The organism is Polynucleobacter sp. VK25 (genome assembly GCF_018687355.1).
Classification (GTDB): Bacteria; Pseudomonadota; Gammaproteobacteria; order Burkholderiales; family Burkholderiaceae; genus Polynucleobacter.
The window spans coordinates 1,657,907-1,885,440 of record NZ_CP061288.1 but is presented as its reverse complement, the minus strand read 5'-3'; the positions used below and the strand labels follow the sequence as shown (position 1 = coordinate 1,885,440).

General features: G+C 46.2%; 228 protein-coding genes, 2 tRNA genes and 1 other RNA gene (2 of these 231 running past the window's edge). 117 read left to right on the top strand and 114 right to left on the bottom strand.

Annotation, left to right across the window (positions count from 1 at the left end; translation table 11 throughout):
• A protein-coding gene (locus AOC21_RS09505) for an SPOR domain-containing protein (RefSeq protein WP_215391738.1) crosses the window boundary here: on the top strand, positions 1-561 show its 3' portion. It extends 33 nt beyond the left edge of the window; the window shows 561 of its 594 coding nt (coding positions 34-594); its start codon lies beyond the left edge, outside the window; it ends in the stop codon at positions 559-561.
• Positions 558-1,205 (top strand): thiol:disulfide interchange protein DsbA/DsbL, encoded by a 648-nt coding sequence (locus AOC21_RS09500; protein ID WP_215391737.1) that lies wholly within the window; start codon positions 558-560, stop codon positions 1,203-1,205. The genes AOC21_RS09505 and AOC21_RS09500 overlap by 4 nt, the downstream gene beginning before the upstream one ends.
• Positions 1,206-1,259: 54 nt before the next feature.
• Here AOC21_RS09500 and AOC21_RS09495 read toward each other — a convergent pair whose 3' ends face one another.
• Genes AOC21_RS09495 through AOC21_RS09475 form a run of 5 tightly spaced genes read right to left on the bottom strand, consistent with a single transcriptional unit; the run spans position 1,260 to position 6,056 of the window.
• Positions 1,260-2,036, bottom strand: coding sequence for an SDR family oxidoreductase (locus tag AOC21_RS09495; protein ID WP_215391736.1), 777 nt, complete (start codon positions 2,034-2,036; stop codon positions 1,260-1,262).
• Positions 2,033-3,328, bottom strand: coding sequence for a cyclopropane-fatty-acyl-phospholipid synthase family protein (locus tag AOC21_RS09490; RefSeq protein ID WP_215391735.1), 1,296 nt, complete (start codon positions 3,326-3,328; stop codon positions 2,033-2,035). The genes AOC21_RS09495 and AOC21_RS09490 overlap by 4 nt, the downstream gene beginning before the upstream one ends.
• Positions 3,325-4,110, bottom strand: coding sequence for a DUF1365 domain-containing protein (locus AOC21_RS09485; RefSeq protein ID WP_215391734.1), 786 nt, complete (start codon positions 4,108-4,110; stop codon positions 3,325-3,327). The genes AOC21_RS09490 and AOC21_RS09485 overlap by 4 nt, the downstream gene beginning before the upstream one ends.
• A 3-nt stretch (positions 4,111-4,113) precedes the next feature.
• Entirely contained in the window at positions 4,114-5,490 is a 1,377-nt protein-coding gene (locus AOC21_RS09480) for an NAD(P)/FAD-dependent oxidoreductase (RefSeq protein WP_215391733.1), read from the bottom strand.
• A complete protein-coding gene (locus AOC21_RS09475; protein WP_215391732.1) occupies positions 5,487-6,056 on the bottom strand; it encodes a glutathione peroxidase in 570 nt (189 codons plus the stop codon). The genes AOC21_RS09480 and AOC21_RS09475 overlap by 4 nt, the downstream gene beginning before the upstream one ends.
• Before the next feature lie 91 nt (positions 6,057-6,147).
• On the opposite strand from AOC21_RS09475, the gene rfaE2 reads away from it, so the two are divergent.
• The gene (rfaE2, locus tag AOC21_RS09470; RefSeq protein ID WP_215391731.1) at positions 6,148-6,636 is read left to right on the top strand and encodes a D-glycero-beta-D-manno-heptose 1-phosphate adenylyltransferase; all 489 of its coding nucleotides are present in this window, start codon (positions 6,148-6,150) and stop codon (positions 6,634-6,636) included.
• Here the strand turns inward: rfaE2 and AOC21_RS09465 are convergent.
• Together AOC21_RS09465 and AOC21_RS09460 are read right to left on the bottom strand one after the other, a co-directional pair.
• Entirely contained in the window at positions 6,633-7,442 is an 810-nt protein-coding gene (locus AOC21_RS09465; protein ID WP_215391730.1) for a type III pantothenate kinase, read from the bottom strand. The two genes, rfaE2 and AOC21_RS09465, sit on opposite strands and share 4 nt — an antisense overlap.
• A complete protein-coding gene (locus AOC21_RS09460; RefSeq protein ID WP_215391729.1) occupies positions 7,439-8,224 on the bottom strand; it encodes a biotin--[acetyl-CoA-carboxylase] ligase in 786 nt (261 codons plus the stop codon). Before AOC21_RS09460 ends, AOC21_RS09465 begins: the two co-directional genes overlap by 4 nt.
• A 106-nt stretch (positions 8,225-8,330) precedes the next feature.
• Here AOC21_RS09460 and AOC21_RS09455 point away from each other — a divergent pair, with 106 nt between their 5' ends.
• Genes AOC21_RS09455 through AOC21_RS09425 form a run of 7 tightly spaced genes read left to right on the top strand, consistent with a single transcriptional unit; the run spans position 8,331 to position 12,943 of the window.
• On the top strand, positions 8,331-9,356 hold the full coding sequence (locus AOC21_RS09455) for a VanZ family protein (protein WP_251371502.1): 1,026 nt from the start codon (positions 8,331-8,333) through the stop codon (positions 9,354-9,356).
• Positions 9,357-9,372: 16 nt separating this feature from the next.
• A complete protein-coding gene (locus AOC21_RS09450) occupies positions 9,373-9,681 on the top strand; it encodes a ferredoxin (protein WP_215391727.1) in 309 nt (102 codons plus the stop codon).
• Between the two features lie 25 nt (positions 9,682-9,706).
• Complete coding sequence (locus AOC21_RS09445; protein ID WP_215391726.1) at positions 9,707-10,420, top strand: alpha/beta hydrolase; 714 nt, start codon at positions 9,707-9,709, stop codon at positions 10,418-10,420.
• 19 nt (positions 10,421-10,439) lie between these two features.
• On the top strand, positions 10,440-10,706 hold the full coding sequence (locus AOC21_RS09440) for a DUF493 family protein (protein WP_072582654.1): 267 nt from the start codon (positions 10,440-10,442) through the stop codon (positions 10,704-10,706).
• An 8-nt stretch (positions 10,707-10,714) separates the two neighbouring features.
• Positions 10,715-11,359 carry a lipoyl(octanoyl) transferase LipB gene (gene lipB / locus AOC21_RS09435; RefSeq protein WP_215391725.1) on the top strand — a complete coding sequence of 215 codons (645 nt, stop codon included), beginning with the start codon at positions 10,715-10,717 and terminating at the stop codon, positions 11,357-11,359.
• Entirely contained in the window at positions 11,356-12,366 is a 1,011-nt protein-coding gene (gene lipA / locus AOC21_RS09430) for a lipoyl synthase (protein ID WP_215391724.1), read from the top strand. Before lipB ends, lipA begins: the two co-directional genes overlap by 4 nt.
• Positions 12,347-12,943: a hypothetical protein gene (locus tag AOC21_RS09425; RefSeq protein ID WP_215391723.1), complete on the top strand. Its 597-nt coding sequence runs from the start codon at positions 12,347-12,349 to the stop codon at positions 12,941-12,943. Before lipA ends, AOC21_RS09425 begins: the two co-directional genes overlap by 20 nt.
• 25 nt (positions 12,944-12,968) lie before the next feature.
• Here AOC21_RS09425 and AOC21_RS09420 read toward each other — a convergent pair whose 3' ends face one another.
• Positions 12,969-13,223 carry an accessory factor UbiK family protein gene (locus tag AOC21_RS09420; RefSeq protein ID WP_215321110.1) on the bottom strand — a complete coding sequence of 85 codons (255 nt, stop codon included), beginning with the start codon at positions 13,221-13,223 and terminating at the stop codon, positions 12,969-12,971.
• Between the two features lie 264 nt (positions 13,224-13,487).
• Between AOC21_RS09420 and AOC21_RS09415 the strand changes: the two genes are divergently transcribed.
• From AOC21_RS09415 to ptsP, 8 genes are all read left to right on the top strand, one after another.
• Complete coding sequence (locus AOC21_RS09415) at positions 13,488-14,399, top strand: TorF family putative porin (protein ID WP_215391722.1); 912 nt, start codon at positions 13,488-13,490, stop codon at positions 14,397-14,399.
• Positions 14,400-14,423: 24 nt separating this feature from the next.
• Complete coding sequence (locus tag AOC21_RS09410; RefSeq protein ID WP_011903792.1) at positions 14,424-14,762, top strand: P-II family nitrogen regulator; 339 nt, start codon at positions 14,424-14,426, stop codon at positions 14,760-14,762.
• Between the two features lie 13 nt (positions 14,763-14,775).
• The gene (locus AOC21_RS09405; RefSeq protein ID WP_215391721.1) at positions 14,776-16,260 is read left to right on the top strand and encodes an ammonium transporter; all 1,485 of its coding nucleotides are present in this window, start codon (positions 14,776-14,778) and stop codon (positions 16,258-16,260) included.
• A gap of 103 nt (positions 16,261-16,363) precedes the next feature.
• A complete protein-coding gene (gene gshA / locus AOC21_RS09400; protein WP_215391720.1) occupies positions 16,364-17,662 on the top strand; it encodes a glutamate--cysteine ligase in 1,299 nt (432 codons plus the stop codon).
• A 28-nt stretch (positions 17,663-17,690) separates the two neighbouring features.
• Positions 17,691-18,632 (top strand): glutathione synthase, encoded by a 942-nt coding sequence (gene gshB / locus AOC21_RS09395; RefSeq protein ID WP_215391719.1) that lies wholly within the window; start codon positions 17,691-17,693, stop codon positions 18,630-18,632.
• A 2-nt stretch (positions 18,633-18,634) separates the two neighbouring features.
• The gene (locus tag AOC21_RS09390; protein ID WP_215391718.1) at positions 18,635-19,057 is read left to right on the top strand and encodes a PTS sugar transporter subunit IIA; all 423 of its coding nucleotides are present in this window, start codon (positions 18,635-18,637) and stop codon (positions 19,055-19,057) included.
• 17 nt (positions 19,058-19,074) lie between these two features.
• Entirely contained in the window at positions 19,075-19,344 is a 270-nt protein-coding gene (locus AOC21_RS09385; RefSeq protein ID WP_215391717.1) for an HPr family phosphocarrier protein, read from the top strand.
• Positions 19,345-19,349: 5 nt separating this feature from the next.
• The gene (gene ptsP / locus AOC21_RS09380; protein WP_215391716.1) at positions 19,350-21,098 is read left to right on the top strand and encodes a phosphoenolpyruvate--protein phosphotransferase; all 1,749 of its coding nucleotides are present in this window, start codon (positions 19,350-19,352) and stop codon (positions 21,096-21,098) included.
• Between the two features lie 3 nt (positions 21,099-21,101).
• On the opposite strand, the gene AOC21_RS09375 is transcribed toward ptsP, so the two are convergent.
• Genes AOC21_RS09375 through gpmA form a run of 3 tightly spaced genes read right to left on the bottom strand, consistent with a single transcriptional unit; the run spans position 21,102 to position 24,009 of the window.
• Positions 21,102-21,854: a HesA/MoeB/ThiF family protein gene (locus AOC21_RS09375; protein ID WP_215392807.1), complete on the bottom strand. Its 753-nt coding sequence runs from the start codon at positions 21,852-21,854 to the stop codon at positions 21,102-21,104.
• A 19-nt stretch (positions 21,855-21,873) separates the two neighbouring features.
• Positions 21,874-23,307 carry a S41 family peptidase gene (locus AOC21_RS09370; protein ID WP_215391715.1) on the bottom strand — a complete coding sequence of 478 codons (1,434 nt, stop codon included), beginning with the start codon at positions 23,305-23,307 and terminating at the stop codon, positions 21,874-21,876.
• 12 nt (positions 23,308-23,319) lie between these two features.
• Positions 23,320-24,009: a 2,3-diphosphoglycerate-dependent phosphoglycerate mutase gene (gene gpmA / locus AOC21_RS09365; protein ID WP_215391714.1), complete on the bottom strand. Its 690-nt coding sequence runs from the start codon at positions 24,007-24,009 to the stop codon at positions 23,320-23,322.
• Positions 24,010-24,031: 22 nt separating this feature from the next.
• Here gpmA and AOC21_RS09360 point away from each other — a divergent pair, with 22 nt between their 5' ends.
• From AOC21_RS09360 to AOC21_RS09345, 4 genes are read left to right on the top strand one after another with little or no spacing between them, the layout of a single operon-like run.
• Positions 24,032-24,445, top strand: a complete 414-nt coding sequence (locus AOC21_RS09360; protein WP_215391713.1) for a rhodanese-like domain-containing protein — start codon at positions 24,032-24,034, stop codon at positions 24,443-24,445.
• Between the two features lie 10 nt (positions 24,446-24,455).
• Positions 24,456-24,710, top strand: coding sequence for a glutaredoxin 3 (gene grxC / locus AOC21_RS09355; protein ID WP_215391712.1), 255 nt, complete (start codon positions 24,456-24,458; stop codon positions 24,708-24,710).
• A gap of 44 nt (positions 24,711-24,754) precedes the next feature.
• A complete protein-coding gene (gene secB, locus AOC21_RS09350) occupies positions 24,755-25,267 on the top strand; it encodes a protein-export chaperone SecB (protein ID WP_215391711.1) in 513 nt (170 codons plus the stop codon).
• Between the two features lie 26 nt (positions 25,268-25,293).
• On the top strand, positions 25,294-26,316 hold the full coding sequence (locus AOC21_RS09345; protein WP_215391710.1) for an NAD(P)H-dependent glycerol-3-phosphate dehydrogenase: 1,023 nt from the start codon (positions 25,294-25,296) through the stop codon (positions 26,314-26,316).
• Between the two features lie 22 nt (positions 26,317-26,338).
• On the opposite strand, the gene trmL is transcribed toward AOC21_RS09345, so the two are convergent.
• Together trmL and AOC21_RS09335 are read right to left on the bottom strand one after the other, a co-directional pair.
• Positions 26,339-26,809 (bottom strand): tRNA (uridine(34)/cytosine(34)/5-carboxymethylaminomethyluridine(34)-2'-O)-methyltransferase TrmL, encoded by a 471-nt coding sequence (trmL, locus tag AOC21_RS09340; protein WP_215391709.1) that lies wholly within the window; start codon positions 26,807-26,809, stop codon positions 26,339-26,341.
• A 10-nt stretch (positions 26,810-26,819) separates the two neighbouring features.
• A complete protein-coding gene (locus AOC21_RS09335; protein WP_251371501.1) occupies positions 26,820-27,449 on the bottom strand; it encodes a ComF family protein in 630 nt (209 codons plus the stop codon).
• Positions 27,450-27,586: 137 nt separating this feature from the next.
• Between AOC21_RS09335 and AOC21_RS09330 the strand changes: the two genes are divergently transcribed.
• The 7 genes from AOC21_RS09330 to AOC21_RS09300 all read left to right on the top strand — a co-directional run bounded on the left by AOC21_RS09330 (position 27,587) and on the right by AOC21_RS09300 (position 33,179).
• A complete protein-coding gene (locus tag AOC21_RS09330; protein WP_251371500.1) occupies positions 27,587-28,384 on the top strand; it encodes a methyltransferase domain-containing protein in 798 nt (265 codons plus the stop codon).
• A gap of 179 nt (positions 28,385-28,563) precedes the next feature.
• Positions 28,564-29,721, top strand: coding sequence for a cytochrome c oxidase subunit II (gene coxB / locus AOC21_RS09325; RefSeq protein WP_215391706.1), 1,158 nt, complete (start codon positions 28,564-28,566; stop codon positions 29,719-29,721).
• Between the two features lie 42 nt (positions 29,722-29,763).
• Positions 29,764-31,389 carry a cytochrome c oxidase subunit I gene (gene ctaD, locus AOC21_RS09320; protein WP_215391705.1) on the top strand — a complete coding sequence of 542 codons (1,626 nt, stop codon included), beginning with the start codon at positions 29,764-29,766 and terminating at the stop codon, positions 31,387-31,389.
• Positions 31,373-31,504: a cytochrome oxidase small assembly protein gene (locus AOC21_RS09315; protein WP_215391704.1), complete on the top strand. Its 132-nt coding sequence runs from the start codon at positions 31,373-31,375 to the stop codon at positions 31,502-31,504. The genes ctaD and AOC21_RS09315 overlap by 17 nt, the downstream gene beginning before the upstream one ends.
• 15 nt (positions 31,505-31,519) lie before the next feature.
• The gene (locus AOC21_RS09310) at positions 31,520-32,104 is read left to right on the top strand and encodes a cytochrome c oxidase assembly protein (RefSeq protein ID WP_215391703.1); all 585 of its coding nucleotides are present in this window, start codon (positions 31,520-31,522) and stop codon (positions 32,102-32,104) included.
• A 17-nt stretch (positions 32,105-32,121) separates the two neighbouring features.
• Entirely contained in the window at positions 32,122-32,295 is a 174-nt protein-coding gene (locus AOC21_RS09305; RefSeq protein ID WP_215391702.1) for a DUF2970 domain-containing protein, read from the top strand.
• A 29-nt stretch (positions 32,296-32,324) separates the two neighbouring features.
• Entirely contained in the window at positions 32,325-33,179 is an 855-nt protein-coding gene (locus AOC21_RS09300) for a cytochrome c oxidase subunit 3 (protein WP_215391701.1), read from the top strand.
• A 66-nt stretch (positions 33,180-33,245) separates the two neighbouring features.
• On the opposite strand, the gene AOC21_RS09295 is transcribed toward AOC21_RS09300, so the two are convergent.
• The gene (locus AOC21_RS09295; protein WP_215391700.1) at positions 33,246-33,458 is read right to left on the bottom strand and encodes a twin transmembrane helix small protein; all 213 of its coding nucleotides are present in this window, start codon (positions 33,456-33,458) and stop codon (positions 33,246-33,248) included.
• Positions 33,459-33,482: 24 nt separating this feature from the next.
• On the opposite strand from AOC21_RS09295, the gene AOC21_RS09290 reads away from it, so the two are divergent.
• From AOC21_RS09290 to AOC21_RS09270, 5 genes are read left to right on the top strand one after another with little or no spacing between them, the layout of a single operon-like run.
• Entirely contained in the window at positions 33,483-34,280 is a 798-nt protein-coding gene (locus tag AOC21_RS09290; RefSeq protein ID WP_251371499.1) for an SURF1 family protein, read from the top strand.
• On the top strand, positions 34,277-34,933 hold the full coding sequence (locus tag AOC21_RS09285) for a hypothetical protein (protein ID WP_215391699.1): 657 nt from the start codon (positions 34,277-34,279) through the stop codon (positions 34,931-34,933). Before AOC21_RS09290 ends, AOC21_RS09285 begins: the two co-directional genes overlap by 4 nt.
• On the top strand, positions 34,933-36,054 hold the full coding sequence (locus AOC21_RS09280) for a heme A synthase (protein WP_215391698.1): 1,122 nt from the start codon (positions 34,933-34,935) through the stop codon (positions 36,052-36,054). Before AOC21_RS09285 ends, AOC21_RS09280 begins: the two co-directional genes overlap by 1 nt.
• A gap of 2 nt (positions 36,055-36,056) precedes the next feature.
• Positions 36,057-36,950: a heme o synthase gene (gene cyoE / locus AOC21_RS09275; protein ID WP_215391697.1), complete on the top strand. Its 894-nt coding sequence runs from the start codon at positions 36,057-36,059 to the stop codon at positions 36,948-36,950.
• 7 nt (positions 36,951-36,957) lie between these two features.
• Entirely contained in the window at positions 36,958-37,542 is a 585-nt protein-coding gene (locus tag AOC21_RS09270; RefSeq protein WP_215391696.1) for an SCO family protein, read from the top strand.
• Between the two features lie 36 nt (positions 37,543-37,578).
• Here AOC21_RS09270 and rpoH read toward each other — a convergent pair whose 3' ends face one another.
• The gene (gene rpoH, locus AOC21_RS09265; protein WP_215391695.1) at positions 37,579-38,502 is read right to left on the bottom strand and encodes an RNA polymerase sigma factor RpoH; all 924 of its coding nucleotides are present in this window, start codon (positions 38,500-38,502) and stop codon (positions 37,579-37,581) included.
• Between the two features lie 93 nt (positions 38,503-38,595).
• Positions 38,596-39,486, bottom strand: a complete 891-nt coding sequence (ftsY, locus tag AOC21_RS09260) for a signal recognition particle-docking protein FtsY (RefSeq protein WP_215391694.1) — start codon at positions 39,484-39,486, stop codon at positions 38,596-38,598.
• A gap of 63 nt (positions 39,487-39,549) precedes the next feature.
• Here ftsY and AOC21_RS09255 point away from each other — a divergent pair, with 63 nt between their 5' ends.
• The 5 genes from AOC21_RS09255 to AOC21_RS09235 are packed head-to-tail and all read left to right on the top strand — an operon-like array spanning position 39,550 to position 43,696.
• Entirely contained in the window at positions 39,550-40,914 is a 1,365-nt protein-coding gene (locus tag AOC21_RS09255; protein WP_215391693.1) for a pitrilysin family protein, read from the top strand.
• Positions 40,914-42,251: a pitrilysin family protein gene (locus AOC21_RS09250; RefSeq protein ID WP_215391692.1), complete on the top strand. Its 1,338-nt coding sequence runs from the start codon at positions 40,914-40,916 to the stop codon at positions 42,249-42,251. The genes AOC21_RS09255 and AOC21_RS09250 overlap by 1 nt, the downstream gene beginning before the upstream one ends.
• Positions 42,223-42,870: a 16S rRNA (guanine(966)-N(2))-methyltransferase RsmD gene (gene rsmD / locus AOC21_RS09245; RefSeq protein WP_371817787.1), complete on the top strand. Its 648-nt coding sequence runs from the start codon at positions 42,223-42,225 to the stop codon at positions 42,868-42,870. The genes AOC21_RS09250 and rsmD overlap by 29 nt, the downstream gene beginning before the upstream one ends.
• A gap of 36 nt (positions 42,871-42,906) precedes the next feature.
• Entirely contained in the window at positions 42,907-43,404 is a 498-nt protein-coding gene (coaD, locus tag AOC21_RS09240; protein ID WP_215391691.1) for a pantetheine-phosphate adenylyltransferase, read from the top strand.
• Between the two features lie 25 nt (positions 43,405-43,429).
• Positions 43,430-43,696, top strand: coding sequence for a YfhL family 4Fe-4S dicluster ferredoxin (locus AOC21_RS09235; RefSeq protein WP_215391690.1), 267 nt, complete (start codon positions 43,430-43,432; stop codon positions 43,694-43,696).
• A gap of 18 nt (positions 43,697-43,714) precedes the next feature.
• Here AOC21_RS09235 and pth read toward each other — a convergent pair whose 3' ends face one another.
• The 6 genes from pth to AOC21_RS09205 all read right to left on the bottom strand — a co-directional run bounded on the left by pth (position 43,715) and on the right by AOC21_RS09205 (position 48,677).
• A complete protein-coding gene (gene pth / locus AOC21_RS09230; protein ID WP_215391689.1) occupies positions 43,715-44,305 on the bottom strand; it encodes an aminoacyl-tRNA hydrolase in 591 nt (196 codons plus the stop codon).
• 111 nt (positions 44,306-44,416) lie between these two features.
• Positions 44,417-45,061: a 50S ribosomal protein L25/general stress protein Ctc gene (locus tag AOC21_RS09225; protein ID WP_215391688.1), complete on the bottom strand. Its 645-nt coding sequence runs from the start codon at positions 45,059-45,061 to the stop codon at positions 44,417-44,419.
• 136 nt (positions 45,062-45,197) lie between these two features.
• Entirely contained in the window at positions 45,198-46,163 is a 966-nt protein-coding gene (locus AOC21_RS09220; RefSeq protein WP_216860181.1) for a ribose-phosphate pyrophosphokinase, read from the bottom strand.
• A gap of 54 nt (positions 46,164-46,217) precedes the next feature.
• Positions 46,218-46,294: transfer RNA gene (locus tag AOC21_RS09215), tRNA-Gln, on the bottom strand.
• A gap of 5 nt (positions 46,295-46,299) precedes the next feature.
• On the bottom strand, positions 46,300-47,178 hold the full coding sequence (ispE, locus tag AOC21_RS09210; RefSeq protein ID WP_371817821.1) for a 4-(cytidine 5'-diphospho)-2-C-methyl-D-erythritol kinase: 879 nt from the start codon (positions 47,176-47,178) through the stop codon (positions 46,300-46,302).
• Positions 47,179-47,189: 11 nt separating this feature from the next.
• A complete protein-coding gene (locus AOC21_RS09205; protein WP_215391686.1) occupies positions 47,190-48,677 on the bottom strand; it encodes a lipoprotein insertase outer membrane protein LolB in 1,488 nt (495 codons plus the stop codon).
• Between the two features lie 35 nt (positions 48,678-48,712).
• Here AOC21_RS09205 and mutM point away from each other — a divergent pair, with 35 nt between their 5' ends.
• Complete coding sequence (gene mutM, locus AOC21_RS09200; RefSeq protein ID WP_215391685.1) at positions 48,713-49,549, top strand: bifunctional DNA-formamidopyrimidine glycosylase/DNA-(apurinic or apyrimidinic site) lyase; 837 nt, start codon at positions 48,713-48,715, stop codon at positions 49,547-49,549.
• Entirely contained in the window at positions 49,534-50,676 is a 1,143-nt protein-coding gene (gene mutY, locus AOC21_RS09195; protein WP_215391684.1) for an A/G-specific adenine glycosylase, read from the top strand. Before mutM ends, mutY begins: the two co-directional genes overlap by 16 nt.
• Here the strand turns inward: mutY and rapZ are convergent.
• The 9 genes from rapZ to AOC21_RS09150 form a co-directional block, all read right to left on the bottom strand.
• The gene (gene rapZ, locus AOC21_RS09190) at positions 50,621-51,511 is read right to left on the bottom strand and encodes an RNase adapter RapZ (protein WP_215391683.1); all 891 of its coding nucleotides are present in this window, start codon (positions 51,509-51,511) and stop codon (positions 50,621-50,623) included. The two genes, mutY and rapZ, sit on opposite strands and share 56 nt — an antisense overlap.
• Positions 51,512-51,514: 3 nt before the next feature.
• Positions 51,515-52,501 carry an HPr(Ser) kinase/phosphatase gene (gene hprK / locus AOC21_RS09185; RefSeq protein WP_215391682.1) on the bottom strand — a complete coding sequence of 329 codons (987 nt, stop codon included), beginning with the start codon at positions 52,499-52,501 and terminating at the stop codon, positions 51,515-51,517.
• Positions 52,498-52,959 (bottom strand): PTS sugar transporter subunit IIA, encoded by a 462-nt coding sequence (locus AOC21_RS09180; RefSeq protein ID WP_215391681.1) that lies wholly within the window; start codon positions 52,957-52,959, stop codon positions 52,498-52,500. The genes hprK and AOC21_RS09180 overlap by 4 nt, the downstream gene beginning before the upstream one ends.
• 33 nt (positions 52,960-52,992) lie before the next feature.
• Positions 52,993-53,316 (bottom strand): ribosome hibernation-promoting factor, HPF/YfiA family, encoded by a 324-nt coding sequence (gene hpf / locus AOC21_RS09175; RefSeq protein ID WP_215391680.1) that lies wholly within the window; start codon positions 53,314-53,316, stop codon positions 52,993-52,995.
• Between the two features lie 195 nt (positions 53,317-53,511).
• On the bottom strand, positions 53,512-54,279 hold the full coding sequence (gene lptB / locus AOC21_RS09170) for an LPS export ABC transporter ATP-binding protein (protein ID WP_215391679.1): 768 nt from the start codon (positions 54,277-54,279) through the stop codon (positions 53,512-53,514).
• Positions 54,276-54,848, bottom strand: coding sequence for an LptA/OstA family protein (locus AOC21_RS09165; RefSeq protein ID WP_215391678.1), 573 nt, complete (start codon positions 54,846-54,848; stop codon positions 54,276-54,278). The genes lptB and AOC21_RS09165 overlap by 4 nt, the downstream gene beginning before the upstream one ends.
• A 1-nt stretch (position 54,849) precedes the next feature.
• On the bottom strand, positions 54,850-55,491 hold the full coding sequence (gene lptC, locus AOC21_RS09160) for an LPS export ABC transporter periplasmic protein LptC (RefSeq protein ID WP_215391677.1): 642 nt from the start codon (positions 55,489-55,491) through the stop codon (positions 54,850-54,852).
• A gap of 3 nt (positions 55,492-55,494) precedes the next feature.
• Positions 55,495-56,067: an HAD family hydrolase gene (locus AOC21_RS09155; protein ID WP_215391676.1), complete on the bottom strand. Its 573-nt coding sequence runs from the start codon at positions 56,065-56,067 to the stop codon at positions 55,495-55,497.
• Positions 56,068-56,091: 24 nt separating this feature from the next.
• Positions 56,092-57,084, bottom strand: coding sequence for an SIS domain-containing protein (locus AOC21_RS09150; RefSeq protein ID WP_215391675.1), 993 nt, complete (start codon positions 57,082-57,084; stop codon positions 56,092-56,094).
• A gap of 11 nt (positions 57,085-57,095) precedes the next feature.
• Here AOC21_RS09150 and AOC21_RS09145 point away from each other — a divergent pair, with 11 nt between their 5' ends.
• Positions 57,096-59,078 carry a monovalent cation:proton antiporter family protein gene (locus tag AOC21_RS09145; protein WP_215391674.1) on the top strand — a complete coding sequence of 661 codons (1,983 nt, stop codon included), beginning with the start codon at positions 57,096-57,098 and terminating at the stop codon, positions 59,076-59,078.
• A gap of 14 nt (positions 59,079-59,092) precedes the next feature.
• Here AOC21_RS09145 and uvrA read toward each other — a convergent pair whose 3' ends face one another.
• Positions 59,093-61,990, bottom strand: a complete 2,898-nt coding sequence (gene uvrA / locus AOC21_RS09140; protein ID WP_215391673.1) for an excinuclease ABC subunit UvrA — start codon at positions 61,988-61,990, stop codon at positions 59,093-59,095.
• A gap of 37 nt (positions 61,991-62,027) precedes the next feature.
• Here uvrA and AOC21_RS09135 point away from each other — a divergent pair, with 37 nt between their 5' ends.
• The gene (locus AOC21_RS09135) at positions 62,028-63,212 is read left to right on the top strand and encodes an MFS transporter (RefSeq protein WP_215391672.1); all 1,185 of its coding nucleotides are present in this window, start codon (positions 62,028-62,030) and stop codon (positions 63,210-63,212) included.
• Positions 63,213-63,293: 81 nt separating this feature from the next.
• Positions 63,294-63,749 carry a single-stranded DNA-binding protein gene (gene ssb, locus AOC21_RS09130; RefSeq protein ID WP_215321062.1) on the top strand — a complete coding sequence of 152 codons (456 nt, stop codon included), beginning with the start codon at positions 63,294-63,296 and terminating at the stop codon, positions 63,747-63,749.
• Between the two features lie 101 nt (positions 63,750-63,850).
• On the opposite strand, the gene queF is transcribed toward ssb, so the two are convergent.
• From queF to ilvA, 3 genes are read right to left on the bottom strand one after another with little or no spacing between them, the layout of a single operon-like run.
• Positions 63,851-64,678 carry an NADPH-dependent 7-cyano-7-deazaguanine reductase QueF gene (gene queF, locus AOC21_RS09125; RefSeq protein ID WP_215391671.1) on the bottom strand — a complete coding sequence of 276 codons (828 nt, stop codon included), beginning with the start codon at positions 64,676-64,678 and terminating at the stop codon, positions 63,851-63,853.
• A gap of 38 nt (positions 64,679-64,716) precedes the next feature.
• Positions 64,717-65,625 carry a 5'-nucleotidase gene (locus AOC21_RS09120; RefSeq protein ID WP_215391670.1) on the bottom strand — a complete coding sequence of 303 codons (909 nt, stop codon included), beginning with the start codon at positions 65,623-65,625 and terminating at the stop codon, positions 64,717-64,719.
• 12 nt (positions 65,626-65,637) lie between these two features.
• Positions 65,638-67,158: a threonine ammonia-lyase, biosynthetic gene (ilvA, locus tag AOC21_RS09115; RefSeq protein ID WP_215391669.1), complete on the bottom strand. Its 1,521-nt coding sequence runs from the start codon at positions 67,156-67,158 to the stop codon at positions 65,638-65,640.
• 134 nt (positions 67,159-67,292) lie between these two features.
• On the opposite strand from ilvA, the gene AOC21_RS09110 reads away from it, so the two are divergent.
• The 13 genes from AOC21_RS09110 to rnpB all read left to right on the top strand — a co-directional run bounded on the left by AOC21_RS09110 (position 67,293) and on the right by rnpB (position 83,149).
• Positions 67,293-71,132 (top strand): FAD/FMN-binding oxidoreductase, encoded by a 3,840-nt coding sequence (locus AOC21_RS09110; protein ID WP_215391668.1) that lies wholly within the window; start codon positions 67,293-67,295, stop codon positions 71,130-71,132.
• Positions 71,132-71,530: a gamma-butyrobetaine hydroxylase-like domain-containing protein gene (locus AOC21_RS09105; RefSeq protein WP_215391667.1), complete on the top strand. Its 399-nt coding sequence runs from the start codon at positions 71,132-71,134 to the stop codon at positions 71,528-71,530. The genes AOC21_RS09110 and AOC21_RS09105 overlap by 1 nt, the downstream gene beginning before the upstream one ends.
• Entirely contained in the window at positions 71,530-72,273 is a 744-nt protein-coding gene (ubiE, locus tag AOC21_RS09100) for a bifunctional demethylmenaquinone methyltransferase/2-methoxy-6-polyprenyl-1,4-benzoquinol methylase UbiE (protein ID WP_215391666.1), read from the top strand. Before AOC21_RS09105 ends, ubiE begins: the two co-directional genes overlap by 1 nt.
• A 68-nt stretch (positions 72,274-72,341) precedes the next feature.
• Entirely contained in the window at positions 72,342-73,250 is a 909-nt protein-coding gene (locus tag AOC21_RS09095; RefSeq protein WP_215391665.1) for a Tim44 domain-containing protein, read from the top strand.
• A 53-nt stretch (positions 73,251-73,303) separates the two neighbouring features.
• Entirely contained in the window at positions 73,304-73,924 is a 621-nt protein-coding gene (locus tag AOC21_RS09090) for an SCP2 domain-containing protein (RefSeq protein ID WP_215391664.1), read from the top strand.
• 3 nt (positions 73,925-73,927) lie between these two features.
• Positions 73,928-75,514 carry a ubiquinone biosynthesis regulatory protein kinase UbiB gene (gene ubiB, locus AOC21_RS09085; RefSeq protein ID WP_215391663.1) on the top strand — a complete coding sequence of 529 codons (1,587 nt, stop codon included), beginning with the start codon at positions 73,928-73,930 and terminating at the stop codon, positions 75,512-75,514.
• Between the two features lie 52 nt (positions 75,515-75,566).
• Positions 75,567-76,220, top strand: coding sequence for a DUF502 domain-containing protein (locus AOC21_RS09080; RefSeq protein WP_215391662.1), 654 nt, complete (start codon positions 75,567-75,569; stop codon positions 76,218-76,220).
• Positions 76,221-76,236: 16 nt separating this feature from the next.
• On the top strand, positions 76,237-78,036 hold the full coding sequence (gene aspS, locus AOC21_RS09075) for an aspartate--tRNA ligase (protein WP_215391661.1): 1,800 nt from the start codon (positions 76,237-76,239) through the stop codon (positions 78,034-78,036).
• A 13-nt stretch (positions 78,037-78,049) separates the two neighbouring features.
• Positions 78,050-78,502, top strand: coding sequence for a dihydroneopterin triphosphate diphosphatase (gene nudB / locus AOC21_RS09070; RefSeq protein ID WP_215391660.1), 453 nt, complete (start codon positions 78,050-78,052; stop codon positions 78,500-78,502).
• Between the two features lie 37 nt (positions 78,503-78,539).
• Complete coding sequence (locus tag AOC21_RS09065; RefSeq protein ID WP_215391659.1) at positions 78,540-80,363, top strand: ABC transporter ATP-binding protein/permease; 1,824 nt, start codon at positions 78,540-78,542, stop codon at positions 80,361-80,363.
• Positions 80,364-80,398: 35 nt separating this feature from the next.
• Positions 80,399-81,724, top strand: a complete 1,326-nt coding sequence (locus AOC21_RS09060) for a glycerate kinase (protein WP_215391658.1) — start codon at positions 80,399-80,401, stop codon at positions 81,722-81,724.
• Between the two features lies 1 nt (position 81,725).
• Positions 81,726-82,784, top strand: a complete 1,059-nt coding sequence (gene pyrC / locus AOC21_RS09055) for a dihydroorotase (RefSeq protein ID WP_215391657.1) — start codon at positions 81,726-81,728, stop codon at positions 82,782-82,784.
• A gap of 58 nt (positions 82,785-82,842) precedes the next feature.
• An RNA gene (gene rnpB / locus AOC21_RS09050) (RNase P RNA component class A) lies at positions 82,843-83,149 on the top strand.
• On the opposite strand, the gene AOC21_RS09045 is transcribed toward rnpB, so the two are convergent.
• The gene (locus AOC21_RS09045; RefSeq protein ID WP_215391656.1) at positions 83,150-83,572 is read right to left on the bottom strand and encodes an OsmC family protein; all 423 of its coding nucleotides are present in this window, start codon (positions 83,570-83,572) and stop codon (positions 83,150-83,152) included.
• A gap of 411 nt (positions 83,573-83,983) precedes the next feature.
• Between AOC21_RS09045 and rplM the strand changes: the two genes are divergently transcribed.
• From rplM to erpA, 4 genes are all read left to right on the top strand, one after another.
• Complete coding sequence (rplM, locus tag AOC21_RS09040) at positions 83,984-84,412, top strand: 50S ribosomal protein L13 (protein WP_011903721.1); 429 nt, start codon at positions 83,984-83,986, stop codon at positions 84,410-84,412.
• Between the two features lie 9 nt (positions 84,413-84,421).
• On the top strand, positions 84,422-84,823 hold the full coding sequence (rpsI, locus tag AOC21_RS09035) for a 30S ribosomal protein S9 (RefSeq protein ID WP_072582726.1): 402 nt from the start codon (positions 84,422-84,424) through the stop codon (positions 84,821-84,823).
• A 120-nt stretch (positions 84,824-84,943) separates the two neighbouring features.
• Positions 84,944-86,002: an N-acetyl-gamma-glutamyl-phosphate reductase gene (gene argC, locus AOC21_RS09030; RefSeq protein ID WP_215391655.1), complete on the top strand. Its 1,059-nt coding sequence runs from the start codon at positions 84,944-84,946 to the stop codon at positions 86,000-86,002.
• Positions 86,003-86,082: 80 nt separating this feature from the next.
• A complete protein-coding gene (gene erpA, locus AOC21_RS09025) occupies positions 86,083-86,457 on the top strand; it encodes an iron-sulfur cluster insertion protein ErpA (protein WP_068319574.1) in 375 nt (124 codons plus the stop codon).
• On the opposite strand, the gene AOC21_RS09020 is transcribed toward erpA, so the two are convergent.
• The gene (locus AOC21_RS09020; RefSeq protein ID WP_215391654.1) at positions 86,458-87,585 is read right to left on the bottom strand and encodes an anhydro-N-acetylmuramic acid kinase; all 1,128 of its coding nucleotides are present in this window, start codon (positions 87,583-87,585) and stop codon (positions 86,458-86,460) included.
• Between the two features lie 76 nt (positions 87,586-87,661).
• Between AOC21_RS09020 and tyrS the strand changes: the two genes are divergently transcribed.
• Positions 87,662-88,894 (top strand): tyrosine--tRNA ligase, encoded by a 1,233-nt coding sequence (tyrS, locus tag AOC21_RS09015; RefSeq protein WP_215391653.1) that lies wholly within the window; start codon positions 87,662-87,664, stop codon positions 88,892-88,894.
• On the opposite strand, the gene ruvB is transcribed toward tyrS, so the two are convergent.
• The 10 genes from ruvB to AOC21_RS08965 all read right to left on the bottom strand — a co-directional run bounded on the left by ruvB (position 88,891) and on the right by AOC21_RS08965 (position 98,482).
• Complete coding sequence (gene ruvB / locus AOC21_RS09010) at positions 88,891-89,961, bottom strand: Holliday junction branch migration DNA helicase RuvB (RefSeq protein ID WP_215391652.1); 1,071 nt, start codon at positions 89,959-89,961, stop codon at positions 88,891-88,893. The two genes, tyrS and ruvB, sit on opposite strands and share 4 nt — an antisense overlap.
• Before the next feature lie 18 nt (positions 89,962-89,979).
• On the bottom strand, positions 89,980-90,561 hold the full coding sequence (gene ruvA, locus AOC21_RS09005) for a Holliday junction branch migration protein RuvA (protein WP_215391651.1): 582 nt from the start codon (positions 90,559-90,561) through the stop codon (positions 89,980-89,982).
• 29 nt (positions 90,562-90,590) lie between these two features.
• Positions 90,591-91,109, bottom strand: a complete 519-nt coding sequence (ruvC, locus tag AOC21_RS09000; protein ID WP_215391650.1) for a crossover junction endodeoxyribonuclease RuvC — start codon at positions 91,107-91,109, stop codon at positions 90,591-90,593.
• Between the two features lie 26 nt (positions 91,110-91,135).
• A complete protein-coding gene (gene purH / locus AOC21_RS08995) occupies positions 91,136-92,716 on the bottom strand; it encodes a bifunctional phosphoribosylaminoimidazolecarboxamide formyltransferase/IMP cyclohydrolase (protein ID WP_215391649.1) in 1,581 nt (526 codons plus the stop codon).
• 53 nt (positions 92,717-92,769) lie between these two features.
• Positions 92,770-93,009: a helix-turn-helix domain-containing protein gene (locus AOC21_RS08990; protein WP_068319558.1), complete on the bottom strand. Its 240-nt coding sequence runs from the start codon at positions 93,007-93,009 to the stop codon at positions 92,770-92,772.
• Positions 93,010-93,074: 65 nt separating this feature from the next.
• Entirely contained in the window at positions 93,075-94,091 is a 1,017-nt protein-coding gene (dusB, locus tag AOC21_RS08985; RefSeq protein ID WP_215391648.1) for a tRNA dihydrouridine synthase DusB, read from the bottom strand.
• Positions 94,092-94,220: 129 nt separating this feature from the next.
• Complete coding sequence (locus tag AOC21_RS08980; protein WP_215391647.1) at positions 94,221-95,378, bottom strand: FAD-dependent monooxygenase; 1,158 nt, start codon at positions 95,376-95,378, stop codon at positions 94,221-94,223.
• Between the two features lie 16 nt (positions 95,379-95,394).
• Positions 95,395-96,762 (bottom strand): Xaa-Pro aminopeptidase, encoded by a 1,368-nt coding sequence (gene pepP / locus AOC21_RS08975; protein ID WP_215391646.1) that lies wholly within the window; start codon positions 96,760-96,762, stop codon positions 95,395-95,397.
• The gene (gene murU / locus AOC21_RS08970; RefSeq protein ID WP_215392803.1) at positions 96,755-97,471 is read right to left on the bottom strand and encodes an N-acetylmuramate alpha-1-phosphate uridylyltransferase MurU; all 717 of its coding nucleotides are present in this window, start codon (positions 97,469-97,471) and stop codon (positions 96,755-96,757) included. Before murU ends, pepP begins: the two co-directional genes overlap by 8 nt.
• A gap of 9 nt (positions 97,472-97,480) precedes the next feature.
• Positions 97,481-98,482, bottom strand: a complete 1,002-nt coding sequence (locus AOC21_RS08965) for an aminoglycoside phosphotransferase family protein (RefSeq protein WP_215391645.1) — start codon at positions 98,480-98,482, stop codon at positions 97,481-97,483.
• A 33-nt stretch (positions 98,483-98,515) separates the two neighbouring features.
• On the opposite strand from AOC21_RS08965, the gene AOC21_RS08960 reads away from it, so the two are divergent.
• Genes AOC21_RS08960 through rsmA form a run of 4 tightly spaced genes read left to right on the top strand, consistent with a single transcriptional unit; the run spans position 98,516 to position 104,251 of the window.
• Positions 98,516-101,038: an LPS-assembly protein LptD gene (locus AOC21_RS08960; protein ID WP_215391644.1), complete on the top strand. Its 2,523-nt coding sequence runs from the start codon at positions 98,516-98,518 to the stop codon at positions 101,036-101,038.
• Positions 101,039-101,070: 32 nt separating this feature from the next.
• The gene (locus AOC21_RS08955) at positions 101,071-102,492 is read left to right on the top strand and encodes a peptidylprolyl isomerase (RefSeq protein WP_251371498.1); all 1,422 of its coding nucleotides are present in this window, start codon (positions 101,071-101,073) and stop codon (positions 102,490-102,492) included.
• Positions 102,464-103,471: a 4-hydroxythreonine-4-phosphate dehydrogenase PdxA gene (gene pdxA, locus AOC21_RS08950; RefSeq protein ID WP_215391642.1), complete on the top strand. Its 1,008-nt coding sequence runs from the start codon at positions 102,464-102,466 to the stop codon at positions 103,469-103,471. Before AOC21_RS08955 ends, pdxA begins: the two co-directional genes overlap by 29 nt.
• A gap of 3 nt (positions 103,472-103,474) precedes the next feature.
• Positions 103,475-104,251, top strand: coding sequence for a 16S rRNA (adenine(1518)-N(6)/adenine(1519)-N(6))-dimethyltransferase RsmA (gene rsmA, locus AOC21_RS08945; protein WP_215391641.1), 777 nt, complete (start codon positions 103,475-103,477; stop codon positions 104,249-104,251).
• A 3-nt stretch (positions 104,252-104,254) separates the two neighbouring features.
• Here rsmA and AOC21_RS08940 read toward each other — a convergent pair whose 3' ends face one another.
• The 9 genes from AOC21_RS08940 to AOC21_RS08900 form a co-directional block, all read right to left on the bottom strand.
• Positions 104,255-104,989 (bottom strand): 1-acyl-sn-glycerol-3-phosphate acyltransferase, encoded by a 735-nt coding sequence (locus AOC21_RS08940; RefSeq protein WP_215391640.1) that lies wholly within the window; start codon positions 104,987-104,989, stop codon positions 104,255-104,257.
• Between the two features lie 7 nt (positions 104,990-104,996).
• Positions 104,997-105,569 carry a D-glycero-beta-D-manno-heptose 1,7-bisphosphate 7-phosphatase gene (gene gmhB, locus AOC21_RS08935; protein ID WP_215391639.1) on the bottom strand — a complete coding sequence of 191 codons (573 nt, stop codon included), beginning with the start codon at positions 105,567-105,569 and terminating at the stop codon, positions 104,997-104,999.
• Positions 105,566-107,704 (bottom strand): glycine--tRNA ligase subunit beta, encoded by a 2,139-nt coding sequence (gene glyS, locus AOC21_RS08930; protein ID WP_215391638.1) that lies wholly within the window; start codon positions 107,702-107,704, stop codon positions 105,566-105,568. Before glyS ends, gmhB begins: the two co-directional genes overlap by 4 nt.
• A 27-nt stretch (positions 107,705-107,731) precedes the next feature.
• The gene (gene glyQ / locus AOC21_RS08925) at positions 107,732-108,622 is read right to left on the bottom strand and encodes a glycine--tRNA ligase subunit alpha (protein WP_215391637.1); all 891 of its coding nucleotides are present in this window, start codon (positions 108,620-108,622) and stop codon (positions 107,732-107,734) included.
• A gap of 60 nt (positions 108,623-108,682) precedes the next feature.
• Complete coding sequence (gene lnt / locus AOC21_RS08920; protein WP_215391636.1) at positions 108,683-110,185, bottom strand: apolipoprotein N-acyltransferase; 1,503 nt, start codon at positions 110,183-110,185, stop codon at positions 108,683-108,685.
• 38 nt (positions 110,186-110,223) lie between these two features.
• Positions 110,224-111,063, bottom strand: coding sequence for an HlyC/CorC family transporter (locus tag AOC21_RS08915; RefSeq protein ID WP_215391635.1), 840 nt, complete (start codon positions 111,061-111,063; stop codon positions 110,224-110,226).
• A 30-nt stretch (positions 111,064-111,093) separates the two neighbouring features.
• The gene (ybeY, locus tag AOC21_RS08910) at positions 111,094-111,567 is read right to left on the bottom strand and encodes an rRNA maturation RNase YbeY (protein WP_215391634.1); all 474 of its coding nucleotides are present in this window, start codon (positions 111,565-111,567) and stop codon (positions 111,094-111,096) included.
• Complete coding sequence (miaB, locus tag AOC21_RS08905; protein WP_215391633.1) at positions 111,557-112,903, bottom strand: tRNA (N6-isopentenyl adenosine(37)-C2)-methylthiotransferase MiaB; 1,347 nt, start codon at positions 112,901-112,903, stop codon at positions 111,557-111,559. Before miaB ends, ybeY begins: the two co-directional genes overlap by 11 nt.
• Before the next feature lie 66 nt (positions 112,904-112,969).
• Positions 112,970-114,232 (bottom strand): putative Na+/H+ antiporter, encoded by a 1,263-nt coding sequence (locus AOC21_RS08900; RefSeq protein WP_215391632.1) that lies wholly within the window; start codon positions 114,230-114,232, stop codon positions 112,970-112,972.
• Between the two features lie 58 nt (positions 114,233-114,290).
• Here AOC21_RS08900 and AOC21_RS08895 point away from each other — a divergent pair, with 58 nt between their 5' ends.
• Positions 114,291-114,701, top strand: coding sequence for a rhodanese-like domain-containing protein (locus AOC21_RS08895; RefSeq protein ID WP_215391631.1), 411 nt, complete (start codon positions 114,291-114,293; stop codon positions 114,699-114,701).
• A gap of 46 nt (positions 114,702-114,747) precedes the next feature.
• A complete protein-coding gene (locus AOC21_RS08890) occupies positions 114,748-115,137 on the top strand; it encodes an OsmC family protein (protein WP_215391630.1) in 390 nt (129 codons plus the stop codon).
• A 56-nt stretch (positions 115,138-115,193) separates the two neighbouring features.
• On the opposite strand, the gene AOC21_RS08885 is transcribed toward AOC21_RS08890, so the two are convergent.
• The gene (locus AOC21_RS08885; RefSeq protein ID WP_215391629.1) at positions 115,194-115,481 is read right to left on the bottom strand and encodes a glycine zipper domain-containing protein; all 288 of its coding nucleotides are present in this window, start codon (positions 115,479-115,481) and stop codon (positions 115,194-115,196) included.
• A gap of 46 nt (positions 115,482-115,527) precedes the next feature.
• On the bottom strand, positions 115,528-115,890 hold the full coding sequence (locus AOC21_RS08880) for a Rap1a/Tai family immunity protein (RefSeq protein ID WP_215391628.1): 363 nt from the start codon (positions 115,888-115,890) through the stop codon (positions 115,528-115,530).
• Positions 115,891-116,027: 137 nt separating this feature from the next.
• Here AOC21_RS08880 and AOC21_RS08875 point away from each other — a divergent pair, with 137 nt between their 5' ends.
• Genes AOC21_RS08875 through AOC21_RS08865 form a run of 3 tightly spaced genes read left to right on the top strand, consistent with a single transcriptional unit; the run spans position 116,028 to position 118,768 of the window.
• Positions 116,028-117,230, top strand: a complete 1,203-nt coding sequence (locus AOC21_RS08875; protein ID WP_215391627.1) for an ammonium transporter — start codon at positions 116,028-116,030, stop codon at positions 117,228-117,230.
• Positions 117,231-117,286: 56 nt separating this feature from the next.
• A complete protein-coding gene (locus AOC21_RS08870; RefSeq protein ID WP_215391626.1) occupies positions 117,287-117,811 on the top strand; it encodes a gamma carbonic anhydrase family protein in 525 nt (174 codons plus the stop codon).
• 27 nt (positions 117,812-117,838) lie between these two features.
• On the top strand, positions 117,839-118,768 hold the full coding sequence (locus AOC21_RS08865) for an AEC family transporter (RefSeq protein WP_215391625.1): 930 nt from the start codon (positions 117,839-117,841) through the stop codon (positions 118,766-118,768).
• Here the strand turns inward: AOC21_RS08865 and maiA are convergent.
• Positions 118,739-119,419: a maleylacetoacetate isomerase gene (gene maiA, locus AOC21_RS08860; protein ID WP_215391624.1), complete on the bottom strand. Its 681-nt coding sequence runs from the start codon at positions 119,417-119,419 to the stop codon at positions 118,739-118,741. The two genes, AOC21_RS08865 and maiA, sit on opposite strands and share 30 nt — an antisense overlap.
• A 90-nt stretch (positions 119,420-119,509) precedes the next feature.
• On the opposite strand from maiA, the gene AOC21_RS08855 reads away from it, so the two are divergent.
• Positions 119,510-120,139 carry a trimeric intracellular cation channel family protein gene (locus tag AOC21_RS08855; protein WP_215391623.1) on the top strand — a complete coding sequence of 210 codons (630 nt, stop codon included), beginning with the start codon at positions 119,510-119,512 and terminating at the stop codon, positions 120,137-120,139.
• On the opposite strand, the gene AOC21_RS08850 is transcribed toward AOC21_RS08855, so the two are convergent.
• Genes AOC21_RS08850 through AOC21_RS08835 form a run of 4 tightly spaced genes read right to left on the bottom strand, consistent with a single transcriptional unit; the run spans position 120,126 to position 124,855 of the window.
• The gene (locus AOC21_RS08850) at positions 120,126-121,724 is read right to left on the bottom strand and encodes a gamma-glutamyltransferase family protein (protein ID WP_215391622.1); all 1,599 of its coding nucleotides are present in this window, start codon (positions 121,722-121,724) and stop codon (positions 120,126-120,128) included. The genes AOC21_RS08855 and AOC21_RS08850 overlap by 14 nt on opposite strands.
• Positions 121,725-121,764: 40 nt before the next feature.
• Complete coding sequence (locus AOC21_RS08845) at positions 121,765-123,207, bottom strand: TRAP transporter large permease subunit (protein ID WP_371817819.1); 1,443 nt, start codon at positions 123,205-123,207, stop codon at positions 121,765-121,767.
• Positions 123,207-123,749 (bottom strand): TRAP transporter small permease subunit, encoded by a 543-nt coding sequence (locus tag AOC21_RS08840; RefSeq protein ID WP_215391620.1) that lies wholly within the window; start codon positions 123,747-123,749, stop codon positions 123,207-123,209. Before AOC21_RS08840 ends, AOC21_RS08845 begins: the two co-directional genes overlap by 1 nt.
• 20 nt (positions 123,750-123,769) lie before the next feature.
• Positions 123,770-124,855 carry a TRAP transporter substrate-binding protein gene (locus AOC21_RS08835; RefSeq protein ID WP_215391619.1) on the bottom strand — a complete coding sequence of 362 codons (1,086 nt, stop codon included), beginning with the start codon at positions 124,853-124,855 and terminating at the stop codon, positions 123,770-123,772.
• A 338-nt stretch (positions 124,856-125,193) separates the two neighbouring features.
• Between AOC21_RS08835 and AOC21_RS08830 the strand changes: the two genes are divergently transcribed.
• On the top strand, positions 125,194-126,864 hold the full coding sequence (locus AOC21_RS08830) for an MFS transporter (RefSeq protein WP_215391618.1): 1,671 nt from the start codon (positions 125,194-125,196) through the stop codon (positions 126,862-126,864).
• Positions 126,865-126,930: 66 nt separating this feature from the next.
• Here the strand turns inward: AOC21_RS08830 and AOC21_RS08825 are convergent, their stop codons facing one another.
• Together AOC21_RS08825 and AOC21_RS08820 are read right to left on the bottom strand one after the other, a co-directional pair.
• Positions 126,931-127,542, bottom strand: a complete 612-nt coding sequence (locus tag AOC21_RS08825) for an MOSC domain-containing protein (protein WP_215391617.1) — start codon at positions 127,540-127,542, stop codon at positions 126,931-126,933.
• Between the two features lie 29 nt (positions 127,543-127,571).
• Positions 127,572-127,892: a DUF6150 family protein gene (locus AOC21_RS08820; RefSeq protein ID WP_215391616.1), complete on the bottom strand. Its 321-nt coding sequence runs from the start codon at positions 127,890-127,892 to the stop codon at positions 127,572-127,574.
• 57 nt (positions 127,893-127,949) lie between these two features.
• Here AOC21_RS08820 and AOC21_RS08815 point away from each other — a divergent pair, with 57 nt between their 5' ends.
• The 9 genes from AOC21_RS08815 to AOC21_RS08775 all read left to right on the top strand — a co-directional run bounded on the left by AOC21_RS08815 (position 127,950) and on the right by AOC21_RS08775 (position 134,583).
• Positions 127,950-128,384 carry a hypothetical protein gene (locus tag AOC21_RS08815; protein WP_215391615.1) on the top strand — a complete coding sequence of 145 codons (435 nt, stop codon included), beginning with the start codon at positions 127,950-127,952 and terminating at the stop codon, positions 128,382-128,384.
• Between the two features lie 78 nt (positions 128,385-128,462).
• A tRNA-Met gene (locus tag AOC21_RS08810) sits at positions 128,463-128,539 on the top strand.
• A gap of 52 nt (positions 128,540-128,591) precedes the next feature.
• Complete coding sequence (locus AOC21_RS08805; protein ID WP_215391614.1) at positions 128,592-129,134, top strand: DUF2878 domain-containing protein; 543 nt, start codon at positions 128,592-128,594, stop codon at positions 129,132-129,134.
• Positions 129,135-129,248: 114 nt separating this feature from the next.
• Positions 129,249-130,334: a recombinase RecA gene (recA, locus tag AOC21_RS08800; RefSeq protein ID WP_370624865.1), complete on the top strand. Its 1,086-nt coding sequence runs from the start codon at positions 129,249-129,251 to the stop codon at positions 130,332-130,334.
• 17 nt (positions 130,335-130,351) lie between these two features.
• On the top strand, positions 130,352-130,873 hold the full coding sequence (gene recX / locus AOC21_RS08795) for a recombination regulator RecX (RefSeq protein ID WP_215391613.1): 522 nt from the start codon (positions 130,352-130,354) through the stop codon (positions 130,871-130,873).
• Between the two features lie 187 nt (positions 130,874-131,060).
• Positions 131,061-132,230, top strand: a complete 1,170-nt coding sequence (gene sucC, locus AOC21_RS08790) for an ADP-forming succinate--CoA ligase subunit beta (protein ID WP_215391612.1) — start codon at positions 131,061-131,063, stop codon at positions 132,228-132,230.
• 15 nt (positions 132,231-132,245) lie between these two features.
• Entirely contained in the window at positions 132,246-133,139 is an 894-nt protein-coding gene (sucD, locus tag AOC21_RS08785; protein ID WP_215347738.1) for a succinate--CoA ligase subunit alpha, read from the top strand.
• A gap of 98 nt (positions 133,140-133,237) precedes the next feature.
• Complete coding sequence (locus AOC21_RS08780) at positions 133,238-133,945, top strand: TerC family protein (RefSeq protein WP_215391611.1); 708 nt, start codon at positions 133,238-133,240, stop codon at positions 133,943-133,945.
• A gap of 119 nt (positions 133,946-134,064) precedes the next feature.
• On the top strand, positions 134,065-134,583 hold the full coding sequence (locus tag AOC21_RS08775; protein WP_215391610.1) for a pilin: 519 nt from the start codon (positions 134,065-134,067) through the stop codon (positions 134,581-134,583).
• 56 nt (positions 134,584-134,639) lie between these two features.
• Here the strand turns inward: AOC21_RS08775 and moaC are convergent, their stop codons facing one another.
• Complete coding sequence (gene moaC / locus AOC21_RS08770) at positions 134,640-135,116, bottom strand: cyclic pyranopterin monophosphate synthase MoaC (protein ID WP_215391609.1); 477 nt, start codon at positions 135,114-135,116, stop codon at positions 134,640-134,642.
• 23 nt (positions 135,117-135,139) lie between these two features.
• Between moaC and AOC21_RS08765 the strand changes: the two genes are divergently transcribed.
• Positions 135,140-136,840, top strand: coding sequence for a M48 family metalloprotease (locus tag AOC21_RS08765; protein WP_215391608.1), 1,701 nt, complete (start codon positions 135,140-135,142; stop codon positions 136,838-136,840).
• On the opposite strand, the gene AOC21_RS08760 is transcribed toward AOC21_RS08765, so the two are convergent.
• Genes AOC21_RS08760 through AOC21_RS08740 form a run of 5 tightly spaced genes read right to left on the bottom strand, consistent with a single transcriptional unit; the run spans position 136,837 to position 140,143 of the window.
• Positions 136,837-137,451 carry a DUF2946 family protein gene (locus AOC21_RS08760; protein WP_215391607.1) on the bottom strand — a complete coding sequence of 205 codons (615 nt, stop codon included), beginning with the start codon at positions 137,449-137,451 and terminating at the stop codon, positions 136,837-136,839. The two genes, AOC21_RS08765 and AOC21_RS08760, sit on opposite strands and share 4 nt — an antisense overlap.
• A 5-nt stretch (positions 137,452-137,456) precedes the next feature.
• Positions 137,457-137,891: a nuclear transport factor 2 family protein gene (locus AOC21_RS08755; protein WP_215391606.1), complete on the bottom strand. Its 435-nt coding sequence runs from the start codon at positions 137,889-137,891 to the stop codon at positions 137,457-137,459.
• 17 nt (positions 137,892-137,908) lie between these two features.
• Positions 137,909-138,949 (bottom strand): lipopolysaccharide heptosyltransferase II, encoded by a 1,041-nt coding sequence (gene waaF / locus AOC21_RS08750; protein ID WP_215391605.1) that lies wholly within the window; start codon positions 138,947-138,949, stop codon positions 137,909-137,911.
• A gap of 46 nt (positions 138,950-138,995) precedes the next feature.
• Positions 138,996-139,184: a zinc-finger domain-containing protein gene (locus tag AOC21_RS08745; RefSeq protein WP_215360214.1), complete on the bottom strand. Its 189-nt coding sequence runs from the start codon at positions 139,182-139,184 to the stop codon at positions 138,996-138,998.
• Between the two features lie 35 nt (positions 139,185-139,219).
• Positions 139,220-140,143, bottom strand: a complete 924-nt coding sequence (locus tag AOC21_RS08740; protein ID WP_215391604.1) for a branched-chain amino acid transaminase — start codon at positions 140,141-140,143, stop codon at positions 139,220-139,222.
• A 209-nt stretch (positions 140,144-140,352) separates the two neighbouring features.
• Between AOC21_RS08740 and AOC21_RS08735 the strand changes: the two genes are divergently transcribed.
• The 7 genes from AOC21_RS08735 to AOC21_RS08705 all read left to right on the top strand — a co-directional run bounded on the left by AOC21_RS08735 (position 140,353) and on the right by AOC21_RS08705 (position 147,882).
• On the top strand, positions 140,353-141,564 hold the full coding sequence (locus tag AOC21_RS08735) for a phosphoglycerate kinase (protein ID WP_215391603.1): 1,212 nt from the start codon (positions 140,353-140,355) through the stop codon (positions 141,562-141,564).
• Positions 141,565-141,566: 2 nt separating this feature from the next.
• The gene (gene pyk, locus AOC21_RS08730) at positions 141,567-143,003 is read left to right on the top strand and encodes a pyruvate kinase (RefSeq protein ID WP_215391602.1); all 1,437 of its coding nucleotides are present in this window, start codon (positions 141,567-141,569) and stop codon (positions 143,001-143,003) included.
• Between the two features lie 78 nt (positions 143,004-143,081).
• Positions 143,082-144,146 carry a class II fructose-bisphosphate aldolase gene (gene fba, locus AOC21_RS08725; protein WP_215391601.1) on the top strand — a complete coding sequence of 355 codons (1,065 nt, stop codon included), beginning with the start codon at positions 143,082-143,084 and terminating at the stop codon, positions 144,144-144,146.
• Positions 144,147-144,153: 7 nt separating this feature from the next.
• A complete protein-coding gene (locus AOC21_RS08720; RefSeq protein WP_215391600.1) occupies positions 144,154-145,053 on the top strand; it encodes a phosphoribosylaminoimidazolesuccinocarboxamide synthase in 900 nt (299 codons plus the stop codon).
• Between the two features lie 49 nt (positions 145,054-145,102).
• Positions 145,103-145,597 carry a 5-(carboxyamino)imidazole ribonucleotide mutase gene (gene purE, locus AOC21_RS08715; protein ID WP_215391599.1) on the top strand — a complete coding sequence of 165 codons (495 nt, stop codon included), beginning with the start codon at positions 145,103-145,105 and terminating at the stop codon, positions 145,595-145,597.
• 4 nt (positions 145,598-145,601) lie between these two features.
• A complete protein-coding gene (locus AOC21_RS08710; protein ID WP_215391598.1) occupies positions 145,602-146,786 on the top strand; it encodes a 5-(carboxyamino)imidazole ribonucleotide synthase in 1,185 nt (394 codons plus the stop codon).
• 1 nt (position 146,787) lies between these two features.
• Positions 146,788-147,882 carry an L-threonylcarbamoyladenylate synthase gene (locus AOC21_RS08705; RefSeq protein WP_215391597.1) on the top strand — a complete coding sequence of 365 codons (1,095 nt, stop codon included), beginning with the start codon at positions 146,788-146,790 and terminating at the stop codon, positions 147,880-147,882.
• Here the strand turns inward: AOC21_RS08705 and dacB are convergent.
• Genes dacB through AOC21_RS08685 form a run of 4 tightly spaced genes read right to left on the bottom strand, consistent with a single transcriptional unit; the run spans position 147,828 to position 153,304 of the window.
• Positions 147,828-149,357 (bottom strand): D-alanyl-D-alanine carboxypeptidase/D-alanyl-D-alanine-endopeptidase, encoded by a 1,530-nt coding sequence (dacB, locus tag AOC21_RS08700; RefSeq protein ID WP_215391596.1) that lies wholly within the window; start codon positions 149,355-149,357, stop codon positions 147,828-147,830. The genes AOC21_RS08705 and dacB overlap by 55 nt on opposite strands.
• A gap of 48 nt (positions 149,358-149,405) precedes the next feature.
• Complete coding sequence (locus AOC21_RS08695; protein WP_215391595.1) at positions 149,406-151,832, bottom strand: response regulator; 2,427 nt, start codon at positions 151,830-151,832, stop codon at positions 149,406-149,408.
• A 6-nt stretch (positions 151,833-151,838) separates the two neighbouring features.
• The gene (locus tag AOC21_RS08690) at positions 151,839-152,462 is read right to left on the bottom strand and encodes a response regulator transcription factor (RefSeq protein ID WP_215347694.1); all 624 of its coding nucleotides are present in this window, start codon (positions 152,460-152,462) and stop codon (positions 151,839-151,841) included.
• Entirely contained in the window at positions 152,462-153,304 is an 843-nt protein-coding gene (locus AOC21_RS08685; RefSeq protein WP_215391594.1) for a diguanylate phosphodiesterase, read from the bottom strand. The genes AOC21_RS08690 and AOC21_RS08685 overlap by 1 nt, the downstream gene beginning before the upstream one ends.
• A 316-nt stretch (positions 153,305-153,620) precedes the next feature.
• Here AOC21_RS08685 and AOC21_RS08680 point away from each other — a divergent pair, with 316 nt between their 5' ends.
• The gene (locus AOC21_RS08680) at positions 153,621-153,911 is read left to right on the top strand and encodes a co-chaperone GroES (protein WP_072582790.1); all 291 of its coding nucleotides are present in this window, start codon (positions 153,621-153,623) and stop codon (positions 153,909-153,911) included.
• 28 nt (positions 153,912-153,939) lie between these two features.
• On the top strand, positions 153,940-155,592 hold the full coding sequence (groL, locus tag AOC21_RS08675) for a chaperonin GroEL (protein WP_215360191.1): 1,653 nt from the start codon (positions 153,940-153,942) through the stop codon (positions 155,590-155,592).
• A gap of 88 nt (positions 155,593-155,680) precedes the next feature.
• Here the strand turns inward: groL and AOC21_RS08670 are convergent, their stop codons facing one another.
• Positions 155,681-156,688, bottom strand: a complete 1,008-nt coding sequence (locus AOC21_RS08670) for a tripartite tricarboxylate transporter substrate binding protein (RefSeq protein WP_215391593.1) — start codon at positions 156,686-156,688, stop codon at positions 155,681-155,683.
• Positions 156,689-156,786: 98 nt separating this feature from the next.
• Between AOC21_RS08670 and AOC21_RS08665 the strand changes: the two genes are divergently transcribed.
• Positions 156,787-157,533, top strand: a complete 747-nt coding sequence (locus tag AOC21_RS08665) for a hypothetical protein (RefSeq protein WP_215391592.1) — start codon at positions 156,787-156,789, stop codon at positions 157,531-157,533.
• 12 nt (positions 157,534-157,545) lie between these two features.
• Here AOC21_RS08665 and AOC21_RS08660 read toward each other — a convergent pair whose 3' ends face one another.
• Complete coding sequence (locus AOC21_RS08660) at positions 157,546-158,337, bottom strand: hypothetical protein (RefSeq protein ID WP_215391591.1); 792 nt, start codon at positions 158,335-158,337, stop codon at positions 157,546-157,548.
• Positions 158,338-158,471: 134 nt separating this feature from the next.
• Between AOC21_RS08660 and AOC21_RS08655 the strand changes: the two genes are divergently transcribed.
• The 3 genes from AOC21_RS08655 to AOC21_RS08645 all read left to right on the top strand — a co-directional run bounded on the left by AOC21_RS08655 (position 158,472) and on the right by AOC21_RS08645 (position 163,181).
• Complete coding sequence (locus AOC21_RS08655) at positions 158,472-160,499, top strand: acyltransferase family protein (protein WP_215391590.1); 2,028 nt, start codon at positions 158,472-158,474, stop codon at positions 160,497-160,499.
• Positions 160,500-160,729: 230 nt separating this feature from the next.
• Positions 160,730-162,514: a tetratricopeptide repeat protein gene (locus AOC21_RS08650; protein WP_215391589.1), complete on the top strand. Its 1,785-nt coding sequence runs from the start codon at positions 160,730-160,732 to the stop codon at positions 162,512-162,514.
• Positions 162,498-163,181, top strand: coding sequence for a glycosyltransferase (locus tag AOC21_RS08645; RefSeq protein WP_215391588.1), 684 nt, complete (start codon positions 162,498-162,500; stop codon positions 163,179-163,181). The genes AOC21_RS08650 and AOC21_RS08645 overlap by 17 nt, the downstream gene beginning before the upstream one ends.
• Before the next feature lie 163 nt (positions 163,182-163,344).
• Here the strand turns inward: AOC21_RS08645 and AOC21_RS08640 are convergent, their stop codons facing one another.
• Genes AOC21_RS08640 through AOC21_RS08630 form a run of 3 tightly spaced genes read right to left on the bottom strand, consistent with a single transcriptional unit; the run spans position 163,345 to position 166,239 of the window.
• The gene (locus AOC21_RS08640) at positions 163,345-164,712 is read right to left on the bottom strand and encodes an NAD(P)(+) transhydrogenase (Re/Si-specific) subunit beta (RefSeq protein WP_215391587.1); all 1,368 of its coding nucleotides are present in this window, start codon (positions 164,710-164,712) and stop codon (positions 163,345-163,347) included.
• Between the two features lie 33 nt (positions 164,713-164,745).
• Entirely contained in the window at positions 164,746-165,084 is a 339-nt protein-coding gene (locus tag AOC21_RS08635; RefSeq protein WP_011903634.1) for a proton-translocating transhydrogenase family protein, read from the bottom strand.
• Between the two features lie 24 nt (positions 165,085-165,108).
• Positions 165,109-166,239 (bottom strand): Re/Si-specific NAD(P)(+) transhydrogenase subunit alpha, encoded by a 1,131-nt coding sequence (locus tag AOC21_RS08630; protein WP_215391586.1) that lies wholly within the window; start codon positions 166,237-166,239, stop codon positions 165,109-165,111.
• Between the two features lie 176 nt (positions 166,240-166,415).
• Between AOC21_RS08630 and mnmA the strand changes: the two genes are divergently transcribed.
• Positions 166,416-167,528, top strand: coding sequence for a tRNA 2-thiouridine(34) synthase MnmA (gene mnmA / locus AOC21_RS08625; protein ID WP_215391585.1), 1,113 nt, complete (start codon positions 166,416-166,418; stop codon positions 167,526-167,528).
• Between the two features lie 84 nt (positions 167,529-167,612).
• On the opposite strand, the gene AOC21_RS08620 is transcribed toward mnmA, so the two are convergent.
• Positions 167,613-168,227 (bottom strand): glutathione S-transferase, encoded by a 615-nt coding sequence (locus AOC21_RS08620; RefSeq protein ID WP_215391584.1) that lies wholly within the window; start codon positions 168,225-168,227, stop codon positions 167,613-167,615.
• 95 nt (positions 168,228-168,322) lie between these two features.
• On the opposite strand from AOC21_RS08620, the gene purB reads away from it, so the two are divergent.
• The gene (purB, locus tag AOC21_RS08615; protein ID WP_215391583.1) at positions 168,323-169,702 is read left to right on the top strand and encodes an adenylosuccinate lyase; all 1,380 of its coding nucleotides are present in this window, start codon (positions 168,323-168,325) and stop codon (positions 169,700-169,702) included.
• Complete coding sequence (locus AOC21_RS08610) at positions 169,699-171,054, top strand: 3-deoxy-D-manno-octulosonic acid transferase (protein ID WP_215391582.1); 1,356 nt, start codon at positions 169,699-169,701, stop codon at positions 171,052-171,054. The genes purB and AOC21_RS08610 overlap by 4 nt, the downstream gene beginning before the upstream one ends.
• Position 171,055: 1 nt before the next feature.
• Here AOC21_RS08610 and secF read toward each other — a convergent pair whose 3' ends face one another.
• The 5 genes from secF to queA all read right to left on the bottom strand — a co-directional run bounded on the left by secF (position 171,056) and on the right by queA (position 176,593).
• Positions 171,056-172,030: a protein translocase subunit SecF gene (gene secF, locus AOC21_RS08605; RefSeq protein WP_215391581.1), complete on the bottom strand. Its 975-nt coding sequence runs from the start codon at positions 172,028-172,030 to the stop codon at positions 171,056-171,058.
• 3 nt (positions 172,031-172,033) lie between these two features.
• The gene (secD, locus tag AOC21_RS08600; RefSeq protein ID WP_215391580.1) at positions 172,034-173,893 is read right to left on the bottom strand and encodes a protein translocase subunit SecD; all 1,860 of its coding nucleotides are present in this window, start codon (positions 173,891-173,893) and stop codon (positions 172,034-172,036) included.
• Between the two features lie 38 nt (positions 173,894-173,931).
• On the bottom strand, positions 173,932-174,258 hold the full coding sequence (yajC, locus tag AOC21_RS08595) for a preprotein translocase subunit YajC (RefSeq protein WP_215391579.1): 327 nt from the start codon (positions 174,256-174,258) through the stop codon (positions 173,932-173,934).
• Positions 174,259-174,392: 134 nt separating this feature from the next.
• On the bottom strand, positions 174,393-175,550 hold the full coding sequence (gene tgt / locus AOC21_RS08590) for a tRNA guanosine(34) transglycosylase Tgt (RefSeq protein ID WP_215391578.1): 1,158 nt from the start codon (positions 175,548-175,550) through the stop codon (positions 174,393-174,395).
• The gene (gene queA / locus AOC21_RS08585) at positions 175,547-176,593 is read right to left on the bottom strand and encodes a tRNA preQ1(34) S-adenosylmethionine ribosyltransferase-isomerase QueA (RefSeq protein WP_215391577.1); all 1,047 of its coding nucleotides are present in this window, start codon (positions 176,591-176,593) and stop codon (positions 175,547-175,549) included. Before queA ends, tgt begins: the two co-directional genes overlap by 4 nt.
• Before the next feature lie 30 nt (positions 176,594-176,623).
• Between queA and recG the strand changes: the two genes are divergently transcribed.
• Positions 176,624-178,711 (top strand): ATP-dependent DNA helicase RecG, encoded by a 2,088-nt coding sequence (gene recG / locus AOC21_RS08580; protein WP_215391576.1) that lies wholly within the window; start codon positions 176,624-176,626, stop codon positions 178,709-178,711.
• A 10-nt stretch (positions 178,712-178,721) separates the two neighbouring features.
• On the top strand, positions 178,722-179,585 hold the full coding sequence (gene ubiA / locus AOC21_RS08575; protein ID WP_215391575.1) for a 4-hydroxybenzoate octaprenyltransferase: 864 nt from the start codon (positions 178,722-178,724) through the stop codon (positions 179,583-179,585).
• Positions 179,586-179,597: 12 nt separating this feature from the next.
• Here ubiA and proC read toward each other — a convergent pair whose 3' ends face one another.
• The 5 genes from proC to AOC21_RS08550 are packed head-to-tail and all read right to left on the bottom strand — an operon-like array spanning position 179,598 to position 185,125.
• On the bottom strand, positions 179,598-180,467 hold the full coding sequence (proC, locus tag AOC21_RS08570; protein WP_215391574.1) for a pyrroline-5-carboxylate reductase: 870 nt from the start codon (positions 180,465-180,467) through the stop codon (positions 179,598-179,600).
• On the bottom strand, positions 180,464-181,189 hold the full coding sequence (locus tag AOC21_RS08565) for a YggS family pyridoxal phosphate-dependent enzyme (protein ID WP_215391573.1): 726 nt from the start codon (positions 181,187-181,189) through the stop codon (positions 180,464-180,466). Before AOC21_RS08565 ends, proC begins: the two co-directional genes overlap by 4 nt.
• Positions 181,186-182,463, bottom strand: coding sequence for a glycolate oxidase subunit GlcF (gene glcF, locus AOC21_RS08560; RefSeq protein ID WP_215391572.1), 1,278 nt, complete (start codon positions 182,461-182,463; stop codon positions 181,186-181,188). The genes AOC21_RS08565 and glcF overlap by 4 nt, the downstream gene beginning before the upstream one ends.
• An 8-nt stretch (positions 182,464-182,471) precedes the next feature.
• Complete coding sequence (gene glcE, locus AOC21_RS08555; RefSeq protein ID WP_215391571.1) at positions 182,472-183,617, bottom strand: glycolate oxidase subunit GlcE; 1,146 nt, start codon at positions 183,615-183,617, stop codon at positions 182,472-182,474.
• 2 nt (positions 183,618-183,619) lie between these two features.
• A complete protein-coding gene (locus tag AOC21_RS08550) occupies positions 183,620-185,125 on the bottom strand; it encodes an FAD-linked oxidase C-terminal domain-containing protein (protein ID WP_215392802.1) in 1,506 nt (501 codons plus the stop codon).
• A 27-nt stretch (positions 185,126-185,152) separates the two neighbouring features.
• On the opposite strand from AOC21_RS08550, the gene AOC21_RS08545 reads away from it, so the two are divergent.
• Positions 185,153-185,722 (top strand): cob(I)yrinic acid a,c-diamide adenosyltransferase, encoded by a 570-nt coding sequence (locus AOC21_RS08545; RefSeq protein ID WP_215391570.1) that lies wholly within the window; start codon positions 185,153-185,155, stop codon positions 185,720-185,722.
• Between the two features lie 51 nt (positions 185,723-185,773).
• Here AOC21_RS08545 and AOC21_RS08540 read toward each other — a convergent pair whose 3' ends face one another.
• From AOC21_RS08540 to AOC21_RS08525, 4 genes are read right to left on the bottom strand one after another with little or no spacing between them, the layout of a single operon-like run.
• Entirely contained in the window at positions 185,774-186,898 is a 1,125-nt protein-coding gene (locus tag AOC21_RS08540; protein WP_215391569.1) for a 3-deoxy-7-phosphoheptulonate synthase, read from the bottom strand.
• 30 nt (positions 186,899-186,928) lie between these two features.
• Positions 186,929-188,419 (bottom strand): metalloprotease TldD, encoded by a 1,491-nt coding sequence (gene tldD / locus AOC21_RS08535; RefSeq protein WP_251371496.1) that lies wholly within the window; start codon positions 188,417-188,419, stop codon positions 186,929-186,931.
• Positions 188,420-188,439: 20 nt separating this feature from the next.
• A complete protein-coding gene (locus AOC21_RS08530; RefSeq protein WP_215391568.1) occupies positions 188,440-189,273 on the bottom strand; it encodes a carbon-nitrogen hydrolase family protein in 834 nt (277 codons plus the stop codon).
• 6 nt (positions 189,274-189,279) lie between these two features.
• Complete coding sequence (locus tag AOC21_RS08525) at positions 189,280-193,434, bottom strand: YhdP family protein (RefSeq protein ID WP_251371495.1); 4,155 nt, start codon at positions 193,432-193,434, stop codon at positions 189,280-189,282.
• A gap of 78 nt (positions 193,435-193,512) precedes the next feature.
• On the opposite strand from AOC21_RS08525, the gene glnE reads away from it, so the two are divergent.
• The gene (glnE, locus tag AOC21_RS08520) at positions 193,513-196,326 is read left to right on the top strand and encodes a bifunctional [glutamate--ammonia ligase]-adenylyl-L-tyrosine phosphorylase/[glutamate--ammonia-ligase] adenylyltransferase (protein WP_215391567.1); all 2,814 of its coding nucleotides are present in this window, start codon (positions 193,513-193,515) and stop codon (positions 196,324-196,326) included.
• Positions 196,327-196,353: 27 nt separating this feature from the next.
• On the opposite strand, the gene recN is transcribed toward glnE, so the two are convergent.
• The gene (recN, locus tag AOC21_RS08515; RefSeq protein ID WP_215391566.1) at positions 196,354-198,024 is read right to left on the bottom strand and encodes a DNA repair protein RecN; all 1,671 of its coding nucleotides are present in this window, start codon (positions 198,022-198,024) and stop codon (positions 196,354-196,356) included.
• A 26-nt stretch (positions 198,025-198,050) separates the two neighbouring features.
• Positions 198,051-198,956 carry an NAD kinase gene (locus tag AOC21_RS08510; protein WP_215391565.1) on the bottom strand — a complete coding sequence of 302 codons (906 nt, stop codon included), beginning with the start codon at positions 198,954-198,956 and terminating at the stop codon, positions 198,051-198,053.
• 37 nt (positions 198,957-198,993) lie between these two features.
• Here AOC21_RS08510 and hrcA point away from each other — a divergent pair, with 37 nt between their 5' ends.
• The 5 genes from hrcA to dnaJ all read left to right on the top strand — a co-directional run bounded on the left by hrcA (position 198,994) and on the right by dnaJ (position 205,097).
• On the top strand, positions 198,994-200,004 hold the full coding sequence (gene hrcA, locus AOC21_RS08505; protein WP_215391564.1) for a heat-inducible transcriptional repressor HrcA: 1,011 nt from the start codon (positions 198,994-198,996) through the stop codon (positions 200,002-200,004).
• Positions 200,005-200,055: 51 nt separating this feature from the next.
• On the top strand, positions 200,056-201,150 hold the full coding sequence (gene hemH, locus AOC21_RS08500) for a ferrochelatase (protein ID WP_215391563.1): 1,095 nt from the start codon (positions 200,056-200,058) through the stop codon (positions 201,148-201,150).
• Between the two features lie 66 nt (positions 201,151-201,216).
• Positions 201,217-201,765: a nucleotide exchange factor GrpE gene (grpE, locus tag AOC21_RS08495; RefSeq protein WP_215391562.1), complete on the top strand. Its 549-nt coding sequence runs from the start codon at positions 201,217-201,219 to the stop codon at positions 201,763-201,765.
• A gap of 157 nt (positions 201,766-201,922) precedes the next feature.
• The gene (dnaK, locus tag AOC21_RS08490) at positions 201,923-203,860 is read left to right on the top strand and encodes a molecular chaperone DnaK (protein ID WP_215391561.1); all 1,938 of its coding nucleotides are present in this window, start codon (positions 201,923-201,925) and stop codon (positions 203,858-203,860) included.
• A gap of 100 nt (positions 203,861-203,960) precedes the next feature.
• The gene (gene dnaJ, locus AOC21_RS08485; RefSeq protein ID WP_215391560.1) at positions 203,961-205,097 is read left to right on the top strand and encodes a molecular chaperone DnaJ; all 1,137 of its coding nucleotides are present in this window, start codon (positions 203,961-203,963) and stop codon (positions 205,095-205,097) included.
• 26 nt (positions 205,098-205,123) lie between these two features.
• Here the strand turns inward: dnaJ and panB are convergent, their stop codons facing one another.
• The 6 genes from panB to AOC21_RS08455 are packed head-to-tail and all read right to left on the bottom strand — an operon-like array spanning position 205,124 to position 210,392.
• The gene (panB, locus tag AOC21_RS08480) at positions 205,124-205,942 is read right to left on the bottom strand and encodes a 3-methyl-2-oxobutanoate hydroxymethyltransferase (RefSeq protein WP_215391559.1); all 819 of its coding nucleotides are present in this window, start codon (positions 205,940-205,942) and stop codon (positions 205,124-205,126) included.
• A 17-nt stretch (positions 205,943-205,959) separates the two neighbouring features.
• On the bottom strand, positions 205,960-206,487 hold the full coding sequence (folK, locus tag AOC21_RS08475; protein ID WP_215391558.1) for a 2-amino-4-hydroxy-6-hydroxymethyldihydropteridine diphosphokinase: 528 nt from the start codon (positions 206,485-206,487) through the stop codon (positions 205,960-205,962).
• Between the two features lie 52 nt (positions 206,488-206,539).
• Complete coding sequence (gene pcnB / locus AOC21_RS08470) at positions 206,540-207,940, bottom strand: polynucleotide adenylyltransferase PcnB (RefSeq protein ID WP_215391557.1); 1,401 nt, start codon at positions 207,938-207,940, stop codon at positions 206,540-206,542.
• The gene (locus tag AOC21_RS08465) at positions 207,937-208,617 is read right to left on the bottom strand and encodes an HAD family phosphatase (RefSeq protein ID WP_215391556.1); all 681 of its coding nucleotides are present in this window, start codon (positions 208,615-208,617) and stop codon (positions 207,937-207,939) included. Before AOC21_RS08465 ends, pcnB begins: the two co-directional genes overlap by 4 nt.
• A 19-nt stretch (positions 208,618-208,636) precedes the next feature.
• Positions 208,637-209,392: a DnaA regulatory inactivator Hda gene (hda, locus tag AOC21_RS08460; protein WP_215391555.1), complete on the bottom strand. Its 756-nt coding sequence runs from the start codon at positions 209,390-209,392 to the stop codon at positions 208,637-208,639.
• A 10-nt stretch (positions 209,393-209,402) separates the two neighbouring features.
• Positions 209,403-210,392 carry an AI-2E family transporter gene (locus AOC21_RS08455; protein WP_215391554.1) on the bottom strand — a complete coding sequence of 330 codons (990 nt, stop codon included), beginning with the start codon at positions 210,390-210,392 and terminating at the stop codon, positions 209,403-209,405.
• 73 nt (positions 210,393-210,465) lie between these two features.
• Here AOC21_RS08455 and purM point away from each other — a divergent pair, with 73 nt between their 5' ends.
• Positions 210,466-211,518 carry a phosphoribosylformylglycinamidine cyclo-ligase gene (gene purM / locus AOC21_RS08450; RefSeq protein WP_215391553.1) on the top strand — a complete coding sequence of 351 codons (1,053 nt, stop codon included), beginning with the start codon at positions 210,466-210,468 and terminating at the stop codon, positions 211,516-211,518.
• A gap of 16 nt (positions 211,519-211,534) precedes the next feature.
• Here the strand turns inward: purM and miaA are convergent, their stop codons facing one another.
• A complete protein-coding gene (gene miaA, locus AOC21_RS08445) occupies positions 211,535-212,539 on the bottom strand; it encodes a tRNA (adenosine(37)-N6)-dimethylallyltransferase MiaA (protein WP_215391552.1) in 1,005 nt (334 codons plus the stop codon).
• 58 nt (positions 212,540-212,597) lie between these two features.
• Between miaA and AOC21_RS08440 the strand changes: the two genes are divergently transcribed.
• Positions 212,598-213,242 carry a VTT domain-containing protein gene (locus tag AOC21_RS08440; RefSeq protein WP_215391551.1) on the top strand — a complete coding sequence of 215 codons (645 nt, stop codon included), beginning with the start codon at positions 212,598-212,600 and terminating at the stop codon, positions 213,240-213,242.
• An 18-nt stretch (positions 213,243-213,260) separates the two neighbouring features.
• On the opposite strand, the gene AOC21_RS08435 is transcribed toward AOC21_RS08440, so the two are convergent.
• Positions 213,261-214,103 carry a SirB1 family protein gene (locus tag AOC21_RS08435; RefSeq protein ID WP_215391550.1) on the bottom strand — a complete coding sequence of 281 codons (843 nt, stop codon included), beginning with the start codon at positions 214,101-214,103 and terminating at the stop codon, positions 213,261-213,263.
• Between the two features lie 5 nt (positions 214,104-214,108).
• Positions 214,109-215,662 (bottom strand): murein biosynthesis integral membrane protein MurJ, encoded by a 1,554-nt coding sequence (murJ, locus tag AOC21_RS08430; RefSeq protein WP_215391549.1) that lies wholly within the window; start codon positions 215,660-215,662, stop codon positions 214,109-214,111.
• Positions 215,663-215,813: 151 nt separating this feature from the next.
• Here murJ and rpsT point away from each other — a divergent pair, with 151 nt between their 5' ends.
• Complete coding sequence (rpsT, locus tag AOC21_RS08425) at positions 215,814-216,080, top strand: 30S ribosomal protein S20 (RefSeq protein WP_215391548.1); 267 nt, start codon at positions 215,814-215,816, stop codon at positions 216,078-216,080.
• A gap of 73 nt (positions 216,081-216,153) precedes the next feature.
• On the opposite strand, the gene AOC21_RS08420 is transcribed toward rpsT, so the two are convergent.
• Entirely contained in the window at positions 216,154-216,468 is a 315-nt protein-coding gene (locus tag AOC21_RS08420; protein ID WP_215391547.1) for a DUF3579 domain-containing protein, read from the bottom strand.
• Positions 216,469-216,620: 152 nt separating this feature from the next.
• On the opposite strand from AOC21_RS08420, the gene argF reads away from it, so the two are divergent.
• The 3 genes from argF (at position 216,621) to AOC21_RS08405 (ending at position 219,221) form a co-directional block, all read left to right on the top strand.
• Positions 216,621-217,568: an ornithine carbamoyltransferase gene (argF, locus tag AOC21_RS08415; protein ID WP_215392799.1), complete on the top strand. Its 948-nt coding sequence runs from the start codon at positions 216,621-216,623 to the stop codon at positions 217,566-217,568.
• Positions 217,569-217,619: 51 nt separating this feature from the next.
• Positions 217,620-218,852 (top strand): argininosuccinate synthase, encoded by a 1,233-nt coding sequence (locus tag AOC21_RS08410; RefSeq protein WP_215391546.1) that lies wholly within the window; start codon positions 217,620-217,622, stop codon positions 218,850-218,852.
• A gap of 63 nt (positions 218,853-218,915) precedes the next feature.
• On the top strand, positions 218,916-219,221 hold the full coding sequence (locus AOC21_RS08405; protein WP_215391545.1) for a pyrimidine/purine nucleoside phosphorylase: 306 nt from the start codon (positions 218,916-218,918) through the stop codon (positions 219,219-219,221).
• A 45-nt stretch (positions 219,222-219,266) separates the two neighbouring features.
• Here the strand turns inward: AOC21_RS08405 and AOC21_RS08400 are convergent, their stop codons facing one another.
• From AOC21_RS08400 to AOC21_RS08390, 3 genes are all read right to left on the bottom strand, one after another.
• Complete coding sequence (locus tag AOC21_RS08400) at positions 219,267-219,614, bottom strand: hypothetical protein (protein ID WP_215391544.1); 348 nt, start codon at positions 219,612-219,614, stop codon at positions 219,267-219,269.
• Positions 219,615-219,625: 11 nt separating this feature from the next.
• On the bottom strand, positions 219,626-220,078 hold the full coding sequence (locus AOC21_RS08395) for a DUF192 domain-containing protein (protein ID WP_215391543.1): 453 nt from the start codon (positions 220,076-220,078) through the stop codon (positions 219,626-219,628).
• Between the two features lie 83 nt (positions 220,079-220,161).
• Positions 220,162-220,365, bottom strand: a complete 204-nt coding sequence (locus tag AOC21_RS08390) for a cold-shock protein (protein ID WP_011903586.1) — start codon at positions 220,363-220,365, stop codon at positions 220,162-220,164.
• A gap of 276 nt (positions 220,366-220,641) precedes the next feature.
• Here AOC21_RS08390 and clpS point away from each other — a divergent pair, with 276 nt between their 5' ends.
• The 3 genes from clpS to AOC21_RS08375 are packed head-to-tail and all read left to right on the top strand — an operon-like array spanning position 220,642 to position 223,576.
• Positions 220,642-220,998 (top strand): ATP-dependent Clp protease adapter ClpS, encoded by a 357-nt coding sequence (clpS, locus tag AOC21_RS08385; RefSeq protein WP_072582834.1) that lies wholly within the window; start codon positions 220,642-220,644, stop codon positions 220,996-220,998.
• Positions 220,995-223,301: an ATP-dependent Clp protease ATP-binding subunit ClpA gene (gene clpA / locus AOC21_RS08380; protein WP_215391542.1), complete on the top strand. Its 2,307-nt coding sequence runs from the start codon at positions 220,995-220,997 to the stop codon at positions 223,299-223,301. The genes clpS and clpA overlap by 4 nt, the downstream gene beginning before the upstream one ends.
• A 41-nt stretch (positions 223,302-223,342) precedes the next feature.
• Positions 223,343-223,576 carry a hypothetical protein gene (locus AOC21_RS08375; protein WP_072582836.1) on the top strand — a complete coding sequence of 78 codons (234 nt, stop codon included), beginning with the start codon at positions 223,343-223,345 and terminating at the stop codon, positions 223,574-223,576.
• Between the two features lie 64 nt (positions 223,577-223,640).
• On the opposite strand, the gene dut is transcribed toward AOC21_RS08375, so the two are convergent.
• The 4 genes in view from dut to ileS are tightly spaced (at most 38 nt apart) and all read right to left on the bottom strand, a layout consistent with a single transcriptional unit that may run on beyond the window.
• Complete coding sequence (dut, locus tag AOC21_RS08370; RefSeq protein ID WP_215391541.1) at positions 223,641-224,090, bottom strand: dUTP diphosphatase; 450 nt, start codon at positions 224,088-224,090, stop codon at positions 223,641-223,643.
• Between the two features lie 38 nt (positions 224,091-224,128).
• The gene (coaBC, locus tag AOC21_RS08365; RefSeq protein ID WP_215391540.1) at positions 224,129-225,340 is read right to left on the bottom strand and encodes a bifunctional phosphopantothenoylcysteine decarboxylase/phosphopantothenate--cysteine ligase CoaBC; all 1,212 of its coding nucleotides are present in this window, start codon (positions 225,338-225,340) and stop codon (positions 224,129-224,131) included.
• A gap of 9 nt (positions 225,341-225,349) precedes the next feature.
• Positions 225,350-225,841: a signal peptidase II gene (gene lspA, locus AOC21_RS08360; RefSeq protein WP_215391539.1), complete on the bottom strand. Its 492-nt coding sequence runs from the start codon at positions 225,839-225,841 to the stop codon at positions 225,350-225,352.
• Positions 225,842-225,850: 9 nt separating this feature from the next.
• Positions 225,851-227,534 carry the 3' portion of an isoleucine--tRNA ligase gene (ileS, locus tag AOC21_RS08355; protein WP_371817818.1) on the bottom strand. Its footprint extends 1,196 nt past the window's final position, so 1,684 of the gene's 2,880 nt are visible here — the last part of the coding sequence; the start codon falls outside the window, past its right edge; it ends in the stop codon at positions 225,851-225,853.

Here is a 227,534-nt window from a genome sequence, read left to right as displayed (position 1 = left end):
TACGGCGGCACTATCCTCGGCTTTATTTTGGGTCTAGGTGCTGGTCTGGGCATTGCCTTTGTGATCGCCTTTTATCTTTCTAAAAATACCCCCCAAGAAAGACCTGGCATGCGTGCCCCTAGTCTGCCTTTGACTATCAAACCTTCTGCTGCACCAGCCGATGGCGAAGCAGCTAGCCCAGCTGAACCGATTGATTTGAATAAGCCACTCCAGGGTAAATCACCTGCACCCGCTTCAGCAGATCCGATTGGTGATTTAGTAAATGGTAAGAAATCCGCTGATAAGCCTGTAGATTCAACTGCTACATCTACAGCTAAATCAGACTCCATTTATTTCTTGCAAGTAGGTGCGTTTACTAAGCGTGCTGATGCGGATGCACAAAAAGCAAACTTAGCCATTCAGGGAATTCAGGCCCAGTTAAGTGAAGTTACTAGTGATGGCAATACGCTTTGGCGTGTACGCATAGGACCCTACAACACTGTTGAAGAGAGCAATGCAGTTCGCGACAAATTGAGCGGCATTGGCATTAAACCAACCTTAATTAAATCTAGTAAATCATGATTTCATTTAGCAAAAGATTCATTACCTTATTTGCACTCCTTTCTTTAAGTGGCTTGGCTACAGCGCAGAGCCAAAAAATTGAAGAGGGTTTTGACTACCGTGTGCTGCCTATTGCACAGCCAGTAGAAACCAAAGGGAAAGTAGAGGTTATTGAATTCTTTTGGTATGGATGCCCACATTGTTACGACTTTGAGCCTGAGCTGAGCAGCTGGGTAAAGCGTCAGCCTAAAGATGTCGTCTTCAAAAGAGTTCCTGTAGCCTTCCGCGATGATTTCTTGCCGCATAGTCAGATGTATTACGCCCTGGAATCTATGGGCAAAGCTGACGCCTTGAATGAAAAAGTCATGTATGCCATGCACAAAGAGAATAAGCGTCTCTTAACTGAGTCAGAGATTGCGGATTGGGTTGCATCTCAAGGCATTGATCGCAATACCTTCTTGGCAACCTATCGCTCATTCGCGGTGGTATCTAAAGCGCGAGCTGCCAAGCAATTAACAGAGGCCTATCGTATTGATGGAGTCCCTACAATTGTGATGCAGGGCAAGTACGTAACATCGCCCTCTATTGCAGGATCCAAAGCTAAAGCCATCGCGGTGATGGATTATCTAGAAGACAAAATCCGCAAAGATAAGTACAAGCAGTAACGAATAAGGCAGTGAGGCGTTCGTTACCGTGTCACTGCATCATTTCATCATTACTTAGATTTTGACGAAGCGACGCACAATCCAAAAGTAGATTGGATAAGGCAAGATTCGCAGAAGCTTTAAGAATCTTGAGAAGCGTTTAGGGAAGTGAATATCAAATTCCCCCTTATGTATCCCTGCCAAAATTTCCTGAGCAGCCTCTTCGGCGCTAATGAGGGCTGGCATTTCAAAGTCATTCTGTGCAGTAGCTTCCGTAGCCACAAAGCCCGGTGAGATCATATGTACGCTGACTCCGGTGGGCAGTAAGTCGTAATATAAATTCTCACAAAAATTAATGATGGCTGCTTTACTTGGCCCATAGGCTAAAGCCTTTGGAAGACCGCTATAACCTGCAACACTGCCAACGATGGCAATATGCCCTGAGTGGGCCTTGAGCATTTCTGGCATCACTAATGCAACTGCTCTCATCGGCCCCAAAAGATTGGCGTCAATCGTATTTTCTGCAACCTTGATATCAAAATTATCTGCGCGGAGCGGTACATACATTCCTGATACAAACAGCAGGAGATCAATTCCACCCCAAGCGCTCATGATGGTTGTGTAGCCATCTTTTAGTTGCGCATCGTCTGTGACATCCAATGGAATAACCAGGGTTTGATCATCTCCGCCAGCAAGTGCAATTTGGTTTAATCGTTCTGCCCTTCGGCTAGAAAGCGCTACCTTCGCACCTTTGAGAAGTAGCGCCTTTGCACATGCCTCCCCGATGCCGCTAGAGGCGCCAATGACCCAGACTCTTTTGCCTGAGAATTTCTCAATACCAGATTGTTTCATGCCCTCAGAGTATCAGAAGATGTTGATGTTGGTTGGTGACTGAGGGTAAATTGCACCACATCAATATTACGTTCAGTGAAACCTGCAGCGCAATACATCAGGTAGAAGTTCCAGAGTCGAATGAAGGCCTCATCAAAGCCCAATTGACGGACCTCTTGAAGTTTCTGATTAAAGCTATCACGCCAAAGGCAAAGTGTTTTTGCATAATCTGTACCAAATTCAAACTCATCCTCAATTTGCAATCCAGCTTTAGCAGCGCTTGCCTTAAAGCTTGATCGAGAGGGCAGCATACCGCCGGGGAACACATATTGCTGAATAAAGTCAGTGTTGCGGCGATAGCGATCAAAGAGATCTTCTGCGATGACGATGGTTTGAATGCAGGCTTTGCCACCAGCTTTAAGGCATTTGGCAATCGTTTCAAAATATTCTGGCCAATGTTTTTCTCCAACCGCTTCAAACATTTCAACTGAAGCAATGCCATCAAATTTCTCTTGGCAATCACGATAGTCTTGCAGACGCACTTCAAATGCAGAGGGATTGGATACTTGTGTCTGCACTGTAGCTAAACGTTTTTCTGCGAAAGCTTTTTGTTCTGTAGATAAGGTGAGCCCTGTAATGGACCTATTGTTGCGCAGAGACTCTTCCATTACACCGCCCCAGCCACAGCCAATTTCTAAAATGTGATTTCCAGGCTTTGTTTGGAGTGAGTCAAGAATGCGACTGATCTTTGCTCGTTGCGCATCTGCCAAGGTTTGCTTATCGCCTTCAGAAAACCAGGCGCTGGAGTAGCTCATGGTAGGGTCAAGCCAAAGCGTATAGAAAGCATTGCCTAAGTCGTAATGCGCATGAATATTCTTGCGACTTCCGGCTTTGGTGTTATCTCTTAGCCAATGCTTGAGGCGATAAAAAATAGAGCCATACCAATTGCCATAAATGGCTTTTTCTAAAATAGTTCGATTACGTATCGCGAGCTCAAGCAGCGCTTTGAGATCAGGAGTATTCCATTTCCCCTGGATATAGCTCTCGGCAAAACCAATATCACCATGCGACATGATCTCTTTAAATACTGACCACTCCAAGACATGAATTTCAGCATGTAAAGCATCGCTGTGGTTGCCAAACTCACGCTTTTCACCAGTCGGTAACGTGACTTTTAGATGGCCACTGCTAAGCTGAGTTAAGAGTGTGAGAAGTGTCTTTGCACTAATTTGATATTGATAGGAGGAGCCAGCTTGCCCTTGCGGGCGAGAAAAATTTAATCTAGAGAGTAGGGATTGTCCGGGGCGATTCATCTGCTGACTTCAAGTTCTGGGGGTTTAGGTTTTGAATGAAAGGGTACACCTTTTATCCACAATTTCAATGCTTGCCAATGAATGCGGAAAATGACGCCCAAGCTCATCAATGGGTAGCGCATCAGCGCCAGGGCAACATTGCTTTGGCTTAAGGGGCGACTGGTGCCGCTGATGCTGGTATTGATTAGGGGTAGGCCATCCTCATGCAGTTCAATGCGGCAGACATTGTTTTTTCCGCTACTGCTATCTTTGGGAAATAAAAAGCGAAAGTGGTAATCGCCTCGCACTTCACAAAACGGTGAAACATGGAATACTTTTTTGCTAGTAAGAGTCTCGCCTGAATAAAGCTCTTCACCAGAATCTTTATGCAGCAAATAGCAGTGGCGCTCACCAAAGGTATTATTTACTTCAGCCAACACAGCCTGTACTTTGCCATTAGCTCGAGTGCAAATCCAAAAACTGACTGGATTAAAGACATAGCCTAGTACCCTTGGAAAAGTTTGCAGCCAAATTTCCCCGTCAATATTTTGTACGCCGTTCTCAGCAAGAATCTTTTCGATCCATGCCAGGCTATTGGATTCTCCTAGGCCATGGTCTTTATCAAAGAATGCACAAAGCCCCCAGTGGTTGTCGCTTAATCCATTTTGATCAAGGAGTTTAGGATCTGCACTGCGCGCGCGCATGGGTATCGAAACAGTAAATACACCATAGCCAAAAGCGTTCTTAGCCGGCCGTACGCGCTGGTGTTTTACTACTCCAAAGTTAATCTTTGCTTGCGCCATTGATTAGATATCTTGTTTGGCTCTTATGGGTTGGCGGACGCTTTCAATGAGAGCTTCAGCTACTAGCTCACCAGAGCGTAAGCCATCCTCATGAAATCCGAAGCCTGTCCAGGCGCCGCAATACCAAATGGAAGCGTTTCCTTGAATCATCGGAAGCTCTTTCTGGGCTTGTATTGCACTCATATCAAACACGGGGTGCGAATAGTGAATCTCTTGATGAACTAGTGTTGGGTCTGGCTCTTCTGAAGGATTCAGACTAACAATAATTTGTGTGTTCTGCAGTTGATCCGGTAGTGGCTGTAGGCGATTGATTAAATAGTTAACGCTGACATGTTGTTTTGCGTTTGGTTTGTCACCAGATTTTGCGGTGTAGTTCCACGCTGCCCAGCAGTGCTTTGCTTCGGGTAAGAAGCGGATATCAGTATGCAAAATTGCTCGGTTCTTTTGATATGGAACTGCTGCAAGAATATTCCTAGCTTGTTGATCAATGCCATGAACTAAATCTAGGGTTTGGTCGCTATGACAGGCCATGATGACCTCGTCAAAGTGCGCTGAGCCTGACTGGCTGATGACCTCTACCTGCTCACTTCCCTGGCTTGTATTTACGCGCAGAACACACTCGCGCTTAATGGTGACCTGTTGTTTTACTAAGGCCGCAACAATTCGCTTTACATACTCTCGTGAGCCGCCCTTAATCGTAAGCCATTGTGGGCGATTTTGAATTTGCAAAAGACCGTGGTTATGACAGAAGCGGACCATCGTCTGAATTGGAAACTCCAACATCTGCTCAACAGAACATGACCAAATTGCGCCAATCATTGGGAGAAAATAATTTTCTTTGAAGCTTTGACTAAAACGATGACGCTTTAAAAAATCCGCAATTTTTTCATCGGGCTCTTTATATAAATGACCCGCTTCAATTTGTTGATGTGCTAGCTGAGTAGCTAAGCGGTTAAAGCGTAGGATGTCGTAGGCCATTCTCCAAAATGATGGAGAGAGCAGATTAGATCGTTGGCCAAAGAAAGAATTAATGTCGTTACCTGCCCATTCAATCTTTTTATGTTTCCCAGATTTTCCTGTGGCATCAATCGATACAGAAAAAGACATTTCTGAAGGTGCAACCGGGGCTTGAATTTCTTCAAATAGCCGAACAAGTCGTGGATAGGTCTTACGATTGAAGACTAAGAATCCGGTATCAACACCATGGGTGATTTCTTGTCCATCAATGTTGCAAGTGAAGTCCACTGTATTGCTATGACCGCCAATATGATTGCCGGCTTCGTATAGGGTGATTTCAAATTCTGGATGTTGTCTTAAAGCGTAAGCGCAGCCTAATCCCGAGATGCCCGCGCCAATAATGGCAATTTGTTTTTTACTCACTGCGCTTTTTCTCCTAAAAGCTTTTCAATTGGACCTGTAATGCTGCTGCTACTGGGTTTTGTCATGCTTCCAAAAGAATCAATAACATTGCCATTACGGTCTATTAGGTATTTATAGAAATTCCATTTTGGCGTTGTGCCCGTTTTAGCAATCAACATCTTAAATAAGGGGTTTGGATTACTTCCAGAAACTACGCTCTTAGCAAACATCGGAAATTTCACGTCGTAAGTGTTTTTGCAGAAATCGGCAATCTCCTTATTACTGCCTGGCTCCTGTTGTCCGAAGTCATTAGAGGGAAAGCCTAAAACTACAAAGCCCTGATCTTTGTATTTGGCATAGAGCTTCTCAAGGCCTTCGTATTGACTTGTAAAGCCACAAAAGCTCGCTGTGTTTACAACCAAAATGACTTTGCCTTGGTATTGGCAAAGATTTTGTGGCGCCTCATCTTGGAGGCGAGGAAAAGTATGGGAGAGTAGAGGACTGCAGTTGGGCGCAGCATTGGCAGTCTGCAGTCCAGATAGCAGGATTAATAAGCCAAAGAGCCAATGTATTCGATTACGGTGCATATTGCGCCTTTAAATTCGCTTGATAGAGCCCAAGTCTAAGACATTCTGGGTAATAACGCTGGCCTTACAAGATTGCCATTAATATTGAGTTATGAGTCATTTGCCACCCCCCTCTTTTGAAGCTAAAGTCTGCCCACCAGAGCAGCTTGGTACGCGCCTTGCAAATCTTCCTCGACCATTGGTATTTACTAATGGGGTCTTCGATATTCTGCACCGTGGCCATGCTAGTTACTTGGCACAAGCCCGTGCATTGGGCGCTAGTTTGGTGGTGGGTGTGAATTCAGATGCCTCAGTCAAGATGTTGGGCAAAGGTGATGACAGGCCTATTAACTCTGAGGCTGATCGTCAGGCGCTGTTAGCAGCGCTGGAAAGCGTGGACATGGCTGTGTTGTTTACCGAACAAACACCAGTCAACTTAATTGAAAAAATTCGTCCTGATATTTACGTCAAGGGCGGCGATTATGAAATCGATACCTTAGCTGAAACGCATTTGGTGAAAAGTTGGGGCGGTACGGCTGTTGCAATACCTTTCCTATATGAGCGCTCCACTACAAGCCTATTGGGTAAGATCCGCTCTTAAAGATTTTGTAGTAACCAAGCCCAAGTACCCCGCAGCACCAATCCATCAGTTACCTCAAGCACTTGCTTGGCCGGTAAAGTGGTCTGTGTAATTTCCTTTGCAAGGATTTTGGCATTGCCACCATCAAGCCAAATTTTTTCGATAGGAATATTTAATTCTTTTGCATGATGTATGCCATACAAGATCGCACCAACTTGTGCTGCATCACATCCACTAATGATTGCATCATTAGTGCAAGTACCAAGACCATGCTGATCTGAGCGTGTAGCTAAATCTAGCTGCGCAGTATTGTTTGCCAAACTGGCTTGCATCAGTGCAAGGCCAGGCAAAATCCAACCGCCGTAATGTACGCCATTTGCGCCCAGTAGGTCGATGGTTGTAGCAGTGCCGGCATTCACAATTAAAGTATTTTTATTCGATAGGGCGCGGGCACCTATCAGCGCAGCCCAGCGATCAGCCCCGAGCTTGCTAGTATCTTGATACAGGCTGCGCATTCCTGTGTAAGGACTATCTCCCTTTAACTCTCTCCATTCAAGATCGCTCCATTGTGGAAATAGGGATTTGAGGTTGGTGATCGCTTCTTTACCTGCAACACAGCAAAATCCAATAGCGGCCGGTTTTGGCAATGTTTTAGCAATATAGTCAGCCAACTCAGTCCGATGTTCTGGAGACTGTAAAGATTTACTGCTAATTGATCCAGAGTAAGCCCATAACTTTTTTTGTTGATCGCTTGGATTTTGAGTTGACTCTACAGCAGCCCATTTAAGGCGTGTGTTACCAACATCAAAAAATAAATAGAGGCTCATGATTGAATCCGTAATGAAACATCACCCGCATGAATAGCGATTGTTTTGTTATCTTGTTGTAATAGTAATGCCCCTGTTTCATCTACACCTTTTGCAATGCCATAAATAGGATCTTTGCCGGCACCGGAAATATATATAGGCTGATCTTGATAAGCATCCCACTGCATCCAAGTTGCTTGACAAGGTTTAAAGCCATGAAGATCAAACTCTACGAGATGTTGTTCAAGGGAGGCAATTAATTTAAGCCAAAGGTATTCAACATCAGGAAGCGTATTGGTCAGCTGCGAGAGCGAGCTCACCTTTAGCCCTGAATCTAAATTTGCTTCAATCAGCTCTGCATTACGTAAGTTAATGCCAACCCCAATAATCATCCAGGTTGGGTCACCTGCTTTTGCTTGACCACCTTCAATCAGAATGCCGCCGAGTTTGCTGTTATTTAGAAGTAAGTCATTGGGCCATTTCAAACGAAGTCCCGCAGCCTGAAGCTGTGCCTCACTGAGATCGCAAGCCTGCGCAATGCCAGTAATCACCGCTAAGCCTACCAATAGACTAAGTCCGCTGAGTTCAGCAGGGGTTCTTTTAAATGGAAATGCCAAAGAAAAGCAGAGGGAATCTTCTGGATTGGCCAACCATGATCGACCAGCCCTTCCTTTGCCAGCAGTTTGTTTGTGCGCAATACGAGCGACAGGGTCGATAAGCTCGCCCGCACGCCAGCGCGTCAAAAGATCATCGTTTGTGGATTTGGTCTCACTAACGCGCTCAAGGATGCAATTTGCAGTCATTCCGCCATTGTAGAAAGGTCTGACCTAGAATTGTGGGATGGATCAAAAAGATCAGCGACCCCGAAAGTTGGTATGGCCTCTCCAGGCTATGCCATTGGCTAGGGCTATGAGCTTGAGCTACGCGCTTTTGATCCTCTATGTCAGCCTCAACCCCTTTGACTTTGATTTTAAGAACGGCATAGTGGCATGGGCATGGCTAAATGCACCTTTGCCTCGTTTTATTACGCTATTTGACGTGTCGGCCAATATCTTGGCCTATATTCCGTTTGGATTTTTGGTGATGTTTGCAGCCTATCCACGTTGGCGCAACTATGTAGCGCTTGGAATTGCTCTGGGCTTAAGTGCATCTTTGGCGCTGAGCGTAGAGACTTTGCAGTCTTGGTTGCCTACTCGAATACCAAGTCAGATGGACTGGTGGGCTAATATTTTGGGTGGTCTATTGGGAGGCTTGTTAGCGATTCCTCTTGGACCACAGTGGCTTTCTGGGAGTGCAATCCGTAGACGTTTTGATCAATGGTTTGGGCTGAATTGGGCAGCTTGCGCCTTGTTTCTTTTATTTCCATGGTCGCAAATTTATCCCCAAAGCTCTTGGCTTGGGACGGGAGTGTGGGGGCATGCCATCTTTGGCTCGGTAGATTGGGGCACTTTAGTAATTAACCACGTCATTCAAGAGACGGTTATCACAACGCTCTGCTGGCTTGGCGTTGCTTTGTTGCTCTCGCTAGGACTCCGCACTAAGGCTCCGCAGTGGCGGATCCTGAATGGGTTGCTTGGTCTAACGGTATTAATCAAGATTTTGTTTACTGCCCTTCAATTTGGCACTGAATTTAGTTTGATTTGGCTTACTGCCGGCGCTCTTTGGGGAATGGCCTTAGGCAGCATCTTGCTGAAATGGGCTTTGCCGTTAATGCCACGAACTAAGTTCTGGATAGCGTTGATTTGCTTGCTTGGCACCACAATTGCGGTAAATATTTTGCCTGACAATCCCTATTTCATACTGACGCTAAGGCATTGGTATCAAGGGCGTCTATTGCACTTTAATGAACTGATGCAGTGGGTTTCAGTAGTATGGTTACCTTTGGCTCTTGTTTGGATGATTCGAAGCGCCATAGCCCCTAAACCGAAACATTGATGAATATAATTTTTTTATGAGTTTTTCACACCACCTATTTTTTTGTTTAAATCAGCGCAGCAATGGCGAGGAGTGTTGCGATCAGCACAATGCCTTTGCTTTATTCGACTATGCCAAAAAAAGAGTGAAAGAGCTTGGTCTTGCAGGCCCTGGGAAGATTCGCGTGAATAAAGCTGGGTGCTTAGATCGATGCTCTGATGGGCCTGTGATGGTCATCTATCCGGAAGGCACTTGGTACACCTTTGTGGATAAGGATGATGTTGAAGAAATCATCCAATCTCACTTAATTGCAGGACGCCCAGTAGAGCGCTTGCAGCTGACTTAATAATTTGAAGAGCTGAAAGTTTTTTATGAATAGTCGCACTAAAGTAATTCATATTCAGGGAATTGTTGGATCAATGGAAATGTCCATTGATCTTCCGGATGAATTAAAAAATGATCCTGCATTTGTAGTGCGTGGTTTGGCTCTTATCGCGCATCCACATCCTTTGATGGGTGGAACAATGGATAACAAAGTTGCGCAAACGATGGCACGGGCTTTCAACCAATTGGGTTACGTAAGCGTGCGTCCAAACTTTCGTGGTGTCGGTGGGACAGAAGGTATTCATGATAACGGCGTGGGTGAATTAGAAGATCTACTTCACGTTACTGACTGGATGCGCACGCCGTCTAGCTGGGGGCAATTCGAGGCTACTGCAAATCAATCCTGGGTGGCAAACTCAAACACTTTACCCTTGGTGGTTTCAGGATTCTCTTTTGGAAGTTTTGTTGGTAGTCATTTGGTGCAAAGACTTTCAGATCTGGGTCGTCCAGCTGAACGCTTGGTGATGGTAGGAAGCGCCGCTGGCAAATGGACGTTGGCCCAAGTCCCTGCCGATACGATTTTGATTCATGGTGAATTAGATGAAACCATTCCTTTGGTCGATGTTTTGGATTGGGCGCGCCCACAAGAGCTCACTGTGCAGGTAGTTCCTGGGGCAGATCATTTTTTCCATCGTCGACTGCACTGCATTCGCAACATCATTACTGGCGCTTGGTTAGGCATGCCAGATCATCGCAAATAAGAATCAATAGAAAGACCATATGGCTGAAGAAAAATCACTAATTGAGTACCCATCACTTTTTCCTATTAAGGTCATGGGTAAAGCAAATCCAGAATATCTTCCGGCGATAGTACACATTGCAAAACAATTTGATCCTACGTTCGACGAGAGCAAGGTTGAGCAGCGCCCATCCAAGGATGGAAATTATTTAGGCATTACTTTGCCAATTACTGCTACTAGTCGTGAACAGTTAGACGAGTTGTACAGAACGCTATCCACGCATCCATTAGTTAGCGTGGTTCTGTAATTCCAGATATGTCAGCTTTAGTAAAGCAACTTGGTTTGGTAGATTACGCCTCGACGTATGAGGCGATGCAACGTTTTACTAAAGAACGCACCAGCGAAACGCCTGATGAAATTTGGGTTTTAGAACATCCTCCAGTGTTCACTCTAGGTCTTGCCGGAGATGCAGGCAATCTGCATTCACCCAGCAATCAAATTCCACTCGTCCAGGTTGATCGAGGCGGAGAGATTACATATCACGGACCCGGTCAAATTGTGGTTTATCTATTACTAGATCTCAGACGTCTTGGGATCTTTGTCAAAGAATTGGTTTCCCGAATCGAGCAAGCGCTCATCGATACGCTGGCAGATTTTGGGATTGAAGCTGAAAGGAAGTCAGGAGCCCCAGGAATTTATGTCTCTGAGCAGTCTGGAGTGCCTCCAGAGTGGGTTGGCGCGAAGGTGGCTGCCTTAGGTCTTAAAGTCTCCAAAAGCTGCTCCTATCATGGCCTAGCCCTGAATGTAGCCACTGATCTAGAGGCATTTAAGCGCATCCACCCTTGTGGTTATGAGGGTTTAAAGACGGTTGATATGCAAACCCTTGGGATCAAGGACAATATAGACACTATTAGCCAAAGGCTTTTGCAGCACTTACAAAAGCAACTGATGCCATCATGACAACGAATAAGCCTGACACCAACCCAGCTATTGAGGCACGCCAAGACCTCAATTACGACGCATCACGCAAACAAAAATCGAGCGAGAAGACTGCGCGTATTCCGATCAAGATTGTTCCACTTCAAGAAGTTCTTAAAAAGCCAGATTGGATCCGAGTTAAGGCCGCTTCTAATAATTCACGCTTTTCAGAAATCAAAAAGATTCTGCGTGAGAATGAGTTGGTGACTGTTTGTGAAGAAGCTAGCTGCCCCAATATCGGCGAATGTTTTGGTAAGGGCACCGCAACCTTCATGATCATGGGTGACAAGTGCACACGCCGTTGCCCATTCTGCGATGTTGGCCACGGCAGACCAGATCCCCTGGACACAAAAGAGCCTGCAAATCTCGCCCGCACAATAGCTGCACTCAAATTGAACTATGTCGTCATCACCAGTGTGGATCGTGATGATCTGCGTGATGGTGGCGCAATGCACTATGTCGACTGCATTTCTCAATCACGCACTCTTTCACCAAATACGCGTATTGAAGTATTGGTACCTGATTTCCGTGGGCGACTTGATAAAGCTTTAGATATATTTGCTGAGCATGCTCCGAGTGGTTTACCAGATGTGATGAATCACAACTTGGAAACAGTACCTCGCTTGTATAAACAGGCTAGACCTGGTGCCGACTACTTACATTCTTTAAAGCTCTTGAAAGATTTTAAAGAGCGCTTCCCACACGTTCCTACTAAAAGCGGTTTGATGGTTGGCCTTGGCGAAACTGATGAAGAGATCTTAGAGGTGATGCGCGATATGCGTGAGCACAATATTGATATGCTCACTATCGGTCAGTATCTTGCGCCTTCAGGACATCATCTGCCTGTTACGCGCTATGTTCATCCCGACGTCTTTAAGATGTTTGAGGAAAAAGCCTATGAAATGGGCTTCTCTCATGCGGCTGTAGGCGCCATGGTGCGCTCAAGCTATCACGCAGATCAACAAGCGCATGGAGCGGGGATTGTTTAGAGGGATTGCAAAAGCCGCTACGGTATTGGCGGCTTTAGTTTTTCTCATTGCGTGCAGTCCCAAATTAGACTGGCGTACAGTCCAGTCGCCGCAAGAAAGATACACCGCTTTATTTCCTGGTAAGCCAGATAAATTAGACCGACGCATTCCCTATCTCGATCAAGAGTTTTTGCAGGTTCTTGAAGCAGTCAAGATTGATGACGATATTTACTCGGTCAGCACCATTCAGTTGCCTGCGAATCAAAGCACATCTCTTAGTCAGCTTCTTTCGCAACTGCAGGCTAATTTAATTGATCGGGCAAAAGCATCTGGCGGCAATGTCGCTGTTGAGGATGCGTTTTATAAAACAGCAGATAAGCAACGTTTGCCAACTAAAGATTATTTTCTGGATTTGAAATCCAACAGCAAATCACAGCAACTTATGCGTGTTTGCTGGATTCATCGGGTGGCACCGAATGGTGATAGTTGGATTTATCAGATCTCAGTGCTGCACACGACTGCAAGCACAGAAAATGCAAAAGCTTTTTTCACTAAGGAGGAGTATGAAAACTTCTTTAGTGATTTTTCTCCAGAGTAATCCGAGGAAAATAAACCTTACGCAGTTATTGTTTTTCTAGAGCAGCAACTTTAGCTTCAAGCGCTTCTAATTTTTCACGTGTCTTGGCAAGTACTTTAGTTTGAAGCTCAAACTCCTCACGTGTAACCAAGTCCATCTTCTGAAATCCTTGGTTCATCATGGCGCGAACATTCTTCTCAATTTCTTGAGCTGGCGAATTACGGATGGCATCACCAACTTTATTCTGCATATCGTTAGCGATACGTTGGATTTGTTCGAGGATTTCGCCTGGTTTTTGCATGATGGGGATTCGCGGTTCTATTAAGAGTTGCAGAAAAGATACACATTCATATTTTAAGTTGTATGGGTAAAACTACCCAAAAAGGGGTTAAAACCCGAAAAAAGCCCAAAATTCACTCATCAGGTGCAATATTACGCACCAATAGAGTGCATTTGCATTAATAGAGGGAATTGTGACAAAGCCGTGAACCGCCGGGCATTCAATATCACCCCATGCATTAAGCATTCAACCCATTCTTTTATTACAACCAGTAAGGAGTAGTTCATGAAAACTTTGCAAAAGACAGCGATCTCTGCAGCAGCGGTCGCGTTGTTAACAGGTCTCGCATCTACAGCGGCTTTTGCTGCTGATGAGCCAGCGGCCCCTGAAGCCAGCCCAATTACAGCAAACGTTACTGTAGTAAACGACTACCGCTATCGTGGTATCAGCCAGTCAAACTTTAAGCCAGCAATTCAAGGTGGCTTTGACTATGCTCATGAGAGCGGCCTCTACGTTGGTAACTGGAATAGTTCCATCAGCTGGATTGGCGATGCTTATGGTCCAAACGGTGGCGTCTCAGGAAACGGCTATACAGCTGGTCAAGTTAGCTCCTCAATTGAGATGGACTTTTATGCAGGTATCAAAAAGGAATTAATTGGTGAAGGCTTTGCATCAGATTTTGGTGTATTGCAGTACTACTATCCAACATCAGGCATTCCTAATACGAATGGCTTAACAGCAAACCCAAATACAACTGAGTTGTATGCAGCTCAAAACTTTACATTTGGCCCAGTAACAGGCTTCGTCAAATTTTCATATGCCTTAACTTCATTGTTTGGAAATGTAAATTCTGCTGGTTCTTACTATCCAGATTTGACTGTTAACTATGACACTGGCATTTGGGGCATGACTCTTAATGGCCACGTTGGATATCAGTATGTAGCTGGCAATCAATCATCGGCCGCAACAGTATGGAATAGCGGTGCTGCCATCCCAGGTGTAAGCAATAGCACCTTGTATAGCTACACAGATTGGAAGTTAGGCGCAACTAAAGACTTTGGCGGCGGCTTGTCTGCAAACATCTCTTACGTTGGCACTAACGCTGCTACATATAAAGGCTCTTATGGATATTCAAGCCCATCAGGCAAGAACCTTGGTAGAGCTGGTGGCTTGATCTCTTTGACAAAAACTTTCTAATTTCCACTCTGAACGGAGAAACACATGAAATTAATTACCGCAATCATCAAGCCCTTCAAGCTTGACGAAGTGCGCGAAGCTCTCTCAGAAGTGGGAGTTTCGGGCATTACCGTCACTGAAGTTAAAGGCTTTGGTCGTCAAAAAGGTCACACCGAGTTGTATCGCGGTGCTGAGTATGTTGTCGACTTTTTACCTAAAGTAAAAATTGAAGCTGCTGTTGAAGATGGCATCTTGGAGCGTGCGATTGAAGCAATTGAAAAATCTGCACGTACTGGCAAGATTGGTGATGGCAAGATTTTTGTCTCTCCAGTTGAGCACGTCATTCGTATTCGTACCGGTGAAACCGGCGCGTCAGCACTTTAAAGAGGGGTTCAAAATGTTAACTTGGATGAAACGACTCGTTGCTGGTGGTGCTATGGCCTTGGCCATCGGCGCTACTGGTGTGATGGTTACTTCGCCAGCGCATGCTGATGAAGTAAAAAAACCTGCTGTAACAGCTCCTGCGGCAACTCCTGCTGCGGCTGAGCCTGCTCCAGTTCTTTGCTCTGAAAAATGCAATAAAGCAGATATCGCTTGGATGATGGTTTGTACAGCATTAGTGCTGTTGATGACTCTTCCTGGCTTGGCATTGTTCTACGGCGGCTTAACCCGCAGTAAGAACATTTTGTCTATCTGCATGCAATGTTTCATGGTCTTCTCTTTGATTACAGTGCTATGGGCTATTTATGGCTATAGCTTTGCATTCACGGAAGGCGGAGCATTCATCGGTGGATTAGATCGTCTGTTCTTGGGTGGTATGAATCCAGAATCAGTAGCAGCAACCTTTAGTAAGGGTGTTGTGATTCCTGAGTATGTATTTATGGCTTTCCAAGCAGTGTTCGCAACTATCACTTGCTGTTTGATCATTGGTTCTTTTGCTGAGCGCGCTAAGTTCTCTGCAATCTTGGTATTCATGGTGATTTGGTTCACTTTGAGCTACTTGCCAATCGCTCACATGGTTTGGTTCTGGCCTGGTCCAGATGACATCAAAGATGCTGCATCACTCGAAGCAATTACTGCTCGTGCTGGTTGGTTGTGGCAAAAAGGTGTTCTCGACTTCGCTGGCGGAACTGTTGTGCACATCAATGCTGCGATCGCTGGTTTGGTTGGTTCCTTTGTTATCGGCAAGCGTTTGGGCTACGGCAAAGAAGCAATGAAGCCACATAACTTAGTGTATGTAATGACTGGTGCTGCTCTCTTGTGGTTCGGTTGGTTTGGTTTCAATGCTGGTTCAGCACTTGAAGCAAACGGCACTGCTGGTCTGGCATTCGTGAACACATATTTAGCTACTGCTGCTGCTGTATTGGGCTGGTCAGTTGCTGAGTGGGTTCTCAAAGGTAAGCCATCTATGTTGGGCGCTGCATCTGGTTGCGTAGCAGGTTTGGTTGCAATTACTCCTGCAGCTGGATTCGCTGGTCCTATGGGCTCAATCATCATTGGCTTGATCGCTGGTGTAGTTTGCCTCTGGGGTGTTACTGGTCTCAAGAAGATTTTGGGCTCAGACGACAGCTTGGACGTATTTGGTGTTCACGGCGTAGGCGGTATTACTGGTGCATTGTTGACTGGTGTATTTGCTGATCCAGCATTAGGCGGCTCTGGTATTTGGGATTACGTGGCTAACGCCGTTGCTCCTGATTACTCTATTGCTAGCCAATTGTGGATCCAAGCTCAAGGCGTGATTACCACTGTAATTTGGTCTGGCGTAGTTTCTTTCGTAGCGTTCAAATTGATCGATATCGTGATTGGTTTACGTGTTAAGGAAGAAGAAGAGCGCGAAGGCTTGGATATCAGCTCTCACGGTGAGACTGCATACGAGTCTTAATCAGTAGATTTACCCCTCACTGGGCGGCTTTGTTGGCTGCCTAGTTTTAAGCGCGGAATCCTCGGATTCCGCGTCTTTCTTTTAATAATCTTACAATGGTGAAATGGTTCCACATCTCATCACCGCACTCACCGGCCCTTTACTCGAATTAGAGTCCAAGGTTCTAGAAGCAACCCCAACCATTGAGCGTTGGTTTAGGCTGGAGTGGCAAGAGCATACCCCACCTTTTTACTGCTCGGTTGATTTGCGTAACTCTGGCTTTAAGTTGGCGCCAGTTGATACCAATCTCTTTCCTGGAGGGTTTAATAACCTTTCACCACAGATGCTGCCTTTAGCTGTTCAAGCTGCTATGGCTGCAATTGAAAAGATTTGTCCTGAAGCCAAAAATTTATTACTGATTCCTGAACGCCATACGCGCAATACCTTTTACTTGCAGAATATTGCTCGCTTGTCTTCGATATTGCGTCAAGCTGGATTGAATGTTCGCCTCGGTACTTTCTCAGAAGAAATTAAGAAGCCCACTTGGATTGAGTTGCCCGATGGCAATCGTTTACTGATGGAGCCTCTATCTCGCCTTGGTTTAAAGAAGCAGCGTTTGGGCTTAAAAGATTTTGATCCTTGCTCGATCTTATTAAATAACGATTTATCTGCAGGTATTCCTCCGATTCTGGAAAATATCTATGAGCAGTACTTGTTACCTGGCTTGCACGCTGGCTGGCATGTGCGTCGCAAGTCAAACCATTTCGCTGCCTATGAAGAGGTTGCTAAGAAGTTTGCCAAGGTGGTCGATATTGATCCATGGATGATTAACCCGTACTTCACAAGTTGCTCCAATATCAATTTTCACGAGCGCAAAGGTGAAGACGAGCTCCAGGCTGCCGTAGAGCAAGTCTTAAAAAAGACCGCTAAGAAGTATCGCGAATATGGCATTAAAGAGAAGCCTTATGTAGTGGTCAAAGCTGACGCCGGGACATATGGCATGGGCGTGATGGTGGTGAATGATCCCGCGCAGTTAAAGGGCTTGAACCGTAAAGACCGCAATAAGATGAGCGTGGTTAAGGAAGGTCTTGAAGTCAGTGATGTGCTGATTCAGGAGGGTGTTTATACCTTCGAGAAGGTCAATGAAGCTGTAGCAGAGCCTGTGGTGTACATGATTGATCGTTATGTCATTGGTGGCTTCTATCGTGTCCATACTGATCGTGGACCGGATGAGAATCTCAACGCTCCAGGTATGCACTTTGTACCACTGGCCTTCGAGCAAAACTCAATGCCTGATCTTGCAGCCAAGCCCGGTAGTGCAGCTCCAAATCGCTTCTATTTGTATGGTGTTGTTGCCCGTCTTGCGCTTCTTGCTTCCTCATTGGAGCTAGAGCGTACCGATCCCAATGCTGAAGCTGCATAAATAAAACACTAATCTCTCAATAGAAAAAATGAACCTTCTTTTTATTGCAGACCCCCTTGAATCTTTCAAGGTTCAAAAAGATTCCACGCTGGCGATGATGCGTGTAGCGCAAGACGCGGGGCATCATTTGTGGTTTTGCCAAAGCAAGAATGTTCTGTGGCGAGATGATTTGGTAGTTGCTGATTGCCAGTCTTTGGTCATCAAACCTGGTTCTACTAATTGGTTTGAGTTGGGTGAGATTGAATCTCGAGCATTAAAGTCTTTCTCTGCAGTCTTGATGCGCACGGATCCTCCTTTTGATATTGAATATCTCAATACCACTTGGCTCTTATCGGCTGCAGTTCGTCAGGGCGCTAAAGTATTTAACGAGCCAAGCGCTGTTCGTGATCACTCAGAAAAGTTATCCATTACGGAGTTCCCAGAACTCATCCCACCAACATTGGTGACGCGTGAATTGGCTGCGGTAGAGCAGTTCCATCAAGCCCACCGCGATATTGTGATTAAACCTTTAGATGGCATGGGCGGTATGGGTGTATTTCGGGTGGGGGTTGATGGCCTTAACCTTGCGAGCATCGTAGAAACACTGGGTGAGAATGGCGCAAGAACCCTAATGGTCCAACGTTTCTTGCCTGAAATTGCCCAAGGAGATAAGCGGGTTCTTTTAATTGGTGGAGAGGTTGTGCCATTTGCACTGGCGCGCATTCCTCAGGGAAGTGAAATTCGGGGTAATTTGGCAGCGGGCGGTAAAGGTGTGGCGATGCCCTTAACGGAAACAGAAAAAAAGATTGCCGAAAAATTAGCGCCTGTTTTAAATCAGCGTGGATTATTCTTGGTTGGATTGGATTTAATCGGTGGTTATCTCACTGAAATTAATGTGACAAGCCCCACTTGTTTTGTTGAAATTACCGATCAAAGCAACTTTAATGTTGCTCAATTTTGGTTAGCAGCGTTAGAGAAAGCATTGGCATAAATATGGTTGGAATTGTCATCGTTGCTCATACCCCGGTTGCAAGTGCGATGTTGGGGTTTGCTGAGCATACTTTTGGTGTGTTGCCTGAGCGTGTTCGGGCGGTTGATATCCCCCCTCATGAAGATACCAAGGCAAGTTTTGATCGTGTGATGAAGGCGGCTTATGGCGTTAACACGGGTAACGGGGTGCTGATCCTGACGGATGTTATGGGTGCAACTCCTGCTAATGTGGCTTCTAAGTTGGAGGCCTTGGGCCCTTTATCGGGATTAAATGCCCCCGTCATTGTGCTTGCAGGGTTAAATCTCCCTATGTTGATGCGCTGCATTTCTCATCGCGGAGAGAGTCTTGAGGAGTTAGCGCAAAAAGCGCTTGCCGGCGGACAAAATGGAATCTTGCGTTTGGGCAGTAAAGTCAATCAAGAATAAATAAGGGTCCGCACATAATGCCTTCAGCAGAAATTGAAATCATCAATAAATTAGGCTTACATGCTCGCGCATCTGCCAAGCTATCTCAATTAGCTGCGCAGTTTCCTTGTGAAATACTGTTGTCACGAAATGGGCGTCAAATTAATGCCAAGAGCATTATGGGTGTGATGATGTTAGCTGCCGGTATAGGCAGCACTGTGACGCTTGAGACTGTGGGTGAGAGGGAAGATGAAGCCATGCAGGCTCTCACAGCATTGATTAATGACCGCTTTGGTGAAGGCGAGTAAATAGCATGACTTTTGCGTTGCACGGAATTCCAGTATCGAAAGGCATTGCCATTGGCAAGGCGGTACTGATTTCTCGTGCAGCATTAGAGGTAAGCCACCATTTAATTGAGGCTGGCAAAGAAGAGGCTGAGGCTCAAAAATTATTAGATGCATTTGATCAGGTTCGTTTGGAGCTTGATCAATTACGCCAAGGGCTCCCAAAAGACGCGCCACAGGAGATGGCGGCTTTCTTAGATGTGCACGGCATGATTTTGGCCGACCCTGCTTTGGCTGAAAAGCCGATTAAATTAATACGTACACAAAGATTAAATGCAGCCTGGGCTTTAACTACCGAACTAAACGATCTTTTAGAGCAATTTGCAGATATTGAGGATGTGTATTTAAAAGAACGCGCTAATGATATTCGTCAGGTTGCTGAGCGTGTCATTAAGGCTTTAAATGCCCAGAAAAAAGATCCATTAAACGATTCTGATTTTTTACCTACGAGCGACATCGGCGTTGAGTCCATCATCGTTGCCCATGATATTGCGCCGCACGACATGCTACGCTTTAAAGAGCATGCCTTTACTGGTTTCGTAACGGATTTAGGTGGCAAGACCTCACATACCGCCATTGTGGCCCGTAGCATGGAAATTCCTGCGGTGGTGGGTGTGCGGCATGCGAGTGAAATGATTCGTCATGGCGATTGGCTGGTGCTCGATGGAGAACGTGGCGTTGTAGTGGTTGCTCCCGATGAGCAACTCCTGGCGGAGTACCGCAAACTACAAACTCAAGACTTAAAAGAGGCCCGTAAGCTACAGCAGTTAAAGCATACAAAAACTGAAACTGCCGACGGTGTTGAGATTGAGTTGTTTGCCAATATTGAATTACCAGAAGATGCTATTCAAGCGGTGAAATTGGGCGCCGTAGGTGTTGGCCTATTCCGCTCTGAATTTTTATTCATGGATCGCAAACAGGCCTTGCCTGACGAAGAGCAGCAGTATCAAGAATATCGTCGCGTAGTGGATTTGATGCATGGCCTGCCTATTAATATCAGAACAATTGATGTTGGCGCAGATAAAGCATTGGGTGGTGGGGATACTTCTCAAACAGGCACTTCCCCTTTGGGTTTGCGGGCGATTCGCTGGTCTCTAACAGAGCCTGAAATCTTTTTAACGCAGCTCAGAGCAATCCTGCGTGCATCAGCCCATGGACAAGCACGCATCATGATCCCAATGTTGGCGCATGCCAAAGAGATTGATGAAACATTTAGGCTGATTGAAAAAGCTAAGCAACAATTGCATCAGCGTGGCAAAGCATTTAATCCGAACATTCAAGTGGGCGCGATGATTGAAATTCCGGCGGCTGCCTTGGTGCTGCCTTTATTCATTAACCGATTTGATTTTCTTTCCATTGGTACAAATGATTTAATTCAGTACACCTTAGCGATTGATCGTGCAGATCATGCTGTGGCGCATTTATATGATCCGCTGCATCCGGCAATCTTGAACTTGTTGGCAAATATTATTGATCAAGCTAAACGAGCAAATGTACCTATTGCTGTTTGTGGTGAGATGGCTGGTGATCCTGCGTTAACAAAATTATTACTTGCGATGGGTTTGACCGATTTTTCAATGCACTTCAGCCAGTTATTGCTTGTAAAGCGTGAGATTCTGAAAGCGAATGTCGGTTTATTAAAAGCCCGCGTAAATAGGGTCTTGAGAGCATATGAGCCTGAAGAGCAGGCAAAGGCTTTAGAGCGATTGCTGTCTTAATTCTTAGTGTGCTTGTCCGCACACCGAGCATGCGGAGTTTCGGCTAATACGAATTTCATCGATTTGGGTATTGCGCCCATTCCAAAGCAACATACGACCGACTAGCGAATTCCCAAAACCAATCAATACTTGTAGCGCTTGTGCTGCTTGCATGGCTCCAATGATGCCTACTAGCGGTGAGAAGATGCCCATGCTGGAGCAGCTGACTTCTTCGAATTGTTCATCTGGAGAAAATATGCAGGCATAGCAGGGTGAGTCAGGATTGCGTGGATCAAAGACGCTGATTTGACCATCAAACTTGAGTGCGGATCCTGAAACTAATGGAATTTGATGTTTAACGCAGGCCGCATTAATAAGATGTCTGGTTAAAAAATTATCAGTGCAATCTAAAACAATATTTACGCTATGTAACAACTCATCCAATAATGAGCTGCTTGCTTTTGCCTGAATAGTTTCAATCTGAATGCTTGAATTAAGGCGCTGTAAAAAATCTTTTCCAGAGTCCACTTTGCTTTTGCCAATGCTACTCTCGGTGTGCATGATTTGGCGTTGTAAATTGGTGAGCTCTACTGCGTCGTGATCCATTAGGGTGATGTGGCCCACCCCTGCTGCAGCCAGGTAGGGCGCGGCTGCACTGCCAAGGCCGCCAGCACCGATTACCAACACATGGGAGCTAAGCAGTTTTTCTTGGCCAGCTACATCAATTTCTTCAAGCAATAAATGCCTGGAATAGCGAAGTAACTGCTCATCATTCATATTCAAGCCGTGCGCTTAATTATTCCAACTTGGATGATGAGCGCTTTACAGGCTGACCATTAATAAATGCCACCGCTTGAGAAAGCATGAAGTCGTCTGCGCTACCTAGCTCAGGAGGCTTCTTATTCTTTTCTTTCTCTTTTTCTTCAGGAGTTTTCTTGGCATTTTTCTCTTCAATGCGCTGTAACTCTTCAAGGCGACGTTGTTCGCGATCTTTAATCAGCTTGTCTTCTGCAGATTGCTTGTTACGTAGATGCTTTTCACTATCAATCTCACGAGTGATCAATACATCGTCTGGATCACCATCTTTATTTTGATCTACCGGGATATCGGGTTTAACGCCAAAAGCCTGAATCGACTTACCGCTTGGGGTGTAGTAATAAGCGGTAGTGATCTTAAGTGCAGAATCGTTGGTAAGCGGGCGAACAGTCTGAACGGAGCCCTTACCAAAGGTTGTTTTGCCGATAATCGTTGCGCGTTTGTAGTCCTGCAGTGCGCCAGCCACAATCTCAGAGGCAGAGGCAGAGTAAGCGTTTACTAAAACCACCATAGGCAATTTCTTGAAGATCGCTGGAACACCTGCCAAAGGGTCGCCAGATTCATTTAGGCGGTACATTGCTGGCGTGGCATTAAATACCTGCTTTGAGTCAGGGGATTGACCCTTGGTGGACACAATGATTGCATCAGCAGGCAAGAATGCAGCCGCTACTCCTACGGCGCCTTGTAACAGGCCACCACCATTGTTGCGGAGATCCAAAATGATGCCTTTGAGCTTTGGATCTTGGTTGGCAATATCAGTTAGCTTTTTAGCAAGATCCGGAACGGTGCGCTCTTGAAAGCTGGTGATTCTCACCCAAGCAATATCGTTATCGAGAATTTTAGTTTTAACGGATTGAACTTTAATTTCTGCACGAGTAATCGTTACTGGAAAGCTGCGCTCTTCACTCTTGCGAAATACCGTCAATGTAATCTTGGTTCCGGGAGTCCCACGCATAGTGCGCACTGCTTTATCCAGCGACATACCGCGTACGGGTTTGTCATCAAGGCGAGTAATTAAATCTCCTGCCTGAAGACCTGCACGCGCTGCAGGACTATCTTCGATTGGATTTAATACTTTTACGACACCATCTTCAGAAGTAATCTCGATTCCGAGACCAGCAAATTTTCCAGAAGTCATCTCTTGCATTTCTGCAAAATCTTTTTTATCTAAGAAGGTGGAGTGAGGATCAAGACTGCTCACCATTCCTTTTACGGCATCTGTCAGCAATTGCTTGTCTTCAATAGGCTCAACATATTCACGCTTAATTTGTGCAAATACATTGGAGAGTGTGCGCAGCTCATCCAAGGGGAGCTGGGCGCCTTGCTGGGCGGTCGCTGAGAGCTGAATCGTAGCTGCCACTCCGGCAATGAGACCAACAGCTATCAGGGCGAAATTCTTTAGAAATTGGCGCATATCTCTTTTGCTTTAATCCAAGTAGAAGTGTTGAATAGGTTTGAGGTTGTCATCTAACTCATAAACAAGAGGCACACCATTGGGCACGTTTACTTCCATGATGGCCTCGTCAGACATTTGATCCAAATACTTAATTAATGAGCGAATGCTATTGCCATGAGCAACTAACAAAACACGTTTGCCAGCCTTCAGTGCGGGAGCAATAGATTCATTCCACAACGGCAATACTCGCTCAACGTTATCTTTAAGGCATTCACCAAGCGGGATATCGGACGTATTGAGTTTTGAGTAGCGTGGATCATTCTTAGGGTTACGCTCATCATCATTTTCTAGTAAAGGCGGACGAACGTCATAAGAACGACGCCAGATATGTACTTGTTCATCACCATACTTTGTTGCTGTTTCTGCTTTGTTGAGTCCAGTAAGCGCACCATAATGACGTTCATTGAGACGCCAGCTATGGACTACAGGAAGCCACATCAAATCCATGGAGTCTTGAACATGCCAGAGTGTACGAATAGCGCGCCTTAAAACAGAGGTGTAGGCGATATCAAATTCATAACCTGCTTTTTTGAGGCTTTCACCTGCTACAAGGGCTTGTTCTGCACCTTTTGGGGTTAAGTCAACGTCCGCCCAGCCAGTGAAGCGGTTTTCAAGGTTCCAGGCGGATTCGCCATGACGAATAAGGACAAGTTGTTTCATAGAGCCATTCTATAATCCGGTGATGAACTTTCTCACGCAAATTGATAATTTAGCGCTTATTGCCCTCCTATTGGTTTCAGGCATAGCGCTTTTCCTACCCACATTATCTACGCTTATTGGCGGAAAAGGCTTGTCGCCTACCGAAGCAACGATTTGGATTAATCGTCGCAAAGCCCACGTCCTGGATTTGCGATCGGAGGATGATTTCAAATCAGGTCATCTGCCGGGAGCCAAATTCGTAAATGCTGCTGGCTTTAGTGCTTCGATTGAAAAGCTTAAATTAGACCGTAAGCACCCAGTAGTCTTAGTTTGCGACACAGGTACTCAGTCACGCAAGCTGGTTGCCGAGGCTCAAAAGTTGGGCTTTGCTGAAGTGGGTGCATTAGACGGTGGTGTACAGGCTTGGAAAGCTGCAGCCCTGCCTTTGGTGAAGTAAGGAGAAATTGATGCCTTCAGTAACGATGTATAGCACCCAGGTTTGCCCATATTGCGTCATGGCTGAAAAGCTATTGCTCAAAAAAGGTGTCGCCAATTTAGACAAGATTTTGATTGATCGTGATCCAGCGCAACGCGAAGCGATGATGACGCGCACTGGCCGCCGTACGGTTCCGCAAATTTATATCGGTGACATCCATGTGGGTGGCTATGACGACTTGGTAGCATTGGATCGCGCTGGCAAGCTAGATCCTTTATTGGCCTAATATTTTTTAGACTTAATAGATTCAATATTTAAAGAAAGTTAGCAATGACTGAACAAACTTCTGCCCCAGAAGCAAGCGCCGAACAATCTAAAGAACCTGGGTTTCGTATTCAACGTATTTATTTAAAAGACGTATCACTTGAGCAACCAAATGCACCGCAGATTTTATTGGTAGCGTCCGAGCCGCAAGTACAGGTTGAGATTGATATTGCCGTTGCTCCCTTAGGCGAAGGTATCTTCGAGGTCGCTTTGAGCTCTACTGTGACTGCTAAGGTTGATGCAAAAGTATTGTTCTTGGTTGAAGCAAAGCAAGCGGGTATTTTTGAGTTCAGCAATATTCCTGTTGAGCAAATTGACCCAATGCTTGGTATTGCATGCCCAACAATTTTGTACCCATATCTGCGCTCAAATATTGCCGATATTATTAGTCGTGCAGGCTTCCAGCCAATTCACTTGAATGAGATTAATTTCCACGGCATGTACGAGCATCGTTTGATGCAGGCTCAACAAGAAGCTGCTGCTAAGGATGGCGCAGCTGCTGAGAGTAAGCCTCACTAAGATCTCAATAAGCGAGCCCACAGATCATGAAAGTGACACTGCTTGGTGCTGGTGCCTGGGGAACGGCGATGGCGGCACAGGCCGCTCGCCATCTTCAAGGGGGTGATGTTTGTTTGTGGTCTCGTAGCAAACAACAGCTAAAAGATATTCAAGAGAGTGGTGAAAACTGCACCTATCTTTCGGGCGTTAAATTACCTGATAGCCTCAGTTTTGAGGGTGATTTTTCTGCAGCAGTTAAAAGACTTTCTAGTGATGACTTGTTGGTTATTGCTACGCCAATGTCAGGGCTTTCAGAAACCGTCGCTCAAACGTTAAAAGTTGCGGAGCACCCGCTCAATATTATTTGGCTCTGTAAGGGTCTTGAGCCAGATACTGCTTTATTGCCACACCAGGTTGTGGAACGCGAAAGCAAAATTCATTCGCATGGAATTGCGCATTCATATGGCGCTTTATCAGGTCCAAGCTTTGCGCGTGAGGTTGGTGCGGGCATGCCTTGCGCTTTAACAGTGGCGAGTAAATCTACAAAACTTTGTGAGACGGTTCAGACTGCTTTTCACCATGGCAATATGCGCATCTACTCAACTGATGATTTGATTGGTGTAGAGCTAGGCGGCGCCATTAAAAATGTCTTAGCTATCGCAGCAGGTATTGGTGATGGGCTCGATTTAGGTCTGAACGCCCGTGCTGCTGTGCTCACGCGTGGTTTAGCAGAGATGATGCGCCTAGTGAAGGCTGCGGGTGGTAAATCTGAAACTTGCATGGGCTTAACTGGTGTTGGGGATTTAATCTTGACTGCTACTGGCGACCTTTCTCGCAATCGTCGCGTCGGTCTTGAGCTTGCCGCCGGCAAATCCTTACCGCAGATTCTTGCAAGCTTGGGTCATGTTGCTGAGGGGGTGCTATGTGCCGGCGCCGTTGGAGATTTGGCAAAACGTTTAGGTGTTGAGATGCCGATTACCGCCATGATGGGTGAAGTGCTATCTGGAAAACTAAAGCCACAGGATGCCGTTAAAAAACTGATGGGTCGCGATCCTAAAATCGAATCGTAATTACAGCATCTAGGTCAGTTTATTACTGACCACCTACAAGGCCATTCTGGCGCCAAGCTTCATAGACAACAATCGCTACAGTATTGGATAAATTCAAGCTACGACTACTATCTTGCATCGCCAGTCGCATGCGATTTTCAGTCGGAATAGAGTCTCGGACCTCATCCGTAATGCCTTTAGTCTCAGAGCCAAACACAAAGTAATCATCAGGCGAATATTTGCCTTCATGAAACTTTCCTGAGCCCTTAGTAGTTAATGCAAAGAGATGCTGGAGATCCGGTTGCTCATCTTTTAAAAATTGCGCCCAATTTTTGTGAACTTTTATTGATGCAAACTCGTGATAGTCCAGGCCCGCTCTGCGCAACTTGGCATCTTCCATTGGAAATCCAAGTGGCTCAATTAAATGCAGCTTTGCGCCAGTGTTGGCGCATAAGCGAATAATGTTGCCAGTATTGGGCGGTATTTCTGGTTCGAATAAAACAATATTAAACATATGACATTTTTTAGATTGGCCGCGCAGCTCTGAGTAGTACCCAGTTGATTACGCGAGATACGCCATTGTCCTTCAGAATGCGCGCAATTTCATTAAGAGTTGCACCGCTAGTCATTACATCATCAAATACGATGACGGTCTTGTCTTGAAGCCGATGAATGTCGTGCTGTTCAACATAAAACATTCCCTGAATGGCTAAGTGACGATTGCTCAGGGAGCTGCCAGCTTGATGCTCTGAGTAATGGTGACGTCGAAGTACATATGGGGATTTCTGAATATGCTTTCTGCAGTGAATGCGTTTGGCAATTTCCCAGCTTTGATTAAAGCCACGCTGTGCTAGTTTTTGAATGCTGAGTGGTACTGGAAGTAGGTAATGCGCTGGAATATCTTCAAGCTCTTTGCTCAGAAGTAAGTTCCAAGTATTGCTAAGGGCGTTCGCAAATGCAATGCGCTTCTGATACTTCAATTCATGAAGTGGATTTTGTAGCAAGCCGTCATAGCGATCCAAGCAATAGGTTTCATCAAAGTATGGCTTTATGTTTTGACAGGATGCGCATATTTGATTGGCTACTTCTGGTGCTTGCAGATTAATACCGCATTGTTGACAGCATTGATAGTTCAGCAGGCTCTCATCACGCAATTTATTTAGACAGCAATTGCATAAAGATGATCTTTGAAAGTTCTGACAGCTAATGCAGGCTGTTGGTAAAAGCTGTTCGCAAATGGTCTGAAAAATGTTCTCTGGAAATCGCATGGGGCGCTGAGTATACTGAGCCAATGACCCAGCCAATCAGATGGTTACAAGACGAAATTGCAGATCGTATGCTGCAGAAATTAGACATCGTTAAGCTCGATGTAAAAGATATCCTGATCGTGCCAGATTTTGCTGGCAAGCATTTAGAAATGCTCGCTAAGCGCTTTCCAAAAGCGCGCACTCTGAGTATTACCGAAGCGGGCGTTTCTGGATTTCAAATGTGGCGCGCTAAAGCTGTGAGCAATTGGCGTTCTCTATTTGCTAGCAACTCCAGTCCTTTGGCAGGCTACACCTCATCCGGAAGATTTGATATTCCTGACAATTCTGTTGATTTAGTGTTCAGCAATCTTTTATTGCAGGATCTAGCAGACCCAAAGCACTTCATTCAAGAGTGTTGGCGTGTGTTGCGCGAGGGTGGATTAATCACGTTTAGCTATTTGGGTCCTGATACTGGAAAAGAGCTTCGCTCGCTAGATGTTCCGGAATTAAAGCTGAAAAACTTATTGAGTCCTTGGGATATGCACGATATGGGAGATGCTTTGCTTGGGGAGCGTTTTTCTGATCCGGTAATGGACATGGAGTACTTGACGTTGGACTATGAGAAGTCTGAGTTATTGCTTGATGATGTTGCCGCTTTGAATTTGATGGATTCAGACCCTCTTGCAATCTCTCAATTGAGTGTTTTGCCACAAAAACTGACCTTAGAAGTGGTTTATGGGCACGCGTGGGCACTCGGAAAGCGCCTCGCAAAGGCAAGGGACAACATCGCTTACATTGATCCAAATCAAATTGGGCGCAAGACTAGGTCAGATTCTGCTTAAGTGTAAGTGCTTACTATCATTTTAACCTTGACGAAGATTGGATCAGACTGGGTTATCCCGGTTTGTTGTTGTGTCTAATTAACCCTATAATCACGGCAGGATGTATTGGCTTGAGACCGTTTTTTGGGCATTTTGTGGCATTTTTGCTGCTTTGCTCACGACAATAAACAGAGAATAAGATGAATTTATTTGGAAAAGTCACTAGGGCTTCGCTCTATTTCGCAGTTGCTTTTGGCACTGCTTTTGCTCATGCAGCAGAGAATATGCCTGGTGGCCCAGCTGTCAATCAGCTGAATTTTGCGCCAGCTGCTACCAAAATCATGCAGGAGATCCATTGGTTGCACTGGATGATGTTGGTCATTTGCGCATTGATTTTTGTGGGCGTTTTTGGAGTGATGTTTTATTCCATTTTGAAGCACCGTAAATCATTAGGTCATAAATCAGCCTCTTTCCACGAGAGTACAACGGTTGAAATTATTTGGACAGTGATTCCGTTGCTTATCGTTATCGGTATGGCATTGCCTGCAACGAAAACGGTTGTGGCGATGAAAGACACTACCAACTCTGACATCACTATTAAAACTACTGGTTATCAGTGGAAGTGGGGTTACGACTACATCAAAGGTGAAGGTGAGGGCATTAGCTTCTTATCCACTTTGGCTACTTCCCGTGAAGCCATCAATAACTTAGCACCTAAATCAAACACCTATTTGATGGAAGTGGACAACGAAATGGTTGTCCCTGTTGGCAAAAAAATTCGTTTGATCACTACTGCTAATGACGTCATTCACGCTTGGACTATTCCAGCCTTTGGCGTAAAGCAAGATGCGATCCCAGGCTTTGTTCGCGATACTTGGTTTAGAGCAGACAAGATTGGTACTTTCCGTGGTCAGTGTTCTGAGCTTTGTGGCGCAGAGCATGCCTTTATGCCTATCGTTGTCCGTGTGGTTTCACAAGAGGACTACACCAAGTGGGTTGCTGAGAAGAAACAAGCGATGGGTGCCGGTGGTGATGACCCTTCTAAGGTTTACACCTTGGACGAGCAAAAAGAGCGTGGCGCCAAAGTATATGCAGCGAACTGTGCTGCTTGCCATCAACCTAACGGTAAAGGTGCGGGTGCATTCCCAGCATTGGACGGCAGCAAAGTTGTTAACGGACCTAAAGCTGGCCAATACAACATCCTTATTAATGGTAAGGGCGCGATGCCGAAGTGGGCTGGTGTAATTTCTGATGGCGATATCGCTGCGGTGATGACTTACACACGTAACTCATGGGGCAATAAAACGGGTGAAGTAATTCAGACCCAAGATATTGTTACTGCACGAGCCGCTAATTAATTCAGATTAACTAATACAGATAAAACGAAACCGGAGTAATTCATGAGCACAGTCTCTACTACCCACGATCACGATCACGCACACGATCACGCGCATGATGATCACATGCCACATGGCTGGCGTCGTTGGTTGTTTGCAACCAACCACAAAGACATTGGCACGATGTATTTGATCTTCTCATTCATTAGCTTGTTAGCTGGTGGCACGATGGCCTTGGGAATTCGTTTGGAATTATTCCAACCAGGCTTGCAGTTCTTCCGTCCTGAGTTCTTTAATCAGCTGACAACCATGCACGGTTTGGTGATGGTGTTCGGCGCGATCATGCCGGCATTCGTAGGCTTTGCTAACTGGATGGTGCCTTTGCAAATCGGCGCATCTGATATGGCATTTGCTCGTATGAACAACTTTAGCTTCTGGATTCTGCCAGTGGCTGCAACCTTGTTGTTGAGCTCATTCCTAGTTCCTGGTGGCGCTCCAGCAGGTGGTTGGACTATCTATGCTCCATTGACCTCACAAATGGGGCCTGGCATGGACATGGCTATTTTTGCTCTCCATTTATTGGGTGCCTCATCCATCATGGGTTCGATTAACATCATCGTGACCATTTTGAACATGCGTGCTCCTGGCATGACCTTGATGAAGATGCCAATGTTCTGCTGGACTTGGTTGATTACTGCTTATTTATTGATTGCTGTGATGCCTGTATTGGCTGGCGCAATTACGATGGTGTTGACTGACCGTCACTTTGGTACCTCTTTCTTCTCTGCTGTTGGTGGTGGCGACCCGATCATGTTCCAGCATATTTTCTGGTTCTTCGGTCACCCAGAGGTTTACATCATGATTCTTCCTGCATTCGGAATCGTGAGTGAAATCGTTCCAGCTTTCTCCAGAAAAACTTTATTTGGTTACAGCTCCATGGTTTATGCAACATCGTCTATCGCGATCTTGTCATTCATTGTTTGGGCTCACCATATGTTTGCAACAGGTATGCCAGTAACAGGCCAATTGTTCTTTATGTACGCAACGATGTTGATTGCTGTACCAACAGGCGTGAAGATTTTTAACTGGGTTGCAACAATGTGGAAAGGTTCAATGACCTTTGAAACTCCAATGTTGTGGGCTATTGGCTTTATCTTCGTGTTTACGATGGGCGGCTTTACTGGTTTGATCTTGGCAATGGCGCCAATTGATATTGGCCTGCAAGATACCTACTACGTTGTAGCGCACTTCCACTATGTGTTGGTAGCGGGCTCATTATTTGCAATGTTTGCCGGCTTCTACTACTGGTGTCCTAAGTGGACTGGTCGTATGGCTAGTGAAACTCGCGGCAAGATCCACTTTTGGACCTCCATGATTTTCTTCAACATTACCTTCTTCCCAATGCATTTCTTGGGTCTAGCTGGTATGCCACGTCGCTATGCTGACTACCCTACTCAGTTTGCTGATTTCAATTTAATTGCTTCAATCGGCGCTCTAGGCTTTGGATTATCGCAAGTGTATTTCTTGTTCTGCGTAGCATTGCCTGCTTATCGTGGTAACGGTGAGAAGGCTCCAGCTAAGCCTTGGGATGGTGCTAAGGGTCTAGAGTGGACAGTACCTTCACCAGCGCCACATCACACTTTTGAAACTCCGCCTAGCGCAGAGCAAATGCGTGAAGCAGGAATTTAATACGTCTCTTAAACAAGCCCAGGCTGCGAATAATCGCCGCTTAGGGCTGATTCTTTTGAGCATTGCCGCAGTTTTCTTTATCGGCATTGTGATGAAGTGGAGCTTCATGGGTTAATCCCGTTTTGCCAATATGACAGTTACTTATTCTGCAAACCGCCAAATCTTATTGAAGCTGCTCATTGCTTCAGTGATGATGTTTGGTTTTGGTTATGCCTTGGTTCCGATGTACAAGGCCTTGTGTGAGGTAACTGGAATTAATGTTGTAACGAGCAAGAATGATTACGGTGTCAGAGCCATCAGCCCCAATAAGGTTGGTAACACTCAGGTTAACTATGCTCGTACTGTAACTATTGAGTTTGACTCGAATAGTCGTGGACCATTCACTTTTAAGCCAGTGAAGAATTTTTTAGAAGTGCATCCTGGCGAGATGACTGAGATTGTTTATGAGGTAACAAACAATTTGAATCGTTCAGTTCGGGCACAAGCAATACCAAGTTATGCGCCTAAGAGTGCAACAGAGTTTTTTACGAAATTAGAGTGTTTTTGTTTTCAGGAACAAACGCTAGCAGCAAATGAAACAAAAAAGATGCCGGTAGTCTTTGTGATTGATGCAGGCTTGCCGGATGATGTGAAAACCATTACGTTGTCTTACACCTTTTTTGAGTTAGGTTTGGGTGGTACGCCTCCCGCTCCTAAATCAAGGGTTGCTTCTTGAAAAAGAAGAGTAGTTTTATGCAGTCTATGAAAGCCGTGATGTGGGGTTTTCTGGGAGTGCGTAAGAAATCAGGTTTGCAGGAAGATGTTGCTTCATTGAGTTTTGTACACATTATCATTGCCGGAGTTGTTGGTGCCTTGATTTTTATGGGCGTCCTGCTATTGATAGTGAAAGTAGTTGTGTCCCATTGATTATTTTTTGATTGAATAGAGAGAATAAGATGTCATCCAATTCAACCCCATACTATTTCGTCCCTGGACTATCTAGGCATCCAGCCATGGCGGCACTAGGCTTGATCGCCTTTGGTTTCGGTATATCTGGCTGGGTTAACCACGCTTCTTGGGGTGGTCCATTAACCCTTACTGGTGTGGCCTGGGTGATCTTTGTTCTTTATAACTGGTTCGGTGACACGATTGCAGAGTCCAATGCCGGCAAGAACGGTATCAACGTAGACATCTCTTATCGCTGGTCAATGGCCTGGTTCATCTTCTCCGAAATTATGTTCTTCGGCGCTTTCTTTGCGGCCCTCTTCTATGCGCGCAATATTGCGATGCCTTGGATGGGCGATGTAGAAAGCAAATTGCTTTGGCCTAATTTCCAGGCTGTTTGGCCAAATGATGGTCCTGCTGGTTTGGTTGAAAAATTCACCACCATGGGTCCATGGCCAATTCCAACCATCAACACATTGTTGCTATTGAGTTCTGGTGTGACTATTACGATTGCTCACCATGCATTAGTAGAAAACCACATGAAAAAAGCCATTATTGGCTTAGCTGCAACAGTTGGTTTGGGCATCGTCTTCTTGGGCTTCCAGGTATATGAGTACTACCATGCATACCATGAGCTCAACCTGAAATTAACATCAGGTATCTACGGCTCTACTTTCTTCATGTTGACCGGCTTCCACGGCTTCCACGTGTTCCTTGGTGGCACGATGTTGGCAATTGTCTTGCGCCGTATGATTCGCGGGGACTTTACTTCTAAGCACCACTTTGCTTTTGAAGGCGCCGCTTGGTATTGGCACTTTGTTGACGTAGTCTGGCTGGGTCTGTACATCGCTGTTTACTGGATGTAAGTAAGAATAAAAATCGGGGCCGAAAGCCCCGATTTGTTTTTAAGTGCTTGCTTATTAAGACACCATTTAATTGGTGCCTACCTTAATTCCAGTGGCCTCAATTAGGCCAAAGTAGTGGGCAACGAGAATTCCCAAAAACAAGGCGACAGATAGGCCAATACGTAGCATGAGCGAGTGAACCATTCGCGAACTATTACCCCTGTCTTTCATCATGTAATACAAGGCTGATCCTAAGCTAAAAACAATCATTAGTAGGACAATCGGAATAAGCCACTTCATCTCAAATCCTTATTTATAAATCTCTTGATTAGTCTTTTTACTGCCCTCATTGCTAAGCGCACAGTTGCTACTGTATCAGCCTTGCTAGTCATTGCAATTGGCTGTGGTGCTGGTATTTGGCAGCTAGGTAGAGCCGAGACCAAAATTGCCTTAGCGGCAAATTTACAAGCTAGACAACAAATGCCCGTCTTGAATGCCAATCAAGGTCCCTGGACCCTAGAGGAGGCGAATGAGCGTCGTATGAATGCGCGTGGGCAATATATTCCTGAAGCAGCTGTATGGCTGGATAACAGGCCAAGACCTATTCCCCCAAGTGGCAGCACTAGTTCACAGTCAGGTTTCTACCTCATGATGCCTTTAAGACTCGAAGGTAAGGATGAGGTCCTCTGGGTAAACCGCGGCTGGGCGCCACGTAATAATGAAAATCGCGAAACTCTGCCGATAGTCCAAACTCCAAACAAGGTAGTCAGCATTGAGGGTATCGTTTTTGCTCATCCTGGCAAAGTTTATGAGTTGGGTGGTAGCAAGATTTCTGCCTACGAGGGCAAGCCAAGAATTGAGCAAAATTTTGATTTAATGGTCCAGGCCAAGCTACATGGCTGGAGTCAAGCCCCCTTTATCTTACGTGAGCTTGAGGTTGGTGCCGATGATGGCTTGCTGCGTGATTGGGCGCCCCTGACAAGCGGAGTCGATCGCCATTATGCTTATGCATTCCAGTGGTTTGCCTTGGCTTTTACTGGATTTGTATTTTGGTTAATCAGTGGTTTACGGCAATATAAACGTCAAGGTTTTGGCAATGGGCATCGAGGGGATCAAGAGTGAGTGATAAAGAGTTGTTAATTCCGGCATCACAGTTAGATTCTGCAGCCATCAACGCGCGCACTCGTCGTGGCCGCATTCAGATGCTGTTGTTGTTACTGGCCTGTGCTTCACCAGTGATTGCATCCTATTTTGCTTATTACGTTATTAAGCCTGCCGGCGGTAAAACCAATCTTGGAACACTAGTTTATCCAGCGCAAGACTTTGATACCGCATGGCTTGAGGTGCCGACAAAAGGGAAGTGGACTTTGTTGATTGCTCGTCCAGCGGGTGAGTGCCAAATTAAGGATGAGAAATGTATTGAGGCCCTATTTCTGATGCGTCAGACAAAGGTTGCCATGGGTAGAGAAAGTGGGCGCCTGCAACTCATTTGGGTCAATACCGATGGCAAGCCTGTCGATCCTGAAGTGATTAAGGTTTACGATGAGAAAGCGGCTGGCCTGAAGATAGTGGGGCTTCCGGCAGATCCTAAGGCTAAGGCTGAATTTGAGGCTTGGTTAAATAAAGAAGGTGCGGGTCAACAGATTCAACTAATGGATCCTACCCCTGCAAAGATGATGTATTTCCCTGTAACAAATTCTCCTAAAGAATTTGGGAGCATGAAAAAAGATTTGGAAAAACTCCTGAAGTTAAATCACAAGGGCGAAAATTTGTAATGCCAAGTTTGATTTTATTTATGGAGTTAGCAGCAATTGCCATTATTTTTGCTGGCTTGCCACTACTGTATCTTTGGAGAAAGTCAGGCTATAGCTTTTTCCAAAAACTCAATTGGGTACTGGTCTTCATGACGTTTGATCTGATTGTGTTTGGTGCATTTACACGCCTCACAGATTCTGGATTAGGCTGCCCCGATTGGCCTGGATGCTACGGAACTTCCAATCCCTTTCATGCGCTGAGCGATATTCAACAAGCTGAGAGCGCCTTGCCTACAGGGCCCGTGACGGTAATCAAGGCCTGGATCGAAATGATTCATCGCTACTTAGCCATGACTGTGGGCGCTTTAATTTTGGTGCAAGTGTCCATTGCATTTTCTAAGTTGAAGTCTTTAGGAAAAGCCCCGCTGTTTGGCAGCTTGGGCCTACTGTTGTTAGTCTGTGTACAAGGCGCATTTGGTGCTTGGACCGTCACCTTAAAGTTACAGCCAATCATCGTTACGATTCATTTGATGTTGGCCTTAGTCTTGTTAGCTTGTTTAACAGCCTACGCACAGCAGTCATGGGAACAAAAATATTCCTCCGTTCGCACTATTCGGATTCGCCCAGTTTCAGCACAACTGCTTACCCTCTCTTTCATCGTTTTATTTACTCAAATTTTCTTGGGGGCTTGGGTGAGTACAAATTACGCTGTACTAGCCTGCCCTGATTTTCCAACTTGCTTAGGTAGTGCATGGCCCGAGACAAATTGGCGTGAAGGCTTTACGCTTTGGCGTCAGCTCGGCTTAAATGCACAGGGTGAGTTCATTTCCCCGGTTGCCTTGCAAACCATTCATTGGGCGCATCGGCTATTTGCATTATTGGTATTGGTAGTGCTTGGAACTCTGGGTTGGAGGGCTCTTAAGCTCGCAACCCCAGTTCTTGCGGGTCTTGGCCAGGTGGCAAAGCTTTTGTTGCTTGTGCTGCTGTTGCAGGTAATCACGGGCATTTCTAATGTGGTGTTTCAGTGGCCCTTATTTGCAGCCCTATTACATACCGCTGGCTCTGCTGCTTTGGTATTCTGTTTGGTCAGAATGAGTTATTGGACTTCTTGGCAGTCTTTCATTCAAAAGAAGATGGCGTAAATATGAGTGACTCTAAAACAAGCGCACCTGTCGCTATGCCGCGATGGCGTCAATATTGGGTTTTAACCAAACCTAGAGTGACTCAGCTCGCCGTATTTTGTGCGGTCATCGGCATGTTCTTGGCGACACCGGGGATGGTCCCTTATCCGGTACTCTTTGGCGGAATTGTTGGTATCTGGCTTTTGGCAGGCGCTGCATTTGCGGTGAACTGTTTAATTGAGCAAGCTGTTGATGCCAAGATGAAGCGCACTGCTTGGCGTCCCTCTGCAACGGGTGAAGTCACCCCTTTTCACATTATCATTTTCTCAATCGTTCTAGGTTCACTCGGAATGATTATTTTGTGGAATTTCTGTAACCCCTTAACGATGTGGCTAACGCTTGCTACTTTCGTTGGTTATGCAGTGATCTATACCTGGTTGCTCAAGCCCGCAACACCACAAAACATTGTGATTGGTGGCTTATCAGGCGCAATGCCACCAGCGCTTGGTTGGGCGGCGGTGACAAATACGCTTTCTGCAGAAGCTTGGCTTTTAGTTCTGATTATTTTTGTATGGACCCCTCCGCATTTTTGGGCTTTAGCCTTATATCGTCGCGATGATTATGCTCAATCAGGCTTACCGATGCTACCGGTGACTCATGGAGAGCGCTTTACGTTACTCAATATGGTGCTTTATGCCTTGATATTAATTGCCGCAACTATGCTGCCTTATATCTACGGCATGAGCGGTATTATTTATTTAGTGTCGGCAATCATTCTGGGTTTAATGTTCTTGGCCTATGTAGTTGCGCTATTTATGTCATACAGCGATGCCTTGGCCAAAAAGACATTCCGCTTTTCGATTACCTATCTTTCGCTACTCTTTGCGGCACTCTTGATAGACCATTATTTCCTCTAAGATCAATATGAATTTTCTGCGCCTTTGCTGTTTAGCAATCCTCTGTTTTGTATTGACTGCTTGTAGCCCAAAGCCAGAATTCAAAAATATTGATATCACTGGCAGCACAGCCTTTGGTAAGGACTTTAGTTTGGTAGATCCTGATGGCAAGGTGAGAACCTTGGCAGACTTTAAGGGCAAAGTGGTGGTGATGTTCTTTGGCTACACCCAGTGCCCAGACGTTTGCCCAACGACCTTGACAGAAATGCAGCAAGTGATGACTCTGCTCGGACCCCAGTCAGATAAGGTGCAAGTACTTTTTGTAACAGTAGATCCTGAGCGAGACACTGCAGAGATTCTCAAGCAGTATGTTCCCGCATTTGATCCACGTTTCTTGGGTCTACGCCCTGCGGATGAGGCATCTTTAGAGAAGGTCACCAAAGACTTTAAGATTTATTACAAGAAAGTGCCAGGAACTAAGCCAGGCTCTTACACAATGGATCACACAGCGGGTAGCTATGCATTTGATCCTGAGGGTCGCTTACGTTTGTATATCAAACATGCTCAAGGTCCAGAGACCTTGGCGCATGACTTGAAAGAACTACTGAAGTAAAAAATGAAAAGGGTTCTTAATCGAACCCTTTTTTATTTAGGCTGCCTGGAGTAGTCCACGCATTTTTTTGAGGGCGGCAGTTTCAATTTGGCGAACACGTTCCGCAGAGATGCCGTATTCATCAGCAAGGTCATGCAATGTCTTCGTGCCATTACCTTCAGCATCCATTGCTAACCAACGGGATTGCACAATATTGCGGCTGCGCTCATCTAAGGCCATCAGGGCCTGATCTAGCTTGGGGCCTTGCATGGCATCAGCCTCAGCACTGGCAATGCGCGCAGTAGGCTCTTGAGAGCTGTCTGCTAGCCATTGGATGGGTGCATAAGCGGACTCATCATCGCTATCATCGCCTTCAAGCGCAACATCACCACCAGCAAGACGCATTTCCATTTCTTTGACATCAGAACCTTTGACATCAAGTGCTTTAGCCAAGGCATCTACTTCGCTTGGAGTTAGTGCGCTCAAAGTCGGTTTGTTGCTACGCAAGTTAAAAAACAGCTTGCGTTGTGCTTTAGTTGTTGCAGTTTTGACCAAACGCCAATTCTTGAGAATGTACTCATGAATCTCTGCTTTGATCCAATGGATTGCATAAGACACTAAACGCGCACCATTGTTTGGATCATAGCGTTTAACCGCTTTCATCAAGCCGATATTGCCTTCTTGAATCAAGTCAGCATGTGGAATACCGTAGCCAAGATACTGGCGCGCAACAGATACCACCAAACGCAAATGTGAGAGCACTAAAGTTTTAGCGGCATCTACATTTTCTGTGCGACGAAATTCCTGCGCAAGATGCAACTCTTCTGCAGCGCTAAGCATCGGTACGCGATTAACGTAGGCAATGTATGAATCGAGAGTGCCAACCCCAAGAGTTGGCAGCATTGGAAATGCAGACGCCGCCGCAGTCTGCGCGACTGGCAGCGTTTGCAAATTCGGTTTGTCGGATTTCTTTTGAACCATTTTTTCTTATAAATATGAGGTGTTAATAGAGGTCTATTTTAGCACTCTTGTCAAGAGAGTGCTAATGGTTTATGAGCTCTGTAAGCTACTGATTTAATTGAATAATTCGGATGAATATTGCCCTGCTGTGAAGGGGGCTAAATCATCAATTCCTTCACCCTTGCCTAGGGCTAAAACAGCTGGTTTTGGGCCGTCTTGTAGGGTTTGGGCCAAGGCGCAGATAACACCGCCTTTAGCAGTCCCATCCAGCTTAGTCACAATGATTCCTGTAAGGCCTAGAGCAGCATGAAAGGCCTTTACCTGGCTCAAGCCATTTTGCCCAGTATTGCCATCCAAAACGAGCAGGGTGTGGTGCGGTGCCCCAGGAAGTGCTTTACCGATGACGCGCTTCACTTTCTTGAGCTCTTCCATCAGGTTGTCCTGGGTAGCCAGACGACCAGCAGTGTCAATAATCAGAATGTCATTCTTGCGAGAGATCGCAGCATGAATCGCATCGTGCGCCACAGCTGCTGCATCACCTCCCTCTTGGGTAATGACGTCAACCTGGTTGCGTCCACCCCATTCTTGCAACTGGTTGCGTGCAGCAGCTCTAAAGGTGTCGCCAGCAGCTAAGAGCACGGATTTTCCTTGTGACTGAAAGAGTCGGCAGAGTTTGCCAATAGTCGTTGTCTTGCCAGCGCCATTTACCCCTACAACTAACCATACCTCTGGAGTGTTAGGCTTATTACTTGTAAACAGTGGATTTGGTGAGGGCTCAATAGCCGTTAGCAATGTGCTGACTTCTTGAATAAGAAGCGCTTGCAACTCCTCTGGGCTAGAAGCTTTTTCGGATTTTGCTGCTTTACGTAGTTTGCTGATGAGTTGTTCAGTCGTAGGTAGACCCACATCACTTTGAATGAGTGATTCTTCTAAAGTTTCAAACCAAGATTCATCAACCTTGCTTGATTTGAAAAGAGATCCGAGGGTTTTACGTAAGCCGAACATAATCGATACAATTTAAAACATGCATCTTATCAATTTAATTCTTGGGGTATGGTGATTTAGCAGATGCTTTCCAATTTACTTCGAAATTCCTTTTTATTCATCCTGTTTGCTCAAATTGCTTGGGCTGTTAGCGCCCAATCAGCAGATACGCATGAATATCAGTTAAACAATGGCCTGAAACTGATTGTGAGAGAAGATCATCGTGCTCCAACGGTAGCGCATATGGTCTGGTATCGAGCTGGATCAATAGATGAAGTCAACGGCAAGACTGGCGTTGCGCATGTGCTGGAGCACATGATGTTCAAAGGCACTGACAAGGTGAAGGCAGGCGAATTTTCTCGCTTAGTGGCTGCTGTGGGTGGGCGCGAAAACGCATTTACCTCGCGCGATTACACCGCTTACTTTCAACAGGTTGAAAAATCTAAATTAGAAGATGTCATTAAGCTTGAGGCAGATCGTATGTCGAAGCTCAATTTTGACGATGCGGAGTTCTTAAAAGAAATTCAAGTCATCATGGAAGAGCGTCGTTTACGCACTGAAGACAATCCAAGCAGTTTGCTCAATGAGTCATTGATGGCAACTGCCTATATGAGTTCTCCATATCGTCATCCAATTATTGGCTGGATGAATGACCTGCAGAATATGAAGGCAGCTGATGCACGGGATTGGTATCGCAGTTGGTATGCACCCAACAATGCAACTGTGGTTATTACTGGCGATGTAGATTCCAAAAAAGTGTTGAGCTTGGTAGAAAAATATTATGGCGCAGCTGCTGCTCATGAATTGCCTGTTCGCAAGCCGCAAATTGAGCCGGTGCAAAAAGGGGTGAAGCAGGTTCAGGTAAAAGCGCCTGCTGACAGTGCGCAACTATCGATGGCTTGGAAGGCTCCACGCCTTGAGCCTGGTAAGTTAGATGACCCTGAGCCCTATGCCCTAGAGCTTTTGACGGCAGTGCTTGACGGATATGACAACGCTCGCTTAAATCGCACCCTCGTTAAACAAGAAAAAGTAGTGAATGATGTTGGTGTGGGTTACGACATGATTTCTCGTGGGCCAGAGTTGTTTTTAATTAGCGCAACCATGGCTAAGGGAAAAACGGTTGACCAAGCCCAAGCAAGTATTCGGAAGGCGCTTGATGAGTTAAAACAAAAAGGAATCTTAGAGTCTGAGCTGAAGAGAATTAAGGTCCGTATTTTGTCTGAGCAAATCTACAAGCGCGATTCTATCTTTGGCCAGGCAATGGAAATTGGCAGCACTGAAATGGCTGGCTTCTCTTGGAGGGATATTGATTACATGTTGGAGAAAATGCAAACCATTACTCCTGCGCAAGTTCAGGCTGTTGCGAAAAAATATCTGGTGGATGATGGTTTGACAATTGCGGTTTTGGATCCACAAGCTCGTCAATCTGTAGGTAAGGAGGGTAAATAATGAATCCCTTCATGAAGAGCATTGCAGTTTGCCTACTGACTTTTGGTTTGCTTGGCAATGCGTATGCCATCTTACCTATCGAAAAGTTAGACTCTTACAAGGGTGCTAAAGCCTATTTAGTTCAAACTAAAGCGCTCCCCATGGTGGATATCGAGGTCAGCATTGATGCGGGTGACCGTTATGATCCTGCCGGCAAAAGTGGTCTTGCCGATATGACTGCAGCCCTGATGAATTATGGGGTTCGTGGTAATAGGGGCTTATTAAATGAGGCCCAAATTGCCGACGAAATCGCGGATCTAGGTGCCAATATTGGCTTATCGGTGGGTGGAGAGCGCGCTATTTTGCGTATCCGTAGTCTGAGTAGAAAAGACTTGCGTGATAGAGCGGTTCAGTTGGCTGGAGCTATGTTGAGTGCGCCGACTTATGATCCGAAGATTTTTGAGCGTGAGAAGCAAAGAACAATGACGAGCTTGCTAGAAGCAGAAACAAAACCCGAGTTTGTGCTTGAGCGCCGCTTTAAAAAATCAGTGTATGGAAGCTATCCTTTGGCTGATTCTCCAACAGTGAAATCCGTTGGTAGTGTCAATGCAAATGATTTGAAGGGTTTTCACAAACAGTTTTATCGCGGTGATCGCATGATTGTGAGTATTGTTGGTGATGTAGATCGTGCACAGGCAAATGAGATTGTTCAGGATTTGTTAAAGCAGATTCCTCAATCGGGTCAGCCTATTGCGAAATTACCAGAGTTGCAGCGCTCTCCTGTAGAGCCCTTAGCGCAACGAGAAATTCAGATTCCATTTGATGCGCAACAAGCTCACATTGCGATGGGGATGACAGCAGTTGCTCGCAACAATCCTGATTACTTCCCTTTACTAGTGGGTAACTATATTTTGGGCGGCGGCGGATTTGTGTCTCGCCTGATGTCTGAGGTGCGAGAGAAGCGTGGCCTTGCTTACAGCGTGTTTAGTTATTTTGCCCCCGGTAAAGAGAATGGCATTTTTCAAGCGGGTCTGCAAACCAAGAGTGATCAGGCTTCGCTTGCCTTGGAGGTGATGAGCTCAACAATCGGTCAATTTATTGCTGATGGACCTACTCCAGCGGAACTTATTGCCGCTCAAGCAAATTTAGTGAATGGCTATCCACTACGTATTGATAACAATCGCAAGTTGTTGGATAACGTATCTTCAATTGCGTGGAATGACTTGCCGCTCGATACGATGGATGTATGGACTAAACAAGTTGAGGCAGTTACTTTAGAGCAGGTCAATGCTGCATTCAAGAAATATCTTGCTATGGACCGCATGAAGATTGTTGTGTTGGGAGCAAAAAATAAATAAGCCCAATAAAGCAAGTAAGTCTCTAAAGACAGAGCCACCCAAAAAGGTTCGAATTATTGGCGGCAACTGGAGAAGCCGCTTGCTTACAGTGTTGGATCTTCCAGGGTTGCGTCCTACAACGGATCGTATTCGCGAGACGCTATTTAATTGGCTGGGACAAGACTTAACTGGCTTACGTTGTCTTGATCTCTTTGCGGGTACTGGCGCTTTAGGTTTTGAAGCTGCCTCAAGAGGCGCTGCATTAGTCATCTTGCTAGAAAAAGATAAAAAGGCTTGCGCTAATTTAAGCGCTAATTTAGCGCTCTTGCAGTCATCTCCCGCTACTGGAATTGTAGAAATCCTTCAACGCGATAGCCTGGAATTTCTGAAGCAGCAGGCAGATCGTTCCAGCAACCTTATTTTTATTGATCCACCATTTCAGGATTCAAGCTTATTGGACCGCTCGGTCATTGAGGCTGCTAGGGTGTGCGATGACTCTGCAGGTGGCGGTATTTATGTGGAATTTCCCTCTAACCGTCCACGCGAGGGGGTAGAGGCCTTGCTCCCTGACTGGCATTGTGGAAAATACTTAGAGGCTGGACAGGTAAAAGCTTGTCTATTTCGGAGTGGAAGAGGCTAAACTCTTGCCTGTAGCCGATAAAGCCTTAGGAACGTTATGACAGTTGCCGTATACCCTGGAACATTTGATCCATTTACTCGTGGTCACGAGGATTTGGTGCGCCGCGCCTCGAGCATTTTTAAAGAGCTCATTGTGGGTGTTGCCGATAGTCGTAGCAAGCGTCCATTCTTCACTTTGCAAGAGCGTATTGATATTGCCAAGGAAGTGCTTGGTCACTACCCCAACGTCAAAGTTGTTGGCTTTACTGGCCTGCTCAAGGATTTCGCTCGTGAGCATCATGCCCGTGTGATCGTGCGTGGTTTACGTGCAGTATCTGATTTTGAATATGAGTTCCAAATGGCCGGCATGAATCGTTACCTGCTTCCTGATGTTGAAACACTGTTCTTGACTCCATCTGATCAATATCAATTCATCTCCGGCACCTTTGTGCGCGAGATTGCTTCGATGGGTGGGGATGTGAGTAAATTTGTTTTCCCATCAGTAGAAAAATGGCTAGTCCAAAAAATCGCAGCAGGCACTCAGAATAAAGAGTGAAAAGAGTGACACTGGCGAGTAAACCATGGCTTTAATGATCACAGACGAATGCATCAACTGCGATGTGTGCGAGCCAGAATGTCCAAATGATGCGATTTATATGGGCTTGGAGATTTACGAAATCAACCCTGATAAATGCACTGAATGCGTAGGTCACTACGATGCCCCTCAGTGTCGCCAGGTATGCCCGGTAGACTGCATTCCATTTAATCCTGAGCACACTGAAACTCAAGACCAATTGATGGTGAAGTTCAAGCTTTTAACTGCTGCCAAAAAGATGAATGCCGCTTAACTGCGCAGCTTAACTAAGTTAGCCCTTAGAGTGCAGCTCCATCATGGCTGTTTGGGTATCGCCCTTTAAAAAGAGCGGCAAAATTTGCAAGCCATTTTCAATGCTGGCATCAATGAGTTTTTGCTCAGCCAATTGCGGTCTACGCAAAACATAATCTGCGACATCCATAGGGCGTCCATCACCCGCTAAATCTCTGGGATGGCCAATACCAAGGCGTAAGCGCCAATAATCTGGAGTGCTTAAATGTGCCTGAATATCTTTCAGACCATTGTGACCACCAGTACCCCCACCTAACTTCAAACGAGCGGTGCCAGGCTTGAGATCAAGTTCATCTTGCACTACCAAAATATCTGCCGGCGTAATTTTATGAAAGCGACATAGTGCGCCAACGGATTGACCACTTAGATTCATGTAGGTGCTTGGCTTTAGCAGGTAAAGATCTTCACCTTCCCATTTAGCTTTAGCTACTTTTCCATGAAAGCGTTTTTCTGATTCAAAGCGTGCACTGAATTGTTTTGCTAAGGCGTCGACAAACCAGAATCCGGCATTGTGCCGATCTTCTTCGTGCTCATCTCCAGGGTTGCCTAGGCCAACAATTAATTTAGTCATGTTGAGAGTTTAAAGATATAAAAGTATTTCGCCAAAAAAGAATGAAAACTTGGGGCAATAAAAAAGGCCCGCTTGCGCAGGCCTTCTAATACAAGCGATTGAGCTAATAAATTAAGCTTTATCCTTTGGTGCTTCAGCTGCAGGGGCTGCCGCTGCTGGTGCAGCAGGCGCATCTGTAGGCTCAGCAGCTTTAACTGCTGGAATACGTGCGTTTGCAAGCACTGGGTTTTCTTGCTCAACATGCAATACCAAAGTAACGCCTTTTGGCAATGCGAGATCTTTAGCGTGAATACCGTGACCAACTTCAATCTTTGCTAAGTCCACTTCGATGAACTCTGGCAAGTCTGCTGGTAAGCAAGAAACTTCGAGCTCAGTCATGATGTGGCTAATTACTGCGCCTTGCAATTTCACAGCAGCTGAAGTGTCAGCATTAGTGAAGTGCAATGGAACGCGCATATGAACTTTCTCAGTCGCGGATACGCGTTGGAAGTCAATGTGCAATACCAATGGCTTAAATGGATGCATTTGGTAATCGCGCAACAACACTTTTTGTGTCTTGCCACCAATTTCCAAATCCAAAATGGATGAGTGGAACGCTTCCTTGCGGAGGGCATGGAACAACGCGTTGTGGTCTAACTCGATGACCAAGGCTGGATCTTTACTACCGTAAACGATTCCCGGAGTTTTTCCGGAATTGCGCAGACGGCGGCTCGCACCCGTTCCCTGTACGCTTCTTTCAAAGGCAACTACTTTCATGATGAATTTCCTAGTTAAGGTTAATTTCCGTTCGCGACCAAACAGAAAAGCCTTTGATTATATCGTGGGAACGAATGTTTTTGCCTACAAAAGGCTCAAAACTGCCAAAAACCGGGGTAAAACGGTGGTTTTTGGCTTATTCGGCGAACATCGACATCACTGAATCACCCTTGCTAATGCGGGAAAGGGTTTCAGCGAGGATGGGAGCAACGCTCAATTGACGAATTTTGGATACTTTCATCGCTTCTGGGGTCAGCGGGATGGTATCGGTAACAACCAACTCATCCAATTCAGAGGCTGCGATACGGGCAACAGCGCCGCCTGACAGAACGGCGTGAGTACAGTAGGCAGTAACACCCTTTGCGCCACGCTCTTTAAGCGCTTCAGCGGCTTTACAGAGGGTTCCACCAGTATCAATGATGTCATCCATGATGACGCAATGGCGGCCTTCTACTTCGCCAATGAGGTGCATTACTTCAGATACGTTCGCTTTAGGGCGACGTTTATCAATAATCGCCAAATCGGTGCCCAATTGCTTAGCCATTGCGCGGGCGCGTACTACACCGCCAATATCTGGAGAAACAATGATGAGATCTTTCTTGGTTTTTTGTGCTTCCAAGTCAGCTAACAGGACTGGGGAGGCATAGATGTTATCTACGGGGATGTCAAAGAAGCCCTGAATTTGATCAGCATGCAGATCCATTGTCAGAACGCGCTCAATGCCAGCAACGGACTGAAGCATGTTGGCCACAATACGAGCAGAGATTGCAACGCGTGCTGAACGTGGTCTACGGTCTTGACGGGCATAGCCGAAGTAAGGAATCACTGCGGTTATGCGGCTTGCAGAAGCACGCTTTAGGGCATCAATCATGATCATTAATTCCATCAAGCTGTCGTTTGTAGGCGCACAGGTTGATTGGATCACCACGACATTTTTGCCGCGGACGTTTTCTTGAATTTCTACCTGAATCTCACCGTCAGAGAATCTGCCAACAAAGGCTTTTCCCATTGGAAGGTTGAGTTCTTTGGCTACGGCCTCAGCCAAAACGGGATTTGCGTTGCCTGTGAAAAGAGTCAATAAATCTGCGTTTATGGAGGACATAGTCTTAAGGGTTTTGTGAGGTCAAAAGGTTATCTTTATCGTTTCTACAGTATTTGGCAGGGGAAGAAGGATTCGAACCTTCGCATGCTGGAATCAAAATCCAGTGCCTTAACCAGCTTGGCGATTCCCCTACAGGTCAATCTGAAGAAATCAAATTGTAAGCGGGATTTTTATTTAGCCCCCGAACAACCCGACCTACCCACCCTTTAGGAAGATTTTGAAGAAGATTTTCTAGTTTTGCGGTGTCGGTCTTAGGGTCTAAGACGGCAAAAACGCTACTTCCAGAGCCAGACATTCGGGGCTGTGAGCCCGGTACTGCCTGGGTAATCCAATTCAAAGCTTGCTTCACTTCTGGGCAAATCCGCACCGCTACAGCCTGACAATCATTCGATTGATATAACAACGGCGATGCAAGAAAGCCATCAATTGTAATCTGAGCGTGATCTCGGGTCAATTCAGGGTCTTGAAAAATGCTAGCGGTAGCGATGCCTTGATTGGGGAATATGACCAAAAATTCAGGGGTTTCAAGGGAAATTTCCTGAATTTTCTCGCCGATACCCTCAACAAAAGCATTTTTACCAAAGATGAAGAATGGGACGTCAGCCCCGAGCTGTAAGCCCAGACCACATAGCGTCTCTTTAGAAAGACGGAGATTCCAGAGTGCATTCAGACCAATGAGAGTGCTTGCTGCATCTGAGGAGCCGCCTCCCATGCCTGCTCCCATCGGAATTTCCTTTTGAAGATCAATTTCAACCCCAGCTTCAATCTTGCAAAAATCTTTGAGTAAGTTTGCGGCGCGCACTACTAAATCTTGTTCTGGTGGAACGCCGGGAATTGGATTGATTCGTCGCACTGCATTTTCAGAGATATGCTTCAAGTGGAGTGTGTCACACCAATCAATCATCTGAAAGACAGATTGCAGTAGATGGTAACCATCTGCCCTGCGTCCAACGATGTGCAAAAAGAGATTGAGCTTAGCTGGAGAGCGAAGCGTTAAATGATCAATGCTCACAATGACAGCTTCACTTAATCATTCGGACGATCAAACACCAGACGAATATCAATCGAGCCGATGTTTGAGCTGCGCGTCATAATGAGTTTTTCAAGTTTGTTGGTATTGCTCCAGGTGTATACCAAGTCCCAACCATCTTGACTAATCTTACTCACTTGACCCTTAGCATTTCTATCAATACTTGCTTCGCTTCCGGGACGTACTTCGCCTCTTAGCCAATTGGACAGTCCGCGCGCTGGCAATGGAAGACCTAAAGTGTTTTGTACCAAGGTATCTGCATCGACTTCGGTAACAACTTTGCCATCACTTTCGAGCGTAGCTTCACCGGGAGTAATCGTAATTTTTGCTATAGAGCCACCCATGGGATTACGGATCTCTAAAACATCTTTTAATGCCTCTTGTGTCAAGGTAAAGCCGCCAGAGCCGCCTTGGTTTTGCGACTCTGTTAAACCAATCACTTTGACGGAAAAACGCCCGTCCCATGAGCCTTTGGATGATTGATCATCTCTAGTCCAGTCAGGTTTTAAGCGCTTTAAAGTTTCTTTGAGGGTTGGATTATTAGCATCTATTTTTTGTCCCTGGCGCCACATCTCTTCTGCCTCGATATGACGATTCATAACCCACAACACTTCACCTGTATGGGCCGCAATATCCGCTTCTGGTTTTATGGCAAATGCTTGCTGTAGTTGCTCTAAAGCAATTGCATTTTTACCAAGTCGAAAGTTCACCCAACCTAGACTGTCCAAAATAAAACTATCTTTTGGAGATAGCTGATGCGCTTTGCTAATGAGTGCATAGGCTTCTGGTAACTTGATATTGCGATCGGCCAAGGAGTAACCAAGGGCATTTAGTGAATTCACATCATTGGGGTTTTTGCGCAAAATATCACGCAAGGTTTTTTCCATGACATCAATGCGACCGAATTTTTCAGCCGACATGGCATAGGTATACAGCAGACCAGGATCCTTAGGCGGGATTTTGACAGTCGATGCGATTTCATAAAAGGCACGTAAGGCATCTGACTCATCTTTTGCTTTGGCAAGTAGCGCTTGTAATTGCAGCAAAGTATTTTCTTGCTGTGCAGGAGATTGTTGACGCAGTAATGCAATGGCTGGCTTCACTGCTTCAGCCCAACGGTTGCCTAAAACTAAGAGGGTAACTAAGACTTCTTTCGGTTTTGAATCTGCGGCTGGAGAGAGTTCATCCCAGGTCTTCGCCGCTTGCATGGCTAGGTCTGGAGAGCCGCCCGCAATGGCAATTTCCATTGCTCTTTGAGCCAATCTGGGATCTTTGTATTGACGCGCCATCTCCAGGTAGGTGTTGTAAGCCAAACCGGCTTCACCGCGTTGCAGGGCGATTTCAGAGGCAAGCACCTCAAAAATGCCTTCACCGGTTTGCAGTCCGTTTGGCTGTGTTTGAGCGTGCGCTGATGAAATGACTCCACCAGCCAAGGCTGCCAGGAATAAACCCCTTAAAAGAGGTTTTAGTCTGAATTTACTCATAAGCACATTCTAATCCGCGAATCTACAATTCATTTATGCCAGAACTTCCAGAAGTAGAAGTCACCCGATTAGGAATTGCTCCCCATCTCGAGGGGCGCAAGGTCAGCGCCGTCAAGGTTATTGATGGACGCCTGCGTTGGCCAGTGCCCGCTAGCCTGTCTAAAAGCTTGCCTGGGCAAAAAGTGCATGCCATTGAGAGGCGTGGAAAGTACCTTTTATTCGAAATGGATACAGGCTATTTGCTGATTCATTTAGGGATGACCGGAACTTTACGTGTGCTCCCAAGTTCCGATGCTCTTAAGATTCATGATCGAGTGACGCTAGAGTTTGGCAAGTTGAGTTTGCGTTTGCACGACCCACGAAAATTCGGCGCGGTCTTATGGCACCCTAAATCAAAGGGCCCGATTGAAACATTTACTCTTTTGCAAAAGCTTGGAGTTGAGCCATTTTCTCCGGAGTTTGAGGGTGAGTTGGGCGCAGAGATTTTGTATCAAATCTCCCGTAAACGGAGTATTGCTGTGAAGCAGTTTCTTTTGGCGGGGCAAGCAGTTGTTGGTGTTGGCAATATTTATTGTTCAGAAAGCTTGTTTGAGGCTGGTATTCATCCAGTAAAAGCTGCAGGCAAACTGACGCGACCACAATGCTCACGTCTTGCAATGGCAGTGAGATCAATACTGAAAAAAGCCATTGCTGCTGGCGGTAGTTCATTAAAAGATTTTGTGAATAGCGATGGCGATCCTGGACACTTTATGGTTCAAACCAAAGTCTATGACCGCAAAGGCTTGCCATGCAAGGTATGTAAAACACCGATTCATCAGATAGTGCAGGGTCAACGCTCTACTTATTTCTGTCCCCAATGTCAAAAACGCTAAGCAAGGCCTTTGCTTCAAAGTTGATTGCTTGGCATGGTGTCAGCGGACGCTCTGGCTTACCGTGGCAGGGTAATCGAGATCCTTATGCGGTATGGGTTTCAGAAATCATGTTGCAGCAAACTCAGGTGGCTACTGTTCTTGAGCGCTACCCGCGTTTTATGAAACGCTTTCCAACGGTAAAAAAATTAGCTACTGCAGACCTTGATGACGTACTGGCAGAGTGGGCTGGTTTGGGTTACTACTCTCGCGCTAGAAATCTACATACTTGCGCAAAACAGGTGATGGCGGAGTTTGGCGGCCAGTTTCCAAGTGATCCTATTCTGCTTGAGCAGCTGAAGGGTATTGGCCGCTCCACTGCGGGTGCTATTGCCGCATTTGCTTTTCTTGAGCGAGCCCCTATTTTGGACGCCAACGTCAAACGTATTCTCGCGCGTTTATTTGCAATTGAAGGACCGATACAGGATAAGGCGGTAAACGATCGCCTTTGGGCTTTGGCAACTGATTTGTTGCCAATTAAGCCTGTTGATATGCCAGTCTATACGCAGGCATTGATGGACTTTGGTGCCACTTGGTGCACATCTCGCAAGCCGGTGTGTTTGGGCTCTGAAAAAAAGTGCCCATTCGCAAAAGATTGCCAGGCAAATTTAAGTGATCAAGTCCTTTTGCTGCCGCAAAAAGCGCAGAAGACAAAATCCCCTGAATTTGATTGCAATATGTTGCTCATGCGTTCGGGTAATGCTGTCCTTTTGCAAAAGCGTCCTAGTAAGGCTATTTGGGGCGGTCTCTGGTCCCTGCCTGAAGGGTCTTGGACTCCTAGAGTAGTTCGTGCAAAAGACGTCGAGATAAGTCCCCAGGAATTATTTACGGCTATATTGCCAGATGAAAAGTCTGTACTGAGTAAGGCGTGTAAATCAGTGATTCGGAGCCATGAAATTAAACATGTCTTTACGCATCGTCGCTTGTGGATGCAGATTTGGCAGGCAAGCTCCTCAAAAGAGTTGAATTTTGCAAATTCAGATCTGAAGTGGGTACCCCTGAGCCAATTGGGACGCTATGGCTTGCCGCAGCCGATTAAGCTTTTGCTACAGGGATTGAGTCTAGTTCGCGGTGGCGATTTAAAAAATTAAGCTGCAAGTCCATCAAATCTTTTTGGGCGCGGAAATGTTCGCTCAGACGACCCACTAGATAAACAGAACGGTGTTGACCACCGGTACAGCCAATAGCAACCGTTAAGTAACTCCGACCATCGGCGATGTAATGGGGCAACCATTTGTTAATAAATTGGGTGATGTCTGTTTCCATGCTGACTACCTCAGGAATTTTTTCTAGAAATTCTTTTACAGGTTTGTCGTTGCCGGTGAGTGGTCGCAATACTTTGTCATAGTGGGGATTGGGTAGGCAGCGCACATCAAATACCAAGTCAGCTTCGCTAGGCACACCTTTTTTAAAGCCGAAGGATTCAAAAACTACTGTGAGGCCTACTGGCTTGTCTTTGAGGAGATCCTGAATCCAAGAACGTAGTGCATGAGCAGGGAGGTTACTAGTATCAATGCTGTGGGCTTGGGTACGCAATGGCTCCAACAGATTACGTTCTTTATCAATTGCTTCAATTAATGTTGCAGATTGCGACTGCTTGCCATTGGTGGAGAGGGGGTGACGTCGACGTGTCTCTGAAAAGCGCTGAATGAGAGTATTGGTATCAGCGTTTAAGAAAACTACTCGTACTTGGTGATTTTTACGTAAGCTCTCGAGAATAGACGGCAGGTCTGCAATGGTCTGACCCCGACGTGCGTCAATAGCGACTGCCACTTGCTCGCACTTTTCTTTTTCAAGGGTGGAGATGAGGCTCTCAAGAAGTGAAACAGGAAGATTGTCTACGCAGTCATAGCCTGCATCCTCGAAAGCCCTCAGGGCTACTGATTTACCTGAGCCTGAGATTCCGGTAATCAGATTAATCTGCATAACTTAAAGTAAACGACCTTGAGACTTGCTAGTTTCAGTGTCGGCATTCATCTGAATGCGCTGACGTTCAATAAATTCTTTTAACGTATCGATACCGCGCAATTGCAAAATCGTATTACGCACAGCAGCTTCAACTAATACGGCTAAGTTACGACCTGCGGCCACTTGAATTTTGACTGTACGAATGGGAATTCCTAGTACGTCGATATGCTGGGCTTCAAGAGGTAATCGCTCGAATTCACCATCATTCCTACGAACCAGTTGCACAATTAAACGTAGCTTTAATTTGCGGCGCACTGCAGTCTCACCGAAGATGGTGCGAATATCTAAGAGGCCTAAGCCGCGAACTTCAAGAAGATTACGCAAGATGACGGGGCAACGGCCTTCAATGTAATCGGGGCCAAGTCGCGCAAAGTCAACGGCATCGTCTGCTACTAATCCGTGCCCACGAGAAATCAATTCAAGACCTAATTCACTTTTACCAAGCCCGGATTCGCCGGTAAGTAGTACGCCCAAGCCCAAGATGTCCATGAAGACGCCATGCATCGTGATTTGGGGCGCACCAATTTTGGTGAGGTAAGTGCGTAAATGGTCAATGACTTCCGCGGCGGAAATGGCTGTAGTAAATAAGGGTGTTGAAGAGCGCTGGCAGAAGAGCTGCAAGTCTGGATCCGCACTCTTGCCGTCCGCCACAATGACGCAAGGAGGTGTCTTTGAGATCAAGCTCGCAATTTGTTCTTGTTTTTGTTTCGGCTCTAGAGCAGCGTGATAGTCCACTTCTTGCTCGCCAAAGATTTGAATGCGGCTCGGGTGAATCAGGTTTAAGTGACCTACCAAGTCCGAGCTAGCAGCAGCAGCCTTAACTGCTTCAGGCGGAAAAGTACGATCAGCACCCTCAAGACCGCCGATCCAAGAAAGCTTTAGATCTGAAACATTGTCATCAAAAATCTGCTGAGCAGTTACTCCGTCTAGGAGTAAAGGCTGCGTCATTTTGCTGTACCCCAGTGCTGTAAAAGTTCGCAAACTTTTACAGGGTCCGCTACAGACGACAAAGTCTGACGAGCATCTGCATCAGATAAGAGCTGGGCAATCGAAGACAAAATTTCTAAATGTTGTTGAGTGGCTTTTTCTGGCACCAACAAGAAAATTAATATAGATACTGTTTCGTTATCTGGAGCTGCAAACTCAATTGGGTTTTGCAGCCTCATGAACGCAGCGCTAGGCTGTTTTAAGCCTTTCACGCGACCATGGGGAATAGCTACGCCAGCACCAAGTGCGGTGGAGCCTAAATTTTCGCGTGCATTGAGGAACTCAACTACGGAGCTGGCCTCAATACCCGTTTGTTTAGCGAATAGTTCTCCAGCGGCTGCAAATGCATCAGCCCTGCTTTTGGCGGGGACGTCTAATGCAATGCAGTCGGGAGTAAAAAGATTGGTCAGGGCATTCATGTGAATTGATTATAGGTGTCCCGACGCGATCGCTCACTCAAAATGCTTTTCGTGATGATGATCTTGGATCTTTTCTTTGTGTTTTACAACTTGACGTTCTAATTTATCCACCACTGCATCCATGGCGTGATAGAGATCGGCGTTGTGTGCTTCAGCGAACAGATCCTTACCCTTAAGGTGAATGGTGATCTCGGCGCTTTGACGAAGATCCTTCTCCTTAGCGTTGTCTACTACCAGGAAGGCGGACGCATCAATGACGTGATCGAAGTGCTTGCGAATTTTGGCCAATCCTGCCTCAAGATGAGAGCGCATGGCAGGGGTAACTTCCATATGACGGCTATTAATTTTCAAATTCATTAGCGACTCCTTTTATAGATGCTATAGATACGTGCGCAAAGTCATACCTGGGGTGCGCAGCAAGCCCCTGTAATTTTGTGAACTGTTTTTTTTTGAGAAATAAACCATGAGCCTCCAGCGTATCAGCGAATTTGCTGAAAACCAAGGGGGGAAATGCAATTTTTATTGCTTAAAAAGCCGAAAGCCTTGCTGGGCTTACATCCGGAAGTTTTCGCCTAGATAGACTCTTCTGACGGCATCGTTCTGAATAATCTGATCTGGTTTCCCTTCGGCTAATACGCTGCCTTCACTGATGATGTAAGCGTGGTCGCAGATGCCTAGGGTTTCGCGCACATTGTGGTCGGTAATCAGCACCCCAATTTGACGGTCGCGCAAGAAGCGCACAATCCGCTGGATTTCCCCAACGGCAATAGGGTCAACGCCGGCAAAAGGTTCGTCTAGCAAGATAAATTTTGGTTGGGAGGCCAATGCCCTGGCAATCTCCACGCGTCTGCGCTCTCCGCCCGACAGGGAAAGGGCTGGATTATTCCGTAGGTGGCTAATTTGGAGCTCCCCTAAAAGCTCATCTAGGCGGCTGGCAATCTCAGCCTTGCTGAGAGACTTACCACCTTGTACTTGGAGCTCTAGGACTGCCTGGATATTTTCAGCTACATTCAGCTTTCTAAATACGGAAGCCTCTTGCGGTAAATAGGACAGACCCATACGTGCGCGTTCATGAATGGGTAAGTGTGTGATGTCGGTGCCATCCAAAACAATATTTCCACCATCAAGCGGAACAAGCCCAACAATCATGTAGAAGGAAGTGGTTTTACCTGCTCCATTAGGGCCAAGCAAGCCTACAACTTCTCCGCATCTAACTTGTACGGATACATCACGAACCACAGTTCTTGAGCCATAACGTTTTTGTAAGTTATGGGCACTAAGTGTGGGTGCATTATTGGCTTGAGTTAAATCCGCTGTCATTTCTCTAATGTTGCTTTTCGTCTTGGTGAAAGGATGGCTCTTGCTAGGGGTAGATCCTCTGGCTTTGCATCTTTGGGAGGCACGACCCGATAGTACTGCTTTACGTCATCGTACTCAATTTTCCAGCCCTTCAATTGATCAAGCATTTGCATATTCAGTAGGCGCTTCAGGCTGGCATCACCAGTGAGAGTCAAAAACTCTGTCTTGGCATCATAAGTCACTTGAGCACCGCGCCCTTGCATGAATTCATCTGGAATGCCTTCACGACGTTGTCTAAAGCTCGCTACTGCTTCGGGCGTGCCGATCACATCAACAAATTCATAACCCTGAGGATCAACAGCAATATGACCATCTTCGCCAGTAACAATGATGCTGCCTTTGATGAGTAAGACTTGACCATTGAGGTCGTAGACCTGTTTCACATCATTTACAGAAACTTTTTCCGCTTCCAAGATGACCGGCTTATCTTGATCTGCTTTTTCGGCGTGTACTGAAAAAGTGCTGACGAGCCCCAGCAAAACGCAGGTAAGTAGGGAAAATCGTGGGAACAAGTAATTCATTGACTGCATTTTATGGATTGCTCCGTGGCGCGCGTTCAATACGCCCTTTAACTTGACCGCTAAGCACCATGCTTTGTTCAATATTGTTAAACACCCCACCTTCAGTGGAGTGCATGATCGACATGCCTTGCTCTAGCGTAATTGGTCGATCTGTTTCAATAACATCATCGTTAATGAGTACTTTGAAATAGCTTGAGCTGGCTAACATTCTTAAGGTGGCTGGCTGTGATTCGCTTGCCGCTTGAGCTGGTCGAAAGATGCTGGCGTTGTCGTTTAAATCCAAGATAGTGAGATCACCATCAAGATGCCCGGTATCTGACTTCACTGTCACTGGCGCTTTCTCGGGCTGAAATAGGCGCATGCGAGGCGTGAGGATATCAATCGATGCATCGTCGTCGTAGTGGGTTACTTTGACACCCAAAATTCGGTACTTGGTATTGCCAAACTCATTTAAGGCAGAGAGTGCGCCGTTTTTAATGGTGTAGTCAGGCTCATGCAGACGTGCGCGCTCTAAGGGCGATTTCTCTGGTGGAGTATTTTTTTGTACAAGCCAAAAAGTTGTTAGTGTGAGAGTGCCCATCAAAATCAAGGGCATCAGGCGCAACAGGGCGCGGCCAATGCTGAGTTTGATTTGTTGAGGCTTTAATTGCATTACTTAGCTGCGAGCTTTATTGAGCAATTCTTCATAGCGATTCTGCGCCTTCAGAATCAAGTCGCACACTTCACGTACCGCACTATTGCCACCGTTACGGGTTGTGACTAGGTGTGCAAACTCTTTCACAGCCTCATGTCCTTGAGCCGGACAAATTCGTAAGCCAGCATGTTTCATCATTTGCATATCTGGCCAATCATCACCCATAACAGCGCAATCTGCTGTAGTCAGCCCTAAGGATTTAATCACTTCTGCCAATGCAATCGCTTTATTCTCAACACCCATATGAACATGTTTAATTCCAAGCTCATCACAACGTGCCAAAACCATCTTAGAATTTCGACCAGTAATAATGGCGGTTGGAATACCGCATTGCTCCAATTGCTTGATGCCTAATCCGTCTTGAATATCAAAAGCTTTTAAGGACTCTTTGCCATCTGCACCAATCCAAACCTGTCCGTTGGTGAGAACGCCATCAACATCCAAGACCAGGAGTTTCACTTGACCCGCGCGCTCCCAGGCTTGTGGGTATTGCGCTAGAGGGTTGGTGTTATGAGGGGTAAAAGCGCTAGGCATAAAAAATTTCGATCACTAATTAAATTAAATGACTTTGGCGGCAAATAAATCATGAAGATTTAAAGCGCCCAGTAAAAGGCCTTTGTTGTCAGTGACCACCAGATGATTGATGCGATGTTTTTCCATCATCTCAATTGCTTCTTCAGCAAGTAACTCTGCAGGTATAGTGCGCGGGTCTGCAGTAGTAGCGCTCTCGAGTGTGATGCCATCGAGATTGATTGTTTTTTCTAGAAGACGACGTAAGTCACCGTCAGTAAATATGCCAAATACTTTTTTATTGGCATCTAGAATTACCACCATGCCCATTCGTTTTGAGGTCATCTCTAACAAAGCGTCTTGTAGTGATGCATCGATCGATATTTTTGGCGTGTCTGCAAAGCTACGCATCACTTCGCTAACATGCATCAATTGCTTGCGACCCAGTCTGCCGCCAGGATGGGAGCGAATGAAGTCTTCAGCTTCAAAACCGCGAGCATCTAGTAAGGCAACCGCCAATGCATCGCCCATCGCTAGAGCTGCAGTAGTGCTAGTAGTGGGCGCAAGATTTAAAGGACAAGCTTCTTTTTCAACGCTGGTATCTAAATGCGCATCAGCCAATTTGGCGAGAGAGGAATTTGGGGCGCCAGTGAGAGCAATCAGTTTTGCGCCGGTACGTTTCACAATCGGAACGATGGTTAGCAGTTCGTCGGTCTCACCAGAGTTAGAGAGAGCTACAAAAACATCATCTCTGGTAACCATGCCTAAGTCACCATGGCTGGCTTCAGCAGGATGAACAAAAAAGGCTGGGGAACCAGTAGAGGCGAAGGTGGCGGCAATTTTGCGGGCAATATGACCCGATTTGCCAATTCCAGAAACGACGATTCTGCCTTTACAGCTATGTAAAAGCTCGACCGCCAGGACGAGGGCATCCGCATTGGCGCCCTCAAGGCGATCACGCATGGTTTGCAGTGCAGCAGCCTCAATAGTGAGGGTGTCGCGCGCAAGCTTTAGGGTACGTTCACGAGTCTTAGCTATCATCGAGTAAGTATATGCCGTCAGTCCTTCAATTAACCCTCATTCTCCTGGCCTCGGGTGTGGCCGGAGTGGTTATTTTCCGCTATTTTGGCTTGCCCCCTATTTTGGGCTATTTGGCCATTGGCGTGCTGATTGGTCCCCATGCCTTTGGTTTGGCTAATGACACTGCCACAGTCAAGTATTTGGCTGAATTTGGGGTGGTTTTCTTGATGTTCTCGATTGGCCTGGAATTTAACCTGCATAAATTGCGGGCAATGCGATCGATCGTGTTCGGACTTGGTGGCAGCCAAGTCATTTTGACCATGTTGTTAGCAATCCCAGCCAGCTTGTTAATGAATTGGATTTATCCCATCTCATGGCATGCTGCGATCGCTCTAGGTGGTGCGCTGGCGATGTCATCAACGGCAATTGTGACCAAGCTGATTTCTGATCGTGCGGAATTGGAGACAGAGCATGGTCGCAATGTAGTGGGTATTTTGTTATTCCAGGATTTGGCTGTGGTCTTCTTATTGATCTTATTGCCATCTCTCGGAAAAAATCCTTCCGATTTATTTGTTGCGCTCACTGCGGCCTCAATCAAAATCACGGTTGCTTTGGTATTGATTTTCTTCATTGGCCAAAGTTTGATGAGTCATTGGTTTAGATTGGTTGCTAAGCTACGCTCACAAGAGTTATTCATGCTGAACCTCTTGTTGATTGTGTTGGGTATGGCGGGATTGACTGAGCACTTTGGATTGTCTCTAGCGCTCGGGGCATTCTTAGCAGGCATGTTGATTTCTGAAACACCATACCGTCATCAGGTGGAGGAGGATGTCAAACCGTTTCGCGATGTCTTACTAGGTCTCTTCTTTATTACGATTGGCATGCTGCTCGATTTCAATGTGATTCGTGAACAGTGGCTGCTTGTTTTGGCTTTATTGGTTGGCCCACTAGTCTTTAAGTTTGGCCTTATCGCCCTGTTATCGCGGGCGTTTGGCTCTAGTCCTGGCATTTCCATTAGAACTGGTTTGTGCTTGGCTCAGGCTGGTGAATTTGGCTTTGTGTTGCTCAATCAAATTGATGGCTTGGATTTGATTGACCCCACTTTGAGTCAAGCGGTATTAGCAGCCATGTTGATCTCGATGTTTTGTGCGCCATTCCTCATTGAATACAGTGATCGCATAGCAATGCGTTTTTCTAGTAATGAATGGTTATTGCAGTCACTTGCACTCACTCGCGTTGCCGCCAAGAGTGTCCGCAATGAAAATCATGTTGTTATTTGTGGATTTGGTCGATCAGGTCAAAGTTTGGCTCGCATGCTTGATCAAGAAAAGATTCCTTACATTGCTTTGGATTTAGATCCTGATCGTGTTAAAGAAGCTGCAGCTGCTGGCGACAATGTGGTTTATGGCGATGCCAGTCGTGAAAATTATTTAGTGGCTGCAGGCTTATCAAGGGCTAAGGCAGTCGTGATTACCTATGCTGATACTGCCGCAAGTATGCGCGTTCTTCGTCAAGTCGAACACTTGCGCCCTGGTATGACTGTATTGGTGCGCACTAGAGATGATGCGGATATTGCAAAACTGCAAGCAGCTGGCGCTACTGAAGTTGTGCCCGAACTCATTGAGGGCAGCTTGATGATCGCCTCCCATGTTCTGCTGATTATGGGGGTGCCAATGCGTAAGGTAGTGCGACGCATTACTACCGCGCGGGAAGAGCGTTATAGCCTGCTGAGAGGTTACTTCCGCGGATCTGCGGATGATGACTTTGGCTCTAATGAATCTTGGCGCTTACATGCCATTACTCTGTTGCCGCATTCACAAGCAATTGGTAAAACTTTAGGAGAGCTCGACCTGGAGAAGGAGGGCGTTAATGTTCAGGCAGTGCGCCGCAAGGGTCGAAATGCTGACTATGTGAAGCTGGATCCTGTTCCAGAACTCACACTTGAGGCTAATGATATTTTGGTGATCTCAGGTAATTCAGAGGCAACGGATTTAGCTGAAGCTAAATTACTCTGAGATTTGTCAGGGCCTTACTTTTTCTTTTTGCTGGCTACAGGAGTCGGAGCTTTGCGAGTCAGCAAAGGTGCTAAGTAGTGGCCAGTAAAACTCAATTCATTTTTAGCCACATCCTCTGGTGTACCTGTTGCAATAATCTGTCCACCGCCCGCGCCACCTTTAGGTCCTAAGTCAATAATCCAATCAGCGGTCTTAATGACATCAAGGTTGTGCTCGATGATGACAATCGTGTTGCCTTGTTTCTTGAGTGTTTGAATCACCGTGAGCAGTAGCTGGATGTCATGGAAATGCAAGCCAGTGGTCGGCTCATCTAGGATATATAAGGTTCTACCGGTGTCGCGCTTGGAGAGTTCAAGAGAGAGTTTCACGCGTTGTGCTTCACCGCCTGATAAGGTGGTTGCACTTTGTCCAAGCTTTACATAGCCCAAGCCAACATCTAAGAGTGTTTTGAGTTTACGTTTTACTACAGGAACAGCTTCAAAGAATTCATGCGCTTGCTCGATGGTCATCGATAACACTTCATGAATATTCTTGCCTTTGTAACGAATATCTAAGGTCTCACGGTTGTAGCGCTTGCCGTGACAAACATCACACGGTACATAAACGTCTGGCAAGAAGTGCATTTCTACTTTGAGAACGCCATCGCCTTCACAAGAATCGCAACGACCACCTTTCACGTTAAAGGAGAAGCGACCTGCTTCATAGCCCCGTTCGCGTGATGCAGGAACGCCGGCAAAGAGTTCTCTAATCGGAGTGAAAAGGCCGGTATAGGTTGCAGGGTTAGAGCGTGGAGTTCTACCAATGGGAGATTGGTCAACACTAATCACTTTATCGAAATGCTCTAGACCCTTGATCGCATCGTGCGCTGCAGGTTCCGCATTGGAGCCATACAGATGCTGTGCAACCGCATGATGCAAGGTGTCATTTATTAAGGTGGATTTGCCGGAGCCTGATACACCAGTCACGCAAGTGAGCAAGCCAACGGGGATCTTGGCGTGAACGGATTGCAAGTTATTGCCGCGCCCCCCAATGATTTCTAAAAAGCGATCATTTACAGGGATGCGTTTTTCTGGAACTGCAATGGCTTCACGGCCAGCGAGATAGGCGCCCGTTAAGGAATTTGGATTTGCTTCTACTTCTGCTGGTGTGCCTTGTGCGACCACTTCGCCACCATGAACACCAGCGCCAGGACCAATATCAATGACCCAGTCAGAGGCGCGAATCATATCTTCATCATGCTCAACGACTAAAACACTATTGCCCAAATCACGTAAGTGTTTGAGTGTGCCGATCAAGCGATCGTTATCACGCTGATGTAGACCAATTGACGGTTCATCCAATACATACATTACACCTGTTAAGCCAGAGCCAATCTGGCTCGCCAGGCGAATGCGTTGAGCCTCACCACCGGATAGGGTATCGGCACTACGCTCGAGGGAAAGGTAATCCAGACCGACGTCATTTAAGAAGCGCAGACGTGCGCCAATCTCTTTGACGATCTTGTCGGCGATTTCTCGTTTGGCACCCTTGAGTTCAAGCGTTTCGAAATACTCTTTAGCTTCTTTCAGGGGTAAGGCGCTGATCTCATAAATTGCGCGCGATTGTTTTTTCTCACCCACTTTGACAAAGCGTGCCTCTTTACGTAAACGACTGCCGTTACATTCCGGACAAGTTTGCACATTCTGATAGCGCGATAGTTCTTCACGAACTGTCATGGAATCGGTTTCGCGATAGCGTCTTTCAAAGTTAGCAACAATACCTTCGAAGGCGTGTTCACGAATGCTGTTCTTGCCACGTTCGTTGATGTACTCGAAAGGAATGGTGACATCACCGGAGCCCAAGAGAATCAAATCTTGTTGCTTCTTATTTAGCGTCTCAAATGGTTTCTCTACATCAAAGCCGCCATGTTTGGCCAGGGTCTGAAGGAGTTTGAAGTAGAACTGATTACGACGATCCCAGCCTTTAATGGCGCCTGATGCCAGTGATAAATCTGGATGTGCAACGATACGCTTAGGATCAAAGAAGGACTGGTGACCTAGGCCGTCACATGATGGACAGGCGCCCATTGGATTATTAAATGAGAAGAGGCGCGGCTCTAATTCTTGTAGGGAGTAAGAGCACACTGGGCAAGCAAACTTGCTAGAGAAGATCATCTCTTTGCCAGTATCCATATCGACGATCATGGCCTTGCCATCTGCTAGACGTAAGGCTGTCTCAAAAGATTCTGCCAAACGTTGCTGAATATCAGGGCGCACTTTAATACGATCCACTACCACTTCAATAGAGTGCTTATCGTTTTTCTTGAGTGTTGGTAATTGATCAACTTCAAAAATTTCTGCCTTAGCAACGTTTGCTGTACCACCGCCGGAGCGCACACGAAAGCGTACAAAGCCTTGTGCCTGGAGGTCTTGGAAGAGATCGACAAACTCACCTTTACGCTCACTGACTACAGGAGCCAGAATCATCAACTTCGTATCTTCTGGCATTGAAAGAACTGTGTCGACCATTTGAGAAACACTTTGCGCTTCTAATGGAAGATCGTGATCTGGACAATGTGGCGTGCCTGCACGTGCAAACAACAGACGTAAGTAATCATGAATTTCAGTAACAGTACCGACGGTTGAGCGTGGGTTATGACTAGTGGCTTTTTGCTCAATAGAAATCGCTGGTGAAAGCCCTTCAATCGTGTCGACATCTGGCTTTTCCATAAGTTGCAAAAACTGACGGGCATAAGCTGATAGAGATTCAACATAGCGGCGTTGACCTTCTGCGTACAGAGTATCAAAAGCCAAGGAGCTTTTGCCTGAGCCTGATAAGCCAGTAAGGACGACAAGTTTTTCTCTAGGGATGTCTAGATTGATGTTTTTGAGGTTGTGGGTGCGGGCACCGCGGATCTTGATTTCGTTATTCATGATTTTTTAGCGTAACTTGTTAATATAGCTCTTTCCCATGAATCCTTCTGAACTTCGCTCCACTCTGGCCTTAGCAGGCATCTTTGGCCTTCGTATGCTGGGCCTGTTCCTGCTATTGCCCATCTTTAGCATTCATGCGCGGGGCTTACCGGGTGGTGAGCATGCCCTCTGGGTAGGCTTGACCCTTGGAATCTTCAATATTGTGCAGGCCTGTTTTTATATCCCCTTAGGCCGTTTATCGGACCGAATTGGGCGTAAACCTGTCGTTTTATGGGGCTTATCCCTGTTTGTGGCAGGCGCTTTAATTTGTGCAGCCAAAGATGACTTACTCTGGATCGCTATTGGCCGCGGGATTATGGGTGCTGGTGCGGTCTCGGCAGCGATTTCTGCCTGGGTAGCGGATTTGACTCGTGAACAGGTGCGTACTCGAGCCATGGCATTAGTCGGCGGCAGCATTGCTCTCTCATTTGCGCTGTCCTTAGTCATTGCTGCGCCGATTTATCGCGCTATCAGTCTGAGTGGAATTTTTATCGTTCTGGCAGTCTTGGGCGTGATTGCGATGTTTGTGACTTATTACGTTTTGCCAACAAGCAAGCCGGAAGCAAAAGTTCAACAAGCTTCCTTAAAAGAGGTTTTCTTTCGTCCGGACTTGATGCGTTTAAATCTCGGCGTATTTGTATTGCATGCAACTCAAGTGGCCATGTTCTTAGTGGTCCCGCGTTTACTTGTACAAGCAGGACTGCCGCTTTCTTCCCATTGGGAAATTTATTTGCCCGTAGTTCTGCTGTCATTTGTATTCATGGCACCCGCCATTATTTATGGTGAAAAGAAGCAGCAGTTGAGAACAGTTTTATTAATTGCGATTGTTTTACTGCTGATTGCAGAGTGTATTTTTACGCAAGCAAATTCAGTAATCACGATTGCAAGTGCATTGCTAGTTTATTTTGTAGGCTTTAATTTGCTAGAAGCCCTGCAGCCTTCTTTGGTATCTCGTTTTGCTAAGGAATCCAAGGGCACCGCATTGGGTGTTTACAACACCACGCAATCCATTGGCCTGTTCTCAGGGGCTGTCATTGGGGGTTATTTAATGGATAGCCATGGTGATTTATCGGTCTTTGCAATGGGCGCAGCACTCCTGGTTTGCTGGCTTATAATTGCTTGGTCGATGGGTGAAATGCCAACTAGAGCAACAGAATCAAAGGACGTAAGCACAACGACATAACCGCAGCTTCATAGATTAAATTAAAGCGAGCAGTTTATTTTTTAGCAGTAATAACAGTAGTATTTTTCTTCGGGAGACAACATGGCTTCGGTAAATAAGGTCATCATCGTAGGTAACGTAGGACGTGATCCAGAGACGCGTTATATGCCAAGCGGCGACGCCGTTACAAATATTTCAGTAGCAACATCTGATCGCTACAAAGACAAACAAACCAACGAAATGAAAGAAACCACAGAATGGCACCGTGTTGCATTCTTTGGCAAGCTTGCAGAAATCGCTGGTCAGTACCTCAAAAAAGGCTCACAAGTTTATGTTGAAGGTCGTTTGCGTACACGTAAATGGACTGATGCAAGTGGCCAAGAAAAGTATTCCACAGAGATCGTTGCAGAAACGATGCAAATGCTTGGTGGCAAGCCAGTAGGCGGAAGTGGTGATGGTGGCGAGAGCTATAGCCGCTCAAAGCCGGCTGAGCAGTCTGCTCCAGCAGCCTCAAACGCTGCATCACTCGGCGCAATGGATGACGATATTCCGTTTTAAGCAATAACAACTAGTGCGGTTATCACTGCAATAGCAAAAACCCCTTCTAGGATTTCCTACAAGGGGTTTTTATTTGCCTACTTTTAAAATGTATTAAATTCTTACTGCCTGGAGTGCCGAATGTTATCTGGCCAAGGTGAATTGTGATCGGTGCGGAAAGGATTAATGTCTAGACCGCCGCGTCGTGTATAGCGAGCATATACAGATAGCTTCTCTGGTTTGCACTGACGCTTAATGTCGGTAAAGATCGTTTCAACACAGTGCTCATGAAACTCACCTAGCTGTCTAAAGCCAATGAGGTAGCGCAATAAACCTTCTTCAAGGATTGGCCTGCCTTGGTAACGAATTTGCACGCTTGCCCAGTCTGGTTGACCGGTAACCGGGCAATTAGATTTGAGTAGGTGAGAGACTAGGCATTGTTCAATCGGCCCAAAGGATTCATTGACGCCCAACAGGCTTGGGTCTGCGGGTAGACTTGGATCTACTTCGATATCCAATCTATCCATCAAAATACCACCCATTTCTTGCATCCCCTTTTTGGAGATTACTTCAGTGGGGTTGATTCGAGTGGTGATCTTGCTACCGGCAACCGCAGATAAGTCTGTGATGAGGCGCTCTTTAACCTCGTTCTCGTCTTCAAAGCGTGCGCTGTTGAGACTATTGAGATAGAGCTTGAATGATTTGGACTCAATCATATTCGGTGAGTCAGCAGGAATCTGAAACTCTGCCAAAGCAATTTGGGGCTTTCCCTTTTGATTAAGCCAACTCAGTTCAAAGGCATTCCAAATGTCTACACCTACAAATGGCAAGGCCTGATCTTCTTTAAGGCCCAGCTTTTTTCTATTCTCAGATCTTGGAATGGGAAACAATAAGCTCGGATCATATTGATCTGGATATTGCGTTGCTTGTCCGAGCGAAATTGTTGCCATGAATTACTTTGTTTCTTTTCGTTTTGAGTCGTTTGTTTTTAGTCTTTTGGCTTATTCGATACGCCTGATACAACATGACCAGTGGGTGCTACAGAGGCTGCTGATTGGCAATGACCTGTTTGGTCATCAAAGAAAAAGTCTGGCTCGAATTCTCTTAAGAACTCACTCTTAGATAGACCGCCTAAGAACATCGCTTCATCCACATCAATACCCCATGCCATCAACGTCCGAATGGCCCGTTCGTGTGCTGGGGCAGAACGCGCTGTGACTAATGCCGTGCGAATACGCATGCCGTTCTCGCTGGTGGAGCGTTGTAACCTATGAAGCGCTTCTAGCAAAGGCTTGAATGGGCCTGGAGGCAGTGGAATATCAACCTTTTTGCTCTCATGATCAACAAAGGCTTCAAGCCCTTTTTTCTGAAACACCTGTTCAGCTTCATCGGAGAAGAGTACTGCGTCTCCGTCAAATGCGATGCGGATTTCATTAGGGTGAGATTCAGCAGTTTTGCTGGACTCTGGATATACGCGTGCTGCAGGGAAGCCAGCATCAATGGTTGCTCGCACATCATCTTCATTTGCAGAAAGAAAGAGATTGGCATGTAGAGAGCGCAGGTAGTGATAAGGAGGTCTGCCTCTGGTGAATACACCGCGCTCTAAATGTAAGCCATGGTGTTCTGCTGAGCGGAATACCCGTAGGCCGCTGACGGGGTCATTACGAGAGAGAATGACCACCTCAACCCGCTGCTCACCCTCGTCATTAAAGGCGAGGAGTTTCTTGACTAGTGGGAAGGCTACGCCTTTTTGTGCTGCCTCACTTAGGCGCTGTAGTTGCAACTTCATATAAGCACTGTCGTCGGTAGATTCAAAGATGCGATTTTCTTCTTCAAAATCAAACAGGGCGCGTGATGAGATCGCGACGACGAGTTTTCCGGTGAGTGTGTATGACATCTTTAGCTGAGTCTATTTCAGGAACAGGCGATATGCAGGGTTATTGGTTTCATCCCAGTGCGGATACCCCAAGGTTGCTAAGAAGCTTTGGAATTTCTTCTGTTCATTTTTCGGTACTTGAAGACCAATCAAAATACGGCCATAGTCAGCGCCGTGATTACGATAGTGGAACAAACTGATATTCCAGTTGGGAGCCATGCTGGTTAAAAACTTCATTAAAGCACCTGGGCGCTCTGGGAATTCAAAACGATAGAGCAATTCATCTTTAGCAAGTGCAGAATGACCGCCCACCATATGACGTAAATGTGATTTTGCTAACTCATCATGAGTTAAGTCAATTGTTGCGAACTTTGCTTTTCTGAAATGCTTTGCAATAGTTTCACTATCACCCGCTTTTTGTGTGCTGATGCCTACGAAAATATGTGCTTCACTTTGATCGCCAATGCGATAGTTAAATTCGGTAACATTGCGTCTTCCAAGTAATTCGCAGAAGCGTTTGAAAGAGCCCCGTTCTTCAGGAATGGTTACCGCAAATACGGCCTCTCGAAACTCACCAACATCAGCACGCTCTGCTACAAAGCGTAGACGGCTAAAGTTCATATTGGCCCCGCAAGCCACAGCCACTAAGGTTTTCTTCTTGATACGTTTTTTCTCAACGTACTTCTTCATGCCAGCAATAGCAAGTGCGCCAGCAGGCTCAAGGATGCTGCGTGTATCAGTGAAGACGTCGTTGATTGCTGCGCAGATTTCGTCTGTGTCGACAGTGACAATTTCATCCACAACCTTTTTGCAGATGCGGAATGTTTCTTTGCCGACGAGTTTTACAGCGGTACCGTCAGAGAACAAACCGACATCCTTCATCTCAATGCGTTTATTTGCTTTGAGTGATTGATTCATGGCATCTGAATCTGAAGCTTGAACACCGATTACTTTAGTTTTTGGGCTAACTGCTTTGATGTACTCGCCAATACCGGAAATCAAGCCACCGCCACCAATGGCTACAAAAACTGCGTCAATTGGTTTTTCATATTGGGTAAAAATTTCGTGAGCAATTGTTCCTTGCCCTGCAATAACATCGGGATCATCAAAGGGGTGAACAAAAGTGAGACCCCGTTTTTTACCTAAAACTTCTGAATGCTTGAAAGCGTCACTATAGGATTCACCATGAAGAATGATTTCTACCCAAGATCCGCCGCGAGCCTTGACTGCATCAATTTTGACGCTGGGGGTGGTTACCGGCATCACGATGACGGCTTTGCACTTCATTTTGGCTGCCGATAGGGCTACACCTTGGGCATGATTGCCTGCAGAGGCCGCAATAACCCCGCGTTTTAAGGCTTCTAGAGGTAAATGGGCCATTTTGTTATAGGCACCACGCAATTTGAAGGAGAAAACAGGCTGGTTATCCTCTCTTTTGAGTAGGACCTGGTTGCCCAAACGCTTAGTCAGCTCTGGGGCGAGCTGCAGCTCGGTTTCTCTGGCTACGTCATAGACGCGAGCCGATAAAATTTTCTTTAAATAGTTCGTTGCCATCCGATGAGCGTACCACGGATGGCTCCTAAGCCCTTAGATTTGCAAGGGTTTATTCATTTCGGGAGCAACTTTATCGGAATCCTGCCACTATCAGGTTCGCTCTATTAAAATGCTTATTTATCAAATATGTCGCTATGAACGCTCCACTAGCATTGAACCAGTTGTTGGACGCCGAGGCGGGTTCACCCCGTCTGCGTGAAATTCCCTACAACTACACCTCCTTTTCTGATCGAGAGATTGTTATTCGCTTATTGGGCGAGGAGTCCTGGCGCGTTCTCAACAACCTGCGCGGGGTTCGTCGTACGGGCCGATCAGCACGTATGTTGTTTGAGATCCTGGGTGATATTTGGGTCGTTCAGCGCAATCCTTTCTTGCAAGATGACTTGCTCGATAGTGCAACCCGTCGCAAACAATTAACCGATGCTCTATGGCATCGCTTGGGCGAAGTAAAGAAGCGCAATAGCGGGGATTCTGCTGACCAAGTAGAGATTCTGTTGAGTGCTGCCTATCGCGCAATTGAAAATTTTGAAAACGGATTTAAAGAAGTTGAAGTCATTCGTAAGCGTGCTCGTAAGGAGTTAGGTCGCCATACTGCTGCGGACAATATTTGTTTTGATGGTGTATCTCGTGCTGCCCACGTTACTGATGCAACAGACTGGCGTGTTGAATTTCCTCTGGTTGTTTTAAAGCCTGATTACGAATCTGAAATTCCAGGCTTGGTGAAAGCTTGCGTTGAATTGGGCCTGACGATTATTCCTCGCGGAGGTGGTACTGGTTACACCGGCGGCGCTATCCCACTCTATGCAATGTCAGCAGTGATTAACACTGAGAAGCTGCAGGATATTCACGGCGTAAAAGCGAAGAAATTGCCGGGGCTTGATCGTGAGGTACCAACCATCTTTACTGGTGCAGGTGTTGTGACTCGCCGGGTATCTGATGCTGCAGAGCATGCTGGTCTGGTGTTTGCGGTCGATCCTACTTCTGCTGATGCAAGCTGCATTGGTGGCAATATTGCGATGAATGCTGGTGGTAAGAAGGCCGTTCTTTGGGGAACCGCCTTAGATAATCTCGCTAGCTGGCGCATGGTTGATCCTGAAGGCAATTGGTTGGATGTTGAGCGACTTGAACACAATATGGGCAAGATCCATGATGTGGCTACAGTACGTTTTCAGTTGACTTGGTCGGATGGAAATAGTGAGCCAGGCGAACGCATTCTCAAAACAGAATTATTAGAAGTTGAAGGTAGGCGTTTCCGCAAAGAAGGTTTGGGTAAAGACGTTACTGATAAATTTTTATCGGGTTTACCTGGCGTGCAAAAAGAAGGTTGCGATGGTTTAATCACTAGCGCAACTTGGGTATTGCATCGCATGCCAAAATTTATGCGCACCGTTTGTTTAGAATTTTTTGGTCAAGCGCGAGAAGCCATTCCAAGCATTGTCGAAATCAAAGCGTATCTAGATGGTCTAAGCAAGCAAGGCGGTCCGATTCTGGCTGGACTTGAGCATTTAGATGATCGTTACTTAAGAGCGGTGGGTTACTCCACCAAATCTAAGCGCAATAGCTTGCCGAAGATGGTATTGATTGGCGATATTGCCGGTGACGATGAGGAGGCTGTTGCTGCCGCGACTAGTGAAGTAGTGCGCATGGCGAACTTACGTGTTGGTGAAGGTTTTGTGGCGGTAAGTGCTGAGGCTCGTAAGAAGTTCTGGCTGGACCGCGCTCGAACCGCTGCGATTGCTCGTCATACCAATGCTTTTAAGATTAACGAAGACGTTGTGATTCCTTTGCCTCGTATGGGCGAGTACACCGACGGTATCGATCGCATCAATATTGAGCTTTCTCTCAAAAACAAACTACAAGTACTCGATGGTCTTGAATCTTTCTTGAAAAAGAGCGCATTACCGCTTGGTAAGAGTGACGCTGAGTATGAGATTCCTACAGCAGAAATCTTGGGTGACCGAGTTCAGCAAGCCTTAGATCTGATCGCTAAGGTGCGTGGGCGTTGGGCTGAGTGGCTTACTGAAATGGATTCATATTTCCCGCGCTTGCAGGATTACAGTCTGAGGGCTTCTTGGAAAGATGAAGTGCGTGCAGAATTGCGCATTATCTTTGGGGGTCTTGCATTCGAGCCTATTTTGGCTGAGTTAGAGGCAATCCACAAAAATATTCTGCGCAAGCGCGTATTCGTAGCGTTGCACATGCATGCTGGTGATGGAAACGTGCACACCAATATTCCAGTGAACTCCGATGACTACGAGATGCTTCAAGATGCGCATCGTGCAGTAGATCGCATTATGAAATTAGCTCGCTCTTTGGATGGCGTCATTTCTGGCGAACACGGAATTGGCATTACAAAATTAGAGTATTTAACTGAAGCCGAGCTGAAAGACTTCCGTAGCTATAAGAATCGCGTAGATCCAGAAGGTCGATTCAATAAAGGCAAGTTGATGCCGCATGCTGATCTGAGCATGGCCTACACACCAAGCTTTGGCTTGATGGGTCACGAGTCGATCATCATGCAGCAAAGCGACATTGGTGCAATTGCTGATAGTGTGAAAGATTGTTTACGCTGCGGCAAATGTAAGCCTGTTTGCTCAACTCACGTACCGCGTGCAAACCTGCTGTACAGCCCGCGTGACAAAATCCTAGCAACATCACTCTTGATTGAAGCCTTCCTATATGAAGAGCAAACTCGACGTGGTGTTTCGATTCGCCATTGGGAAATGTTTGATGACGTCGCTGCACATTGCACCGTTTGTCATAAGTGCTTAACGCCATGCCCAGTCAATATCGACTTTGGTGATGTCACCATGAACATGCGCAATCTCTTGCGTAAGATGGGGCAGCAGCGCTTTAATCCTGGTACTGCTGCATCCATGTTCTTCTTGAATGCAACTAGCCCAGAAAGCATTAATCTTGCTCGCACGACCATGATTGGTTGGGGTTATAAGTTACAACGTTTGGGTAATGATGTGCTGCGTAAGTTTGCAAAAAAGCAAACTGCTCATCCACCTGCAACAGTAGGAAAGCCAAGTGTTAAAGAGCAAGTAATCTTCTTTGTGAACAAGAAGATGCCTGGCAATCTCCCTAAAAAAACGGCACGCGCTTTATTGGATATCGAAGATGCGAACTACGTTCCCATTATTCGCGATCCTAAGACAACATCCGCAGATACCGAGGCAGTGTTCTACTTCCCAGGTTGCGGATCTGAGCGTTTGTTCTCGCAAGTCGGACTAGCTACGCAAGCCATGTTGTGGAATGTTGGTGTGCAAACGGTTCTGCCTCCTGGCTACCTCTGCTGCGGCTATCCACAGCGTGGTAACGGTGACTTCGATAAGGCAGAGAAGATGATCACGGATAACCGTGTGTTATTCCATCGCGTTGCCAATACCCTCAATTATTTGGATATTAAGACCGTAGTGGTTTCTTGCGGTACTTGCTATGACCAATTGGCTGGATATCAGTTTGAGCAGATCTTCCCTGGCTGTCGCATTATTGATATCCATGAGTTCTTGGCAGAGAAAGGCGTGAAGCTTTCTGGTGTCACGGGCGTGAAGTATATGTATCACGATCCTTGCCACTCTCCAATGAAGTTGCAAGATCCTCTGAAGACTGTGAATGAACTCATTCAGTTGGAAGATGGCAAAGCGATTCAGAAGAATGATCGCTGCTGTGGCGAATCTGGCACATTGGCTGTCACACGTCCTGACATTTCTACTCAAGTGCGTTTCCGCAAGCAGATTGAGATGGAAAAAGCTGCAACTGATTTACGCAAAGACAATTTCACTGGCGATGTCAAAGTGTTAACTAGTTGCCCATCATGCTTACAAGGCTTAACCCGCTTTGATGCTGATAGCGACACAACAGCCGATTACATCGTTGTGGAGATGGCCCAAAAGATACTGGGTAAGGATTGGATGCAAGATTATGTAACCAAAGCAAACCAAGGTGGTATCGAGAGGGTTCTCGTCTAATGATTCCAAGCAATATTGTTGTCCATCAACAGTCTAAGGTTCTAGAGCTCTCCTATCAGGGGGGCAATACTTATCGCCTACCTTTTGAATTGTTGAGAGTCTTGTCGCCCTCTGCTGAGGTTCAAGGACACGGCCCAGGACAGGAAACACTGCAAACTGGCAAGCGTGATGTTTTGATCGCTAACTTAGAACCCGTAGGACACTACGCACTCAAGCCTAGCTTTTCTGATGGACATGACTCCGGTTTGTTCACCTGGGACTATCTACTGTTTCTGTGTGAGAACCAGGAACAATTATGGAAAGAGCATTTAGATAAATTGGCCGCCGCTGGTATAGACCGTGATGCGCCAATGGGTCAGCCTGGTGGTGCATCAGGCCATTCTTGTGGAAGCCACTAATGAGTAAAACGCACTTCGGATATAAAAGTGTTGATGAGTCTGAAAAAGCTGGCAAGGTAGCTGAGGTATTTCACTCGGTCGCTAGTAAATATGATGTGATGAATGACCTGATGTCATTTGGCTTGCATCGTGTTTGGAAAAAAGTAACCATTGCGCGTGCCAATGTGCGCCCTGGACAAAAGGTATTGGATATTGCTGGTGGTACTGGTGATCTAGCGGCAGCTTTCGCAAAAGCTGCCGACTGGGGACACAACCCTGATGCTCAAGTTTGGTTGAGCGATATCAATGCCTCTATGTTGGGAGTTGGGCGTGATCGCTTATTGGATCGTGGCATGGCTTTGCCCTGCGTGCAGTTTGATGCCGAAAAAAATCCTTTCCCCAATAATCATTTTGATGTGGTGACTGTTGCTTTTGGTTTGCGCAATATGACCCACAAAGATGTTGCCTTAGGTGAAATGCTGCGGGTGATTAAGCCGGGTGGCCGAGTTTTGGTCTTGGAATTTTCTAAGCCAGATGCTTTTCTACAGCCGGTATATGACACCTATTCCTTCAAGGTTTTGCCATGGTTGGGTGAGAAGATTGCACAAGATTCAGAAAGCTATCGCTACTTAGCCGAATCCATTCGGATGCATCCGGATGCACAAACCCTTAAAGAAATGATGTTGGGAGTAGGTTTTGATGAAGTGGAAACCCACAGGATGTCTGGGGGTATCGTTGCCCTACATATTGGTATTAAATACTGATAGTTGTATAGTTTTTAAAGTCTTAAAAACTAAAGAAGTTACGTAGTTATAAGAAGGGGTAAAGAACCATGAATAAACATTTTTTTAAAGCAACACTGTTAAGTCTTACTTTAATATTTGCCACGGTAGGTCATGGTGAAGCTGCGCGCCTGGGTGGCGGCAAGAGTCTTGGACGAGCTCCAAGCGCACCAATGCAAAAACAAGCTGCGCCAGTTCAAAAGCCTGCACAGCAAGCGCAACCTGCCGCACCTGCCCCAACTCCACAAACTCCTGCACCTAGTCGTTTCGGTGGCATGGGCGGAATGTTAGGCGGCCTAGCTGCTGGTTTGGGAATTGGCTACCTCTTATCTCATTTCGGAATGGGTGAGGCAGCATCTTCTCTCATTACTGGTTTGCTTATCGCGATGTTGGCTGGCTTTGTCATCATGTTCATCATTCGCAAAATGTTGCCTGCATTGTCTGGTGCCGGTCAGAATGCCAACGTACCATCACAAGGTATGCAGCGCAGTAATGTGGAAACTCCAAGACAGGAGCCTGCTTTCACTCCTGCGGCTAATGCGTTTGGTGGTGTGAGCGCTGAGCCTGAGGCATTTCAGTCAACTTTGCCTCCAGGATTTGATCAGCAAGCATTTTTGGAGAATGCAAAACAATATTTTGTGAGCTTACAAAAAGCTTGGGATCAAGGTGACCTTGCATCCCTGCGTGAATTTACAACGCCTGATATGTTTGCCACGATTCAACAAGATTTATCTGGCCGCACCGATGGCAACAATCAAACGGATGTCGTTACCATCAATGCGCAACTCATTGGTATCGAGACGGCTGATGGTCATTACTTCTGTAGCGTTCAGTTCAGCGGTATGATCCGTGAACAACAGGGTGCTCCAGCTAGCGACTTCTCTGAAATCTGGAATTTAAGCAAGCCTGTGGATGGTCCTGGCGGCTGGGTACTAGCAGGTATCTCCCAGTTGGTTTAAGCTTTAGGTACTTTCCGTCGGAAAACCCGCACTAGTGCGGGTTTTTCACACTTATGAACAGACATTTTTCAACTACCCATACGATTGCCTCTGGCGCAGCTTGCCGGGGGATTAACCACGTTTTGGGTAGCGAACCTTGGGCATTGACTGAATTGGCTCGCCATGCGAGCAAAACCATTTTGTTGCAGCTACCCGTAGGCAATCTTTGTTTTGAGATCAAGTCTGATGGTTATTTAACTAGCCTTAAAGAGATTGAGGCACCTGCACTCACATTAGAGGTTTCCGCTAAAGCATTGAGCGACTTAGCTGGCAGCCCAGGTTCATTAAGAGAGCAGGCTTTTAAAGCTGTCAAAATTACTGGCGACGCAGACTTAGCTCAATTATTGGGTCGCCTAGCAGGTCAGTTACGCTGGGAATACGAGGAAGACTTGGCTCGTTTGGTGGGTGATGCGCCAGCCAATTTTGCTGTAGGACAAGGTAAAAAGTTTGTCTCTGCCACTAGATCTGCAGCAAGTGATTTGCTGGACAATATGGTGGAGTATGTCAGCGAAGAAAAGAAAGTGCTTTTAAACAAACGAGACTTTATGGTTCGTAAATCCGAATTAAGTGAATTGCGCGATTCAGTAGATCGCATGGAAAAGCGCATTCAACTTTTAGAGCAAAAGGCTAAATAAATCGTGCGTCGAATTGCTCGTCTATTTTTTATCTTCTTTACTGCATGGCGCTATGGTTTATTGCCGCTCCTACGCGATCTTCTCAAGCCTGGTATTCGTCGAGGTTTCTTAACGATCTTGTGCTGGGCTTCGCCAGGTCGCCATTTAGCTAGAGGCGACCGCATTCGGTTAACGCTAGAAGCGCTCGGCCCTATTTTTGTAAAGTTTGGTCAAGTACTTTCTACTCGTCGTGATTTATTGCCTGAAGATATTGCAAATGAATTGGCTAAGCTACAAGATCAAGTGCCGCCATTCTCAAACGAAGAGTCACGTCGATTGATTGAAAAGGATTTAGGGCAACCGATCGAGGAAGTCTTCATTAGCTTTGATGCAACTCCAGTCGCCAGCGCATCTGTTGCCCAAGTTCACTTCGGTGTATTGCGTGGAACAGACAAACGTCCTGAGTGGGAAGGTCGCGCTGTAGCGATTAAAGTCTTACGTCCAGGCATTCTGCCGGTGATTGATGGTGATATAGCGTTGATGTATGACTTAGCTAAAGTCATAGAAAAGATTTCTGAGGATGGGCGTCGATTAAAGCCGAGAGAGAACGTTGCAGAGTTTGATAGGCATTTGCATGATGAATTAGATCTCATGCGCGAGGCTGCTAATGGAAGCCAGTTACGCAGACAATTTTCGGATTCACATAAGTTAATGATCCCTGAGATGTACTGGGATTTATGTCATACCAATGTGATTGTTATGGAGAGGATGTACGGTATCTCTATTGGTAAAACTGCTGCCTTAAAAGAAGCAGGTGTTGACTTTAAAAAGCTGGCTTCTGATGGTGTAGAAATCTTCTTTACTCAAGTATTCGAGCATGGTTTCTTTCACGCCGATATGCACCCCGGCAACATCATGATTAGTCTTGAGCCAGAAACATTTGGCCGATTCATTTCTCTTGACTTTGGAATTGTTGGTGCACTAAGTGAGTCGGATAAAAATTATTTAGCACTCAATTTCTTAGCATTCTTTAATCGTGATTACCGTCGCGTTGCTGAGCTACATATTGAGTCGGGCTGGGTTCCAGCGAACACTCGTGTTGAAGAGCTTGAAGGGGCTGTACGTTCTGTTTGCGAACCCTACTTTGATCGCCCGCTAAAGGAGATTTCCTTGGGCATCGTGCTGATGCGTTTATTCCAAACATCACGTCGCTTTAAGGTAGAAATTCAGCCGCAACTCACTTTATTGCAAAAAACCCTCCTCAATGTCGAGGGATTAGCCCGTCAGCTCGATCCAGATCTAGATCTTTGGAAAACGGCTAAGCCGATCCTGGAGAAATGGGTCAGCAAGCAGTTGGGTTGGCGCGGCCTTATTGATGGGCTGAAGGAAGAGGCGCCTACTTGGGCCAAAATTCTGCCCACCTTGCCACGTTTGATTGCGGATAGCCTGGCCCAAGGAAAGCATCAAATAAAAGACCAAACTGGGGAATTAGAGGTCTTAAAGGCCCTTTTGCTCCAGGAAAGGCGTACGCATCGCCTATTGGCGGGTGCTTTGCTCTTTGCCGGCGGGTTTTTGGCCGGAATTTTGATCATCAGCCTAGGCATTTATTAGTCTCTCGCTGATTGGTTGCTAACCCGCTAAAATAGCGGGTTAGGCAGAACACATGAAAAAATACTTTATTGCTGGCATCCTCGTTTGGGCACCATTGTCGATCACTATCTGGGTGATCGCTTCGGGCTTAGGCTTGCTCGACGGTGTTTTCGGCTCTGTGATGCATGCCATCATCATGGTGCTTCCTCACGATGCAGCTATAGATGTTCAGCATTTCCGCGACCTTCCTGGCGTTGGAATACTGATTGTGATTGCAGTCATTATGCTGACTGGTTTAGTAGCAATTAGTTTTGCTGGCCAGTGGTGGGTACGGATGTGGAATAAGCAAATCAATCGTATCCCGGTTGTGCGTTCCATTTACTCTAGCGTTCAGCAAGTGTCATCCACTTTATTTTCTGGCAGCGGCCAAGCCTTCAGCAAAGCTTTACTCATTCGTTATCCCCATGCCGATTCTTGGGTGATTGCTTTTCAAACGGGCACACCTGCCAAAGAAGTCACTTCTAAATTAGGTGAAGATTACGTCAACGTATTCTTGCCAACAACCCCAAACCCAACCTCTGGTTTTTTCATGATTGTGCCGCGTGCACAAACGATTGAATTGGAGATGAGTGTGGAAGAGGCTTTGAAGCATATTGTTTCAATGGGCTCTGTTCCCCCCAATAGTTCTAGTGGTCTAACTGCATCTAAGTTGCCACACCATTTTTGATTTATAGGAAATTGTTATGTCGATGCGAAGCCATACCTGCGGCCAGGTAACCGATTCACTGATTGGTCAAGAGGTCACTCTCTCCGGATGGGTTAATCGCCGCCGCGATCACGGAGGCGTTATCTTTATTGACTTGCGTGACCGCGAAGGTTTTGTGCAGGTTGTTTGCGATCCTGATCGTCCAGAGATGTTTGCCCTTGCTGAGCAAGTGCGTAGCGAGTTCTGCATCCAGATCAAAGGTCTCGTTCGTGCGCGTCCTGCTGGAACTGAGAACGTCGACTTGGTTAGCGGAAAAGTGGAGATTCTCTGCCATAGCTTGGTGATTCTGAATGCTTCGGTCACTCCACCATTTCAAATTGATGATGAGAACTTGTCTGAGACTACTCGCCTGACTCATCGCGTATTAGATTTACGTCGTCCACAAATGCAAAAGAATTTACGTTTGCGTTACAACGTGGCTATGGAGTGTCGTCGTTATTTGGATGATGCTGGTTTTATTGACATCGAAACACCGATGCTCACAAAGAGTACTCCAGAAGGCGCACGTGATTATTTGGTGCCATCCCGTGTACATGATGGTCAGTTCTTTGCATTGCCGCAGTCGCCACAATTGTTTAAACAGTTGTTAATGGTGGCTGGCTTTGATCGTTACTATCAAATTACCAAATGTTTCCGCGACGAAGATTTGCGCGCCGATCGTCAACCTGAATTTACTCAGATCGACTGTGAAACTGCTTTCTTAAGTGAGTTAGAAATTCGTGATTTGTTTGAAAACATGATTCGTCATATTTTCAAGAAGACCATGAATGTAGAGTTGCCTAACCCATTCCCAACCATGCCTTATTCCGAGGGTATGGCACGTTTTGGCTCTGATAAGCCAGATTTACGTGTGAACTTTGAATTCACTGAATTAACTGATTTAATGAAAGACGTTGATTTCAAGGTGTTTTCAGGTGCTGCCAACCAAGTTGGCGGCCGTGTAGTGGGGTTATGTGTACCTGGCGGCGCTGAAATCAGTCGTAGCGAAATCGATGACTACACCCAATTTGTGAGCATCTATGGCGCTAAAGGTTTGGCTTGGATCAAAGTCAATTCAGTTGCTGAAGGCCGCAATGGCTTGCAGTCACCAATTGTTAAGAATTTGCATGACGCAGCCATTGAAGGCATCTTGAAGCGCACTGGTGCAAAAGATGGCGACATTATTTTCTTTGGCGCTGATAAAGAAAAAGTAGTGAACGATGCGATTGGTAATTTACGTTTACGTATTGGTCAATCTGCTTGGGGCAAAGCGCATGGTCTATTTACCGAAGGTTGGAAGCCATTGTGGGTAGTTGATTTCCCAATGTTTGACTACGATGAAGGCGAAGCACGCTGGGTTGCTTGCCATCATCCATTCACTAGCCCTAAAGACGAACACATGAAGTATCTGGAGACTGATCCAGGTAAGTGCTTAGCTAAAGCGTATGACATGGTGTTGAATGGAAGTGAAATTGGTGGCGGTTCTGTACGTATTCACCAAGAAGCAGTTCAAAGCCAAGTATTCCGCGCATTGAAGATTGATGCTGAAGAAGCGCAAGCAAAGTTTGGTTTCTTATTGGATGCGCTTCAGTATGGCGCGCCTCCTCATGGCGGTATTGCCTTCGGTTTAGATCGCATTGTGACCATGATGACTGGTGCTGAGTCAATCCGAGATGTGATTGCCTTCCCTAAAACACAACGCGCACAATGTTTATTAACTCAGGCTCCTAGCCCAGTCGATGAGCGTCAGTTGCGTGAGTTGCATATCCGTTTGCGTCAAGCGGCACCTGCTGCTTAAAGTCACTTAAGTAGTGCCTACCTTAAAAATCCCTATTTCGGTTTTAGTTGTTATCTATAAACCGAATAGGGATGTTTTATTAATAGAGCGTGCTGATCGCGCGAGCTTCTGGCAATCAGTCACTGGTAGTCTTGACGCCCCAGATGAAGATCTGGCTTTGGCAGCCGCCCGTGAAGTGTTTGAAGAAACAGGCATTGCTGTTGATCAGCTGCCAACCGGTGCATTACAGAATATGCATCACCAGATCGAATATGAAATCTATCCAGAGTGGCGCTTTCGTTATGCCCCTGGAGTTACTCGTAATACTGAACACTGGTTTGCACTGCAGGTTCCTGATGACACAGGAGTTACTTTAGCTCCTAGAGAGCATGTAGCTTATGAGTGGCTGCCATTTGAAGATGCTGCTAAGAAATGTTTTTCTCCCAGCAACGGCGAAGCTATTTTGAAATTATTTTCTGCGAGCTAAGCTCAGTCAAATAGTGAATTAGGAATAAGATAGAGCGATGAGACATTCATCAGGGCATCATCACGGTAGTGCAGATTCAAAAACACCAGGGCGGAGTGATTGGCGTGTTATTCGTGATCTTCTCCCTTATCTTCTGGAGTATCGCTTTCGGGTATTGATTGCCCTGGGCTGCTTAGTTGCCGCTAAGGTTGCCAATTTAGGCATCCCAATTGTCATGAAAGAGTTAATCGACTCTTTAGACATCAAGGCTAGCTCGCCTCAAGCACTTTTGATTGTGCCTCTAGGAATTATTCTGGCCTATGGTTTATTAAGAATTTCTGCATCTGTATTTGCAGAATTACGTGAAGCCTTGTTTGCTAAGGTAACTCAGAACGCTGTTCGCAAAGTAGCACTCCAGGTATTTGAGCATTTGCATTCTTTGGCACTCAGCTTTCATCTAGCTCGCCAGACTGGTGGTGTGAGCAGAGACATTGAGCGTGGTACGCGCGGCATTCAGTCGCTGATTTCATACTCGCTCTATAGCATCCTGCCAACATTAATCGAGTTTTGTTTGGTGTTGGGCTACCTAGCCTATTCGTACGATATTTGGTTTGCCGCAATTACATTCATTGCTTTAGTTCTTTATATTGCTTTCACAGTAGTGGTGACAGAGTGGCGCACACACTATCGCCGCACCATGAACGATATGGATTCAAAGGCAAATCAAAAGGCAATTGATTCACTATTAAACTTTGAGACGGTGAAGTATTTTGGTAACGAAGCCTTTGAGGCTAGCCGTTACGATGAAAATTTGCTGCGCTATCAAGCGGCTGCAGTAAAGTCACAAAAGACCTTGGCCTTCCTAAATCTTGGTCAACAGATCATCATTGCAATTGGTCTGATGTTGATTCTATGGCGCGCTACGGTAGGCGTAGTCAATGGCACGATGACCTTGGGTGATTTGGTTCTGGTCAACACCTTGATGATTCAGCTTTATATACCCCTCAATTTTTTGGGGGTGATTTATCGTGAGATTAAGCAGTCATTAACCGATATGGATCGCATGTTCTCTTTACTCAATACCGATAAAGAAATTGCTGATTCCCCTGATGCGAAAATACTGCAGGTTCAAAATCATGGCCATGGCCCTGATGTGCGATTTGAGAATGTGTCATTTCACTACGAGGCTAAGCGTGAAATTCTGCGTGATGTGAGCTTCAATATTCCTGCTGGGACGATAACTGCAGTAGTAGGTCAAAGCGGTGCTGGCAAGAGCACCCTGGCCAGATTGCTGTTCCGTTTCTATGATGTTCAAACAGGAGAAATTCTGATCGATGGACAGAACATTCGGGACGTGACACAGGCTAGCTTGCGCAAGGCAATTGGCATTGTGCCGCAGGATACCGTTCTGTTTAATGACACGATTGGCTACAACATTGCCTATGGTGATCCCTCGGCTACCATTGAAGAGGTGCACGAAGCGGCTAGGGCAGCCCAAATCGACAGCTTTATTAAGCGCTTACCTGATGGATATGACACTCAAGTGGGAGAGCGAGGCCTAAAACTCTCGGGTGGCGAGAAGCAGCGCGTGGCGATTGCGAGAACACTTCTCAAGAAGCCTGCTATGTTGATTTTTGATGAGGCTACCTCAGCACTGGATTCGAAAACTGAGCGCGCCTTTCAGGATGAGCTGTTAGGTCTGGCTAAGAACCGTACAACCCTTATCATTGCTCATCGACTATCAACCATTATTCATGCGGATCAAATCTTGGTGATGGATCATGGACAGATTGTCGAGCGAGGAACCCATTCAGAACTACTTTCTCATCATGGTAAGTATGCCGAGATGTGGCAGATGCAAGAGCGTGCCGCCCTTGATTAGAATAGCTTGATCACGCAGATTATTTTTTCACCTCTATGTCAGTAAATAAAGAAACAGTTCTTAAGAATGCTTTTTCTGCTGCAGTTGCTGTAGCGGATCCGCAAGTTATTGTTCCTCAATACTTGGCAAAGATATTTCCAAAGGGGCAAGAGCCTACAGGTAGATGCTTAGTGGTTGGCGCAGGAAAGGCTAGCGCATCCATGGCGAGCGCATTAGAGGTATATGCAAAGGTGTACTGGCCGCAAGTGAAAATAGAGGGGGTTGTGCTTACGCGTTACGGGCACAACTCGCCAACAAGTCATATCAAAATTGTTGAAGCAGGGCATCCAGTACCTGATCAGGCGGGCATGGATGGGGCCAAGGAGGTTTTGGCGCTAACTAAACAGCTTAAGCAGGGTGACGTATTGATTGCTCTAGTATCTGGTGGAGGCTCCAGCCTGCTCACCTTGCCGCAAGAGGGGATCTCTATTGATGATATGCGCAAGACCACAGAAGCACTCTTGCGAAGTGGTGCGCCTATTGAAGAAATGAATGTAGTACGTAAACATTTATCTGCAATCTTAGGTGGCAACCTAGCTAGAGTTGCGATTGCGCGTGGCGCACGAGTAGAGGCGCTATTAATTTCTGATGTAACAGGTGATTCACCTGCAGATATCGCTAGCGGTCCCTGTGCTGCCGATTACTCTACCTATTTAGATGCGCTCAATATTTTAGAAAAATATGATTTAGATGGGTCCTCTATTCCGGCATCAGTGTTGAGTCATCTCAAGCAAGGATTATCTGGAGAAAAGCCCGAGACTCTGAAAGATGCTGATTTAGTGGATGCGCAAGTGGCTAATCATGTGATTGCAACTGCTTACAAAAGCTTAGAAGCTTCTGCCGACTATATTCGTACTCAAGGTTACGAACCAATAATTCTGGGCGATACGATTACTGGAGAGGCGCGAGAGGTCGGCATTGAACAGGCTGCCTTAGTTCGCGACTATGTGAAGAAGGGGATTGGTAAACCGCTTGCCCTGATTTCTGGTGGTGAATGTACGGTAACTATTCCGGCAGGCATTCAAGGACGTGGTGGCCGCTGTAGCGAATATTTACTCTCCCTGTTTGTGGCTAGTTCTGATTTGCCCAATATTGCAGCTTTAGCGGCTGATACCGATGGTATTGATGGCAGCGAGAAAAATGCAGGAGCCTGGTTTGATGGTGGGGTGCGTGAAGCTAGCCAGAGCAACGATCTTTCACCAGAGCCATTCTTATTGGCACATGATTGTTATGGCTTTTTTGCAGAATTACGTGCTTTAGTGGAAACTGGCCCTACACTTACTAATGTGAATGATTTCCGCATCATCTTGCTAGAAAAATAATATGTCCAATAGCCCTACCCAAATTCAATTGATTCAACCAGACGATTGGCATTTACATATTCGCGATGGCGAAGTCATGAAGGATGTGTTGGCAGACACTGCGCGTGAATTTGCACGCGCCATCATCATGCCGAACCTTAAGCCCCCTGTGACAACAGTAGATTTGGCTAAGGCTTATCAAGAGCGTATTCAGGCAAACCTGAATGCCTTAGGCATCACTAGCTTTACTCCTTTGATGACCTTGTATCTCACCAACAATACTTCTGCTGATGAAGTACGTAAGGCCAAGGCCGCAGGCATTGTCGGTTTTAAGTTATACCCTGCGGGTGCAACTACCAATAGCGATGCTGGAGTCAGCGATCTTAAGCATTGCCATGCTGCATTAGAGGCAATGCAAGCAGTCGGAATGCCCTTACTTGTTCATGGTGAAGTGACGCATGCTGATATTGATATCTTTGATCGTGAAGCGGTATTTATTGACACGGTATTAGAGCCGTTACGCAAAAAATTTCCCGAACTCAAGATTGTGTTTGAGCACATTACTACCAAACAAGCTGCTCACTATGTACGTGATGCAGTGACAGATGGAAAAAATACGATTGCGGCAACGATTACTCCACAACATTTGTTGATGAATCGCAATGCAATTTTTGCTGGCGGTATTCGTCCGCATAATTACTGTTTGCCAGTGCTTAAGCGCGAAGAACATCGCGTTGCTTTATTAGAGGCAGCTACTAGTGGTAACGTTCGCTTCTTCTTGGGCACGGATAGTGCGCCTCATGCGAAGGGCGCCAAAGAGGCTGCTTGTGGTTGTGCGGGTTGCTATAGTGCTTTTAATGCATTGGGTTTATATGCCGAAGCATTTGAGAGCGTTGGCAAGCTGGATAAATTGGAAGGCTTTGCAAGCTTCTTTGGCCCAGACTTCTATTCATTACCGCGTAATAGCAAAACAATTACTTTGGTAAAGCAGCCGCAAAGCATCCCCGCTGAATTGCCATTGGGTGATGCCACTATCGTTCCATTACGTGCCGGCGAAACCATCGCCTGGTCACTCGTTTAAAAACTCAAAACATTCGTTTCTTGGCCAAATTCTCCTGACTGCGTTAGACTGCAGTCGCAGAGTCAATTGGGCAATCGCCGCCTCTTTATTGAGGGGGAGGAAAGTCCGGACTCCATAGGGAAGGGTGATGGCTAACGGCCATCCACGGCGACGTGAGGAATAGGGCCACAGAGACGAGCGTATTTAGTTACGGTGAAACGCGGTAACCTCCACCTGGAGCAATCCCAAGTAAGCAGGCGATGAGGCGTCCCGCTGAGTCTGCGGGTAGGGAGCTTGAGCCGTCAGGTAACTGCCGGCCTAGAGGAATGATTGCCCCTAGATGCAAATCTAGGCGACAGAATCCGGCTTATCGATTGACTCTGCACTTATTCTGAAATGATTTCGACGCTGTAAGTCAGTTCTGCAGTTTTGGCCAACATGGTTGTGGCTGAGCAATACTTTTCATGAGACAGCTTAACGGCGCGATCTACCTTTGCCTGATCCAGATCTTTGCCCTTAACGATGAAGTGCAAATTGATCTTAGTGAAGACTTTGGGGTCTTCTGCGGCCCTTTCCGCTTGGAGAGCCACTTCACAGCCGCTAATAGCCTGACGGGCCCTCTGTAGGATTAAAACTACATCAAAGGCTGAGCAACCGCCCGCGCCCGCTAATAGCAGTTCCATTGGCCTTGGAGCCAGGTTTCTGCCACCTGCTTCAGGGGCGCCATCCATGTTTACAAGGTGGCCACTGCCAGTTTCTGCAGAAAAAGCCATCCCGCCATTACCCAACCAACTTACTCGACATTCCATTATTAGTGACCCCTAACTTACTAAATTAATCAATATTATCAATAGTTTACCTATTTTAAGGGAAACTAAGTTGCTGCACAGCAACATAAAAATATTGATTTTGGTCAATATTCTTGCGTTGCACCATGCTCCTTGTGTAGAATAACCATATTGGTAGTCAGTCTTGTATAAGACTGCGACTTACCTCCCAGTGTCTCCTCCACCCAAACATAGGTGGATTCCAACCCAGGACTCGTTCCTGGGTTTTTTTTAGGTTACAATTCAAGGCTTTACTGAATTACCGAGCCGGTCAGCGGTAATTTGTTGTACCAGTTAAATTGCAGAATCTGCGAGCTTGCAAACATAAGCAGGGCCAAGGTGGACGTAGTTTGGTTGGAGTAATTTTTTTTGACCATAACAATTTGAGAAATCATGAAAACTTTTTCTGCAAAATCCCATGAGGTAGTGCATGAATGGTTCGTGATTGACGCTACGGACAAAGTCCTCGGTCGTGTCGCCAGTGAAGTGGCACTCCGTCTACGCGGCAAGCACAAGCCTGAATACACCCCACACGTTGATACTGGCGACTTTATTGTCGTTATCAATTCTTCTAAGCTCCGTGTCACAGGCACAAAAGGCTTGAACAAAATTTATTACCGTCACAGCGGATACCCAGGTGGTATTAGCTCGACTAACTTCGACAAGATGCAAGACCGTTTCCCAGGTCGCGCTTTGGAGAAGGCTGTGAAGGGTATGTTGCCAAAAGGCCCACTAGGCTATGCCATGATTAAGAAATTAAAAGTCTACGGCGACGCCAATCATCCGCATGCGGCTCAACAGCCAAAAGCGTTAGAGATTTAAGGAAACCAAATGGCTATTAATTACGGAAATTGGAATTACGGTACTGGTCGCCGCAAGAGTTCTGTTGCGCGCGTATTCATTAAATCTGGCAAAGGCGAAATCATTGTTAATGGTAAGCCTATCGATGCATATTTTGCTCGTGAGACATCACGCATGATCGCTCGTCAGCCTTTGGCTCTCACAGCCCACTTAACGACCTTTGATATCAAAGTAAACGTTTCTGGTGGCGGTGAAACTGGCCAAGCTGGTGCGGTTCGCCACGGTGTTACTCGTGCATTGATCGACTACGACAACGCCTTGAAGCCAGCCCTGTCTAAAGCAGGCTTGGTAACTCGCGATGCTCGTGAAGTTGAGCGTAAAAAAGTTGGTCTGCACGGCGCGCGTCGTCGTAAGCAGTTCAGCAAGCGCTAATTCTTTCAGTCGCTCAAGTTTTATCGAAAGGGTCGCGCAAGCGGCCCTTTTTGTTTCTACAATTGAGGTATTCAGAAGTTTTAAAAGAAACTTCACATATTCGGCATTTTGGAGAATGGCATGATTAAAGTTGGCATCGTAGGTGGCACTGGATATACCGGAGTGGAGTTGTTGCGTTTATTGGCACAGCATCCCGAAGTAGAGCTCACTGCAATTACTTCTCGTACAGAAGCTGGCATGCCAGTTGCTGATATGTTTCCATCTTTACGTGGCCGTGTCTCACTGAAATTTACAACACCTGACGAAGCCAAGCTTAATGAGTGTGATGTTGTGTTCTTTGCAACCCCACATGGCGTTGCCATGGCGCAAGCAAAGGAATTGCTCGCCAATAATGTGAAGATTTTGGATCTTGCTGCAGACTTCCGTCTCAAAGATGTTAAAGAATTTTCCAAGTGGTATGGCATGGAGCATGGCTGCCCAGAAATTTTGGCTGAGGCTGTTTATGGCTTGCCAGAGATCAATCGTGATGTCATTAAGAAGGCGCGCGTAGTGGGTTTAGCGGGCTGCTATCCAACCTCAGTGCAGCTTGGGCTCGCGCCATTACTGTCACCTAAATCAACTGGTGGCAAACAACTGATCGATGGCAATCACATTATTTCTGACTCAAAGTCAGGAACTTCTGGCGCTGGGCGTAAGGCGGAGATCGGCACACTGTTGTCTGAAGCGGCTGATAACTTTAAAGCCTATAGCGTTAAAGGCCACCGTCATCTTCCTGAAATCGAGCAGGGCTTAAAAGCCATTGCTGGTCATGATCAGATTGGTTTGACCTTTGTGCCGCACCTGACGCCGATGATTAGAGGAATTCATTCAACGCTTTACGTGCGATTGATGGATGCAGGTAAAGATGTCGACTACCAGAAGCTTTATGAGAATTTCTACAAAGATGAGTCTTTTGTGGATGTGATGCCGGCTGGTAGTCACCCAGAAACACGCTCTGTACGGGGTAGCAATGGCATTCGGATTGCGATTCATCGTCCAGGCGGCGGTGATACTTTAGTTATTTTGGTGGTGGAAGACAATTTGGTGAAAGGCGCTTCAGGTCAGGGAGTCCAGTGTATGAACCTCATGTTTGGCCTCCCAGAGACTACGGGCCTCACCCAGATTGCTGTATCTCCTTAATTTCACAAGGAATACCCCTTCAGCAAACTGGCCATTAAAAGCCTAAAATAAGATATTGCCTTTTGAATTGGGAGTAAATCATGACCGAATTAGCTACACAACCTGCACAAGATTTAGCTGAGCCACCAACCCCATTGGTGTTCACGGATAGCGCTGCTGCGAAAGTGGCGGACTTGATTGCTGAAGAAGGTAATCCAGAGTTGAAATTGCGCGTATTCGTACAAGGTGGCGGTTGCTCAGGATTTCAGTATGGCTTCACATTTGATGATGCTGTGAATGAAGACGACACTCTCTTTGAGAAGAATGGCGTTACTTTATTAGTAGATTCAATGAGCTTCCAATATTTAGTTGGTGCTGAGATTGATTACAAAGAAGACATCAACGGATCACAGTTTGTGATTAAGAATCCAAATGCGCAAACTACTTGCGGCTGCGGATCTTCGTTCTCTGCTTAATTAAGCTGGATAGCAAGCGCCTAGGACTCTAGGACCTTTCGCTCCCGTAACGGCTGGCAAATTTGCTGGCCGTTTTTCTTTATGGGCCCAAGCAAGCCATGCAAAAGCGAGGCCTTCTACTAGCTGTGGATCAACCCCAGCAGCATCACTAGTTGTGATTTCTAATGACTGTTTAAAGAAGTGCTGCGACTTCACTTTGAATAAATTCATGAGTGCATTATTTCGAGCGCCGCCCCCACAGACAATCAGCTTCTGGGTTTGCGGGGCGTGGTTTACCAAAGCCTCGAGAGCTGAGTGCGCTGTTAAATGAAGCAGAGTAGCCTGTACATCCTCGGAGAGATAATTTTCATTGCTAATTTTTTCTTGCAACCAAGTAAGATGAAAATCATCTCTGCCAGTGCTCTTGGGTGGTGCTTTTGCAAAGAATGGATCTGTCAACATCCTTGCTAGTAATAATTCATTTACTTTACCCTGCAATGCCCAGTGACCATTTTCATCAAATGCATTGCCTTGATGCTCATGTATCCAAGCATCCATCAGCATATTTCCTGGGCCGCAATCAAAACCAGTGACTTCACCATTCTTGGGAAGTAAGGTCAGATTAGCGATGCCACCAATATTGAGAATCGCTAAATGTTTATCTTCTACAAATTGCTGCGCATGAAATGCGGGGACCAAAGGCGCACCATGTCCACCAGCAGCTAAATCCCGACTTCTGAAGTCAGCAATAACATCGATGCCAGTCTTTTCTGCCAAAAGAGCAGGGTTCAGGGTTTGGTGTGTGTATGCCATTTCACCTAGATGTGGTTGGTGGCGAATGGTCTGACCATGCGCTCCAATAGCAGTGATATCAGAGGGCTGAAGCTGAGCCTTTTCGAGCAGCTGATTGACGGCTTCTGCATAAGCCAAAGCTAAGGTATTACCCGCCTGTTTTTCCCGGTGGAGCTCGTTAGGACCAGGGCTTTGGAGCTCAGATAAAGCCTTGCGAAGCTCTGGTGAGAATGGGGTGCTAACAGCGTCTAAGGCGCTAGTTTCTCCATTGGGCCCTATCTTGGCTAGAACGGCATCGATCCCGTCTAGGCTGGTGCCAGACATTAGGCCAATATAGAAGGAATAGGGTTTGTTCATGTAGCTCTCAGGAATGCGACAATTATGCTTTAGCAATTTAACTACTAATTTAACTGAATCAGCAATCCGAATCAGCATGACGGCTAAACCAGAACAAAAATATCCTTTGACCCCTGAAGTCTACGCGGCACTCGAAGTCACTAAGCGTGGCTGTGATGAGCTATTGGTTGAGGCAGACTGGGTTCAGAAGTTAGCGCGTAGCCAGGCTACCAAGACCCCACTCAGAATTAAATTAGGGTTAGATCCTACGGCGCCTGATATTCATCTAGGCCATACCGTTGTCTTGAATAAGTTACGTCAGTTACAAGATTTAGGCCATACCGTTATTTTCTTGATCGGCGACTTCACCAGCATGATTGGTGATCCATCAGGTCGTAATGCAACTCGCCCTCCATTGACTGCAGAAGAGATTGCTGTCAATGCTGAAACATACTACCGCCAAGCGAGCATGGTGCTCGATCCCTCTAAGACTGAAGTACGCTACAACAGTGAGTGGTGCGATCCTTTGGGCGCGCGTGGCATGATTCAGTTGGCAGCGAGATATACCGTTGCACAAATGTTAGAGCGCGATGACTTTACAAAACGCTATCGCAGTGGTGTGCCTATCTCTGTACATGAGTTCTTGTATCCGTTGATGCAGGGTTATGACTCTGTTGCCTTGAAGAGTGACTTAGAGCTTGGTGGCACTGATCAAAAATTTAATCTCTTGGTTGGGCGTGAGCTCCAACGTGAGTATGGCCAAGAGCCACAATGTATTTTGACGATGCCACTGCTGGTTGGTTTAGATGGCGTGGACAAAATGAGTAAGTCCAAAGGTAACTACATAGGCATCAGCGAGCCTGCTGGCGAGATGTTCGGCAAGCTTTTGAGCATCTCCGATGAATTGATGTGGGATTACTTCACATTACTGTCATTCCGGCCAATGGCTGAGATTGATTTGATGAAGCAAGAAGTTGCTGCAGGCCGCAATCCAAAAGATTGCAAAGTGCTACTCGCACAAGAAATCGTTGCCCGCTTTCATTCGCAAGCCGCTGCAGAAAAAGCTTTAGAAGACTTTAACCATCGCGCTAAGGGTGGCGTGCCGGAAGATATTCCAGAAGTAAACCTTTCTGGTGCTCCAATGCAAATCGCTAATCTCTTGAAGGCTGCTGGCTTAGCTCCATCAACATCAGAAGCTAATCGCAATATTGAGCAAAACGGCGTGAAGATTGATGGTGCGACGATTGCTGATAAGCAGCTTAAGGTTGAGGCTGGTACTTACGTAGTACAAGTGGGCAAACGTAAGTTTGCTAAAGTGACCCTAGCTTAAATATCTAAGCTAGCACTGCCGCTTGGCGGGGTTAACCCAAAGTGCTCATAAGCCTGGCGGGTTGCTACTCGGCCTCTTGAGGTTCTTTGTAGGTAACCTTGCTGAATTAAGTATGGCTCTAAAACATCTTCAATCGTGTCGCGCTCTTCACCGATGGCTGCTGCCAAATTATCAATACCCACTGGACCGCCATCAAACTTGTGCAAGATAGCTTCCAAGAGTTTTCTGTCCATCACATCAAAGCCACTTGGATCCACATCGAGCATCTTCAGTGCCGCATCCGCCATAGCTTTGGTAATCGTGCCGGTACCTTTGACTTCTGCATAGTCACGTACACGGCGCAATAGGCGATTGGCAATACGCGGAGTGCCACGCGCACGCTTTGCAATTTCAACGGACCCTTCTGGGTCAATATCAGCCTTAAGCAAGCTGGCTGAACGATTAATGATCTTAGTGAGCTCTTCTGCGGTGTAGAACTCGAGTCTAGCCACAATACCAAAGCGATCGCGCAATGGATTTGTTAGCATTCCAGCTCGTGTAGTTGCACCAATGAGTGTGAAAGGCTTGAGATCAATCTTTACGCTGCGTGCTGCGGGACCTTCACCAATCATGATATCTAGGCTGTAGTCCTCAAGTGCTGGATACAGAATTTCCTCTACTACCGGGGATAGACGATGAATCTCATCAATAAATAGAACATCGTTTTCTTCTAGATTGGTGAGTAAGGCAGCAAGATCGCCCGGCCTGTCTAGGACGGGACCGCTCGTTTGACGTAAGTTCACGCCAAGTTCTCTGGCAATGATATGGGCTAAGGTAGTTTTACCAAGTCCTGGAGGGCCAAATAAAAGAACATGATCTAGGGCTTCTTGGCGCGCTCTCGTTGCGCTAATAAAAATTTCTAATTGGGCACGTGCCTTTGTTTGACCGACGTATTCATCGAGTTGTTTGGGGCGCAGCGCTCTTTCAAAGACGGCTTCAGCATTACCGGCTGAACCACTCACAATGCGGTCATTATTCTCCGGTAAATCTTCGGGGATAGAGCTAAGGTCGTCTGTATGAATTGCCATGCTGCAAGTGTAGTGGTTTTATGGCTTTGAAAGGTACTTCAATCCCATGCGGATACCATCGGATACCGAAGTGTCAGGAGGGATTTGTTTGAGGGCGAGAAGAGCTTCTTTTTCTGAGTAACCTAAAGCCAAGAGTGCTTGCAATACTTCGCTGCTAGCTTCAATCGCCTGAGGTTTACCACCTGTGATACCTAGGTCTGGAGCGAGCTTGCCTTTGAGTTCTAGGCAGAGACGTTCAGCAGTTTTCTTGCCGATACCAGGCACTTGAGTAAGTCGCCCTGCTTCTTGAAGGGCAATTGCTTGAGCTAGTTCATTAACGCTCATGCCGGAAAGAACAGCCAATGCAGTGCGGGAGCCAACACCGCTAATCTTGATGAGTTGTCTAAAAGCTTCACGCTCAGTCTCAGTCGCAAAGCCAAATAATTGTTGCGCATCTTCGCGAACCTGGAAGTGCGTCAGTAAAGTAATTTTTTGACCAGCCTGGGGCAATTGATACAAAGTGCTCATAGGCACATCAACCTCATAACCAATGCCTTGGCAATCCACTAATAAACGAGGAGGGTGAACTGAAACGAGAGTACCTTGAATGCGACCAATCATGTAGAGATCTTAACCTGTGATGTGTATTTTTACTTGCTGCGTTTCTTGGGTGCTAAGGCAGCAGTAATTGCTTTAGGTATTTGTGCGTGATGGGCGGCGCAAATGGCAACACCCAGCGCATCAGAGGCGTCAGTTCCTGGGGCGCGATTCAATCTGAGAAGGCGCTTCACCATTTCCTGTACCTGCGGCTTAGCTGCTCGGCCCGTACCCACAATGGCTTGTTTGACTCTCAGGGCGCTGTATTCAGCGACGGGCAGTTTTTCGGATACTAGAGCAGCAATGACAGCGCCCCGTGCCTGACCCAACATTAGTGTCGAACGAGGATTAACGTTTAAGAAGACCTCTTCAATTGCAGCAGACTCTGGGCGATAGGTCTCGAGAACTTCCTTAACGCCTGCATAAAGAGCGCCTAAGCGCTCAGGTAAGCCTTTGGCTGGATCGCCACTTTCAATCGTCCCAGAGGCGACGTAAGTCAGCTTTTGGCCATCGACATCAATGACTCCAAAACCGGTAGTCCGTAAACCTGGGTCGATTCCTATCCAGCGCATGAGTTTGTTTGTTAATTTCTGTTTGATTAGTGACGGAAGTGACGGGTGCCTGTAAAGATCATGGCAATACCATGCTCATTTGCTGCTGCAATGATTTCATCATCACGCATGCTGCCACCTGGTTGGATTGCACAGCTTGCGCCACCGTTCACAACGACATCTAAGCCATCACGGAATGGGAAGAAGGCATCGCTTGCTACGGCAGAGCCTGTAAGACTTAAGCCAGCGTTCTCAGCCTTGATGCTGGCCATGCGCGCAGAGTCAACACGGCTCATTTGGCCAGCGCCGATTCCGAGGGTCATGCCGTTAGCACAATAAACAATGGCATTGGATTTAACAAACTTAGCAACACGCCATGCAAACATCATGTCATGCATTTCGCTTGGAGTGGGTAGGCGCTTGCTAACAACACGCATTTCACTTTCGAGAACATTTTTGGCATCTGGAGATTGCACTAATAAGCCACCACCAACGCGTTTGAAATCAAATGTATTAAATGCAGTGCCTAATGGAATCTCTAAAAGGCGAACATTTTGTTTTGCAGCAAAGATTGCTTTGGCTTCATCGCTAAAGCTAGGGGCAATCAACACCTCCACAAATTGCTTGGAGATGGCTTCGGCTGCAGTGCCGTCACAAGGAACGTTAAAGGCAATAATGCCACCAAAGGCTGAGCTTGGATCAGTTTTAAACGCTTTTTGATAAGCCTCCAGTGCTGATGCACCAACGGCTACACCACAAGGGTTGGCGTGCTTGATGATTACGCACGCGGCAGCGCCACCGGCATTGCCAGTAAAGCTCTTGACGCATTCCCAAGCAGAATCAGCATCAGCAATATTGTTATAGGAAAGCTCTTTTCCTTGTAACTGTTTGTAATTGGCTAGCGCGCCGTCTACTGGATAGATGTCTTTGTAGAACGCCGCAGATTGGTGTGGATTTTCACCGTAACGCATCTCTTGAACTTTTTCAAAGGCAAGATGCAAAGTTTCTGGATAAGCGGAGCGGGCTTTGTGATCTAAATCATCACCCAAAGCCGAGAGATAGTTTGCAATTGCGCCATCATATTGAGCGGTATGTGCAAATACTTTTTTTGCCAAAGCTAAATTAGTTTTATATGAAACAACATTCTTATTTGCCTTCATTTCCGACAACACTGGAGCGTAATCTTCCGGCGAGATCAACACAGTGACGTCTTGATGATTTTTGGCAGCAGCACGCAACATCGCAGGGCCACCAATATCAATATTCTCAACCGCATCTTCAAATGAACAACTTTCCTTAGCAACAGTCTCATTAAAGGGGTAAAGGTTGATTACCAGCATATCAATCGTGTCGATACCATGCTCTTTCAAGGCTGCCATATGCTCTGGGAAATCTCTACGAGCCAATAGACCACCATGCACCATTGGGTGGAGGGTTTTTACTCGACCATCAAGCATCTCCGGAAATTTCGTCAAGGAAGAAACCTCAACCACTGGCAGATTATTTTCAGCCAAGAGTTTTGCAGTACCTCCAGTAGAGATGAGCTTGATACCTTGCTCATGGAGGGCTTTTGCAAAAGGCACGATGCCATTTTTATCGGAGACGGAGAGGAGGGCTGTACGGATCATAGTTTTCGGAGCTTAATTTAAAAAAATGGCATTGTTATTGGTAATATTTGCAATTACTTCAGCAGTTGATGCTCAACGAGTTTCTTGTGAAGCGTATTGCGATTAATACCAAGATACTGTGCTGCTAATGATTGGTTTTGTTTGGCATGTTGCATTACCAATTCCAGCATGGGTTTTTCAACCACAGCTAATACCATTTGATAGATATCGGTCGGTGCTGTTCCCTTGAGGTCATTCAGATAACCCTGCAATTGGGTTTCAATACATTCGGTAATTGGGTGCTTATTGGTCATAACAATCTATCGATACAAAAACTAAAATAATAAAAATAAAACTAGAGAATTAAATCAAGGCAGAACTACGCCGCCTCTAAAAATAACAAGCGGTCAGAATGGGATTTCATCTCATCAAAATAATCATTGACCATTTGAAGTTGGGTTCTGCAGTCATCAGCGGTATTCATACGTTGGCGGAAAGCATGGGAGTCACGCAAACCTTTGCAGTACCAGCCAATATGCTTGCGAGCAGTACGCAGGCCAATATGTTCTCCATAGAACTCGTAATGGTCTAGAAGATGTGCATTCATAATGGCTTGGATCTCATTGATCTCGGGGGTTGGTAGCTTGCCCCCTGTTTCGAGATAGTGATTGATTTCACGGAAGATCCAAGGACGACCTTGAGCGGCGCGACCAATCATGATGGCATCTGCGCCGGTGATTTTTAGAACTTGCTCCGCCTTTTCTGGGCTGGTGATATCGCCATTGGCCACTACCGGAATACCCACACTATTTTTGACTGCAGTAATGGTTTCATACTCTGCCTCACCGTGATACAGATCTGCTCTAGTGCGACCATGAACAGTGAGCATAGAGATGCCCGATTTTTCTGCGAGGCGCGCAATTTCAATGGCATTTTTATGCTCACGATCCCAGCCCGTACGAATTTTCAAAGTAACGGGCACAGCATCTGGTCCGACGCCAACAGCATTCACTACGGCTTCGAGGATTTGTTGCACTAAGGGTTCATCGCGAAGTAATGCTGAGCCAGCTGCAACATTGCACACTTTCTTAGCGGGGCATCCCATATTGATATCGATAATCTGGGCGCCGTGATCTACGTTGATTTTTGCCGCCGCCGCCATCATCGCTGGATCGGCCCCTGCGATTTGGACTGCAATAGGTTTGAATTCACCAATATGGTTAGCGCGACGTTGCGTCTTTTCACTCTTCCAAAGAAGGGCATTGGAGGCCACCATTTCAGAAACGGCATACCCCGCACCCAATTTCTTACAAAGCTGCCTAAATGGGCGATCCGTTACCCCAGCCATAGGGGCTACAAATAACTTATTTGCGAGGAGGTGAGGGCCAATATTCATCTAAAGGGGGCTTGGGCGGAAAGCATGACACTTTAGCACATTCAGCCCCAAATTTGCCTAAAAAATAGGCAAATTGCTTGTTTCAGATCAAATGGTGAAGGCTTCTATTTTGGGGGCTATCTAAGCCCTTTAGCGCCTACCAAACATCATCTGGCGAGCTAAGGCTGTTTTGACTGGTGGAAGCCACTGTAGGGCCGATAAAGCCAATCCACGAGCCATCACAATTGGAGCTAGATTAGAGGTAAATACTCTAGCCATGAAGTCGGTAAGACCAATGGTAGTAGTTCTATCAGCTTTGCGACTTCGGGCATAACTCTGCAGTACATTTTGCACATCTGCTGGAGATTGTTGTTCTGCGGATCCAGAAAATACCTCAACCAACTTCTCAGATAGTAAGAAGGCATCTCGTAATCCTAGATTTAAACCTTGGCCCGCTACTGGGTGCAAAGTTTGGGCGGCGTTACCAATCCAAACTTCATTGTCTTTAGTAATCTCTTTGCGATAGTTCAAGCCTAATTCATACAACCGACGATCTTGAATTTTCAGAAAGCGCCCAATGCGTGAACCAAATTCTTGTTGTAATTCACTTAAGAAGTCTGCATCACTCAGTTGTAAGCGATGTTGTGAAGACTCTGGAGAGCCGCACCAAACCAGATTCAAAATATTAGAGCCATAGTGGCTTGGTAAAACTGCTAAGGGACCTTCAGCAGTAAAGCGTTCCCAAGCTTGATGAGGCTCTGCATTTTCAACCTCAACCAAGCCTACCAGGGCTGACTGACCATAATCGCGTCCAGACTCAACCCACTCTTGGGTCTTAAATAAGCCACCCTCGGCATGCACAATACATTTCGCATTGGGCTGACTTTCTTGGGCATCCTTATGTATATGCTCCCATACAAAGTTAGGGCTTTTCGCCTGAATTGCTCGTAGGGCTTGGCGCAGTGTGATGTGAATATCGCGATAGCGAATGATATGGCCCAGTGCATCTTGCTTGAGCTCTTCACGCGTCATTAGTGCTCGGCCAAAGCGGCCTGCTTGGGAAACGTGTACGCGATGAATTTGGGCCGATTCTTTTGGCCAGGCGTTAATCGTATCGAGTAATAGTTTGCTGCCGTGTGAGAGAGCAATGCCCCTACTATCAGCGCTTACTAAATCTTCATCATTAACAGAGTTACGATCCAGTAAGGTGATTTTTGCATCAGGAAATTTTTGCAAGGTCCATGCGGCGCAAGCCAGTCCAACAGGACCGCCACCCTGAATCAAAATATCGCAACTAGATGAGCTCATTTTTATTGGAATATCTTTAGGCGTTCTTCATGAGGGCTTCAATCTCATCAGCCTTGACAGGGACGCCACGAGAAATCAACTCACATCCGGAATCATTGAGAACTGCATCATCCTCAATGCGAATACCGATATTCCAAAATTTCTCATCGACATCCTCTGCCGGCCTGACATAGAGGCCAGGTTCAACCGTAATCACCATGCCGCTCTTCAATATGCGCCATGGCCTATCTTCACTAGATGAATCATGACTAACTTCACGATAAGAACCTACGTCATGCACATCCATTCCCAACCAATGTGAGGTGCGGTGCATATAAAAGCGACGATAAGCGCCAGTTTCAATGGCGTTATCGAGTGAACCCAGCTCTGTCAGCTTTAATAGCTTTTCATCTAGCAAGCCCTGGGTAAGTACTTTTAATGCTGCCTCATGGGGTTGCATAAAAGTATTGCCCGGTTTTGTCATCGCAATTGCGGCTTCTTGTGCCGCCAAAGTAATGTCATATAGAGCGCGTTGTGCCCCATGAAATTTGCCATTCACTGGAAAAGTTCTCGTGATATCAGATGCATACCCATCTAGCTCACAACCGGCATCAATCAGGCAAAGCTCACCACTGCGTAATTCAGTTGCGCCTGCACGGTAGTGAAGAATGCAGGAATTTGCACCACCAGCAACAATGCTGTTGTATGCCACACTTTGCGCACCACTGTTGCGAAACTCATGTAGCAATTCAGCCTCGAGTTGATATTCATGCATACCTGGTTTACAGATTTGCATGGCGCGGACATGCGCACGGGCAGAGATGGCAGCGGCACGCCGCATGATGTCAATTTCATGGACATCTTTAAATAAACGCATTTCATGAATTAATGCTTCAACATCATGAAACTCAGACGGTGGGTTTATTCCAGAGCGCGCTTGAGCTCGTACTTGTTTCATCCAGTGACGCAAGCGTCTATCGGCTTCAGCGCTTTCTGCTAGGCGGACATAGACAGAATCTTGATCGGCTAATAAAGTACCTAACTTTTCGTCTAATTCATGATTGCTGTGCGCATATTCAATACCCAAAGATTCTGGCGCAGCCTCCGGACCAAGACGAATACCATCCCAGATTTCCCGCTCAGGATCTTTAGGTCTGCAAAATAAGTGGGATTTAAGTTGATAGCTTTTTCCATCGCCTGAAACCTTCATTACTAGCGTGGCACCTGGCTCTTCAAAACCTGTTAAATAGTAGAAGTCACTATCGTGGCGATAAGGAAATTCACTATCACGGTTGCGAGCAAGTTCAGGCGCAGTAGAAACAACAGCGATACCTCCGCCAGTCTTAGCAAATATTTGCTTGGCTAATTGATTTCTGCGAAGCTGATAAATTTCCGTTTTATTCATATGCTGCATTAAGCTCTTGTAAGCGTTGTGGTGTACCTACATCGTGCCACGGACCGAGATATTTTTCACCAGACACTTTCTTTTGCTCCATGGCAGTTCTTAGTAAAGGCGCCAACTTAGCAGGAGCTCCAAATTCAAGGTCTTTAAATAGGTCTTTGTGATAAATCCCAATTCCTGAGAAGGTCAGTTTTTCAGTGCCAGCGGACCCTGTATTGGCGATCATTGAGCTCTGGAGGTAAAAATCACCCTCAGGGTGCTGTGTTGGGTTTGGGACCATCAATAAGTGGGCCAAAGGCTTACTGGGGTCCATGCGCATTTTGGATGCAGCTTCTAATAACCGGTCAATGGGCAAATCTGGACTAAAGACATCGCCATTGATCACTAGGAAATAGTCTTCAGGCGCAATGATAGGCAGTGCCTTACAAATTCCACCAGCAGTTTCTAGGGCTTTTCCTTCAGGGGAGTACTGAATGTGAAGGCCAAATTGCTTTCCATTCCCTATAGCTGCCTCAATTTTTTCGCCTAACCAGGCGTGATTAATCACAACCTCTTGAATATTTGCTTTTGCCAGCGCTTCTAAATGCCATACCAGCAAAGATTTATTCTGAATACTGAGCAAGGGTTTAGGTAGGGTGTCTGTAAGAGGGCGCATGCGCTCACCTCTGCCAGCAGCAAGCAAAAAACAAGGAATGAGATTGCTCTTGCTCATCATGATTGATTACGCTTTATTGATGCGAGTGGACTCAAGAATGCGGGCCAAGGGTTTTAGTTCAATGTAACGATTTGCGCAGGCAATCGCATACTCCAGAACCAGTGGAATATCTTTGAGGTAGCCATCTTTACCGTCGCGATGAAAGAGTCTAGCGAAGATGCCAAGAACCTTAAGATGTCGCTGCAATCCCATCCATTCAAAATCACGATAGAACTGTCCAAAATCATTGGGCATTGGCAGTCCAGCCTTACGACCTTCCTCCCAAAATTTAATCACCCAATCAATGATGCGCTCTTCTGGCCATGCAATATAAGCATCGCGCCACAATGAAGCAGCATCATAAGTAATGGGTCCATAAACTGCATCCTGAAAGTCGATGACTCCAGGATTATTTTTTTCTGTCAACATTAAATTACGTGAATGGTAATCACGATGAACATAGACTTTAGCCTGCGCTAGGTTATTTTCAATGATGAGCTCAAACGACTTTTTGAGCTGCTCTGTTTGTTGCTCGTTGAGTTCAATGTTGAGATGTTTCTTTAAATACCACTCAGGAAATAAATCCAACTCCCGCTGTAAAAGTGTTTCGTCATAGTTTGGTAATACATCAGGCTTGCTTGCCAATTGCATCAACACTAGCGCATGCGTTGCATCTTTATAGAGATGGTCCGCCGTTTCATGATTCAGTTCGGCTAGGTAGGTTTTTGTTCCTAAATCGTTTAGTAGCAAGAAGCCTTCCGCAAGATTCTGCTCGAGGATTTTTGGCACGTTCAAACCCGCTTCAGCGAGCAATAAATCGACCTTAATAAAGGCATCCAAAGGCTCATGTTGGGGAGGGGCATCCATTACGATAAAAGTCCCAAAATTGGGGTTTTTGGAGACAATTCGGAAATACCGCCGAAAGCTGGCATCAGCCGAGGCTGGCACCAAAGAGTCGAGATCTAATTGCCAGCTAGCTTCTAGGGCTTTTAGCCAGTTGCGAAGGGTGTTTAAGCGTGAGTCAGTCATGGTCGATTCGTATAATAAGGCGGGTCTGGATCTATGAGTCATTATCGCCGTCGCGCCGGCCTTTGCGCCCCTCTTTTTTTGCATGTAACCCTGCGCGTCATCATGGGGGTGGCATTGCTTCAGTTTGCCCTCTGCGGATGGGCTCAAGCACCCGCACCTTTACCTGCAAATACCCAGGCTGGATCGAATACCGTTTTATTGCCTGATCGCGGTAATGTCACTATTTTAAAGTTAGATGATCAGCTGCGGGTTGGTAAGCCCATCAATGATGGAGAGGCATTGACCTTTACATCAAGTGATTCTATTGATGGCGTAGTTGATCGCAAGATGAAGCTAAAGGGTCGCGCACAAATTCGTCGCAATGGTGGCGTTATTAAAGCCGATGAGATTATTTATGATCCCGATACTGATATCGCTGACCTCGTAGGTAACGCTGAGTTGAGTAAAGGTAATACAACTTTCAAAGGGCCGAAGGGAACTTTCAAAGTTGATGCGCGTGAAGGTGAAATGGAAACGCCTAGTTATGAATTTCGCGATACACGCGGAAATGGAACTGCAAAAAAACTCACTATTGAGAACACGGATATTTTTGTTTTCGATAAAGCGACCTACACCACATGTACACCGCAAAATATGGATTGGTATTTTTCAGCTAGTACCTTAGAAATTGATAATGAGCAAAAGGAGATGGTTGGTACGCATGGTGTGATGCGCTTCTTCGATGTGCCCATTGCTTACGTTCCTTATTTCACTGCACCAACTTCCAATCAACGACGTTCGGGTGTTTTGGCTCCCGTTATTGGCTATAACTCTAATAACGGTTTTGATATGACGCAGCCTTATTACGTCAATATCGCACCCAACAGGGATTTGCTGATTCTTCCGCGTTACATGAGTGAGCGTGGTGTGCAGATAGGTGCAAACTACCGTTATCTAGAGAGTAAATACAGCGGCACTTTGGCTGGAGATTATTTAGCGCACGACAATAAGACGGGTACCGATCGTTGGCGCTATGACTGGCAGCAGCGTCAGGTATTTAGCGGAGGTGTAGGTCCTGGCGGCATTCCAATGCCAGGATCTTGGTCAGGCTACGCAAACATGGCTCGTGTTTCGGATAATTTATATCCAACAGATTTCTCACAGAGTATTGCGGGAGCTATTACAAGTCAGTTCCGTCAAGAAGTAGGAACCACTAAAGGTTTGACCGGAAGCTTGAGTAACTGGGCGGTATCTGCAAGAGCATTAACGTTTCAAACTTTGCAACCCGATCCAACCAATATCGTTCAGGCGCCTTACAACGTATTGCCAAATATTACTGCCGCATATAACAACCGTCTTACTCCAGCAGTCGCTGATACCAGCGGAAAGTACGTTACCTTGCCTACTGGCCCAGCAACAACTTTTTCTGCTGATTACACGAGATTCTCTTACAACATTGCTGGTAACTTAGCGGCCACTGCTCCGGGTGTTTATAGCCAAGCGGATAGAACAGTGATTAAAGGTGCCATGGCTCTGCCGCAAGTTACTCCTGGTTATTACATCACTCCTAAGGTGAGCTTTCAGTCAAACACGTATAACGCCACGCCATTCGCAACAGGTGGAGCGCCAATTGCACAAGGCTTCACTATTCCAACCTTTAGTTTAGATTCTGGATTAGCGTTTGAAAGAGATGCTGCTGAGCTCAAAGGTTTCTATGGTCGAGATATGTTGTTAACTATGGAGCCACGTGCTTTCTATGTTTACACTCCATATAAAAATCAATCACAAACACCTTTATTTGATACTGCGGATGCAGGCTTTGGTGTTTCTCAAATCTTTAGTGAGAACACCTTCATTGGTAATGACCGGATTGCTGATAACAATGCCGCCACTCTTGGTTTAACAAGCCGCATGATCGAAGCCAATACTGGAGCAGAACGTGCTAACGTGACAGTTGCTCAAAAGCAGCAGTTTACTGGGCAGCGAGTTGGCTTGAACGGTACGATTGCCAGCCCCACCACTTATTCCGATACCTTGGGTTCGGGTTCGGTTCGCTTGCTCGGTAATTTCAGTGCGGATGTATTCGGTCAATACAACACCCAACTCAATCGCTTTGTGCAAACCACTGTTGGTGGCAGTTGGCGCCCAACGCAAGGTAGAAGTTTAAATTTCGGCTACCGCAATGTTTGGTCGCCACCAGTTCAAGCTTCTGTGCAAAATAATCAGCCGTTCGTGCCCTCATCTACCACTACGGATCAATACAATATTTCTGGACAATGGCCTATCACCCGGGAAGTATCTGTTTTAGGTCGCTGGGGATACGACGCCTTAACTACCAAGACCTTAAATACCTTGGTTGCATTGGAATGGAGTAGGGATTGCTGGACTTTCCGCGGGGCGTATTCTCAAGTCCTCAATACCTCTCAAATAACTACCACCCAGGTGCTCTTTCAGGTCGAATTTAGGGGCTTTGGTAGCGCTGGTAGCAATCCAGTTGATATCATGAAGTTAAATGTCCCTGGATATATGCCTACCTCTAAGCCTATACCACCTTCAACATACGAGAACTATCAATAATGCTTTGTATGAATCGTTTTAGAAAAATTAGTATGTTTGCCATTTTTCTTGGCCTTGGATTGTTTGCGAATATCGCATTTGCTCAAGATACGGCAAAGACAAATGCCATTGCGGAAGATAAGATTCGTAATATTGATGGTGTCGTAGCAGTAGTTAATACAGGTTTTGTAACGCGCAAGGAAATTGATGATCGAATTGCAGCGCTGAAAAAGCAGGGTGCAAAGTTGCCTGATGATGTCACATTACGTAAGGCAATTTTAGAAAGACTGATTTTAGAAAAAATTCAACTGCAAAATGCCGCGCAAGAAGGAGTAAAGGTTACCAATAAAGAGCTAGATAAAATTATTGAAGACATTGCTGCTAAAAACAAGTCAAGTTATGCAGAATTCAAAGCTAAAGTCATTGCAACAGGAAGCACATTTGAGCGCTATAGAGAGATGTTGCGTGACGATATCATTGTTACTCGCTATCGAGAACGAGAAGTTGAGGGTAAGCTCAAAATCTCAGATGCTGAGATAGATAACTTCATTGCTGAACGTACGCGAGCTATGGCATCAGGTGGCGCCCCAAGATCAACCCCGGCAGCCAAAGGCGAGTTAGAGGAGATTGATGTAGCTCAAATCTTTATTCCGGTTGATGCCGGTGCTGGAGCGGGCACTCAAGCTGAGGCCAAGAAGAAGGCAGATGCTTTATTGCGCGATGCGCGTGGAGATGTTGATTTCTTGCAGCTTGGTGCGATGGCGGCAAAAGAAAATCCAAAGATTAAATTTCAAGAGTTAGGGTACAGAACTCCTGATCGTTTACCGCAATTATTTTATGAAGCTATCCGTAATACTGGTAGTGGTCAGACTGCTAATGCGGTAGTGAAGAGTCCCGCTGGATACCATGTTCTGAAGGTTTTGGATCGTCGTGCGGCAGGCGCAAGCGCTCCCCAGCAGCAAGCTGCGGCACCGGATGCTGGATCCACCACCCCACAAAATATTCCTATTACTCAAACTCTCGCTCGTCATATTTTGCTAAGAAGTCGTGCAGGCTTGACTGATCAAGATGCCGAGAGACGTTTGCAAGGATTTCGTGATCAAATCCGCACTAAGACCGCAGACTTTTCTGAGCTTGCAAAAAAGTATTCTGAAGATGGTTCAGCCCCCAATGGCGGTGAGTTGGGCTGGATGGGGCCTGGAGATTTGGTTCCAGAGTTCGAACAAGCCATGAATCGTTTACAAATTGGTGAGGTTAGTAGCCCAGTTAAAACAGAATTTGGTTGGCATTTGATTCAGGTGCTTGAGCGTCGTGAAGGTCAGCTTACTGTTGAGAAGCAACGTCAATTTGCGCGTGCGGCTATCCGTGAGAGAAAGTTTGAACAAGCATATCAAGAATGGATGCGCGAGCTACGTGATAACGCAACAGTAAAAATTCTGAACTCAGATGATCCAGCAAGCAGCCCACCTCGTTAAGCTCGTTGTAAGTACCGGCGAACCTGCTGGTATTGGCCCAGAAGTTTCTTTAGCCGCATCGCTTGAGTTTTTGCGTGAGCATGCTGATGCTCAAATCACATTATTGGGCGATGTTCAATTATTAGCATTACCCAATCTAAGTCCAGAACTTTCTAGTCGACTGCAAGTACAGTCAATTGCGCTTGGGGCTCCTGTGGTTTCTGGAGTACTCAATTCGAGTAATTCTCAGTATGTTGTCAATATGCTGGATCAAGCCATCGATGGATGCCTGCAAGGGCACTTTGATGCCATGGTGACTGCACCTCTGCAGAAAAGCGTTATTAATGACGCTGGCACTCAATTTACAGGGCACACAGAGTATCTAGCACAGCGCTGCAATATTTCTCATGTGGTGATGATGTTGTGCGCATCATTGCCAAGTGGTTTTTTAGGGCTCAAGGCAGCAAGAGATTTAAGAGTTGCCCTAGTCACAACCCATCTTCCTTTAAAACAGATTCCGCAAGCACTGAGTTTTGATCTCATATTGGAAACAATTCAAATCGTTAACCAGGATTTGCAAAAGAAATTCGGAATTGCTGAGCCCCTTATTCGGATGGCGGGTTTAAACCCTCATGCAGGAGAGTCGGGTTACTTGGGGCGCGAAGAAATCGAAATCATTTCACCTGCAATTGAAGCTGCACAGAAGATGGGAATCCATGTCTCCGGTCCTTATCCAGGTGATACGATGTTTGACCCCGAAGCTGTTGCACAAGTAGATGCTTTCATTGCGATGTATCACGATCAAGGTTTGGCGCCATTTAAATTTGTAACTTTTGGCAATGGAGTGAATGTCACTCTGGGGCTACCCATCATTCGTACATCGGTAGATCATGGAACGGCCTTAGATATCGCCGGCAAAGGGATTGCAGACTCAGGTAGCATGCTTGAGGCTTTACGTTTAGCCTATCAACTAGCCGTAAATCAAAGAAAACAAAACTAATTCATGCACCGCGCTCGTAAACGATTTGGTCAAAACTTTCTGCAAGATAACGGGATTATTTATTCAATTGTTGCACTCATTAATCCCAGTGCAGATATGCACGTTATTGAGATCGGACCTGGTCTTGGTGCATTAACACTTCCCCTGCTTAGCAATTTAGATCAATTAGATCTTCTGGAGATTGATCGTGATTTGGTGGCTTTTTGGAACGAGAAAAATCTCAAAGGTCTTACGGTAATTGAGGGCGATGCTCTCAAGTTCGATTTCTTGGCATGGGCACAGAATCGCGCTACCAAGCAGGGTTTATGCAAGGTAGTAGGCAATCTGCCATACAACATCTCCTCCCCACTACTGTTTCATTTGGTAGCGGCCGCGAGTTATATTGATGAGCAGGTATTTATGTTGCAAGCCGAGGTAGTGGAGCGGATGGTTGCGAAAGCGGGAGGCTCTGACTTTAGTCGGCTATCAGTCATGCTCCAGGCCCGTTATGACATGGAGCTGGTATTGGAGGTTCCGCCGGAAGCATTTGATCCACAACCTAAAGTCAATTCTGCTGTTGTACGAATGATTCCGAGAAGAGACTTTGCGTTATCTTCTGCGCAGTGGAACTCTTTAGAGAAAGTGGTTGCTGCAGCCTTTTCCCAAAGAAGAAAAATGTTGCGGACTAACTTGAGTGCATTTGCCGATAGATTAAATTTGACTGAGGTGGAACTTAAGGCAAGAGCTCAAGACATTTCTGTTGATCGCTATATTGAGTGGGCTAAAGTTCTTGCCCTATAAAAATTATTTATAAGCGCTAGGATCAATCACCCGCATTTCAGCCTCAATCCAGCCTTCTACTTCTCTTTGCAGCTCTTCTGCTGACTTATTGGTTGAGCTAATGGCGGGCCCAATGGAGAAAATGACAGTGCCAGGTTGCTTGATAAAGCTATTCTTTGGCCAGCAGCGACCAGCGTTGTGCGCAATTGGAATCACTAAGGCATCTGTGGCACTTGCCAAGCGAGCGCCGCCCTTGCGATAGGGTTTGTTGGAGCCAATAGGCGTTCTGGTGCCTTCCGGAAAGAGCATGATCCACTTGCCTTCGCTCAAGCGTTTACGACCTTGAGTTGCTACGGAGTGAGCTGCGGTCTGCTTATTGGAACGATTGATGTGAATCATTTTTAGCAAGGCTAGCGCCCAACCAAAGAATGGAATCCAGAGTAACTCACGCTTAAAGACGAAGCAAAGTTGTTTTGGCAGTAATGCGATATAGGCAATTGTTTCGTAAGCGGATTGATGTTTGCTGAGGATGATGACGCGTTCATTGAGTACCGCCTGCATGTTTTCCATGCCGCGGATTTCATAATGAATTCCACACAGCGGCTTCAGTAGAGCAATAACAATTTTGTTCCAGAGTCCAATAAAGGTATAGCGGTTTTCTGGGCTCAAAAATGGGAAGGCGATCATGCACAACACCGACCAGATTGGCGTGAATATCACCAAAAATAAGGCAAAGAGAATGGATCGAATCATTTTCAAGATTGGTCTAGGCCTTATTTTCTAAAAGGGCGTTTGCAAATGCCAAAAGATCAGCATGAATTTGTGTTCCCTCTGGGAGTTTGCCTTTTGCAAGTGTCTTTTCTCCCTTGCCGGTAAGGACTAAATGCGGCGCAGCACCCAAGACCACTCCAGCCTCGAGGTCACGTAAAGAGTCACCCACTATAGGAACGCCTGTTAGTGGCTGAGTGCTACCTATCTTTTTATAACGTAACGCAATTTCCTTCATCATGCCGGGTGCAGGCTTGCGGCAATCACATTGATGTGAATCTTGATGAGGGCAAAAGAAAATACTATCGATACGACCACCTAGGGGTTTTAGTAAAGCATCCATCTTGTTATGCATTGCATGCAAATCGCCAATCGTGAAGAAACCCCTTGAGAGGCCAGATTGATTGGTAGCGATAGCAATTTGGTAGCCAGCTTGGTTTAGCAGGGCAATGGCTTCTAGGCTTCCTGGCAGTGGAATCCATTCATCTACTGACTTCACATAATCATCGCTATCTTCATTGATCACGCCATCGCGATCAAGAATAATTAATTTAGAGGAGCTAGTGCTCATGCTAATTTGCCGAGATCGGCAACGAGATTCATTTTCTGGTGAAGTTGTTGCAGAAGAGCTAAGCGGTTATCGCGTAGCTCGGGATTAGGGTCCATCACCATCACATCTGCAAAGAATTGATCAATTGGCCCGCTCAAGGCGACAAGCGCTTTCAAGAGTTCAACAAATTGACGTCTTTCATAGGCCGTATTGAGTGCGGGCGTGATCGCCTCTAAAGCTTTATGGAGTGAAGCCTCTGCTGGAATTTGCAGCAATGATGCCGAACAAGCTGCAGGAATAGCAGTAGTCGTTTTCTTCAAGATATTGCTAATACGCTTATTAGCGGCTGCGAGTTGGGCAGCTTCAGCGAGAGCATTAAATTCACGTAATGCAGTTAAGCGCTCAATTAAATCGTTAATTTGCCCTGGATCCTGACTGAGAACGGCATCAATCTCTGCGCTAGTAAAAGCTTTTCCCGCAACCGATTGATCGCGCAAATAGGCGCGCAGGCGATCAATGATGAAGGCGTAGATATCAGTAGCCTTTGCCTTCTCTTGAACATCGACTTGTGGAAATTGAGCACGAGCTAACTCAATTAGTTCAGGCAAATTGAGTGAAAGATTTTTTTCTAAGAGCAAGCGGCAGATACCTAGTGCGTGACGACGTAATGCATATGGGTCTTTATCACCAGTAGGGGCAAGGCCAACTCCCCAGATGCCAACCAGTGTTTCTAGTTTGTCAGCAATGGCCAAGATCGTGCCAGTTTGAGTTTGCGGCAGCGCATCGCCTGCAAATCTCGGCATATAGTGTTCGCTGCATGCGCTGGCAACATCTGGATTCTCACCATCATGGGTAGCGTAGTAGCGCCCCATAATTCCTTGTAGCTCTGGAAACTCACCAACCATGTCAGTTAACAAGTCTGTTTTAGCAATTTCTGCAGCACGTGCAGCGAGCTTTTCATCGGCACCCAATTTCTTGGCAATCCCAAGGGCTAGTCCTTGAACGCGCTTCATGCGATCTAATTGGTTGCCTAGTTGGTTGTGATAAACCACCTTACCTAAATCAGCCACGCGGGAAGCTAATGGACGTTTCTGATCTTGCTGGAAAAAGAAGCGAGCATCCGATAGGCGTGGGCGGACAACGCGCTCGTTACCGGAAATGATGGCATTCGGTTTGTTAGTTTCGATATTGGAAACAATCAAAAAGCGATTCCGTAACTTGCCTTGCTTATCGGTTAGCGCAAAGTATTTTTGATTAGTCTGCATTGTCAGAATTAAGCACTCTTGCGGTACTTCCAAGAACTCTTCATCAAAATGACACTCATAAATAGCGGGCCACTCAACTAGGGCCGTTACTTCATCTAGAAGGCTTTCGGGCATCAGAACTAAATCGTCGCCTGCCGCCTTTAATAGGGCAGTTTCAATTTTTGCGCGACGTTGATTAAAGCTGGGAATAATCTTTGCCTGAGATTGCAAGTCTGAATCGTATTGATCGGCACTATTAATCGTGACATTACCCGGAGCCAGGAAACGATGACCTTCAGTTTGATTGGCTGCATCAACGCCTAGAGCGCTGATATTTAAAGTCGTATTGCCATGAAGGGCAATGATGCGGTGAGCAGGGCGGGCAAATTGCACATCGGCTAGTTGGCCATTCTTCTGCAGCACTTGATAGTGCATCATTTTTGCAATCGGCAACTTACTCAGTGTTTGCTCAAGCGCGGATTGTGCAGTTTGCTCAAGTGCAGCGCCTTTGGCGATGACATTGAGATACAAAGCTTCATTTTTACCTTCGCCCGCTTTTTCTAGAGTGGCAAGATCCACATCTGCATACCCAAGGGCGCTTAATTTTTTGAGTAGTGGTGGAGTCGCTTTACCTTCAGCATCAAATGCAATACTGGTGGGCAGTAATTTTTCCCGCACTGGAAAGTCTGGCGCTAGATCAAGTACACCAGTTACTTGAACGGCTAAACGGCGCGGTGTAGCAAAGCCAGTTGCATTAGATAACTCAGTTGCGAGACCTGCTGATTTAAGTGCCGCAAAGATACCTTCGTTAAATGCATCGCCCAAACGACGCAATGATTTAGGTGGTAGCTCTTCGGTAAAGACCTCAATCAATAAAGTCGCAGATTGAGGTTTTGAATTGGATGTGCTCATAGATAGAATGCGGAAATCTCGATGCGCTTAAGCCTGAGCTTTAGCTTGACGTTGACACATTGGGAAGCCCAGTTTTTCTCTAGACTCAAAGTAGGCTTGAGCAACCGCGCGAGAAAGGTTGCGAATGCGGCCGATATAGGCTGCACGCTCAGTTACTGAGATGGCGCCACGCGCATCCAACAAGTTAAATGTGTGGGCAGCTTTCAGAACCATTTCATAGGCAGGTAGCGCTAATGGGACCTCCATCAAGCGCTTGGCTTCACTTTCATAGTTCGTGAAGTTAGCAAAGAGTAGATCGGCATTAGAGTGCTCGAAGTTATAGCAAGATTGTTCCACTTCATTTTGGTGATACACATCACCATAAGAAATACCATCAGCCCAAACTAAGTCATATACGTTTGAACAGTTTTGGATATACATTGCCAAACGTTCGATACCGTATGTGATCTCGCCAAGGACGGGTTTGCAATCTAAGCCACCAACTTGTTGGAAGTAGGTGAACTGTGTCACTTCCATGCCGTTAAGCCAAACTTCCCAGCCCAGACCCCAAGCACCAAGTGTTGGATTTTCCCAGTCATCCTCTACAAAGCGAACATCATTTTCTTTGAGGTCTAAACCTAAGGCTGCAAGAGAGCCAAGATAGAGATCGAGAATATTTTCTGGGGCTGGTTTGAGAACTACTTGATATTGGTAGTAGTGCTGCAAACGATTTGGGTTCTCACCATAGCGACCATCTTTTGGTCGGCGGGATGGCTGCACGTAGGCTGCCTTCCACGGCTCAGGACCAATGGCGCGCAGGAAGGTTGCGGTATGAGATGTACCGGCACCAACCTCGAGGTCGATAGGTTGCAATAGGGCACAACCTTGTTGGTCCCAATAATCTTGTAGTTTGAGAATGATTTGCTGAAAAGTAAGCATGATTAACCTGGCTAAGCCGTTGATTTTACATGGCTAGAGCAGTCTAGAGTTAAAAAATGCTTAAAAACGTCTGTGACGAATCAAGCCCCAGAGCAGTAGCAGGCAAGAAAGACCCAAAATTGGTACATTGCCCCAAATTACATATGGCGTTTTGCCGGAATAGGCCTGAACCTGTGTGCTCAGTGTGGCTTGAGTAAATTCTGGGAGCGATTTGAGCACTTTGCCATCGGGCCCAAGAACTGCAGTAATCCCTGTATTGGTCGCACGTAAGGCAGGAAGTCCAGTTTCTAGTGAGCGCAGTTGTGAAAGGCGGAGTTGCTGAGTAGATGCTTGGGATTCGCCAAACCAGGCAAGATTAGTCATGTTAATCAGCAGGTTGACTGGCTTATCACTGTGTTGAATACGAGAAGCTAGCTCACCCCCAAAGACATCTTCATAACAAATCGTAATGGCCGCATGAATATCTTCCTGATCTTTGCGCGCAATCGTAAAGGGCGATTGATCTAATCTTCCTCTAGCAAAGTCACTCATGGGTACATGAAATGCTTTGACGAACCACTGAAAGCCGGGGGGGATAAATTCTCCGAAGGGGACGAGATGGGCTTTATCGTATTGATAAGGAGTTGTGTTTGGGGAAAGCCCTGTTGCGCGATTCGAGTACTGCATACCAGTCTCACCAGGTACTTCGCCAATGACGCCAACTAGGATGTTGCTACCACTTTTATTGGAAAAGTTTTGTAAGTAATCGAATAAGCCGATTGGCAAATGCGGAAGCGGCCATGGAAAGGCGGTCTCGGGAATGATGATGAGATTAGCAAGCTCTTTAGTAATTTCCCCTGCATAGAAATCAATTTGCTTGCCAATAGCCTGAGGATTAAATTTAAGACTTTGTTCAAAATTGCCTTGTATAAGACGAACACTAATAGGTTCTCCAGTCGGCTTTGTGAATGTAAATAAACCAGCAAGCTGTGAGGTAGCAATCACCAACACAATCAAAAGAGCGCTAGAAACTACGTGCTTGCGCAGTTGGTAAATCTCCCAAGAAGTCCATACTGCCAAGAAGGTGCATCCCAGGCCACCAAAGAAAGGCGCTACTGGCGCAAATGGGCCATTGAATTGGTTTTCAGCAAAGCCCATCCAAGGAAAGCCAGTAAAGATATAGCCCCGTAGAAATTCAGCAAGAACCCAGCTTGACGCCAAGAGTAAGCCAGACAAACGATTCTTTTTAAATAGTGGAATTGCTAATGTAGCTAACGAAAAATAGAGTGCCACATAAGCTGAGAGTAGAAATACTCCCATACAAGCAAGTGCTGCATTCATACCGCCAACATCGTGCAGGCTGATGTAAAGCCACCACAGGCCGATAACAAAATAGCCGATTCCGAATGAGAGGCCTAAGGCAAATTGTTTTTTAAATGAAGCAGGAGTCTGAGGATCAAGACGCCACCAGAGAATGCTTAAAAGAGGAATTTGAATCCAGCCGCCAAAGGGAAGCTCAGCTGTTGCTGCAAGAATTGCACCCAACAAAAATAAAGCTAGGACTGGAAAGATTTTGATACTCATGCGGGTTTGAGAAGGGCGCCGATCAAACAATGTGAATCTCAGTCAGATTTTTTATTGTTTTGTCGCGCAAGCAAAATATGAATTTGCCTAGGATCCGCTCGTTGCACTTCGAATTCAATTCCGTCAATTTCAATAAGCTCACCCATCTTGGGGACGCGGCCTAAATGCTGAATTACCAGGCCTGCAACGGTTTCGATATCCTCAACCTCAAAATGCGTGCCAAGCGTTTCATTGAATTGCTCAAGTTCAGTAATGCCCTTGACGCGAATATCACCATTATCTAAGGCAATCAGATTATCAGCTTCTTCATCAACATCATGCTCGTCCTCAATATCACCAACGATTTGTTCAAGCACATCTTCGATCGTAATAATTCCTGCTACGCCGCTATATTCATCCACGACTATGGCCAAGTGATTGCGATTGTCTTTAAAGTCTCTCAATAAGACGCTGAGACGTTTAGATTCCGGAATAAATACTGCGGGACGCAACCAATCTCTGACTTGAAAATCTTTTTCTGTGGCATGGCGTAATAAATCTTTGGCCAACAAAATACCGATGACATTATCTTTGCTGCCCTCAAACACTGGAAAGCGTGAGTGTGCTGCATCGATTACATTCTGAATGATTTCAGAAAGAGGATGGCCAATATCGATCCAGTCAATTTGGGCGCGGGGCACTAAGATGTCGCGAGCACACAGCTGGCCTACTTGAAAAACTCCCTCAATCATTGAGAGCGCGTCAGCGTCTATCAATCCCTCGGTTTGTGCCTCACGAAGCGTCTCAATGAGTTCTTGACGACGTTGACTAGGTTCCGTTGGCTGAGGCGTTAAAAAATCAGCTAAACGATCTAAAAGGGATTTGTTGGGGTCAGGCATATAGCAAGAATAGCGTAGAAATAAGACAAATTAGGAATAGGGGTTAGTAAAGCCTAATTTTTCTAGAATTTCGATTTCCAGGGACTCCATTTTTTTGGCATCACGGCTGACTTCATGGTCATGGCCTTGTGCATGAAGACAGCCATGCACAACTAAGTGGGCCAAATGGGCTTTCAGTGATTTGTTTTGTTCTTTAGCTTCCTTTTGAAGCACCGGCAGACAAAAAATAATATCCGTTGCTAAAGTGTTTTTTGAAAGCGCATAAGCAAAAGTTAAAACATTGGTAGCGTAATCTTTTTGACGATAAGCAAAGTTCAACTTTTTACCTTCTGCGGCATTAACAAAACGCAAGGTAACTAAGCCGCTAAGGGGTGTAGCATTCTTCACCCATTTTTTTAGCGCTGCAGAAGCAGCGGCTTTATTAATACTAGCCTCAATTGCGGGGCTGGCATATTGCAGATCAATTACCAGCTTAGGCGAACTTACTTTCACTTTAGTAGACATGAGCTTCCACTAATTCGCCTCTAAGGGTGTAGTTAAGAACTTCAGTGATGCGAATATCAACCATCTGACCAATGAGATCCTCAATATTTTGATCTGGTGCCGTGAAGTGAATGACGCGATTATTTTCAGCGCGACCTTGCAAATTAACACCATCTTTTGCTAGACCTTCAATCAGCACTCTTTCAGTATTGCCCAACATTTTTTGGCTAATTTCATTCGCTTGCCCTTCAACCAATGCTAATAGTGTTTGCAAGCGCTTAAGCTTGACTTCATAGGGCGTGTCATCACTGAGATTGGCTGCTGGGGTACCGGGGCGCGGACTAAAGATAAAGCAAAAGCTATTATCAAAATTGAGTTCTTTCACCATCTTGAGTAGCTTCTCAAAGTCGGCTTCAGTTTCACCGGGGAAGCCCACAATGAAGTCGCTCGATAGAGTTAGGTCGGGACGAACAGCACGCATTTTGCGAATAATGCTTTTGAACTCTAATGCCGTATAGCCGCGCTTCATTGCAGAGAGCATGACATCTGATCCATGCTGGACCGGCAGGTGTAGATGACTCACAAGCTTCGGCACTTTGGCATAGACATCAATGAGGCGTTGCGTGAATTCTTTAGGGTGGCTAGTAGTAAAGCGAATGCGCTCAACACCAGGAATTTCTGCGATGTACTCAATGAGAAGAGCAAAGTCAGCAATCTCTTCGGTATCACCCATCTTGCCCACATAAGCATTGACGTTTTGACCAAGCAGAACAATTTCTTTAACGCCTTTGCTAGCAAGTCCAGCTACTTCGGTGAGCACATCATCGAATGGTCTTGAGACCTCTTCACCGCGCGTGTAAGGAACAACACAATAGCTGCAATATTTAGAGCAGCCTTCCATGATGGAAACGTAAGCTGAGCCGCGGGTTTGGCGTGAAGCAGGCAAGTGATCAAACTTTTCAATCTCTGGAAAAGAGATATCCACCTGTGAAATGCCAGTTTTACGTCGCTCTGCAATAAGGTCGGATAAGCGATGAAGTGTTTGAGGCCCAAATACAACATCAACATAAGGCGCGCGACTAACAATCTGTTGGCCTTCTTGACTGGCTACGCATCCACCAACCCCGATGAGTAAGTCGGGATTTTTTTTCTTTAGCTCGCGTAGGCGACCTAAATCTGAAAAAACTTTGTCTTCTGCTTTTTCGCGGATAGAGCAGGTATTGAGAAGAACAACATCGGCGTCTTCAGGCCGATCTGTCATGACCATGCCTTCATCGGCATGGAGGAGGTCTGCCATTTTTCCCGAGTCGTACTCGTTCATTTGACAGCCGAAGGTTTTGATATAGAGCTTTTTCATATGCCGTTCTCAGGTTTATAGCTGGGGGCGAAGCTCAGATTTTACTGCCTAAGCACTAAAGAGGGCTTAGAGAAGTCGATAAGCCAGAATTGCCACAATAGTGGGTGGAATAGCGGCAACGAGTAAATATAGGGCTGAAACCGTATGCCCTGGAAAGTGGCCGCGTAAGATTGCAATACCTGCAGGGTTAGGCGCATTGGCGATCACTGTTAGTCCACCACCCGCAACCGCGCCACCTACTAAAGCTAGCTTGAATTCTGGAGAAGTGCCAGTTACCAATGACCCTAAATAAGTAAGAGCGGCATTGTCAGTAAAGGCAGTTAGAACAAGGCTGCCATAAAAGACTACTGTAGGACTCATCATTTCGAGAATTGGTTGTAGCCACCAGCCCTGTAATGCGCCCAATACGACTAAGCCACCCAAGAAGAATCCTACCAAGAGCGCCTCTTTCAGAATCAGAGGACTTTGATGTTTGGGGTAGGCCGTGGTGTAACCAATAAAGAACAGCAGGATCCACATAAAAATAATTGGATCATGTGCGAAGAAAACGACTCCAAACAGGAACAGCAGATGCATCAAGATCACTGCCAATGGAATCTTTACCTCTTTTTTATTGTCATTAGGCTCAATGAGTTGACGATGAAATAGTAATGTTGCTGCGAGAGCATTAATAAAAATCGCAATACAAGACTCTACGCCAAAGTTGCTAAACATAAATGCTGAACTCCATCCCCAGGTGGAGGCCACCATGAGTACAGGAGGAGCTGCAAAGTTAGTGAGCGTGCCACCGATTGAAATATTGACAAACAAAACACCGAGTGTTCCAAACAATAACGCTTTAGAGCATTGATGACGATAGACAAGATCGCGCAATAAAAAAGCAGCCAGGGTCATCGCTGCAGGCTCGGTAATTAAAGAGCCTAACAGTGGCGTGGCCCCGAGGGTTAAAAAATATAAGGCGGGGGCGCTTCGGATGCGGAATACATTTTGCAGAACATTGGCGAGTACATGCAAAATTTGGGTAGAAAAATAAAGAACAGGCTTTGTACCAGCCACAATCATGATGGCGAAGACAAAGAGTGGTTCCGTGTAATTGCGTCCATTTAAAAAGTCTTTGGCAGAGCTCAAGTCATCGTAAAAAGAAATAAAAATAACTAGGACGGCCGCCCAAAAGCCAAAAACAATTTCCACTTCGCCAAGAAGATGCCATAAGCCAGCATGTCGTGGTGACTTTTTGGCGAGAGATTCAAAATATCCTGCGCAAAAGGTGTGCAAAACAGCGATTGCAAAAATAACGCTTGCGACAAGCTCTGTGGGGGTAAAGTTCATAGCAGAATGGTAGCAGGTGCGTGAGATGATTTTGACATTGTTAATTTAGGAGATTTTGGTGAAATTAAAGATTGGGCATCAAGAGCTCATCCAGAATGCGATGGCTGAAATTGAGACGCTACCCTTAGAAAAGGCAGGGGAATTATTGGTCGACTCAAATGTAGTCTTTGTGGATATTCGTGACGTGCGTGAATTAGAGCGAGAAGGCATGATTCCAAACGCGCTGCATGCCCCAAGGGGAATGCTGGAATTTTGGGTTGATCCCGATAGCCCGTATTACAAACCCATATTTGGTGAAGGAAAGAAGCTAGTTTTGTACTGTGCCTCAGCTTGGCGTTCAGCCTTGGCCACGCAAACACTTCAGAGAATGGGTGTGCCCAATATTTGTCACTTAGAAGGTGGCTTTAGCGCCTGGAAGAAAGCGCAGTTGCCTACTGCAGAAAAAGCAGGGAAATCCCATTCCGGTTAAAGTCATTCTGTCATTTAATGTATTGAAATAATTTATTAGGATCTTTATGAGAAAAGTAGTCTCCCAGTTTGGCCAAGGCCCACTTCAGCAGAAATTGACCGCAGGTGATTTACATTTTCTGGCTGATGCAGAAATTTCTAAAGGGGGTTCCGGAACTGGTCCGAGTCCTCACGAGTATCTTGGCGCTGCTTTGGCGGCTTGTACCTCAATGACTTTAAAGATGTACGCAGGCCGCAAAGAAATGAAACTAGAAAATGCAATGGTGACGGTGGATATTGAGAGAGTTGATGATGTTGAAACATTCTCTCGTGAGATTCAATTGATGGGTCATTTGAGTGCAGAAGAAAAAGAGCGCCTGCTAGAGATAGCAAACAAATGCCCAATACATAAAGCATTGGCTGGCCAGATCCAAATAAAAACCCAGCTGGTAAATTAATACGAGCTGGGTTTGGTGTTGCTGTACTAAGGTCTTAGTAGACCTAGCGGCAAAGCTTAGTTTGGAGCTTGGGCTGGCTGATTATTTTTTCCGGCGTTATAGCCAGAGTTGTAATTAGAAGCTTCATTTTTCTTGTAAGCATCATAGACATAACCTGATGCTGCGCCAACTGCTGCACCACCAACCGCTCCCCAAATAGGGTTGCCGTGGAAGATTGCTGTTCCAACAGCGCCAGCAGCTGCGCCTATGCTTGCGCCTGAAAGTGTGCGTTGCTCAGTGTTGCTCATATTTGAGCAACCAGCGATTGCTAAAGTTGCTGCGGTAATTGCGATAATTTTTTTCATCTCAACTGATCCTTTAAATGTTTATTCGTTTGGCTAAGTTGCTAAATTATTTTCTGGCGCAAGGAAAGCGTGATGCTAAGAAGCCCAAGAAAACACCTGCAGCTGGTTTGTCGGCAATTTGTGAGTTGCTTTGCGCAAATTTCACGAAATCACTAATGACTTCATCGCGCGCTGGAGCTGGTTGCTTCACACAAATAAATGGCTTCGCACGTTGTGGGTGGCGGGTTGCTAAATAGGTGTCGTATACGGAGGTGGTAAAGCCAATGCAAAAACTACGTGATTCTGGGCTTGCAGGGAGTTTGCAAACATTAACGAGTTCTTGAGTGCTCAATACTTTGATAGTTTCTTGTGCTTGAGCCAGGCCAGAAAATGCAGCCAAAGCAGCCAATGCAGCGAGTATTTTTTTCATGGGTTCTCCCTTAGGTGTATGTAAAAACGATGATAAACCATAAATAAGCCCTATTAATGCACTAAATAAGTGCATATTGCACTTATATGGGTTTTTATATTCCCCATAATGATGCAAAAAATAAGAGGGGAAAATTCATGGAAACTTTGAAGTCAGGTAGTGATGCTTTATTTATCTTGCTCGGCGCCATTATGGTTCTTGCTATGCATGCGGGCTTTGCGTTCTTGGAATTGGGAACGGTTCGCAAGAAAAACCAAGTCAATGCATTAGTAAAAATCTTGGTGGACTTTGCGGTCTCAACTATTGCGTATTTCTTTATTGGTTACAGCATTGCTTATGGCGTGAACTTTTTCTCTGGCGCAGAGTTATTGGCTGAGAAAAATGGCTATGAGTTAGTGAAGTTTTTCTTCCTACTCACTTTTGCTGCTGCTATTCCGGCCATTATTTCGGGTGGCATTGCAGAGCGCGCTAAATTTAATCCACAGTTAATTGCTACTTTTGTATTGGTAGGCTTTGTGTATCCCTTCTTCGAGGGTATTGCGTGGAATCAGCACTACGGCATTCAAGCGTGGATCAAAGGTTTCACTGGCGAAGAATTTCATGATTTTGCAGGGTCAGTTGTTGTGCATGCGGTAGGTGGCTGGATTGCCTTGCCTGCAGTCATTCTGCTAGGCGCACGTCGTGGTCGTTACACCAAAGAGGGCCAAATCTCTGCTCATCCACCATCAAGCATTCCTTTCTTGGCTTTGGGGGCTTGGATCTTGGCGGTAGGTTGGTTTGGCTTCAATGTGATGAGTGCACAAACGATTGACAAGATCAGTGGCTTAGTTGCGATGAACTCACTGATGGCAATGGTTGGTGGAACATTAGCTGCTTGGGTGGTTGGTCGTAATGATCCTGGCTTTACTTACAACGGTCCACTTGCTGGTTTGGTTGCAGTGTGTGCGGGCTCGGACCTAATGCATCCTTTAGGAGCATTGTTTGTTGGTTTAGTTGCCGGCGCTTTATTTGTTTATATGTTCACCTTGGTCCAAAACCGCTGGAAGATTGATGATGTTCTCGGCGTTTGGCCTTTGCATGGGTTATGTGGTCTCTGGGGTGGATTGGCCGCAGGCATCTTTGGAACTAAGGCACTTGGTGGAATTGGTGGCGTGACTTTTATTGGTCAACTCATTGGCAGTGCCTTGGGCGTTGGCATTGCACTAATCGGCGGGATTGTTGTCTATGGCACCCTGAAAGCAATCTTGGGTCTTCGGATGTCGCAAGAAGAAGAATACGAAGGTGCGGATTTAAGTGTGCATCGTATTTCTTCAACCCCTGATCGCGAGCCAAACTGGTAATTCACTTTTAGTGCATAGTGATTCAACTGTAGCCTGATTCATACCTATAATGAGTCATGGCTATATTTGAACTAGACGGAAACACCCCGCAATTAGCTGAGGGTGCTTGGGTTGCCGAGAGCGCAGAAGTGATCGGTAAAGTAGAACTCCATCAAGATGCGAGCGTTTGGCCCAAGGTAGTTGTCCGTGGTGATAACGATCTCATTCAAATTGGGGCGGGTAGTAATGTGCAGGACGCCTCTGTTCTGCATACCGACCCAGGTTACCCTCTCATCATTGGTAAGAACGTCACTGTTGGTCATCAGGTGATGTTGCACGGTTGTCATATTGGGGACGGCAGTCTTATTGGTATTGGTGCGGTCATTTTGAATGGCGCCAAGATTGGGAAAAATTGCTTGGTTGGTGCCGGCGCGCTCGTAACTGAAGGAAAAGAATTCCCAGATGGCTCCATGATTTTGGGGACGCCTGCTAAAGCAGTAAAAGAGCTTACCTCAGAGCAAATTGCGGGCATCCACGATATCGCCGGACGCTATGTCAAAAATGCACAGCGTTATATCAAGACGCTGAAGAAAATTTCTTAATCCCTACACTTACGCCCGTTAAATATTTTGCTCTACGTATTTAATGTTGTTCTTCCCGTTTTTTTACTCATCCTGATTGGGTATGTTGGCGGACGCTCTGGCAAGCTAGGCATAAACGCTTCGGTTGAGCTCAATCGCTTCGTAGTTTGGATGGCATTACCCGCACAACTCTTTAATTTTGCAGCTAATAGTGGTTGGCAAACACTTTGGCAACCTGGTTTTATCACTGCGTTTTTTCTCAGCTGCCTCATGGTGTTCGTTGTAGTGCTTCTCATTAGTTGGATGCGCAATCGAGATTTAGCGGCAGCTAGCTTTGATGGCCTTAGTGCGTCTTATTCGAATACTGGGTACATGGGTATTCCTTTGTGCGCGCTTGCCCTTGGTCAAGATGGTTTAGCGCCTGCGATTATTTCTACGTTTATTGTGTTTGTGATGTTTGCCTTGGCGACCGTACTTATTGAAATCGGCATTTTGTCGCACAAGAAGTCCCATGAGATTGTGTGGAGCGTTATCAAATCGCTTTGCACTAACCCATTGTTAATTGCTCCAGTAGCTGGCTTGGCGTGGGCTGCTAGTGGTCTTACTTTGTATGATCCGATTGCCCAGGTGATTGCATTCTTAGCTGCTGCATCGACTCCTTGTGCTCTGGTATCAATCGGTTTATTTCTGATACAAAAAAGTACTGCCGCTCCAGCTCAGGCCTGGGGTATCAGTTTGGCAAAGCTTATTCTGCAGCCATTCATTGCCTGGATCATTGCTGGCCCCATTTTAGGTTTGCCTGATTTATGGATAAATGCAATCGTGATTTTGAGTGCACTCCCTACGGGTACTGGGCCGTTTATGTTGGCTCAGTATTACAAAGCTGATGGCAGCGTGATTTCTAGGGTGGTCTTAATTACGACAGTGAGCTCATTGCTTACGCTCTCATTATTTCTGTGGTGGAGTAACGGGGTTTAATCCCTCCGCATCGATTTGCTTTTCCCAAGAGGCATCAATAAAGGCAGGTAATTGCATACACTCATGAAAAATTCGCATGAGGGTGGGGTAGGGATTCATATCTACTTTTGCGCTTAGAGCATTAAATAGCTGGGGGACTAAACAAATATCAATAAGCCCTGGTTGATCGCCATAGGCAAATCTTCCAACGCGAGGATCAATACTCAATTGCTTTTCTAAACTCTCGAGCCCTACTTTGATCCAGTGCTGATACCACTCATCTTTAGCCTCGTTACTGACACCCATTTTTTTAATGAGGTAGCGCAGTACACGTAAATTATTGATTGGGTGGATATCGCTGGCAATATCCATTGCTACGGCGCGGACCCATGCTCGATCGATTGCTGAACTTGGTAAGAGCGCTGGCTCCGGATGAGTTTCTTCTAGATATTCAATGATTGCTAAGGATTGATGAATACTCTTTTCGCCATCTTCAAATAAGGGAACCAAGCGATTCGGGTTTTTGCTGCTGAAAGTCTCTCCCATTTGTTCGCCGCCACCCTTGCTGAGGTGTACTGGAATAACTTCGTAATCCATGCCCTTGAGATTCAGGGCAATACGCACACGAAATGCGGCAGAGCTACGCCAAAAGCTATACAGCTTGGGGGTCATATCAATACCTTATTTAATCTCATAGCTAACAGTATATTAAGGATGGGGATTCAAGTCTTGGTTCACACAAAGTGCTTTAGACTTGTTGTTATGGAAGATATTAATTTTTGGATTGGCATCATTGCAACCATGGCCTTTGCTGTGACAGGTGTCTTGGCAATTGCCGATCGTGGCGTGGATCTTTTTGGTGTTTTAGTGCTTGGGCTTATTACTGCAATTGGCGGAGGCACTATTCGTGACATCATTTTGGAAGCCCCTATTTTCTGGTCTGAGAATCAAATGTATGTGTGGCTTGCGCTAGGCGCCAGTGTCATCGCTTTCTTCGCAGAATCCTTTTTTACCCAACCGCAAATTTATCGCTGGATGTTGTATATCGATGGCTTTGGTGCTGCACTATTTGCCATTCAGGGGGCCGATAAGGCCTGGAGCATGGGTTATGGCCTACCTGTAGCACCTGTGATCTTAGGTGTTGTAACTGCGATCGGCGGTGGTTTATTACGCGATGTCCTAGCGGGTAGAAAAACACTCATCATGTCGCATGAGCTATATGCTATTCCGGTAACTTTGGGTTGTTGTGCATATGTTCTGATATTGAACTTCTTACCTCAATATATTGTTGAGGGCTCCGTGCTTTGCATGCTCGGAATTTTTGGACTACGCGCAGCAGCGATTTACTGGGATCTGCGCGTACCCAAAATGTTTATTACTAAAACGCGCTAACAGCGCCGTCGCTACGAGGATCCCATCCGCCCCGCAGCGTGCCTGATGGATCACGAATGATGCAGCCAGCATGACCGACTGTTTCATCGAAGGCGTCGAGCATTTCAATCTCATGACCTAAAGTGTGAAGCTCTTTGGCGACCAAAGGACTAAAGCGTGACTCGAGCTTTAAGCTATCACTCGTTTGCCCCCAAGTGCGACCGAGTAACCAGCGCGGACGACTAATGGCATCCTGGGGATCAAGGCCGTAAGTAGCGGTACGAGTAAAGACTGCACATTGTGTTTGGGGTTGACCATCGCCACCCATTGTTCCGTAGACCATTGAGCGACCATCTTTAAACAAGGCCATTGCAGGATTGAGAGTGTGGAATGGTTTTCTATATGGCTCAAGATGATTGAGGGTTTTGGGATCCAGTGAGAAGCTGCATCCACGGTTCTGCCAGTTCACGCCAGACTTCGGCAGAACAATACCTGCGCCAAACTCGTGATAAATACTTTGAATGAAGGAAACACAATTGCCATCACCATCAATTACGCCCATCCAAATCGTATCGGCTGGACCCTTGCCTTGACCCCAAGGTAGCGCTTTATTGGGATCAATATTCTTGGCAAGTTTTTTCAGGAAGTCTGGGGCTAGGAAGGACTGTGCATTCTTCGTCATATACGCGGGGTCTGTCACAAACTGATCGCGAATCTTAAATGCCTGCTTAGTGGCCTCAACACAATGATGTACATACTCTGGACTATCTACTTTGAATCGTTTTAAGTTCAACTGATCCAAGATGCCAATAATCATGAGGGAGACAACGCCTTGAGTAGGCGGAATCATGTTGTAAACCTTACCTAGACTATGTTTGAGCTCTAGTGGGTCTATGAGTTTGGCGTGATGACGATGCAAGTCATCTAAGCGTAAGGGGCTACCAATGTCCGTTAATTCTTTGCCAAGTAATTGCGCAAGATCTCCACGGTAATAGTCATCCGTTCCTTTTTCTGCAATTTGGCGTAAAGTTTTTGCAAGGCGCTCTTGTTTAAAAATGCTGCCAACCGCTGGTGCTTTACCATTCACTAGAAAGGTTTTGGAAAACCCAGGGATAGGACTGAGTTCTGCGCGCTTTTTTTCGGTCAAACTCGATTGACTGTAAGTAACCGGCACTCCTGCTTCTGCGTAATGAATTGCATCAGCCAATAAACGAGAGAGTGGAATCTTGCCACCCAAGCCTTGTTTAGAAAGTTTGTGAGCAGCACCCCAGCCTGAAATAGTTCCAGCAACCGTATTTGCAGCAATAGCCCCCCGAAATGGAATTGCTTTAGTGATGCCACGTTCTGCATACCATTGCTTTGTGGCTAAACCAGCTGCAGCGCCACAGGCATCAATGCCGCCCATGGCCTTGCCAGGCGAATGCACCACCCAGAACGAGTCACCGCCAATAGAGTTCATATGTGGGTACACCACAGCAATGGTTGCTGCCGCAGCCACCATTGCTTCCAGTGCATTACCGCCTTCACGTAGAACTGCTAAAGCCGATTCAGAAGCGAGGGAGTGCGGTGCTACCGCCATCCCCCGAATACCCCACTTTGCTTGCATCGTAAATCCCCTCTATTTTTTTATTCTGCTATTTCTATAGCTATTTATTTTCTCGCAATTGACGCTCGATATCCGCACTAGAGTCTACAGTGATTTCATTTTGCTGAACGCCTTCAAGTGGATCAACTGAGACAGCATTCACATCCATTGCAACCGCTGGCTTATCAATGAAGTAAGTAACAGTCTCTGGAATGAAGATGATGATCGCAACCAAAATCAGTTGTAGACCAACCCATGGCAAAGCACCGTAGTAAATATCGGAGCTTTTCAGCGATTTTGGCGCTACCCCACGAAGATAGAACAAGGCGAATCCAAATGGCGGATGCATAAACGAGGTCTGCATGTTGGCGCCGAGAAGCACGCCAAACCAAATGAGATCAATGCCAAGCTTGTCTGCAACAGGAGCCAATAGTGGAATGATGATGAAGGCGATTTCAAAATAGTCTAAGAAGAAGGCTAAGAAGAAAACAAACAAGTTCACCACGATTAAGAAGCCTATTTGACCGCCTGGCAATCCTGACAACAGATGCTCAATCCAAAGGTCGCCATCAACGCCGCGGAATGCTAAGCCAAAGACAGTCGATCCAATCAGAATGAAGATCACCATGGCATTAATGCGCATGGTTGAAGTCATTGCTTCCCAGACCAAAGGCTTTTGTAGACGCTTGTTCATTGCCGCAAGAACTAAAGCTCCAACAGAACCCATTGCACCACCTTCAGTTGGTGTTGCCAGACCCATCAAGATGGTTCCAAGCACCAAGAAGATCAAGGCGATCGAAGGAACAATACCCCAAAGGATTTTCTTGAACAATTTCCAGTCAATTTTCGGACGCGCTTCTGGGGGAAGTGCTGGTACATCTTGCGGTCTAAAAATGGATAAAAAGAAAATGAATAAGCAGAACAACACCACTTGGATGATCGAAGGTCCAATAGCGCCTGCATACATATCGCCAACGGATTTGCCCAACTGGTCAGCCAACACAATTAATACCAGTGATGGTGGGATGAGTTGGGTGATCGTTCCGGAGGCGGCAATCACACCCGTTGCTACGCGAGGGTTATAGCCATAGCGCAACATGATTGGTAAGGAGATTAATCCCATGGCAATCACAGAGGCCGCAACGGTTCCGGTAATTGCACCTAGGATCGCTCCAACAATAATCACGGCATAGGCTAAGCCGCCACGGATCGGACCAAATAACTGACCCAAGCCTTCGAGCATGTCTTCTGCCAAGCCACACTTCTCCAAAATGGCGCCCATGAAAGTAAAGAATGGGATGGAGAGTAGAAGGTCATTCGACAGGATGCCGAACACGCGATCTGGTAGCGCCTGTAAGAAGGTGGGCTGAAACATGCCCATCTCGATACCAATGAAAGAGAAGAATAAGCCAACAGCACCTAAAGAAAACGCTGCTGGATATCCAATTAGTAAAAATACAATCAGACCCCCAAACATGATGGGGGCCATTAAATCTTGGCTAATCATTGGAGAGGTCTTTCGTATTTAGGATCGATTTCAATCATGCCGGTAATGGCAGCATAGCGCTTGATGATTTCTGATATACCTTGGAGCGTTAATAAGAAAAAGCCCAGGGTAATAATGCCGCGTACTGGCCAACGAATAAGACCGCCTGGGTTACTCGAGGTTTCATTTTGAATTACCGAAGTAATAAAAAATTCCCAAGAGTAGTAACCAATAATGATGGTCATTGGCAAAAAGAAAACAATGCCTCCCCAGAAATCTAGCCAGAGGCGAACTCTGTTGGGATATAAGGCATAGAGCACGTCAACCCGCACATGCTCGTTCATACGAAAAGTAGTGGCGGCACCAAACATCACCATGCCGGCAAACAAATACCATTGCGCTTCTAACCAACCGTTTGAGCTGATGTTAAAGCCGTACCGAATCAGCGCATTTGCTGTGCTGACCAGTACGGCAATAAGAACCATCCAACTTGCTAAAACACCAAAACGGTCATTTAGGCGATCAACGAAATTTGCAAAAACTAAAAATTGTTTTGGCATTTCAGTTACTCGCTTAAAGTTTATTTGACAGGATTAGTTAGCATGAAGCTCATGAGAGTTTGTTCGGCAACCTTGTTCCATAACATTTGATCGTTACGGAATTTCTTCCAAGGCTCGTAAATCTTCTTGAATGATGGATTCTTGGCAGCTTCTTCCTCATACATTTCAAAAGCTGCATTGGATGCGGCTTTCATAATTTCTGTGGAGTAAGACTGCAACTTGACGCCATTCTTGATCAAGCTCTGCAAGGCAATTGGGTTTTTGTAGTCGTACTCAGCCATCATGTCGATGTTGCATTCAGCACAGGCTGAGGCTAAGGCTTCCTGATATTGCTTAGGTAATTTTTCCCATTCCTTGATGTTGACGTACATGGAGTACATCGAACAAGCTTCCCACCATCCAGGGTAGTAGTAGTAAGGGGCAATTTTGTAGAAGCCCAATTTCTCATCGTCGTATGGACCAACCCACTCGGCAGCATCAATCACGCCTTTTTCAAGTGCTGGATAAATATCGCCACCAGCAATTTGTTGCGGAATTGCGCCCAGACGGGACATGACTTCACCGCCGAGTCCAGCGATACGCATTTTGAGACCTTTGAGGTCGGCAACGGTTTTCACTGGCTTTTTAAACCAGCCACCCATCTGGGTTCCGGTGTTGCCTGCTGGGAAAGAGATGATGTTGTAGTCACGTAAGAATTCGCGCTGAAGCTTCAAACCGCCACCCCAATACATCCATGCATTTTGCTGACGTTGGTTCATGCCAAATGGAACGGTTGTGTCAAAAGCAAATGTTTTGTTTTTGCCTACGAAGTAGTAACCGGCAGTATGCGTACATTCCACAGTGCCTTGCTGCACTGCATCAACTGTGCCGAAGGCTGGAACGATTTCACCGGCGCCAAAGATACGGATCTGAAACTTGCCATCCGTTAAGGCGGCTACTCGTTTGGAGATGAATTCACCACCACCATAAATTGTATCTAGGCTTTTCGGAAAGCTTGATGCGCAGCGCCACTTCACTTCTGGCATGGATTGTGCAATCGCTGGTGCAGCTAATACGCCTGCGGCTGCGCCAACTGCAGCCTTACCTAAAAAGTCACGTCTTTTCATTTGCCTTGCTCCTTGTTTATGAATTAATTGATGGCATTTTTTTTGGGGATGCCTTTTTGCTAACTACAAGATTAATTAAAGCGAAGTGCAACAAGTGTCATTCGAGAGGATTGCACTCTGATTTCCAGAAATGCACCTCACTTGGGCGTATTGCTTCAAGTTAGTGCCAAACCCTTGCCACATCATGGCCTAAATGCGTTGCATCAAATCCACATTTCTCGGGAAAACCCCGAGTCTATTTGATGGGGAATTACCCTAAGTAGTGGATTTCTTTGATTTTTTTCAAAGCATAATCAACCCGTTGTTTTTTATTTAATAAAAATAGTTAGGAGCTACTGATGTCAACATCAACTAAAGCAGCCCCAATGACCCCTGAAGAGCGCAAAGTTATTTTTGCTTCCTCATTGGGTACGGTCTTTGAGTGGTACGACTTTTATCTTTACGGTTCTTTGGCTGCCGTTATTGCCAAGCAGTTTTTCTCAGGCTTAGATGCTGGCTCTGCCTTCATTTTTGCTTTGTTAGCGTTTGCTGCTGGTTTTATCGTTCGCCCATTCGGCGCATTGGTATTCGGTCGCTTAGGCGATTTGATTGGTCGTAAGTACACCTTCTTGGTAACCATCTTATTGATGGGCGGCGCGACCTTCATCGTAGGTATTCTGCCTAACTACGCAACTATCGGCGTTGCTGCTCCAGTCATCTTGATCGCATTGCGTATGCTTCAAGGCTTGGCTTTGGGTGGTGAGTACGGTGGTGCTGCTACTTATGTTGCAGAACATGCTCCTCAAGGTCGCCGTGGTGCTTACACAGCATGGATTCAGACAACAGCTACTCTTGGCTTGTTCCTCTCCTTGCTCGTAATTTTGTTCACACGTGAATTCACTGGTCCAGACTTTGATGTTTGGGGCTGGCGCGTTCCTTTCATCGCCTCTATCGCATTGTTGGGTATTTCTGTATGGATTCGTTTGTCCATGAATGAGTCTCCAGCTTTCAAGAAGATGAAAGAAGAAGGCAAATTATCTAAAGCGCCTTTGTCCGAGTCATTCGGTCAATGGAAGAACTTGAAGATTGTTATCTTGGCATTGTTTGGTCTGGTTGCAGGTCAAGCGGTGGTTTGGTACACAGGTCAGTTCTATGCTTTGTTCTACCTCACCCAGGTGTTGAAAGTAGATGCTAAGACTGCGAACTTGTTGATTGCTGCTTCATTAGTAATCGGCACCCCATTCTTCGTGATCTTCGGCGCATGGTCTGACAAGATTGGTCGTAAAGTAATCATCATGGGCGGTCTATTGCTTGCGATCATTACTTACATTCCAAACACACCTGTTTCTGTGTTCAATGCTTTGACTCACTTTGCTAACCCAGCGTTAGAAAAGGCGATGGCAACTGCACCAGCCACAATTACTGCTGATGTCAGCGAATGTACCTTCCAGTTCAACCCAACAGGTACTGCGAAGTTCACAAGTTCTTGCGATATTGCAAAACAAGTGATGGCTTCAAACTCTGCTAGCTACAGCACTATTGCCGGTCCTGCAGGTGGAACAGCAGTTGTAAAGATTGGCGATACAGAAATCACTGGCTACACTGCTAAGGGTCTTGAGCCTGCTGAAGCAAAAGCGAAAGATGCTGAGTTTAAGAAAGCAATTCGTGAAGCGTTGAATGCTGCTGGTTACCCAGCCAAGGCAGATCCTGCTGGCATTAACTACGTTGCTGTATTGGCTTTATTGGTGTTCTTGGTGCTCTTGGTAACCATGGTTTATGGTCCAATCGCTGCGATGTTGGTTGAGATGTTCCCAACCCGCATTCGTTACACCTCTATGTCCTTGCCATACCATATTGGTAACGGTTGGTTCGGTGGCTTGTTGCCAACGATCTCCTTCGCCTTGGTAGCGCAAAACGGTAATATTTACTACGGTCTCTGGTACCCAATCATCATCGCTGCGATGACATTGGTAATCGGTACACTGTTTGTTAAAGAAACCAAAGACGTAGATATCTACGCACGTGACTAAGAAGATTCAATAAGCTTCTTTAGTCTGCATCAAATAAGAAACCCGATCAGAAATGGTCGGGTTTTTTTATTCCCACAAATCTTTTTGATTGCGATTGTTTAAGAGTTTTTGATTTTGCTGGGCAATGGATATTTCTCTTGCCCCTGGAATTAAAGTAATGGCATTGCCAGCGCTAAGCAAACCAGTTTTTAAAACACGTAAATACCAGCCACTGAAGCCAGACTGCAGCATCGCTTTGCTTGCGCCTTTGTAACCAACAGCAGCATTGAATTTGAAACAGGGCTCACGTAGTTTGACGACTGCAAATTCCAATTCCCCGATTTGAAGTCGATCGCCAACAAATACTTCTGTTTCTAGTAATCCTTCGACTGTGAAGTTCTCTCCGATGGCGCCATGTTGTAATGCAACTGGCTTTTTGGTTTCGCGGGTAAGTAATGCGTTCCAAAATGCGTAGTGCTCCGCCGGATAAACGTAGATTGCCTTTTCAATACCGCCATGGACTGATAGATCTGCTTGTTCATCACCTTTTATACCGAGTGAAGTAATTTCAACTGGAGCGGGAAATTCTAGGTCGCTCACTACCTTCTTGCGAATAGCTGAAGCAACAGATTTGTAATTGGGGTGATGGTTTCCAAACAAGGGCGCCACTTTACCTGCAGATATTGAAAGAAGTCTCATGAGATGAATAGGGAGCTAAGAGGTATTGGTTAGTAACGGCAGCGTGCATCACTCTTGTACTTAGTGAAATACACAATCAGATCGGCCTCAGACTTGTATTGGGTGTAATAAATTACTGCACGGGCATCGCTTTTGTATTTCGTGTAGAACCAAACGCCTGGTTCGCGATCGCTGGAGTATTGGGTGTCATACACAATACAGTTTGCCTCTGATGGGTACTTTGTGACAAAGACTTTGGCATTCGCCTCTGATGGGTAATTAGTGACGAAGATCTGCGCTGCTGAGGCGTAAAAGGGGATGCACAGACTCAATGGCAAGGAGATTAAAAGACGCAAGAGAAATAGATTCATTGTTTGGGAATCTTACGCCTTCTGCATTTTGCTTGTGGGTTGGGCTAATATGAATGCATGATGAATTTCTCTCAAAAGAAAATAGTTGGCGCGCTTAGCCAATTGGCATTCCTCATTTCTGCTGTCATGGTGAGTCAAAGCGCTCATGCCAAGTGGGACGAAGAGCGTGACATGACCACCAATGGCAAAGAAGAGTTGATCTATTACTACAAGACGAATGATCAGGGCCAAAAGCTTGTATTGGATAAGTATGTAAAACGGCTTATTTTTATACGCCCTGATAAGTTTTATAAGCGCTCTATTAAGCAAATCAAGATTGATGGTGTAGTGGTGGATGTCACAAGCGACCCCTTTTCTCGCTATCCCGAGCAAACAGCCATTGTTTTTGAAAACAAGGATGAAGTACTGAAAAAGCTCTTTTTGGCCAAAAAAATTGAATTTAATGTGCTGTATGGTCGGGAGGAGGGGCTGAGCACCTTTCAGATTAAATAAGGGCTTAATTAGGGCTTGAGGACGGTAACCCCCGTTCCCTTAGACAGATAGGTTCCGATCATTTACAATAGCGAGTTCGGCGAATTAGCTCAGCTGGTTAGAGCGACGGAATCATAATCCGCAGGTCCGGGGTTCAAATCCCTGATTCGCCACCAAATCTAAAGGCCATTGCCCCTCGGCAGTGGCCTTTTTCTTAGGATGCTGGGTATGGCTAAATTTTGGAACTTTGTTATTTTCCAGCTTGGTTGGTTTGCCTGTGTACTGGGCGCAGCCAATAAAGATGTGCTTTGGGCAGTAGTAGCTACTCTGACCTATATTGCCTTCCATGCTTGGCGCTCACCCACACCAAAAACAGAAATAAGCCTTTTATTGAAGGCCTTTATCTTTGGTCTTGTGGCTGACACTCTCATCATGCATTTGGGTTATCTGGATTTTCGGGATGACTGGCCGTCACCTTATTTATCGCCTCTCTGGATGTGGGTTTTATGGGTATTGGTTGCCACCACTATTAATGGTTCCTTGACTTGGTTGCGTGGCAGACCTGTTTTAGGGGCTGTTTTAGGGGGTATTGCAGGTCCCATGTCCTACGAGGCGGGTATTCGGATGGGGGCTGGTGGGTGGGCTCCAGGCGGTCAAACCATTGGATTTATCTTGGTGGGAGCAGTCTGGGCGGTCGCTATACCCCTGTTTTTCTACTGGGACCGAGCCAATCAAGCGCAGCCTAGTAAAGAATCTGTAAATTCAGTTTAAAAGTCGCTTGCAAAGACTACTGTTTTTATATACAGTAACTCCTAAGTTGTTACACAGTAGATAAAACTTCGGGAAAAAGCCCAGTACATAGTGAAAAGGGAATAAAAAATGGCCTTGGATAACAAAAAGCAATCAGCCTCTTCGGAATTTGAAGGAATGAGCGGGGACAAACAAAAAGCATTAACTGCAGCGCTGGCACAAATTGAGAAACAGTTTGGCAAAGGTTCAATCATGCGATTGGGCGATGCCGAAATCAGTCAAGATATTCAGGTGGTTTCTAGCGGCTCACTCGGATTAGATATCGCTCTTGGAGTTGGTGGTCTTGCCCGCGGTCGCGTGATTGAAATCTACGGCCCAGAATCTTCTGGTAAAACCACTCTGACATTGCACGCTATTGCAGAAATGCAAAAGCTTGGCGGCACCTGCGCGTTTATTGATGCAGAACATGCGTTGGATGTGCAGTACGCATCACGCCTTGGTGTGGATGTAAATAATTTATTGATCTCTCAACCAGACACTGGTGAGCAAGCTTTAGAAATCGCAGACGCTTTGGTACGTTCAGGTTCGATTGATCTGATCGTGATCGACTCAGTTGCTGCCTTAGTTCCAAGAGCTGAGATCGAAGGCGATATGGGCGACTCTTTGCCGGGCTTGCAAGCGCGTTTGATGAGTCAGGCTTTGCGTAAGTTGACCGGCGCGATTAAGCGTACCAACACTACTGTGATCTTTATTAACCAAATTCGTATGAAGATTGGTGTAATGTTTGGTTCCCCAGAAACCACTACCGGCGGTAATGCGCTGAAGTTCTACGCTTCTATGCGTTTGGACATCCGTCGTATCGGTAGTATCAAAAAAGGTGATGAGGTTGTTGGTAATGAGACCCGCGTGAAGGTTGTGAAGAATAAAGTATCTCCTCCGTTCCGCGAAGCGATTTTCGACATCATGTATGGTGCCGGTATTTCTAGAGAAGGCGAAATCATTGATATGGGTGTTGAAGCTGACCTCGTTGAAAAGTCAGGTTCTTGGTATAGCTATAACGGTGATCGCATTGGTCAAGGCAAAGACAATGTGCGCGAGTTCTTAAAAGAAAATCCAGCCATTGCGAAAGATATCGAAGCAAAAATTCGCGAGAAGTTAGGTGTGAAGTCTGGTTCAGCAGTAGTCACTGATGTGCTGAGCGAGGAAGAAGAAGTCGAATAAGCACGTTGAATAATTCAATGTCAGAATTAAGTAGCAATCAGAAGGTTAAACAAAGCCCGAGTCTCAAAGCTCGGGCTTTGCGCCTTTTGTCGCAGCGAGAATATAGTCGCAAGGGCTTGGCTGCTAAATTGGCTGAATCAGAGGCTAGGTGGAGCAAGTTAGGCGCAGAGCAGGCAGAGCAAAGCCCAGAGTCCAGACATTCTCAAATTGAGGCTGTTTTAGATGATTTTGAGGCTCGCGGTTGGTTATCCGACGAACGCTTTGCTGAGGCTTTGGTACGTCGTCGCAGTGAGCGCTACGGCATGCGAAAGATTGCTGATGAGCTTGAAAGGGCTGGCGTGGACTCCAAGCAGTCAGCCAAACTCCTTGGGATTCTTAAGGAGACCGAATTTCAGCGGGCTTTTGATCTTTGGAGCAGGAAATACGGTGTTCGCCCTCAGGACCAAAAGGAGAAAGCCAGGCAATATCGGTTTTTAGCTTCTAAAGGTTTTGGCTCTGAAGTGGTCGCAAAAGTGATTGGCGGCCAGACCCCTGATTAGGGCAATTACGGATCTGCAAACGCTATTTGCGGCGTTGCAGCATGATAGACTTAGCAAGTCGGTCAAGCCGTTCGCATTTATTCAAAATTGGCTAATTTAGCTATTTCTAGAGTAAGCATGGGATTAAGGCAACATCGGTTAACTAATCATCATCGCTTGCTAAAAAAGATACCGTTTCGGAGTAATTATGAAAATTCACGAGTACCAAGGCAAAGAACTTCTTCGCCAATTTAATGTGCCAGTTCCTAACGGCATTCCTGCATTCAGTGTTGATGAGGCAATGAAAGCCGCTGAAAAATTGGGTGGCCCAGTATGGGTTGTGAAGGCACAGATTCATGCAGGTGGTCGCGGTAAAGGCGGCGGCGTGAAATTGGCTAGAAGCATGGACGAAGTGAAGAAATATTCTTCAGAAATCTTGGGTATGCAGCTCAAGACCCATCAAACTGGCCCAGAAGGTCAAAAAGTAAATCGCCTCTTAATTGAAGATGGCGCAGATATTAAAAAAGAGTACTACTTCAGTATCGTGACAGACCGTGGCACACAAAAGAATGTGATCATGGCTTCAAGTGAAGGCGGTATGGATATTGAGGAAGTTGCCGAATCTCATCCAGAAAAAATTATCAAAGTATTTGTTGATCCAATGATTGGTTTGACAGATGCGGATTGCGACATCGTTGCTAAAGGCATTGGCGTTCCTGAAGCATCCATTCCGATGGCGCGTGACGTATTTAAAAACCTCTACAAAACTTACTGGGATACCGATGCTTCATTGGTTGAAATCAACCCATTGATTCTTGAAGGCAATGGCAAGATCAAGGCTTTGGACGCAAAGTTCAACTTTGATCCAAACGCATTATTCCGTCATCCAGAGATCGTTGCTTACCGCGATATCGATGAAGAAGATGCTGCTGAAATCGAAGCTTCTAAATTTGATCTCGCTTACATCTCATTAGACGGCAATATCGGCTGTTTGGTTAACGGCGCAGGCTTGGCGATGGCCACTATGGACACCATTAAGTTGTTCGGTGGCGAGCCAGCAAACTTCTTGGACGTTGGTGGCGGCGCTACAGCAGAAAAAGTAACTGAAGCATTCAAGATCATGTTGAAGAACAAGAGTGTTGAAGCAATCTTGGTAAACATCTTCGGCGGCATCATGCGTTGCGACGTGATCGCTGACGGTGTTGTTACTGCATGTAAAGCAGTTAACCTCACAGTACCTTTGGTTGTGCGTATGAAGGGTACAAACGAAGAGCTAGGCAAGAAGATCCTTGCAGACTCTGGTTTGCCAATCATTAGCGCCGATTCAATGGCTGAAGCTGCTACTAAGGTAGTTGCTGCTGTTGCCAAAAACAAATAATCCAGGAATTTCAATATGTCTATTTTGATCAATAAAAACACCAAAGTCATTACACAAGGTATTACTGGTAAGACAGGTCAGTTTCATACTGAAAAATGCCAGGAATACGCAAACGGCAAAAACTGTTTTGTTGCTGGTGTAAATCCTAAAAAAGCTGGCGAGTCCATTTTTAATATCCCAATTTACGGAACTGTTAAAGAGGCTGCTCAGCAAACTGGTGCAACTACTTCTGTAATTTATGTTCCACCTCCTGGTGCAGCTGCTGCGATTTGGGAGGCTGTTGAAGCTGACCTTGACTTCGTCATTTGTATTACTGAGGGCATTCCAGTGCGCGACATGCTTGAAGTGCGCAATAAGATGCATGCTAAAGAGGCTGCTGGCGGCAAGAAAACCTTGCTACTTGGCCCTAACTGCCCAGGCATCATTACTCCAGATGAAATCAAGATCGGCATCATGCCCGGTCATATTCATAAGAAGGGTCGCATCGGCGTTGTTAGCCGTTCCGGTACATTGACTTATGAAGCAGTTGGCCAGTTGACATCCATTGGTTTAGGTCAGTCCACAGCAGTTGGTATTGGTGGCGACCCAATCAACGGCTTGAAGCACATCGACATCATGAGAATGTTCAATGAAGATCCAGAGACTGATGCTGTGATCATGATTGGTGAAATCGGCGGTCCAGATGAAGCTGAAGCTGCTCGCTGGTGTAAAGACAATATGAAGAAGCCGGTGGTTGGCTTTATTGCTGGCGTTACAGCGCCTCCAGGCAAGCGTATGGGCCACGCAGGTGCTTTGATCTCTGGTGGAGCTGATACTGCAGATGCTAAGCTTGCCGTTATGGAAGAGTGTGGCTTCAAAGTAACAAAGAATCCATCAGAAATGGCCGCTTTGTTGAAAGCCATGTTGTAATTAGCAATTAGGAAAAGGATGCTGTTAACTCGGCATCCTTTTTTGGTAGTAAATAGCAGTTAAAACATAAAATAAAACAAATAAACGTAGGAGACATTATGGATTTATCAGTATTTTCAGGGCCAGCATTTTGGGCTGCTCTTTTATCAATCATTGTTGCGAATATTTTGCTATCAGGCGACAACGCAGTTGTAATTGCGCTTGCGTCACGCAACTTGCCGCCAGTTCAGCAGAAGAAGGCAATTTTTTGGGGTAGTGCCGCAGCAATTATTTTGCGTGTAGTCCTCACAATTACCGCTGTTCAATTGCTGACTTTGCCTTACCTCAAGATCATCGGCGCTATTTTGCTTCTCTATATCGGCGTCCAGCTTTTGGCTGATAGCGGTGAAGAAGAAGATATGCATGCTCATCCAAATATTTGGGGCGCGATTCGCACCATCTTGGTCGCAGACTTAGTAATGAGCTTGGATAACGTATTGGCAGTAGCTGCTGCGGCCCAAAAGGGTCCAGAAGAAACTCGCTTGGTGCTACTCATCATCGGTTTGGGCCTCTCTATTCCATTGATTATTTTTGGTAGTGCTTTGCTTCTAAAAGTAATGGATCGTTTCCCAATCATCATTACCCTGGGTGCTGGCTTATTAGGCTTGTTGGCAGGCGGAATGTTGGTTGAAGATCCAGCAATCAAAGACTCTATGCAGGCTGCATTTGAAGATGCGCACATGATTTTTGAGGGTATTGGAGTTGCTATCGTACTTTTAGTTGGCACTTATCTCAAAAAGAAACAGAAGCATAAAGAAGCGGCGTAATTTCTCCGCATCAAATCAGAAAAGCCGGCTGAATATGCCGGCTTTTTTGTTTCCTGCTTCCTTGTGCACTCTCTACTGAACTTGGATCATGAGGCATTTCACCTCGGGAGTTAAAAGATATGCAGAGTTTTAGTCATGACGTTCAAGATTTAGAAGGCGATCAAGATGCAGGATTTACCTTGATCGAAGTAATGGTGGTAGTGGCAATTATTGGCATCTTGGTAGCTATAGCAGTGCCTCAATATCAAGACTATATTGCGCGCAGTAGGGTGGTAGAGGGTATGAATTTATCTTCTAGTGCCAAGCTTGCTGTGACGGAAGCGTTTGCCAGTCGTGGAACTGTAGTGATGGATGAGGCGACCAGCGGAGCCTTTACATTTACACCCACCCGAAGCGTCAAGCTAATTGAAATCACGCCATCCGGAGCAATCGCAATTGATTACCAAATTAGTGTTGCGCCAGAGGGTAAGAACACCTTGCATCTCATCCCCACCAACGAGCCTGATGCCAATGTCCCTAGACCATTAGATTTATCTAAACCTGAGGGCTCGACTTGGGCCGGTGGATGGTCATGTAGATCTACTGAGACCAATTTGATTTCTCAACTACTGCCTTCGGAATGCAGGATCGGTAAGTAAATGCTTAAAGAAAAAGCCGCTTCAGAAGCGGCTTTTTAATGAGTGATGAGCAATCATCAAGCAGCCTTCCACTCCCCGCTCTTGCCACCACTCTTCTCAAGAAGTTTCACATCACCCATCACCATGCCTCGGTCTACGGCTTTGCACATATCGTAGATTGCGAGGAGGGCAACTTGGACTGCGGTGAGGGCTTCCATTTCAACTCCGGTTGGCCCAGTAGTTTCTGCCCTGACTTGGCAGGTGATGCTGCTTTCATTGGGGTTAGTTTGGAACTCCAGGCTAACGTGAGTTAATGCCAGCGGATGGCACAAGGGAATGAGGTCTGATGTTCTTTTCGATGCCTGAATACCTGCAATTCTGGCAATTCCCAGTACATCACCTTTTTTATGGGTCCCTGCATCTACCATTTTGAAGGTTTCGGGCAGCATCGTAATTTTGCCAGTGGCAAGGGCAATACGATGGGTGTTAGGCTTATCACCAACGTTTACCATGTGGGCTTGCCCACTCGCATCAAAATGAGTTAGTTTGTTCATGGGATAAGTTTTACCATATAGAGATGCAAGAGATAAAGTCAGCTCCAAAAACCTCTTTTTTGCGGCGTACCTTGGCCATTCAGTTGATGGTCAGCCTTGCTTTAGCCGGATTTCCTGCTCACGCAGCCGCCCCCGCTGGAGATGTATCTGTAGAGGGCAACTCTGCTGCCATTCAGAATATAGGTAGAGCAATGCAGTCTCCTGATGCTCGACCTGCTAATGCTCCTATACGCAACTCTATGCAGAGTCAGCCTACGATTATTTTGCCTGATATGGGGGATCCTGGCGGCGATTCTTTAAGCAGAATGGATGAGCGCAAGTATGGCGAAATGATCATGCGCCAGATTCGTCCAGATCCTGATTATTCAAATGACTTGCCGCTCTATGATTTTTTAAATCAAATGGAGCGCCGTCTATTACAAGCTGCTAGAAAGTTACAGCTTGGCGGGGCTAACGAGCAGGGCAGTGGCGCTTACAACTTTGAGGTCTTTGCCGTAAAAGATAGCACTATTAATGCGTTTGCATTACCCGGTGGATTTATTGGTTTTCATACTGGGCTGATCGTGAGTGCCGAATCAGATTCTGAGGTTGCCTCTGTAATGGGGCATGAGACAGGTCACGTATTGCAGCGTCACCTAGCACGTCAAATGGATAGGCAAACAACCAATACGATGATTGCTGTTGCCGGCATGGTGCTTGGGGCATTAGCGATGTCACGCAATCCACAGGCTGCAGCTGGCCTGATGCAGGGCGGTCAAGCGGTTGCAATTAATAATCAACTCTCCTATTCCCGAGATGCTGAGCGAGAAGCCGATCGCATTGGATTTCAAATTTTGGATGCGAGTGGATATGACGTCAATGGTGCGCCAGGATTCTTCCAGCGCTTGCAAAAAGCTACCGGCATCATGGATAAAGGTGTGCCAGGTTATGTTCGCACTCATCCCTTAACAACGGATCGCATTGCAGATATGCAAGATAGGGCGAGAACAGTGGGGTCTCGCAATGTGCCAATATCTGTCGAGTTTTATTTCATTAAGGCTCGTGCTCGCATGGAGCAATCGGGCACCTCCAGCGGAATGTATGACCTAAAAAATACCTTTGATAGCTTAAGCAAGCAACAAGCTATTGGTAAGCAATTAGAAGGTTTCTATGGATTAGCCTTAATCGCGCAACGCCAAGGAAAAATTGATCAAGCAGAAGCTGATTTACAGCAAGCCCGTAACTTAGTTCAGAAGGCAAGCGCTCCAGGTTCGCCCATCCAAAGACAGAGTCTATCTTTAGATATCACAGCCTCAGAGCTAGCCTTAGCAAAAGGAAAGGGCGAAGAGGCGTTACAAATTGCCCAAGCTACATTGCGTGCTTATCCACAATCCTATGCAGCTGGCGCAGCCATGATTAATGCAGAGCTAAGGCTTGGACGTAACAATGATGCAATTACATGGTTAAAGGCGCGCACAAGAGCCCAGCCAAATGAAATCGTTTGGTGGAGCTTGCTTTCCAAGGCATACGATCAGGCCAAGAATGTGCCGATGCGCCATTACGCTCTCGGTGAAAAATATGCGCTTGAGGGGGCATGGCCCTCGGCTATCGAACAACTACGGATTGCTCGTTCTGCCGGTGGCGCTGATTTTTACCAGGGCTCTAGTATCGATGCTCGTCTACGGGAAATGCAGCGTCAATACCAAGACGAGCTTAAGGAACAGGGTAAGCAAATGCCAGGCTAGGGCTGTGGTTTTGCGATGAAGTGAAAGCGAGAGGCTAGCTCTTCAGAATGAATCGGATCCAAGGGTAATTGTTTGTCTTGCCAAACCCATGACCCACCAAAACTACAGGCTTCTTCGCGAAGTTTGGCGAGCCCTGAAAAATGATCTAGATCGTGATCGTGTAAAAGAGCTATTGATTGAGATTCGTTTTTCAGAAATTGCTGATTGTCTTTGCTGTTGTAAACAGTCTCACTTACTTTTCCGACAATATAAATATTGCCATTCTCATCACTTAAAGCAGCAGTGGGTTCCATGGTTTGATGGCATTGATTGACGAGGACCGATTTCTCTTCGCTGGGAATGATTCTGACGATCCAGGGTGTCGCATCTAAAGTAATAAAAACCCGTTGAGGCCCATTTTGAAAAAAGTATCTGCCGAGTTCATCACAGGCATAGTTTCGAGCAATAAATTCATTCAGGGCGGCATGCTTAATAACTTGGCCTGGAAGCTTATTTTGTTGTGTGAATTCATCGCGCATGCGCCACTGCCCGCGACGATCTAAGGCTAGCCAACCAAAGCAATCAGGCACATTGGGCCACTTCATCAGTGACCGTAGCACTTGGTCATCCATGGTATTTAATGCAGGCCGTGTGGGGTGGAAGGTGCGTCGAAGGTATCTTCGGTAGAGTGGCTGGCATGTAAATGGGCAATGCGCCAACCCTGACTATCCTGTAGAAGTACAAGTGTAATGTTGAGGAAAAATTCTGCCTCAACTTGATCTGCTCTTAAATGCACTGCTTCAGTTGTGTCATATACAGCAGCACCTAAAACAGAGTGACTAATGCAAGCAATGGGCTCTAAAAATAAAGGCTGCTTCGCGAGTAATCTTTCTAAGCCTTCTCGAATTTCTGCATGACCAGTGAGGCGGTGACCTTCGGGGAGTACGCAGGTGATGGAGTCATCATCCAACCAAATATCGAGTGCGCCTTGCACATCGCGATGACTCAGTGCATCTCGCCATGCCTCTACTACATCATCGGCACTGTGAAAGAGTCTGGCAAGTTTGGTCATGGCTTACTGTTCCTGGTTTATGACTGCAAGGTACTCAGTGTAGCGAATACTTGCTCTGGCAAGATGTCATTTAGGCACTTTAGGTGACCCAGGGGGCAGATTCTTTTGTGACAGGGGCTACACGGTAAGTTTAGCCAAATGACTTTGGCTTTACTGGATAGTGGGGGTGTATGCGCTGGATCACTTGAGCCAAAGATAGCCGCTTGGGGGGTTTTAAGGGCTGCGGCTATGTGCATTAAGCCTGAGTCGTTGCTAATCACCGCTTTACTCATGCCAATCAGGGCAATTGCCTCATCCAATGATGTGGACCCACACCAATTGTGAATATGTACGTCTTGCTTTGCTTGAGAATAAATTTCTTGGGCAAGTGCGTGGTCACCTTTGCTACCTAAAAGAATGATCTGATGATTCGGGTTGCTAGCTATTAATCTTTGTGCCAATTGTGTGAAATGACTTGTTGGCCAGCGCTTAGTTTGGCCATATTCAGCGCCTGGGCACATGACATAAGTATTGGCAGGATCAATCTTGGCACTTTGCAATTTAATCTGCACAGCAAGATTTGCGGCAGAAGAAACATTTAATTTTGGCGTTGGGTTGCTTGCTAGTGAAGGCGCTTGCTCATCACTTAGTAATTGACTTAATGCAAGATAGTGCTCGACCATCGGCGGACGATTTATTTTGCTTGGATTATCTAGCGCGAGATTAATGAAGCCAAAGCGCAATTCGCCGCGGTAGCCAACCCGAAAAGGAATATTTGCGAGCCAAGGAATAATGGCTGACTTGAAGCTATTGGGTAATACAAAGCAGACTTGATAATTTTTAGATGCAAGTTCTTTGGCAAGTTGCTTGCGTAATTTCCATTGCAATTGTTTATGCTCAAACTTTGCTTCGATCACTTCGTGAACTTCTGGGCAAGCACGATAGATGGGTGCTACCCAGGTACTAGCGAGGACATCAATTTTAGATTCTGGATATTGCGCTTTAAGCTGAGCCAACAAGGGCTGAGTCATTACGGCATCCCCAATCCAGTTTGGGGCAATGATCAGAATACTGTGCATGTAATGTATCCCGACTCAGCGCCTCGCAGGGAGGCGCTGATAAGGCTTAGTGACCGTGTGGTTCAGTGCCGGGAATGAGTTTGTACTCTGCGCCACAGTAAGGACACTTGGCTTCGCCGGTTTTAGTGATATCTAGAAAAACGCGTGGATGCGAATTCCATGCTGGAGTTTTATTGGTGGGGCAATGTAGAGGTAAATCTTTGCCATCCACCATTACCACTTGAGCTTGAGTCATGTGCTGTTTCCTAATTACTGAGATTACTTAACGTATCACTTTACGTAAGTGAGCCAAGATTTGTATTTGTCATCTCTGCCATACACTGCATCAAAATACGTCTTCTGAATTTTTTCAGTGATTGGGCCACGCTTACCGTCACCAATAGTACGGTCATCTAATTCACGAATTGGAGTAACTTCAGCAGCAGTACCGGTGAAGAAAGCTTCATCAGCTGAATAAACTTCATCGCGGGTTAAACGTTTTTCGCGAACTTCATATCCGAGATCTTTGGCAATCTGCATGACGGAGTCACGCGTGATTCCGTCTAAGCAAGAGGCTAAATCTGGTGTGTACACAATTCCGTTGCGAACCATAAAGAGGTTTTCGCCGGAGCCTTCTGAAACATAGCCCTCGGTATCAAGCAATAAAGCCTCGTCATATCCATTGGCAGTCACTTCTTGGTTGGCCAAAATGGAGTTGATGTAGTAACCAGAGGCCTTAGCTCGAACTAGTGAAGAATTGACAAAATGACGTGTAAATGAGGAAGTTTTGACCCGAATACCCTTATTTAGACCATCTTCACCCAAATAAGCACCCCATTCCCAGGCCGCGATAGAGGTATGGATACTGTTGCCCTTAGGAGAGATTCCCAGCTTTTGGGAGCCAATAAAGATAATTGGGCGGATATAGCAGGCTTCGAGCTTATTGCTATTAACCACGTCAATAATGCCCTTGGTAATCTCTTCTGAGCTGAACGGCATGTTCATTTGGAAGATCTTGGTACCGTTAAAAAGGCGTTTTACGTGCTCTGGGAGGCGGAAAATGGCTGTTCCCTGGGGGGTTTTATAGGCGCGAATACCTTCAAAAACGCCCATTCCGTAGTGTAGGCTGTGTGTTAACACGTGAACATTGGCCTCGCGCCAAGGAATTAGCTTCCCATCAGTCCAAATAAAGCCATCGCGGTCGGACATCGACATTTTCTCTACCTTTTGTGTCTGTTAAGTATCTATAAAAGCGGTTTTTTCCGGGCACTGGGCTGATAGGTTTAGCCCTCTCTGCCCAGAATGCATTTAAGTGCCTATTGTAGAGCAGGCAGACAAGTCTGTCGGCTTGGATCCTCGGGGGTAGATGGGCCAGAGCATTTAGAATGGAACATTCCCTATAAACCACTTATTTACCAAAACTCATGCCGGAATCCTTATTTAAAGTTAAGCGTTTAAGTGAATTAGCCCAATCAGGTCAATTAAAGGGTAAACGGGTTTTAATCCGTGCTGACCTGAACGTTCCTCAAGACGAAGCCGGAAACATTACAGAAGACACTCGTATCCGGGCATCCATGCCAGCGATGCAGATGTGTCTGGATGCTGGGGCCGCTGTAATGGTGACTTCTCATTTGGGTCGTCCAACGGAGGGGGAATTTAAACCAGAGGATAGTTTGGCTCCAGTAGCTGATCGCATCGCCAGTTTGCTCAATCGTAAAGTTCCATTAATTAGTGATTGGGTAGACGGGGGTTTTGAAGTAAATCCAGGCGAGCTCGTGTTGCTAGAAAACTGTCGCTTGAATGTGGGCGAGAAAAAGAATAACGACGAGCTAGCAAAAAAGATTGCTGCCTTATGTGATGTTTATGTCAATGATGCATTTGGAACTGCGCATCGTGCAGAGGCGACAACCCATGGTGTGGCGAAGTTTGCGCCAGTAGCATGTGCTGGTCCTTTGATGGCCGCTGAATTAGATGCACTAAGTCGTGCATTAGCAAGTCCAAAACGCCCATTAGTGGCAATTGTTGCTGGCTCAAAAGTTTCTTCAAAGCTCACTATTTTGAAAGCCTTATCCGAGAAGGTGGATGAGCTCATCGTTGGCGGTGGTATTGCAAATACTTTTATGCTGGCCAAAGGGTTGCCAATTGGTAAATCACTTGCTGAACCTGATTTGGTTGATGAGGCTAGAGAAATTATGGAAATCATGGAGAAGCGCGGTGCTCATGTTCCGATTCCGGAAGATGTAGTCGTTGCAAATGAATTATCTCCATTGGCCCGTGCAAACAGGGTTCCATCAGATCAAGTAGCGGAAGACGACATGATTTTGGACATTGGTCCAAAGACCGCTGCGCGTTTATCTACCATGCTGGCTCACGCTGGCACGATTGTGTGGAATGGCCCGTTAGGCGTATTTGAAATCGATCAATTTGGTGGTGGCACCAAAATGTTAGCCGCTGCAATTGCACACTCTCCTGCATTTTCGATAGCTGGTGGCGGAGATACATTGGCAGCAATCGCAAAGTACGGTATTGAGAACCAAGTGGATTACATCTCTACTGGTGGTGGCGCTTTTTTAGAATTCTTAGAAGGTAAAACCTTGCCAGCCTTTGCAGTACTTGCTGAAAGAGCGAAAGACTAAATATGTTGAGAGCAACCAAGATCATTGCAACCTTAGGGCCTGCTTCCGAAAAGCCCGAGGTGTTGCGTGACATGATTCGTGCTGGTGTGGATGTGGTTCGAATGAACTTCTCGCACGGCACTGTTGCTGACCATAAAGCACGCCACGATTTAGTACGCTCTATCTCTGCCGAAGCTGGTAAAGAAGTCGGCATCATGGCTGACTTGCAGGGCCCAAAAATTCGTGTAGGTAAATTTGCAGATAGCAAAATTCTTCTAAAAGAAGGCGACAAGTTCACTCTAGATGTGGCTTGTGAGCTCGGCGACCAAACTAAAGTCGGCCTTGATTACAAAGAGTTGCCAGGCGACGTAAAGCCGGGCGATCGCCTTTTATTAAATGATGGGTTAGTAGTTCTGACGGTCGAGAGCGTTAAAGGTGGAGAGATTTTTACCGTCGTTGAGCAGGGCGGCCCACTTTCTAATAACAAAGGCATTAATCGCGCTGGCGGTGGCTTAACTGCTCCAGCGTTGACAGAGAAAGATATTGCAGATTTAGACGCAGCGATTGCGATGGGGGTTGATTTCTTGGCGATCAGCTTTCCAAAAGACGGTGCTGATATGGCTTATGCCCGTACATTGGCGGATGCTGCGAGCGCTAAATATGGTGTTGGCAAAGTCAGAACGATTGCTAAGGTGGAGCGTGCAGAAGCAATTGAGCCTGAGGCGCTCAAAAGCATTATTGCTGAGAGCGACGGCATTATGGTTGCTCGTGGCGACCTTGCTATTGAGGTTGGCAATGCTGCAGTACCCGCATTACAAAAACGCATGATCTCTTGGGCACGTGAAGCGGATAAATTTACGATCACTGCTACGCAAATGATGGAGTCCATGATTAATGCTCCAGTACCCACCCGCGCCGAAGTGAGCGACGTTGCTAACGCGGTGTTGGATGGTACGGATGCAGTAATGTTGTCCGCTGAATCTGCTGCAGGTATGTATCCAGTGCAAACCATTAAAGCGATGGCGGAGATTTGTGTTGAAGCAGAAAAGTCAGATCGCGTAAAACTCGATACCGACTTTTTGGATCAGACTTTTACACGTATCGATCAAACAATTGCCTTGGGTGCCTTGTTTACAGCACATCACTTGAATGCGGATGCTATTGCAGCCTTAACTGATTCAGGGTCTACCGCGATTTGGATGAGTCGTCACAACATTCACGTACCAATCTTTGCCTTGACATCGAAAATTGCAACACAGCGTGCTTTAAGCACCTATCGCAATGTCACACCAATCGGCTTGGATTACACCAAAGACCGCGATACTGCATTACAAGAAGTAGAGGCATGCTTGAAAAAAGTAGGCGCCGTCAAAAAAGGTGACACTGTTGTGCTGACTTCTGGCGAGCCTATGGGTGAGCCTGGCGGAACCAATACCCTCAAAATTATTCATGTGAAGTAACACACGCTTAAAACAGATTCAAAACAGTTCCGTAACGGATTTATTTTTAACCTCATTACTATTTATTAAGAGAACATCATGGCTTTAGTATCTTTAAGACAACTCTTGGATCATGCTGCTGAGAATGGCTACGGCCTGCCAGCATTTAACGTCAACAACTTAGAGCAGGTGACAGCGATTATGGAAGCGGCGAACGAAGCCGACTCCCCAGTCATCATGCAGGCTTCGGCTGGTGCACGTAAATATGCTGGTGAAGCATTCTTGCGCCATTTGATTTCTGCTGCAGTTGAGGCATACCCGCATATTCCTGTAGTGATGCACCAAGACCATGGTCAAAGCCCAGCCGTATGTATGGCTGCTATCAAGAGCGGCTTTACTAGCGTGATGATGGACGGTTCATTAGAGGCTGATGGCAAGAGTGTTGCTAGTTATGAATACAACGTCGACGTATCTAAAGAAGTAGTGAAGTTCTCCCACTCTATTGGGGTTACTGTTGAGGCTGAATTGGGCGTTCTGGGATCTTTAGAAACGATGCAAGGCGATAAAGAAGATGGTCATGGTGCCGACGGTAAGATGACCCGTGAACAGTTGCTGACTGATGTGGAACAAGCAGCTGATTTTGTGAAGGCGACCCAGTGCGATGCTTTAGCTATTGCGATTGGTACTAGCCATGGTGCATACAAGTTCACCAAAAAGCCAACCGGCGATATTTTGGCAATCGATCGCATTAGAGAAATTCATGCGCGCATTCCAAACACGCATTTGGTAATGCATGGCTCTTCGAGCGTTCCTCAAGAATTGCTTGCTGAGATCCGTGAATTCGGCGGTGATATGAAAGAGACATACGGTGTTCCTGTTGAGGAGATCCAAGAGGGCATCAAGAATGGCGTACGTAAGATCAATATCGATACCGATATCCGTTTGGCAATGACTGGCGCAATCCGTCGTTACTTTATTGAAAATCCATCCAAGTTTGATCCACGCGACTATTTGAAGCCAGCTCGTGAAGCTGCTAAGAAGGTTTGCATTGCGCGTTTCCAGGCTTTTGGTTCTGCTGGACAAGCCTCCAAAATTAAGCCGATTCCTTTAGAGAAGATGGCCGAGCTTTATAAGAGCGGCAAATTAACTCAAATTGTGAAGTGAATTAAATATGCCAGCTCTGTACGCTACCTCCATTAAGTCATTGCCTTTATTGTCTAAAGGTAAGGTCCGCGATGTCTATGCATTGGATGACGATAAGTTGCTCATGATTACGACAGACCGCCTCTCCGCATTTGATGTGGTGATGGGCGAGCCTATCCCCGAGAAAGGCGTAGTCCTTAATCAAATGGCTAATTTTTGGTTTGATAAATTGGCTTCTGTTATTCCAAATCATTTGACAGGGATTGATCCGGCTACTGTTGTTGCTGCTGATGAGGTAGCTCAAGTTCAAGGTCGTGCTGTTGTCGCTAAGCGTTTAAAGCCAATCTTGGTTGAAGCGGTAGTGCGTGGCTATTTAGCTGGTAGCGGTTGGAAAGATTACAAAGAAACCGGCAAGGTATGTGGTATTGCTTTACCCGAAGGTTTAGAAAACGCCCAGAAATTGCCTGAGCCGATTTTTACTCCAGCAGCTAAGGCTGAAGTCGGCGAGCATGATGAAAACATCTCATTTGAAAAAGTGATCGAGATGATTGGCGATCAGTTAGCCAATCAAATTCGTGAAGTGAGTATTCGTTTGTACAAAGAGGCTTCCGAATATGCTGCTACTCGCGGCATCATCATTGCTGATACCAAGTTTGAGTTTGGTTTAGATGCTAATGGCCAATTGGTGTTGATGGATGAGATCCTGACTGCCGATTCTTCACGTTTCTGGCCTGCCGAAACCTATTACGTTGGGTCAAATCCGCCGTCCTACGACAAGCAATTTGTACGTGATTGGCTGGAAACAGCCATGGTTGAAGGCAAGCTATGGCCCAAAACAGCTCCTGCACCGCAATTGCCTGCAGATGTGATCGAAAAGACTGCCCAAAAGTATCGTGAAGCTCTTACCCGGCTTACTCAGACTTCTTAAGTCGGGGATAATAGAGTCCTGAATAAATATAAGGCATGTGGAGAGGTAAATGAGCAAGAAGCCAATCGTCGGAATAGTGATGGGGTCCAATTCAGATTGGGACACCATGCAGCACGCCGCGCAAATGCTCGAGCAATTCGGTATTGCTCATGAAGCGAAAGTCCTCTCCGCTCACCGCATGCCAGACGATATGTTTCAGTATGCTGAAAAAGCCCAAGCTAATGGCTTGCAAGCCATCATTGCCGGTGCAGGTGGTGCGGCACACTTACCAGGCATGCTAGCTTCAAAAACGATTGTTCCTGTTTATGGTGTGCCGGTAGCCAGTAAATATTTGCGTGGCGAAGATTCTCTTTACTCTATTGTGCAAATGCCAAAAGGTATTCCGGTTGCAACCTTTGCGATTGGTGAGGCGGGTGCGGCTAATGCAGCTTTACATGTGATTGCTGGTTTGGCTTTGCACGATGCTGATTTGGCTAAGCGCCTAGAAGATTTCCGTGCGAAGCAGTCCGATACCGCGCGTTCGATGAATTTGCCGGGATATTAATTACATGGCAGATCGTATGGAACCCATTTTGCCGGGTTCGTATTTAGGAATTTTAGGTGGCGGTCAATTGGGGCGGATGTTTACTCAGGCCGCTCAAGCGATGGGTTACAAGGTTTGTGTACTGGACCCCGGTTCAGATAGTCCTGCCGGCTCTATTGCCGAAAAATTTATCCAAGCCGACTACACTGACTCTGCTGCGCTCAAAGAGATGGCGGCACTATGCGCTTCAGTAAGTACTGAATTTGAAAACGTTCCAGCACAAGCCTTAGATGAGCTGGAATCATTGGGTGTATTTGTGGCGCCGCGCAGTAGTTGCGTTTCCCTTGCCCAAAATCGTATTGCTGAGAAAAATTTCTTAGCTACCTGGAAATCAGAAACCAATATTGGCCCAGCACCGAACTTTGTGATTGAGTATGAGGCTGATATTGCGAATACACCAACAGATCTCTTTCCTGGAATCTTAAAAACTGCTCGTATGGGCTATGACGGTAAAGGTCAGGCAACTGTTTATAACGCAGAAGATTTAACTACTGCCTGGAATGAATTCGGGCGCGTGCCTTGCGTACTTGAAAAGCGCATGGAATTGGATTTCGAAGTGTCTGCTCTGGTTGTGCGCGGATATGATGACGCGGTTGTGGCTTACCCAGTCTCGCAAAATATCCATCGTGATGGTATTTTGCATACCTCAACGGTGCCAGCTCCTTCATTGAAGCCTGCTCAAGAGAAAAAAATTACTGATGCAGCTAAGGCGCTGATTCGTAAGATTGATTACGTCGGCGTACTTTGCGTTGAGTTTTTTGTACTCAAGAATGGCGATATCGTCGCTAATGAAATCGCGCCACGTCCGCATAACTCTGGTCACTACACCATGGATGCTTGTGTGAGCAGCCAGTTTGAGCAGCAGGTAAGAGCTATGGCGCGCTTGCCTTTGGGTGATACCCGTCAGCTAGCGCCGGTATCCATGCTCAATATATTAGGTGATCTTTGGTTTGAAGGTCGTGAAGATCAGCCAAAAGAGCCTGCTTGGAATAAGGTGCTCGCCCATCCTGATGCGAAGCTGCATTTGTACGGCAAGTCTGAGCCCCGTATCGGTAGAAAAATGGGCCATATCAATTGCCTTGGCGAAGCCCTCAACGAAGCGCGTCAAAACTGCGCGGCTGTTGCTACAGAATTAGGGATCGAGCCCTAGAATGGCTAGCGATAGTACGCTACTGCAATCCTCTGCAGTGATTAATGAAGCGGTACAAACCTTGCGCGATGGCGGTTTAGTCGCATTCCCCACCGAGACGGTATATGGCTTGGGCGCGGATGCTAAAAATCCTGAGGCGATTAAGAAAATATTTGCCACCAAGGGCCGACCTTCGAATCACCCTCTCATTGTTCATCTAGCCGCGCCAGATAAGTTTGATCAAGCTCAAATTGATTGGGTTGCGCTATTGGCCCCTTGGGCAAGAGATTTGTCTGAAGAAGCGTTAAAACTGATTAATGCATTTTGGCCAGGACCATTAACACTGGTCTTCAAGAAGGACAAAAGTGTTTTACCGGATTTGACGGGTGGCCAAGATACCGTAGCGATTCGCGCACCTTCGCATCCCATTGCCCAAGAGTTATTACGTAAATTTAAAGGCGGTGTTGTAGCGCCTTCAGCAAATCGCTTTGGCAAAGTGTCTCCTACGAGTGCATCTGATGTTCGTGATGAATTCGAGGGTATATTGGATTTAATGGTCTTAGATGGCGGCGACTGTGAAGTAGGTATCGAGTCCACCATCATTGATTTATCTTCCGGGGATAAGGCAGTGCTCCTCAGGCCTGGAGCAATTACTCCAAGCGAGATCTTTGCCAAGACTGGCGTGAAGGTGTATCAGCCTGGAGAGTTAATCAATGACCAAGCGGTGAATGATCTTCCCAAGGTGTCTGGAAGTCTGAAAGCGCATTACGCACCAACTACCCCATTGCGCCTATATGCACCAGGACGAGTCTTGGATGCCTTGAGTGAGTACCCAGATATTAAGTCTCGTGTTGCTGTAGCGGTATGGGATTCTGAGTCTTCTTTGGTTTTAGAAGATCACCCTTCAACAGATGTTGAGGAGGTAATTATGTCTAGTGACCCAACTACATTTGCGAGCAAGCTATATCGTTCCTTGCGCGATTTAGATCAGCAGGGTTGGGATTTGATTTTGTTTCCTGAGCCGCCAGCAGGCGAGGAGTGGGACGGCGTGAGAGACCGTCTTCAGCGCGCATGCTTCGGTTCTGGCCCATCTTCAAGTAGCCACGATAACAACTGATCATGCGCCTCTAAACCTCTCCAGGCATTGGGGTGGTTGATGAATGAAGTCACGGCATACATCTTTCCGGATTTACTTAAAACATAACCTGAGATTGCTCGCACATCTGCGAGAGAGCCCGTCTTAATTCTGGCCTCAGGTTTTTTCTTGAGATGCAAAAACTTGCGTAATTGACTCATCAAGCGATTGCGCATTGTGCCGTCAGTGCCCGCAATCGGCAAGCTGCTATAAAACACATCACCCACTGGTAGATTGCGAGCAGCCAGCAAGAGTTGGTTCATTTGACTTGCGGAGATGGCTTCGTTGCGAGACAGACCAGAGCCATTTTCAATAACCAGCCCCTGAAAGTCCAAGCCATTTTGTTTGAGCCAACTCTGAATAACAAGTTCGCCATTAGCAGTGGTTGCGGGTTTACCCATTTTCTCTAAGGCTAAAGTCAACAGAACCTGGCGTGCCATGACGTTGTTGGAGTATTTATTAATATCCAAAACATCATCTGCTAAGGCAATGCCCTCAAACTGGAGTAGCAGTCTTGCTGCTAGCGGCACAACGCCATTTTTGCCGACTGGAGGCTGTGCCCATGTACCACCGGCCAATTCCCAGGCAGCAGCAAAGCCTTGGGTTAAAAAGGTATTGGCATCAAGGGCGACAACATTAAAGTTCACACCCTTACAGGCGCTTGGGAATGCACCAGAGAACTGTGCAGTCAAAGGTTGATCAGTATTGCTTACGCCTTCTGGATTCAGATTAAAACGAATACCACTCTTCCAGTTATCGCATGAGCTATCAACTAATTGCATTTGGTTTGAAACCTTCAACTGAGAAAGAGGTGGGGTGTAGCTGATATCGATAAAGTCAGCGGTGCGCGACTTCCCCAGCTGAAACGATAGTGTCCTAAAGGCATAGAGCAGCGGATCTGGCGGAACGTTATAGGCGCGTAGAGATTCGCCATCAATGGTGTTGTGTTCCATGACGATGGGAGCATAAGCGCTGCGATCAAAGAATAGATTTCCATCAATCTTCTGGATACCTAAGCCTTGAAGATCTTTCATCATCTTCATAAGCTCTTCAGGGATGAGCTTTGGATCACCAGTACCTTGTAAATACAAATTACCCTTCAGTACACCCTGACGAATCACACCATCCGTATAGACATTAGTGCGCCAACGATATTGCGGACCCAAAATATCTAAGCCCGAAAGTGTAGTTAATAGCTTCATTGTTGAAGCGGGGTTCATTGGATCATCACTACGCCAATCTAAAACTTTCTTGGCAACATTCTTTCCGGGGCGACCAGGCTCGATCTCCACCACTGAAATGCTTACCGTATCGAGGGGGATTTGATTGCGCTCTAGGCTTGTTGCTACGGGTTTTGGAATGGCTAGGGCTGGAACTTCACTGGCAAGCGCTAAAGAGCTAGCAAGCCATAAGCTGGCTACTACAAAAGCTCGGGAACAAAAAAAGAAATGGCGCATTCCCCATAGGATAAACCCACATTAATGCGGGATGTACTACACCTAGGGCTAAAGATGTGAATATCGCAATTGATACCTAAGAATTATTTGATTTTGATCCTTAAGCAATTGAGTAAAGGCGCATATTCGGCCGTTCAGATTGCCCTCTTGCTCTAAAGCCTCGCATGCCTGCACAAATGAATGGGCACTCAAAAGTTGTGCACCACCTTTAACCTTGTGGACCAGGCTATTAAAGTCTTCTTCATTACACATATTGTCTTTGATGGCCACAAGAGCTTCATCGTGAACCTTTTTAATTTCGTCCAAGATCACCAGAATGTATTCTGGACTTTGCCTAAGCAGGCTTTCAAAAGCATCGAATGAATACTCCTCTTCGAGATTCATCGGCTCCGCTGAATCGGTGGATTCCTTGATTTGGAAATATCGAGAGAGTTCATTCTCTAACGTCATGAGACTTAATGGCTTAATCAGAACCCCATTCATACCAGCCTCTAAGAATTGCTGTCTTGAGTCTAGAGCATAGATATCGGCAGTAATGCCAATGATGATCAAATCCCGATGGCCGTTGTTTCGTAAGTGCCTAGCAAGTTCCGAGCCCTGCATTCCAGGAATGGATTGATCTGTTAGCAGAAGATCAAAGTGCTTCTGGTTAAAGAGCTTTAGCGCAGTATTAGCATTGTCGCAAACCGATGCTTCAACACCTAAGGCTTGAAGCTGGAGAGAAATAATTTGACGGCTCGCTGGGTGATCTTCTACCACTAGGGCTTGTAAGGATCGCCCAATATCTAAGGCTTGCTTAGATACTAGCTTTCTTAAGGTATTCGGATGTTCTAGCGTAGAGCTTCTTCTTGCTGCAATGCTTGTGCGTGGGAATGCCACACAAAAATGAATGTTGCTACCAAACCCGGGAGCGCTCTCAAAGTAGAGCTGGCTATTCATGGAGGTAACTAGGTGGTTTGTGATTGTTAAACCAAGGCCAGTTCCGTTGGCTTGTTCGGTATTGCCTGGTATTTGCTCAAAGGCTTGAAGTGCAATTGCAATCTCGTCTGATCCCATGCCAACGCCGGTATCAATGACCCTGAATTCAATGAGTTGTCCCGCATGGTCATCTGCCAGCACACTAATAGAAAAATAGATCTCGCCATATTCCGTGAATTTAATAGCGTTGCTAATCAGATTCTGCAGTATTTGTCGTAGACGTAATGAATCTAGTAATAAGACTTCTGCAATACGGGGATCTTTAGAAGTATGAAGTTTGAGATTCTGTCTATGAGCAACCGTTGAGAATGCCGAGTCGATGTCATCAATCAAGGCATTGAGATTGCAGGGCTCAATATTAAGTGTGAGCTTACCTGCTTCTATTTTCGAGAGATCTAAAACCTGATTCAAGATGCCTAAAAGAGATTCTGCTGATGAGTGGGCACTTTTAAGCAACACTTTTTCATTTGCAGGCAGGGGGCTGCTCAACAATAACTCTTGTACACCCAAGATCGCATTCATGGGCGTTCGGATCTCATGGCTCATAGTTGCCAAGAAAGAAGACTTGGCTTCATTCGCTTTTTCAGCCTGCTCTTTTGAAGCAATCAGAATGTCTGTCTCTTGTTTCTGAAGTGATTGTGTTTGATGCATGCGCCAAAGCGAATAGGCTCCCAGTAGTAGGGCTCCCAAAGTAAAGAGCCAGGGTATAGAGCTTGATCGAGCAGGAGAAACTGCTTCAAGTGTCGAAGGGCTCAAGCTAAAAAGTTGACGTGATGCAATTGGGTCTAATTTATTTAGAAAGTGCCCTAGTACACCATGCAAAGCTTCATCTTGATGAGCAATCAGCCAACGATATTCAAATGGCTCCCTGTTGTAAAACCCATCAAGCTGTAGCTTATCTTCATTGAATCCCCGAATCAATTGCTGCGCTAGGCGATGCGGTAAGACAAGCGCTTGAATATCATTCTTGAGGAGATCAAAAATCAACTTTTCTGTATAGCTAGAGACCTTGGCTTGGGGATGGCTTGGTATTGGTGGATTTTCGAAGCCACGATCGAAGTAGGCAATATTGATCGGTTCAATTGGCTTATCGTTATTTGAGCGCTTTGTCAGAATGGCGTCGTGACCCCAAAAGATTGCCTCCGATAGAGATCCAAACTTCAGATATTCATCATCTAGAGTTGGTGGATCAATAATGAAGTCGACTTCCCCGGTGGCAAGTTGATGTAGTCCTTCCTGATCGCTCTTGCGCCACTTTGGTAAAAATTCTTGCTTGGTAAATTCACCCAACTTGCTTAATACGCCATGAAATATTCCAGATTCACCTCTTTCATTGACTTCTAAATATGGAGCATACTTTTCGTGAATACTGAAACGCACTACGGGATGGGCATCGATCCATTTTTGCTCGATTGGGTTAAATGCTTTCGCATATGTACCACCTACCATTCCATTGAGTAGAAGAGTAAGAGCAATGCGGTATATGGATCGACGCATACTTGCTTAGCTTTCGATAATGTTATTCATACGACAGAACAAGATGAGATCAGCAATATTGTTAATCCCCAACTTGTCAAAGACCCTAGTCTTATAAGTAGCCACCGTTTTATTGCTGATATGCAGCATGTCTGATATCTGTTGATTGGTATTACCTTTGCCTAGATATTTCATGACCTGCAATTCACGATCAGAAATTAACGCGAGCTTATCGTTATCACTTAATGAGCTATTACCATTTTTGCCGTGAGTGAAAAAGTTGTAACCTTGGGAGATGGCAACACAGGCAGCCAGGATGACATCCGCGCCAGCAGTTTTATTGACAAAGCCATGGCCGCCTAATGATCGTACTCTGCCGCCATAGACTGCCTCATCCATGCTGGAGAGAACTAACATGCGAACATCTGGATACATTAAGCCGATACGACGGATGACATCAAAGCCATCCGTCTTGGGCATATCTAGATCCAGAATCACCATATTAGGATTAACCTCTTTCATGGACCTGAGGCACTCCTCGCCGTTCTGAGCTTGTCCTGCAATTTCAAACAACAACTGGTCTTGCAACATACTTTTAAGAGCCATCAGCATTGCTGGATGGTCATCTACCAACATCACGCGTTTTCTCATTACTTGTCTCCGTTTTGGTTTGGGTGTGGATGAGGGTGCAGCGAAAAAATGGCTTTAGCGATACGGCTATCATTGATTTGAAGCATTTGATGGCGGCTTACTGGCGACATCATGAGGCCGCCATAAGAATGATCGGCAATTAAAGTGGAGGCATTCTCCAAGTCCTTGACCAGTCCAATATTGCTTGCATAAATTTGGGTGGGTGAATAAGGTGACTGTCTCAATTGAGACAGCACATCGCCTGCCAGCTCACGTTCACGAATCTGCGCCATATCAATATGCACACCTTCTAATTGCATCTCTTTGATCCAGTGCAACTCTGCAACGCTTCCAGAAAATGATAGGTAGTGAAGTAAGACACCCAGTCGTCGCAAGCGTAGTAAACCTTCTTTACAGGAATTGGTAATGTCTGACTCAGGAATTGTTTGCATGCCAATACTTACCAAGCCAACCGGTAGACGTGAATTCAAAATGAGTTCGCTCATCGCATCGACATAGCCACTTGAAGCTAAGGCATGTGCTGGCACTGGCAAGATGCCGGAAATAAAGCGTCCGCTGCGATACCAATAGGCAACTGTGTCTAGGCCCTCCATGAATAGGCGAAGAAGTTGCATGTCAGATGCAGTCAATAAAGGTCTAAATAAAGATCCTGTCAGTTTTGTTCCCTTGCAATTAAAGATGGGTTCATGACTAATCGCTTGTCGCTTGGACCAGGATTGGTGTTCTTCAAGGGCCTGGCCACTAAGGCCAAGCCAGGGGTCGCCACAGGCGTCTCGTACTTCTTGGAAGGGTTTGTTCTTCCATGCCTTTACAAGCGTGTACAGCCGGGATTTCGGGCTCATCAGCATTCTCCAATCGGTGACTATCCAGTCTAGGCAGGACGGATTGGAGCGGTAAGGGCTTTGGGCTGATTTATCTGTAGGAATCGACCTACCAGCCTGTCCCTATTATAAAAAGGTGCTAAATCCTTAGAGAATTTATGGTGATCTGCCCTTGAAATCCCAGGAATGAGACCTATATAATCAGCACTCCCTACATGCGAGTGCTAAAACGGTAATTTTTTGATAAATAACCCTTAGCTTCCGTGTGAAGAGATTATAAAGCATTGATTTATATAGTTTATTTAAATAGTTAACACTTACTAACATAGGAGAAGAGATGAATTTGCGTCCCTTACATGATCGCGTAATCATCAAGCGTTTAGATCAAGAATCAAAAACTGCTTCCGGAATCATCATTCCTGACGCTGCTGCAGAAAAGCCTGATCAAGGTGAAGTTTTGGCAGTAGGCCCAGGCAAGCGCGATGACAGCGGCAAATTAAACGCACCTGACGTCAAAGTTGGCGATCGCGTGTTGTTTGGCAAATATGCAGGTCAAACAGTAAAAGTTGACAGCGAAGAACTCATCGTGATGCGTGAAGACGACATCATGGCTGTTGTACAGAAGTAATTTCGGTATTTAAGAGAGGAATTTAATCATGGCAGCAAAAGACGTTGTATTTGGAGATAGCGCCCGCACCAAGATGGTCGAAGGCGTAAACATTCTTGCTAATGCAGTGAAAACAACTTTGGGACCAAAGGGTCGCAATGTGGTGATCGAGCGCTCATTCGGTGGACCAACAATCACTAAAGACGGTGTTTCTGTAGCAAAAGAAATCGAACTCAAAGACAAGCTCCAGAACATGGGTGCACAGATGGTTAAGGAAGTTGCTTCCAAAACTGCTGACATCGCCGGCGACGGTACAACTACCGCTACTGTGTTGGCTCAGTCTATCGTTCGCGAAGGTATGAAATACGTAGTTTCAGGCCATAACCCAATGGACTTGAAGCGTGGCATCGACAAGGCTGTTACAGCTGCAATCGAAGAGCTCGCAAAAATCAGCAAGCCTTGCACCACTACTAAAGAAATTGCTCAAGTAGGTTCTATTTCTGCAAACAGCGACCACAGCATCGGTCAGCGCATTGCAGAAGCAATGGAAAAAGTGGGTAAAGAAGGTGTTATCACTGTTGAAGATGGCAAGTCTTTGGAAGATGAGCTTGAAGTAGTTGAAGGTATGCAGTTTGACCGTGGCTACCTCTCTCCATACTTTATCAATCAACCAGAAAAACAAGTTGCCGTATTGGAAAGCCCATACGTTCTCTTGTTTGACAAGAAGATTGCCAATATCCGTGATCTGCTCCCAGTACTCGAGCAAGTAGCGAAGTCTGGTCGTCCATTGTTGATCATTGCAGAAGATGTTGAAGGCGAAGCCTTGGCAACTTTGGTTGTGAACAACATCCGCGGAATCATCAAGACTTGTGCTGTTAAGGCTCCTGGTTTTGGTGACCGTCGTAAAGCCATGTTGGAAGACATCGCGATTTTGACTGGCGGCACAGTAATCGCTGAAGAAATCGGCCTCACACTCGAGAAAACAACCCTTGAGCACTTAGGTCAAGCGAAGCGTATCGAAGTGGGCAAAGAAAATACCATCATCATTGACGGTGCTGGCGATGCTAAAGCGATTGAAGCTCGTGTGAAGAACATTCGTGTTCAGATCGAAGAAGCGACTAGCGACTACGACAAAGAGAAATTGCAAGAGCGTGTAGCCAAGTTGGCTGGCGGTGTTGCAGTGATTCGTGTTGGTGCTGCTACAGAAGTAGAAATGAAAGAGAAGAAGGCTCGTGTTGACGACGCATTACATGCAACTCGTGCAGCTGTCGAAGAAGGTATTGTTCCTGGCGGTGGCGTAGCATTGATTCGTGCAATGCAAGGTATCAAGGGCTTGAAGGGCGACAACGCTGATCAAGACGCTGGTATCAGCATCGTATTGCGCGCTATGCAAGAGCCGTTGCGTACTATCGTTAGCAATGCTGGTGAAGACGCTGGCGTGGTTGTTAATGCAGTACAAGCAAGTACAGGTAATAACGGCTACAACGCGGCTACTGGTGAATACGGTGACCTCGTTGCACAAGGCGTTATCGACCCAACCAAGGTAACAAAAACTGCATTAGTAAATGCTGCTTCTGTTGCTGGCCTGTTGTTGACAACTGATTGTGCAATTTCCGAAGCGCCAAAAGATGAATCTGGTGCTGGCGGTATGCCTGATATGGGCGGCATGGGTGGCATGGGTGGAATGGGCGGCATGATGTAATAGCCTCACCTCTCCAGCTAGTTTGCTGTAGAAACAAAAACGCCTGGTTCAAAAGACCAGGCGTTTTTTATTGGACCCTCTTCTCGAATTAATCGGGCTGTATGCCGCCATCCTTGATCACTTTTTTCATCCTCACCAATCCCTGCGCAATCATTTCTTTTAAATGATCTGGGCCAAGAGGGACAAATTCAAAGCCTTGCTGGATGAGTTGCTCACGTAGTTTTGGATCTTTTAGCGCAGCTGCTAAAGACTCATTTAGTTTTTCAATAATCACTGGTGGAGTACCCTTAGGCGCCAGTAGGGCGCCCCAGGTTGAGAATTCATAACCTTTTACACTCTCATTAATTGTTGGAGCATTGGGTAGCAGCGGAGACCGTGTTTTGCTCGCCACCCCTAATACCTTTAGCTTTCCAGCGCGAATATGGGGGAGTACAACCGATAAAGCGCTGATCATCACTGGTACTTGGCCAGCCATGACGTCAGTGACTGCGGCGGCAGCTCCACGATAAGGAATATGAACGATTGGAGCGCCAGTGTATTGGCGGAAGATTTCCATGCCAATATGTTGCGGTGAACCATTGCCCCCAGAGGCATAGTCAATCTTGCCAGGCTTTTCTTTAGCAATGCGCACGAGGTCCGCTGCAGTATTCCCAGGAAATGTTGGGTTGGCAACCAGCACAAAAGTGATCGCCGCCACTTCAGATATTGGAGTAAAACTTTGAATCGGATCGTAATCAATCTTTTTATATAGATTAGGTAACATCGTTAGGATGCTGTCATTAAAAGCACCCAAGACATAACCATCAGCAGGGCTTTGTGCAACCTTAGCTGCACCAATTAATCCCGCGCCTCCTGGAATATTTTCGATTGTGATTGCTTGACCCAGGCTTTCACCCATTTTTTGGGCAATTGGGCGCATCAAGATGTCAACGCCACTGCCTGCTTGAAGCGGCATAATGATTTGAATGGTTCGGTTAGGATAGCTGCTTTGCGAGCTGGCTGATGTTGCCCAAAACATTGCGCAGATTGAAATGAAAAAACTAATAAACGCTGATTTAAATTGCATATTGTCTCGACCTATTAATTGACGGAGCATTCTGTCGATGCTTCTATGGCATATCTTAGCGCAAGAGAAAAGCGTCCATAGGCGTTTTTCATATATAGGAGTAAGCTTGAGCCAACTTTAGCTCCAGAATGGGTATTCAAATGGTTGGTAAAAATCGAGCAATCTCATTCATCTCAATATATTCAATCTTATTGAGTGCGTTATTTGTCTCAGGGGTCTCAATTGCACAATCAGCTGACTCACAGCCGGTATTCCAAAAAAGCGTCTCTAATCTGCGTAACCAGCGGTATTGCGAGGTTTTAGTTGGTAAGCGTGAATGGCTCAAACTGGAGGTTAGGGTATTTAATACTCAAGGCCTTAATCTTTGTCCCGAGTCACAGTGGAAGATCTTGGACAAGGAATCTATTACCAAGACTTTTGACGCCTCATTCGTTCTATTAAATGGACCACGCTATTGGACGATGGATGAAATTCAGGCTGCTGGTAGCACGATAAATGATGTGAAGGAATCTTTTGGCGGCATTGAGATGAATTTGCGAGCCACAGTACGGTTGAGTTTGCTTAAGCAATTTATGGGTAGCAAGAAGTACACCCCAAATGAAATCAATCGCACCACTAATTTTATTTACAGAGCCGGTAGTGCTGTTTACGAACTTACCTCTCCCGGGGGAGATGTATATGTAATGCAGTCATATTCACAAATTGTGAATCCTTCGCTCAATATGAAAGACCTACCAGTATTAAGCGAGCAATTGAAACTACCCGCTGGCTGGACATATAGAAGCCGCGTGCTCGATCAAGATCTCTCTTTGATAGCTAACGGTGTTGCCTATGTGCTGCAAGACAACTTATCCAATAGCTACCAGCGTAGATAGACTTTTAAAAGTTTATTGAAGAAGCGTTTGCGTTCGCAGTAAGTCTGCATTAAAAGATTCGTAGGGAAATAGCTGATTAGGGAACTCTAGAGCGAAGATCACATAAAGCGCAAATCCCATCAGACCCAGGTAAAGAGCGGTTAAAAACCAATCTTCTTCTTTTTTAACCGCCATGGCATAACCGCTTAAAAGAGCGCCAATCGATAGCAAGGAAAATAAGAAGCGCTCAAGAATGGGTGGGGGATGATGTCTAGCATTCAACATGCCAGCACGTAAAACTTCATTGAGGTGATCTGTTTGAGGTCTTAAGATCTTGTCGGCTAACTCTCTATTACCAATTGGGGCGCGAGGAATACTCAGCATCATTAATTCATTAAACCCATTTAATTTACTGCCTAGGCGAGCAATATTTGCATTGAGGTCAGCGAATGTATTGATCTCTTTATATATCTCAAGACGATCTGTCAGAATTTCTTTAAGAGAGTTTCGTACCTCAATCTGATCTTTTGGACCGAGGTATTTGCTGGATTGGTAAATTTGGGTAATGGCATCGGCTTGGGCACGCATGAGGCTAATGCGTTGATCAAAATGCTCATTTGCCCCCGAGAATGTAAAGCCAAGAACCAGTGCCGATAATCCAAAGATAGCGGATGCCAAGGAATCTCGAACAATGACCTGATTGGAGGTGCGAAGACGGTATTTTCCAAAAGACCAGCCTATCAATAAGAATATCAAGATGGAGATGAAAAATATGAAGGGCGCATATTTAACAATATTTAGGTGATTCCCAATGAAATTCGGCATAGCAAGCTCTCGTAAGGTGGTGGGGCTTAATTTTGGAGTTTGTTTAGTGTAATAAAAACCGCCCAAAGGCGGTCATTTATTTAATGATGGTGCTAGTTACTTGAAGCTCGTAAGGGTTGATAAAATCTCGCTAGATGCCCAAAACTTTTGTACCCCCTCAATTTCACCCTAAATATCGCCCTGATATTGACGGATTACGAGCTATAGCCGTTCTTGCCGTTCTGGCTTTTCATGCATTCCCGGAGATGGTCAGGGGTGGATTTATCGGGGTCGACATTTTTTTTGTGATCTCTGGATATCTCATTTCCACAATTATTTTTCATGGTCTAGACAACAATCTTTTCAGTTTCTCTGGGTTTTATGTGCGTCGCATTAAACGTATTTTTCCAGCGCTCATTCTTGTCCTGATCGCCTCCTTTGTATTTGGCTGGTTTGTATTAATTGCTGATGAGTACATGCAGTTGGGTAAGCATATGGCTGCTGGCGCTGGGTTTGTATCTAATTTAGTTTTGTGGAATGAAGCTGGCTATTTTGATGCAGCGGCCGATACCAAGCCATTACTTCATTTATGGAGCTTGGGGATTGAAGAGCAGTTTTATATTGTGTGGCCAATATTGCTATGGATTTCATGGAGATGTAAGTTCAACCTTCTCTTCATTGCCATCATGATGGCTTTAGCCTCTTTTGCTCTTAATGTGTATGGCATTAATCAGGATGCAGTTGCAACTTTTTATTCTCCGCAAACACGTTTCTGGGAGTTATTAAGTGGGAGCTTATTGGCGTGGATAGCCTTATATAAAAGAGCTTGGCTCGGCAATGCTGAAAAGAAGATTGACGCTTCTCTTGCTTCATTAAAGTCGTCAAATATCCTATCAATTATTGGGTTTTGTATGCTTGCCTATGGATTGTGGAGTATTAATAAGGATATAAGTTTTCCAGGATGGTGGGCTTTAATACCGGTGATGGGTACTGTATTGATTATTGCCGCTGGTTCTGAGGCCATCATCAATCGCTTGGTTTTATCAAATCCATTGATAGTTTGGTTTGGGGTAATCAGTTTCCCGCTGTACTTATGGCATTGGCCTTTACTGTCGTTTGCTAGGATTATTGAGGGTGCGGTCCCAAGTCTTGGCATAAGAATCGGGGCTTGTTTACTTGCTGTATTGCTTGCATGGGTCACATTCAAGTTAGTTGAGAGTCCTATTCGCTTTGGAAAAAATACTAAAGCTAGTGTTGTAATTCTCCTCTCTCTGATGACGATTGTTGGTTATATTGGCTTTAATACTTATGTTCGTAATGGCTTAAGCTTTAGAAATGCCGATAAAGTAAATACCAATAGAGTCCCCTGGTACAGAGGAAAAGAAGATTGGTTATTTTTAGGCGTTGCAGACAATGCGATGGCTAAGCTTAAGCTTTCCGTTATCCCATTTGAGGGTGAGGTAGAGGCTACCAGCAAAGCTTTTTCTGAGATTGCTCAAAAAGCAGCACAATTTAATACCCAGCTTGTTTTAATTGTTGGTCCGGATAAATCAAGCATTTACCCTGAATATTTGCCAGACGATTTGGTGCCATCAACAAAAAAATATAGCAGCTTCTTTTTGGATGAGCTAAAAAAGATCCCTCATCTAGTTGTATGTGATCCGACGGATGATTTGCTTCGACTGAAAAACTCGGAAGGCATTCTTTATCCGAGAACCGATACTCACTGGAACAATAAAGGCTCCTTCTTAACCTATTCTGAATGCTCAAGGCGTCTTAATTTGCCCATTCCAGAGGTCGAATTTCGACAGGGGGCCCTTTACAAGGGTGATCTGATTAGCACTTACAAGATAGAAAACTTCCCACTCCATCCTGGAGATAGCTGGGATGTTGTTTGGAAAAATCAACCAGCCTTAAGCGAAAAAGAAATTAAGGATGAGCAAAAAACAGCATTTGGTTCTACCGTAGTTGTAAGCAATGCCAATCCTTTATCAAGTAAGTATGTTTGGGTAGTCGGCGATTCATTTACCAGCGCATTAAGACAGTATTTGAATGCGACCTTTAAAGAGGTTCGCTATGTCGGACACTGGAGTGAAAAGTTAAAAGAATTACCCGCAGACCTTGAGAAGGCAGACAGAAAGCCTGACATGATCGTCATTGTCAGGGTTGAGCGCTCGTTTTAACGCTGGTGGTTTAAATAATATTGAGGTTAAAACCTTTTTTGTCTTAGATTTGAATCGCCCTGACGCACTCTCAGGAATGTTTTTTATAAAGATTCCATTCAGATACCCCTTTTTAGATCTTTCTAAATAGATTTTGAATGCATCTTCATAGATAGATGCGGATTAGAATGGGGCAATATACAAACCATTATGGTGGTTTTTGCTGGATTTTGCGGACAAAAGTAAGGGCTATGAGCACATTTGAAGTAGCAAAAGAATATTTTTTAGAGGGCTGCAAATTTTTAGAGGCCGAAGAATTTTCGCAAGCAGAATATCAGTTCAAAAAATCACTTGAGCTTATGCCTGATAGGTCGTCAACATTGACAAATTTATCAGCTACACAGTTAAAGTTAAAAAAATATTTTGAAGCCAAAGATGCTGCAGAAAAAGCGATTTCAATTGATGCCGGTAATAGCGAGGCATATTTGAACTTGGGCCTTATAGAAAAAGAATTTAGACGGTTCACTAATTCCGCTAATTTTTTTGATAAAGCCCTTGCTTTAAGATCCGACTATGCTGAAGCTTGGTCGAACAAAGGCAATGTATTAAATGAGCTTAAGCGCTATGACGAGGCAATGGCTCACTTCGATAAAGCTCTTAGCCTGAAGCCTGAATATGCTGAAGCTTGGTCGAACAAAGGCAATGTATTAAATGAGCTTAAGCGCTATGACGAGGCTATTACTCACTTCGATAAAGCTCTTAGCCTGAAGCCTGACTATGCTGAGGCTTGGTCGAACAAAGGCAATGTATTAAATGAGCTTAAGCGCTATGACGAGGCCATGGCCCACTTCGATAAAGCTCTTAGCCTGAAGCCTGACTATGCTGAGGCTTGGTCGAACAAAGGCAATGTATTAAATGAGCTTAAGCGCTATGACGAGGCAATGGCTCACTTCGATAAAGCCCTTGCTATAAGACCTGACTATGCTGAGGCTTGGTCCAATAAGGGGATGACCTTGTCTGAGCTTAAGCGCTATGACGAGGCTATTACTCACTTCGATAAAGCCCTTGCTATAAGACCTGACTATGCTGAGGCTTGGTCTAATAAGGCCTTGCTTAATTTATTTCTCAAGAAGTATGGGGCTGGGTGGGAGGACTACGACTGGAGGTTAAAGACAAGAGACTTTCAATTGAAGTTGGCAATTGAGGGCTTGGCATTATGGAATGGATCCAACAGTAAGCGGCTACTCATTTTTTCTGAGCAAGGTGTTGGCGATATTATTTTTTATGCATCTTTGCTAAGAATTGCTAAAAATAAAGTAGAAAATATTACGCTTTATACCGATGCAAGATTATTGCCAATTTTATCTAGATCTTTTCCCGAATTTAAATTTGTCGATAATAGATTGCCATTAGATGCCAGCTTATATGATGCGCAGATTCCACTAGGTAGCCTCCCCATCATTCTAAAAATAAATCCTGATATGGATGGTCGAAGCGTCCCTTATCTTGCGGATGATCCTTTGTTAACAACGGATATCAAAAATAAATTTAGCCTTAAAAAACAATTTAAGTGCGGTGTGGCATGGAGAAGTAATAACGAAAAGATTGGAAAGAATAAAAGTATCTTGCTTTCAGACTTAAATGAGATTTTTCAAGCTGAGGGCTGTGAATTTATAAATTTGCAGTATGGCGATACTCAGGAAGAAATCCAGAATTTAGAAAAGAATTTTGGTACTAAATTGACAAGTATTGAAGGTATTGATTTATTTAAGAATATAGATGGATTGCTTTCCATTATTCAAGCATGCGACCTTATAGTTACTACCAGCAATGTAACCGCACATTTGGCTGGGGCCCTGGGTAAGACAACTTTTTTATTGGTACCATACTCAGCTGGGCGAATTTGGTATTGGCATGAAGAAGCAATTAGTAGCTGGTATCCAAGTGTCACTTTGCACTCTCAAGGCCAAAATTTCGAATGGAATGGCGCTATTAACAACATAGCTTCTAAACTAAAAAATGAAATCTATAAATAAAATCAACCTAGTGGTTGGCTTTGATCAGCGAGAAGCCGTTGCGTACCATGTTTTTTGTCAAACCATTATTGACCGCGCTACTATGCCCGTTCAATTTCTTCCGCTGGCAGAAAACACACTAGACAAATACAGAGAAGTGCATACGGATGGTAGTAACACGTTTGTTTATTCAAGATTTTTGACGCCTTATTTGATGAACTTTTCTGGCTGGGCAATCTTTGCAGATGGAGACATGGTGTGCCAGGCTGACATTGCTGAGTTGTGGGCGCTGCGAGATGAAAATAAGGCTGTTCAAGTAGTGCGACATGAATACAAAACTAAAGCTATTAAAAAATATCTAGGCAATAAAAATGTAGATTACCCAAGGAAAAATTGGTCTAGCTTAATTTTGTGGAATTGTGGGCATCCAGACAATAGTGTTCTCACCCCAGAATTTGTCCAAAGTCAGCCTGGATCCTACTTACATCGATTTTCTTGGCTTAACGATGATTTGATTGGTGGTCTGGATGCGGAATGGAACTGGCTTGCAATTGAATACCCAGACAATCCTAATGCAAAGCTAATTCATTACACATTGGGCACTCCATGCTTTAAGGATTACGCAAACGAGTCTATGTCTGATGTATGGAAGAAAAATTATTTGCGGGTTAACGAGGGCTTTGATTAATAAGGTAAGCCTTACAGGGTAATCCGAATATACGAATTCGGATTCCAAACGTAGCGGATTAACACGTCAGAAATGTGGCCATCTTCAATCCCGATGGGGGGATGGAAGATGGTTCCGACACTCTATTTCTGCCTCAAGACTTACTGCTTGAGGCTGCTAAACATCACTCAACAGCCTTAACCATCTCTTCGACAACTTTCTTCGCATCACCGAAGACCATCATGGTTTTATCCATGTAGAAGAGTTCGTTATCCAAGCCGGCATAACCAGCTGCCATAGAGCGCTTGTTCACAATAATAGTTTTGGCTTTGAATGCCTCCAAAATTGGCATGCCAAAGATTGGACTACCTGGAGTGCGTGCTGCTGGGTTAACAACGTCGTTCGCACCAAGCACCAATACTACGTCTGCCTGACCAAAGTCGCTGTTGATGTCTTCCATCTCAAATACTTGATCGTATGGAACTTCAGCTTCGGCCAAGAGTACGTTCATGTGACCAGGCATACGTCCAGCAACTGGGTGAATAGCGTATTTCACAGTAACGCCATGGTGAGTTAGCTTTTCAGTTAATTCTTTGAGGGCGTGTTGAGCGCGAGCCACTGCTAAGCCATAGCCAGGAACGATGATTACAGTGTCCGCATTTTCCATAAGGAAAGCTGCATCTTCAGGTGAGCCAGTCTTGTAGTTCTTGGGACCGCCATCATCAGCACCGCCTGCAGCAGCTTCAGCACCAAAGCCGCCAAGCAATACAGCTAGAATAGAGCGGTTCATCGCCTTACACATGATGTAAGAAAGAATTGCACCTGATGAGCCAACGCAAGCACCAGCAATAATTAATACTGGGTTGTTCAATGTGAAACCAATACCGGCAGCAGCCCAACCAGAGTAGCTATTCAGCATTGATACAACCACTGGCATATCAGCACCACCAATAGGGATGATCAAGGTCACGCCCAATACCAAGGCAATGGCACACATCGCCAAGAAGGCTGCGTGGCTATCACCCATGTAATATGCAACGCCAGCGCCCACCATCGAAACTGCTAAGACTAAGTTCAGCAAGTGTTGACCAGTAAAGCTCACTGGTTTGCCGCTGACCTTGCCGGACAATTTTCCGAAAGCAATAACAGATGCAGTGAAGGTGATGGCGCCAATGAAAGCACCAATAAAGAGTTCAATCTTCTGCGCGCCAGTATGGTCATGAGCTGGATTAAATACAGCAGCAATCGCAATTAATACGGCTGACAAACCTACAAAGGAGTGCATCAGAGCAACCAACTCAGGCATCTTAGTCATTTGTACACGCTTAGCAGCAAGCGTACCAATGATGGCGCCACCTACGATCGCAACGCCAATCAATGAGATGACTGGTTTGAAATCAGGAACAAAGAAGGTGGTGATGACTGCTAACAACATACCAATCATGCCAAAGGTGTTGCCTTGACGTGAAGTGGTTGGTGAGGATAAGCCGCGCAAAGCGAGGATGAACAACACCGATGAAATGAGATAGGAAATAGCGGTTATGTTTGACATAGTTTTGGTCTCTATATGGGTCTTGTTCTAGGTTTATTTGGTTCCAGCCGCATCAGCTTTAGGGGCTTTTTTCTTGAACATTTCAAGCATGCGACGGGTGACCATAAAGCCACCAAAAATATTGATCGAGGCGAGGAATACGGCAACCGCACCAATAATGCTAGTCAGGGTGATTTCATCGCCACCGATAACTTCAGTTTGGAGCAATGCGCCAACGATGATGATGCCGGAGATCGCATTAGTTACTGCCATTAAAGGCGTGTGCAATGCTGGGGTCACGTTCCAAACTACGTGATAGCCAACAAAAATGGCCAACACAAATACGGTAATGTTTTGAACGGTGAGGATGCTTTGAAAGGCAGCGAGATCCATAGTGTTTCCTTAGTATTTTTACTATTAGTTTTTGCGGATGGCTTGACCATCACGACACATTAAGCAAGCAGTAACGATGTCATCATCACTTGGGATAACCAGCTTGGCATCTTTATCCACGATGAGTTTCATGAAATCGAGCAGGTTGCGTGAATAGAGCGCGGAAGCATCTGCTGCGACCATGCTGGCTAAATTGGTATAGCCAACAATCTTTACGCCATTCACATCAACTACTTTATCTGCTTGCGTTAGCGGGCAGTTGCCTGAGCCGTTATCACCTTTGCCTGCAGCTAAGTCGATCACGATTGAGCCTGGTTTCATATTGGCAACAGTATCGCTATGCAAAAGCACAGGCGGCTTACGCCCTGGAATTAATGCAGTAGTAATGACGATGTCAGCTTGTTGTGCGCGCTCAGCAACTAAAGCTGCTTGACGCTTCATCCAGGCTTCAGGCATTGGGCGGGCATAACCACCAACACCTTTGGCAATCTCACGTTCTTCATCAGTTTCATAAGGAACGTCAACAAACTTGGCGCCTAATGATTCGATTTGTTCTTTAGCGGCAGGGCGCACATCAGAGGCTTCGATAACTGCACCAAGACGCTTTGCGGTAGCGATGGCTTGTAAGCCAGCAACACCAGCGCCTAAGATGAGTACGCGAGCTGCTTTCACAGTTCCTGCAGCAGTCATCAACATTGGCATAAAGCGTTGATATTCGTTCGCGGCAACCATCACTGCTTTATATCCAGCAATGTTTGCTTGAGAAGATAAAACGTCCATGCTTTGTGCGCGTGTTGTGCGTGGCGCAGCCTCTAAGGAGAATGCGGTAACGCCTTGCGCTGCCATTGCGGCAATCATGTCGTTATCAAATGGATCAAGCATGCCCAAAAGCACGGCGCCAGATTTAATTTGCTTGAGTTCAGCCCCTTCAGGTGCGCGCACCTTGAGAACAATCTCAGAGCCAAATGCATCTGCGGCACTACCGATAGTTGCGCCGACAGCTTCGTACGCAGAGTCAGGTTGACTGGCTTTTAATCCGGCATCTTTTTGAATAACGACGGTATGACCTTGGCCGATGAGCTTCTTAACGGTTTCTGGTGTGGCGGCAACTCGAGTTTCCCCGGGCCTTGTTTCCAGTGGTACTCCTATGCGCATGGCATGTCTCCAAAAGCAAAATTTATAAAAAATCTATTTTAGTTAAATAGGGCTAATTGCGCCCATTTACTTACCCTTTAGTCCTCTTGCTTGGTTTTTGCCCAAAATCCTGTGAAATTAGGCTAAGACTTCTACAATATGGTCTGCAAGCTTATATTGAATTTTCGCATTTTTTGATGATCCCGCTCAATTCTTCCTCAATCCCGCCCTCCCAGCCTAAGAAAGTCGTTATTGGCATGTCTGGAGGGGTAGATTCGTCGGTTGCTGCCTGGATGCTCAAGGAGCAAGGCTTTGAAGTTATTGGCCTTTTCATGAAAAATTGGGAGGATGACGACAACGATGAGTACTGCTCAGCTCGTCAGGATTGGCTTGATGTGGTTTCGGTAGCCGATATGATCGGAATTGACGTTGAAGCAGTCAATTTTGCCGCCGAATACCGTGAGCGTGTATTTGCTGATTTCTTGCGGGAATACGCTGCAGGGCGAACACCAAATCCTGATGTTTTATGTAACGCTGAGATTAAGTTCAAAGCTTTCTTAGATCACGCCATGAGTTTGGGTGCCGATGCTATTGCAACAGGTCACTATGCGCGCGTTCGTCATGAAGGTGGAAAAGTACAGTTATTAAAAGCAGTTGATGCAAGTAAAGATCAAAGTTACTTCTTGCACCGCTTAACGCAGCAACAATTGGCAAATGTAATGTTTCCACTCGGAGAAATTCCAAAGACCGAAGTGAGAAAAATTGCCGAGCAAATTGGTTTACACAATGCTAAAAAGAAAGACTCAACTGGAATTTGTTTTATTGGCGAACGTCCTTTTAGAGAATTCTTGAATCGTTATTTACCACGCGTACCAGGTCCGATTAAGACGCCAGAGGGTAAGACAGTGGGTGAGCACATGGGCTTAGCGTTCTTTACCTTGGGTCAACGCAAAGGTATAGGTTTAGGTGGCAGCCAAGATGGCAATGGTGATGCTTGGTATGTAGCGCGTAAGGATGTTCCGAACAACACGCTGTATGTGGCGCAAGGCCACGAACACCCGTGGCTATTGGCTAACAAGCTTGCTGCTATGGACGCAAGTTGGGTTGCTGGTGTGGCACCAACACCTGGAAACTATTCAGCGAAGACGCGCTATCGTCAGGCAGACTCTGCATGTACTCTAAGATCTGGCGAAGAGGCTCTGTGTTTTGACTTGAGCTTTCCAGATGCGCAGTGGGCTGTAACTCCGGGACAATCTGCTGTTCTCTATGACGGAGATATTTGTTTGGGTGGCGGAATTATTTCTGCGTAACTTTCATCAGCAAATAGCAGATGCAAAAATGCCAATCAGTTTGATTGGCATTTTTTATTTAGACAGTTGGTTAATTAATATTCATTAAGCTGCTGGCGGTTCGGTTTCAATAAAAGAAGGTCGCTGTAATAATTTTTGATACAGACGATCTAAATTTGGATATTGCGTTTGCCATTTCACCTCTGGAAAGCGAAACAGTAAATATCCAATGGCGCAACCGACAGCGATATCTGCCAAAGTCATTTGATTGCCATGACACCAAGCATTACCACCAAGTTGTTCGGACATTTGACGAAGGGCGGCATCGATTTTGCCCATTTGGCGGTCATACCAGGTTTGGCTTTGTTGTTCTGCTGGGCGCAAAGTCCGCTCTAAACGAGCCAGAATGCCAGCATCCATAATTCCATCTGCTAGCGCTTCCCAGGTTTTTACAGCAGCACGCTCGCGGTTATCGGCTGGAATGAGCTTGCTTACTGGGCTTAGGCCATCAGCATATTCGGCGATGACGCGAGAGTCATAAATGGCCTCTCCATCATCAGCAATTAGGCATGGGACCTTCCCAAGTGGGTTTATAGAGCCGATTTTGGTGTCTGCGGCCCAGACATTCTCCAATTCGAGGTCTACATCGACCTTTTTCTCGTTAAAAACAATGCGTACTTTACGTACATAGGGGCTGGTGAGGGATCCGATTAGTTTCATGGGCTCAAGTATAGCTATCCTATTTGGGCTTTGCTGTGCGCCGGAACGCATTAAAATCAGGTTTTATTGACATATTCAATGCAAAGGCAATATTCGTGAGTCAGCCGCTTTCAACCCTTAATGCCCTTTCACCTCTAGACGGCCGTTATGCCGGAAAGCTAGATGCTTTGCGTCCTTGGCTTTCCGAAGCTGCGTTCATGCGCCAACGTGTTTTTGTGGAAATTCATTGGCTCTTGGCTTTGGCTGCTGCTGGTCTTCCTGATGTGCCAACAATTAATGCTGCTGACGAAGCTTTTTTGCTTTCGTTGCCTGAAAACTTTTCCGATGCCGATGCTCAGCGCATTAAAGATATCGAAGCGGTAACCAACCATGACGTAAAAGCGGTTGAGTATTTCTTGAAAGAAAAAGTAGCGGGTCGCCCTGATTTATTAAAAGCAAGTGAGTTCATTCACTTTGCATGCACATCAGAAGACATTAACAATACTTCTCATGGCTTGATGTTACGTGGTGCTCGCGATGAAGTGCTGCTGCCACAACTTCGCAAGGTTCTTTCTGTTCTCACTGATTTAGCGCTTGAGCACGCCAAGGTACCCTTACTGTCTCGTACGCATGGACAGCCTGCATCGCCAAGTACCTTAGGTAAGGAGATTGCTAATATCGCCAAGCGTTTAGAGCGTGCAATTGACTCTATCGCTGCAGCCCCATTGCTGGGCAAGATGAACGGTGCAGTTGGTAATTACAACGCTCACATGTCTGCTTACCCTGATTTTGACTGGGAAAATTTCTCCAAGAACGTGGTTGAGAAACGTCTTGGTTTAACTTTCAATCCTTACACTATTCAAATTGAGCCGCATGATGGGATGGCGCAGCTCTTTGATGCTATTGCTCGTGCTAATACGATTCTTTTGGATATGGACCGCGACTTCTGGGCTTACATCTCTGTTGGATATTTCAAGCAGCGCACTAAAGCGGGCGAGATTGGCTCTTCTACTATGCCGCATAAAGTTAACCCAATTGACTTTGAAAACTCTGAAGGTAATTTGGGTGTGGCTAATGCATTGCTTCGCCATCTCGCTGAAAAATTACCGATCTCACGTTGGCAGCGTGACCTCACTGATTCCACCGTGTTGCGTAATCTAGGCCCTGCATTTGGTCACAGCGTACTGGCCTATGACAGCGCCTTGCGCGGCCTTAGCAAATTAGAGGTGAATCTTGCAGCGATTGCTGCTGACTTAGATGCATGCTGGGAAGTATTGGCTGAGCCAGTACAAACAGTGATGCGTCGCTATGGCATTGAGAATCCATACGAGCAGCTAAAAGAATTGACTCGCGGCAAGGGCATCAATCAAGCGGATCTGCAAACCTTTATTCGTGGCTTGAAGATTCCTGATGATGCAAAGGCACGCTTGTTGGAGATGACCCCATCTTCTTACTTGGGTAAGGCGGTTGAGTTGACCGAACGTCTCAAAAAGTGAGTTTGACTACCAATTCAGAGTACGGGGCACGTCCCCGAATCTGGTTTGCTGCTTACCAATTGCTGTGGCATCTATTGTTGCCATTGGCATTCATCCGCTTAGCTTGGCGTGCTCGACATGCTTTTTCGTATCTACACCACATTCCTGAGCGCTTGGGTTTTGGCTATAGCAAGCCTGTAACTCAGCAAGATATTTGGATTCATGCGGTCTCAGTAGGAGAAACTCGCGCAGCTCAGCCTTTGATTGAAGCCTATTTGGCTAAGGGCGAGGCTATTTTGCTAACCCATATGACTTTGAATGGTCGTCGCACTGGTAAACAGTTATTTGCCAAAGAGATTGCCTCTGGAAAAATTCGACAAGTTTATTTGCCATATGACATTTGTTGGGCTGTTGAGCATTTCTTAAAAACATTTAAACCGAAGTTAGGTCTCTTTATGGAGACCGAAGCATGGCCAACCGTAGTCTTTCGCTGCAAAGAGATTGGGCTACCCCTGTTTCTAGTGAATGCTCGTTTATCAGAGCGCAGCGCCCGTCGCGTTAATCGATTTGGTAAAGCCGGACGTGCTTTATTTCAGGCTTTTGCCGGCATCTTGGCGCAGACTGAATTTGATGCCGGACGTTACCGAAGCTTAGGCGTTCAGAATGTGCAGATTGTGGGTAATCTCAAATTTGATGTGCCGCTTGATGCTGTTCTTGTGGAGCAAGGAAAAGCTTGGCAGCAAGACTTACATGCAAGTAATCGCTTGATGGTGTGCGCCGCAAGTACCCGTGATGGCGAGGAGGTCATCATTCTGAAGGCTTGGAAAGATTTGCTGTTAAGTAATGCATTTTCCACCCCTCCTTTGCTGTGTTTGGTGCCTCGCCATCCAGAGCGATTCGCAGAGGTGGCAGATCAGATCAGTGTTGCTGGTTTCAGCTTTCGCCGGCGTAGTGAATGGTCTGGCGTTCCAAGTGAGTGCGCTGGTTTGGATATTATTTTGGGTGACTCTATGGGTGAGATGCCGATGTATTACAGCGCATCTAACTTGGTTCTGATGGGAGGTAGCCTGCTACCCTTTGGAGGCCAGAATCTGATCGAGGCTTGTGCTGCAGGGTGCCCTGTTTTATTAGGTGAACACACTTATAACTTTCAGCAAGCAACCTTGGATGCCCTAGATATTGGCGCAGCAAAACGAATTCAGGGTGAACTGCTGTTGACCGAACCGATTGCCTTGATGGAATCTTTAAAAGAGCTACTCTCACATACTGGGGAGCTTAGAAAAATGAGCGAGGCAGCAAAGACCTACTCAGTAAAACACCAAGGCGCAACTAAAAGAATATTAGCTGCCCTTGATCAGCAAACTACTCGCTAATTTAAACCGTTGCCCCGTAGTTAGGGTCGTCTTTGCGAGCTTCGTCATCAGGCTTTTTGTCACCCTTGACTAAATCTTCACGAGTAACACCAAGCCACATGGCTAATGCCGCAGCCACGAACACTGAAGAGTAAATACCAAACAAAATACCAATAGTCAGTGCTAAGGCGAAATAGAAGAGGGTTGGGCCGCCGAAAATGAGCATTGCTAAAACCATCATCTCAGTACTGCCGTGAGTAATTACGGTGCGGCTAATGGTGCTGGTGATTGCGTTATCAATGATTTCACGGGTATTCATCTTGCGATACTTGCGGAAGTTTTCGCGAATACGGTCAAAGATCACCACGGATTCATTGACGGAGTAGCCCAGAACTGCAAGGACTGCTGCCAATACAGAGAGTGAGAACTCCCATTGGAAAAATGCGAAGAAACCTAGAATGATCACGATGTCATGCAAGTTCGCGATGATGCCTGCAACTGCAAACTTCCACTCAAAGCGGAACGAGAGGTAAACCACGATGCCAATGATGACAAATAGCAATGCCATCAAACCATCCATGGCTAATTCACGTCCAACCTGTGGGCCGACAAATTCAACGCGCTGGAGCTTAGCACCAGTTGCGGCCGGATCAAGCACCTGCATCACTGCAGAACTTTGATCGGCCGAGGAAATCAGCTTGCCTTCAGCATCCTTTTGTAAAGGCAGACGAATCATTACATCGCGTGAGCTGCCAAAGTTCTGGATTTGGGTATCTGCGTAACCAAGCTTCTCAACCTTAGTGCGGATGGAGTCCAATGGCGCAGTCTGTGGATAGCTAACTTCCATCACCGTGCCACCAGTAAATTCGATGGAGAGGTGTAGGCCGTTATGCCAGAGGAAGAAGACTGCTGCTAAGAAGGTAATTAAGGAAATCGCATTAAGCACCAATGCATGGCGCATAAAGGGGATATCTTTTTTGATCCGGAAAAATTCCATGGCTTATTTCTCCTGTGGGCGCCAAACTTGGCCGATAGCGAGTTTTTGAATCTTCTTATGTCTGCCGTACCAGAGGTTAACAAGGCCACGTGAGAAGAAGACAGCCGAGAACATTGAAGTCAGAATGCCTAAGCAGTGAACTACTGCGAAGCCTTTAATCGGACCAGAACCAAACGCTAATAGTGCGAGACCAGCAATCAAAGTAGTCACGTTTGAATCCAAAATCGTCGCCCAAGCTTTATCGAAACCGACGGCAATGGCCGTTTGCGGTGCTGCGCCATTGCGTAACTCTTCACGAATACGTTCGTTAATCAATACGTTGGAGTCAATCGCCATACCGAGAGCTAAGGCCATCGCTGCGATACCTGGCAAGGTGAGCGTAGCCTGCAACATGGAGAGTACTGAGATCAGCAATAGCAAGTTGACTGCCAAGGCGACAACAGAGAAAGTGCCAAATAGTAAGTAGTACGCCACCATAAAAATAGAGATAGCAGTAAAACCAATCAGCAAGGACTTGAAACCCTTTTCAATATTTTCTGCGCCTAAGCTTGGTCCGATAGTGCGCTCTTCGATGATTTCCATTGGCGCTGCTAACGAGCCTGCGCGCAAGAGAAGCGCCAAGTCATTAGCGCTCTCAGTGGTGGGTTGACCTGTGATTTGGAACTTAGAGCCAAATTCACTTTGAATAGTGGCAATAGTGAGTACTTCGCCCTTGCCTTTTTCAAACAAGATCATACCCATTGGCTTGCCAATGTTTTCACGAGTTACTTCTTGCATGACGCGGCCGCCAGCAGCATCCAGCGAGATGTTTACGGCAGGACGTTGGTTTTGGTCAAAGCCAGCGCTGGCATCAGTAATGCGGTCACCACTGAAAATCACGGACTTTTTAAATACGCCTAATCGGTTTTCACCAAAGCGGAAGGTATCCATGCCTGGAGGAGGTATTTCACCCAAAGGAATTGCCGAGATAAGCGGGTCAGCTAAGCGAGCTTCGAGTGTGGCTGTGCGGCCAATAATGTCTTTCGCACGGGCCGTATCTTGAACGCCTGGTAATTGCACGACGATTCGCTCGGCACCTTGTTGCTGAATCACTGGCTCTTTAACAGCCAATTCGTTCACACGTTTATTTAAGGTGATGATGTTTTGTTTAACTGCGTTGTCTTGAATTTCTTTTAATGCGGTTGGCTTAAATTCACCAACCACTTTTGGCGAAAGACCAGTAGGCTTCACTTGCCAAATCAGCTCTGGTTGAGCAGTCATCAATACTGTACGGGCTGCTTCAGCGTCAGCTGTACTGCCAAAATTAATGGAGATGAAATCAGGGCCACGCTCAATACCTTGATGACGAATGCTCTTATCGCGCAATTGACTACGAATATCGGTTGCTAAAGAAGTAACCTTCTTCTGAACAGCACCCTTCATATCCACCTGCAATAGGAAGTACACGCCACCACGCAGGTCGAGACCTAAAGGCATTGGCAATGCATTCATTGCATTTAGCCATCCCGGGGTATTGGAAAGTAAATTTAATGCAACGGTGTAGTTAGGATCATTTTGATCAACGTTCAATTTTTGCTGCAAAAGATCGCGAGCGCGTAATTGAATGTCCGTATTATCAAAACGAACTTTGATGGAGCCTACATTGCCGGCAACTTCAAAGAAAATGCCGGTGTTATTAATGTTGGCCTCAGTCAGAATTTTTTCGACACGAGACTGCGTTGCCAAATCAACCTTAATGGTTGGTTTGGCAGACGAGACTTGAACCGCTGGAGCCTCACCATAGAAATTGGGTAATGAATATAGTCCGCCGATTAGTAATGCAACGGCGATGACTAGATATTTCCAGAGAGGGTAGCGATTCATATTGAGATACTTTTAGTAAGACGTATTAAGCAAATGCGTTAAGCAGACTTCAGTGTGCCTTTTGGCAATACCGTTGTGATAGCGCCTTTTTGCAGCTGTACTTCAGTGCCTGCAGAAATTTCAACGGTAACCACTTGATCTTTGAGCGCTGTTACTTTGCCCATGATGCCGCCAACCGTAACCACTTCATCGCCAACGCCTAATGACTCAAGCATTGCTTTAGTTTCTTTTTGACGCTTCATTTGTGGGCGAATCATGATGAAATACAACACTGCAAACATCAGAACCAAAGGAAGGAAGCTCATCAAGCCACCAGAATCTGCGCCCGCTGCAGGAGCTTGGGCAAAAGCGTTACTAATCCACATACAAAACCTCCGTTAATTACCAATTAAAAACTGCCTTGTTTTTCGGCCTGTAAACCTGAGGCCGTAACCCGCAATTCTAAACTGTGTGGGGCTTTGAAGGTGATTTGCAGGGGGTTTTGCCTCCTGTAGGGCTATTAGTCCTGTCCAGGCTCAACACCACGTTGGCGATTGCTATGAAATTCCTCGCGATAAGCGCTAAAGCGGTCCTTGCTGAGGGATTCGCGAACCTCGGACATGAGCTGGAGGTAATAGGACAGGTTGTGGATGGTATTGAGTTGGGATCCTAGGATCTCATTCGCCTTTTGGAGGTGATTTAAGTAGGATCTGGTGAAGTTTTGGCAGGTATAGCAGGCACACGTAGGGTCAACAGGGCGATCATCGTCCTTGTACCCAGAATTGCGTAGCTTGAGGTCACCAAAGCGGGTAAAGAGCCAGCCATTACGGGCATTTCGGGTAGGCATGACGCAATCAAACATGTCGATGCCTAAACTGACGCCCAAAATGAGATCTTCTGGAGTGCCTACCCCCATCAAATAGTGGGGCATGTGTTCTGGCAGTTTTGGGGCTGTGAAATTCAGGATCCGCTCAAACTCAGGTTTTGGTTCGCCAACAGACAACCCGCCAATAGCAATGCCATCAAAACCCTGTTGACTAACGGCATCTAAAGAAAATTCTCGGAGATTCTCAAACATGCCACCTTGAACAATGCCAAAGAGACCGTTACCAGTCTCCAGTTCGCGAAAACGCTTGAGTGAGCGATCACCCCAGCGAAGTGACATCTCTAGAGAAGCGCGCGCTGTTTTTTCAGAAGTTGGTTGTCCCTTAATTTCATAGGGAGTACATTCATCAAACTGCATGGCGATATCGCTATTGAGCACCGCCTGAATTTCCATCGATACTTCTGGTGACATAAATAGTTTGTCACCGTTAATGGGTGATGCAAAGGTCACCCCCTCTTCAGAGATCTTGCGAAGAGCGCCTAGGCTAAATACTTGAAAGCCACCCGAGTCAGTAAGAATGGGCTTATCCCACCCCATAAAGCGATGCAAGCCACCATGCTTCTTAACGACATCCAATCCAGGCCTTAACCAGAGATGAAAAGTATTTCCTAAAATAATTTGCGCCTTGGCTTCATTGAGATCGCGTGGTGTCATGGCTTTCACGGTGCCATAAGTTCCCACCGGCATGAAGATCGGCGTTTGCACGCTGCCGTGCGGGAGATCAAGTTGACCAAGGCGGGCAGGGCTTTGTGAGTCACGCGCCAGGATGTTGAAGTGAACGGGTTTGGTCATAGCTTTGTATTCTCAAGTCGGCAAAGAAACATCGCATCTCCATAACTGAAGAAACGATACTTCTGATGAATGGCATGTTGATAAGCGGCGCGAATGTTTTCCATTCCCGCAAATGCGCTCACCAGCATCAATAAGGTAGATTTTGGCAGATGAAAGTTTGTTAACAAACAGTCTACCGTTTTAAATTGATAGCCTGGGGTGATAAAGAGATTCGTTTCGCCACTGCTTTGCCCGCTAGCTGCTTGACTCTCTAGGGCGCGTAGGCTGGTGGTGCCTACTGCAATCACTCTGCCACCATTTTTCTTGGTGGCTTCTATTGCTTGCAAGGTTTCATTGGGAATAGAAAACCACTCGTAATGCATCTTGTGTTTTGAAAGATCTTCTTCGCGTACTGGGGTGAATGTTCCGGCACCGACATGTAGGGTAACTGTTGCTTGAGTGACACCTAACCCTTTTAGCTTTTGCAAAATAGCTTCATCAAAATGCAGGCCAGCCGTAGGGGCTGCTACTGCACCTGGATTTTTGGCGACGACTGTTTGGTAGCGTTGTGCATCCTCTCCATCGGGTTGATGTTCGATGTAAGGGGGTAGCGGGAGTTCACCAAAGCGCTCAAGTAATGAAAAGACATTTTCAGGAAAGCGCACCTCGTAAAAACGTCCGTCATATCCAATCATTTCTACAGGAAAGGTTTCGCCAGCCTGATTGTGAATATGAACAGTGGTTCCAGTTTTTGGTACCTTAGAGGCTCTAATTTGTACCCAAGCCTGTTTTTCGCCACTAATGCGCTCAATCAGTAGCTCAACATTCCCACCGGTTTCCTTTTTGCCATGCAAACGCGCAGGAATAACCTTGGTGTCATTAAAGACCAATAAGTCCCCTGGCTGAACAATGCTCAGAATGTCCTTAAACTGTCGATCTACCAATTGGACGTGATTTGGCCCATCAGCCTTGACCTCTAAGAGGCGGCTATCGGTTCTATTCGCCAAAGGATGCTGGGCGATTAGTTCGGCAGGAAGTTCGTAATTGAAGTCGGAAAGTTGCATAGCATTACCATCAGGTATTAGATTTTAACGATGACTACTAAACAAGCGCCAAGCACACTCCAAAAGATGGGTTTAGACAGCCCTATGGCCCTTGCTTTGCACTTACCATCCCGCTATGAGGATGAGACTGAGTTGTTAACCATCGAGGAGGCCATTGCTCAGGGTCGATTTAACTCAGCCCAGACCCAGGGTGTAGTCATCCGTAATCAGGTCTTATTTCGGCCGAGAAGACAAATGGTCGTCACCATTGAGGATGAGACTGAAACCTTAAACCTCCGCTTTCTGAATTTCTATCCAAGCCAGCAAAAGCAGATGGCGGTCGGGGTCAATATTCGAGTACGCGGTGAAGTGCGAGAAGGTTTTCAGGGTCCAGAAATGGTGCACCCGACTGTGCGAGCTTTAGCGCCAGATGCTCCACTGCCAGCTAGTCTGACTCCAGTCTATCCAGCCAGCGTTGGCGTATCACAAACCATTATTCGTAAAGCAGTGACAAAAGCTTTGCATGACCCCAGTCTGCAAGATAGCTTGGCGGAGTTCTTGCCTAAAAAATTGATAGCGGAGTTATTGCCGAGTAATGACTGGCCAAATTTACAAGCAGCCATTACTTATCTGCATCAACCGCCTGCTGACGCTAATACCCAATCACTACTAGAGCGCACTCATCCTGCGTGGCGCAGAGTGCAATTTGAGGAGTTGTTAGCGCAACAAATTTCTTTAAAGAGAGCGCATGCAATTCGTCGTGAGCGACATGCGCCAAGCTTTGCAAGAATGAGTGATGGGAGTAGGGATAAAAATAAAACGTCCAGTTTTGAAGATGGCTTGCTGAAAGTCCTACCCTTTAAATTAACAAGTGCACAAGAGCGTGTTTGGTCAGAAATTAGTAATGACCTCTCTAAATCTTTTCCGATGAACCGCCTTCTGCAGGGGGATGTGGGTAGTGGCAAGACTGTAGTGGCTGCCTTGGCTGCCGCCCGAGTAATGGATCACGGTTATCAAGCGGCCATCATGGCGCCTACCGAGATCTTGGCCGAGCAGCACTATCTCAAAATGAAAGAGTGGTTCGAGCCTTTAGGAGTAAAAATCGCCTGGCTATCTGGTAGCTTAAAAGTCAAAGAAAAAAGACTGGCACAAGAGGTGATTGAGAATGGCCAAGCCCAACTTATTATTGGTACGCATGCTTTGATTCAGGAGAGCGTCAGTTTTGCTAGGTTAGGTCTCGCAGTCATTGATGAGCAACATCGCTTTGGCGTTAGGCAGCGACTTGAGATTCAGCAACGTGTTGGCTCGGAATTGTTTTACTGTCATCAGTTGATGATGTCAGCTACGCCTATTCCTCGAACATTGGCGATGACTTATTACGCTGACTTGGATGTTTCTGTCATTGATGAGTTACCCCCAGGGCGTAAACCGATTGCCACTAAAGTAGTGAAAGCCAGTCGCCGTGATGAGGTGATTGGTGGTTTGCAAAGTTGGCTATCAAAAGGGTTGCAGGCTTACTGGGTTTGTCCCTTGATTGAAGAGTCTGAGGCACTTCAGCTGCAAACCGCAGTCGAGAGTTTTGAGCAGCTCACACAAGCGCTGCCCGACTTTAAGGTCGGATTGGTGCATGGCAGACTCAAGGCAGAAGAAAAAGCGGCTGTCATGGCTGCCTTTAAAGCAAACGAGATCCAGCTCCTAGTTGCCACCACGGTGATTGAGGTTGGTGTCGATGTACCCAATGCAGCGCTGATGGTGATCGAGCACGCTGAGCGCTTTGGATATGCCCAGATTCATCAACTGCGAGGGCGGGTAGGCAGAGGCTCTGCAGATTCGGTGTGTATTTTGATGTATGCCGAACCTCTCTCAATGGCTGCTAAGGAACGTTTGCAAACCTTACGTGAGACTTCAGATGGGTTTGTGATTGCTGAACGCGATTTATCTCTACGTGGTCCTGGCGAATTACTTGGCGCCAAGCAATCTGGTGATGCTATGTTGCGCTTTGTTGATCTACAGCGAGACGCTTGGTTGATTGAGCTTGCTCAACAGGCGGCTGATCGATTGCTCGTCGAGCATGCAGATCTGGTAGAGCGCCATTTGGAACGTTGGCTTGGATCTCGTGCGGAGTTTCTAAAAGCTTGATAATCACATCATGAGTTTAAAAGAGCGCTTTATTGCTTACGGGTATTTAATTAGGTTAGATAAACCTATTGGCACGCTGTTGCTTTTGTGGCCGACACTTTGGGCGCTGTGGTTGGCAAGTAGTGGGGTGCCTGATTTATCTATTTTGCTGATATTTGTCGCAGGTACGTTTTTGATGCGCAGCGCTGGATGTGCAATCAATGACTATGCTGATCGTGACTTTGATCGTCATGTCAAAAGAACGCAAGGTCGTCCAGTAACGAGTGGAAAGATTTCGGGTAAGGAGGCAGTGGCAGTTGCTGGTGTACTGGCTTTCATGGCTTTTTTACTGATCCAGCCCTTGAACGCATTTACAAAGCAACTGTCAGTACTTGCTCTGCTAGTAGCGTTTATCTACCCATTCACCAAACGCTTTTTTGCAATGCCCCAAGCAGTCCTGGGCATTGCTTTTGGCTTTGGCATCCCCATGGCATACGCGGCGATTCTGGATTTTGTTCCCCTAGAGGCTTGGTGCTTATTTATTGGCAATATCTTTTGGGCAATAGCCTATGACACTGCTTATGCCATGGTCGACCGCGATGATGATCGTCGCCTAGGTCTGAGAACTTCGGCGATTACTTTCGGTCAATACGATGTCGTTGCTATTGCAATAAGCTATGGGATGCTTTTTCTGAGTCAGTTATGGGTGGCGCAGTTAGCTAACTTAAGTAATTATTTTTTGTTGGGCTGGTTCGCAGCATTAGCTTGCGCAATCTACCACCTCAAGTTGGTGTCTACTCGTAATAGAGATAGTTGCTTTAAGGCTTTTCGCCACAACAACTGGCTAGGCGGGTTTTTATTTCTTGGGATTGTATTGGGGCTAGCAGTTCACTAGACAACCGACCGCTTAACTCTTGCCGAGTTCATCACCCATAGCTTTACCACGTTGGCTTGCTGCATCAATTGCTTTTTCTAGGATCTCATGCCAACCCTGCTGCTTCATGACATCTAATGCAGCTGCAGTTGTGCCGCCCTTCGAGGTCACTCTTTCACGTAAGACACCAGCATGCTCATCGGAATTGTGGGCTAGCTGTGTAGCACCTTCAAGTGTTGCATAGGCCAGTTTGCGTGCTGTCGCTGTATCAAGCCCCAGTTTCTCGCCAGCAGACTGCATTGCCTCAAGAAATGCAAAGACATAAGCAGGGCCGCTACCTGAAACGGCAGTGACTGCATCCATGAGTTTTTCTTCTTGAACCCAAACTGCTTGACCCACAGCATGACAAATCGTTTCAGCTAATGCGCGGTCTGATTGATTCACAGCAGTATCTGCAAAGAGACCAGTAATACCTTTGCCAATTAAGGCTGGTGTATTTGGCATGGCACGTACACAGCGTGTGTGATCCAACCAGCGGCTCATGTCTTTTAAGCGAATGCCAGCAGCGATGCTCAGAATGAGTGGGCCAGGTGCAGTGGCGTGTTTGAGCTTGGCTGCCAAGCCTTTGGCAACAACATTAAAGTCTTGCGGCTTAATTGCCATGACAACAACATTATTTTTAGAGAAGTCAAAAGCGATTTGCTCTAGTGCGGCAATACCTTGCACGCCAAAATCTTCATGTAACTTTAGGGCGGTTGCAGCGTTCGCCTCTACAACTGAAATTTGACTGGGTTCAAATCCGTTAGCAAGTAGGCCGCTGATCAGGGCGCGCCCCATATTGCCGCCGCCAATGAAAGTGATGTGGGCGTTGCTATTGTTTTGTGCGGTTTTATTTATGCTCATTTGCTAATCTTATCGCGCTTCCCAAAAATGGCGGTGCCAACACGAACAATAGTGCTACCTTCGGCAATTGCAGCCTCTAAATCATCTGACATCCCCATCGATAGAGTGTCAAAAAATTGGTATCCCAGTTCAGTGGCGTGCGCTACCTGAATTTTCTTAAAACAATCTTGTACGGCTGCAAAAGCCTGGCGTTGTTTGATGGGATCTGGATTGGGCGCAGGAATAGCCATCAATCCACGTAGAACCAGGTTTGGTAGAGAGGTGATGGTGTTGCAAAGCTCTTCGACTTCAGCGAAGGAAACCCCGCTTTTACTGTCTTCTTCACTCACATTGATTTGTGCGCAAACCATTAAAGGCGGTAAATCAGGAAATTCACCCCTTTGAGCTGATAGGCGTTCTGCAATTTTGAGGCGATCTACACTATGAACCCAGTCGAAGTGTTGCGCTACTTCTCTAGTTTTATTGCTTTGGAGTGGGCCGATAAAGTGCCATGTCAACCAAGGCTTTAACTTGGCTAACTTCTCAATTTTTTCTACTGCCTCTTGGACATAGTTTTCACCAAAGGCGGATTGACCTGAATGCATGGCTTCTTCAACCGCTGCAGCCGGGAAGGTTTTGCTAACCGCTAGAAGTTCAATTTCTTCAGGCTCACGTTTTGCTGCTAAAGCAGCAAGTTCAATTCGCTGTCTGACTTGCATCAGATTTACAACAATGGAATTCATGAGGCCTTAGAAGATTTGCTAACTAATTGATCTACGATTTCGATCCAATGCACCACTGGCGTGTCATCTTGCTGAAGGTGGGCTATGCAGCCAATATTTCCAGAAACAATAACCTCGGCGCCTGATTCCTCGCATGCTGCATTTAAGTGCGTTAACTTGTTTTTACGAAGTTGTTCAGAGAGTTCTGGTTGAGTCACCGAATAAGTGCCGGCAGATCCACAGCAAAGGTGGCTATCGGCGCATAAACGAACGCCAATACCGATGCTGGAAAGTAGTCCCTCAACCTTGCCGCGGACTTGTTGACCATGCTGAAGAGTGCAGGGTGGGTGATACACCACTCCTGGCTTAGGATCGGCTCCAACTAGTTGCACGAGTTCATTTTGTAATGACGGCAAAATCTCAGAAATATCCTTGGTCAAGTCTGAAATCTTCTTTGCTTTAGCGGCATAAGTAGGGTCATTCGCAAATAGATGGCCATAGTCTTTGACCATCACACCACAGCCTGATGCAGTCATCACAATAGCTTCGACACCACTTTCTACTAGGGGCCACCAAGCATCAATATTTTGCTTGGCATTATCTAAGCCACCGGCTTGATCATTCAGGTGATAACGCAAGGCTCCACAACAAGTGGCATTAGGCGCACTGATCAGCTGGATCTTGAGTGCGTTGAGTACGCGTGCTGTTGCTGAGTTGATATTTGGAAGCATGCCAGGTTGTACGCAACCTTCTAGCAAAACCATTTTGCGCTGATGCGCTGCAGTCGGCCTTGCGTGGGCATCGGTGGATTTGGCTAATGCTTTATTAATAGTCAGTGGAATCTTGCGTTTAATCCCACTAGGCATCAATGGACGCACTAGGCGACCTAAGGTCATTGCAGTATTAAATAAAGCCGGCTTAGTCAGACCTTCTTTCAGAGCCCATCGAGTTAAGCGCTGACCGATTGGACGCTCAGGTGTATTTTCTTCTGCCCACTTACGACCAATATCTATGAGGTTTCCGTATTGCACACCACTTGGGCAAGTGCTCTCGCAATTGCGACATGTTAAGCAGCGGTCTAAATGTAAGCGAGTCTTTTCGGTGGGCGATTGACCTTCAGCGATTTGCTTAATCAGATAGATGCGTCCACGTGGACCATCTAACTCATCACCCAGTATTTGGTAGGTGGGGCAAGTGGCTGTACAAAAACCGCAGTGAACACATTTGCCTAGAATGCGGGCTGCCTCGATACCTTCCGGTGTGTTGGCAAATTGAGGGGCGAGTTGAGTTTGCATAGAAATACTTATGGAAGACGTTTAGTGGCAAATACGCCAGCAGGATCAAAGGCCGATCTCAAGCGTTCTTGCACTGCTTCAAGGGCTTTAGAGTGGGCTTGCTCTGAGAGTAGGGTGAAGCGTTGATATGAAGAATCTACATTTGCACCTTGTCTAAAACGAGTTGCATGTCCACCATGAGAATTTGCCAGTGCTTTGATAGCTTTGAAAGTGGCTTCATCACCAGGTGCTTTAATCCAGCGTTGTTGACCATGCCACTCCAAAATGATTTCATCGTTAGCACCGTGTATGGCAATGGAGCCACAGGCAGCAGGTAGCGCTAAACGATATAGAGTTTGATCTGCGCCAAGATTTGCAAATGCAGAAACTTTTTGTTCGCGCAAATCATTCCAGAAATGTTCTGCAGTTTCTTCATTAATCTCCGCGGCATTTACTAGTGAGCTCATGAGGGGAATCGCAGCTTTAACCGCAGCTCCGGCTCCCGCGAGGCGGAAAGTTAACTCCCCGTCTCCGCCTTTAGCAGAACCAATCCAGCAGCTTGCGGAAAGTGGCAGTGGTTGACCAGCCCACTCATTAAGAACTTTAAGTGCTTTCTCTTGGGAAAGCTGGCAACGCAAGGTGGCTGTCGCTGCAGGTTTAGGCAGCACCTTGACTGAGGCTTCCAATAAAAGCGCAAGGGTTCCCAAAGAGCCAGGCAGTAAACGAGAAACGTCATATCCAGCTACGTTCTTCATTACCTTGCCGCCAAAGGAAAGGTCCTGACCTTTGCCGTCAAGGATACGCGCACCCAATACGAAGTCGCGGAAATTACCAACGGTGATGCGGCCTGGACCAGCAAGACCAGCAGCAATTGCACCACCAAAGGTTGCGTTCTCGCCAAAGTGTGGCGGCTCAAATGCAAGCACCTGATTTTTTGCTTTGAGAGCTGCTTCAATTTCTTTTAGCGGAGTGCCGGCACAAGCAGTGATCACCAATTCTTCTGGTTGGTATTCCAAGATCCCTGAGTAAGAGCGCGCATCAAGCTTTGTATAGCAATTGGAATTGCCATACCAAGATTTTGTGCCACCCCCTTCAATGGAGAGCGGGGTTTTATTCTTGGCTGCATTCAGAATTTGTTCGCGAAATGCATCAATGTGTAAATTGGAGTGACTCATTATTAAAAGCGCTCCAACTCAGGGTGAGGTAATTGGCCGCCGCTAATGCGCATGCGACCATATTCTGCACAACGACTCAAAGTTGGAATTGCTTTGTCTGGGTTAAGTAGTTTTTCTGGATCAAAAGCACTCTTCACGCCCCAGAAGGATTCGCGCTCACCTTCACCAAATTGCACGCACATCGAATTAATTTTTTCGATGCCAACGCCATGTTCACCGGTGATGGTTCCGCCAAGCTCTACACAAGCTTCTAAAATTTCAGTACCGAAGTCTTCAGCGCGATGCCACTCCTCTTGATCAGCGCCGTTAAATAGGATGAGTGGATGCATATTGCCATCACCCGCATGGAATACATTCAAGCAGCCAAGACCATACTTTGCTTCCATACCCTGAATACGTTTAAGCAAAGTGGCAATATGGCGACGCGGTATCGTGCCATCCATGCAGTAGTAGTCAGGTGCTAAGCGACCTGCAGCCGGGAATGCGTTCTTACGCCCACTCCAAAACTTCAAGCGCTCACTCTCATCTTTAGAAATCTGAATACCGCTTGCGCCGGCTTCTTCGAGCACCTTCGTCATGCGCTCGATTTCTTCAGCAACTTCTTCTGGCGTGCCATCAGATTCGCAGAGCAAAATCGCTTCAGCATCTAAGTCATAACCAGCATGTACAAACTCTTCTACAGCGCGCGTGGTGGCTTTATCCATCATCTCTAAGCCAGCAGGAATAATGCCAGCAGCAATAATGGCAGCAACAGCGTTACCACCTTTTTCGATGTCGTCAAAACTCGCCATAATCACGCGAGCTAATTTTGGTTTAGCAACCAATTTAACGGTGACTTCAGTAACTACCGCGAGCATGCCTTCACTACCCATCATGATTGCTAGTAAGTCCAGGCCAGGTGCATCTGGTGCTAAGCCACCAAATTCAACAATCTCACCGTTCATGAGTATTCCACGAACACGCAAAACGTTGTGCAAGGTTAGGCCGTATTTAAGGCAGTGCACACCACCGGAGTTTTCATTGACGTTGCCACCGATAGAGCAGGCAATTTGAGAGGATGGATCTGGCGCGTAATACAAACCCAGATGAGCAACAGCTTCAGAGATTGCGAGATTGCGCACGCCAGGCTGAACTACTGCGGTGCGAGTGAATGGATCAATGCTGATAATTTTCTTAAGCTTGGCTAGTGACAATACCAATCCCTGAGAAAGAGGCATCGCACCACCAGAAAGTCCTGTGCCCGATCCACGGGGCACAACCGGAATTTGCATCGCATAGCAAATCTTCAAAATTTGAGCCACTTGCTCTTCAGTTTCCGGTAAAGCCACCGCCAAAGGCATCCGTCGATAAGCAGCCAAACCATCGCATTCATATGGAATAGTGTCTTCTGGCTCCCATAAGAGGGCATATTCCGGCAGGATTGGGCGTAAGGCCGAAACCAATTTGGACTGAAGGGCGCTAATAGCGGCTAATTCGGGGGGTGGGGTCACCATATTCATAGGAATCATTTTAGCCATTTACCTATAATTAAGCTTATGGGAAATCGACTATCAAAAATCGCCACTAGAACCGGGGATGCAGGAATGACGGGCTTAGGTGACGGAAGTCGCGTAGAGAAGGATCACCTGCGTATCTGCGCTATGGGTGATATCGATGAGTTGAACTCGGAAATTGGGGTTTTGATGACCGAGGAGATCCCGGAAGGCATTTCTACTGAATTGGATGAGCTTTTTCTGCAGGTGCAGCACGATTTATTTGATTTAGGCGGTGAGCTTTGCATCCCAAATTACAAACTCCTCAATCCTGAGCATGTAGCTCAGTTAGATGTTTGGCTCGAGAAATACAACCAACAATTACCGCCTTTAACGGAGTTTATTTTGCCAGGTGGCACTCGTGCTGCTGCACAAGCACACGTTTGTCGTACTGTTTGCCGCAGAGCAGAGCGCTCCATTGTTCGCTTGGGTTGGGAAGAGCCTTTATATGATTCTCCTCGTCAATACGTCAATCGTTTGTCTGACTTACTCTTTGTACTTGCCCGTATTCTGAATCGTGCAGCCGGTGGTTCTGACGTACTTTGGAAGCACGAAAAAAAAGAGGCTAAATAAATTAGCCTCTTTTAGTTGCATTACTTCAAGCTCAGATTTTAGTAATCCGAATTACTTTTTCTTGCTTCTACGATTCTTAACGGCAGTAGCAAGACGCTCTAGCACTTTGACAGAGTCATCCCAGTTAATACAAGCATCGGTAATACTCTTACCGTACTCTAACTTACTTGGATCATCTTTTCCAGGTGTAAATTTCTGAGCACCATCATTCAAATGGCTCTCTACCATCACACCAAAAATCTGATGTGAGCCAGTTTCAATCTGCTGTGCTACATCATCTGCAACTACGATTTGACGCTCATGCTTTTTGCTTGAGTTGGCATGCGAAAGGTCAACCATCAAACTGGCTGGAAGCTTGGCCGCTTCTAGTTCAGAGCAGGCTGCCTGGACGTATTGGGCTTCATAGTTGGGCTCTTTGCCGCCGCGCAAAATCACGTGGCAATCTTTATTGCCTTTGGTTTCCACTACTGATACTTGACCATTCTTATGAACGGATAAGAAGTGATGTGGACGACCAGCTGCTTGAATAGCATCTGTAGCAATTTTGATATTGCCATCAGTACCATTCTTAAATCCTATAGGTGCAGATAAGCCGGAAGCGAGTTCGCGATGAACTTGGCTCTCGGTTGTGCGCGCACCAATTGCTCCCCAAGAAATGAGGTCAGCAATGTACTGCGGAGAAATCACATCCAAGAATTCGCTACCTGCTGGCATGCCAAGGCGGTTGATTTCCATCAGAACTTGACGCGCAAGGCGCAAGCCCTCTTCAATGCGATAGCTTTCATCTAGATACGGGTCGTTAATCAAACCCTTCCAGCCAACAGTAGTGCGCGGCTTTTCAAAATACACGCGCATCACAATTTCTAATTCACCAGCAAAGCGCGCACGCTCTGCCAAGAGGCGCTGACAATATTCCAGCGCTGCTTTTGGATCATGAATAGAGCAAGGTCCGATGATGACGAGTAAACGGTCATCTTTGCCATGAATAATGTCGCGGATCTTTTTGCGAGTTTTGCTAATCAGCGCTTCAGTTGGTGTTCCAGAAATAGGAAAGAAGCGGATTAAATGCTCTGGCGGAGGCAGAACAGAAATGTTATCAATGCGTTGATCGTCAGTATCCGAAGTCTTGTCGACGGCGGAGTACCAATTAGCGGGATTCGTATTTTGTTGGCTCATCCGGCTATTTTAAGCCGTAATTACCCGATCTCAGGCAGTCCCGCCCACAGTCAGGCTATCAATCCTCAAGGTGGGCTGCCCAACCCCAACCGGAACACTTTGCCCTTCCTTGCCACAAACCCCCACCCCACCATCTAATTTGAGGTCATTTCCGATCATAGAAACCTGTTTTAGGGATTCTGGACCGCTACCAATAATGGTGGCGCCTTTGACGGGATATTGAATTTTGCCGTTCTCAACCCAGTAGGCTTCTGAGGCAGAAAAAACAAATTTGCCGCTAGTAATGTCAACTTGGCCGCCGCCGAAATTGACTGCATATAGACCTCGTTTAATACTTGCCACAATTTCTTGCGGATCATCTTTGCCAGCCAACATGTAGGTATTAGTCATACGTGGCATTGGTAGTGAGGCAAAACTTTCGCGACGACCATTGCCAGTGAGAGGCATGTTCATCAATCGTGCGTTCAGGCTATCTTGGATATAACCCTTCAAGATGCCATCTTCAATCAAGGTGGTGCATTGTGTAGGTGTACCTTCATCATCAATATTGAGAGATCCTCTACGCCCAGACAAAGTTCCGTCATCAACAACGGTGACCCCTTTGGCAGCAACACGCTGACCAATACGACCGGCAAAAGCAGAAGAGCCTTTGCGATTAAAGTCACCCTCAAGACCATGGCCAACTGCCTCGTGCAATAAAACACCAGGCCAGCCTGGCCCCATTACTACGGTCATTGGGCCAGCAGGCGCCGGGCGGGACTCTAGATTTACCAGAGCTCCATCTACTGCCTCATCAACATAGCGATTGATGAGATCTGTATTGAAATAGAGGTAGTCATGACGTGCGCCACCCCCAGAAGATCCGGATTCACGACGACCATTTTGTTCGGCGATGACATGTACTGATACACGCACTAGCGGGCGTACATCAGCAGCTAATAAGCCGTCTGCGCGCACCACTAAAACAACATCAAACTCACCAGCTAGGCTTGCCATCACTTGAATGATGCGAGGGTCACGCGCTTTGGCGCGACGCTCAATACTTTCTAGCAGCGCAATTTTTTCTTTGGGCTGTAGGGAATCTAAGGGGTTGATGTCTGAGTAAAGCTTATTCGATACTGGATTGAATAATTTGTTGGCGACTGCTTGCTTGCCGCCCTCTGGACCGATGACGCGAGTTGCTTTTGCGGCTTTATTGAGGGCTTCTAAATTGATTTCATCTGAATAGGCGAAGGCCGTCTTATCGCCATAGATGGCGCGTACACCAACACCTTGATCAATATTGAAGCTGCCTGATTTAACAATGCCTTCCTCAAGACTCCAGCTTTCACTGCGTGTGTGTTGGAAGTAAAGGTCTGCATCATCAAGCCGATGGGTAAACATGTTGCCAAAGGTGTGATGTAGATCTTGCTCAGATAGTCCAGTTGGCTCGAGCAAAATAGATTTTGCTAATTTAATGAGGTCTGCTTGCTTTTTGGCTTTGGTCCAATTGGCGGGGAAAAGTGCTTCTGGTGCATTCATGTGATTCGGCAGGTCTTTCTTTAAAGCTTACGATGCGCAAGTGCGGGTAACTTAGAGCGTACCTCGTTTAATTTATCTTTGCATAAAACCCCTGAAATAAAGCCTTCTCCCTCAGGTAGGTTAGCCAAGATGCCACCCCATGGATCAATTAGCATGCTGTTACCCCAAGTGCGACGTTGATTTTGATGTTTTCCGCCCTGTGCAGAAGCAAGGACGTAGCATTGATTTTCAATCGCTCGGGCACGTAAGAGGATTTCCCAATGGTCTTTGCCAGTAGTGTAAGTAAATGCAGCGGGGATGATATGACAGTCAACTTGGCCCAGGGCGCGATAGAGCTCTGGAAAACGTAGGTCATAGCAAATACTCAAGCCAAATGTCCAATCATGCCCATTAATGGCAAGTTTTAAGAGGCCTGGTTTATTGCCGGCTTCAATTGTTTCCGATTCTTGATAGCGCTCAGTTGCGGTTTGAAAGCCAAATAAATGAATTTTGTCGTAACGAGAAATTACTTGACCAGCAGAATCAAAAACAAGAGTGGTGTTCAGTACTTTATTGGGATCTTTTGCTTCCAGTGGAATGGTGCCTGCCACCAAATATAAATTATTCTCTTTAGCAATTTGGGAGAGCTGCTCTTGAATAGGGCCATTTCCAATGCCTTCTCTGGCGCGAACTTTATCGGTATCTTTGAGGCCCATCAAGCAAAAGTACTCGGGTAGAACGGCTAACTGCGCACCATCTGCCGCTGCAGCGGCGATGAGCCTGCTCGCTGTAGATAGGTTCTCTTGTACATCGGGGGTAGAAACCATCTGAATCGAGGAAATCTTGAGTTCTGCACTGCTTGCTGATGTGCTCATGATGTATTAGTTAGGAGTTTTATTGGGGGTGCCGGAATTGCTCGGATTACTTTGTGGACCAGAACTGCTGCTTGGCTTAGTTTGCTCTTTCAGCAAATCCTTACTGCGGATCGTATCTAAAGTTTTAGCATCGATTGGTTGACCCCTTTGATCTAAAGGAATCACCTCAGGATTTTCCCAAGACCCCTGCACTAAATAGTCTGATTGAAAATTTCGATTGATTTGGCTCGTAATTAGGTACTGACCAACTAATGCGCCAAGCCCAACAATAGGGTTGATGACAAAGGCAGCGAGTGATCCAGCAGTTGCATCAATCGTTGGGAAGATAGTGACGCGTAAATCTTGTGTTTGTTTAGGGAGATTAATTTGCCCCGTCATGGCAACCCGAGCCTGATCTAAACCCATCGTGAATTGCTTGGTTTGTGCCACACCAGCATTAATGTCAAAAGAGGCATCAATGCTATTAAACGGAGTTCCTTTGGTAACAATATTTCCAAGGCTGCCCTTAAGATCAAACGTAGCGAATCTAAATAAGCTTTGTAAGCTGAGAACATCGAGCAATTTGGCGCCACTGGTATTGACTTCCAAAAGACGTCCTTTTTCAAGATTCATTGTTGCTTTGCCCGCTAAGGTCTCGTAGTTAGGGCTAAAAGGGGCGCCATCCCAATCTGCATTTACAGTGAGCTTGCCTTGGCCGCCTTCTACTGATTTTTGGTTGGTCCAATGTTCAATAATCTGACCAGCATCTTTAACCTCAAGATCGATATTTAAGTTTGTATGGGAAGGCGTACTTTGTGTACCTCCAGCCCAGCGGCCTGTGAGGGTTGAGCTGCCTTGAGGGTTATTGAATTGAATGGAATCAATATTAAGGACATTGCCAGTTGTTTTGGTTTTGATTTTTGCTTGGCCAAGTTGAGCCTTATTCCAATCAAAGTCATCAATAGTTAAATCAATGCTCGGTATAGATCCTGGCTCAATTTTGTTTTTACTGATTGGATTTTTTGAGCCCTGCTTTGTGGGTGTGGGTGTGGGTGTAATAACCACAGCTTCAGGAATCTTTAGACGTGCAAGCCGCCCACTAATCAGATCGCCGACTACAGACTGTGAAGATGGTTGGTATTGGATATTGCCAGCAATTTGAGGCGATCCCCTTAGGCGTAGTTGCCAAGCGGAATTTTTATTGGTAGCCGTTAAATTTAAGTCCTGCCAGATGCGGTCAAACAATGTTAATTGTTTTACTTGGGCGGCAATCTGAATGTTATTGAGAGTATTGGAGTTGGGCGCCGAATTTTTTCTAGTTTGCTGACTTAAAAAGTCTTGCCATAGGTCTAAGTTCAGCTCACTACTAACTAGGTTAAGCTGAAAACCTTGTTGTGGAGGAATGGCGGGAGTTCCAATGCCAACTGCGTGACGAAGGGTATCGTCAGCAGCTATCTCACCTTGAATATAGTAAACATCGCCAATCTTTCCATCCCAAGAGAGACGGCTTGAATTGGTTTTATTCTTTGCAAAGGTTTTGAGGGTAAGGTTACCCGACATCGCAGTACCAGCTTGTTTTTTCGCTGGCGCTGGAGCAGTACTGCCCCAATCACGCATATCAATCTTTAGCTTGGTTTCGCTATTGCCTTTACTGAAGTTAATGGTGCCGTCGTATCTAGCTAATCCGCTGAGTGCTTGCAATATCGGAAATGCTTGTACGGCGGTATCGTTTGAGAAGTAATCCCTGATAAATTTTGCGGACACATCTCCCGAGATGTCATAGCTTTGGGCGCCTTGCTTAGATTGCGCACTTGAAATCTTAATAGCTCCACCCAGGAAATTAGCGGTGATGTCTTCAAATTCTGGATTAACTTCAGTAATCCGAATTTTTCCTTTGAGGTTTTCAAATGGCGGCAATTCAGCCCACTGAACCCTATTACCAGGAAAGCTTAACTGTATGTCTGTGCTGGTATCCCCGCTACCAGTCAGAGGAATTTTTAAGTCTAGATTTACGTTGGTAGACCCTGTTATTTTTAGATTGCGCTCAAGCTCAATTTGTTTCTTGCCGACAGGTGATGCAAATAAATACTCCAATAATTGTGGGGCATCACCTTGCGCCCCTCCATTGACAGTGAGAAGTAATTGTTTTGCGCTGATACTAGGGATTTCCGCATGAAAGTTGCTAAGAGTAACTTGTTTGTAATTTGCTTGAGCAATGTCTACTGTAAAGTTTTCGTTCCGCACATTAATAACGCCATTGACGTTATTAAATGCAGACCAGATACCTTGGGCGGGTGATGAGGTAGGTACAGGGCTGAAGGTAGCGCCAGCGATAGGGAGGCTGAGTGTGAACTCTCCTGCACCTGTTTTGGGGAATGGCACCCCATTAGGATCGCCCTTAATATGAAGATTCCCTTTTTTAATCAGGCCCGCATCAAACGCTTTGCTTAAATAGGTTTTAGCATCGCTTCCCATGCCAACCGGCAAATATCGGTAAGCAGTTTTTAGATTGGCTTGTGCAAAGTCCATATCTAGAGTCATGTAGTCTGGCTTTTTATCCTCGCCAATCATGTAGCTTAGATTGAGTGTTGTTGAAATCTCCGGATTGCTAAGCTCTAACTGCTTTGCATTAACAACCCAGTTCCCTTTTTGCTTTGACCAGGATATTTGACCATTGGCTTGATCCAGCTTAATTTTGGGGTCAACCAATAAATCATTTACCTCAAGCTCAAGGTCGTTTGATTTAATGGAGAAGCTGCCCTTGTTTTGGTCTGCAGTCAGGAAGCCTGAAAGCTTTGTCACCGATGGCATCGATTTATTAATGCCAACAAAACTTAAATCGATGAGCTTTCCGCTCACAGTGAAATCTAACTTATTCGACTTAAACCATCCCCCAGGAATATTGAGGGCTGATAAGGGTGAGTTACTTTCTGACCATTTGATATCGAGATCTTGTAGTTCGCCATCTGCTTTGGAGGCCTTAATCCATTGGTGAACTTTTTTTGATAAGGGTAGATTCAGTGCAAATAAAGCAACATCTTCCACCAGAATCTTTGGAGATGAAAATCCAAACTCTTTTATTTCACCATCGCCAGATGGGGGCCTCCAGCGAAAGGTCATTGGACTTAAATTTTCTAACGGGGCAGATTTGGGGCTATCAATATCGCGCCAAGCAAATGTCTTGGTTGTAACAGAGATCAATCCACCATCAGTTTCTTGAGTTAGGTTGGTTTCTAATCTTCCAAGTGCAATAGCATCTTCATTTTTAGATAGTTGAATAGTGAGGTTGTCTGCAGTTAAATAAATTTCCCCGCCATCAGGATTGCCATTATCAATTTTTAGTTTTCCATTGGAATTCAGGATTCCCTCAAGGGTATTGAGTGGTAAGGAAAAGTCGCTGGACATTTGACTCAGCTGGAGTTCATTAAGTTTCCAGGATACGGTTCCAATCCAATCGCGCCAATTACCAGCTTGACCGCCGATGTGATGAACTAAATCAATATCAAGTGTAAGCGGGCCTTTAGTCCAAGGCGTGGTCGCACTCAGTGAGCCTTCATGGCTGCGAATGCCATTGCTAAGGGAAAGGCTCTCGATCCCGATTGAGGTGATAGCCTTCTTCTTGAGCTGATCGTCCCAATAAAGTTTGACATCGCTAATGCGAATTTCATTTTGAGCAAATAGCCAGTTCTCTGCAGAATAGTCATTCGCTTTTCCATCAATCGAAATGCCAGCAATAGTAATGACACCCTTACTGTTGCGTTGAGCATGAATTTCAGCGCCCTCAATATTGATCTCATGAAAATACGGTGCAAGGTGATAAAAAGAGGCCCAACTGAGCTGCCCATATATTTTTTGAACCAACAAGAGTGGTTTTAATTTGTCCGGCCCGTTGAAGCGCAAACCTTCAATTTCGAAATTGGGTCTAATGCCTGTCCATGACACCTGTAGGGAGTCCATCGACACTTCAGCGCCAATGCGAGCACTTATCAGTCTTTCAACTGAGGCCTTGGATTTCTCAATTTGTGGCCAAAGAACAAAACGCACGCCAACATGCCCGAGAACAAAAAGGGCTAATGTAACCCCAGCCAAAATGAGGGCACGCTTACGCCAAGCTCGACTCGAGCCTTGAGGATGTTTAGCAAGCACGCTCTTGAGGCGAGGCGGAATAATGTTTTGCAGCATGACCCCTATTATCCGTCACCCCGAGTTTGAGCGCCAAGCTTCTGGTGGTAGTTTTCAGGGTCGGATTAAGATGGTGGGATGGATGATTTTCCCCAGCAAATCGATTTTTTAGAGCGGCATTCGACTTATGCGCGACGCTGGCTCAATGCACACCCTGAATGGCTTGAGTGGCTCCGCATTCAGGGGCAGAAAAAGGTCGATTTACAGGGTATTAGGCGTTTATTAGATGAGTGTCAGATTGGTTTGTCGTTCATTGAGCATGATGAGGTCGAATGGATGGCCAACTTACGCTTGGCTCGGCAGCGTTTGATGTTGTGGGTGGCATTTCGGGATTTAAATGGCAGGGCTGACTTACAGGAGGTGACTCATGCGCTGAGTCATTTTGCTGAATTAGCAGTCTCTTCGTCAATTGCCTATATTCGAGAAGATCTCAAAAATCGTTTTGGCCTGCCATGGAGTAATTCGACACAATCTGAGATGCCCCTCATGGTTGTCGGGATGGGCAAATTAGGCGGTTTCGAGCTCAACCTTTCATCTGATATCGATTTGATATTTTTATACGAGCATGAGGGTGAGACGACTGGTGGCCCAAAAAGCTTATCCAATCAAGAGTGGTTTACTCGAATGGGCAAGCGATTGATAAAGCTTCTTGCCGAGCATGATGCCAATGGATTTGTATTTCGAGTGGATATGCGCCTTCGTCCTAACGGGGATTCAGGACCATTGGTTTGTAGTTTGGATATGTTGGAAGAATACTTGCTGGTGCAGGGCAGGGAGTGGGAGCGCTATGCCTGGATTAAAGGTAGGTTAATTGCACCTCTTTCAGAATCTCCAGATTTTGCCCATTGTCAAAAAGAGCTTGATCAACTCATTCGACCTTTTGTGTATCGCAGACATTTAGATTATGGAGTTATCGCCTCGATTCGTGATTTGCATGCGCAAATTCAAGCAGAGGCAGAAAAGCGATCTTCGGGTCATCAAGGGCGATCACGCGATATTAAATTAGGGCGTGGTGGCATTCGAGAGATTGAGTTTTTAGCGCAAATGTTCCAACTGATGCGAGGTGGTACGGACCCACGCTTTAGAGCACGCCCAAGCCTGGAGGTATTGGAGCTCATTAAGCGCTGCGGTATCTTGCCAACTCAAGAGGTGGAGGCATTACAAGCGGCTTATGTTTTCTTAAGGCGTTTAGAGCATCGCATTCAGGTATGGGATGACCAGCAAACTCACTATCTGCCCGATAGCGAGGATGCGCGTGCACGCTTAGCGGTTTCAATGCAAGGACAGGATGCGCAAGTAGATGCTTTTATAGCCGAATTAGAACGTCATCAAAATAACGTTGCTCGGCTTTTTGAAAAAGCATTTTTACTTGATGATGCTGCACGCCTTGAGATCGCTCCTTTGGTATTGGGCTGGACGCCTGACCAGCAATTTTTCCCTAAGTCCTGTGAGCGCTGGCAGGCGTGGATGGAAAGTCCAAAGCAAAAACTATTGCCTGAAAAGAGTCGTTTAATCTTTGATAACTTAATGTGCAAAGCGGCACAGAGTTTGCAGAGTGGTGGTTCTGCTACCGCACATGCTGATCAAACATTAATGCGTTTTTTTGATTTGCTTGAAGCCATTGCGAGGCGTAGCGCTTACCTTTCTATTTTGGCTGAATATCCCAAGGCACTTGCGAATGTGCTTGATTTGCTCAAGGCATCGCAATGGGGCGCTCAATATCTGACGCGTCACCCTCATTTGCTCGATCACTTATTAAATTCTCAAATCGAGAGGGCTTTGATCGAAGACCCAGAAGAATATTGGGCTGAAGTGAAAGCCAATCTTAATATGCGGCTTGATGACGTGATGGCTGAGGGCGACGGTTCTGAGCAGGCAATGGATATTTTGCGCGTTACACATCACAATGAAACCTTCATCACGCTGTTAACGGATCTAGGAATTGGCGTGCAACAAGGGCTGCCAGTAGAGCGTGTAAGTGACCATTTATCTACCCTGGCAGATTTGATTCTCCAGACTACCTATGAGCGAATATGGCCTGGAGTGGCTAAGAAATTTGAATTACCAGCACAAGCCAATCCACCATTTGCTGTGATTTCGTATGGCAAGTTGGGTGGCAAGGAATTAGGTTACGCCTCGGATCTCGACATCATCTTTTTGTTTCAAGCCCCAGAAGCCGATTATGCTGCTCAAGAAATTTATGCCCTGCTAGCAAAGCGAATGATTAATTGGTTAACTGCATTTACTGCAACTGGTAGCCTGTTTGAAATTGATACTCGGCTTCGACCCAATGGTTCTGCAGGCTTCTTAGTAACCAATGCCGATGCTTTTAAAAAATATCAACTTCGTCAGGGTGACAATGCTGCCTGGGTCTGGGAGCATCAAGCTCTTACGCGAGCACGCTTTTCAGCTGGCAATCCAGATGTAGGTGCATTTTTTGACTCGGTTCGTTCGGAGGTGTTAACTCAGCAGCGCAATATCGAACAGCTGCGCACCGAAATTTTAGAAATGCGTCGCAAGGTTCATGCTGGCCATCCTAATGGCAAGCTAGAGTTCGACTTAAAACATGATGCTGGTGGCATGGTGGATATTGAATTTATTGTTCAATTCCTGGTATTGGCCTATGCCCATCAATACTCACAGCTGATAGGCAATCTAGGTAATATTGCTTTATTGCATATTGCTGGTGATGTCGGTTTGATAGCTTCAGATGCAGCGCAATCCGTTGGTGATGCTTATCGTTTATTAAGAGCGCGTCAACATCGTTTACGTTTGGATGGCGCAGAAAAAACCCGCATCAATTTAGAGGGCGAACCTGAGCTAGTTGCTGCAAGAGATGCAGTACAGGCACTTTGGTTGGTAATATTTAAGGCGCCTTCAAATATTAGCTAGAAGGACCCGAGGTTCAAAACGATTACTTCAGTTTTGCTCTAGCAGTTCTCTGGCGTGCCGACGTGTGGTGTCAGTTATGGTCGCGCCACCAAGCATGCGGGCCACCTCTTCGACGCGTTCGGCCCTACCTAGGATTTGTACCTGCGATACGGTCTTGTCACCGCTTTGTGATTTGCTGACCTTAAGATGGTGATTGCCTTGAGCAGCTACCTGCGGTAAATGGGTTACACACAAGATTTGATGGGATTGACCCAATTGGTGCAATAGTTTGCCAACAGTTTCAGCAACCGCTCCACCAATACCCGCGTCGACTTCGTCAAAGATGAGGGTTGGTGTGAAGGAGGCTTTACTGGTGATGACGCTAATCGCTAAGCTAATCCTCGCCAGCTCACCTCCTGAGGCAACTTTTGCAAGTGAGCGAGGAGTGCTGCCGGCATGGCCTGCAACCAAGAATTCAATTTGCTCTAGACCGTGTGATCCACCTTCATTGAGAGGTGCTAATGTAATCTCCAAACGACCGCCTGCCATAGATAAATCTTGCATGGCGCTCGTTACTAAGTCACCTAGTTCTTTGGCAGCCTTGCTGCGTTTTTGAGAAAGTTGTTTTGCCAGTTTTAAATAAGCCGCTTCTTCTTGTTTGACTTGTTCGCGGAGTACTTCAATATTTTGTGAGGCCGTTAAAGCATCCAGTCGCTCTGATGTTGCCAAAAGAAGTTTAGGCAGATCATCAGTTTCGGTGCGGTACTTACGAGCAGCGCTGTGCAATGCTTGCATGCGTTCTTCAACTTGAGCAAGGCGAGCGGGATCTAGGTCAATCTTTTGAAGGTAGCGATTGAGCCCATGGATTGCTTCATCTAACTGAATATTGGCTGACTCGAGAGCTTGGCTGACCTCGCTGAGGGCCGGATCATGCTCGGCTAAGCCCCCCACACTGATGCTCACTTTTGAAAGTGTAGATTCAATAGAGTTGTCAGCATCGCTCAAAATTTCAATTGCTTCTTGGCAGCCACCAATCAGCTTTGCACCATTTGCTAGGCGGCCATGTTCACTTTGAATGCTGATCCATTCACCTTCTTGCGGAGAGAGCTCGGTGAGTTCTTCTAGTTGCCATTCAAGTCGCTCCCGTTCGCGCTCAACATCTTGACCAGCATTTTCTGCCTGCTCAAGACGACGGCGAGAATCGGCCAGTGTTTTAAATGCTTGTGCCACTTCTGTAGCAAGCGGTAGCAATCCAGCATGACGATCTAAAAGTTCGCGTTGAGCGCCACCCTTTAATAAGAGTTGGTGCGCATGTTGCCCATGAATATCAACTAATTGATCGCCAGCTTCACGTAATTGCGCTAGAGTCGCAACGCTGCCATTGATGAATGCTCGGCTGCGACCATTAGCCTCTACTGTTCTTTTCAGTAACAAACTTTGACCGTCATCCTCTAGTGGAAATCCTTGTGTATCAAGCCACTCACCAAAAGATTGTTGTAATTCAGATTCAATACGAAAGAGTGCGGAAATTTCTGCACGGTTACTACCCTCGCGTATCTGGCTACTATCAGCGCGTTCACCCAGAACTAAGCCGAGAGCATCGAGCAGGATGGATTTACCAGCACCAGTTTCTCCAGTAAGCACGGTAAAGCCGCTAGAGAAATCTAGCTCTAGCTGGTCAACAATGACAAAGTCACGGAGTGAGATGGTTTGAAGCATGTATTAGCGTAGCAAAAAACTCGACATCAGAATGTCGATGGATACTCATTCCAATGCAGCTTCTCGCGCAAGGTTTTGTAGTCACTGTGATTGCTCGGATGAAGCAGATCAATTGTTTTACTAGATTGGCGTACTTCAACCTTATCGCCGCTTTGTAAATTCGTTTGAGATTGCATATCAAAGTTGACGATCACTTCGCGACCATCCACTACTTCAATGATGGTGACGCTATCTTGCGGCAAAACAATTGGACGGTTAGAGAGCGAGTGCGGTGCAATTGGCGCCAATAAAATACCTGCCACATGCGGATGCAAAATTGGGCCGCCAGCAGAGAGTGCGTAAGCAGTCGAGCCAGTAGGCGTTGACACGATTAAGCCATCAGAGCGTTGGTTGTACATAAACGAGCCATTAACGTGTACTGCTAATTCAACCATTCCTGAGATGCCAGAACGATTCACAACTACATCGTTTAGGGCGAGTGCGCGATTAATTTCTTTGCCATTGCGAAGAACAACTGCATCCAATAATGTGCGTGTATCCGCTTCGTAATCACCGGCAATCATTTTTGGCAGGGTAGTGTGAACGGATTGGATCGGAATATCCGTCATATAGCCCAGTCGTCCCATATTGATCCCTACGAGTGGAACATTGCTACCCGCTAACTGTCGGGCGATGCCGAGCATCGTGCCATCTCCCCCGAGAACAACCACAAGATCAATTTCCCCGGCAAAGTCGCGTGCCGTTTTGGTTGGGTAGCCAGAAAGAGCTAGATGGGTGGCTGTATCAAACTCAATAAAGGCCTCACAACCCAGATCTGCAAGTAATTTAGCCAGGTCCTTGAGGTGCTCTTCAATGCCATCAGCTTGGTATTTACCGACAAGCGCAACTCGGCAAAATGCCTTTTTGCTGGAATTTGGGGATGGGCTTAACATATAACGATTAAACCATAGGCATAAAATCCCTTCCACCATGGATGAACGTTCCCGCGCCCTTTTAAAAACCCTCATCGAGCGCTATATCGAAGAGGGCCAGCCTATTGGCTCGCGAACGCTGTCTAGATTCTCTGGTTTGGACCTTTCCGCAGCCACCATACGCAATGTGATGGCTGATTTGGAGGATATGGGACTGGTTACCAGCCCTCACACATCTGCCGGACGCATTCCGACCCCCAGGGGCTATCGCCTGTTTGTGGACACCATGGTGACCGTGCGCCCCTTGGAGGCAATGGCTGCCCGGGAGGTTGAAAAAGGACTTTTGCCGGATTCCCCTCAAAGAGTGCTCAACTCAGCAGCACAGATTTTGTCAAACTTAACCCATTTTGCTGGGGTCGTCATGACGCCTAAGCGGGCCCAGGTGTTTAAGCATATTGAATTCTTGCGTTTGGGCGAAGGCAAGATTTTACTCATCATGGTTACTCCAGAGGGTGATGTACAGAACCGTATATTGCCCACAACACAAGATTACACACCGAGTCAGCTCATTGAGGCAGGTAATTTTATTAACGCCCAGTTTGCCGGAAAGAGTTTTGATCAAGTGCGTATGCATCTGAAATCCGATCTAGATAATTTGCGTGCGGATATTTCAGGATTGATGGCCCTGGCTTTGCAAAGTGGTGTTACTGATTACGATATGGGTCGTGGTGACATGGTGCTTTCTGGCGAGCGGCGCTTACTGAATGTTGGAGACTTAAGCTCCAACTTAGATAAGTTGCGCAAGATGTTCGATATGTTGGAGCAGAAATCTGTGCTGATGCAATTGCTCGATGTATCCAGTCATGCTGATGGTATTCAGATCTTTATTGGTGGTGAGAGTGACTTGTTACCTTATGAAGATTTGGCTGTGATCAGCGCCCCATATAGCGTAGACGGCCAGGTGGTAGGTACGCTTGGAGTCATTGGGCCAACGCGCATGGCATACGATCGAGTCATCCCTATTGTTGATATCACCTCAAAATTACTATCAGGCGCTTTAAGCTCCTAACCACAAGCCCAACTTTTTATATTTCAAACTCATTACTAGAGACAAAACATCTTGAATCAGAACCCGCATCTACGTGCATCTAAAACTGCTGTCCTGTTATTGAACTTAGGAACGCCATCTGCACCAACAGCAAAAGCAGTACGCGCCTACTTAAAAGAATTTCTCTCTGATCCACGCGTGGTAGAAATTCCGCGCATTATTTGGTGGTGTATTTTGAACGGCATTATTTTGCCCATTCGTAGCAGTGCTTCAGCAAAAAAATATGCCTCAATTTGGTTGCCAAAATTAGGCTCTCCTTTAATGCACTACTCACGTTTGCAAGCAAAAGAGTTGGGTGATAAATTTGCAGATGAGGGTCACACTGTCTTGGTCGATCTGGCGATGCGCTACGGCCAGCCATCCACACAATCTGCGCTGGAGAGCTTGAAGGCACAAGGCATGGAGCGTTTATTACTATTGCCTTTATATCCACAATATTCAGCTACCACTACAGCCTCTAGCTTTGATGAGGTTTTTCGTGTCTTGAGTACTTGGCGTGATCAGCCTGAGTTGCGTCTAGTGAAGCACTACCATGACAATCCGGCTTACATTTCTGCGTTGCGTGATCAAGTGTTATCAAGCTGGGATAAAGATGGACGTCCCGATTTTGACAAGGGTGATCGTTTAGTGATGTCCTTTCATGGCTTGCCAAAACGCAATTTAATGAAGGGTGATCCCTATCATTGTGAGTGCTTGAAAACCGGGCGTTTACTCGGGGAGTTGTTGGGCCTAATACCAGGCCAATACATTGTGACTTTCCAATCTCGCTTTGGTAAGGCTGAATGGTTAAAGCCATACACAGCCCCAACGATTGAAAAGTTAGCCAAAGAAGGTTGTCAGCGTATCGATATTTTTTGTCCAGGATTTCCGGCAGATTGCTTAGAGACACTCGAAGAGATTGCGATGGAAGCTCGTGAAATCTTCTTAGAGCATGGTGGCAAAGACTATCGTTATATTCCCTGCTTGAACAGCAACCCTAAGTGGATCGAGGCTCTCAGCGATATCGCTCACCATCATTTGCAGGGCTGGTCTTTGGGCGTGGAGTCTGAGGCGGAATTGGCGAAGCGTAACGAAAGGGCTGAGCAGGCCGAAAAAGTAAAGTCTTGAAATTGCATTAATTGACCCCATATTGCACAGTAATAGCCATCTTTATAGAAAAGTAAAATAGCGTCCATGACACAAGAAAATCAAAATCCATCACCAGACCAAGAGAATCCTGCGGTAGAGCCCGCTGCAGAAGCTGCAGCAGAAACTCCGGCGGTAAAAACGCCTGAACAGGAGATTGCTGAACTCAATCAAAAGATTGGTGAGTTGCAGGACAACTTTTTGCGTGCAAAAGCGGAGGGTGAAAACATTCGCCGCCGAGCTGCAGAAGACATTGCTAAGGCGCATAAGTTTGCAATTGAAAGCTTTGCTGAGCACTTGGTGCCGGTTACAGATAGTCTGTATGCAGCATTGAGTACAGATGCTGGTGATGCCAAAGCATTCAAAGAAGGTTTGGAAATCACCCTTAAGCAACTGCTCTCCGCCTTTGAAAAAGGCCGCATGACAGAAATTAACCCTGCTGTTGGGGATAAATTTGACCCCCATCACCACCAGGCTATCGCTTCGGTGCCCTCTGAGCAAGAGTCCAATACTGTGGTCTCGGTATTGCAGCGTGGCTATACCGTGGCCGACCGGGTCCTCAGACCTGCATTAGTGACGGTTAGCGCCCCAAAATAGGCGAGATAGGTGGGGTAAAACCCCAAAAACGGCATAAAAAAGGCAGATTTCTGCCTTTTTTGCTCTTTATCCCCTTGAAATCCCTTTTTTAGACCCCATTTACTGGGTATCGAAATATTTATCAGTACAACAAACAATTTAATTTTTTGGAGCAATTATGGGAAAGATTATCGGAATCGACTTAGGAACCACGAATTCATGTGTGTCAGTCGTTGAAAACAATGCACCTAAAGTTGTAGAGAACGCCGAAGGCGGTCGCACAACTCCATCGATCATCGCTTACGTTGAAGATGGTGAAGTATTGGTTGGTGCGCCAGCAAAACGTCAATCAGTGACGAATCCTAAAAATACTATCTACGCAGTGAAGCGTTTGATGGGTCGTAAATTTACAGATGCTGAAGTGCAAAAAGATATTAGCTTGATGCCGTACGAAATTGTTCAAGCAGACAATGGCGACGCTTGGGTATCAGCACGCGATAAAAAAATGGCGCCACAACAAGTGTCCGCTGAAATTCTGCGCAAGATGAAAAAAACTGCTGAAGACTATCTCGGTGAAGAAGTAATAGAAGCGGTGATTACTGTTCCTGCTTACTTTAATGACAGCCAGCGCCAAGCAACTAAAGATGCTGGCCGTATTGCTGGTTTGGATGTAAAGCGCATCATTAACGAGCCTACTGCTGCTGCATTGGCTTTCGGTCTAGACAAGCAAGACAAAGTAGACCGCAAGATCGCCGTGTATGACTTGGGCGGCGGTACATTCGACGTCTCCATCATTGAGATTGCAAACGTTGACGGTGAGAAGCAGTTTGAAGTGCTCTCTACCAACGGCGACACCTTCTTGGGTGGTGAAGACTTCGACCAACGCATCATTGACTGGATCATTGCTGAGTTCAAGAAAGAACAAGGCGTTGATTTGAGCAAAGACGTATTGGCCTTGCAACGTTTGAAAGATGCTGCTGAAAAAGCCAAGATTGAGTTGTCATCCGCACAACAAACAGAAATCAATTTGCCATACGTGACAGCTGACGCTAGCGGTCCTAAGCATTTGAACTTGAAGTTAACTCGTGCCAAGTTAGAGTCTTTGGTAGAAGAATTGATCAAGCGTACAGCTGGTCCTTGCTTAACTGCGATTAAAGACGCTGGCGTGAACGTGGCGGATATTGATGACGTGATTTTGGTCGGCGGTCAAACTCGTATGCCTGCAGTTCAAGACAAAGTAAAAGAAATCTTTGGTAAAGAGCCACGCAAAGACGTTAACCCAGATGAGGCTGTTGCCGTGGGCGCCGCAATTCAGGGTTCTGTATTGTCTGGCGATCGTAAAGACGTATTGCTCTTGGACGTTACCCCATTGTCATTGGGTATCGAGACTCTTGGTGGCGTCATGACCAAGATGATTCCGAAGAACACGACGATTCCTACTAAGCATTCACAGGTTTACTCTACTGCAGAAGATAACCAGCCTGCCGTTACCATTAAGTGCTTCCAAGGTGAGCGTGAGATGGCTGCTGCAAATAAATTGCTCGGTGAATTTAACCTCGAAGGCATTGCTCCAGCACAACGTGGTATGCCACAAATTGAAGTGACTTTTGATATTGATGCTAACGGTATTTTGCATGTAACAGCAAAAGACAAAACTACTGGCAAAGAGAACAAAATCACCATCAAGGCAAACTCTGGCCTGACTGAAGAAGAAATTCAACGCATGGTGAAAGATGCTGAAGCCAATGCTGCTGAAGACAAGAAAGCGCTTGAGCTGGTAACAGCACGCAATACCGCTGATGCTTTGGCTCACTCAACCAAGAAAGCCTTGGAAGAGCACGGTGCTAGCTTAGAGGCCTCTGAAAAAGAAGCCATTGAAGCAGCCTTGAAAGATTTGGACGAAGCAATCAAAGGTAGTGATAAAGAAGCCATTGAAGTGAAGACTGAAGCTTTGGGCAAGGCAAGTCAGAGGCTGGGCGAAAAAGTCATGGCTGCTGAACAGGCTAAGGCTGGCGGCGCTGCTGCTGGCGCGGCTCCTGGTGGTGCAGCCCCTGGTGCTGCTCCTGATGCAGATGTCGTTGATGCTGATTTTAAAGAGGTTGATGACAAGAAGTAATTCTGAAATCAGACATTCATTAACGTAGTTTTGATGTACTTAAATAACAAGTCGGCCCCGTGCCGACTTGTGCCATTCAGGTTGTTGAGAGGAATAGGCCGTGCCTAAAAGTAAACGCGATTTTTATGAAGTGCTTGGTGTAGCAAAGAGTGCCAGTGATGACGAGCTGAAAAAAGCTTATCGCAAGATGGCGATGAAACACCACCCTGATCGCAATCCCGATAGTAAAACGGCTGAAGCTCAATTTAAAGAAGTTAAAGAAGCTTATGAAACTCTAACCGATCCCAATAAACGTGCGGCTTATGACCAATATGGTCACGCTGGCGTTGATCCATCCATGGGTGGCGGCTTTGGTGGCGGCGGTTTCGGTGGCGGTGGATTTTCTGATGCATTTGGCGACATCTTCGGCGACATTTTTGGGCAAGGCGGCGGTCGTCACTCTGGACCACAGGTCTATAAAGGCGCTGACCTACGCTACAACATGGACATCACCCTTGAGCAAGCTGCGGAAGGCTATACAACTCAAATCCGTGTGCCAAGCTGGAGTAATTGCAAACCTTGTCATGGCACTGGTGCAGAACCAGGATCTAAGGCTGAGACATGTACCACTTGTAATGGTCATGGCCAAGTGCGTGTGCAGCAAGGATTCTTCTCCATGCAACAAACTTGTCCAAAGTGCCGCGGTACTGGGGAGTACATTCCGAAGCCATGCAAGACTTGCCATGGCACTGGAAAACATAAAGAACAAAAAACACTTGAGATCAAAATACCAGCGGGTATTGATGATGGTATGCGCGTTCGTTCCGTTGGTAACGGCGAACCAGGAATCAATGGCGGTCCGTCAGGCGATCTCTATGTAGAGGTTCGTGTGAAGCCCCATAAAGTATTTGAACGTGATGGCAGTGACTTGCATGTGCAAATGCCGATCTCTTTTGCGACAGCAACTATTGGTGGTGAAATCGAAGTGCCAACACTCTCAGGGCGCGTTGAGTTTCCTATCCCGGAGGGCACTCAAACTGGTAAGACATTCCGCTTGCGCAATAAAGGTATCAAAGGCTTGCGCTCAACCTTGGTAGGCGATCTCTTTGTCCATGTTTTGGTAGAAACGCCGATTAAGCTTACCGATGAGCAAAAGACATTGCTGCAGAAGTTTGACGACAGTCTTAAATCCGGCGGCGACAAACATAGTCCTCAACAAAAGGGTTGGTTTGACGGCGTAAAGAGCTTCTTTAGTTAGTAACTATTGGGTAGGCTAGCTGGCGATCAGCCAGCAAAGCCATACTCAGGTCCGGGAAACTTCCCAGACTTCACTTCTCGAACGTATGCCTTAACAGCTGCTTCTACTGAGTGGTGACCATCCATAAAGTTTTTGACAAACTTCGGTGCCTTGCCTGGGCTCATGCCCAACATATCTTGCAACACTAGAACCTGACCAGAACAATCTGGGCCAGCACCAATACCAATTGTTGGAATATGCAGTTCAGTAGTAATTTTTTCACCCAGTGAAGATGGAATTGCCTCTAACACCACCATTTGGGCGCCAGCATCCTGACATGCGAGCGCTTGCTCAAGCATGACGATTGCAGCATCTTTTGATTTACCTTGGACTTTGTAACCACCTAAGACATGAACGGATTGGGGTAATAAGCCCAAGTGCGCGCAAACAGGAACACTGCGCTCTACTAGGTGACGGATTACATCCACTTGCCAATCGCCTCCGCCTTCAAGCTTTACCATGTCGGCACCGACACGCATGAGGTGGGCTGCTGACTCTAATGCTTGAACAGGATCACCGTAGCTAGCAAAGGGAAGATCGGCAATCAGAAAAGCATGGGTATTGGCGCGTGCCACACATTCAGTGTGATACGCCATTTGCTCAATGGTCACTGACGTTGTGCTGGAATGTCCTTGAATCACATTGCCAAGTGAGTCGCCAACCAATATGGTTTCGACTCCACAGCGATTGAGAAGCGCTGACATGGTGGAATCATATGCAGTAAGCATAGAAATCTTTTCACCCTCAGCATGCATCGCGAGGAGCTTAGTAATTGTGATTGGCTTGTCGCCCTGTAAGTAACCCATGGCGAGAGTTTAATGAATTAATGAGCCGTTTGGCTATAAACGCCTTTTTCCCCGCAATTGCAGTTCCTACAGGCGAGTTTTTCAATTCTTTGGTCGGCAACATTGGGTAAATAGGCTTTAAGCTCGCCCCAGTTGGGTAGGAAGATATCGGGTGCAATTTCCAGAAGAGGTAGCAGCACAAATGAGCGCTCGATGATTTTGGGATGAGGAAGCATTAGCTCAGTTTCATTCTGAGTAACCCCTTCAAAAGAAAGGATGTCCAGGTCAAGAGTCCGAGGAGCATTTGCATATGGCCGCTCGCGTCCAAACTCTTGCTCAATGGCTTGGCAAACGTGGAGAAGACCATAAGGACTTAACTCAGTCTCCACTTCAATGACGGCGTTAATGTAATCGCCACCAGTAGCTTCAACCGGTGCGCTTTGATAAAAGCAGCTTTTTGCCAAAATTTGTAGTTCAGAGCGCAATGCCAAACAGACAATGGCATCAGTAATAAGCTGACGCGTGTCGCCGATGTTGCCGCCAAATCCGATATATGCCCGTGCCATAGGTTTCCAAACTAGAGATGAAACTACTTTACTGAAATTTCTCTAAGTTTGCTTAGCTCGCTGCACTTTCTGGGGGCACTACCGATTTTGGCTTTCTACGACGCCGTCTTTTTGCGGGGCTTTGACTGTTGCCAGACTCATTTTTGACGCTAGCCATGAGCTCGTCTTGCCCAGCGGGATCGGCTGCAATGAAATCTGTCCACCATTGACCAATTGTTGAATTGAGTTCCCCAGTGGCACAGCGAAGCAGCATAAAGTCATAACCCGCCCTAAAGCGAGGTGATTCGATCAGGCGGTAGGGGTAGCGACCTACACGCCTCTCAAAGCGAGGCTGCATGGACCAAATCTCGCGCATATCACTTTCAAAGCGACGTTGAATGGTCATGCCGCTGCTTTGAGTGGCGATCGTGTCATCCATTGCATCGTGCAAGGCAGGAATATTCGCCATGCCCTTTGCGGAATTCGCTTTCCAATTCTTCAGAAGATCGGGCCAAAGCAGGGTGGCAAATAAAAATCCTGCAGAAACACTTTTGCCAGATTGAATGCGGTCATCAGTATTGGCTAAAGCGAGCTTTACAAAATCATTTGCCCCTTTGGAATCCTCGCCTTTATCCAGAATATGGTCTAGCAACGGAAGTAGACCATGATGCAGGCCTGCATCTTTAAGTCCTTGGATGGCTTTCCAAGAATAGCCAGACATCAAGAGCTTCAGAATTTCATCAAACAGCCTGGCTGAAGGCACATCATTTAATAACTTACCCAGTTTTGCAATTGGCTCACGGGTGGCGCTGTCTAATTCAAAGCCTGTCTTGGCTGCGAAACGCACTGCCCTGAGCATGCGAACAGGATCTTCTCTGTAGCGTTTTGCTGGATCGCCAATCATGCGCAAAGTTTTCTTTTGCATGTCTGCCATTCCGCCGTGATAGTCGAGAACAGTCTCGGAGGAGGGATCGTAATACATTGCATTGATCGTGAAGTCGCGTCTTGCAGCATCTTCACCTTGCGAGCCCCAGACGTTATCGCGCAGGATCCGACCACTCTCAGCCACGTGATCTCCAGCGTTATCCAGTAGGGCTCTGAAGGTTGATACCTCGATGATTTCGGGGTGACCTTTGCCAAAGAAAGTGACGTGCACAATTTGAAAGCGGCGACCTATGAGGCGTGCTTTACGAAAGAGTCTTTGTACTTGATCCGGAGTGGCATTGGTTGCAACGTCAAAATCTTTTGGACCAATACCTAAGGCAAGATCCCTTACGGCACCACCAACGATGAATGCCTCATAGCCTGCTTGTTGCAATGTGTGCGTTACCTTCACTGCATTCTTAGAGAGCAGGTGCGGATCAATGCGGTGCGCTTTTTTGGGAATCCGTTTGGGGGCGCCAGTATTGTTCGCCTGAGTGTGCTTGACCATCGGGTCACGCCGCAAAATACGTTTGATAAATTTAGTGATCATGCAAACAATTCAAGAATGGGCCAGTTGCGCTGCTTGGCTTCGTTGCGAAGACGATCATCTGGATTAGTGGCAACAGGATGACTTACTTTTTCTAGCAAAGGAAGATCGTTCATCGAGTCGGAATAAAAATAACTGCAAGGCAGAGTATGTAGCGACAGTTTTTGGGATGCTAACCAGTCATGTAAATTCTGAATCTTACCTTCACGAAAATTCGGAATGCCTTTGACTTCACCAGTGTAGTTGCCTAATGTCTGGTTATCTGCGGTGGCTGGTTCTGTGGCAATCAGGTGCTCGATGCCAAAACTCTCAACGATAGGGCGCGTCACAAAGCTATTAGTAGCGGTAATCACACAGCAAAGATCTCCGGCGTCTTGATGTCGCTTAACAAGATCAAGTGCCTCTTGTCGGAGTTGGCCCTTGATCACTTCTTTCATAAAAGCATCGTGCCACTCTTTAAGTTGGGCGCGTGAATGCTCAGAAAGAGGTTTTAAGGCAAAACGCAGAAACTCATGAATATCTAGCTTGCCATCTTTGTAATCTTGATAAAAACGCTCATTTTGTCGCGCATAGTATTCACTATCCACAACACCAATACGCGCCAAAAACTGACCCCATTCGTAATCGCTATCGCAGGGTAAAAGAGTGTGGTCTAAATCGAAAAGGGCTAACTGAGTCACGAATGAAGTATTTAAAAAATTATTTAGGCTGCAAGAGCTCGCGCACAAGAGGTAAGGTTACAGCACGTTTTGTTTCAAGGGAGTAAGCATCTAAAGCATCCATCAAGGCCATCAGACTGGGCATATCCCGGTAAAAACGACTTAATAACCAAGGCAGCACATCGGGAGATAAAACGAGTCCCCGGGCTTTAGCCGCTTCCTCTAATGCCTGTATTTTCTCATCATCATCCAAAAGCTGGGTCTGAAAGATCAAACCCCAGCCCAGTCGGGTTCGCAGGTCTTCCCGTAGCTTCAAATTCGCTGGCGCAGCATTGCCCGCCATAAAAACATGAATGGCTTTGCTTGCTTGAACAGTATTGAGAATGCGAAAAAGTGAGCCCACAAGACGATCATCTAAGTGATCAACGTCATCGACGGTAATCACGGAGACATTTTTGCTCTCGGCTAAGGCGCCCATTTTTTCTTCTAGACGCACCCATGTAGTTGGCTCGGACGGACCTAGTGCAATGTGCTCTAGCCCAACATCTTTTGCTGCATTACCAATTGCTTCCAACAAGTGGGTGCGCCCAGAACCTTCGGGCCCCCACCAATAAATCCAACGTTGATTTAATGGATTGGAAAGTACTTCAGAATTTAGCTTGCCCCAAGATTGCTCTATATCTTGCAGGGCAGAAATTAATGCAAGATCTTTTCCAGGGAGGTAGTTTTCTAAACTAGCTTTGGGTGAGTGGCTGATATCTAGCGCAAATTGTTTTGGAAGCGAGGGTGTATTCATTACTACAAATTTATTTTTGGTACCAAGAGCTTTGCGTGTAGAGAGACCACAGATACTTCACGAGGACTAAGCTGACAGCGCTAATTGGCAATGCCAGCAAGACGCCAAAGAAGCCAAATAACTTGCCAAATAAAAGCAATGCAAATAAGACGGCAACGGGGTGTAAGCCAATGCGCTCGCCCACCAGGCGGGGCGTCAAGAAGAAGCCCTCTAGGAATTGTCCAACCCCAAATAGAATGAGCACCAAAATAATGTCTGTGCCGGGACCAAATTGCAGTAGTGCTGATAAGGTAGCTAAGGTAAGACCTAAGGTGATGCCGATATAGGGGATCACAATCATCAGCGCAGTAAATACGCCGAGCGCTGCTGCACCCTTAACACCAATTAAGCTTAAGCCTGCGCTGTAATAAATGGCCATGATGGAGATCACAGTCAGCATGCCGCGCAAATATTGTGAAAGCAATCCATCGGTGTGCATTGCTAAATGGTGAACGGTTTCTTGTGCACGAATCGGAACGATACCTTTAACAAGTCCAAAGAAATGTTCCCAATCCATTAGCAGATAAAACATCACAAAAATAATTAACACCGCATTAACAAAGCCGGCGATGACTGAGCTTCCAGACATGAGGACGGTGTCAATCGTTGAGGTCATTAAGCTGTCGGCATTGTCATTAATGTGCGTCGTAATTTTTTGTGTGGCAGTTTCCTTGAGGGTTCCCCAGTCAAAATTAATATGAAATTCACTGAGTTTTGGGCCAAGCCAAGCCTGGGTATTGGCAATCCAATCTGGAAGCTGAGTTTTGATCAGGGGGATTTCATATTTGAGGAGGCTGACAAGAAGGCTCAGAATGAAGAAAACTAGGCAAATTCCCATCAACATGCTGAGGGCGGCAGCCAGCGCTCGAGGCAGGCGATGCCGCTCAAGCCACAGGCAAACAGGGCGTAGGGCATACGCCAGAATGAATGCGGTGAGAAAAGGGGTAAAAATTTCGGCCATCTTGCTTCAATCCTCTAGAATTCAATGATTCTACTGACGAAGTAGCATTTTTTACTAATATTCCGGCTCCGATATGACTTCTCCTACTAATTCTTCCTCTAAAGGCCTTTCCTACCGTGACGCTGGCGTCGATATCGACGCTGGGGACGATCTGGTAGACCGCATTAAGCCGTTGGCCAAAAAGACCATGCGCGAAGGCGTATTGGCCGGAATTGGTGGCTTTGGAGCCCTTTTTGAGGTGCCTAAGCGCTACAAAGAGCCAGTTTTGGTCTCGGGCACTGATGGTGTTGGTACTAAGCTCAGATTGGCTTTTGAGTGGAATCGTCACGAAACTATTGGTCAAGACTTGGTAGCCATGAGTGTGAATGACATTTTGGTCCAAGGTGCCGAACCCCTCTTTTTCTTGGATTACTTTGCTTGTGGCAAGTTAACGGTCGATACAGCAGCTACAGTTGTTGGCGGCATTGCTAAAGGCTGTGAATTATCTGGCTGCGCACTCATTGGTGGTGAGACTGCAGAAATGCCAGGTATGTACCCGCCAGGTGAGTATGATCTAGCTGGATTTGCAGTGGGCGCAGTTGAAAAATCCAAAATCATTACTGGCGCAACCATTGTTCCTGGCGATGCAGTCATCGCAATCGGTTCAAGCGGCGCACATTCCAATGGTTACTCACTAGTGCGTAAGATTATTGAACGTGCTGGGGCAAAGCCAAGCGATGATTTAGGTGGTCGCTCATTGGCTGATGTTGTGATGGCGCCAACGGAGATTTATGTGAAACCACTGTTGAAATTGATTTCTGAAATCAATGTAAAAGGTATGGCACATATCACTGGTGGCGGCTTGGTTGATAACGTGCCACGCGTGCTCCCAGAAAATACTCAAGCAGTTTTGCATCGCGATAGCTGGCAAATGCCAGAACTCTTCCGTTGGTTGCAAATGAAGGGTGGCGTTGCTGATGCAGAAATGGTGCGCGTATTTAACTGCGGTATTGGTATGGTGGTCATTGTGGCACCGGATCAAGTAGATATCGCGATCCAGTCATTATCTGCACAAGGTCTTAAAGCGTGGACAGTAGGTGAAGTGGTAGAGCGTCCAAAAGATGCGCCACAAACTATCGTCATTTAAGACAGTAGCTTCCAACTTATTTTTTTAAGTTGCTTTTGCAGTATTCCAGTGCTGCCTTCAACTCTTCTGGGTTGAAGGGGTCAAATGTCTTTCTCCCATCTATTGCACGCAACCATGTGAGTTGACGCTTACCAAGCTGGCGTGTGGCTGCCAACGCTTTGTAGCGCATCTCTTCAGCATCAATTTCCCCATTAAGAAATTCCCAGGCTTGGCGATAACCTACTGAACGAATGGCTGGTAGATCTGCGTGCAAACCAGTATTCGACCTTAGGGCTTTGACTTCATCCATAAATCCCGCAGCCAGCATTTCATCAAAGCGTTTTTCTAAATTGAGATGCAAGCGTTTGCGATCGCTTGGTTCAAGTGACACTAAATTAATCCACGGTGGAATGGCTGAGCCTTCTCTGCCATCTTCGCTAGGTGACTCAGCTAGCAGCGCTGACATGGGCTTGCCAGTGATTTCAAAAACCTCGAGGGCGCGTTGTACTCGTTGAGAGTCATTTGGTTTTAAGCGTACTGCAGTTTCAGGATCCACTTTGGCAAGCTTGTCATGCATGGCAGGCCAACCAAGAGCCTTACCTTCTTCATCTAGGCGTGCGCGAATTTCTGGATTGGCTGGCGGTAGGGAAGAAAGGCCGTGTGCCCAAGCGCGCCAATACAACATCGTGCCACCAACAACAACTGGAATATTTCCGCGATCCCGAATTTCTGTACAAAGACGTTTCGCATCCTTTGCAAAACGTGCTGCTGAATACACTTCCGTGGGGTCGATGATGTCAATCAGATGATGAATGACGGCGGCTTGTTCTGCTTTAGTTGGCTTAGCACTGCCGATATCTAAACCACGATAGACCAATGCAGAGTCCATGCTGATGAGCTCAATGGTTTGACCAATCGAATTTGCATACCCAGCCAAGGACATGGCGAGATGGGTTTTGCCTGCGCCGGTCGGCCCAACAATGCAAAGAGTCGGGATATCGTTTGGAGCATGCATAGGCTGAATGTAGGGTTCAGTTGGCATACCTGATTATAAGAGCCTGTTAATATCCGCAACAACCCATAAGTTAGAGAGCGATTCGATGGATACCCTTTTGCAAATTAGTGATTTATTGCTACATATTGATAAACATCTCGATGTCGTGATTCAGCAATACGGTCCTTGGGCTTATGGCTTGCTATTTGCGATTGTGTTTGCAGAGACAGGTTTAGTAGTTGCGCCATTCTTGCCTGGCGACTCCCTTTTGTTTATCGCTGGCGCTTATTGCGCCACTGAGCATTTCAATATCTGGACCTTATGTATTGGTTTGTTACTTGCCGCAGTAGGAGGCAATACCGTGAACTATTTCATCGGTCGCTGGATTGGTAAACGCGTATTCAGCAGTCAATCACGCTGGATTGATCAGGGTGCCTTATTGAAGACCCAGGCTTTTTATGAAAAGCATGGCGGTAAGACCATCATCCTTGCTCGTTTCTTACCAATCTTTCGAACCTTTGCGCCTTTTATTGCTGGTGTATCTGAGATGAACTTCTCGCGCTTTCAGTTCTTCAACATCACGGGTGCTGCGCTGTGGGTTTTTGGTCTAGTGATTGCCGGATATTTCTTTGGCAATATCCCCGTCATTCGTCAGAATCTGAATGTGATCGTGTTGGTTGGCGTGGGTGCAGCTGCAGTACCGGTTGCATTTGCAGCTATCTACAAAATTTTCCAACGCAAGCAAAACTAAAGCTAACGTAATTTGGCTTTAGTGCAGCTTGGTTTGACTTTCGAGCGTAGCAATATGCTCACGAATATCACTTGCATCTTCAGCCTCTGGCATTTCGCTCAGATATCGATGCATATCTGCTAAAGCAGGGCGTAAGTACTCTAGCTGTGCAAAGATTAACCCACGGTCTCTAATCTCCTCGACAGAGTCGGGCAATAGGATGACGAGGCGCTCTTGGATGCCCAATAAACGCTCCCAGCGCTCATGCTCTGAGTAAATCATTTTCAAGTTTCTCAGGTAGCGCGACAGAATCTCTCTTGAGCTTGAGGCACGTAGAAAGATGTTCAGCGGCAGACTCAACTCACCTCTGTAGCCTTTGGCATCGAGGTAGGGATCTAACATTTCTTGCAATTGAGTCTTGGATAGTGATTCGCCTGTCAATGGATCCATAATCACTTCGCCTTGTTGCAGCGAGATGCGCATCATAAAGTGATTCGGGAATGAAACGCCGCGAATCTTTAAACCAATTTGATTTCCTAACTCCATCATCAGAATAGCTAGTGAGATTGGAATACCCCTACGATTTTCAAGTACGTAATGCAAGTAGGAATTTTCAGGAGCATAAAAATCATTTGGATTTGGGCCAAAACCCAACTCGGTATAAAAGAAATGCTTCAGAATTTGTAAGCGCTGAACCGGTGATGTATCTGGTGTCACGCGCATCTTTAATTTATTGCCCAATTCATCGAGTTTATCAAGCACGCCTTGCACATCCAAATCGGGATAGGCATGTTGTGCTACAGCAATGGCAGCCTCCGTTAAGGGGAGGTGTTCATCTTCCGCAACTAGGGAGGTGAAATAGTCGAGTTGTTGTGTAGGCATAAAGGCTATTTTGCATGACGTAAGAATTTTTGCCAGCGAATTCCAACTAAAGCCAGGGACGCAAAGTAAACAATGGCGGCTAGAGCTAGCCATACAGCAAGTAAACCAATACGAAGCCATGGCTCAGATTGAAGGGCAATCCAATTGTGCGCGCTGGCAGCATAGAAAAGTACTGCGGCAAAGGGAATTAGGGCCAGCAGTAATTGGCCCAAGTATTTAGCCCAAGCGGAGCTGGGAAGAGCACCACGTCGATGCAAGCCAATCCAAAGGAGGGCTGCATTTAGGCAGGCACCTGTTCCCACCGATAGCGCGAGACCTGCATGTCCTAACCAGGGAACAAATACAAGGTTGGCCAACTGTGTGGCTACGAGTACTAGTAGGCCAATTTTGACAGGGGTGCGAATATCTTGACGTGAGTAGAAGCCGGGAGCCAATATCTTTACCAGGATTAAACCAACTAGGCCAACGCCATAGGCTGCCAATGCACGTTGTGTCATCAGCACATCGAGCGCATTGAATTTGCCGTAGTGATACAGCACAGCCGCTAGAGGTTCGCCAAAAATAAACAATGCGATTGCTGCAGGTGCGGCTAACAAGAAGGTGAGTTGTAAACCCCAAATCAATAGTTCACCGGCGTGAACTAAATCGTTCTTAGCATTCGCTTTGCTTAAGCTAGGCAGGAGCACAGTACCCAAAGCCACACCAAGAAGCGCTGTAGGAAATTCCATTAGGCGATCGGCATAAGAAAGCCATGACACACTTCCAGCTTGTAAGCGTGAGGCAATGTTGGTGTTAATGATGAGGGAGATTTGCGCCACGGAGACGGCAAACACTGCTGGCCCCATTAAGCGCAATACCCGTCTTGCATCGGGATTTGTGAGGGCAGCTTTAATGGCGCTCGGTAACAAACCAATGCGGGGTAATAGGCCGATCCGAGAGAGAGCGGGAACTTGAATGGCTAACTGCAAAACGCCACCAATGAGAACGCCAATGCTCAGCGCATAAATCGGTTGCTCAAGGTGCGGCGCTAAAAATAGGGCGCTACCGATTAATGCCAAATTCAGCAAAACAGGGGTGAAGGCCGGAATCGCAAATCGCTGGAATGTGTTCAAAATACCGGCTGAGAGCGAAACCAGGGAAATTAACCCGATATAAGGGAACATGATGCGGGTCATGACTACGCTGGCATCATAGGCGGGACCACCTTTAAAGCCTGTGGCAATAGCCAAAATGAGCACAGGGGCGCCAATCACCCCCACCAATACCGTGAGCAGCAAAGCCCAAAATAAGAGGGTGGCGACCGTATTTACGAGGATTTGAGCCTGTTTTTGGTCCCCTTGGCTGGAGATTTCTCCCAAAATAGGCACAAAAGCCTGAGAAAAGGCTCCTTCAGCAAAGAGTCGGCGCAGCAAATTGGGTAGCCTAAAAGCCACATTAAAGGCGTCTGTCCACTCAGAAGCCCCGAAACTACGGGCAATCAGGGTCTCCCGGAGCAGGCCCGTAATACGGGACAGCATGGTTAGGGAGCTGACCTTGGCGGCGGCAGAAAGCAGATTCATGAGCCGATTTTCACCTATTTATCAGTCGGCTGGGCTTTTTTGCCCCTTTAATGTAAAATCTTGGGTTTTGGCGAGCTTGCTTATGAATCTGGCAAGTCCGCAAGATTTTTAACTAATCGCATTTTGCAATTTATAGAGGCAAGGTTTAAAGATGGCCAATACAGCACAAGCGCGCAAGCGTGCACGCCAAGCAGTAAAACAAAACGAACACAACTCCAGTTTGCGTTCAAAGCTCCGCACTTCCATTAAGGCAGTTCGTAAAGCTATCGAAACTGGTGACAAAGCTGCTGCAGCAAAAGTATTCTCAGCAACTCAGGCAACAATCGACAAGATTGCTGACAAAAAGATTGCTCACAAAAATACTGCAGCTCGTCAGAAGTCACGTTTGTCTGCAGCTATCAAGGCGATGGCAGCGTAATACAGTTTTAGTTTTAGGCTGGTCGAAGTAGTTTCGACCTAGGCCCGCTCCTCATCAGAGCGGGTTTTTGTTTTTAAGGCTGGGCTGGGGCTGTTGGGTTGAACTCACATGCCTCTTCGATCGGTAGGTCATTGTCTTTGGCAAAGTTCATGACAAAGTCTAGCGCTCGAGGATCTAGGTCTCTCAGTCGAGTATCGATAACAACGCATTTCACTTTTGCAATAAGCACTGGTCTGACATAGGGCGAATAAGTGAAGCGAGGGTCTCCGGAATCACCGGGAGGGCGAAAAGTAGCCATCACCCCGCACAGACGCTCTGCCCAATCGCTGGGCCGAAATGGTTTGCCAGAAGTGGTAATGCCTTGAATGAAAAGCTTTTTGTGGTTCAAGTTCGCGTAATGATGGTTGTAAGAAATAGTATTACTAAGTCCTCTAGCTTAACAGTCTGGGTTAGCCGTAAGATGACTTTAGGAGCTATTTTCGTGCAACCGAATGTTTGAAGAAAAAAATGCAAGCCAAAACTTTAGTAGAAAGCTCAACTATGACATCCCTGGCAAAGCCCCAAGCGCCCGGTAAGGTAAGGCACTACCTGCAGTTTTCTGACTTGACGCGGGAAGAGTATGACTACTTACTCAAGCGCTCGGCCTGGCTCAAGTCTAAATTTAAGAGTTACGAGACATGGCACCCTCTTCATGACCGTACTTTGGCAATGATTTTCGAAAAGCACTCCACTCGTACGCGCCTCTCCTTCGAGGCGGGCATTCATCAGCTTGGTGGTCATGCGGTCTACCTAAACACCCGCGATACCCAGTTGGGTCGTGGCGAGCCTGTAGAGGATGCTGCACAGGTGATTTCACGGATGACCGACATCATCATGATTCGCACCTTTGGGCAGGAAATCATTGAGCGCTTTGCTGCTAATTCACGCGTTCCCGTTATTAATGGCCTGACAAATGAATTTCATCCTTGCCAAGTCTTGGCCGATATCTTTACTTTTGTAGAGGCCCGCGGTCCGATTCAAGGTAAGACGGTAGCTTGGGTGGGTGATGCCAACAACATGGCTTATACCTGGCTTCAAGCGGCTGAATGTTTAGACTTCCAGTTACGCTTCTCTGCGCCGGAGGGTTATCAGTTAGATCCAGCGCGTTTGACTCCGAAAGCGGAAAAACACTTAACGATCTGCGTTGACCCTAAAGAGGCCTGCAAAGGCGCTGATTTGGTTACCACTGACGTATGGACCAGCATGGGTTATGAGGCTGAAAATACTTCGCGGATGAATGCCTTTCAGGACTGGATGGTTGATGAAGAGCTGATGTCCTTGGCTAAGCCAGATGCATTATTCATGCACTGCTTACCAGCCCATCGTGGTGAAGAGGTTTCTGCTGGAGTAATCGATGGCCCGCAAAGTATTGTGTGGGAAGAGGCGGAAAATCGTTTGCATGTTCAAAAAGCGTTGATGGAGTATTTGCTCTGCGGGCGTTTGGATTAAGTAATTTGTCTAAGTAAGTTGTTGAATAATTTTTTGATTGAATAAGAAAACATGTCCGATATTAAAAAAGCAGTCTTAGCGTATTCCGGCGGTCTAGATACCAGCGTGATCTTGAAGTGGCTTCAAGATACTTATGGCTGCGAGATCGTGACCTTTACGGCTGACTTAGGTCAAGGTGAAGAATTGGAGCCGGCACGTGCCAAGGCTTTGCAATTTGGCATCAAACCAGAAAATATTTTTATCGACGACTTGCGTGAAGAGTTTGTGCGTGACTTTGTATTCCCAATGTTTCGTGCGAATACGATTTATGAAGGCGAATACTTATTGGGCACATCCATTGCCCGCCCATTAATTGCTAAGCGTCAAATTGAGATCGCACGCTTAACTGGTGCTGATGCTGTATCGCATGGTGCTACTGGTAAAGGTAACGACCAGGTTCGCTTTGAACTGGGCTACTACGCTTTAGAGCCAGGAATTAAAGTGATTGCTCCTTGGCGTGAGTGGGATCTTCTCTCACGCGAGAAGTTAATGGCTTATGCAGAGAAGCATGGCATTCCAGTTGAAATGAAGCATAAGCAAGGTGGCTCACCATATTCCATGGATGCCAATCTCTTGCACATCAGCTACGAAGGCCGCCATCTAGAAAACCCAAATGCTGAAGCAGAAGAGTCAATGTGGCGTTGGACAACTTCTCCAGAGAAGGCTCCAGATGCCCCAGAAATTATTGAGATTGAATTTAAAGCGGGTGACCCAGTGGCTATTGACGGCAAAGCTTATAAGCCGCACGAACTATTGGCTGAGTTAAATCGTATCGGTGGTAAGCATGGCATTGGCCGTCTTGACCTAGTGGAAAACCGCTTTGTGGGTATGAAGAGCCGTGGTTGCTATGAAACCCCTGGCGGCACTATTTTGCTGAAGGCTCACCGCGGTATTGAGAGTATTACCCTGGACCGCGAAGTGGCTCACTTGAAGGATGACTTGATGCCACGCTATGCAAGCTTGATTTATAACGGCTTGTGGTGGGCGCCAGAGCGTCTTGCTTTGCAAACGTTGATTGATCACACACAACAAGCAGTAAATGGCGTGGTTCGTTTGAAGCTCTATAAAGGTTCTGTATCTGTGATTTCACGTGATTCAGCAAATACCTTGTTTGATCAAAACATTGCAACCTTTGATGATGACGGCGGTGCATATAACCAAGCAGATGCTGGCGGCTTTATTAAGCTCAATGCTTTGCGTATGCGTATTGCTGAAACGGCGAAACGCAAGCGTGCCAAGAAATAATTAAAAGTAAAACTAGTAAAAGCAAATAAACGATTAGAACTAAACAGAATAGAAGGAATGAGTATGCAATTTGATCAAGTTTCCGTAGGCAAGAAGGCTAATGTATTTTTTGATGGGAAGTGCGTTTCTCATACCGTGACATTGCCTAATGGCGTTCGTAAGTCAGTTGGCGTTGTCTTGCCAAGTACATTACGTTTTGACTTAAGCACTAAAGAGATCATGGAAGTGGTTGATGGCAATGCATTTGTCAGCATCAATGGCGCCCCTGAACAAGAGTTCAAGGCAGGTCAAAGCTGGGAAGTGGAAAAGGGCGGTTACTTCATTATTCGCGCAGAGCAACCAGTGCACTATGTTTGCCACTTTGAATAAAAGATCCTGCTTCAGAAAATAAAAGACCGCCCATGAGGCGGTTTTTTATTTTGAGTGACTCAGAATCTCGTGGCGCCAGAGAATGCCAAGCAAGATACCCGTAACCAATACTTCTGCATCGTTGATTAACCCTAGGACCCCATCAGGGCTGACTGGATTGGGTGAAAAGAAGATGAAAAACTCTAAGATGATCAGGGTCGCCGTAAAGGCTAGGCGCGCATAGCGATAGTGCCGTGAGCGGGGGTTATGAGTTACTTGATAGCGCTTATATAGATAAGCTAAAGCGAGTAGATTAAGGGTTAGAACAATCCATAAGCTATCGCTCATTTGGAACGGCGCCGTTACAAAATATAAGGCTGTGAGAAATGCCTGTAGGCCAATCAGTAAAAGCATATTTTTTAAGTTTATTTCCTAGGCAGTCCAGTAACTGTGGTTCCAGGCACGATCACTCTTTCCGAGAACCACTGCTTATTCATCTCCAAAGCATATCGTACAGCCACTTTGGGGCAGTGATTATTGGTGGTCTCAGCTTGCATCTCTTCAATATTTACAATCTTGCCGTCATCCGCAATGAATGCAATGGAAAGTGGAATCTTGGTGTTGCTCATCCAAAAGCAGTGCCCCGCTTTTTGTTCAAAAACAAATAGCATTCCGGAATTGGTTGGCATGCTAGTGCGGTTCATGAGCCCCACCTCTCTGGCCTTGGGAGTATCAGCCAGCTCGGCCTGAATGCGGTAGATGCCTGCTTTTAATTCAACGGTAGGCAGGCCAATGTTTACTTGGGCTTGTGCAAGGCCTAATCCTAGCAATGGAATAGTTAGTAGTAACTGGCGGAAGAGGTGAATTGATTTGTGCATGGGTGCATTTTAAGTGAGACAAATTGCAGACGAAAAAAAACCCAGGAACGAATCCTGGGTTTTTAATAATGATCTAAGGACTATTAAGCCGCTTGGATATTGGTAGCTTGCTTGCCTTTAGGACCTTGGGTAATGTCAAACGTTACCTTTTGGTTTTCCTTGAGGGTTTTGAACCCAGGCATAGTAATTGCGCTGAAATGCGCGAACAACTCTTCTTCACCATCATCAGGTTTGATAAAGCCAAAACCTTTTGCATCATTGAACCACTTAACAATTCCGGTCGCCATGCGAACTCCATTACATAAACTTAAAACAACCGTGATGAGGGTAAATACTTTTTAATCAGTCTCAATCCACAACACGCCTAAATAGAACCTCTCTTGAAGCCTACCCCCCGATTGTTTGCCCTTTTTGGAGGGGTGTCAAGGAGATATATGCCCCTACCCCCTAGTAATTACCCCTTTTTTTACAGAAAAATGCCCCAATATGGGTTTAAGAGGGGTTTTTGCGTGTTTTTCGCAACATGACCCCTGTAAATTAAAGTTTGGATATCTGTGTTTAGAATGTTTCTCATGAGTCGCGCACCAAAAAATCCCACTACTGGCAACCCCAGCAATCCGTACGTTGAAGATACCCTTCTGCTCGAAAAGCAAATCGAGCAAGTTAAGGCGCCTTCGATGTATAAAGTTTTATTAATGAATGACGATTACACACCCATGGAATTTGTGGTGATGGTGATTCAGGAGTATTTTAATAAGGATCATGAAACAGCTACACGCATCATGTTGCAAGTACATTTAGTTGGTAAAGGCGTTTGTGGGGTATTTACCCGCGATGTTGCTGCCACGAAAGTGCATCAAGTTATTGAACTCTCCCGTGAAGCGGGTCACCCACTACAGTGCACTATGGAGGAAGCATGATTGCCCAAGAATTAGAAGTGAGTTTGCACATGGCGTTTGTTGACGCAAGGGCATCCCGACATGAGTTCATCACAGTCGAGCATTTGCTCGCAGCCTTACTGGATAACGCTACTGCGGTAGAGGTCTTAAAGGCTTGCGCAGTCAATATCGCAGAGCTGCGTGCGCAATTGAAAAATTTTATTAACGACAACACACCTGTGGTGCCGGGTAATGATGAAGTTGATACGCAACCTACATTAGGATTTCAGCGTGTGATACAGCGCGCCATCATGCATGTACAGTCAACCTCAAATGGCAAGAAAGAAGTGACTGGCGCAAATGTATTGGTTGCCATCTTTGGTGAAAAAGATTCGCACGCGGTGTACTTCTTGCAGCAGCAGGGTGTTACACGTTTAGATGTGGTGAACTTCATCAGCCATGGCGTACGCAAAGATCAATCTGAGCATGTGAAGCCCGCAGAGCCTTCTCAGGAGACTGAGGAATCGAGTGCTTCTGGTAAAGAAAGCCCACTGGAGCAGTACACCCAGAACCTCAATGTCCTGGCTCGTCAAGGCAAGATTGACCCATTAATCGGGCGCGAGAGCGAAGTAGAGCGGGTTATTCAGGTACTCTGCCGTCGCCGCAAAAACAATCCGCTATTGGTGGGTGAGGCTGGCGTAGGTAAGACAGCCATTGCTGAGGGCTTGGCCTGGAGAATCGTAAAAGGTGACGTGCCTGATATTTTGGCCGATGCTACTGTTTACTCTTTAGATATGGGCGCCCTTTTAGCGGGCACTAAATATCGTGGTGATTTTGAGCAGCGCTTAAAGAGTGTTCTCAAATCACTTAAGGATCATGCGCACGGCGTTTTGTTTATTGATGAAATTCATACGCTAATCGGAGCGGGTGCTGCATCGGGCGGAACGTTAGATGCAAGTAATTTGTTAAAGCCTGCTTTGTCCAACGGTCAGCTGAAATGTATCGGTGCAACTACCTTTACTGAATATCGTGGCATCTTTGAAAAAGACGCAGCGTTATCACGTCGTTTTCAGAAGGTAGATGTTGTAGAACCGACAGTAGATCAAACAGTACAAATTCTGCGTGGCTTGAAGTCTCGTTTTGAAGAGCATCACAGCGTCAAGTATGCAGCTGGCGCTTTGGTGGCTGCCGCTGAGCTGTCTGCTCGCTATATCAATGATCGTCATTTGCCGGATAAAGCAATTGATGTTATCGATGAAGCTGGCGCTGCCCAACGTATTTTGCCAAAGTCTAAGCAGAAAAAAACCATCGGTCGTCCAGAGATTGAAGAGATCGTAGCTAAGATTGCGCGTATACCGCCACAATCTGTCACAGTGGATGATCGTAGTAAGTTACAGACCTTGGATCGCGATATTAAGAGCGTAGTCTTCGGTCAAGATCCTGCGATTGAGGCCTTAGCTAGCGCCATTAAGATGACGCGTGCTGGACTTGGCAAGATTGATCGCCCAATTGGATCTTTCTTGTTCTCTGGCCCTACTGGGGTTGGTAAGACTGAGGTGGCTAAACAACTTGCTTACATCCTTGGTATTGAGTTGCTGCGCTTTGATATGTCTGAGTACATGGAGCGTCATGCTGTAAGTCGTTTGATTGGTGCGCCTCCGGGCTATGTTGGCTTTGACCAAGGCGGCTTACTCACTGAGGCTGTCAATAAGAAGCCACATTGCGTGCTCCTGCTCGATGAAATTGAAAAAGCCCATCCAGATATCTTCAATATTCTCTTGCAGGTAATGGATCATGGCACGCTAACGGATAACAATGGTCGCAAGACTGACTTCCGTAACGTCATCATCATCATGACTACAAATGCTGGTGCCGAGGCGATGCAGAAATCCACGATCGGCTTTACCAACGCACGTGAGTCTGGCGATGAAATGGCGGATATCAAGAAGTTCTTCACACCAGAGTTCCGTAATCGTTTGGATGCCATCGTCTCCTTCAAGGCGCTTGATGAGTCCATCATCATGCGCGTGGTTGACAAGTTCTTAATGCAGCTGGAAGAACAATTGCATGAGAAGAAGGTAGATGCAACATTTAGCCCAGCATTGCGTGCTCATTTAGCTAAGCATGGCTTTGATCCGTTAATGGGCGCACGTCCGATGCAGCGCATCATTCAAGATACAGTGCGTAAGGCGCTTGCTGACGAGCTCCTGTTTGGCAAGTTAGCCCAAGGTGGTCATGTTGATGTCGATATTGATGCTGATGGCAAAGTTTTGCTGAACTTTGATGCCCCAGCATTGCCAGGAAAGCGTGCTAAAGCGGATGTAGCGCCAGCCGAAGAAATTTAATTAACTAACTTATTTAATAAATACAAGCCAAAAGGGAAAAAATGTCTCATCACGATAAATTACTAGAAGCCTTTGAAAATTACAAAGCTGAGAATGAGAAGTTTCAAGGTAAAGGCATTAAAGCTTCTGCAGCTCGTGCTCGTAAGGCTTTGCAAGAGATTGCTGGTTCTTGCAAAGAGCGTCGCAAAGAAATTACTGCTGAAAAAGAGTCTCGTGAAGGCGCTGGTGCAGGCATGTCACAAGATGCCGCTCGTAAAGCGCATATTCGTAAGTAAGCTACTCGCGTTAAAAGAAAAGCCACCTTCGGGTGGCTTTTTGTTGGCTAATTCTCGTTAATTTTTAGCTTCTACCGGTGCTTCCAAAGCCACCAGCACCACGACTGCTTTCGGTGAACTCTTCAACAACTTTGAGCTCGACTTGTTGTACGGGCATCACAACCAATTGAGCCAAGCGCTCCATCGGCTCAAGCTTAAATGGAGTTGAGCCACGATTCCAGGTGCTCACCATCAATTGGCCTTGATAGTCAGAATCAATCAAACCAACCAAGTTACCAAGAACGATGCCATGCTTGTGACCTAAGCCTGAGCGCGGCAGAATAAAAGCTGCATAGCGTGGATCTTCAACATAGATTGCTAGGCCTGTAGGCACTAATACAGTTTGACCGGGGGCAATTTCAATTGCCTCATCAATGCAAGCGCGCAGATCTAGCCCTGCACTTCCAGGTGTGCCATAAGTGGGCAGTTGATCGCGCATACGTTCATCGAGAATTTTTACTTGAAGAGATTGCATGAAATTTCCTAAAACTGGGAATGTAAGTAAAAAAGCGCTTAAATTTTCTTAGCGACTAGTTGAATAAGTTGACGTGCTAACTGTAGTTTCTCTGCCTTAGCAATTTTTTTGCTACCACCTGCATCGATAACAACCAATTGGTTAAGATCGCTACCAAAGGTATCAGGGCCAATGTTGCCAACAATCATTGGAACCCCCTTACGCTGGCGCTTTTCATCGGCATGTTTTTCTAGATCAGTAGATTCAGCTGCAAAGCCTACGCAGTATGGATGGGGCTTGCCGCCTTTGGTTTTTACAGTCTTGGCAACATCGAGAAGAATGTCTGGGTTAGAAATAAATTCTAAGTTCGGTGCTTGATTACCTTGCCGCTTGATCTTTTCCTTAGCTGGTTTAGCAATTCCCCAGTCGGCTACGGCGGCTACCGCAAAGAAGACATCGCAGTCTGTCGCGCTTAAGGTAGCCGCATGCATTTCTTTAGCACTAACTACGTTGGTGCGGGTGATGTTTCCAGTAGCCTGGAGTGGTGTATCCAGATCGCATGGTCCCGCAATGAGGTGGACTTGAGCGCCAGCCTCTAAGGCAGCGCGCGCAATTGCAAAGCCCATCTTGCCCGAGCTGTGATTAGTAATGCCGCGTACTGGATCAATTGCTTCGAATGTGGGGCCTGCAGTAATTAATACTTTTTTACCGGCTAATGTTTTTTTCTGAAAGAAGGCAATCACTTGCTCGGTAATTTCAGCGGGTTCAAGCATTCTGCCCATCCCCACTTCACCACATGCCTGAAAGCCGCTAGCAGGGCCTAGGAGGGCAACGCCATCATCAATCAATCTTTGTGCGCTTCTTTGTGTAGCGGCATGCTCCCACATTTGCTTGTTCATTGCTGGTGTGAGTAGTAAAGGGCAATCCCTCGCCAGGCAAAGTGTAGTCAACAGATCATCAGCCAGACCCAAAGAAAGCTTGGCCATCAAATCAGCGCTTGCAGGGGCAATCAAAATTGCATCCGCAGAGCGAGATAGCTCAATGTGCGCCATATTATTCGGAATAGTGCTGTCCCATTGACTTAAGTAAACCGGATTACCAGTGAGGGCTTGCATCGTTACTGGTGTCACAAATTGCTGCGCAGCCTCAGTCATGACTACTTGTACTGAGGCGCCTTCCTGCATCAATTGGCGCGCAAGCTCTGGGGCCTTATAGGCCGCTATACCACCAGAGATACCAAGAACGATCTTCTTATTGATAAGTGATTGCATGGCGCCAGCTTAATGGGATTGGGCAGATTTGCCAAATGACTTGCGTAACTCACCCCAAATGATGAGGGCAGCCCCAATGCAGATGGCGCTATCGGCGATATTAAATGCAGGCCAATGCCAGTTACCGTAATACATGTCTATAAAGTCAACTACAGCGCCATACATCACGCGATCTAAGACATTACCTAGTGCGCCACCCAAGATTAGGCTGAGAGCGGTACAAAGCAACCTGTCGCCCTGGCTTTTATACAGCAGCCAAATAATGTAGATTGAAGCTGCCAAACCAAGGATGGTAAAGAACCAACGTTGCCAACCGGAGCCTTGCGCCAAGAATGAAAACGCTGCGCCTGGATTAAAGAGTAGCAACCAGTTCAAGAAGGGGAGGACTGGTTCGGGCACGCCCATTTGTAAATTACTGAGCGCTGACCACTTGCTGAGTTGATCTAGCAATAGCACTATTACAGCAATTGCTAGATAACGAGGTAGAGCAAGACTTTTCATGAGGGTCTCTTAAGCGAAGAGGCGGTGATCACCATCACCAAAAAGGTTGCTTATGCAGCGACCACAGAGTTCGGGGTGATCAGCATTGCTACCCACATCTTTGGTGTGATGCCAGCAGCGGCCACACTTCTTATATTGGCTACCCCTTACCAATACTTCTAGACCTTCGTTGCTGAGTTCAATATTGGCGCTAGAAGTGATGGTGACAAAACGTAGATCATCTTCCAATGAGTGCAGGATGGCAAAGTCAACGTCACCCACTTTAATTGTGAGTTCGGCTTGAAGTGATGAGCCTACATTGCCTGCTTCGCGCTCAACTTCAATGGCCTTAGTGACTTCAGATCGGATTTCACGAATACGCTCCCACTTTGCAAGTAGTTCATCAGCATGGGTAATTTGCGGGAAATCACCAAACTCTTCCATAAAGATGGATTCAGCAGGTTTACTGCCTGAGCCATGAGGAAAATCCTTCCACGCTTCTTCTGCGGTAAAGGATAAGAATGGCGATAACCACTTCAAGAGATTGCGGGTGATATGGAATAGGGCATTCTGTGCTGCGCGACGATCGGGAGAGTCTGGTGCACTTGTATACAGACGGTCCTTAAGGATGTCTAAATAGAAGCCACCTAAATCTTCAGAACAGAAAGTCAACATGCGAGCAACTGCAGGTTGGAATTCATATGTCTTGTAGTGTGCCTCAACATCATTTTGGAGTTGGTTAGCAAGAGCAACTGCGTAGCGATCAATTTCTAGCCACTGATCAGCGGGCATTGTATGTTTGCTAGGATCAAAATCAGAAAGATTGGCTAGCAAGAAACGCAAGGTATTACGAATGCGACGATAACTCTCGGTCACGCGCTTGAGAATCTCATCCGAGATCGTCATTTCGCCAGAGTAGTCTGTAGAAGCTACCCACAAGCGAATGATCTCAGCACCTAACTTGTCTGCTACTTGTTGTGGTGCAATTACATTACCTACAGATTTACTCATCTTGCGGCCCTGGCCGTCGACAGTAAAGCCATGAGTTAAAAGAGCTTTGTATGGCGGCTTGCCATCGAGCATGGCGCCAGTCAGCAATGAGGAGTGGAACCAGCCGCGATGTTGGTCTGATCCCTCTAGGTATAGATCTGCCAAACGACCATTGGGCGTTTCTGCGTCCGCAGTTAATAGTTCATCACGGTGCGAACCGCGAATAACGTGCCAGTGCGTTGTACCAGAGTCAAACCAAACGTCTAAGGTATCTTTGTTCTTTTCGTATTGCGCAGCTTCATCACCAAGTAGGTCGGCAACTTCTAATTTTTGCCAGGCTTCGATACCTTCTTTTTCTACGCGCTTAGCGATTTCTTCAAGCAGTTCAACGGTGCGCGGATGTGGCTCACCGCTTTCCTTATGAACAAAGAAGGCCATTGGCACACCCCATTGGCGTTGACGTGACAAAGTCCAGTCAGGACGGTTGGCAATCATGCTATTAAGACGTTGTTTGCCCCAGGCCGGGAAGAACTCAGTGCTATCAATACCCGCTAACGCAGTCTCACGCAGGCTGGCTTTGCCATCAGATGGTTTCTTATCCATGCTTGCAAACCATTGTGAAGTGGCACGGTAAATGATGGGCGATTTGTGGCGCCAGCAATGCATGTACGAGTGGGTATAGGTTTTATCGCGCAAGAGGCTGCCAGCTTCACGCATCGCTTCT

Bases quoted from the DNA above. Each gene is read 5' to 3' on its own strand.
- AOC21_RS09295 (WP_215391700.1), bottom strand. From the start codon at position 33,458: ATGAAGTGGCTTATTCCGATTGTCCTACTAATGATTGTTTTTAGCTTA.
- ctaD (WP_215391705.1), top strand. From the start codon at position 29,764: ATGAGCACAGTCTCTACTACCCACGATCACGATCACGCACACGATCAC.
- gshA (WP_215391720.1), top strand. From the start codon at position 16,364: ATGGTTCCACATCTCATCACCGCACTCACCGGCCCTTTACTCGAATTA.
- recN (WP_215391566.1), bottom strand. From the start codon at position 198,024: ATGCTTCAAACCATCTCACTCCGTGACTTTGTCATTGTTGACCAGCTA.
- AOC21_RS08710 (WP_215391598.1), top strand. From the start codon at position 145,602: ATGGCAGATCGTATGGAACCCATTTTGCCGGGTTCGTATTTAGGAATT.
- rfaE2 (WP_215391731.1), top strand. From the start codon at position 6,148: ATGAGTCATTTGCCACCCCCCTCTTTTGAAGCTAAAGTCTGCCCACCA.
- erpA (WP_068319574.1), top strand. From the start codon at position 86,083: ATGACCGAATTAGCTACACAACCTGCACAAGATTTAGCTGAGCCACCA.
- rpoH (WP_215391695.1), bottom strand. From the start codon at position 38,502: ATGGTTCAAAAGAAATCCGACAAACCGAATTTGCAAACGCTGCCAGTC.
- AOC21_RS08685 (WP_215391594.1), bottom strand. From the start codon at position 153,304: ATGAGCCCGAAATCCCGGCTGTACACGCTTGTAAAGGCATGGAAGAAC.
- moaC (WP_215391609.1), bottom strand. From the start codon at position 135,116: ATGAACAAACTAACTCATTTTGATGCGAGTGGGCAAGCCCACATGGTA.
- AOC21_RS08550 (WP_215392802.1), bottom strand. From the start codon at position 185,125: ATGATTCCTATGAATATGGTGACCCCACCCCCCGAATTAGCCGCTATT.
- miaB (WP_215391633.1), bottom strand. From the start codon at position 112,903: ATGAAAAAGCTCTATATCAAAACCTTCGGCTGTCAAATGAACGAGTAC.
- AOC21_RS09405 (WP_215391721.1), top strand. From the start codon at position 14,776: ATGTTAACTTGGATGAAACGACTCGTTGCTGGTGGTGCTATGGCCTTG.
- waaF (WP_215391605.1), bottom strand. From the start codon at position 138,949: ATGCACAGTATTCTGATCATTGCCCCAAACTGGATTGGGGATGCCGTA.
- AOC21_RS08530 (WP_215391568.1), bottom strand. From the start codon at position 189,273: ATGAGCACATCAGCAAGCAGTGCAGAACTCAAGATTTCCTCGATTCAG.
- AOC21_RS09460 (WP_215391729.1), bottom strand. From the start codon at position 8,224: ATGACTGCAAATTGCATCCTTGAGCGCGTTAGTGAGACCAAATCCACA.
- sucC (WP_215391612.1), top strand. From the start codon at position 131,061: ATGAAAATTCACGAGTACCAAGGCAAAGAACTTCTTCGCCAATTTAAT.
- AOC21_RS08645 (WP_215391588.1), top strand. From the start codon at position 162,498: ATGAAATCTATAAATAAAATCAACCTAGTGGTTGGCTTTGATCAGCGA.
- ruvA (WP_215391651.1), bottom strand. From the start codon at position 90,561: ATGATTGGTCGCATTCAAGGTACTCTCGTTTCAGTTCACCCTCCTCGT.
- yajC (WP_215391579.1), bottom strand. From the start codon at position 174,258: ATGTGGATTAGTAACGCTTTTGCCCAAGCTCCTGCAGCGGGCGCAGAT.
- AOC21_RS09345 (WP_215391710.1), top strand. From the start codon at position 25,294: ATGAAAGTGACACTGCTTGGTGCTGGTGCCTGGGGAACGGCGATGGCG.
- gshB (WP_215391719.1), top strand. From the start codon at position 17,691: ATGAACCTTCTTTTTATTGCAGACCCCCTTGAATCTTTCAAGGTTCAA.
- AOC21_RS08630 (WP_215391586.1), bottom strand. From the start codon at position 166,239: ATGCGCATAGGAGTACCACTGGAAACAAGGCCCGGGGAAACTCGAGTT.
- AOC21_RS08720 (WP_215391600.1), top strand. From the start codon at position 144,154: ATGCCAGCTCTGTACGCTACCTCCATTAAGTCATTGCCTTTATTGTCT.
- AOC21_RS09485 (WP_215391734.1), bottom strand. From the start codon at position 4,110: ATGGCGCAAGCAAAGATTAACTTTGGAGTAGTAAAACACCAGCGCGTA.
- murJ (WP_215391549.1), bottom strand. From the start codon at position 215,662: ATGAATCTGCTTTCTGCCGCCGCCAAGGTCAGCTCCCTAACCATGCTG.
- AOC21_RS08565 (WP_215391573.1), bottom strand. From the start codon at position 181,189: ATGAATTCCATTGTTGTAAATCTGATGCAAGTCAGACAGCGAATTGAA.
- trmL (WP_215391709.1), bottom strand. From the start codon at position 26,809: ATGTTTAATATTGTTTTATTCGAACCAGAAATACCGCCCAATACTGGC.
- gpmA (WP_215391714.1), bottom strand. From the start codon at position 24,009: ATGAAACAACTTGTCCTTATTCGTCATGGCGAATCCGCCTGGAACCTT.
- argC (WP_215391655.1), top strand. From the start codon at position 84,944: ATGATTAAAGTTGGCATCGTAGGTGGCACTGGATATACCGGAGTGGAG.
- AOC21_RS09095 (WP_215391665.1), top strand. From the start codon at position 72,342: ATGAATAAACATTTTTTTAAAGCAACACTGTTAAGTCTTACTTTAATA.
- pth (WP_215391689.1), bottom strand. From the start codon at position 44,305: ATGACTAAATTAATTGTTGGCCTAGGCAACCCTGGAGATGAGCACGAA.
- hpf (WP_215391680.1), bottom strand. From the start codon at position 53,316: ATGAATTTGAAAATTAATAGCCGTCATATGGAAGTTACCCCTGCCATG.
- AOC21_RS09205 (WP_215391686.1), bottom strand. From the start codon at position 48,677: ATGAGTAAATTCAGACTAAAACCTCTTTTAAGGGGTTTATTCCTGGCA.
- glcE (WP_215391571.1), bottom strand. From the start codon at position 183,617: ATGAGTCACTCCAATTTACACATTGATGCATTTCGCGAACAAATTCTG.
- ubiA (WP_215391575.1), top strand. From the start codon at position 178,722: ATGAGTTTAAAAGAGCGCTTTATTGCTTACGGGTATTTAATTAGGTTA.
- pdxA (WP_215391642.1), top strand. From the start codon at position 102,464: ATGATCCAGCAAGCAGCCCACCTCGTTAAGCTCGTTGTAAGTACCGGC.
- AOC21_RS08540 (WP_215391569.1), bottom strand. From the start codon at position 186,898: ATGAGCCAACAAAATACGAATCCCGCTAATTGGTACTCCGCCGTCGAC.
- cyoE (WP_215391697.1), top strand. From the start codon at position 36,057: ATGAGTGACTCTAAAACAAGCGCACCTGTCGCTATGCCGCGATGGCGT.
- sucD (WP_215347738.1), top strand. From the start codon at position 132,246: ATGTCTATTTTGATCAATAAAAACACCAAAGTCATTACACAAGGTATT.
- secD (WP_215391580.1), bottom strand. From the start codon at position 173,893: ATGAATCGCTACCCTCTCTGGAAATATCTAGTCATCGCCGTTGCATTA.
- queA (WP_215391577.1), bottom strand. From the start codon at position 176,593: ATGCAACTTTCCGACTTCAATTACGAACTTCCTGCCGAACTAATCGCC.
- aspS (WP_215391661.1), top strand. From the start codon at position 76,237: ATGTCGATGCGAAGCCATACCTGCGGCCAGGTAACCGATTCACTGATT.
- purE (WP_215391599.1), top strand. From the start codon at position 145,103: ATGAGCAAGAAGCCAATCGTCGGAATAGTGATGGGGTCCAATTCAGAT.
- pcnB (WP_215391557.1), bottom strand. From the start codon at position 207,940: ATGATCACTAAATTTATCAAACGTATTTTGCGGCGTGACCCGATGGTC.
- AOC21_RS08660 (WP_215391591.1), bottom strand. From the start codon at position 158,337: ATGCCGAATTTCATTGGGAATCACCTAAATATTGTTAAATATGCGCCC.
- AOC21_RS09390 (WP_215391718.1), top strand. From the start codon at position 18,635: ATGGTTGGAATTGTCATCGTTGCTCATACCCCGGTTGCAAGTGCGATG.
- proC (WP_215391574.1), bottom strand. From the start codon at position 180,467: ATGAGCATAAATAAAACCGCACAAAACAATAGCAACGCCCACATCACT.
- AOC21_RS08735 (WP_215391603.1), top strand. From the start codon at position 140,353: ATGCCGGAATCCTTATTTAAAGTTAAGCGTTTAAGTGAATTAGCCCAA.
- AOC21_RS09255 (WP_215391693.1), top strand. From the start codon at position 39,550: ATGCTTTCCAATTTACTTCGAAATTCCTTTTTATTCATCCTGTTTGCT.
- argF (WP_215392799.1), top strand. From the start codon at position 216,621: ATGACATCCCTGGCAAAGCCCCAAGCGCCCGGTAAGGTAAGGCACTAC.
- AOC21_RS09445 (WP_215391726.1), top strand. From the start codon at position 9,707: ATGAATAGTCGCACTAAAGTAATTCATATTCAGGGAATTGTTGGATCA.
- mutY (WP_215391684.1), top strand. From the start codon at position 49,534: ATGTCAAAAACGCTAAGCAAGGCCTTTGCTTCAAAGTTGATTGCTTGG.
- AOC21_RS09105 (WP_215391667.1), top strand. From the start codon at position 71,132: ATGATTCCAAGCAATATTGTTGTCCATCAACAGTCTAAGGTTCTAGAG.
- AOC21_RS08965 (WP_215391645.1), bottom strand. From the start codon at position 98,482: ATGACTGACTCACGCTTAAACACCCTTCGCAACTGGCTAAAAGCCCTA.
- AOC21_RS09440 (WP_072582654.1), top strand. From the start codon at position 10,440: ATGGCTGAAGAAAAATCACTAATTGAGTACCCATCACTTTTTCCTATT.
- hprK (WP_215391682.1), bottom strand. From the start codon at position 52,501: ATGACGCAGCCTTTACTCCTAGACGGAGTAACTGCTCAGCAGATTTTT.
- murU (WP_215392803.1), bottom strand. From the start codon at position 97,471: ATGAGCAAGAGCAATCTCATTCCTTGTTTTTTGCTTGCTGCTGGCAGA.
- AOC21_RS09500 (WP_215391737.1), top strand. From the start codon at position 558: ATGATTTCATTTAGCAAAAGATTCATTACCTTATTTGCACTCCTTTCT.
- AOC21_RS09425 (WP_215391723.1), top strand. From the start codon at position 12,347: ATGGAGCGGGGATTGTTTAGAGGGATTGCAAAAGCCGCTACGGTATTG.
- AOC21_RS08405 (WP_215391545.1), top strand. From the start codon at position 218,916: ATGCAATTTGATCAAGTTTCCGTAGGCAAGAAGGCTAATGTATTTTTT.
- grxC (WP_215391712.1), top strand. From the start codon at position 24,456: ATGCCTTCAGTAACGATGTATAGCACCCAGGTTTGCCCATATTGCGTC.
- ruvC (WP_215391650.1), bottom strand. From the start codon at position 91,109: ATGCGCTGGATAGGAATCGACCCAGGTTTACGGACTACCGGTTTTGGA.
- AOC21_RS08765 (WP_215391608.1), top strand. From the start codon at position 135,140: ATGCAAGAGATAAAGTCAGCTCCAAAAACCTCTTTTTTGCGGCGTACC.
- AOC21_RS08690 (WP_215347694.1), bottom strand. From the start codon at position 152,462: ATGAGAAAACGCGTGATGTTGGTAGATGACCATCCAGCAATGCTGATG.
- AOC21_RS08855 (WP_215391623.1), top strand. From the start codon at position 119,510: ATGGAAGATATTAATTTTTGGATTGGCATCATTGCAACCATGGCCTTT.
- AOC21_RS08545 (WP_215391570.1), top strand. From the start codon at position 185,153: ATGGGAAATCGACTATCAAAAATCGCCACTAGAACCGGGGATGCAGGA.
- AOC21_RS08805 (WP_215391614.1), top strand. From the start codon at position 128,592: ATGGCTAAATTTTGGAACTTTGTTATTTTCCAGCTTGGTTGGTTTGCC.
- AOC21_RS08510 (WP_215391565.1), bottom strand. From the start codon at position 198,956: ATGTTAAGCCCATCCCCAAATTCCAGCAAAAAGGCATTTTGCCGAGTT.
- AOC21_RS08885 (WP_215391629.1), bottom strand. From the start codon at position 115,481: ATGAAAAAAATTATCGCAATTACCGCAGCAACTTTAGCAATCGCTGGT.
- AOC21_RS08745 (WP_215360214.1), bottom strand. From the start codon at position 139,184: ATGACTCAAGCTCAAGTGGTAATGGTGGATGGCAAAGATTTACCTCTA.
- AOC21_RS08825 (WP_215391617.1), bottom strand. From the start codon at position 127,542: ATGAGACTTCTTTCAATATCTGCAGGTAAAGTGGCGCCCTTGTTTGGA.
- AOC21_RS09120 (WP_215391670.1), bottom strand. From the start codon at position 65,625: ATGTCATACACACTCACCGGAAAACTCGTCGTCGCGATCTCATCACGC.
- AOC21_RS09150 (WP_215391675.1), bottom strand. From the start codon at position 57,084: ATGATAGCTAAGACTCGTGAACGTACCCTAAAGCTTGCGCGCGACACC.
- AOC21_RS08435 (WP_215391550.1), bottom strand. From the start codon at position 214,103: ATGCCTACACAACAACTCGACTATTTCACCTCCCTAGTTGCGGAAGAT.
- lipB (WP_215391725.1), top strand. From the start codon at position 10,715: ATGTCAGCTTTAGTAAAGCAACTTGGTTTGGTAGATTACGCCTCGACG.
- secB (WP_215391711.1), top strand. From the start codon at position 24,755: ATGACTGAACAAACTTCTGCCCCAGAAGCAAGCGCCGAACAATCTAAA.
- AOC21_RS08880 (WP_215391628.1), bottom strand. From the start codon at position 115,890: ATGAAAAAAATACTCGCTGCATTGGCTGCTTTGGCTGCATTTTCTGGC.
- AOC21_RS09475 (WP_215391732.1), bottom strand. From the start codon at position 6,056: ATGCACCGTAATCGAATACATTGGCTCTTTGGCTTATTAATCCTGCTA.
- secF (WP_215391581.1), bottom strand. From the start codon at position 172,030: ATGGAATTTTTCCGGATCAAAAAAGATATCCCCTTTATGCGCCATGCA.
- AOC21_RS09165 (WP_215391678.1), bottom strand. From the start codon at position 54,848: ATGCAGTCAATGAATTACTTGTTCCCACGATTTTCCCTACTTACCTGC.
- AOC21_RS09090 (WP_215391664.1), top strand. From the start codon at position 73,304: ATGAACAGACATTTTTCAACTACCCATACGATTGCCTCTGGCGCAGCT.
- AOC21_RS08835 (WP_215391619.1), bottom strand. From the start codon at position 124,855: ATGAAAAGACGTGACTTTTTAGGTAAGGCTGCAGTTGGCGCAGCCGCA.
- AOC21_RS08400 (WP_215391544.1), bottom strand. From the start codon at position 219,614: ATGCTTTTACTGATTGGCCTACAGGCATTTCTCACAGCCTTATATTTT.
- dut (WP_215391541.1), bottom strand. From the start codon at position 224,090: ATGCAATCTCTTCAAGTAAAAATTCTCGATGAACGTATGCGCGATCAA.
- lipA (WP_215391724.1), top strand. From the start codon at position 11,356: ATGACAACGAATAAGCCTGACACCAACCCAGCTATTGAGGCACGCCAA.
- dacB (WP_215391596.1), bottom strand. From the start codon at position 149,357: ATGCGCCATTTCTTTTTTTGTTCCCGAGCTTTTGTAGTAGCCAGCTTA.
- AOC21_RS09135 (WP_215391672.1), top strand. From the start codon at position 62,028: ATGAATCCTTCTGAACTTCGCTCCACTCTGGCCTTAGCAGGCATCTTT.
- AOC21_RS08455 (WP_215391554.1), bottom strand. From the start codon at position 210,392: ATGGCCGAAATTTTTACCCCTTTTCTCACCGCATTCATTCTGGCGTAT.
- rpsI (WP_072582726.1), top strand. From the start codon at position 84,422: ATGGCTATTAATTACGGAAATTGGAATTACGGTACTGGTCGCCGCAAG.
- purH (WP_215391649.1), bottom strand. From the start codon at position 92,716: ATGATCCGTACAGCCCTCCTCTCCGTCTCCGATAAAAATGGCATCGTG.
- glyQ (WP_215391637.1), bottom strand. From the start codon at position 108,622: ATGCTTACTTTTCAGCAAATCATTCTCAAACTACAAGATTATTGGGAC.
- maiA (WP_215391624.1), bottom strand. From the start codon at position 119,419: ATGACCCCCAAGCTGTATAGCTTTTGGCGTAGCTCTGCCGCATTTCGT.
- AOC21_RS09465 (WP_215391730.1), bottom strand. From the start codon at position 7,442: ATGAGCCTCTATTTATTTTTTGATGTTGGTAACACACGCCTTAAATGG.
- lspA (WP_215391539.1), bottom strand. From the start codon at position 225,841: ATGAAAAGTCTTGCTCTACCTCGTTATCTAGCAATTGCTGTAATAGTG.
- AOC21_RS09225 (WP_215391688.1), bottom strand. From the start codon at position 45,061: ATGAAAGTAGTTGCCTTTGAAAGAAGCGTACAGGGAACGGGTGCGAGC.
- gmhB (WP_215391639.1), bottom strand. From the start codon at position 105,569: ATGAGCACTAGCTCCTCTAAATTAATTATTCTTGATCGCGATGGCGTG.
- AOC21_RS08915 (WP_215391635.1), bottom strand. From the start codon at position 111,063: ATGCCTGACCCCAACAAATCCCTTTTAGATCGTTTAGCTGATTTTTTA.
- AOC21_RS09180 (WP_215391681.1), bottom strand. From the start codon at position 52,959: ATGAATGCCCTGACCAATCTTTTTACTCCCGACTGCATTGCATTAGAC.
- lptB (WP_215391679.1), bottom strand. From the start codon at position 54,279: ATGACAGCGGATTTAACTCAAGCCAATAATGCACCCACACTTAGTGCC.
- AOC21_RS09145 (WP_215391674.1), top strand. From the start codon at position 57,096: ATGCCGTCAGTCCTTCAATTAACCCTCATTCTCCTGGCCTCGGGTGTG.
- AOC21_RS08665 (WP_215391592.1), top strand. From the start codon at position 156,787: ATGGGTATTCAAATGGTTGGTAAAAATCGAGCAATCTCATTCATCTCA.
- AOC21_RS09360 (WP_215391713.1), top strand. From the start codon at position 24,032: ATGAACTTTCTCACGCAAATTGATAATTTAGCGCTTATTGCCCTCCTA.
- AOC21_RS09045 (WP_215391656.1), bottom strand. From the start codon at position 83,572: ATGGAATGTCGAGTAAGTTGGTTGGGTAATGGCGGGATGGCTTTTTCT.
- AOC21_RS08840 (WP_215391620.1), bottom strand. From the start codon at position 123,749: ATGCCAAAACAATTTTTAGTTTTTGCAAATTTCGTTGATCGCCTAAAT.
- coxB (WP_215391706.1), top strand. From the start codon at position 28,564: ATGAATTTATTTGGAAAAGTCACTAGGGCTTCGCTCTATTTCGCAGTT.
- dnaK (WP_215391561.1), top strand. From the start codon at position 201,923: ATGGGAAAGATTATCGGAATCGACTTAGGAACCACGAATTCATGTGTG.
- AOC21_RS08655 (WP_215391590.1), top strand. From the start codon at position 158,472: ATGCCCAAAACTTTTGTACCCCCTCAATTTCACCCTAAATATCGCCCT.
- AOC21_RS09330 (WP_251371500.1), top strand. From the start codon at position 27,587: ATGACCCAGCCAATCAGATGGTTACAAGACGAAATTGCAGATCGTATG.
- queF (WP_215391671.1), bottom strand. From the start codon at position 64,678: ATGGCAACAATTTCGCTCGGACAAGCAACGCAATATCCAGATCAATAT.
- AOC21_RS08635 (WP_011903634.1), bottom strand. From the start codon at position 165,084: ATGGATCTCGCTGCCTTTCAAAGCATCCTCACCGTTCAAAACATTACC.
- uvrA (WP_215391673.1), bottom strand. From the start codon at position 61,990: ATGAATAACGAAATCAAGATCCGCGGTGCCCGCACCCACAACCTCAAA.
- AOC21_RS09490 (WP_215391735.1), bottom strand. From the start codon at position 3,328: ATGAATCGCCCCGGACAATCCCTACTCTCTAGATTAAATTTTTCTCGC.
- pyrC (WP_215391657.1), top strand. From the start codon at position 81,726: ATGTCCAATAGCCCTACCCAAATTCAATTGATTCAACCAGACGATTGG.
- AOC21_RS08760 (WP_215391607.1), bottom strand. From the start codon at position 137,451: ATGGATGACCAAGTGCTACGGTCACTGATGAAGTGGCCCAATGTGCCT.
- coaD (WP_215391691.1), top strand. From the start codon at position 42,907: ATGACAGTTGCCGTATACCCTGGAACATTTGATCCATTTACTCGTGGT.
- hrcA (WP_215391564.1), top strand. From the start codon at position 198,994: ATGGATGAACGTTCCCGCGCCCTTTTAAAAACCCTCATCGAGCGCTAT.
- AOC21_RS08650 (WP_215391589.1), top strand. From the start codon at position 160,730: ATGAGCACATTTGAAGTAGCAAAAGAATATTTTTTAGAGGGCTGCAAA.
- AOC21_RS08695 (WP_215391595.1), bottom strand. From the start codon at position 151,832: ATGCGTCGATCCATATACCGCATTGCTCTTACTCTTCTACTCAATGGA.
- AOC21_RS09420 (WP_215321110.1), bottom strand. From the start codon at position 13,223: ATGCAAAAACCAGGCGAAATCCTCGAACAAATCCAACGTATCGCTAAC.
- AOC21_RS08740 (WP_215391604.1), bottom strand. From the start codon at position 140,143: ATGTCGATGTCCGACCGCGATGGCTTTATTTGGACTGATGGGAAGCTA.
- glnE (WP_215391567.1), top strand. From the start codon at position 193,513: ATGGATGATTTTCCCCAGCAAATCGATTTTTTAGAGCGGCATTCGACT.
- AOC21_RS09155 (WP_215391676.1), bottom strand. From the start codon at position 56,067: ATGCCTAGCGCTTTTACCCCTCATAACACCAACCCTCTAGCGCAATAC.
- panB (WP_215391559.1), bottom strand. From the start codon at position 205,942: ATGGGTTACTTACAGGGCGACAAGCCAATCACAATTACTAAGCTCCTC.
- rapZ (WP_215391683.1), bottom strand. From the start codon at position 51,511: ATGCAGATTAATCTGATTACCGGAATCTCAGGCTCAGGTAAATCAGTA.
- clpA (WP_215391542.1), top strand. From the start codon at position 220,995: ATGATTGCCCAAGAATTAGAAGTGAGTTTGCACATGGCGTTTGTTGAC.
- ubiE (WP_215391666.1), top strand. From the start codon at position 71,530: ATGAGTAAAACGCACTTCGGATATAAAAGTGTTGATGAGTCTGAAAAA.
- AOC21_RS08990 (WP_068319558.1), bottom strand. From the start codon at position 93,009: ATGACCAATAAGCACCCAATTACCGAATGTATTGAAACCCAATTGCAG.
- lnt (WP_215391636.1), bottom strand. From the start codon at position 110,185: ATGAGTATCAAAATCTTTCCAGTCCTAGCTTTATTTTTGTTGGGTGCA.
- AOC21_RS09370 (WP_215391715.1), bottom strand. From the start codon at position 23,307: ATGCGCCAATTTCTAAAGAATTTCGCCCTGATAGCTGTTGGTCTCATT.
- AOC21_RS09235 (WP_215391690.1), top strand. From the start codon at position 43,430: ATGGCTTTAATGATCACAGACGAATGCATCAACTGCGATGTGTGCGAG.
- ilvA (WP_215391669.1), bottom strand. From the start codon at position 67,158: ATGGCAACGAACTATTTAAAGAAAATTTTATCGGCTCGCGTCTATGAC.
- coaBC (WP_215391540.1), bottom strand. From the start codon at position 225,340: ATGCAATCACTTATCAATAAGAAGATCGTTCTTGGTATCTCTGGTGGT.
- AOC21_RS08640 (WP_215391587.1), bottom strand. From the start codon at position 164,712: ATGTCAAACATAACCGCTATTTCCTATCTCATTTCATCGGTGTTGTTC.
- AOC21_RS08780 (WP_215391611.1), top strand. From the start codon at position 133,238: ATGGATTTATCAGTATTTTCAGGGCCAGCATTTTGGGCTGCTCTTTTA.
- pyk (WP_215391602.1), top strand. From the start codon at position 141,567: ATGTTGAGAGCAACCAAGATCATTGCAACCTTAGGGCCTGCTTCCGAA.
- AOC21_RS08375 (WP_072582836.1), top strand. From the start codon at position 223,343: ATGTCTCATCACGATAAATTACTAGAAGCCTTTGAAAATTACAAAGCT.
- AOC21_RS09250 (WP_215391692.1), top strand. From the start codon at position 40,914: ATGAATCCCTTCATGAAGAGCATTGCAGTTTGCCTACTGACTTTTGGT.
- AOC21_RS09495 (WP_215391736.1), bottom strand. From the start codon at position 2,036: ATGAAACAATCTGGTATTGAGAAATTCTCAGGCAAAAGAGTCTGGGTC.
- AOC21_RS09220 (WP_216860181.1), bottom strand. From the start codon at position 46,163: ATGTCCTCCATAAACGCAGATTTATTGACTCTTTTCACAGGCAACGCA.
- rpsT (WP_215391548.1), top strand. From the start codon at position 215,814: ATGGCCAATACAGCACAAGCGCGCAAGCGTGCACGCCAAGCAGTAAAA.
- pepP (WP_215391646.1), bottom strand. From the start codon at position 96,762: ATGAATAAAACGGAAATTTATCAGCTTCGCAGAAATCAATTAGCCAAG.
- recG (WP_215391576.1), top strand. From the start codon at position 176,624: ATGACTACTAAACAAGCGCCAAGCACACTCCAAAAGATGGGTTTAGAC.
- glyS (WP_215391638.1), bottom strand. From the start codon at position 107,704: ATGAGCACATCCAATTCAAAACCTCAATCTGCGACTTTATTGATTGAG.
- ruvB (WP_215391652.1), bottom strand. From the start codon at position 89,961: ATGGCAATTCATACAGACGACCTTAGCTCTATCCCCGAAGATTTACCG.
- hda (WP_215391555.1), bottom strand. From the start codon at position 209,392: ATGAATACACCCTCGCTTCCAAAACAATTTGCGCTAGATATCAGCCAC.
- AOC21_RS08955 (WP_251371498.1), top strand. From the start codon at position 101,071: ATGTTTGCCATTTTTCTTGGCCTTGGATTGTTTGCGAATATCGCATTT.
- tyrS (WP_215391653.1), top strand. From the start codon at position 87,662: ATGACGGCTAAACCAGAACAAAAATATCCTTTGACCCCTGAAGTCTAC.
- AOC21_RS08830 (WP_215391618.1), top strand. From the start codon at position 125,194: ATGTCAACATCAACTAAAGCAGCCCCAATGACCCCTGAAGAGCGCAAA.
- fba (WP_215391601.1), top strand. From the start codon at position 143,082: ATGGCTTTAGTATCTTTAAGACAACTCTTGGATCATGCTGCTGAGAAT.
- AOC21_RS08820 (WP_215391616.1), bottom strand. From the start codon at position 127,892: ATGAATCTATTTCTCTTGCGTCTTTTAATCTCCTTGCCATTGAGTCTG.
- AOC21_RS08900 (WP_215391632.1), bottom strand. From the start codon at position 114,232: ATGAACTTTACCCCCACAGAGCTTGTCGCAAGCGTTATTTTTGCAATC.
- mutM (WP_215391685.1), top strand. From the start codon at position 48,713: ATGCCAGAACTTCCAGAAGTAGAAGTCACCCGATTAGGAATTGCTCCC.
- AOC21_RS09305 (WP_215391702.1), top strand. From the start codon at position 32,122: ATGCAGTCTATGAAAGCCGTGATGTGGGGTTTTCTGGGAGTGCGTAAG.
- AOC21_RS08775 (WP_215391610.1), top strand. From the start codon at position 134,065: ATGCAGAGTTTTAGTCATGACGTTCAAGATTTAGAAGGCGATCAAGAT.
- AOC21_RS09455 (WP_251371502.1), top strand. From the start codon at position 8,331: ATGAGCTTGAGCTACGCGCTTTTGATCCTCTATGTCAGCCTCAACCCC.
- grpE (WP_215391562.1), top strand. From the start codon at position 201,217: ATGACACAAGAAAATCAAAATCCATCACCAGACCAAGAGAATCCTGCG.
- ssb (WP_215321062.1), top strand. From the start codon at position 63,294: ATGGCTTCGGTAAATAAGGTCATCATCGTAGGTAACGTAGGACGTGAT.
- AOC21_RS08395 (WP_215391543.1), bottom strand. From the start codon at position 220,078: ATGCACAAATCAATTCACCTCTTCCGCCAGTTACTACTAACTATTCCA.
- AOC21_RS09110 (WP_215391668.1), top strand. From the start codon at position 67,293: ATGAACGCTCCACTAGCATTGAACCAGTTGTTGGACGCCGAGGCGGGT.
- tldD (WP_251371496.1), bottom strand. From the start codon at position 188,419: ATGAATGCACCAGAAGCACTTTTCCCCGCCAATTGGACCAAAGCCAAA.
- AOC21_RS08440 (WP_215391551.1), top strand. From the start codon at position 212,598: ATGGATACCCTTTTGCAAATTAGTGATTTATTGCTACATATTGATAAA.
- AOC21_RS08680 (WP_072582790.1), top strand. From the start codon at position 153,621: ATGAATTTGCGTCCCTTACATGATCGCGTAATCATCAAGCGTTTAGAT.
- AOC21_RS08705 (WP_215391597.1), top strand. From the start codon at position 146,788: ATGGCTAGCGATAGTACGCTACTGCAATCCTCTGCAGTGATTAATGAA.
- AOC21_RS08960 (WP_215391644.1), top strand. From the start codon at position 98,516: ATGAGTCATTATCGCCGTCGCGCCGGCCTTTGCGCCCCTCTTTTTTTG.
- purM (WP_215391553.1), top strand. From the start codon at position 210,466: ATGACTTCTCCTACTAATTCTTCCTCTAAAGGCCTTTCCTACCGTGAC.
- AOC21_RS09375 (WP_215392807.1), bottom strand. From the start codon at position 21,854: ATGAATGATGAGCAGTTACTTCGCTATTCCAGGCATTTATTGCTTGAA.
- AOC21_RS09060 (WP_215391658.1), top strand. From the start codon at position 80,399: ATGTCAGTAAATAAAGAAACAGTTCTTAAGAATGCTTTTTCTGCTGCA.
- mnmA (WP_215391585.1), top strand. From the start codon at position 166,416: ATGATCCCGCTCAATTCTTCCTCAATCCCGCCCTCCCAGCCTAAGAAA.
- glcF (WP_215391572.1), bottom strand. From the start codon at position 182,463: ATGCAAACTCAACTCGCCCCTCAATTTGCCAACACACCGGAAGGTATC.
- tgt (WP_215391578.1), bottom strand. From the start codon at position 175,550: ATGACCAAACCCGTTCACTTCAACATCCTGGCGCGTGACTCACAAAGC.
- AOC21_RS08525 (WP_251371495.1), bottom strand. From the start codon at position 193,434: ATGCTGCAAAACATTATTCCGCCTCGCCTCAAGAGCGTGCTTGCTAAA.
- groL (WP_215360191.1), top strand. From the start codon at position 153,940: ATGGCAGCAAAAGACGTTGTATTTGGAGATAGCGCCCGCACCAAGATG.
- AOC21_RS08870 (WP_215391626.1), top strand. From the start codon at position 117,287: ATGGCTATATTTGAACTAGACGGAAACACCCCGCAATTAGCTGAGGGT.
- AOC21_RS08410 (WP_215391546.1), top strand. From the start codon at position 217,620: ATGTCCGATATTAAAAAAGCAGTCTTAGCGTATTCCGGCGGTCTAGAT.
- AOC21_RS08850 (WP_215391622.1), bottom strand. From the start codon at position 121,724: ATGCAAGCAAAGTGGGGTATTCGGGGGATGGCGGTAGCACCGCACTCC.
- AOC21_RS08620 (WP_215391584.1), bottom strand. From the start codon at position 168,227: ATGAAACTAATCGGATCCCTCACCAGCCCCTATGTACGTAAAGTACGC.
- dusB (WP_215391648.1), bottom strand. From the start codon at position 94,091: ATGAATATTGGCCCTCACCTCCTCGCAAATAAGTTATTTGTAGCCCCT.
- AOC21_RS08980 (WP_215391647.1), bottom strand. From the start codon at position 95,378: ATGAGCTCATCTAGTTGCGATATTTTGATTCAGGGTGGCGGTCCTGTT.
- AOC21_RS09020 (WP_215391654.1), bottom strand. From the start codon at position 87,585: ATGAACAAACCCTATTCCTTCTATATTGGCCTAATGTCTGGCACCAGC.
- AOC21_RS08390 (WP_011903586.1), bottom strand. From the start codon at position 220,365: ATGGCGACCGGAATTGTTAAGTGGTTCAATGATGCAAAAGGTTTTGGC.
- rsmA (WP_215391641.1), top strand. From the start codon at position 103,475: ATGCACCGCGCTCGTAAACGATTTGGTCAAAACTTTCTGCAAGATAAC.
- AOC21_RS09450 (WP_215391727.1), top strand. From the start codon at position 9,373: ATGAGTTTTTCACACCACCTATTTTTTTGTTTAAATCAGCGCAGCAAT.
- miaA (WP_215391552.1), bottom strand. From the start codon at position 212,539: ATGCCAACTGAACCCTACATTCAGCCTATGCATGCTCCAAACGATATC.
- clpS (WP_072582834.1), top strand. From the start codon at position 220,642: ATGTTTCTCATGAGTCGCGCACCAAAAAATCCCACTACTGGCAACCCC.
- rplM (WP_011903721.1), top strand. From the start codon at position 83,984: ATGAAAACTTTTTCTGCAAAATCCCATGAGGTAGTGCATGAATGGTTC.
- AOC21_RS09310 (WP_215391703.1), top strand. From the start codon at position 31,520: ATGACAGTTACTTATTCTGCAAACCGCCAAATCTTATTGAAGCTGCTC.
- AOC21_RS09080 (WP_215391662.1), top strand. From the start codon at position 75,567: ATGAAAAAATACTTTATTGCTGGCATCCTCGTTTGGGCACCATTGTCG.
- AOC21_RS09280 (WP_215391698.1), top strand. From the start codon at position 34,933: ATGCCAAGTTTGATTTTATTTATGGAGTTAGCAGCAATTGCCATTATT.
- ftsY (WP_215391694.1), bottom strand. From the start codon at position 39,486: ATGTTCGGCTTACGTAAAACCCTCGGATCTCTTTTCAAATCAAGCAAG.
- AOC21_RS09415 (WP_215391722.1), top strand. From the start codon at position 13,488: ATGAAAACTTTGCAAAAGACAGCGATCTCTGCAGCAGCGGTCGCGTTG.
- AOC21_RS09410 (WP_011903792.1), top strand. From the start codon at position 14,424: ATGAAATTAATTACCGCAATCATCAAGCCCTTCAAGCTTGACGAAGTG.
- folK (WP_215391558.1), bottom strand. From the start codon at position 206,487: ATGGCACGGGCATATATCGGATTTGGCGGCAACATCGGCGACACGCGT.
- AOC21_RS08815 (WP_215391615.1), top strand. From the start codon at position 127,950: ATGATGAATTTCTCTCAAAAGAAAATAGTTGGCGCGCTTAGCCAATTG.
- ybeY (WP_215391634.1), bottom strand. From the start codon at position 111,567: ATGTCTACTAAAGTGAAAGTAAGTTCGCCTAAGCTGGTAATTGATCTG.
- AOC21_RS09065 (WP_215391659.1), top strand. From the start codon at position 78,540: ATGAGACATTCATCAGGGCATCATCACGGTAGTGCAGATTCAAAAACA.
- AOC21_RS09385 (WP_215391717.1), top strand. From the start codon at position 19,075: ATGCCTTCAGCAGAAATTGAAATCATCAATAAATTAGGCTTACATGCT.
- AOC21_RS08670 (WP_215391593.1), bottom strand. From the start codon at position 156,688: ATGCTCCGTCAATTAATAGGTCGAGACAATATGCAATTTAAATCAGCG.
- AOC21_RS08755 (WP_215391606.1), bottom strand. From the start codon at position 137,891: ATGACCAAACTTGCCAGACTCTTTCACAGTGCCGATGATGTAGTAGAG.
- AOC21_RS09270 (WP_215391696.1), top strand. From the start codon at position 36,958: ATGAATTTTCTGCGCCTTTGCTGTTTAGCAATCCTCTGTTTTGTATTG.
- ptsP (WP_215391716.1), top strand. From the start codon at position 19,350: ATGACTTTTGCGTTGCACGGAATTCCAGTATCGAAAGGCATTGCCATT.
- AOC21_RS08890 (WP_215391630.1), top strand. From the start codon at position 114,748: ATGAGAAAAGTAGTCTCCCAGTTTGGCCAAGGCCCACTTCAGCAGAAA.
- AOC21_RS08875 (WP_215391627.1), top strand. From the start codon at position 116,028: ATGGAAACTTTGAAGTCAGGTAGTGATGCTTTATTTATCTTGCTCGGC.
- lptC (WP_215391677.1), bottom strand. From the start codon at position 55,491: ATGCAATTAAAGCCTCAACAAATCAAACTCAGCATTGGCCGCGCCCTG.
- AOC21_RS09300 (WP_215391701.1), top strand. From the start codon at position 32,325: ATGTCATCCAATTCAACCCCATACTATTTCGTCCCTGGACTATCTAGG.
- recX (WP_215391613.1), top strand. From the start codon at position 130,352: ATGTCAGAATTAAGTAGCAATCAGAAGGTTAAACAAAGCCCGAGTCTC.